The 230686-nt window shown below is 73.8% G+C and carries 184 protein-coding genes, 5 tRNA genes, 1 pseudogene and 1 riboswitch (1 of these 191 running past the window's edge); of the genes and pseudogenes, 91 read left to right on the forward strand and 99 right to left on the reverse strand.

Features of this window, described 5'->3' with window-relative positions; genetic code table 11:
• Positions 1-229 precede the first annotated feature (229 nt).
• The 6 genes from RM540_RS00485 (at position 230) to ftsZ (ending at position 8114) form a co-directional block, all read left to right on the forward strand.
• Positions 230-1387, forward strand: a complete 1158-nt coding sequence (locus tag RM540_RS00485; RefSeq protein WP_311661172.1) for an FtsW/RodA/SpoVE family cell cycle protein — start codon at positions 230-232, stop codon at positions 1385-1387.
• Positions 1388-1446: 59 nt separating this feature from the next.
• Positions 1447-2610 (forward strand): undecaprenyldiphospho-muramoylpentapeptide beta-N-acetylglucosaminyltransferase, encoded by a 1164-nt coding sequence (gene murG / locus RM540_RS00490; protein ID WP_311661174.1) that lies wholly within the window; start codon positions 1447-1449, stop codon positions 2608-2610.
• Positions 2611-2663: 53 nt separating this feature from the next.
• Complete coding sequence (gene murC / locus RM540_RS00495) at positions 2664-4103, forward strand: UDP-N-acetylmuramate--L-alanine ligase (protein WP_349256284.1); 1440 nt, start codon at positions 2664-2666, stop codon at positions 4101-4103.
• Positions 4103-4903: a cell division protein FtsQ/DivIB gene (locus RM540_RS00500; protein WP_311661177.1), complete on the forward strand. Its 801-nt coding sequence runs from the start codon at positions 4103-4105 to the stop codon at positions 4901-4903. Before murC ends, RM540_RS00500 begins: the two co-directional genes overlap by 1 nt.
• A gap of 455 nt (positions 4904-5358) precedes the next feature.
• Positions 5359-6657, forward strand: a complete 1299-nt coding sequence (gene ftsA / locus RM540_RS00505) for a cell division protein FtsA (protein WP_311661179.1) — start codon at positions 5359-5361, stop codon at positions 6655-6657.
• A gap of 140 nt (positions 6658-6797) precedes the next feature.
• Entirely contained in the window at positions 6798-8114 is a 1317-nt protein-coding gene (gene ftsZ, locus RM540_RS00510) for a cell division protein FtsZ (protein WP_311661181.1), read from the forward strand.
• 477 nt (positions 8115-8591) lie between these two features.
• Here the strand turns inward: ftsZ and RM540_RS00515 are convergent, their stop codons facing one another.
• The 4 genes from RM540_RS00515 to RM540_RS00530 form a co-directional block, all read right to left on the reverse strand.
• Entirely contained in the window at positions 8592-9734 is a 1143-nt protein-coding gene (locus RM540_RS00515; RefSeq protein ID WP_311661182.1) for a hypothetical protein, read from the reverse strand.
• A 5-nt stretch (positions 9735-9739) separates the two neighbouring features.
• Positions 9740-15469, reverse strand: coding sequence for an Ig-like domain-containing protein (locus RM540_RS00520; RefSeq protein ID WP_311661184.1), 5730 nt, complete (start codon positions 15467-15469; stop codon positions 9740-9742).
• Positions 15470-16738: a tetratricopeptide repeat protein gene (locus RM540_RS00525; RefSeq protein WP_311661185.1), complete on the reverse strand. Its 1269-nt coding sequence runs from the start codon at positions 16736-16738 to the stop codon at positions 15470-15472.
• 301 nt (positions 16739-17039) lie between these two features.
• Positions 17040-18059 (reverse strand): hypothetical protein, encoded by a 1020-nt coding sequence (locus RM540_RS00530; RefSeq protein ID WP_311661186.1) that lies wholly within the window; start codon positions 18057-18059, stop codon positions 17040-17042.
• Between the two features lie 162 nt (positions 18060-18221).
• Between RM540_RS00530 and RM540_RS00535 the strand changes: the two genes are divergently transcribed.
• Entirely contained in the window at positions 18222-18947 is a 726-nt protein-coding gene (locus RM540_RS00535) for a YebC/PmpR family DNA-binding transcriptional regulator (RefSeq protein ID WP_311661187.1), read from the forward strand.
• 132 nt (positions 18948-19079) lie between these two features.
• Here the strand turns inward: RM540_RS00535 and RM540_RS00540 are convergent, their stop codons facing one another.
• Positions 19080-19895, reverse strand: a complete 816-nt coding sequence (locus tag RM540_RS00540; RefSeq protein WP_311661188.1) for a M48 family metallopeptidase — start codon at positions 19893-19895, stop codon at positions 19080-19082.
• Between the two features lie 162 nt (positions 19896-20057).
• On the opposite strand from RM540_RS00540, the gene RM540_RS00545 reads away from it, so the two are divergent.
• Positions 20058-20984 (forward strand): aldo/keto reductase, encoded by a 927-nt coding sequence (locus tag RM540_RS00545; RefSeq protein WP_311661190.1) that lies wholly within the window; start codon positions 20058-20060, stop codon positions 20982-20984.
• A 78-nt stretch (positions 20985-21062) separates the two neighbouring features.
• On the opposite strand, the gene RM540_RS00550 is transcribed toward RM540_RS00545, so the two are convergent.
• Positions 21063-21572 carry a DinB family protein gene (locus RM540_RS00550; RefSeq protein ID WP_311661192.1) on the reverse strand — a complete coding sequence of 170 codons (510 nt, stop codon included), beginning with the start codon at positions 21570-21572 and terminating at the stop codon, positions 21063-21065.
• Positions 21573-21803: 231 nt separating this feature from the next.
• Positions 21804-22082, forward strand: a riboswitch (cobalamin riboswitch).
• Between the two features lie 96 nt (positions 22083-22178).
• Between RM540_RS00550 and RM540_RS00555 the strand changes: the two genes are divergently transcribed.
• The 4 genes from RM540_RS00555 to RM540_RS00570 all read left to right on the forward strand — a co-directional run bounded on the left by RM540_RS00555 (position 22179) and on the right by RM540_RS00570 (position 26447).
• Positions 22179-24116 (forward strand): TonB-dependent receptor plug domain-containing protein, encoded by a 1938-nt coding sequence (locus RM540_RS00555; RefSeq protein ID WP_311661194.1) that lies wholly within the window; start codon positions 22179-22181, stop codon positions 24114-24116.
• On the forward strand, positions 24116-25234 hold the full coding sequence (locus RM540_RS00560) for a YncE family protein (RefSeq protein ID WP_311661196.1): 1119 nt from the start codon (positions 24116-24118) through the stop codon (positions 25232-25234). Before RM540_RS00555 ends, RM540_RS00560 begins: the two co-directional genes overlap by 1 nt.
• Positions 25234-25458, forward strand: coding sequence for a (2Fe-2S)-binding protein (locus RM540_RS00565; protein WP_311661198.1), 225 nt, complete (start codon positions 25234-25236; stop codon positions 25456-25458). The genes RM540_RS00560 and RM540_RS00565 overlap by 1 nt, the downstream gene beginning before the upstream one ends.
• A gap of 272 nt (positions 25459-25730) precedes the next feature.
• Complete coding sequence (locus RM540_RS00570; protein ID WP_311661199.1) at positions 25731-26447, forward strand: PIG-L deacetylase family protein; 717 nt, start codon at positions 25731-25733, stop codon at positions 26445-26447.
• Positions 26448-26519: 72 nt separating this feature from the next.
• On the opposite strand, the gene RM540_RS00575 is transcribed toward RM540_RS00570, so the two are convergent.
• The 4 genes from RM540_RS00575 to RM540_RS00590 all read right to left on the reverse strand — a co-directional run bounded on the left by RM540_RS00575 (position 26520) and on the right by RM540_RS00590 (position 33365).
• Positions 26520-28832: a TonB-dependent receptor gene (locus RM540_RS00575; RefSeq protein WP_311661200.1), complete on the reverse strand. Its 2313-nt coding sequence runs from the start codon at positions 28830-28832 to the stop codon at positions 26520-26522.
• A 120-nt stretch (positions 28833-28952) separates the two neighbouring features.
• Positions 28953-29639 (reverse strand): hypothetical protein, encoded by a 687-nt coding sequence (locus tag RM540_RS00580; RefSeq protein ID WP_311661202.1) that lies wholly within the window; start codon positions 29637-29639, stop codon positions 28953-28955.
• A gap of 14 nt (positions 29640-29653) precedes the next feature.
• A complete protein-coding gene (locus RM540_RS00585; protein ID WP_311661204.1) occupies positions 29654-31003 on the reverse strand; it encodes a tetratricopeptide repeat protein in 1350 nt (449 codons plus the stop codon).
• Positions 31004-31100: 97 nt separating this feature from the next.
• Complete coding sequence (locus RM540_RS00590) at positions 31101-33365, reverse strand: DUF4331 family protein (protein ID WP_311661206.1); 2265 nt, start codon at positions 33363-33365, stop codon at positions 31101-31103.
• A gap of 143 nt (positions 33366-33508) precedes the next feature.
• Between RM540_RS00590 and RM540_RS00595 the strand changes: the two genes are divergently transcribed.
• On the forward strand, positions 33509-35629 hold the full coding sequence (locus RM540_RS00595) for an ATP-binding protein (RefSeq protein ID WP_311661208.1): 2121 nt from the start codon (positions 33509-33511) through the stop codon (positions 35627-35629).
• A 250-nt stretch (positions 35630-35879) separates the two neighbouring features.
• Here RM540_RS00595 and fabF read toward each other — a convergent pair whose 3' ends face one another.
• Together fabF and RM540_RS00605 are read right to left on the reverse strand one after the other, a co-directional pair.
• Positions 35880-37139: a beta-ketoacyl-ACP synthase II gene (gene fabF, locus RM540_RS00600; protein WP_311661210.1), complete on the reverse strand. Its 1260-nt coding sequence runs from the start codon at positions 37137-37139 to the stop codon at positions 35880-35882.
• Positions 37140-37244: 105 nt separating this feature from the next.
• Positions 37245-37490, reverse strand: coding sequence for an acyl carrier protein (locus tag RM540_RS00605; protein ID WP_311661212.1), 246 nt, complete (start codon positions 37488-37490; stop codon positions 37245-37247).
• A gap of 218 nt (positions 37491-37708) precedes the next feature.
• On the opposite strand from RM540_RS00605, the gene metK reads away from it, so the two are divergent.
• Together metK and RM540_RS00615 are read left to right on the forward strand one after the other, a co-directional pair.
• Positions 37709-38911 (forward strand): methionine adenosyltransferase, encoded by a 1203-nt coding sequence (metK, locus tag RM540_RS00610; protein ID WP_311661213.1) that lies wholly within the window; start codon positions 37709-37711, stop codon positions 38909-38911.
• Positions 38912-39133: 222 nt separating this feature from the next.
• Positions 39134-40429 carry an adenosylhomocysteinase gene (locus RM540_RS00615; RefSeq protein ID WP_311661215.1) on the forward strand — a complete coding sequence of 432 codons (1296 nt, stop codon included), beginning with the start codon at positions 39134-39136 and terminating at the stop codon, positions 40427-40429.
• A 158-nt stretch (positions 40430-40587) separates the two neighbouring features.
• Here RM540_RS00615 and RM540_RS00620 read toward each other — a convergent pair whose 3' ends face one another.
• Both RM540_RS00620 and RM540_RS00625 read right to left on the reverse strand, forming a co-directional pair.
• Positions 40588-41040 carry a PIN domain-containing protein gene (locus RM540_RS00620; protein WP_311661217.1) on the reverse strand — a complete coding sequence of 151 codons (453 nt, stop codon included), beginning with the start codon at positions 41038-41040 and terminating at the stop codon, positions 40588-40590.
• On the reverse strand, positions 41040-41282 hold the full coding sequence (locus tag RM540_RS00625) for a UPF0175 family protein (RefSeq protein ID WP_311661219.1): 243 nt from the start codon (positions 41280-41282) through the stop codon (positions 41040-41042). The genes RM540_RS00620 and RM540_RS00625 overlap by 1 nt, the downstream gene beginning before the upstream one ends.
• Positions 41283-41688: 406 nt before the next feature.
• Between RM540_RS00625 and RM540_RS00630 the strand changes: the two genes are divergently transcribed.
• From RM540_RS00630 to RM540_RS00640, 3 genes are all read left to right on the forward strand, one after another.
• A complete protein-coding gene (locus tag RM540_RS00630; protein WP_311661220.1) occupies positions 41689-44445 on the forward strand; it encodes a TonB-dependent receptor in 2757 nt (918 codons plus the stop codon).
• Between the two features lie 136 nt (positions 44446-44581).
• Positions 44582-45157, forward strand: a complete 576-nt coding sequence (gene pnuC / locus RM540_RS00635; RefSeq protein WP_311661222.1) for a nicotinamide riboside transporter PnuC — start codon at positions 44582-44584, stop codon at positions 45155-45157.
• On the forward strand, positions 45135-45722 hold the full coding sequence (locus RM540_RS00640) for an AAA family ATPase (RefSeq protein WP_311661224.1): 588 nt from the start codon (positions 45135-45137) through the stop codon (positions 45720-45722). The genes pnuC and RM540_RS00640 overlap by 23 nt, the downstream gene beginning before the upstream one ends.
• A 78-nt stretch (positions 45723-45800) precedes the next feature.
• Here the strand turns inward: RM540_RS00640 and RM540_RS00645 are convergent, their stop codons facing one another.
• Positions 45801-48542, reverse strand: coding sequence for a choice-of-anchor Q domain-containing protein (locus RM540_RS00645; RefSeq protein WP_311661225.1), 2742 nt, complete (start codon positions 48540-48542; stop codon positions 45801-45803).
• Between the two features lie 316 nt (positions 48543-48858).
• Here RM540_RS00645 and RM540_RS00650 point away from each other — a divergent pair, with 316 nt between their 5' ends.
• The 4 genes from RM540_RS00650 to RM540_RS00665 all read left to right on the forward strand — a co-directional run bounded on the left by RM540_RS00650 (position 48859) and on the right by RM540_RS00665 (position 53489).
• Positions 48859-50142, forward strand: a complete 1284-nt coding sequence (locus RM540_RS00650; RefSeq protein ID WP_311661226.1) for a cation:proton antiporter — start codon at positions 48859-48861, stop codon at positions 50140-50142.
• A gap of 138 nt (positions 50143-50280) precedes the next feature.
• Positions 50281-51180 carry an alpha/beta fold hydrolase gene (locus RM540_RS00655; RefSeq protein ID WP_311661227.1) on the forward strand — a complete coding sequence of 300 codons (900 nt, stop codon included), beginning with the start codon at positions 50281-50283 and terminating at the stop codon, positions 51178-51180.
• Between the two features lie 191 nt (positions 51181-51371).
• Positions 51372-52964, forward strand: coding sequence for a GNAT family N-acetyltransferase (locus RM540_RS00660; RefSeq protein ID WP_311661228.1), 1593 nt, complete (start codon positions 51372-51374; stop codon positions 52962-52964).
• Between the two features lie 30 nt (positions 52965-52994).
• Positions 52995-53489: a nucleoside deaminase gene (locus RM540_RS00665; RefSeq protein WP_311661229.1), complete on the forward strand. Its 495-nt coding sequence runs from the start codon at positions 52995-52997 to the stop codon at positions 53487-53489.
• A 90-nt stretch (positions 53490-53579) separates the two neighbouring features.
• On the opposite strand, the gene gloA2 is transcribed toward RM540_RS00665, so the two are convergent.
• The 22 genes from gloA2 to RM540_RS00775 form a co-directional block, all read right to left on the reverse strand.
• Positions 53580-53969 (reverse strand): SMU1112c/YaeR family gloxylase I-like metalloprotein, encoded by a 390-nt coding sequence (gloA2, locus tag RM540_RS00670; protein ID WP_311661230.1) that lies wholly within the window; start codon positions 53967-53969, stop codon positions 53580-53582.
• A gap of 16 nt (positions 53970-53985) precedes the next feature.
• Positions 53986-54315, reverse strand: a complete 330-nt coding sequence (locus RM540_RS00675; RefSeq protein ID WP_311661231.1) for a high-potential iron-sulfur protein — start codon at positions 54313-54315, stop codon at positions 53986-53988.
• Between the two features lie 49 nt (positions 54316-54364).
• Positions 54365-55387 (reverse strand): sugar phosphate isomerase/epimerase family protein, encoded by a 1023-nt coding sequence (locus RM540_RS00680; protein WP_311661232.1) that lies wholly within the window; start codon positions 55385-55387, stop codon positions 54365-54367.
• An 82-nt stretch (positions 55388-55469) separates the two neighbouring features.
• Positions 55470-56660, reverse strand: a complete 1191-nt coding sequence (locus tag RM540_RS00685; RefSeq protein ID WP_311661233.1) for a Gfo/Idh/MocA family protein — start codon at positions 56658-56660, stop codon at positions 55470-55472.
• A 143-nt stretch (positions 56661-56803) separates the two neighbouring features.
• A complete protein-coding gene (locus RM540_RS00690) occupies positions 56804-57547 on the reverse strand; it encodes a ThuA domain-containing protein (RefSeq protein WP_311661234.1) in 744 nt (247 codons plus the stop codon).
• Positions 57535-58419, reverse strand: coding sequence for a hydroxypyruvate isomerase family protein (locus RM540_RS00695; RefSeq protein WP_311661236.1), 885 nt, complete (start codon positions 58417-58419; stop codon positions 57535-57537). The genes RM540_RS00690 and RM540_RS00695 overlap by 13 nt, the downstream gene beginning before the upstream one ends.
• Positions 58420-58461: 42 nt before the next feature.
• Positions 58462-59349: a sugar phosphate isomerase/epimerase family protein gene (locus tag RM540_RS00700; RefSeq protein WP_311661237.1), complete on the reverse strand. Its 888-nt coding sequence runs from the start codon at positions 59347-59349 to the stop codon at positions 58462-58464.
• 110 nt (positions 59350-59459) lie between these two features.
• A complete protein-coding gene (locus RM540_RS00705) occupies positions 59460-60908 on the reverse strand; it encodes a Gfo/Idh/MocA family protein (RefSeq protein ID WP_311661239.1) in 1449 nt (482 codons plus the stop codon).
• Between the two features lie 121 nt (positions 60909-61029).
• Positions 61030-62805: a GMC oxidoreductase gene (locus tag RM540_RS00710; RefSeq protein ID WP_311661241.1), complete on the reverse strand. Its 1776-nt coding sequence runs from the start codon at positions 62803-62805 to the stop codon at positions 61030-61032.
• Positions 62806-62886: 81 nt separating this feature from the next.
• The gene (locus RM540_RS00715; RefSeq protein ID WP_311661242.1) at positions 62887-63651 is read right to left on the reverse strand and encodes a gluconate 2-dehydrogenase subunit 3 family protein; all 765 of its coding nucleotides are present in this window, start codon (positions 63649-63651) and stop codon (positions 62887-62889) included.
• A gap of 83 nt (positions 63652-63734) precedes the next feature.
• Positions 63735-65051, reverse strand: a complete 1317-nt coding sequence (locus RM540_RS00720) for an MFS transporter (protein ID WP_311661244.1) — start codon at positions 65049-65051, stop codon at positions 63735-63737.
• Positions 65052-65193: 142 nt separating this feature from the next.
• The gene (locus RM540_RS00725; protein WP_311661245.1) at positions 65194-65907 is read right to left on the reverse strand and encodes a 3-keto-disaccharide hydrolase; all 714 of its coding nucleotides are present in this window, start codon (positions 65905-65907) and stop codon (positions 65194-65196) included.
• A 97-nt stretch (positions 65908-66004) separates the two neighbouring features.
• On the reverse strand, positions 66005-66424 hold the full coding sequence (locus RM540_RS00730; RefSeq protein ID WP_311661247.1) for a hypothetical protein: 420 nt from the start codon (positions 66422-66424) through the stop codon (positions 66005-66007).
• 39 nt (positions 66425-66463) lie between these two features.
• Positions 66464-67846, reverse strand: a complete 1383-nt coding sequence (locus tag RM540_RS00735; RefSeq protein ID WP_311661249.1) for a vanadium-dependent haloperoxidase — start codon at positions 67844-67846, stop codon at positions 66464-66466.
• Positions 67847-68057: 211 nt separating this feature from the next.
• Complete coding sequence (locus RM540_RS00740; RefSeq protein ID WP_311661251.1) at positions 68058-71480, reverse strand: VCBS repeat-containing protein; 3423 nt, start codon at positions 71478-71480, stop codon at positions 68058-68060.
• Between the two features lie 81 nt (positions 71481-71561).
• Positions 71562-71966, reverse strand: coding sequence for a GIY-YIG nuclease family protein (locus tag RM540_RS00745; protein ID WP_311661253.1), 405 nt, complete (start codon positions 71964-71966; stop codon positions 71562-71564).
• 323 nt (positions 71967-72289) lie between these two features.
• Positions 72290-75721, reverse strand: a complete 3432-nt coding sequence (locus RM540_RS00750; RefSeq protein ID WP_311661254.1) for an FG-GAP-like repeat-containing protein — start codon at positions 75719-75721, stop codon at positions 72290-72292.
• 145 nt (positions 75722-75866) lie between these two features.
• Complete coding sequence (locus RM540_RS00755) at positions 75867-77528, reverse strand: RagB/SusD family nutrient uptake outer membrane protein (RefSeq protein ID WP_311661256.1); 1662 nt, start codon at positions 77526-77528, stop codon at positions 75867-75869.
• A 52-nt stretch (positions 77529-77580) separates the two neighbouring features.
• A complete protein-coding gene (locus RM540_RS00760) occupies positions 77581-80709 on the reverse strand; it encodes a SusC/RagA family TonB-linked outer membrane protein (RefSeq protein ID WP_311661257.1) in 3129 nt (1042 codons plus the stop codon).
• A 445-nt stretch (positions 80710-81154) separates the two neighbouring features.
• Entirely contained in the window at positions 81155-81601 is a 447-nt protein-coding gene (locus tag RM540_RS00765) for a TonB-dependent receptor plug domain-containing protein (RefSeq protein WP_311661259.1), read from the reverse strand.
• A gap of 115 nt (positions 81602-81716) precedes the next feature.
• Complete coding sequence (locus tag RM540_RS00770; protein WP_311661261.1) at positions 81717-83345, reverse strand: alpha-amylase family glycosyl hydrolase; 1629 nt, start codon at positions 83343-83345, stop codon at positions 81717-81719.
• Between the two features lie 134 nt (positions 83346-83479).
• Positions 83480-85402 carry a glycoside hydrolase family 13 protein gene (locus RM540_RS00775; RefSeq protein ID WP_311661263.1) on the reverse strand — a complete coding sequence of 641 codons (1923 nt, stop codon included), beginning with the start codon at positions 85400-85402 and terminating at the stop codon, positions 83480-83482.
• 316 nt (positions 85403-85718) lie between these two features.
• Here RM540_RS00775 and RM540_RS00780 point away from each other — a divergent pair, with 316 nt between their 5' ends.
• The 8 genes and pseudogenes from RM540_RS00780 to RM540_RS00815 all read left to right on the forward strand — a co-directional run bounded on the left by RM540_RS00780 (position 85719) and on the right by RM540_RS00815 (position 94730).
• On the forward strand, positions 85719-86543 hold the full coding sequence (locus tag RM540_RS00780; RefSeq protein WP_311661264.1) for a CPBP family glutamic-type intramembrane protease: 825 nt from the start codon (positions 85719-85721) through the stop codon (positions 86541-86543).
• Between the two features lie 145 nt (positions 86544-86688).
• Positions 86689-87885 (forward strand): trans-sulfuration enzyme family protein, encoded by a 1197-nt coding sequence (locus RM540_RS00785; protein WP_311661266.1) that lies wholly within the window; start codon positions 86689-86691, stop codon positions 87883-87885.
• Between the two features lie 315 nt (positions 87886-88200).
• Positions 88201-89040: a sigma-70 family RNA polymerase sigma factor gene (locus RM540_RS00790; protein ID WP_311661267.1), complete on the forward strand. Its 840-nt coding sequence runs from the start codon at positions 88201-88203 to the stop codon at positions 89038-89040.
• Positions 89041-89270: 230 nt separating this feature from the next.
• On the forward strand, positions 89271-89924 hold the full coding sequence (locus tag RM540_RS00795; protein ID WP_311661268.1) for an outer membrane beta-barrel protein: 654 nt from the start codon (positions 89271-89273) through the stop codon (positions 89922-89924).
• Between the two features lie 58 nt (positions 89925-89982).
• On the forward strand, positions 89983-91071 hold the full coding sequence (locus RM540_RS00800) for a D-alanine--D-alanine ligase family protein (protein WP_311661269.1): 1089 nt from the start codon (positions 89983-89985) through the stop codon (positions 91069-91071).
• A 152-nt stretch (positions 91072-91223) separates the two neighbouring features.
• On the forward strand, positions 91224-92528 hold the full coding sequence (locus RM540_RS00805; protein ID WP_311661270.1) for a UDP-N-acetylmuramoyl-tripeptide--D-alanyl-D-alanine ligase: 1305 nt from the start codon (positions 91224-91226) through the stop codon (positions 92526-92528).
• 45 nt (positions 92529-92573) lie between these two features.
• Positions 92574-92876 (forward strand): annotated as a pseudogene (locus RM540_RS00810) (DUF6196 family protein); the annotation flags it as partial.
• A gap of 90 nt (positions 92877-92966) precedes the next feature.
• Positions 92967-94730, forward strand: coding sequence for a GWxTD domain-containing protein (locus tag RM540_RS00815; protein ID WP_311661272.1), 1764 nt, complete (start codon positions 92967-92969; stop codon positions 94728-94730).
• 85 nt (positions 94731-94815) lie between these two features.
• Here RM540_RS00815 and RM540_RS00820 read toward each other — a convergent pair whose 3' ends face one another.
• Genes RM540_RS00820 through RM540_RS00830 form a run of 3 tightly spaced genes read right to left on the reverse strand, consistent with a single transcriptional unit; the run spans position 94816 to position 96939 of the window.
• The gene (locus tag RM540_RS00820; RefSeq protein WP_311661274.1) at positions 94816-95220 is read right to left on the reverse strand and encodes a hypothetical protein; all 405 of its coding nucleotides are present in this window, start codon (positions 95218-95220) and stop codon (positions 94816-94818) included.
• A gap of 12 nt (positions 95221-95232) precedes the next feature.
• A complete protein-coding gene (gene gluQRS, locus RM540_RS00825) occupies positions 95233-96249 on the reverse strand; it encodes a tRNA glutamyl-Q(34) synthetase GluQRS (protein WP_311661275.1) in 1017 nt (338 codons plus the stop codon).
• Entirely contained in the window at positions 96250-96939 is a 690-nt protein-coding gene (locus tag RM540_RS00830) for an alpha/beta hydrolase (RefSeq protein ID WP_311661276.1), read from the reverse strand.
• Between the two features lie 175 nt (positions 96940-97114).
• Here RM540_RS00830 and RM540_RS00835 point away from each other — a divergent pair, with 175 nt between their 5' ends.
• Positions 97115-97312 (forward strand): DUF2256 domain-containing protein, encoded by a 198-nt coding sequence (locus tag RM540_RS00835; protein WP_311661277.1) that lies wholly within the window; start codon positions 97115-97117, stop codon positions 97310-97312.
• On the opposite strand, the gene RM540_RS00840 is transcribed toward RM540_RS00835, so the two are convergent.
• The 3 genes from RM540_RS00840 to recO all read right to left on the reverse strand — a co-directional run bounded on the left by RM540_RS00840 (position 97309) and on the right by recO (position 99592).
• A complete protein-coding gene (locus tag RM540_RS00840; protein ID WP_311661279.1) occupies positions 97309-97869 on the reverse strand; it encodes a LexA family protein in 561 nt (186 codons plus the stop codon). The two genes, RM540_RS00835 and RM540_RS00840, sit on opposite strands and share 4 nt — an antisense overlap.
• 163 nt (positions 97870-98032) lie before the next feature.
• On the reverse strand, positions 98033-98704 hold the full coding sequence (locus tag RM540_RS00845) for a YceI family protein (RefSeq protein WP_311661281.1): 672 nt from the start codon (positions 98702-98704) through the stop codon (positions 98033-98035).
• Between the two features lie 57 nt (positions 98705-98761).
• Positions 98762-99592, reverse strand: a complete 831-nt coding sequence (gene recO, locus RM540_RS00850; RefSeq protein WP_311661282.1) for a DNA repair protein RecO — start codon at positions 99590-99592, stop codon at positions 98762-98764.
• A gap of 132 nt (positions 99593-99724) precedes the next feature.
• Between recO and RM540_RS00855 the strand changes: the two genes are divergently transcribed.
• Positions 99725-100255 (forward strand): ComEA family DNA-binding protein, encoded by a 531-nt coding sequence (locus RM540_RS00855; protein WP_311661284.1) that lies wholly within the window; start codon positions 99725-99727, stop codon positions 100253-100255.
• A gap of 110 nt (positions 100256-100365) precedes the next feature.
• On the opposite strand, the gene RM540_RS00860 is transcribed toward RM540_RS00855, so the two are convergent.
• Positions 100366-101046 carry an SDR family NAD(P)-dependent oxidoreductase gene (locus RM540_RS00860; protein ID WP_311661285.1) on the reverse strand — a complete coding sequence of 227 codons (681 nt, stop codon included), beginning with the start codon at positions 101044-101046 and terminating at the stop codon, positions 100366-100368.
• An 11-nt stretch (positions 101047-101057) separates the two neighbouring features.
• Positions 101058-101558 carry a YybH family protein gene (locus RM540_RS00865; RefSeq protein ID WP_311661287.1) on the reverse strand — a complete coding sequence of 167 codons (501 nt, stop codon included), beginning with the start codon at positions 101556-101558 and terminating at the stop codon, positions 101058-101060.
• 307 nt (positions 101559-101865) lie between these two features.
• Between RM540_RS00865 and sov the strand changes: the two genes are divergently transcribed.
• The 3 genes from sov to RM540_RS00880 all read left to right on the forward strand — a co-directional run bounded on the left by sov (position 101866) and on the right by RM540_RS00880 (position 111078).
• Complete coding sequence (sov, locus tag RM540_RS00870) at positions 101866-109710, forward strand: T9SS outer membrane translocon Sov/SprA (RefSeq protein WP_311661288.1); 7845 nt, start codon at positions 101866-101868, stop codon at positions 109708-109710.
• A 158-nt stretch (positions 109711-109868) separates the two neighbouring features.
• Entirely contained in the window at positions 109869-110618 is a 750-nt protein-coding gene (lipB, locus tag RM540_RS00875; protein WP_311661290.1) for a lipoyl(octanoyl) transferase LipB, read from the forward strand.
• A 100-nt stretch (positions 110619-110718) separates the two neighbouring features.
• The gene (locus RM540_RS00880) at positions 110719-111078 is read left to right on the forward strand and encodes a hypothetical protein (RefSeq protein WP_311661291.1); all 360 of its coding nucleotides are present in this window, start codon (positions 110719-110721) and stop codon (positions 111076-111078) included.
• Positions 111079-111139: 61 nt separating this feature from the next.
• Here RM540_RS00880 and RM540_RS00885 read toward each other — a convergent pair whose 3' ends face one another.
• Genes RM540_RS00885 through RM540_RS00905 form a run of 5 tightly spaced genes read right to left on the reverse strand, consistent with a single transcriptional unit; the run spans position 111140 to position 113645 of the window.
• A complete protein-coding gene (locus RM540_RS00885; protein WP_311661293.1) occupies positions 111140-111535 on the reverse strand; it encodes a DUF423 domain-containing protein in 396 nt (131 codons plus the stop codon).
• Positions 111532-112023 (reverse strand): hypothetical protein, encoded by a 492-nt coding sequence (locus tag RM540_RS00890; RefSeq protein WP_311661295.1) that lies wholly within the window; start codon positions 112021-112023, stop codon positions 111532-111534. Before RM540_RS00890 ends, RM540_RS00885 begins: the two co-directional genes overlap by 4 nt.
• Entirely contained in the window at positions 112020-112550 is a 531-nt protein-coding gene (gene rsfS / locus RM540_RS00895; RefSeq protein ID WP_311661296.1) for a ribosome silencing factor, read from the reverse strand. The genes RM540_RS00890 and rsfS overlap by 4 nt, the downstream gene beginning before the upstream one ends.
• An 11-nt stretch (positions 112551-112561) precedes the next feature.
• Entirely contained in the window at positions 112562-113023 is a 462-nt protein-coding gene (locus RM540_RS00900; protein WP_311661298.1) for a LytR C-terminal domain-containing protein, read from the reverse strand.
• A 4-nt stretch (positions 113024-113027) separates the two neighbouring features.
• Positions 113028-113645 (reverse strand): hypothetical protein, encoded by a 618-nt coding sequence (locus RM540_RS00905; protein WP_311661300.1) that lies wholly within the window; start codon positions 113643-113645, stop codon positions 113028-113030.
• A 226-nt stretch (positions 113646-113871) separates the two neighbouring features.
• On the opposite strand from RM540_RS00905, the gene RM540_RS00910 reads away from it, so the two are divergent.
• The 3 genes from RM540_RS00910 to RM540_RS00920 all read left to right on the forward strand — a co-directional run bounded on the left by RM540_RS00910 (position 113872) and on the right by RM540_RS00920 (position 116393).
• Complete coding sequence (locus RM540_RS00910; protein ID WP_311661302.1) at positions 113872-114570, forward strand: response regulator transcription factor; 699 nt, start codon at positions 113872-113874, stop codon at positions 114568-114570.
• A gap of 190 nt (positions 114571-114760) precedes the next feature.
• Positions 114761-115894 (forward strand): sensor histidine kinase, encoded by a 1134-nt coding sequence (locus tag RM540_RS00915; protein WP_311661304.1) that lies wholly within the window; start codon positions 114761-114763, stop codon positions 115892-115894.
• A 37-nt stretch (positions 115895-115931) separates the two neighbouring features.
• Positions 115932-116393, forward strand: a complete 462-nt coding sequence (locus RM540_RS00920) for a MarR family winged helix-turn-helix transcriptional regulator (protein ID WP_311661306.1) — start codon at positions 115932-115934, stop codon at positions 116391-116393.
• A gap of 57 nt (positions 116394-116450) precedes the next feature.
• Here the strand turns inward: RM540_RS00920 and RM540_RS00925 are convergent, their stop codons facing one another.
• The 5 genes from RM540_RS00925 to RM540_RS00945 all read right to left on the reverse strand — a co-directional run bounded on the left by RM540_RS00925 (position 116451) and on the right by RM540_RS00945 (position 121918).
• Positions 116451-116909 (reverse strand): hypothetical protein, encoded by a 459-nt coding sequence (locus RM540_RS00925; RefSeq protein WP_311661308.1) that lies wholly within the window; start codon positions 116907-116909, stop codon positions 116451-116453.
• Between the two features lie 120 nt (positions 116910-117029).
• Entirely contained in the window at positions 117030-118778 is a 1749-nt protein-coding gene (locus RM540_RS00930; protein ID WP_311661310.1) for a hypothetical protein, read from the reverse strand.
• Positions 118779-118905: 127 nt separating this feature from the next.
• The gene (locus RM540_RS00935; protein ID WP_311661312.1) at positions 118906-119886 is read right to left on the reverse strand and encodes a branched-chain amino acid transaminase; all 981 of its coding nucleotides are present in this window, start codon (positions 119884-119886) and stop codon (positions 118906-118908) included.
• A gap of 217 nt (positions 119887-120103) precedes the next feature.
• On the reverse strand, positions 120104-120805 hold the full coding sequence (locus tag RM540_RS00940) for a glycosyltransferase family 2 protein (protein WP_311661313.1): 702 nt from the start codon (positions 120803-120805) through the stop codon (positions 120104-120106).
• 96 nt (positions 120806-120901) lie between these two features.
• Positions 120902-121918: a YndJ family transporter gene (locus RM540_RS00945; RefSeq protein ID WP_311661314.1), complete on the reverse strand. Its 1017-nt coding sequence runs from the start codon at positions 121916-121918 to the stop codon at positions 120902-120904.
• Between the two features lie 188 nt (positions 121919-122106).
• Between RM540_RS00945 and RM540_RS00950 the strand changes: the two genes are divergently transcribed.
• The 6 genes from RM540_RS00950 (at position 122107) to RM540_RS00975 (ending at position 128467) form a co-directional block, all read left to right on the forward strand.
• The gene (locus RM540_RS00950; RefSeq protein ID WP_311661316.1) at positions 122107-123228 is read left to right on the forward strand and encodes a S1C family serine protease; all 1122 of its coding nucleotides are present in this window, start codon (positions 122107-122109) and stop codon (positions 123226-123228) included.
• Complete coding sequence (locus tag RM540_RS00955; protein ID WP_311661318.1) at positions 123225-124334, forward strand: hypothetical protein; 1110 nt, start codon at positions 123225-123227, stop codon at positions 124332-124334. Before RM540_RS00950 ends, RM540_RS00955 begins: the two co-directional genes overlap by 4 nt.
• Positions 124331-125170, forward strand: coding sequence for a hypothetical protein (locus RM540_RS00960; protein WP_311661320.1), 840 nt, complete (start codon positions 124331-124333; stop codon positions 125168-125170). Before RM540_RS00955 ends, RM540_RS00960 begins: the two co-directional genes overlap by 4 nt.
• Complete coding sequence (locus RM540_RS00965) at positions 125167-126714, forward strand: magnesium chelatase ATPase subunit I (protein WP_311661322.1); 1548 nt, start codon at positions 125167-125169, stop codon at positions 126712-126714. Before RM540_RS00960 ends, RM540_RS00965 begins: the two co-directional genes overlap by 4 nt.
• A gap of 145 nt (positions 126715-126859) precedes the next feature.
• Complete coding sequence (locus tag RM540_RS00970) at positions 126860-127915, forward strand: ion channel (protein WP_311661323.1); 1056 nt, start codon at positions 126860-126862, stop codon at positions 127913-127915.
• A gap of 51 nt (positions 127916-127966) precedes the next feature.
• Entirely contained in the window at positions 127967-128467 is a 501-nt protein-coding gene (locus RM540_RS00975) for a GNAT family N-acetyltransferase (protein ID WP_311661324.1), read from the forward strand.
• 153 nt (positions 128468-128620) lie between these two features.
• Here the strand turns inward: RM540_RS00975 and RM540_RS00980 are convergent, their stop codons facing one another.
• The 5 genes from RM540_RS00980 to RM540_RS01000 all read right to left on the reverse strand — a co-directional run bounded on the left by RM540_RS00980 (position 128621) and on the right by RM540_RS01000 (position 133110).
• A complete protein-coding gene (locus RM540_RS00980) occupies positions 128621-129292 on the reverse strand; it encodes a hypothetical protein (protein WP_311661326.1) in 672 nt (223 codons plus the stop codon).
• A gap of 4 nt (positions 129293-129296) precedes the next feature.
• Positions 129297-129557 carry a DUF7218 family protein gene (locus RM540_RS00985; RefSeq protein ID WP_311661328.1) on the reverse strand — a complete coding sequence of 87 codons (261 nt, stop codon included), beginning with the start codon at positions 129555-129557 and terminating at the stop codon, positions 129297-129299.
• A gap of 161 nt (positions 129558-129718) precedes the next feature.
• A complete protein-coding gene (locus RM540_RS00990; RefSeq protein ID WP_311661329.1) occupies positions 129719-132133 on the reverse strand; it encodes a T9SS type A sorting domain-containing protein in 2415 nt (804 codons plus the stop codon).
• Positions 132134-132314: 181 nt separating this feature from the next.
• Positions 132315-132662, reverse strand: coding sequence for a peptide chain release factor-like protein (locus tag RM540_RS00995; protein ID WP_311661331.1), 348 nt, complete (start codon positions 132660-132662; stop codon positions 132315-132317).
• Positions 132655-133110, reverse strand: coding sequence for an MgtC/SapB family protein (locus RM540_RS01000; RefSeq protein WP_311661333.1), 456 nt, complete (start codon positions 133108-133110; stop codon positions 132655-132657). The genes RM540_RS00995 and RM540_RS01000 overlap by 8 nt, the downstream gene beginning before the upstream one ends.
• Positions 133111-133183: 73 nt before the next feature.
• Between RM540_RS01000 and RM540_RS01005 the strand changes: the two genes are divergently transcribed.
• The 4 genes from RM540_RS01005 to RM540_RS01020 all read left to right on the forward strand — a co-directional run bounded on the left by RM540_RS01005 (position 133184) and on the right by RM540_RS01020 (position 137475).
• Positions 133184-133657 carry a sterol desaturase family protein gene (locus RM540_RS01005; RefSeq protein WP_311661335.1) on the forward strand — a complete coding sequence of 158 codons (474 nt, stop codon included), beginning with the start codon at positions 133184-133186 and terminating at the stop codon, positions 133655-133657.
• Positions 133658-133771: 114 nt separating this feature from the next.
• On the forward strand, positions 133772-134386 hold the full coding sequence (locus RM540_RS01010) for an RNA polymerase sigma factor (protein ID WP_311661336.1): 615 nt from the start codon (positions 133772-133774) through the stop codon (positions 134384-134386).
• Between the two features lie 358 nt (positions 134387-134744).
• Entirely contained in the window at positions 134745-135452 is a 708-nt protein-coding gene (locus RM540_RS01015) for a DUF305 domain-containing protein (RefSeq protein ID WP_311661337.1), read from the forward strand.
• A 109-nt stretch (positions 135453-135561) separates the two neighbouring features.
• Complete coding sequence (locus tag RM540_RS01020; protein WP_311661338.1) at positions 135562-137475, forward strand: LVIVD repeat-containing protein; 1914 nt, start codon at positions 135562-135564, stop codon at positions 137473-137475.
• 93 nt (positions 137476-137568) lie between these two features.
• Here RM540_RS01020 and RM540_RS01025 read toward each other — a convergent pair.
• Positions 137569-137641: transfer RNA gene (locus tag RM540_RS01025), tRNA-Ala, on the reverse strand.
• Positions 137642-137875: 234 nt separating this feature from the next.
• Between RM540_RS01025 and acnA the strand changes: the two genes are divergently transcribed.
• Both acnA and RM540_RS01035 read left to right on the forward strand, forming a co-directional pair.
• Complete coding sequence (acnA, locus tag RM540_RS01030; RefSeq protein ID WP_311661339.1) at positions 137876-140599, forward strand: aconitate hydratase AcnA; 2724 nt, start codon at positions 137876-137878, stop codon at positions 140597-140599.
• Positions 140600-140913: 314 nt separating this feature from the next.
• Entirely contained in the window at positions 140914-142014 is a 1101-nt protein-coding gene (locus tag RM540_RS01035) for an AI-2E family transporter (protein ID WP_311661340.1), read from the forward strand.
• Between the two features lie 231 nt (positions 142015-142245).
• Here RM540_RS01035 and RM540_RS01040 read toward each other — a convergent pair whose 3' ends face one another.
• The 3 genes from RM540_RS01040 to RM540_RS01050 all read right to left on the reverse strand — a co-directional run bounded on the left by RM540_RS01040 (position 142246) and on the right by RM540_RS01050 (position 146302).
• Positions 142246-143037, reverse strand: coding sequence for a TIGR03915 family putative DNA repair protein (locus tag RM540_RS01040; RefSeq protein ID WP_311661341.1), 792 nt, complete (start codon positions 143035-143037; stop codon positions 142246-142248).
• Between the two features lie 187 nt (positions 143038-143224).
• Entirely contained in the window at positions 143225-144499 is a 1275-nt protein-coding gene (locus tag RM540_RS01045) for a putative DNA modification/repair radical SAM protein (RefSeq protein WP_311661342.1), read from the reverse strand.
• 309 nt (positions 144500-144808) lie between these two features.
• A complete protein-coding gene (locus RM540_RS01050; RefSeq protein ID WP_311661344.1) occupies positions 144809-146302 on the reverse strand; it encodes a dihydrolipoyl dehydrogenase family protein in 1494 nt (497 codons plus the stop codon).
• Positions 146303-146520: 218 nt separating this feature from the next.
• On the opposite strand from RM540_RS01050, the gene RM540_RS01055 reads away from it, so the two are divergent.
• From RM540_RS01055 to RM540_RS01065, 3 genes are all read left to right on the forward strand, one after another.
• Positions 146521-147231, forward strand: coding sequence for an NUDIX hydrolase (locus RM540_RS01055; RefSeq protein ID WP_311661346.1), 711 nt, complete (start codon positions 146521-146523; stop codon positions 147229-147231).
• A gap of 158 nt (positions 147232-147389) precedes the next feature.
• Complete coding sequence (locus RM540_RS01060; RefSeq protein WP_311661349.1) at positions 147390-147866, forward strand: FKBP-type peptidyl-prolyl cis-trans isomerase; 477 nt, start codon at positions 147390-147392, stop codon at positions 147864-147866.
• A gap of 132 nt (positions 147867-147998) precedes the next feature.
• Positions 147999-148265 (forward strand): hypothetical protein, encoded by a 267-nt coding sequence (locus RM540_RS01065; RefSeq protein ID WP_311661351.1) that lies wholly within the window; start codon positions 147999-148001, stop codon positions 148263-148265.
• Positions 148266-148433: 168 nt separating this feature from the next.
• Here the strand turns inward: RM540_RS01065 and RM540_RS01070 are convergent, their stop codons facing one another.
• Both RM540_RS01070 and RM540_RS01075 read right to left on the reverse strand, forming a co-directional pair.
• On the reverse strand, positions 148434-149681 hold the full coding sequence (locus RM540_RS01070) for a hypothetical protein (protein ID WP_311661353.1): 1248 nt from the start codon (positions 149679-149681) through the stop codon (positions 148434-148436).
• 53 nt (positions 149682-149734) lie between these two features.
• Positions 149735-150727, reverse strand: a complete 993-nt coding sequence (locus tag RM540_RS01075) for a helix-turn-helix transcriptional regulator (protein WP_311661355.1) — start codon at positions 150725-150727, stop codon at positions 149735-149737.
• Positions 150728-150928: 201 nt separating this feature from the next.
• Here RM540_RS01075 and RM540_RS01080 point away from each other — a divergent pair, with 201 nt between their 5' ends.
• Together RM540_RS01080 and RM540_RS01085 are read left to right on the forward strand one after the other, a co-directional pair.
• A complete protein-coding gene (locus tag RM540_RS01080) occupies positions 150929-151552 on the forward strand; it encodes a porin family protein (RefSeq protein ID WP_311661356.1) in 624 nt (207 codons plus the stop codon).
• A 146-nt stretch (positions 151553-151698) separates the two neighbouring features.
• Positions 151699-152364 (forward strand): porin family protein, encoded by a 666-nt coding sequence (locus RM540_RS01085; protein ID WP_311661357.1) that lies wholly within the window; start codon positions 151699-151701, stop codon positions 152362-152364.
• An 84-nt stretch (positions 152365-152448) separates the two neighbouring features.
• Here RM540_RS01085 and RM540_RS01090 read toward each other — a convergent pair whose 3' ends face one another.
• Both RM540_RS01090 and mnmG read right to left on the reverse strand, forming a co-directional pair.
• A complete protein-coding gene (locus RM540_RS01090; RefSeq protein WP_311661358.1) occupies positions 152449-153066 on the reverse strand; it encodes a 16S rRNA (guanine(527)-N(7))-methyltransferase RsmG in 618 nt (205 codons plus the stop codon).
• A gap of 131 nt (positions 153067-153197) precedes the next feature.
• Complete coding sequence (gene mnmG / locus RM540_RS01095) at positions 153198-155231, reverse strand: tRNA uridine-5-carboxymethylaminomethyl(34) synthesis enzyme MnmG (RefSeq protein WP_311661360.1); 2034 nt, start codon at positions 155229-155231, stop codon at positions 153198-153200.
• A gap of 139 nt (positions 155232-155370) precedes the next feature.
• On the opposite strand from mnmG, the gene RM540_RS01100 reads away from it, so the two are divergent.
• Together RM540_RS01100 and RM540_RS01105 are read left to right on the forward strand one after the other, a co-directional pair.
• Positions 155371-155790, forward strand: a complete 420-nt coding sequence (locus RM540_RS01100) for a hypothetical protein (RefSeq protein ID WP_311661362.1) — start codon at positions 155371-155373, stop codon at positions 155788-155790.
• Positions 155791-155857: 67 nt separating this feature from the next.
• Entirely contained in the window at positions 155858-156106 is a 249-nt protein-coding gene (locus tag RM540_RS01105; RefSeq protein ID WP_311661363.1) for a hypothetical protein, read from the forward strand.
• On the opposite strand, the gene mnmE is transcribed toward RM540_RS01105, so the two are convergent.
• The 4 genes from mnmE to rpmH all read right to left on the reverse strand — a co-directional run bounded on the left by mnmE (position 156051) and on the right by rpmH (position 160188).
• Positions 156051-157514: a tRNA uridine-5-carboxymethylaminomethyl(34) synthesis GTPase MnmE gene (gene mnmE, locus RM540_RS01110; protein ID WP_311661365.1), complete on the reverse strand. Its 1464-nt coding sequence runs from the start codon at positions 157512-157514 to the stop codon at positions 156051-156053. The two genes, RM540_RS01105 and mnmE, sit on opposite strands and share 56 nt — an antisense overlap.
• Positions 157515-157628: 114 nt before the next feature.
• Positions 157629-159515, reverse strand: a complete 1887-nt coding sequence (gene yidC, locus RM540_RS01115; protein WP_311661367.1) for a membrane protein insertase YidC — start codon at positions 159513-159515, stop codon at positions 157629-157631.
• 38 nt (positions 159516-159553) lie between these two features.
• On the reverse strand, positions 159554-159994 hold the full coding sequence (locus RM540_RS01120; protein WP_311661368.1) for a ribonuclease P protein component: 441 nt from the start codon (positions 159992-159994) through the stop codon (positions 159554-159556).
• A gap of 38 nt (positions 159995-160032) precedes the next feature.
• Positions 160033-160188, reverse strand: coding sequence for a 50S ribosomal protein L34 (gene rpmH / locus RM540_RS01125; RefSeq protein ID WP_311661370.1), 156 nt, complete (start codon positions 160186-160188; stop codon positions 160033-160035).
• 202 nt (positions 160189-160390) lie between these two features.
• On the opposite strand from rpmH, the gene RM540_RS01130 reads away from it, so the two are divergent.
• Positions 160391-160463: transfer RNA gene (locus RM540_RS01130), tRNA-Gly, on the forward strand.
• A 51-nt stretch (positions 160464-160514) separates the two neighbouring features.
• Positions 160515-160588: transfer RNA gene (locus RM540_RS01135), tRNA-Val, on the forward strand.
• Positions 160589-160684: 96 nt separating this feature from the next.
• Here RM540_RS01135 and RM540_RS01140 read toward each other — a convergent pair.
• Positions 160685-160990 carry a HigA family addiction module antitoxin gene (locus RM540_RS01140; protein ID WP_311661372.1) on the reverse strand — a complete coding sequence of 102 codons (306 nt, stop codon included), beginning with the start codon at positions 160988-160990 and terminating at the stop codon, positions 160685-160687.
• Between the two features lie 34 nt (positions 160991-161024).
• Positions 161025-161318, reverse strand: coding sequence for a type II toxin-antitoxin system RelE/ParE family toxin (locus RM540_RS01145; RefSeq protein WP_311661373.1), 294 nt, complete (start codon positions 161316-161318; stop codon positions 161025-161027).
• Between the two features lie 225 nt (positions 161319-161543).
• Here RM540_RS01145 and purB point away from each other — a divergent pair, with 225 nt between their 5' ends.
• Positions 161544-162842 (forward strand): adenylosuccinate lyase, encoded by a 1299-nt coding sequence (purB, locus tag RM540_RS01150; RefSeq protein WP_311661374.1) that lies wholly within the window; start codon positions 161544-161546, stop codon positions 162840-162842.
• A 71-nt stretch (positions 162843-162913) separates the two neighbouring features.
• Here purB and RM540_RS01155 read toward each other — a convergent pair whose 3' ends face one another.
• Entirely contained in the window at positions 162914-163339 is a 426-nt protein-coding gene (locus RM540_RS01155; protein ID WP_311661376.1) for a hypothetical protein, read from the reverse strand.
• Between the two features lie 160 nt (positions 163340-163499).
• On the opposite strand from RM540_RS01155, the gene RM540_RS01160 reads away from it, so the two are divergent.
• The 11 genes from RM540_RS01160 (at position 163500) to nuoH (ending at position 173818) form a co-directional block, all read left to right on the forward strand.
• The gene (locus tag RM540_RS01160; protein ID WP_311661378.1) at positions 163500-163877 is read left to right on the forward strand and encodes an NADH-quinone oxidoreductase subunit A; all 378 of its coding nucleotides are present in this window, start codon (positions 163500-163502) and stop codon (positions 163875-163877) included.
• Between the two features lie 175 nt (positions 163878-164052).
• Positions 164053-164598, forward strand: a complete 546-nt coding sequence (locus RM540_RS01165) for an NADH-quinone oxidoreductase subunit B (RefSeq protein WP_311661380.1) — start codon at positions 164053-164055, stop codon at positions 164596-164598.
• Positions 164599-164701: 103 nt separating this feature from the next.
• Positions 164702-165517 carry an NADH-quinone oxidoreductase subunit C gene (locus tag RM540_RS01170; protein ID WP_311661382.1) on the forward strand — a complete coding sequence of 272 codons (816 nt, stop codon included), beginning with the start codon at positions 164702-164704 and terminating at the stop codon, positions 165515-165517.
• 77 nt (positions 165518-165594) lie between these two features.
• Complete coding sequence (gene nuoD, locus RM540_RS01175) at positions 165595-166989, forward strand: NADH dehydrogenase (quinone) subunit D (protein WP_311661383.1); 1395 nt, start codon at positions 165595-165597, stop codon at positions 166987-166989.
• A gap of 92 nt (positions 166990-167081) precedes the next feature.
• Positions 167082-167780: an NADH-quinone oxidoreductase subunit NuoE family protein gene (locus RM540_RS01180; RefSeq protein WP_311661385.1), complete on the forward strand. Its 699-nt coding sequence runs from the start codon at positions 167082-167084 to the stop codon at positions 167778-167780.
• Between the two features lie 15 nt (positions 167781-167795).
• Positions 167796-168383 (forward strand): Uma2 family endonuclease, encoded by a 588-nt coding sequence (locus RM540_RS01185; RefSeq protein ID WP_311661387.1) that lies wholly within the window; start codon positions 167796-167798, stop codon positions 168381-168383.
• Positions 168380-168553, forward strand: a complete 174-nt coding sequence (locus RM540_RS01190; RefSeq protein WP_311661388.1) for a hypothetical protein — start codon at positions 168380-168382, stop codon at positions 168551-168553. Before RM540_RS01185 ends, RM540_RS01190 begins: the two co-directional genes overlap by 4 nt.
• A 28-nt stretch (positions 168554-168581) precedes the next feature.
• Positions 168582-170045 carry an NADH-quinone oxidoreductase subunit NuoF gene (gene nuoF / locus RM540_RS01195; protein WP_311661389.1) on the forward strand — a complete coding sequence of 488 codons (1464 nt, stop codon included), beginning with the start codon at positions 168582-168584 and terminating at the stop codon, positions 170043-170045.
• Between the two features lie 80 nt (positions 170046-170125).
• Positions 170126-170620, forward strand: coding sequence for a DUF4920 domain-containing protein (locus RM540_RS01200; RefSeq protein WP_311661391.1), 495 nt, complete (start codon positions 170126-170128; stop codon positions 170618-170620).
• 88 nt (positions 170621-170708) lie between these two features.
• On the forward strand, positions 170709-172436 hold the full coding sequence (locus RM540_RS01205; protein WP_311661392.1) for an NADH-quinone oxidoreductase subunit G: 1728 nt from the start codon (positions 170709-170711) through the stop codon (positions 172434-172436).
• Between the two features lie 251 nt (positions 172437-172687).
• A complete protein-coding gene (nuoH, locus tag RM540_RS01210; RefSeq protein ID WP_311661394.1) occupies positions 172688-173818 on the forward strand; it encodes an NADH-quinone oxidoreductase subunit NuoH in 1131 nt (376 codons plus the stop codon).
• A gap of 90 nt (positions 173819-173908) precedes the next feature.
• Here the strand turns inward: nuoH and RM540_RS01215 are convergent, their stop codons facing one another.
• Positions 173909-176815, reverse strand: a complete 2907-nt coding sequence (locus RM540_RS01215) for a penicillin-binding protein 1A (RefSeq protein WP_311661396.1) — start codon at positions 176813-176815, stop codon at positions 173909-173911.
• Positions 176816-177051: 236 nt separating this feature from the next.
• On the opposite strand from RM540_RS01215, the gene tkt reads away from it, so the two are divergent.
• The 4 genes from tkt to RM540_RS01235 all read left to right on the forward strand — a co-directional run bounded on the left by tkt (position 177052) and on the right by RM540_RS01235 (position 181524).
• Positions 177052-179073, forward strand: coding sequence for a transketolase (tkt, locus tag RM540_RS01220; protein ID WP_349256285.1), 2022 nt, complete (start codon positions 177052-177054; stop codon positions 179071-179073).
• 158 nt (positions 179074-179231) lie between these two features.
• Positions 179232-179639, forward strand: coding sequence for a hypothetical protein (locus tag RM540_RS01225; RefSeq protein WP_311661400.1), 408 nt, complete (start codon positions 179232-179234; stop codon positions 179637-179639).
• A gap of 231 nt (positions 179640-179870) precedes the next feature.
• Positions 179871-180548, forward strand: a complete 678-nt coding sequence (rpe, locus tag RM540_RS01230) for a ribulose-phosphate 3-epimerase (RefSeq protein WP_311661402.1) — start codon at positions 179871-179873, stop codon at positions 180546-180548.
• Positions 180549-180606: 58 nt separating this feature from the next.
• Positions 180607-181524 carry a hypothetical protein gene (locus RM540_RS01235; protein WP_311661404.1) on the forward strand — a complete coding sequence of 306 codons (918 nt, stop codon included), beginning with the start codon at positions 180607-180609 and terminating at the stop codon, positions 181522-181524.
• Between the two features lie 208 nt (positions 181525-181732).
• On the opposite strand, the gene RM540_RS01240 is transcribed toward RM540_RS01235, so the two are convergent.
• The 4 genes from RM540_RS01240 to RM540_RS01255 form a co-directional block, all read right to left on the reverse strand.
• Positions 181733-183835 (reverse strand): ABC-F family ATP-binding cassette domain-containing protein, encoded by a 2103-nt coding sequence (locus tag RM540_RS01240; RefSeq protein ID WP_311661406.1) that lies wholly within the window; start codon positions 183833-183835, stop codon positions 181733-181735.
• 34 nt (positions 183836-183869) lie between these two features.
• Positions 183870-184205 carry a four helix bundle protein gene (locus RM540_RS01245; protein ID WP_311661408.1) on the reverse strand — a complete coding sequence of 112 codons (336 nt, stop codon included), beginning with the start codon at positions 184203-184205 and terminating at the stop codon, positions 183870-183872.
• Between the two features lie 86 nt (positions 184206-184291).
• Complete coding sequence (locus RM540_RS01250; RefSeq protein WP_311661409.1) at positions 184292-185719, reverse strand: undecaprenyl-phosphate glucose phosphotransferase; 1428 nt, start codon at positions 185717-185719, stop codon at positions 184292-184294.
• Between the two features lie 238 nt (positions 185720-185957).
• The gene (locus tag RM540_RS01255) at positions 185958-186788 is read right to left on the reverse strand and encodes an aspartate/glutamate racemase family protein (RefSeq protein WP_311661411.1); all 831 of its coding nucleotides are present in this window, start codon (positions 186786-186788) and stop codon (positions 185958-185960) included.
• A gap of 210 nt (positions 186789-186998) precedes the next feature.
• Here RM540_RS01255 and RM540_RS01260 point away from each other — a divergent pair.
• From RM540_RS01260 to RM540_RS01280, 5 genes are all read left to right on the forward strand, one after another.
• Positions 186999-187069, forward strand: a tRNA-Gln gene (locus RM540_RS01260).
• A gap of 83 nt (positions 187070-187152) precedes the next feature.
• Positions 187153-188169: a ribose-phosphate diphosphokinase gene (locus RM540_RS01265; RefSeq protein WP_311661413.1), complete on the forward strand. Its 1017-nt coding sequence runs from the start codon at positions 187153-187155 to the stop codon at positions 188167-188169.
• Between the two features lie 85 nt (positions 188170-188254).
• A complete protein-coding gene (locus RM540_RS01270) occupies positions 188255-188908 on the forward strand; it encodes a 50S ribosomal protein L25 (RefSeq protein WP_311661415.1) in 654 nt (217 codons plus the stop codon).
• A gap of 246 nt (positions 188909-189154) precedes the next feature.
• The gene (gene pth, locus RM540_RS01275) at positions 189155-189811 is read left to right on the forward strand and encodes an aminoacyl-tRNA hydrolase (RefSeq protein WP_311661417.1); all 657 of its coding nucleotides are present in this window, start codon (positions 189155-189157) and stop codon (positions 189809-189811) included.
• 59 nt (positions 189812-189870) lie between these two features.
• The gene (locus tag RM540_RS01280; RefSeq protein WP_311661419.1) at positions 189871-192117 is read left to right on the forward strand and encodes a sodium-translocating pyrophosphatase; all 2247 of its coding nucleotides are present in this window, start codon (positions 189871-189873) and stop codon (positions 192115-192117) included.
• A 180-nt stretch (positions 192118-192297) separates the two neighbouring features.
• Here RM540_RS01280 and RM540_RS01285 read toward each other — a convergent pair whose 3' ends face one another.
• Positions 192298-195183, reverse strand: coding sequence for a M16 family metallopeptidase (locus RM540_RS01285; protein WP_311661421.1), 2886 nt, complete (start codon positions 195181-195183; stop codon positions 192298-192300).
• A gap of 225 nt (positions 195184-195408) precedes the next feature.
• Between RM540_RS01285 and sucB the strand changes: the two genes are divergently transcribed.
• Positions 195409-197355: a 2-oxoglutarate dehydrogenase, E2 component, dihydrolipoamide succinyltransferase gene (sucB, locus tag RM540_RS01290; protein WP_311661422.1), complete on the forward strand. Its 1947-nt coding sequence runs from the start codon at positions 195409-195411 to the stop codon at positions 197353-197355.
• A 66-nt stretch (positions 197356-197421) separates the two neighbouring features.
• On the opposite strand, the gene RM540_RS01295 is transcribed toward sucB, so the two are convergent.
• A complete protein-coding gene (locus tag RM540_RS01295) occupies positions 197422-198060 on the reverse strand; it encodes a redoxin domain-containing protein (RefSeq protein ID WP_311661423.1) in 639 nt (212 codons plus the stop codon).
• A 265-nt stretch (positions 198061-198325) separates the two neighbouring features.
• Between RM540_RS01295 and RM540_RS01300 the strand changes: the two genes are divergently transcribed.
• From RM540_RS01300 to RM540_RS01310, 3 genes are all read left to right on the forward strand, one after another.
• Positions 198326-199258 carry a tyrosine-type recombinase/integrase gene (locus RM540_RS01300; RefSeq protein WP_311661425.1) on the forward strand — a complete coding sequence of 311 codons (933 nt, stop codon included), beginning with the start codon at positions 198326-198328 and terminating at the stop codon, positions 199256-199258.
• A gap of 71 nt (positions 199259-199329) precedes the next feature.
• Positions 199330-199587, forward strand: coding sequence for a hypothetical protein (locus RM540_RS01305; protein WP_311661426.1), 258 nt, complete (start codon positions 199330-199332; stop codon positions 199585-199587).
• A complete protein-coding gene (locus tag RM540_RS01310) occupies positions 199584-199940 on the forward strand; it encodes a Uma2 family endonuclease (protein WP_311661427.1) in 357 nt (118 codons plus the stop codon). The genes RM540_RS01305 and RM540_RS01310 overlap by 4 nt, the downstream gene beginning before the upstream one ends.
• Before the next feature lie 20 nt (positions 199941-199960).
• Here the strand turns inward: RM540_RS01310 and RM540_RS01315 are convergent, their stop codons facing one another.
• From RM540_RS01315 to RM540_RS01330, 4 genes are all read right to left on the reverse strand, one after another.
• Positions 199961-200374: a hypothetical protein gene (locus RM540_RS01315; RefSeq protein WP_311661428.1), complete on the reverse strand. Its 414-nt coding sequence runs from the start codon at positions 200372-200374 to the stop codon at positions 199961-199963.
• 164 nt (positions 200375-200538) lie between these two features.
• A complete protein-coding gene (locus RM540_RS01320; protein WP_311661429.1) occupies positions 200539-200826 on the reverse strand; it encodes a type II toxin-antitoxin system RelE/ParE family toxin in 288 nt (95 codons plus the stop codon).
• Positions 200827-200829: 3 nt separating this feature from the next.
• Positions 200830-201036 carry a hypothetical protein gene (locus RM540_RS01325; RefSeq protein ID WP_311661430.1) on the reverse strand — a complete coding sequence of 69 codons (207 nt, stop codon included), beginning with the start codon at positions 201034-201036 and terminating at the stop codon, positions 200830-200832.
• A gap of 69 nt (positions 201037-201105) precedes the next feature.
• On the reverse strand, positions 201106-202083 hold the full coding sequence (locus tag RM540_RS01330) for a PorV/PorQ family protein (protein WP_311661431.1): 978 nt from the start codon (positions 202081-202083) through the stop codon (positions 201106-201108).
• 397 nt (positions 202084-202480) lie between these two features.
• On the opposite strand from RM540_RS01330, the gene secA reads away from it, so the two are divergent.
• From secA to RM540_RS01350, 4 genes are all read left to right on the forward strand, one after another.
• Positions 202481-205906, forward strand: coding sequence for a preprotein translocase subunit SecA (secA, locus tag RM540_RS01335; protein WP_311661432.1), 3426 nt, complete (start codon positions 202481-202483; stop codon positions 205904-205906).
• 247 nt (positions 205907-206153) lie between these two features.
• On the forward strand, positions 206154-207878 hold the full coding sequence (recN, locus tag RM540_RS01340) for a DNA repair protein RecN (RefSeq protein WP_311661434.1): 1725 nt from the start codon (positions 206154-206156) through the stop codon (positions 207876-207878).
• Positions 207879-208088: 210 nt separating this feature from the next.
• Positions 208089-208310: a hypothetical protein gene (locus tag RM540_RS01345; protein WP_311661436.1), complete on the forward strand. Its 222-nt coding sequence runs from the start codon at positions 208089-208091 to the stop codon at positions 208308-208310.
• Positions 208311-208588: 278 nt separating this feature from the next.
• Positions 208589-209476 carry a PPK2 family polyphosphate kinase gene (locus tag RM540_RS01350; RefSeq protein WP_311661437.1) on the forward strand — a complete coding sequence of 296 codons (888 nt, stop codon included), beginning with the start codon at positions 208589-208591 and terminating at the stop codon, positions 209474-209476.
• 139 nt (positions 209477-209615) lie between these two features.
• Here RM540_RS01350 and RM540_RS01355 read toward each other — a convergent pair whose 3' ends face one another.
• The 4 genes from RM540_RS01355 to RM540_RS01370 form a co-directional block, all read right to left on the reverse strand.
• Positions 209616-210233 (reverse strand): class I SAM-dependent methyltransferase, encoded by a 618-nt coding sequence (locus RM540_RS01355; protein ID WP_311661439.1) that lies wholly within the window; start codon positions 210231-210233, stop codon positions 209616-209618.
• Positions 210234-210345: 112 nt separating this feature from the next.
• On the reverse strand, positions 210346-211383 hold the full coding sequence (locus tag RM540_RS01360) for a hypothetical protein (protein WP_311661441.1): 1038 nt from the start codon (positions 211381-211383) through the stop codon (positions 210346-210348).
• A gap of 83 nt (positions 211384-211466) precedes the next feature.
• The gene (locus RM540_RS01365; RefSeq protein WP_311661442.1) at positions 211467-212360 is read right to left on the reverse strand and encodes a DUF2461 domain-containing protein; all 894 of its coding nucleotides are present in this window, start codon (positions 212358-212360) and stop codon (positions 211467-211469) included.
• 390 nt (positions 212361-212750) lie between these two features.
• On the reverse strand, positions 212751-213953 hold the full coding sequence (locus RM540_RS01370) for a M20 metallopeptidase family protein (RefSeq protein ID WP_311661445.1): 1203 nt from the start codon (positions 213951-213953) through the stop codon (positions 212751-212753).
• Positions 213954-214153: 200 nt separating this feature from the next.
• Here RM540_RS01370 and RM540_RS01375 point away from each other — a divergent pair, with 200 nt between their 5' ends.
• The gene (locus RM540_RS01375; protein WP_311661446.1) at positions 214154-216436 is read left to right on the forward strand and encodes a penicillin acylase family protein; all 2283 of its coding nucleotides are present in this window, start codon (positions 214154-214156) and stop codon (positions 216434-216436) included.
• A gap of 240 nt (positions 216437-216676) precedes the next feature.
• Here RM540_RS01375 and RM540_RS01380 read toward each other — a convergent pair whose 3' ends face one another.
• Together RM540_RS01380 and RM540_RS01385 are read right to left on the reverse strand one after the other, a co-directional pair.
• Positions 216677-218284 carry a M28 family peptidase gene (locus tag RM540_RS01380; RefSeq protein WP_311661448.1) on the reverse strand — a complete coding sequence of 536 codons (1608 nt, stop codon included), beginning with the start codon at positions 218282-218284 and terminating at the stop codon, positions 216677-216679.
• 367 nt (positions 218285-218651) lie between these two features.
• A complete protein-coding gene (locus tag RM540_RS01385; RefSeq protein WP_311661449.1) occupies positions 218652-219656 on the reverse strand; it encodes a DUF58 domain-containing protein in 1005 nt (334 codons plus the stop codon).
• A gap of 181 nt (positions 219657-219837) precedes the next feature.
• Here RM540_RS01385 and pyrR point away from each other — a divergent pair, with 181 nt between their 5' ends.
• Together pyrR and RM540_RS01395 are read left to right on the forward strand one after the other, a co-directional pair.
• Positions 219838-220431 carry a bifunctional pyr operon transcriptional regulator/uracil phosphoribosyltransferase PyrR gene (pyrR, locus tag RM540_RS01390; RefSeq protein ID WP_311661451.1) on the forward strand — a complete coding sequence of 198 codons (594 nt, stop codon included), beginning with the start codon at positions 219838-219840 and terminating at the stop codon, positions 220429-220431.
• Positions 220428-221465, forward strand: a complete 1038-nt coding sequence (locus tag RM540_RS01395) for an aspartate carbamoyltransferase catalytic subunit (RefSeq protein WP_311661453.1) — start codon at positions 220428-220430, stop codon at positions 221463-221465. The genes pyrR and RM540_RS01395 overlap by 4 nt, the downstream gene beginning before the upstream one ends.
• A 216-nt stretch (positions 221466-221681) precedes the next feature.
• Here RM540_RS01395 and RM540_RS01400 read toward each other — a convergent pair whose 3' ends face one another.
• The 7 genes from RM540_RS01400 to atpF all read right to left on the reverse strand — a co-directional run.
• Positions 221682-223439 (reverse strand): hypothetical protein, encoded by a 1758-nt coding sequence (locus RM540_RS01400; RefSeq protein WP_311661454.1) that lies wholly within the window; start codon positions 223437-223439, stop codon positions 221682-221684.
• Positions 223440-223652: 213 nt separating this feature from the next.
• Positions 223653-226421 (reverse strand): pyruvate, phosphate dikinase, encoded by a 2769-nt coding sequence (ppdK, locus tag RM540_RS01405; protein WP_311661455.1) that lies wholly within the window; start codon positions 226419-226421, stop codon positions 223653-223655.
• Between the two features lie 177 nt (positions 226422-226598).
• Positions 226599-226687, reverse strand: a tRNA-Ser gene (locus RM540_RS01410).
• Between the two features lie 514 nt (positions 226688-227201).
• Complete coding sequence (gene atpG / locus RM540_RS01415) at positions 227202-228125, reverse strand: ATP synthase F1 subunit gamma (RefSeq protein ID WP_311661457.1); 924 nt, start codon at positions 228123-228125, stop codon at positions 227202-227204.
• A gap of 93 nt (positions 228126-228218) precedes the next feature.
• Positions 228219-229811: a F0F1 ATP synthase subunit alpha gene (gene atpA / locus RM540_RS01420; protein WP_311661459.1), complete on the reverse strand. Its 1593-nt coding sequence runs from the start codon at positions 229809-229811 to the stop codon at positions 228219-228221.
• Between the two features lie 97 nt (positions 229812-229908).
• Positions 229909-230460 (reverse strand): ATP synthase F1 subunit delta, encoded by a 552-nt coding sequence (gene atpH, locus RM540_RS01425; protein ID WP_311661460.1) that lies wholly within the window; start codon positions 230458-230460, stop codon positions 229909-229911.
• Positions 230461-230540: 80 nt separating this feature from the next.
• Positions 230541-230686, reverse strand: partial view of a F0F1 ATP synthase subunit B gene (atpF, locus tag RM540_RS01430; protein ID WP_311661461.1) — the 3' portion only. It continues 358 nt past the right edge of the window; the window shows 146 of its 504 coding nt (coding positions 359-504); the start codon falls outside the window, past its right edge; its stop codon occupies positions 230541-230543.

The following is a 230686-nucleotide window of genomic DNA, read 5'->3' on the forward strand; positions in this document are numbered from 1 at the left end:
CGCCCCGCCCCGCCCGACCCCGTCCCGATGACTGCAACCACCCCGCCCCCGCATCGCCGCGCCCTCCACGAGGGCGGGGCGGTCGCTGGGCGCTCGCCTCGCACCATCCCGCCCGCTCTCTAGCCGAGGGCGGGGTGGTCTGGCCGCCCCGCCCACCTGCCACCCCGCCCGAACGGACACCACGCGTGGTGTCCCTACCGATTCGCCACCCCGCCCCCGCATCTCCACCGTGTCCACCGCCGCCGCCCCGTCCCGCCAGCCTGTGGCCCGCCCGCACGCCGACCGCGCCATCATCTGGGGCGTCCTCGCGTTGTGCGCGGTGGGCGTGGTCGCCGTGTACTCGGCCGTGTCGTTCCTGGCCGAGACGAAGTCGGGCGGCGACACCGAGCGGTTCCTGTTCCGGCACCTCCTCCGCGTCGGGCTCGCGCTGGGCGCCGCCGGCGTGCTGTCGCTGGTCGACTACCGGCGGCTCGCGCGCGTGTCGAAGCTGGCCCTCCTGGGCTCGCTCGCGCTCCTCGTCGCCGTCCAGGTCATGGGCGCCGTCACGAACGGGGCGCAGCGGTGGATCGAGCTGGGGCCGATAAGCTTCCAGCCGTCGGACCTGGCGAAGGTGGCCCTCATCGTGCACGTGGCCGTGCTGCTCGCCAAAAAGCAGGCGTACATCGGCGATCTGGGGCGCGGGTTCGCGCCGCTCCTTGCGTGGATCGCCCCGACGATCCTGCTCATCGGCATGGAGGACCTGTCGACGGCCGCCGTGCTGTCGGCCACGATGGGCGCCATGCTGTTCGTCGGGCGCGTCCGCGTGCTGCACATGGCGGCCGTCGCGCTCGCGGGCCTCGTGCTCGCCGTCGGGTTCCTGTCGTCGAGCCCGCAGCGGGCGGCCCGGCTCGAAGCGTGGACCGGCGTCGAGCTGTTCGCGTCGAACGACGAGGCCGTCGAGATCAGCGCCCAGGACGAAAACTACCAGGCCGACCAGGCGCGCATCGCGTTCGCCATGGGCGGGGTGGCGGGCGTCGGGCCGGGCAAGAGCCTCCAGCGCGACTTCCTGCCGGCGCCCTACAACGACTTCATCTTCGCCATCATCGCCGAGGAGTACGGGCTCGTGGGGGCGGGCGTGGTGCTGTTCGTGTTCGTGTGGCTGCTCGGGCGGGGCTTCCTGCGCGTGGCCAAGAACGCGCCCGACCCGCTCGGCCTGTTCCTCGCGACCGGCCTGACCACGGCCGTCGTGCTCGGCGGGTTCGTCAACGCCGCCGTGGCGACGGGGCTCTTGCCGGTCACCGGGCTGGCCATGCCGTTCGTGAGCTACGGCGGCACGTCGATGATCGCGACCGGCGCCATGGTGGGCATCCTGCTCAACGTGTCGCGCCACAGCAAAACCACGGCCTGACTCCGCCCCGCCCTCAGCCAACGACGGCCCCCCGGCCCGACCGTAGCGCCACCCCGCCCATGACCACCGACGCCACCCCGCCCGCAGTCCGGCCCGCCTCCAAGGCGGTGGGGACGCCGCGCGTGCTCTTCGCGTGCGGCGGGACGGGCGGGCACGTCTACCCGGCCATCGCGATTGCCGACGCCGTGCGCGAGCTGCGGCCGGGCGCCGCCGTCTCGTTCGTCGGCACGCGCGACCGGATGGAGTGGGAGGCCGTGCCGAAGGCGGGCTACCCGATTCGCGCCGTGACGGTCAGCGGGTTCCAGCGCGGGCTCTCGGCGGAGGCCCTGAAGCGGAACGCGACGTTCCCGCTCAAGCTCGCCAAGGGGCTGTGGGACAGCTGGCGCGCCCTCTCAGCGTTCGACCCCGACGTGGTCGTGGGCACGGGCGGCTACGTGAGCGGGCCGGTCGGGCTGGCCGCCACGCTCCGCGGGATCCCGCTCGTGCTCCAGGAGCAGAACGCCTACGCCGGCGCCACCAACAAGCTGTTGGCGGGGCGGGCGCGGCGCGTGTTCGTCGCCTTCGATGCCGCCCGCGCCGCCTTTGGCGGGGCGGACGTGACGGTCGCCGGCAACCCGGTCCGCGCCGACCTCGCGCGCGCCGACCGCGCCGAGGCCCGCGCGCACTGGGAGATCCCCGACGACGCGCGCGTGCTCCTCGCGATGGGCGGCTCGCTGGGCGCCGGCCCCATCAACGGCGCCCTCAAGCTCTACCTCGACGCGCTCCTCGCCGACGAGGCAGCGTTCGTGCTCTGGGCCGCCGGGAGCCGCTACTACGACACGCTCCGCGAGGCCGTCCCCGCGCACCCGCGGCTCCGGCTCGTCCCGTACCTCGACCGGATGGACCTGGCCTACGCCGCCGCCGACCTCGCGCTCTGCCGCGCCGGCGCCATCACGTGCTCCGAGCTCGCGGTCACGGCCACGCCGTCGGTCCTCGTCCCCAGCCCCAACGTGACAGCCGACCACCAGACGAAGAACGCCCGCGCGCTCGCCGACGCCGGCGCCGCCGTCCTGCTCCCCGAGGCCGACCTCTCGGCGCAGTTCGAGACCGTCGTCCTCCCGCTCCTCCACGACGCCGACCGCCTGGCCGCCATGGGCGGGGCGGCGCTCGAGATCGCCCGGCCCGACGCCGCGCGCACGATCGCCGAGGCCGTCGTCGCGATCGCAGACCGCCCCGCCCGATGACCCCGACGACTCCCAACCATGGGCCGACCAACGGGCCGGCCGCGCACGGCGAGATGGGCCGCGTGCGGTGCGTCCACATGGTCGGGATCGGGGGGATCGGCATGTCGTCGATCGCCGAGGTCCTGATCAACCGCGGCTTCGAGGTCTCGGGGTCGGACCTCAAAAAGGGCGACGTGACGGCGCACCTCGAAGCGCTCGGCGCGACGGTCTACGAGGGCCACGCCGCCGAGCACGTGGCCGACGCCGACGTCGTCGTCTACTCGTCGGCCGTCCGGCCGGACGAGAACCCGGAGACCGCCGAGGCCACGCGCCGGCTCATCCCCATCATCAAGCGGGCCGAGATGCTCGGCGAGCTCATGCGCGCCAAGCGCGGCGTGGGCATCGCCGGCACGCACGGGAAGACCACGACGACGACGATGGTCGGGCTCGTGGCGAAGGCGGCGGGGCTCGACCCGACGATCATCGTCGGCGGCAAGGTGGCCGTGTTCGGGTCGAACGCCGTCGCCGGCCACGGCGAGCTCATCGTGGTCGAGGCCGACGAGTACGACCGGACGTTCCTCCGGCTCACGCCGATTGTCGCGGTCGTGACCAACATCGAGGCCGACCACCTCGACATCTACGACGACCTCGACGACATCAAGCGGGCGTTCGTGCAGTTTGCCAACTCGGTCCCCTTTTTCGGCGCGGCCATCCTGTGCCTGGACGACGAGAACGTGCGGAGCGTGCTGGGCCAGATCCACCGGCCGGTCGTGACGTACGGGACGAGCCGGCAGGCCACGCTGCGCGCCGAGAACGTCGAGCAGACCGGCGCCGTCACGCGGTTCGACGTGGTCGAGGGGACCGAGCGGCTGGGCGGGGTGGTGCTCGGGGCGCCCGGCCTCCACAACGTCCGCAACGCGCTGGCCGCCGTCGCCGTCGGGCGCGAGCTGGACGTCCCGTTTGCCGAGATCGCCGCCGGGCTCGCCGAGTACGCCGGCGTCGACCGCCGCTTCCAGATCAAGGGCGAGGGCGCCGCCCCGCCCCACCCGGACGGCGAGGGCGGGGTGGAGAGCGGGGCGGCCACGGTGCTCGTCGTCGACGACTACGCCCACCACCCGACCGAGGTCGAGGCCACGCTGCTCGCCGCCGCCCGCGGCTGGCCCGACCGCCGCGTGGTGGCCGTCTTCCAGCCCCACCTCTACAGCCGCACGCGCGACCTCGCCGACGACTTCGCGCGCGCCTTCTACGACGCCGACGTCCTCGTCGTGACCGACGTGTACCCCGCCCGCGAGGCGCCCATCGAGGGCGTGAGCGGCCAGACGGTCGCCGACCTCGCGCGCCAGTACGGCCACCGCGACGTCCACTACCAGGCCGACAAGACGGCGCTGCCGGACACGCTCCGCGGCCTCGCGCAGCCGGGCGACCTCGTCGTCACGATGGGGGCCGGCGACGTGTGGCGCTACGGGGACGCGTTCCTCGCGTCGCTCCAGCCTGCCACCCCGCCCACCTCGTGATGGCTGATTCCAAGCACACGACTCGCCGTCGCTGGCTCCGCCGTCTGGGCGGGGTGGCGCTGGTCCTCGCCCTCGTCGCCGCGTGGGTGTGGCAGCGGACGCTCCCGTTCGAGCGCGTCGCCGTGGTCGGTACGGCGCACGCGCCGGTCGCCGAGGTCGAGCGGCTCGTCGGCGTCACGCCGGACTCGACGGCGCTCTACGCGCTCGACCCGGGGCTCCTGGCGGGCCGCGCCGAGCGGCACCCGTGGGTCCACCGCGCGAGCGTCCGCCGCCTGCCGACCGGCACGCTCCGCGTGCGCGTCGAGGAGCGCGAGCCGGTCGCCCTCGCGCTGGGCGCCGACGGCCGGCCCAGCCACTTTCTCGACGCTCAGGGCTTTATGATGCCGCCCTCGCCGTCGGCCCTCTACGACGTGCCCGTCCTCCGCGACGCGCCGCCCTACCACGCCGTCCAGCCGGTCGCCGACGCCGACCTCCGCTCGCTCCTCGCCGCCCTCTCCCGCGCCGACGACGCCACGCGCGCCCTCGTCTCCGAGGTCGCGTGGGGGCCGTCGCCCACGCTCTGGACCACGCCGACGACGGGCCACGGCTCGGTGCCGGTCCGCCTCGGGCGGGGCGGCGACCCGGCCGACCAACTCCGCCGGCTCCGCGCCTTCTGGGACCAGGCCGTCCTGCCCCGCCCCGCCCACGACTTCCGGCTCGTCGACCTGCGGTTCGACGGCCAGGTCGTGACGCGCGAGGGCGGGGCGGCCGACGGGTCACGGGTGACGGGTGACGAGCCCGAGTCCGCGTCCCGAGGCTGACGCCACCCGCTCGTCCCCGACATCCAGGCCACCCCGCCCGCTCCGCCACCCCGCCCTCGCTCTGCTTCCCGTGACCACCCGCTGCCACCCCGCCCGCGTGTCGCCGCCGTCCCTCCACGAGGGCGGGGCGGGGCGGGGCGGGAACGGGCCTCCTCCTCGATGGAGGAGGCCAGGGGCAGGCGTGTGCTCCTCAGCACGCTCTTTCACACGAGTCCTTCCCGCGCAGGCGGGAATCCAGGATGGGAGGGCGGCGCCGCTCGACTCCTGGGTCCCCGCCTGCGCGGGGATAGACGTGGGAGAGGAGGGCGGTCGAGGCGGCGCCTGCGACCGCTTCCAGGAGAGGCCCCCGCCCCACCGCCGGCCGCTCCCGAGGGCGGGGCGGTAGCCCCGGGCGCCGCGCCCCCGCCCCGCCCGTCACTCATCACTCTTTACTCATCACTCTTCCCCCCAGACCCATGAAAGACACCGAACGCATCGTCGTCAGCGTAGACATCGGGACGACCAAGATCTGCGCCGTCGTCGGCTCGACCGACGCCCTCGGCCGCACGAACGTCCTGGGCGTCGGCTGGGCCGCCTCCGAGGGGCTCAACCGCGGCGTCGTCGTCAACATCGACAAGACCGTCGAGGCCGTCCGCAAGGCGGTCGGCGAGGCCGAGCGCGCGGCCGGCGTCGAGACCCGGTCCGTCGTCGTCGGCATCGCCGGCGACCACATCCAGAGCTTCCAGAGCCGCGGCGTGATCACGGTCACCGGCGGCGAGATCAGCCGCGAGGACGTGACGCGGCTCCTCGAAGACACCAAGCACGTGGCCATGCCGGCCGACCGCGAGATCCTCCACGTGCTCCCGCAGGATTTTATCGTCGACGGCCAGGACGGCGTGGCCGACCCCATCGGCATGTCGGGCGTGCGCCTCGAAGCGAACGTCCACATCATCACCGGGCTGGTCTCGGCGGCCAAGAACGTCTACCGCTGCATCGAGAAGGCCGGCTATGCCGTCGACGACATCGTCCTGGAGCCGCTGGCCTCGTCGCTCGCCGTCCTGCACGACGACGAGAAGGAGGTCGGCGTGGTCTTGGTCGACATCGGCGGCGGGACGACCGACATCGCCGTCTTCGAGGACAAGACGATCCGCCACACGGCCGTCGTCGCCGTCGCCGGTAACAAGGTGACCGACGACTTGCGCAAGGGGCTCGGCATCTTGCACGACCAGGCTGAGCGGCTCAAGCGCCAGTTCGGCGTGGCCCACACCGACCTCGTGACTGAGGACAAAGAGATCCAGATCCCCGGGATCGGCGGGCGCCCCGACAAGTCCATTGGACAATCGACGCTCGCCCAGATCATCCAGCCGCGGTTGGAGGAGATCCTGGAAATCGTCGCCATCGAGATCAAGCGGTCCGGCTACGGCCGCCACCTCTCGGCCGGCGTCGTCCTCACCGGGGGCGGGGCGCTCATCCCGGGCACGGCCGAGCTGGCCGCCGAGATCCTCGGCATTGAGGCCCGCATCGGCCGCCCGCTCGGGCTCGACGGCGGCCTCGCCGAGGAGGTCGACGACCCGAAGTACGCGACCGGCGTGGGCCTCGTGCTCCACGGCCTGCGCACCGGCGCCGGGGCCGGCACCTCGCTCCTCACCCACGACGCCGCCGAGCCCGACGCCGCTCCGCCCGAGCCGGCCTTCGGCGACGGCTACGACGCCGACCCCGACCGCCTGGTCTCGAAAATCACCAGCCGCATGCGGAGCTGGTTCGACGAACTCTAGACGGCACGCCCTCGGCGCACGCTCTAGACCGCACGCCCCAACCGACAGAAAGCACAGGCGGCGGGACCGCGGAGCCGGTACTTTGCCGGTGGTCCCACCGCCCCTCTACAATCCTGGCCACCCATCCGGGGGGACTCATCATGAACTCAGACTTTTCCACACGTTTCGCGTTCGACGACGACGCACAAGACACGGCGCTCATTCGCGTCATCGGCGTCGGCGGCGGAGGCGGCAACGCCGTCAACAACATGCTCACCAAGGGCATCCACGGCGTCGAATTCGTCGCCGTCAACACGGACGCCCAGGCGCTCCAGGCCAACGAGGCGCCCACGCGCATTCAAATGGGCCGCGAGCTGACGAAGGGGCTCGGGGCCGGCGCCCGGCCGTCGGTCGGCGCCGAGGCCGCCCAGGAGAGCCACCGCGACATCGAGGCGGCCCTCGACGGGGCCGACATGGTGTTCGTCGCTGCTGGCATGGGCGGCGGCACCGGGACCGGCGCCGCGCCCGTCGTGGCGGCGATCGCCAAGGAGATGGGCATCCTCACCGTCGCCGTCGTGACCAAGCCGTTCGTGGCCGAGGGCCGCAAGCGGCTCCGGATGGCCGAGCAGGGCATCGAGGCGCTCCGCGAGACGGTCGACACGCTCATCATCATCCCGAACGAGCGCCTGCTCGACGTGGCCGACGACTCGACCACGCTCGTCGAGGCCTTCGAGATGGCCGACGACGTGCTCTACAACGCCACGCGCGGCATCTCGGAGCTCATCACGGTCCACGGCCTCATCAACCTCGACTTCGCCGACATCCGCACGACGATGCTCGACGGCGGGACGGCGCTCATGTCGTCGGCCATCAAGACGGGCGAGAACCGGGCGCAGAAGGCGGCGCAGGAGGCCATCTCGAGCCCGCTCCTCGACGGCATCTCGATCGCCGGCGCGCGCAACGTGCTCGTCAACATCACGGCCGGCGTCGACCTCGGCGTCCGCGAGGCGACGCAGGCCACGGCCGTCATCCAGAACGAGGCCGGCGACGAGGCCGAGGTCATCTTCGGGACCGTCATCGACGAGACGCTCGGCGACTCGCTCCGCGTGACGGTCATCGCGACCGGCTTCGACCAGGTCGCTCGGGAGGAGGAGGAGGAGGCCCCGCGCCGCAGCGTGACGCTGGGGGCGGGGCGGCAGGGCGCGCCGCGCTACAAGGGCGAGGACAGCCTGAAGGTCCTCGACGAGCCGGCGTTCGAGCGCCGCCGCCCGCCGGAGCCGCCCCGCCCGGCGCCCGAGCGGCTCCGCGAGGACGAGGAGCTGCCGGGCGAGCGCCCGCGCCCGACGCCCCGCGGCGAGAGCGACGTGGCGCGCCCGGGCAACGTCCGCCGCCTCCCCGCCCAGGACGTCCCGCGCCAGGAGCGCATCAACAAGGACGACACCGACGTGCCGGCCTTCCTGCGGAGGATGATGGACTGACTTCCGAATGCGGAACGCGGAATGATGAACGAGGAAAGGGAGCTGCGGGCGGGGCGGTGACGCACTCGTGACACCGCCCCACTCGTAGCCTCCAGGCATCGGCACGGAACGCGGCGTGTGGTCTGAGGCCCTTCGTCATTCCGCATTCTCGATTCCGCATTCCACAGGTCCCCCCGGACAACTCCGCCAGGGTTGTCCATGAGGCCCCACCGGAACTCCGCCCGGTGGGGCCTCGCCTTGCGCGGGCGGGGCGGTGGAGGGCTCCGCTCGCTCGGGGCCGCCACCCCGCCCGCGGGCGGTCGGCTGGGAACGGCGGCGGGTTTTGGCCAAGGGCGGGGCGGACCCGGCGGCGTTCGGGTTCGGTCTCCTACGGCGCCTCCCCCGCGTGGGCGGGGCGGCGAGTGAGCGGTTTGGCCTCCCCGCCCGGCGGACGACGGAGCGTTTTGGCCGATCTACTGACCTACCGGCCCACGGTCCTCACAGGCCCACGCTCAGCCCGAGCCCGGCCTCGAAGGCCGTAAAGCTCCCGACGGTCCCGCCGAGGCGGCCCACGACGGCCACCCGGTCCGAGACCCGGTAGGCCGGCGCCACGCGCACGTCGGCGAGCGCCCGCGACGCGAACGCGTTGCTCTCGGCGTAGTAGCGGCCGCCGGCCGACACGTCGGCCGTCAGGGCTGGGCCGAACCGGGCGCGGAGCGTGGCGACGAGGCGCGCCTGCGTGGGGACGGCAGCGTCCTGGCCGAGGCGCGTGAGTGCGGCGCCCGCCGCGTCGCTCCCCGCCTTCCGGCGGCCGGCCGCGAGCACGCGCACCGGCAGCCCGCCGACGAGGCCGGCCCACTCCGCCGAGGCCCCGAACGTGTCGCCCGTCGTGTACTCCAGCTCCCCCAGCGTGTCCGTCCCGAAGCGGACGTAGTGGCCGTCGACGGCGACCGTCGATCCGTCCGCGAGGAGCACGTCGACGCCGGCCGTGAGCGCCAACTCATCGCCCGGGTTGAACGAGGCGTCGAGGTCGGCGCGCGGCTCGAAGCCCGTCCGCAGCCGGTACGCCACCCCGCCCCCGACCACGACCGAGGGGCCGGCGGGGACGGCGACCGACACGCTCGGCATCACGCTCGGCCCGCGACGCGGATACGGCGCGGCGAGGGCGTAGACGTCCTGGGCTGCCAGGAACGCCGTCGCCGCCTCGGCCCGCGTCAGGCCGCCGCCGGCCGGCACCGTCGCCGCGAGCCCGACGGCCACCGCCCCGCCCCCGACCGGCCGGCGGACGCTGAGCGCGACCTCGGCGTCGGCGAACCCGCCCACGCTCTCGCCGCCGTCCCGCGACGACGTCGCGTAGGCCGCGCGCAGGCTGAGGTCGACCCCGCGCGCGACGGGCACGAGGACCACGAGCGGCACCGCGATCTGGCGGAGCCCGGACGAGTCGCCCAGGGCCGAGTCGTCCAGGACCTGCTGGTACACGGCCGCCGCCGTGACCTGGGCGGGGAGGCGCGCCTGGGCGGCGAGCGTGGGCGCCCACAGGGCGAGAACGGCCAGCCCGAGCGCGACCACCCCGCCCCCGCGGCGGAACGGGCGGGCGGGGCGGGGCGGCCGGTAGGCGCGCGGGCGGGGCGGGGAGGGCATCGGCGTCATCGTACGACCGTCACCGTTTGCGTGGCGGATTCGCCCGAAGCCCGGAGGCGGACCACGTAGGTCCCGCTCGCCAAGCCGTCCGGGCGCCACGAGACCTCGTGCCGTCCCGCTCCGCGCTCGCCGTCGACGAGGACCGCCACGCGACGGCCCAGGACGTCGACCACGTCGAGCGTGACCGGACCGGGCGCCGGCACGCTGAACGCGAGCGTCGTCGCCATGCGGACCGGGTTCGGCGCCGCCCGCTCGAGCCCGAACGCGGGCGCCTCGAGCGGCACCCCGCCCGCGACCGACGCCGCGAACGCCTCGGTCCCCACGACGACGCGGAGCCGGCGGACCGGGTCGGCGGCCGAGAGCGTGACCTCGACCGCGCCGCCGTCGGCAGCGAGCGCCGTGCCGCGGTCGAGGTCGAGCACGTAGCGGCCGTAGCCGTCGGGGAGCGGGCGCTCGTCGTCGAGCGCCACGCGGAGCGCGAGCGGGGCGGCCAGCAGGTCGGCCGAGGCCGTGACCTCGGCGTCCCACGCCGCCCCGCCCCCGCCGTCGGGCTGGAGGCTCCGCGCGAGCCGGGCGCCGTCGGCGAGCAGGCTCAGGCGGACGTGCGGGCCGGGCGGCGGCGGCTCGGCCCAGTCGAGCCGGTCGCGGCCGGCGGCGGCGGCGGCCGCGAAGCCGACGACGTTCTGGGTGTCGCGGAGGTCGGCCGCCCCGCCCTCGCTGCGCGCGGCTGTCACGCTCAGGCGGAGCCGGTACCCGCTGCCCGCGTCCGCGACCGGCGCGCGCCGCGCCGCCGCGCCGACCGCGACGGGCGGCACCGTCAGCGTGACCGGCGCGTCGGTCGGGTTCTCGACGAAGTAGCCGCGCCACGGCTCCAGGACGCCCTGGTCGAACACGTACTCCGCCCCGTCCCACGCCACCGGCGGCGAGACGGCCTCGCTCCCCTCAATGTCGTCCCAGGCCACGGCGAACCCGAACGGCGTGCCGATCTGGGTCCACCCCGGCGCGAGCGTGAGGGCGACCGGGTCGGAGGCGTCGGCCGAGAGCGCGTCGACGACGTCGAAGGCGCCGCCGGCGCGGGCGGCCAGCCACACGCCCCGCCCCGGCACGAGCGGGGCGGCGATGTCGGGGAACTCGTCGTAGGCCTCGCGCTCGGCGTCCCACCGGAACAGGCGCCACACGGTCGGGTCGTACGGGCCGAGGTCGTCGGCGAAGACGGCCGCGGCCGTCGGCGTCTCGGGCACGAGCGGGAGCGCGACCATCCGGTACCCGTCGCGCTCGAACGCGACCGGAGCCTCGGCCCGCGGGATCGCCACGCGGACGTGCCGCGGGTCGAGGGCCGGCGTCTCGGCCGGGTCCGTCGCGCGCGCGCCGTCGCCGCTCAGGACCACGTAGTAGTCGACGCCGCGGGCCGTGACGGCGTCGGCCGGGATCGTCCCGGCGTACCCCGCCTCGGCGGGCGCGAGCGGCGTCACGCGGTAGGCCCCACCGCCGGCGGGGCGGTAGAACAGGTCCGCCGAGGACGGCGTGAACGCGGTCGCCGCGACGGCCACCGTCACGGGCGCGCCCACGCGGGCGGGGCCGGCCTCCGACGCGACGGCCGCCCCGCCCGCGGGCCGGACGGTCACCGTCACTGTGGCCTCGGCGGCCCCGCCTTGCCCGTCCGCGACCGTGTACGTGAACGTGTCGGTCCCGACGAACCCGGCGTCCGGCGCGTAGCGGACCGCCCCGCCCTCGACGGCGGCCCGCCCGCTCGCGGGCGCCGAGACCGAGGCGACCGTGAGCGCGTCACCGTCGACGTCGAGGTCGTTGGCGAGGACCGCGATGAGGACCGGCTCGCCGGCCCGCGTCGAGGCCGCGTCGTCCATGGCGACCGGCGCGTCGTTGACCGGCGTGACCGTGACCGACACGCTCGCACTCGACGTCTCGCCGCTCCCGTCCGACGCCGCGTAGGAAAAGGCGTCGGCCCCGTTAAAGTTGAGGTTCGGCGTGTACACCACCGTCGTCCCGTCGGGCGAGATCGTCGCCGTGCCGTTCGACGGCTGGACGACCGACGCCACGCTCAGCGGGTCGCCGTCGGGGTCCGTGTCGTTGTCGAGCACCGCGATCGTGACCGGCGTGTCCTCGGCCGTCGTCGCCGCGTCCGGCTGGGCCACGGGCGGGTCGTTCTCGCCGCCCACGCGGATCGTCACGGTGACGGGCTCCGACGCCACCCCGCCCCCGACGGCCTGGTACGTGAACGCGTCGCGGCCGACGAAGTCGAGGTCGGGCGTGTAGGTGAACGAGCCGTTCGCGCGGAGGTCGAGCGCCCCGTTCGAGGGGCCGCGCGCGAGCACGGCAGAGAGGGTGTTGTCGGGGTCCGTGTCGTTGGCGAGCACGCCGTCGGACGCCGACACGTCGAGCGCCACGTCCTCGTCCGTCACGTAGACGTCGGGCCGCGCGAGGGGCGGGTCGTCGACCGGCGCGACCGTGATCGTCACCGTGGCCGAGGACGACGTGCGGGTGCCGTCAGAGGCCCGGTACCGGAACGTGACGGTCCCCGCGAAGTCGGGGGCGGGGCGGTAGGTGAACGAGCCGTCGGGGCGGAGGTCGAGCGCCCCGCTCGCCGGCTGCGTCACGAGCTGGGCCGTGAGCGGGTCGCCGTCGGGGTCCGTGTCGTTGCCGAGCACGCCCGGCGCGCCGACCCGGAGCACGACGTCCTCGTCCGTCACGTACACGTCCTGCCGGGCCACGGGCCGGTCGTTGACGGGCGTGACCGTCACGGTCACGGTCGCCGTCGCAGTCCCGCCGTTCCCGTCGGAAACCGTGTAGGTAAAGGAGTCCCGGCCGTTCGCGTTGGCGCTCGGCGTGTATCGGACGGCCGCCCCGCCCCCCGTCACCGCGGCCCGGCCGTCCGAGGGCTGCGTGACGGCGAGGACCGAGAGCGGGTCGCCGTCGGGGTCCGTGTCGTTGGCGAGCACGTTGATCGTCACCGCCTCGTCCTCGGCCGTCGTCGCCGCGTCGTCTCGGGCGACGGGCGGGTCGTTCCGGCCGCCGACCGTGATCCGCACGGGGACGGCCGCAGACGTGCGGCCGCCGTCGGACGCGCGGTAGGTGAACTCGTCGGTGCCCTGGAAGTCGGGGGCGGGCGTGTAGGTGAACGAACCGTTGGCGCGGAGGTCGAGCGTCCCGTTTGACGGCTGCGTCACGAGCTGGGCCGTGATCGTCGGGCTGTCGGGGTCGCCGTCGTTGGCGAGCACGCCCGGCGCGTCGACCGAGAGCGGGACGTCCTCGGCCGTCGTGTAGACGTCGGGCTGCGCCGTCGGCGGGTCGTTGACCGGCGCCACGGTGATCGTGACCGTGGCCGGGGCCGAGGTGAGGGCGCCGTCGGACGCCCGATACCGGAACGTGGCGGTCCCCGAGAAGTCGGGCGCCGGCGTGTAGGTGAACGAGCCGTCGCCGTCGAGGTCGAGCGTGCCGCTCGACGGCCCCGTCACGAGCTCGGCCGAGAGGCCGTCGCCGTCCGGGTCGCCGTCGTTGGCGAGCACGCCCGGCGCGTCGACCGAGAGCACGGCGTCCTCGGCCACGGTGTAGCCGTCGTCTCGGGCGACGGGCGCGTCGTTGACGGGCGTGACCGTGATCGCCACGGCGACCGGCTCCGACGCCGCCCCGCCCCCGACCGCGCGGTAGGTGAACCCGTCCGCCCCGCTGAACCCGGGGGCGGGCGTGTAGGTGAACGAGCCGTCGGGGCGGAGGTTGAGCGTCCCGTTCGACGGGCCGCCCACGAGGTCCGCCGCGAGCGGGTCGCCATCCGGGTCCGCGTCGTTGCCGAGCACGCCCGGGGGCGGGGTGGTCAGCACGGCGTCCTCGGCCACGGTGTAGGCGTCGGGCTGCGCCACGGGCGGGTCGTCGACCGGCGCCACGGTGATCGTGACGGCGACCGGGGCCGACGCGAGGGTACCGTCGGACGCGCGGTAGCTGAACCCGTCGGTCCCCGAAAAGTCGGCGGCCGGTGTATAGGTGAACGAGCCGTTGGCGCGGAGGTCGAGCACGCCGTTGTCCGGCCCATCCACGAGATCGGCCGCGAGCGGGTCGCCGTCCGGGTCGGTGTCGTTGCCGAGCACGCCCGGGGGCGGGGTGGTCAGCACGGCGTCCTCGGCCACAGTGTAGGCGTCGGGCTGCGCGGCCGGCGCCTCGTTCACGTTCGTGACGGTGACGGTCACCGTGGCCTCGGCCTCCCCGCCCCGCCCGTCCGTGGCCGTGTACGCGAACGTGTCGGTCCCGACGAACCCCGGGTTCGGCGTGTACCGGACGGCCGCCCCGCCCCCCGTCACCGTGGCCTGACCGCTCGAGGGCTGCGTGACGGCGAGGACCGAGAGCGGGTCGCCGTCGGGGTCCGTGTCGTTGGCGAGCACGCTGATCGTCACCGGCTGGTCCTCGGCCGTCGCCGCCGCGTCGTCCTGCGCCTGCGGCGGGACGTTCGCGGGCGGGTCGACGGCGATCGTGACGGCGACCGGCTCCGACGTGAGGGCGCCGTCGGACGCGCGGTAGGTGAAGCCGTCGGTCCCCGAGAACCCCGGGTCCGGCGTGTAGGTGAACGAGCCGTCGGGCTGGAGCGCGAGCTCCCCGTTGCCCACCCCGTCCACGAACTGGGCCGAGAGCGGGTCGCCGTCGGGGTCCGAGTCGTTGCCGAGCACGCCCGGGGGCGGGGTGGTCAGCGTCTGGCCCGCGGGCGTCGTGTACGTGTTGGGCTGCGCCGTCGGCGGCCTGTTGGCCGGCGTGACGGTGATCGTGACGGCGACGGGGTCCGACGTGAGCTCGCCGTCCGACGCGCGGTAGCTGAACGTGTCGGTCCCCGAGAAGCCGGCGCTCGGCGTGTAGGTGAACGAGCCGTCGACGGTGAACTCGACCGCCCCGCTCGCTGGCTGCGTCACGAGTTCGGCCGCGAGCGGGGTGCCGTCGGGGTCGGTGTCGTTGGCGAGCACGCCCGGCGCGTCGACCGTGAGCGCGGCGCCCTCGGCCGTGGTGTAGCTGTCGGGCTGCGCCGTCGGCGGGTTGTTGGCCGCCGTCACCGTGACCATCACCGTGGCCCCGGCCGTCCCGCCCCGCCCGTCGGAGACGGCGTAGGAAAAGGCGTCGGTCCCGACGAACCCCGCGTCCGGCGTGTACTGCACCCTCTGGTCGCTGGCGACGACCTGACCTTCCGACGCTGCCGACACGCCCTCCAGCGTGAGCGGGTCGCCATCGGGGTCGGTGTCGTTGGCGAGCACGTCGACCGTCACCGTCTGCCCTGCGGACGTCGCCGCCTCGTCGTCCCGAGCGATGGGCGGGTTGTTGGCGGGGCGGACCGTGAGCGTGAACGTCTGCTCTACAATGGTCGTCCCGTCCGAGACCAGGATGGAGATGTTGTAGTCCCCCACGTCGCCGGGTGCCGGCGTCCCCTGGAGCATGACGGCGCCGTCGTTGGGCGCGCCGGGGTCGAACGTGAGCCACGCCGGGAGCGTCCCCGGGTCGAACGAGAGCGGGTCGCCGTCGGGGTCCGTGGCCGTGACCTGGTAGCTGTACGCCTCGCCCACCGCCGCGTCCGTGACCGGCGTCGACGTGAACGACGGGGCCGCGCGGACGGCGATCTCTACGCCGCCCCGCCCGCCCCGCGCCTCGTCGGACGGGGCGGCGGTCGCGGCGGGCGCGAGGGCGGTCAGGAGCAGGGCGGCGAGGGCGAGGAGCCACCCCGCCCGCGCGTCGGGCGTCGGGGGCATCTAGCGAGGCGTCTGGTTGCGGCCGGGCGGGGCGGGCGGCAGGGGGAGCGGGTCCGAGGGCGGGGTGAGCGGGACCTCGGCCGTCGGCACGCGCTCGCCGCCCGGCGCCGGCGTGTGAACGCCGAGGGCCTGGTTCGCGTGCGTCAACCGCTGCCCCACCAGGCGCACGGCGCCGACCGATGGGCCGAGCCGGTCGACGGCGGCCAGGGCCACGTCGACGTCGCCCGACGCCGCTTCGAGCGTGCGCGCGACGGCCGCCCGGTCGGCGGCCTGGCGGAAGGCCGGGTCGAGGCGCGCGGCCTCGTCGTAGAGCGCCGCCGCCTCGGCGTAGCGGCCGGCGTCCTCCTCGGCCAGCCCGCGCCCGTACTGGACGAAGGCGGCCACGCTGCGCGTCGGCGGCTGCGCGAGCCGGTCCCGCTCGGCGTCCGAGAGCGCCACGCCGGCCCGCTCGGCGAACGCGTCGACGAGCGCGGCCTCGACCTGGAACAGGTCGTCGAGCGCGCCCGCCGCTTCCGCCGGCACCGGCGCCGGCGCCGCGTCCCACTCCCAGAGCGCGGCCTCGGCACGGAGCGAGTCGCCCGCCGCGTCGACCGATCCCAGCACGACGTGGTCGCCCTGGAGCACGCGGGCGAGGCGGCGGGCGCGGTCGGCGTCGACGTCGTCGGGGCCGAGGCCGAGCGCGTCGAGCGTGGCCTGGACCCGCCCCGCCCCGACCACGCGGAGCCCGAGCGCGCCGACGTCCTCGGCGAGCAGGGCCGTCAGGCCGCGCGCGAGCGGGCGGAGCGCGGGGTCGCCGCGGAACCGGAGCGGGAACACCACGGCCGCGTCGTCGCCGACGGTCGGGTACCGCTCGGCGTCGAGGAGCGAGTCGACCTCGGCCCGCGTCCGCTGGGCCTCCAGCCGCGCCCGCCGCCCCGCCAGGAGCGGCCCGTACGGCCCCGCCCCGCCCGTGGTGCGGTAGCGGGCTAGGGCCAGGGCGGGGCGGCCCCGGGCCTCGTCCACGAGCCCGCGCGCGTAGGCCGTCGCGGCGTCGCCCGGGGACGCCCGCTCGGCGCGGTCGAGGACGTCGGCGGCCCGGTCGAGGTCGCCCAGGCGGGCGTAGGCGCGGCCTAGCTCGCGGAGCGCCGCGGCGTCGCCCGGCGACGCCGCCGCCCGCGCTTCGAGGGCGGGGAGCCGCGCGCGGACCTCGCCCGGTGTGGCCGGCCGCGACACCCCGGCGCACCCGGCGAGGAGGGCGGCGGCGGTCCAGACGAGGAGGGGCCGGATCACGGGCGGCAGGGGCGGGGGAGCGCCAAAGTAGAGGAGGGGGCCAGCACGAAACCCGTAGGTAAGCCTGAGGATAGATCCCCGGAGCGGCGAGCCACCCCGCCCGCCGAGTCAACGCCGCGCGTGCGCGGCTGGTGCGCGAGGCACGCGGATCCGCCCCGCCCAACCCTGCGGCCGCCGCCCCGACCGGGCGGGGCGGGGCGGTGAGCCGGAGCGCGGGGTGCGCCGCCCGGCTCCTTGTGCCCGCCCCGATCGGTTGGGATCGCCGTCGACTCCTTGGCTTTCAGCTAGTACCAGCCGTGGGTTACACGTACGACAGGATGCCGCTGAGGCCGTTCGCGTAGCTGCCTGCTGCCCTGTTGCGCTCAGCCAAGCTGGGGTAGAAGCGCTCAATGACCCGGTGGTTCAGAGCGCTAATCGCCTCCATGTAGCTGTGGTCCGGGTTATAATCTTCCGCGATGTTGTAGACAACGGAGCCCCGGCGGTAGTCGTCATGGACCGGGTCAAAGTTTGGTTCGGCGCGTTCGGTCACGGCTCGCTCGTACGCCGCGACGATTTTCTCCGTCCCGAGCCGGACGCTCTCGGTGTTGGAGATCATGGACTCCGTCTGCACCTGCATCGGCCCGAGCGACTTGCTGAACCGAGGGAACGCCACCCGCTCTAGCGCCTGGAAGGCAGGCGGCCGCTGGAAGCTCTCGTAGACCATGATCGAGTAGACGACGGACTCCACGAAGGCGTTCGGCACCAGCGGTTCCACAACGCTCTGGTACTGCGAGCGCAGCGTGCGGAAGGCGTGGGCGAGGTAAGCTTCCTTGCGGCGCCGTGACCCCGCCTCGCTCACCTCGATCCTATTGAGGGTAGCGTAGATGAACAACGCTACGATGATCCAGAGCTCGGTAGAGACACTTTGCGCATCGGGAAGGAGGTACTGCCGGACGCGGATAACCTTGTCATACAGGAGCCAGGCTCCTCCTACCGTGACAGCGAGGATAAGCGCCTCCCTCGGCCAGTTGAGGAGCAGCCTCCTGCCCATAGCGAGGTTGTAGCCAACACGGAACGCGGAGTAGTAGACGGCTACAAACCAGATGCCCCCGACGAGCCAGTCTGCGCCCACTCCGTAGAGCGCCGCGGCCACGATCACAATGAACGCTATCGGTCCGAAGGCTCGGAAGGCGAAGTTGAAGGCCGGCGCCTCGTCCCTCGTGACGAAGAGGGACAGGCTGATGTAGCCCATGCCCGCGGTGTGCCTGCCGATCCAGCCCATGAGGAAGAAGAGCGCCACCGCTAGGGCTAAGTGGACGAAAACGGCGGCTACGGCGGACACGGGCAGGAGGCAAGTACGTGTAACTAGAACGTCAGCCGCCCCGCCCATCGACCATAAGGGGGCGGGGTCCCGCATGATACGCGACCGCCCCGCCCGCACAGGCTGCTGTGGGCGGGGTGGGCGAGCGCGGTAGCTTCGGCCCCTCACCACACCGAGAGACGCATGGGCCGGATGTTCGAGAAGCGCAAGCACACCATGTTCGCGCGCTACGACCGCATGGCGAAGCAGTTCGCCCGCATCGGCAAGGACATCGTGATCGCCGTCAAGGCCGGCGGGCCGGACCCCGACCTCAACCCGCAGCTCCGGCGGGCGGTCCAGAACGCGAAGGGCGTCAACATGCCCAAGGAGAAGGTGGACGCGGCCATCAAACGGGCGCTCGGCAAGGACACGGCGAGCTACGACGAGGTCCTCTACGAGGGCTACGGCCCGCACGGCGTGGCGCTCCTCATCGACGCGGCGACGGACAACGTGAACCGGACCGTCGCCAACCTCCGCGCCGTGTTCTCGCGCGGCGGCGGCAACCTGGGCACGAGCGGCTCGGTGGCGTTCCAGTTCACCAAGATGGGAGCGTTCGCGCTCGACCCGGACACGCTCGGCGACCGCGACGAGCTCGAGCTCGACCTCATCGACGAGGGCCTGGAGAGCCTGGAAGAGGGTACGACCGAGGACGGGCGCGCGGTGCTCGTCGCGCGGTGCGCGTTCGCCGACTTCGGCCAGATGCAGAAGGCCCTCGACGCGCGCGGCGTCGAGCCCATCACGGCCGAGGTCGAGTACGTCCCCACGACGACGACCGACCCGGGCGACGACGCGGCCGACGACGTGCTGGAGTTGGTCGGCAAGCTGGAGGCCGACGAGGACGTGCAGCGCGTGTTCCACAACCTCGCGTAGCCGCCCCGCCCCTGAGAGGCTGTTCGGTAGGAGTCTCCCTCCCCCGCTGGGGGGAGGAGACTCGACGCGGGCGACCGACCCGCTCCTGAGCATCGGGCGGGGTGGTCCCGAGCCCGCCGCCCCGCCCGGCGGCTAGCGGCTGGACACGAACGGGCGCACGCGGCGCTGAACGTCCTCGAAGGCCGCGTCCTCGTCGGGGCGGGGTGGCGGCGAGGGCAGGGCCTCGGCCGCCGCTTCGGCCGCCTCGACGCGGTCCTCGCCGAGCGGGTGCGACTGGAACCACCGCTCGAACCGAAGCGGCCGGCGCGCGCGGAGCGCCACGAGCGTCTCGAACATGGCCGCCTGCCCGTCCGGGTCGTAGCCGGCCGCCGCCAGATAGTCCAACCCGAGGCGGTCGGCCTCGGCCTCGTCGGACCGCGAGAACCGGGCGAGCGCGCCCCGCCCCACGAGGCCGGCCGCGACCTGGCGGACGAGGCCGGGGTTGTCGCCCAAGACCAGCCCGGCGACCCAGCTCACGCCCTGGGCCTTCACCATGCGCTCGGTGCTGTGGCGGGCCACGCCGTGGGCGACCTCGTGGGCCACCACGCTCGCCAGCTCGTCCGGACCGCCGGCCGCCGCGATGAGCCCGGCGTGGACGTAGACGTGGCCGCCCGGGAGCGCGAACGCGTTGACGGCCGGGTCGTCGAGGACGGTGAACGTCCAGTCGCGGTCGGCCATCTCGGTCTGGGCCACGAGCGCTTCGCCGAGGCGGTCGACGTAGCCTTGCACGACGGGGTCGGGGAGCGGGCGGACCTGGGCGTCGACCTCGGCGGCGAGGTCGCGGCCGAGCGACCACTCGTCGTCGAGCGACACGAGGTTGAGGTCGCCGCGGTTTACGCTGTCCGAGGCGCACGTGCAGCCGGGGACGAGGAGCACGGCGAGCAGGACGGAGGCGGCAGCGCGGCGCATGGGCGGGGCGGGGGGGGCGGCCGTCTTACGCCGCCCCGCCCGTTGGGTCCGCCCCCGGGTGTCCGGGCGCGCGAGGCGCACGGCGCGGGCGGGGCGGGAAACCCCGGCGGGCGGGCGGGGTGGACCCGCACGAACGACTCTTCCGCCCCGCCCCCGCCCGTTATGGACACCCGCCGCATCGGCTCGCTCACCGTCTCCGCCGTCGGCCTCGGCTGCAACAACTTCGGCTGGCACATCGACGAGGCCGCCTCGCGCGAGGTGGTCGCGGCGGCGCTCGACGCCGGCGTCACGCACTTCGACACGGCCGAGGTCTACGGCGAGGGCCAGAGCGAGGAGATCCTCGGCCGCGCGCTCGGCGCCCGCCGCGACGACGTGACCATCGCCACGAAGTTCGGGCATGGGAAGAACGCGCGGCCCGCGGACGTCCGCCGGGCCATCGAGGGCAGCCTGCGGCGGCTCGGGACCGACCGCGTCGACCTGTACTACCTCCACAAGCCGGACCCCGACACGCCCATCGCCGATACGCTGGGCGCCCTGGACGACCTGGTCCGCGAGGGGAAGGTCCGCGAGGTCGCCTGCTCGAACCTCTCGCCCGAGCAGCTCCGCGAGGCCGACGCCGCCGCGACCGGCGCCCGCTTCGCCGCGCTCCAGAACGAGTACAGCCTGCTCCACCGCGACCCCGAGGGCGACGGCGGGACGCTCGCCGCCTGCCGCGAACTGGGCGTCGCGTTCGTCCCCTACTTCCCGCTCAAGAGCGGGCTCCTGACGGGCAAGTACCGCCGCGGCGACGAGGCGCCCGAGGGCTCCCGCCTGGGCGGGGTGGAGGGGAGCCGGTTCGCGAAGATGGGCGACTCGCTGCTCACGGCCGACAACCTGGAGGCCGTCGAGCGCCTCGTCGCTGTGGCCGAAGACCGCGGCCACACGATCCTCGACCTCGCCTTCGCCTACCTCCTGGCCCACGAGCCCGTCGCGTCGGTCATCGCCGGCGCCACGAAGCCGTCGCAGGTCCGCGCGAACGTCGACGCGGCGGGGTGGGCGCTGTCGCCGGCCGACCTCGACGCCGTCGACGAGGCGCTCCAGGTGGCGTAAGCGCCCTTCGGGTGGGTACGAGGTACCAGGTACGGCTGCTCCTCCCCGCTCCGCCTGGGCTACTCCGCCCCGCCCGGTCTACATGGGCGGGGCGGTCACGACGGCCGCCGTCACCAGGAGCTGCCCCACGTGGCGCTGCGTGTGCTCGGCGGCGTGGACGAGCAGGCCGAGCACCGTCGACGGGATGCGGTCGCGGCCGACGGCGCGGGCGTCGAGCAGCGTCGCCGGGTTGGTCGCGCGGAGCTGGGCGAGCGCGCGGTCCACGGCGTCCTCGAACGCCCCCACCAGCCCGCCGGTCGTGAGGGCGGGGCGGGGCTTGCCCTCGGCGGCGAGCGCGGCGAGTTGAGCCTCGGTCAGCGCCTCGCCGCGGGCGTACGTCAGCAGCCGGTCGAGGACGCCGGCGAGGTGCTGGAGGTGGAACCCGACCGACGCCCGCCCCGCCGGCCGCGCCCACAGCGCCGCCCCGCCCACGTCCGCGGCGTACTCCGGCACCTCCTCGCGCGCCTGCACGAGCGCGTGGGCGACGGGCTGTAACAGGTCGGGGACGCCGGGGAGCGGCCCCCGGAGCCAGGGTTCAAGGTGGGGCACGAGCGGCTCACGTCGCCCCGCCCGCCCGTGATCCCGCCCGCCCCGCTCGGGCGGGGTGGGCTGCCGTGTGCCGCCCCGCCCCGTGGGTCCGCCCCGTGGGTCCGCCCCGTGGGTCCGTGATTCGACCACCCCGCCCGAACGCCACGCCCGGGCAGGGCGGGGTGGTCTCGCCCCCGAAGATGCGGTGCGCCCGTGCGCCGGGCGGGGCGGGCGCCTACCTTGCCGGCCGCTCTTTCTTCCACCGCCTCGGGTTCTGCGACCGGCCTCGGCCGGCGCGGATGAAAAGGGAATCCGGTCCGCCGCGTCCGCGGCTATGCCGGAGCTGTCCCCGCAACTGTAGGCGGCCCGCCGCTGGCGACGACGCCCGCGACCACTCCGGCCCCGCGCTCCGCGGCGGCCGGGGGAAGGTCGGGGCCGAGCCAGCGGGCGCCCACCCCGCCCCGCCCTCCTGGGACGGCGGAACTGGGCCGGGCCGCGAGCCAGGAGACCTGCCCGGGCGAGACCGCCCCACCCGCCTCCGGGATCAGAGGCGCGGCGGCACCCGTGCGGCCCCGTGGCGCGTGCGCGTGCTTCCCCGTGCCTCTCGTTTGAGGCGCGGGGTTTTTCATGCGCCTCCCCGCCCGCCCCTTCCTCCTCGCCGCCGCGTTCGCGGCCCTCGCCGCCGCGCCCCGCGCGCAGACGCCGAGCGACCCGCCCCGCCCCGCCCCGGCGGACTCGGTCGAGCTGGGCGAGGTCACGGTGACGGCCACGCGAGAGGCGCTGCTGACGCGCGAGGCGCCGGTTCGGGTGACGGTCCTGGACCGCGAGGCGCTCGACGCCACGGCGGCCGCCAGCCTGGCCGGCGTGCTCGAAGCCCGCGCGCCCGTCCACGTCCGCCGCTACGGGCCGTCGGGGCTGGCGACCGTCACGGTGCGGGGCGCGTCGTCGCAGCAGGCGCTCGTGCTCCTCGACGGGCAGCGCCTCACGGACCCGCAGCTGGGGCAGGTCGACCTCTCGCTGCTCCCGACGGCGCTCCTGGAGTCGGTCGAGGTCCTGAGCGGGCCGGCGTCCGGGCTCTACGGGAGCGACGCCGTAGGCGGGGTGGTCCACCTCCGGCCGCCCCGCCCGGGCGCCCCCGAGGCCCGGCTGGGGACCGACGTCGGACCGTGGGGCGAGCGCCAAGCGCACGTGCTCGGGGCGGGGCGGATCGGCGGGGTGCGCGCGCTCGTCGCCGCCGAGGCGACGCACGCCGAAGACGACTACGCGTTCCGGGACCGCTCGCGGCTCGACGCCCCGCTCGTGACGCGGCGCGGCTGGGACTCCCGGCAGGCGTCGGTCTACGCGACGGCGGCCGTCGGCGCCGAGCCGGGCGGCGCGGGGCGGGGCGGAGCTGGCCTCAGCCTATGGGCCGCCGACGCCGAGCGCGGCCTGGGCGGCGACGGCGACGTAGGGGCGCGCCAGTGGGACCGCCGCGTCCGCTTGGCCGCCGCCGCCCACCGGCGGACGCCGTGGGCGCGCGTCGAGGCCGCCGCCTCGCTCCAGCGGACGCGGCTCCGCTACGCGGCCCCGTTCCCCGCCCCGCCCGACCGCCCCGACGCCATCGACGACACGGGGCGCACGACGGCGGCCTTTTTCGACCTCCGCGCCACGACCGAGCGGTGGGGGGGCGCGTGGGCGCTCGCGCTCTTCGCCGGGGCGGGGCGGGGCGAGCACCCGAGCCTCCAAGACGACGCCCTCGACCGCTTTGCCGGCGCCGCCCTCAGCGGTCGCATCGCCTGGGGCCGCGCGACGTTCTTCCCCTCCGCCCGCGCCGACGTGTACGCGCCGAGCGGGGCGGACCGGCGGCTCGCGCTCAGCCCGCAGCTGGGCGCGAACGTCGCGCTTGCGCCCTCGCTGACCCTCAAGGCGAATGCCGCGCGCGCCTTCCGCATGCCGACGCTCAACGACCGCTTCTGGCAGCCGGGCGGCAACCCCGACCTCCGCCCCGAGACGGCGTGGAGCGCAGACGGTGGGCTCGTGTGGAGCGGGCGCGGCGTGCAGGCCGAGGCCTCGGCGTTCGCGACCTGGGCGCGCGACCAGATCGTGTGGGCGCCGCGGACGTCCACCTTTTTCGAGCCGGCCAACGTGGCCCGCACCCGGAGCCTGGGCTTCGAGGGCTCCGTCCGCGCCGCCCGCGCGGTCCGCCTCGCCGGCCGCCCCGCCCTCGTCGAGGGCGGGGCGCTGGCCACCTACGTCGACGCCCGCGACCGGGGCACCGACGCCCCGCTCCGCTACGTCCCCCGGTGGACGGCCAAGGCGTGGGGCGGGGCGGGGTGGGGCGCGCTCCGCCTCGACCTGGGCGCCCGCCTCGTCGGCGCCCGCTTTACGACGGCGTCGGGCTCGCAGCCGCTCCCGGCCTACCTCGTCGTCGACGCCCAGGCGTCCGTGCGGCGCGCGGTCGGCGCCGTCGACCTCACGCTCGGCCTGGCGGCCGAGAACCTCACGGGCGCCCAGTACGAGGTCGTCCAGTCCTACCCCATGCCGCCGCGCCACGCGCGCGTGCGGCTCACGATCCGCACCCGCTGATGCCCCGCCTCTCCAGTCTCCGCCCCGCCCTCCTGATCGCGCTCGCGCTCGCCGTCGCCGCGTGCGACGCCAACGACCCCGAGGAGGTGGAGGCCAGCACCGTCCTGTTCGTCGGCAACCAGGGCAACTTTTCCGACAACAACGGCTCGGTCACGCGCTACGACGTCGCCACGGGCGCGGTGACGCCGGACGCGGTCCCCACCGTCGACGGCCTCGTGCAGGGGCTCGTGGGCGGTGGAAACGTGCTCTACGTGCTCCTCAACTACGGCGACTCGTTCACGACCGGGCGCGGCCGGATCGACGTCTACGACGCCGCGAGCCGCACGACCACGGCCCAGTACGACGTGCGGACGCCGCGCGGCCTCGCGGGAGGGCCGAGCCAGACGTCGGGCAGCCTGCTCGACGTCTACGTGACGAACCTCTACGACGGGACGGTCACGCTCCTCGACCTCGCCACCGGCGAGACCGCCCCGCCCGTCGAGGTCGGCGCCAGCCCCGAGGGCGTCGTCAGCGTGAGCGGGCGGACCTACGTGGCCAACTCGGGCTTCGGGTCCGGCACCTCGGTGAGCGTCCTCGACACCGAGACCGGCCGCGTGGTCGACACGCTCGACGACCTGTGCGTCGGCCCGCGGACGCTCCTGGCCGACGCCGACCTCGACGTGTGGGTCGTCTGCACGGGCGCCACCGACTTCGAGACGGGCGAGGCCGCGGGCGGGGCGGTCGTGGTCCTCGACGGGGCGACGAGCGCCGTCCGCACGCGCTTCGACTACGACACGACGATCGGCTCGGCCACGCTCGGCGCCGACGGCGCGGTCCCCAGCAACACGACGGCCCGCGAGGTCTACGTGATCGGGAGCGGGGCGGTGCTCCGCTTCGACGCGACGGACAACACGCTCGACGCGCGCGTCGAGGTGCCGGGCGCGCCGGTCGGCGCCGTCGCCTACGACGCCGACGGGGAGCGGCTCTACCTCGGGCGCCCCGACGCCCAGAGCCCCTACGGCGCCGACGGCGTGGTCACGGTCCACGACCGGGCGGGCGCCGAGGTCGGGCGGTTCGGGGCCGGCATCGCGCCGTCGGCGCTCGCGTTCGGACGGGCGGCCGTGGTCGCCGAGGGCTGATGGAGATCGACCGCTGCCTGTGCTTCGGCGTGCCGTTCGCGCACCTCGCAGACGTCGCCTCGGAGACCGGCGCCGCCACCGTCGCGGGCCTCCAGGAGCACGCGCGGTTCGGTCAGAAGTGCGGGCTTTGCCACCCGTACGTCCGCCGCATGCTGCGCACGGGCCAGACCGTGTTCCACGAGGTCGTGACGGACGAGGACGAGCCGGAGGCCGGCGCCAGCTAGAGCACCCTCCGGGTTGGTACGGGGTACCGGGTACAGGGGTACGGCCCGATCTGACGTCGGCGCGCGCGTACCTCGTACCGAGTACCCGGTACCGACCTGCACGTCGCCCTATACCCACCGCCCCGCCCCACGCTGCGGGCGAGGCGGTCCGAGAGGGGGCACGCCACCCCGCCCCGGCGAGCGAAGCGTTCGCGGGCGGGGCGGGGCGAGGAACCGCGCGGCGGCGGGCGCCCTTCGACGCGGCCACCCCGCCTTCCGAGACCGCCCCGCCCGTGACGCTCCTCTACGTCTTCCCCCACCCCGACGACGAGTCGTTCGGCCCCGCGCCCGCGATCGCCCGGCAGGTCCGCGAGGGCCACGACGTCGCGCTCCTCACGCTGACCAAGGGCGGGGCGACCAAGGTGCGCCACGACCTCGGCCTGTCGGTCGAGGAGATGGGCGCGCGCCGCGAGCAGGAGACGCAGTGCGCGGCCGACGCGCTGGGCGCCGACCTCACGGTCCTCGACTTCCCCGACGGTGGGCTCCAGGACCTCGACCCGCGCGACCTCGAACACGTGATCGAGCGGAAGATCGAGGCGGTCCGCCCCGACGTCGTGGTCACGTACGACTACCACGGCAACAGCGTCCACCCCGACCACGTGGTCACGCACGCGGTCGTCAAGCGGGCCTACGAGGCGGCCTGCGACGAGATGGCGGGGCGGAGCCCGCGGCGGCTCGCCTTCTTTACGCTGGTCCAGGGCGAGGTCGCGGACAACCCGGCCGGCCTCCGGGGCAGCCCGCGCGAGCGCGTCGGCGCCGTCGTGACGTTCGCGGACGAGGACCGGCAGACGGCCGAGGCCGCCCTCGCCTGCTACGAGACCTACGCGGCCGTCGTCGAGGCGCACCAACCGCTCCGCCAGGTCGAGGACGGTGTCGCGTTCGTCCTCTTCCAGGAGGAGCACGACGAGCCGCTCGGCAGCCTCACCGACGACCTCCACGACGAGGGCTGACCACCCCGCCCCGCGCGGGCGGGGCGGGTACCGGCGCACACCGCCCCGCCCAAGCGCGGGCGGGGCGGACGCTCAGAACCGGACCTGCGCCGTCAGCCGCGCCGTGCGCGGGAGGACCGGGTGGAAGTGGACGTCCTCCACCCCGCCCTCGGGTTCGCCGCGCAGCCGCGAGGCGTAGTAGTAGCTGACGTCGACGTCGTCGGAGCCCAGCACGTTGAGCACGTCGAGCGAGACGGCGAGCCGGCTGAAGCGCCACCCCGCCTTCGCGTTCACGAGCGTCGTCGCGCTAGAGGTCACGGACCCGTCGCCGGTCAGCGGGCGCGGGCCGAAGTGGCGGACCTGGAGCGCCCCGACCGGCCCGGCCTCGCGGCCCGCGTAGACGCCGCCGGTCACGATCCGCCCGATCGAGTTCTCGATCCGGTCCTCGCCCTCGGGGACGTCCGTGAACCGCGACTCCGTGAGCGCCACGTCGAGCGTCACGTCGAGCCAGTCTGCCGCGCGGTAGTGGTTCGTGAGCTCGACGCCGTAGTGGAGGCTCGCGTCGCTCGCCTCCGTGCCGCCAGCGTCGCCGACGAAGAGGAGCTCCGAGTCCAGGCCGATGGCCCACAGCGCGACCGTCGACTGGAGGCCGGCGACGGCCGCCGTCCGCACGCCGAGCTCGGCCCCGCGCGTGCGCACGAGCGGGTCGACGCGGTCGACGGGTTCGCGGCTCGACGGGTCGACGGTGATCGTCGTGCCGCGGGCGTCGTTGCTGTGGAAGCCGAGCCCGGCGCTCGCGTAGACCTCGGTGCTCCGCCACGGCCCGAGCGCGAACCCGAGCTTGGGGCTCACGATGGCGTCCGTCTCGACGCCCGAGTTCGCGTCGAGGTCGCTCTCGACGTCGAACCGGAACGCGTCGGCGCGGACCCCGACCGTCGTCCGCAGCCAGTCCGTCCACCGCGTCTCGTTGCGAACGTAGGCGCCGACCGTGCTCTCGGCCACGCGGTCGTCGCGGACGGTCCCCACGCGCACGCGGTCCCGCGTGCGGAACAGGCCGACCCCGAAGATCTGGTCGTGCCGGAGGTCGACGCCGACCGTGTTCACGCCGCCCCGCCCGAGGCCGGGCGCGAGCCAGCGGTGCGAGGCGCCGCCGCCGGCGTAGAGCCGCCGGTCCTCCTGCTCGAACTGGTCGCCCTGGACGGGGTCGTCGAGGAAGTAGGTGAAGTTCGAGAACAGGTTGAGGTGGTAGTACGCCGCGTACGCCTCGACGCGCGTCCGCGCCGCGCTCGGCGCCGTCGTCTGGACCGCGCCGGCCAGCGTGTAGCGGCCCGTCGTGCCGCCGTTGGTGGGGTCGAGCGCGCCGAGCCGCGAGACCACCCCGCCCTCGACGGCGCGCCGCGCGATCTGGTCCGTCGCGTCCCAGCCGGTGTGGTAGGCCAGCGCCGTCACGGCGAGCCCGTTCGCCTCGGTCCCCCGCGAGTACTTCGCCACCCCGCTCACGAGCCCGCTGTTCTCGGGGTTCACCCACGGCCCGTCGTAGTACCGCCCGCGGACGGCGTAGAGGAGGTCGCCGCCGCTGGCCGCCGACGAGCCCGCGACGAGCCCCCCGTAGTCGCCGTCGGCCCCGGCCTCGGCCTGGGCGATGCCGGCGTCGAGCCGCCGGACCAGGCGGATCTCGGCGCGGCCGGCCGTCGAGAAGTCGCCGGCCTCGACGTTCTGCGGCCCCTTCTCGAACGCGACCCGGTCAACGAGCTCGGGGATGAGCGAGTTGAGGTCGAGGTAGCCCTGCCCGTGCGCGTGCGTCGGCAGGTTCATCGGGACGCCCTCGATCGTCGCCGAGAAGTCCGTCCCGTGGTCGAGGTTGAAGCCGCGCAGGAAAAACTGGTTGGCCTTCCCCGACCCGCTGTGCTGCGTCACGACCGTGCCCGGGATCGTCTCGAGCACCTCGCCGACGCGCAGGAGCGGCCGGAGCCGGATCTGCTCCTGTCCGACGACCCCCTCCGACGCCGCCGTCGCGACGCCGACGAGGTTCGTCGCGCGCCCCTCGACCACGACCTCGCCGAGGTCGGCCTCGCCCCGCACGAGCGCCAGGTCGGCGCGCACCGCCCCGCCCGACGGGACCGTGACGGGCTGGGCCAGAACCCGGTATCCGACTGAGCTGGCGCGGAGCGTGTACGTGCCGGCCGAGACGCCGGGGATCTCGAACCGGCCGTCCGCGCGCGAGACGGCGTTGCGCCGGTCGCCCAGGACCACGTTGACGCCGGCGAGCGGCGTGCCCGTCCGCGCCTCGGTCACGGTCCCGACGACGCGGCCGGACGGGGCGGGGCGGGTCTGGGCGGAGGCGCTGCCGGAGACGAGGGCGCAGAGGAACGCGAGCCGCAGGAGGCGGCGGGGGAGCAGAGACATGGGGAGTCGGTAGAGAGAGCGGCACGCCGAAGCGGCCGGCCGGCAGAACAGGCGGGGGCGGGGCGGCCGGAGCGTCCGGCCGCAGAACCAGGGCGCCCACGGGGGCGGGGCGCGTCGGCTCTAGCCCCGCCCGAGGGGCGGCGGCGTCTCGACCGAGAGGCTGGTCCACGCTGGACCCACCCCGCCCGGCGCGGGCGGGGCGGCGGCCCGCGGCGGCGGGCCGGGCACGGGCGGCGCCTCCGGCTGCCGGTGCTCGTCGAGCGAGACGGGCGCCACGACCGCCGGCTCCGGGGCGGGCGCCCCGTGCGTGTGGGGCACGCCGTCGTGCTCGTGGACGCCCGCCCCGCCCGGCAAACGGCCCGCGTGCTCCCGCCCCGCCCGCGCCGCGTCCGGCTCGGGCGGGGCGGCGTGGACGAGCACGGGGTACGTGTGCCGGTGGAGGTCCGGCGCGGCGCTGTGCCCTCTGTGGCCGTCGGCGCCGTGCCCTCTGTGGCCGTCGGCGCCGTGCCCTCTGTGGCCGTCGGCGCCGTGCTCGTGGGCGCCGTGCTCGTGGGCCGCCCCGCCCCCGTGCCGGTGGCGAGCGCGGAGCGTCGGGAGCACGGGCTGCTCGCCGCCCGGCGTGCCGACGACGAGGGGCGGGGCGGCGGCCGGCGCCGCGTGCGCGCCCGCCAGGTGCCCGAGCAGGCCGAGCCCCTGCCCCGCCGGCGTCGCCGCGAGCGCGGCGACGTAGCCGGCCAGCGCGAGCGCGACCAGCGCCCCCCGGAGGGGGCGCGCGGCGCGGGCGGGGGGGAGCGGCGGGGCGGGCACGGCGGGCGGGGCGGTCAGCGCGCGGCCGACGTGGCCTGCACGGGCGCCGGCCCCATCGACGCGTGGAGCGCGCGGGCCTCGGCCTCGGCCGACGGGCTCTCGACGCCGAGGTGGCCGTCGAGCGCCAGCTGGAGGTGGCGGGCGGCCTCCCCGCCCCGCCCGGCCGCTTGGTAGATCCGCGCGGCCCGGTAGTGGACCATTGCGTCGCCGGTGTCCAAGCGCATCGCGCGCTCGATGTACGGGACGGCGTCGCGCGCCTTCCCCGTCTTGTAGAGCGTCCAGGCGTAGGTCTCGTTGGCGTGGAGGTGGCCCGGCCGGCGCGCGACCTGCTCCTTCGCCATCTTCAGGGCACGGCCGAGATCCTCGCCCCGGTCGGCCAGGAAGTCGGCCTCTTCCATGTCCACGATCTCGCCCATCTCGCGGGCGGCGTGGAGCGCCTTCAGGACGCGGTCGGCGGCGGCCTCTGCCTTCCGCCGGTCGCCGGCCGCCGTGTACGCCTCGACCAGCACCTCGTCGGTCGCCTCCATCGGGCGGAGCGCCCGGGACTCCTCCAAAAGGTGGACGGCCTCGTCGGCGTCGCCCCCGACGAGGGCGACGTGGCCGAGCCCTGTCAGCGCCGGTGCGAAGTCGGGCCGCTCCTCCAGGATGCCCTCGAAGATGAACGCGGCCGTGTCCGGCTTGGCCTGGCCGAGGTACAGGTTGCCCAGCTGGTACAGCGCCCACGCCCGCGAGCCCCGCCCGTACGGCTCCGCGTCGGCCGCGAGCGTCATGGCCGCGATGGCGCCGTCGGCGTCGCCGTGGAGCTCGCGGAGGTAGCTCGCACGCGAGTACGCCGGGAGCCCGGGGCGGAGCGTCTGGAGCCGGTCGGATGCCGCGACGGCCTCGTCGTACTCGCCCAACTCGACGAGCGCGTCGATGAGCGTGCCGTGGACGTAGGCGTGGTTCGGGTACGCCTCCAGGAGCTCCCGCGAGAGGTCGCGGGCGCGCTCGAACTCGTGGAGCTTGTTGTAGAGCGAGGCCTGGATCGTCTGCCCGTAGTAGTGGTCGGGGTCGATCTCGAGGGCCTCGGCGAGCCGCTCGGTGGCCTCGGGAATCAGCTCCGTCTCGCGGCCGTCCTCCTCAGCGAGCTGGATGAGCGCCTGAGCCAGACGCACGCGGACCTCCGCGGACCTGGGGGTCCGGCGGAGCTGGGCGCGGTAGTAGGCGACGGCGTCGGCCGCGTCCTCGAACTGGGCCGACGGCGAGACCTGGCCGTGGTCCTCGGGGAGCGGGGCGAGGCTCCGGTTGAGCCACACGATGCCCACGACGACGACGGAGACGACGACGAGGGCGACGCCGAGAAAACGAGAGGTGCGTTCAGTCATAACGGGGGAGGGAAAACGGGAAGGGGCGGGGCCGGACCCGAAGGCTGGCCCCGCCCCCCGAGGGCGACCGCTCGCTCAGGCGAGCACCGGCCGTCCGCTAGCGGACGACCGTCGCCTGGCGCGTCGCGACCGTCTCACCGCCGATCTGGAGCCGGTAGAGGTACGTCCCCGACGCGAGCCGGCCCGCGTTCCAATCGACCGTGTGCGTCCCGACCGCGGTCGGGCGGTCGTAGACCGTCTCCACGAGCCGGCCGCGCACGTCGTACACGTCCAGGCGGACGTCGCCGGCGCGGGCGACGTGGAACTGGATCGCCGACGTGGCCGCGGTCGGGTTCGGGTAGTTCTGCTCCAGGATGAACCCCTGGGGCACGCCCACCCCGACCCCGGTCGGCGTCGAGAAGTTTGCGTCGGGCGCGTCGGCGAGGTGCCGGCGGACGAACTCATACCCGTCGAACGGCGTGGCGACGTACGGGAACTCAGTGAGGAACGGGATGTCGTTCTTCGTCGGCCCGGCCACGAACGCCAGCTCACGGAGGAGCTGCGGCGAGGCGAGGTCCGAGTAGTCCCCGGCCGTCGCGTCGTCCTCCGGGAGCCCGACGGCCGCGAGCACCACGCCCGCGACGGCCTGGAGCTCGATCGTCGTCACGTCGTCCTCGAGGCGGCGCCCGTTCGGGAAGCCGTCGAGGTGCGGGATGAACTCCTGGGCGGCCGTGCCGAAGGCGGGCACCGTGAGCCCGATCGCGGCAGCGCGGACGAGGCCGAGGCGCGCCCAGCTCTTGAACTCGGCCGAGCTCCGATCCGTCGTGGGCACAGCCATGTTCAAGCGGAGCATGTCGCCGCCGTAGAGCCCGCCGTCAGGGGTCTGCGTGATGGGGAGGAACGTCTCGATGAACGGTTTCCCCTCGGTGAACTCGAGCGCGCCGTCGTTGTCCGTGTCCGCCACGAGGCCGCCCTTGCCCGTCGCGAGCTGGTACGGCGGCAGGTTCGGGACGCCGAAGTAGAAGATCGGGAAGAGGTCCACGCGGCGCGGCTCGCCCGGAGCCAGGAGGGCCGTCGGGCTGCCCCCGGAGACCGGGCGCGTCATGACCGAGAAGGCCGAGCCCGAGACGTCGAGCGCCCCGCTCGTGACGAGCGGGAGGACGGCCGCGGCGCCGTCGGCCCCGTTCGTGAAGTCGAGGCCGTCGCCCACCTCGCCCGGTGTGCCGTTGCCGTTGAGGTCGAGGGCGGGGTACGCGTTCTGCTGGACCGTGAGGGCGTCGCTCAGGCCCGGCACGTTCTCGCCGAACATCCCGTTCCCCATGTAGAGCGCGAGCTCGGGGTTGAAGAAGTACTCCGCGAAGTCCTGCTCGTCGCGGCTGTACGGCGTCGTGTAGTTCCAGCGGTCCTTCTCACCGATCGGGATGATGACCTCGTTGGTGAGGGGCATCCCGAGGCGCGAGACCTGGATGTAGGGGCCGGTCTCGGTCGGGGCCGAGCCGTCGCGGGCGAGCGTGCGGACCTGGGTGCGCGAGGCCGAGGCCCACACGCCGATCACGTAGTCGCGGTCGAGGAAGGCGTCGTCTGCGACGTCGTCAGCGTCCATCCCGTTCTTCTGGAGCGTCGAGATCGGGACGCGGAGGATGAGCGAGTGCGCGTTGTAGCCGGCGACGGCGTCGCGGGCGAGGGCGTCGTTCCGCTCGTTCTCGCCGAACTGCTGGCGGATGTGGCCCAGGTCGAACACGCCGCCGAGGTCGACGAAGAACGGGTCGTCGCGAGGGCCGACGAAGACGGTCTCGCCGCCGCCGCCGCTGGCGTTGATGACGGCGTCCTCGACGAGGTCGAGGTAGTCCTCGCCCAGGCCGACCGCCGACTCGATGGAGCGCGGGCCGACGTGGGCCGGCGGGGTGTAGCCGTCCTGGATGATGGTCTGGAAGGAGCGGCCGCCGTCCGTGCTCTTCTCGAGCGTGTACGACGTGTTGAGGTTCTCCTTGCCGAGGCGGATGTTGAAGAACGTCGACGGGTCCTCGTTGACGCGCGTGAACGTGAACCGGTAGGTGATGTCGTCGGTCGCCGAGCCCAGTGCGCCGGCCGAGGTCTGGTTCTTGACGTGGATCTCGTACCGGATGTTCTCGCCGAAGTGGTTGTAGTTCGGGCCGCCGTCGGGGTGCGAGAGCGGGATGTAGTTAGCGACGAGGATGACGCTGCCGTCGTCGTTCGGGTCGCGGAACGCGTAGACGTCCGTGTTGTCGGCGAGCGGGTCGTCGGCGATGAGCGGGGCCTCGCGGTGGCTGGAGGCGTCGGAGTAGGGAGGGGCCAGGAGGCCGGCCGTGAGGACCAAGCCGGCCACCGCCGCTCCGGCCAAAAGGGGTCGCAGTGAACGCATTTGGAAAAGGGGAGGATAGGGGGTCGGGATGTGACCAAGTAAAGGGGATGCGGGCACCAGGAACAAGACTAGATTGTGCCCACTAAGTGATCACTCGGGTAGGAGGAGGCCCGAGGCACATGTAGGACGACCCCTTAGGCCCCATGCCCCCTGCTCCGAAGGACGGGCCGCCGCCCCGCCCGACCACCCTCGGCGCCCACCTCGACCGGGCACGCCACGCGCAGTTCGTCGGGCGCGCCGCCGAGCTCGGCGCCTTCGCCGAGGCCCTCCGTGCCGACCGCCTCCCGTTCCACGTCGCGCACGTGTGGGGGCCGGGCGGGATCGGCAAGACGGCGCTCCTGGACGAGGTGGCCCGGCTGTGCGACGAGGCCGCCGTCCCCGTGGTGCGCGTGGACGGGCGCGACCTCGACCCGGAGCCCGCGGCCGTGGCCCGGGCCGCGGCGCCGCTCGGCGGCGGGCGCTCCGTGCTCCTCGTCGACACGTACGAGCGGCTCGGGGCGCTCGACGGGTGGTTCCAGCGCACGTTCGTGCCCGGCCTGCCGGCCGGCGTCCTCGTCGTGCTCGCGGGCCGCGACCGCCCCGCCCCCGAGTGGCGCGTGGGGTGGGGCGGGGCGGTCCGCATGGTCGCCCTCCGTAACCTCGGCGTCTCCGACGCCCAGGCGTTCCTGGACCGCCGCGGCGTGCCGGGCGAGGCGTGGGAGGGCGTCCTCTCGTTCACGCACGGGCACCCGCTCGCGCTCGCGCTCGTGGCCGAGCGGTTCCGCGAGCGCCCGGACGCCGCCCCGCCCGCGTTCGACGCCGCGCACGAGCCGGCCGTCGTCCGCGCGCTGCTCGACCGGTTCATGGCCGACGTCCCGACGCCGGCCCACCGAGCGGCCGTCGAGGGCTCCTCCGTGGTGCGGACGGTCTCGGAGCCGCTCCTGGCTGCCCTCCTGGGCGAGGGCGGGGCGGGCGGGGGCGGGGCGGGCGAGGGCGAGGGCGGGGGCGGGGCGGGCGAGGCGCACGAGGCGTTCGAGTGGCTCCGCGGGCTCTCGTTCGTCGAGGCGGGGCCGGCCGGCGTGCGCCTCCACGACCTCGTCCGCGAGACGGTCGAGGCCGACCTCCGGTGGCGCGACCCCGCCCGCTACGCGGCGCTCCACGGCCGGGCGCGGCGGCACTACTCGGGCCGCCTCCAGCGGCCGGCCTCGGACGCCGCTCGGCGGGAGACGCTGGCCGACTACGTCCACCTCTACCGCGACAACCCGGTCGTCCGGCCGCTGATGGGGCGGCTCCTCGCGGCGTGGGCCGGCGCCCGCGTCGAGGGTCCCACCCCGCTCGCGCCGGGCGACGTCGACGCCGTCGCCGCGCTCGCGGCCCGGCACGAGGGGGCGGCCTCGGCCGCCGTCGTCCGGAGGTGGGCCGAGCGCCGGCCGGAGGCCGTCGAGGTGTTCCGCGACGGGGGCGGGGCGGTCGCCGGGTTCCTCCTCACGCTCCGCCTCGGGCCGGCGGGGCCGGACGGCGACGCCTCGGACCCCGCCCTCGGCCCGGCGTGGGCGGCCGTCGGGGGGCGGCTCCGGCCGGACGAGACCGCCCTCCTGTTCCGGTCGTGGATGGACGCCGACGCCTACCAAGGCGTCTCGACGGTTCAGAGCCTGGTCTTCGCGCGGACCGTCCAATGCTACCTCTCGACGCCCGGGCTCGCCGTCTCGCTGTTGGCCGTGGCCGACCCCAACCTGTGGGCGCCCGTGTTCGCGTTCGCCGGGCTCCGCCCGTACCCCGAGGCCGCGTTCGCCGTCGGCGGGCGGGCGTACGCCGTGTTCGGGCGCGACTGGCGGGCCTCGCCGCCGGCCGAGTGGCTCGACGGGCTTGCGGGGCAGTCCCCGGACCGGGCGCCCGCCCCGCCCGCGCTCGACGCCGCGGATGCGCTCGTGGTGCTGAGCGAGGGCGACTTCGCCGACGCCGCCCGCCGCGCGCTGAAGGCCTACGCCCGACCCCACCGGCTGGCCGACAACCCGCTCCTCCGGTCGCGCCTCGTCCGCGAGCGGGGCGGCGACGAGGTCGAGGCGCTGCGGGCGCTCCTGCGCGAGGCGGCCGAGGAGCTCCGCGCCGGCGTCCGCGACGTCCCCTACTTCCGCGCGCTCCAGGCGACCTACCTCGACCCCGAGCCCACGCAGGCGGCGGCGGCCGAGCGGCTCGGGCTCCCGTTCAGCACGTTCCGCCGCCACCTCGGCCGCGGCGTGGACCACGTGGTGGAGGCCCTGTGGCGCCGCGAGACGGGCGGGTAGGACGGAGCGAGGCGGGGGGGACGGGCAGAGGGCGCCGGCCAAGCGGCACCGACCGGCGCGCCCGCCCCGCTCGCACAGAGGGCGACTGGGGGCGGGGCGGTCTCCACACCCGACCGGCACGCGGGCGTGGCGTGCCTGCGACGTGGGCAGAGTGGCCCCTCGCGGGGTGGCCCCGCCCACTCGTTTCTCCCCTCCCTCCGCCCCGCCCGAGGTGAGGGCGGGGCGGCCGGTCTCTGCCCGTCCCCCAGCCCTACGCCTCCACCTTCTTGAACACGATGCACGTGTTGTGGCCGCCGAACCCGAACGCGTTCGAGAGCGCCACGTCGACGGTCCGCTCCTGGGGCTCGTTGAACGTGTAGTTCAGGTCGCACTCGGGGTCCGGCGTCTCGAAGTTGATGGTCGGCGGGATCCGGCCGCGCTCGATGGCGAGGATGGCGGCGATGGCTTCGACGGCGCCGGCGGCGCCCAGGAGGTGGCCCGTCATCGACTTCGTCGACGACAGGTTCATAGTGTAGGCGTGCTCGCCGAAGACGGCCTTGATCGCCTTCGTCTCGGCCGCGTCGCCGAGCGGCGTCGACGTGCCGTGCATGTTGAGGTAGTCGACGTCGTCCGGCCCGATGCCGGCCGTCTTCAGCGCCTGCTGCATGGCCAGCCGCGCGCCGAGCCCCTCGGGGTGGGGCGCCGAGATGTGGTAGGCGTCGGCGCTCATGCCCATGCCCACGACCTCGGCGTAGACGTGGGCGCCGCGGGCGCGGGCGTGCTCGTACTCCTCGAGGACGAGCGCGCCGGCCCCCTCGCCCATGACGAACCCGTCGCGCTCGGCGTCGAACGGGCGGCTGGCCGCCTGGGGGTCGTCGTTCCGGGTCGAGAGCGCCTTCATGTTGCCGAACCCGCCCAGCCCGATCTCGGTGATCGAGGCGTCGGTGCCGCCGGCGATGATGGTGTCGGCGAGCCCGCTGCGGATGAGCATCGTGGCGTCGGCGATCGCGTTGTTCGACGTCGCGCACGCCGAGACCGTCGCGTAGTTCGGCCCGTGGAGCCCGTGGCGAATCGAGATGAGCCCGGGCGCCATGTCGATGATCATCATGGGCACGAAGAACGGGCTCAGCCGGCGCGGCCCGTGCTCGGCGTAGACCACCGTCTGGTCCTGGAACAGCTTCATGCCCCCGATCCCGGAGCCCATAACGACGCCCGTCTGCGCGCGCTCCTCCTCGGAGAACTCCGCGGGGTTCAGGCCGGCGTCGGCGAGCGCCTCGTCGGCGGCGACGATCGCGAACTGGGCGAACGGGTCGAGCCGGCGGGCCTCCTTGCGGTCGAGGAAGTCCTCGGGGTCGAAGTCCTTGATCTCGGCCGCGAACGTGGTCGGGTAGGCGGAGGCGTCGAAGTGCGTGATCGGCGCCGCCCCGCTCCGACCGGCCATCATCGCCTCCCAGAACGCGGGGACGGTGTTGCCGATGGGCGTGAGCGCGCCGAGGCCGGTCACGACGACGCGGCGGTCCTGCGTGGGCATGCGGTCGGGGGGCGGGGCGGGGTGGCCGGTCACGAACGCGGCCCGACGGTGCCGCCCCGCTCGGGGGCGCCCATCGGGCCGGGGCGGGGCGGCGGCCGGGGGGCCTTAGGCGGCCTTGTTTGTCTCGACGTAGTCGACGGCGTCGCCGACGGTCGCGATCTGCTCGGCGTCCTCGTCGGGGATCGTCATGTCGAACTCCTTCTCGAACTCCATGATGAGCTCGACGGTGTCGAGCGAGTCGGCGCCGAGGTCGTTCGTGAACGAGGCGTCGCGGGAGACGTCGCCTTCGTCGACGCCGAGCTTCTCGACGATGATCGCCTTGATGCGCTGTTCCGTTGTCTCGTCGGCCATGTGGGGGCGGGGTGGGTGAGGGGGCGCCCAGAGGGGCAGGCTTGTGGCCCGGCGGGCGTGCCGGGGCGGCCGCTAAGCTACGGCCGATGGGGGTGGCCCGCCACGGCACGCGCCGCCCCGCCCGCACCCTGGGGCGGCGCGGGCGGGGCCGGCGCGGGCGGGGCGGCCGCGTCTCTATCTTGGGCGCTCCCCGCTGGCCTCCCCCCACCCCGCCCCGCATGGCGCCGCTGTTCACCTCCGAGTCCGTCTCCGAAGGGCACCCCGACAAGGTCGCCGACCAGGTCTCCGACGCGCTCCTCGACGCGTTCCTCGCCGGCGACGTCGCCAGCCGGTGCGCCATCGAGACGCTGTGCACGACGGGCCTCGTGGTCGTCTCGGGCGAGGTCACGAGCGACACCTACGTCGACGTCCAGGAGGTCGTCCGCCGGACGATCGAGGAGATCGGCTACACCGACCCCGCGTTGCAGTTCGACGCCCGCTCGTGCGGCGTCCTGGTCACCATCCACGACCAGTCGCCCGACATCGCGCAGGGCGTCGACGAGGGGGCCGGGCTGGACAAGGACCAGGGCGCCGGCGACCAGGGCATGATGTTCGGCTACGCCACGCGCGAGGACGAGGCCACGCTCATGCCGCTCGCGCTCGTGCTCTCGCACCGGCTCGTCCGCCGGCTCGCCGAGATCCGCAAGGCGACCGACGGCCCCGACGCCGACGTCATGCCGTACCTCCGGCCCGACGCCAAAAGCCAGGTGACGGTCGAGTACGAGGACGACGGCCGGACCGTGAAGCGCGTCCACACGGTCGTGATCTCGACGCAGCACGCCGACACGCCGCTCGCCCAGATCGAGGCCGATGTCCGCGAGCACGTCCTGCCCGCCGTGCTCCCCGAGGCTCTCGTCGACGACGGCCTCGTCCTCCACGTCAACCCGACGGGCACGTTCATCATCGGCGGACCGCACGGCGACACCGGGCTGACCGGCCGCAAGATCATCGTCGACACCTACGGCGGGAAGGGCGCCCACGGGGGCGGGGCATTCTCCGGCAAGGACCCCTCGAAGGTCGACCGGAGCGCGGCCTACGCCGCCCGCCACGTCGCCAAGAATCTCGTCGCCGCCGGCCTCGCCGACGAGGCCCTCGTCCAGGTCGCCTACGCCATCGGCCTCGCCGACCCGGTGTCGATCCGCGTCGAGACCAACGGGACCGCCCGCGACGGGATCACTGACGCGCGCCTGGCCGAGATCGTGACCGAGACGGTCGACCTCCGCCCGCGCGCCATCATCGACCGGCTGGGGCTCTTGGCCGCCAACGGCGAGCGCCCGCGCTACCGCGACACGGCGGCCTACGGCCACTTTGGCCGCGACGCGTTCCCGTGGGAGCGCCTGGACCTCGTAGGCGCGTTCCAGGAGGCGGCGCAGGCCGCCTAGCCGCCCCGCCCGAGCGGGGCGGGGCGGGGCGGGGCGGAAGATGTTGCGGCCACGGCGCGTCTGCTATCAACCACCCCGCCCACGCGGGCGGGGCGGTGAGCGGCCGGGCGGGGCGGCGTGCGCAAACTGTTTCGAGACTTAAAACGGCCGCGTGCCGGACCGCCGTAGCTTTCGCTCCCGACTGAAACCCCGCCGGCGCGGCCGGCCCAGCCTCTCCGACTGATGGACCACAAAGAAGGACGTTACAAAGTCAAGGACCTCAGCCTCGCCGAGGCCGGCCGCAAGCGGATCGAGTGGGCCGAGAGCCGGATGCCGGTCCTCATGCGGCTCCGCGACGAGTACAGCCAGTCGAAGCCGTTCGACGGCTACAAGATCACCGGCTGCCTCCACGTGACCAAGGAGACGGCGGTCCTTATCGAGACTCTCAAGGCGTGCGGGGCCGAGGTCGCGTGGTCCGGGTGCAACCCGCTCTCGACCAACGACGAGGTCTCGGCCGCGCTCGCGCTCGGCCCGAACGGCGACGGCGACGGCGTCGAGATCTACGCCTGGTACGGCCAGGACACCGAGGCCTTCTACTGGTGCATCGACCGGACGATCGATAAGACGCCGCACACGACGCTCGACGACGGGGCCGACCTCATCTTCCGCGTCCACAGCGCCCACCCGGACAAGCTCGACGACATCGTCGGCGGGTCGGAGGAGACCACGACGGGCGTCCACCGCCTCCGCGCGATGGCCGACGACGGCAAGCTGGGCTACCCGGTCTACGCCGTCAACGACGCCGAGACCAAGTGGGACTTCGACAACGTCTACGGGACCGGCCAGTCGACGCTCGACGGCATCCTGCGCGCCTCGTCGGTCCTCATCGCCGGCAAGAACTTCGTCGTCGCCGGCTACGGCCACTGCGGCCGTGGCGTGGCCATGCGCGCCAAGGGCATGGGCGCCAACGTCATCGTCACCGAGGTCAAGCCGACGGCGGCCCTCAAGGCCACGCTCGACGGCATGCGCGTGATGACGATGGAGGAGGCCGCCAAGGTGGGCGACATCTTCGTGACCGCGACGGGCATGAAGGACATCATCCGCGGCGAGCACTTCGTCTCGATGAAGGAGGGCGCGATCGTGTGCAACACGGGCCACTACGACGTCGAACTCAACCTGAAGGAGCTCGCCGAGGCGTCGCAGGACACGCGCGTGATTCGCGAGGATAACCGCGAGTACACGCTCGACAACGGCAAAAAGGTCTACGTCCTGGCCGACGGCCGCCTCGTGAACCTGGCCGCCGCCGAGGGCCACCCGTCCGAAGTCATGGACATGAGCTTCGCCAACCAGTTCCAGGCCCACCTCGCCCTTATCCGCGCCCACGAGGCCGGCGAGGACATGGAGAACACGGTCCTCGACCTCCCCGAGGAGCTCGACCAGCAGATCGCCCGTGTGAAGCTGGAGACGATGGGGATGCAGATCGACGAGCTGACCGACGAGCAGGTCACTTACGCGACCGACTACTCGGCCGGCACCTGAGCCACCCCGCCCCGCCCGCGGCGCACGACGCGCGGGGGCGGGGCGGACCCGACTGGGATGGCCGCCGCCACGGCCGCCCAGAAAGCGCGCCCACTCCGTTTCTCGCGGGGTGGGCGCGCGCCTGTTTGGCCACCCCGCCCCGGGGCGGGCGGGGAGGCCTACGCCTCGCCGGCCTCACGGAGGGTTGCCAACCGTAAGGCGGTCGACAAGTGGAGCCCGCGGTCATCGACGAGCGCGTCGAACAAAGGGCGCACGTGCGGGACGAGGTTGGCGCCTTTGGCGGCGAGAAGCACGCCGGCCGTTCCCGTGACACGCAGGTTTAACGAGGTGGCAACGCGCCGCCCCTTCCGCTCGTCGATGAGCAACCGCGCATTGGGAAGGCTCTCCGCTAGCGCGATCGCCTCGGCCTCTCCACGGTCGAGCGTTTCGAGGAGGGCTGTGACGCGAGACGGATCCGGCACCGGGCGTTCGCGGAGCCATGGCGGTCGCCGCCCGAATTCAGAGACGACGGTCGGCGGGGCGACAACGTCGAAGAGAGCAGGCAGCAGGTAGAGGTGACCGACGCGGTCCAAAGCGATCAGCGGAGTCGTATCCGTGACAACGAGGTCCATCAATGGCCGCGGGCGCGGGAGAACTCCCGAGCGAACGCGAAGTCCTCCTCCAGCATCTCCTCCGTGTAGGTCGTGAGCGGGACGCCCCGGTCCATGAGCGCGTCGGCAAAGGCCCGGTAGCTCAGGCCGGCGATCTCCGCGCCCTGCCCCACGGACACCTCCCCCTCCTGGAACAGCGCGACCGCGAGCAGGAGGCGCGCTTTGGCTTCGTCGACGGACGGGGGCAGGTCGATGCTCGGCATGGCGGGCGGGGCGGGATTGGAGAGAACGTACGGCCCCCACCCCGCCGTGCCGCCCCGCCCGCGTGGGCGGGGCGGCGAGAGCGCGGCCGTCCTCGTCAACGCCCGTCGGCTGCCGCCCCGCCCGCGCTCTAGAGCGACGTACAGGGGACTCGGTACGGAGTACGCGCGCGGAGGTGGGATCGGGCCGTACCTCATACTCAGAACTCCGCACCTAACCCGAAAGGGTTCCGAGCCTGAGCCTTTGCAGCCTCCGCTCCGACACGGCGGGAGCGGGGCGGCCTGACCGGCTCCCGGGAGACGACGGCGCTCGGGCGGGGCGGAAACGGGTGGGCGAGTTGACGGGAAGCGCTTTCGTTGGTATTTGATGAAGGCCGTAACCCGTTCGGAATCATCCACCACCCCGCCCATGATCCGTCGCTACGCCGCCTACGGCGCCCTCCTCGCACTCGCCGCCGCGTCCGCCCCGCCCGTCGTCGCGCAGAACGTCTCGGGCGTGGTGAGCACGGTCGACTTCGGCCCCGTCCCCGGCGCCAACGTCGTCGTCGACGGCACGTTCACCGGGCGGGCCACCGACGCCGACGGCCGGTTCGCGCTCGACGTCGACTTTAGCGAGGGCGCGCGCGTCCTCCGCGTCTCGTACACCGGCTACGAGACCCAGCGCGTGACGGTCGACGGGCCGACCGACGGCCTCCAGGTGACGCTCCAGCCCCAGGTGCTCTCCGGCGGCGACGTCGTCGTCTCGGCCTCGCGCCAGGAGGAGACCATCCTCGAGGCGCCGGTCACGATCGAGCGGGTCGGGGCGGCCGCGCTCGCTCGGATGCCCTCGACCGAGATCATCACGAGCATGGACCGGCTCAAGGGCGTCGACGTGAGCCGGTCGTCCATGCTCATCTCGTCGATCTCGACGCGCGGGTTCAACAGCGCCAAGGCCGAGCGCGTCATCCAGCTCGTCGACGGCGTCGACTTTCTGGACCCCGTGCTCTCGCTCTACGCCGGCAACCTGACCGGCGTGCCGGAGATCGACATCGAGGGCGTCGAGATCGTCTACGGCGCCAACTCCGCGCTCTACGGCGCGAACGCGTTCAACGGCGTCGTCCAGTTCCAGACGCTCAGCCCGTTCCTCCACACCGGGCCGTCGGCCCAGGTCCGCACCGGCGGCCGCGGGATGGTCGAGTTCCAGGGCCGGTTCGCCCAGAAGGTCAGCGACCGCTTCGCGTACAAGCTGGTCGGGTCGTTCTTCGAGGCCGACGACTTTGTCGCGACCAACTTCTCGACGCTCACCACGATCGCCGACAACTTCGAGCCCGACGGCTCGGTGCGCTCCCCGCTCGACCCCCGCGGCGCCGACGTCGTCAACCGCTACGGCGAGGCCGTCGCGCTCACGCCCGCCACGGTCATCAACGCCGCGGGCACGACGCTCGGGCAGCTGGGGCTGGAGGGCGCCGTGTTCACGCCGGGCTTTACCGAGAGCGACCTCGTGCTGACCGACTACCGTGCGCGCTCGCTCCGGTTCGCCGCGACGGCCTCCTACCTCGTCACCGACGCCGTCAAGGCCACGCTCGCGCTCCGCACCGGCAGCGGCAACGGGATCTACCAGAGCTCGAACCGCTACGCATTCGACGGCATCGGCGGCTCGACCGCCGCGCTCACGGCCGAGGGCGAGGCGTGGACGGCGCGGGCCTACGTGATCGACTCGGAGCAGGGCGACACGTACGACCTGGGCTTCCTGGGCTCGTTCATGAACCTCCAGCCCTACGTCCGCCCCGACGGCACAGCGGACCCGGCCGGGCGCAACTACGCGACGGCCTACGCGCAGACCTACGCCGGCGCCTTTGCCCAGGCGCGCCTGACAGGCGCCTCGGTCGAGGACGCCTACGTCGCCGCGGCCGCCGCGACGGCGGGGATCTACCCGACGATCGGGGACGCGCGCTTCGAGACCATCCGCGACGCCACGCTCGCCTCGACGACGCCCGGCCAGAGCCCCCGCTTCGAGAGCGACGGTCAGATCTACCACACCGACGCCCAGTACCGCTTCGCCCTGCCCGGCGAGCTGGACGCGGCCGTCGGCGGGAGCGTGCGCCTGACGCGGCTGCGCTCGAACGGGACGCTCTACGCCGACGGCCCCAACTCGCCGCTCTCGGACCCGGCCGCCGGCGTCCGCGACGTCCGAGACGGGATCGCCAACGACGAGTACGGCGGCTACCTCCAGCTCCAGCGGGCCTTTCTCGACGACGCGCTCAAGCTCTCGGCGGTCGGCCGCGTCGACGGGTTCCGCAACTTCGACGCCCGGTTCTCGCCCCGCGTCTCGGGCGTGTACTCGTTCGGCGTCGAGCGCCGGCACAACGTCCGGGCGAGCTTTTCGCAGGCGTTCCGGCAGCCGGCCCAGCTCGACCAGTTCATCTACCTCGATGTCGGGCGGCTGCTGCTCGTCGGCAACACGGCGGCCGGGTTCGAGACGGCCTCGCTCAACCCGACCGAGTTCGGGCAGCCGACCGGCACCATCGACCCGCTCCGGCTCGAGCGGATGACCTCGTTCGAGGTGGGCTACAAGGGGATCCTCGGCGGCAAGCTGTTCGCCGACGTCAGCTACTACCGGAGCGTCTACGACGACTTTATCGGGACCCGCCGGTTCCTCGGCCGCGAGTCCGGCGGCGCCCCCGACGCCCGCGAGTTCGCCGCCCCGCCCGCCCCGAGCGACGCGGGATTCGCCAACCGGACGCGGGCGATCCAAACGTGGCTCAACGCCGACCAGTCCGTGACATCGCAAGGCGTCCAACTCGGGCTCGAGTACGCGTTCGACACCGCGCTCGTGCTCGCCGGCAACTACGCCTGGGCCGACATCGAGGAGGTCGACGACCTCATCCTCGGGTTCAACACGCCCGAGCACAAGTTCAACGTCGGCGCCAGCGGGCAGATCACCGAGGCGCTGGGCTACGGCGCCAACCTCCGCTGGGTCGACGACTACCTGTTCGAGATGCCGTTCGCCGAGGGCGTCATCGAGAGCCACGTCACGCTCGACGCGCAGGCCTCGTACGGGCTCCCGTCGTTCGGCGTGACGGTCCTGGCCGGCGGCACGAACCTGACGGGCAGCCAGAACCTGACGGCCTACGGCGCGGCCGTCAACGAGCGGATCCTGTACGTCGGGCTCCGCTACACGCCCTGAGCCGCCCCGCCCTGGGCCGCCCCGCCCTGGGCCGCCCCGCCCTGGGCCGCCCCGCCCTGGGCCGCCCCGCCCTGGGCCGCCCCGCCCGCTGAGCGTTGCCCGCCCGGACCGTCGGGCGGGGCGGTAGCTTGGGGGCATGACCGCGCTCGAAGTCGCCGGCAACGTGTTCGTCCTGGCGTCGGTGTACCTCGCCCGGCGGAACAGCGTCCACACGTGGTGGACGGCCATGATCGGCGTCGTGCTCTACGGCGTGATGTTCTACGGGGCGCGGCTCTACGCCGACGTCGTCCTCCAGGCGTTCTTTTTTGGGACGGCCGTCGTCGGGTGGCGCGCGTGGCTCTGGGGCGGGGCGGGCGGCGGCGAGCTCCCCATCACCGCGCTCAGCGCGCGCGGGCGGGGCGGGGCGGTGCTCGCGGTCGTCGTGGGCACGCTGGCCGCGGGCACGCTCTTCGGCCGGTTCACCAACGCCGCGCTCCCCTACGCCGACTCGTTCATCCTGGGCGGGAGCGTGGTCGCGCAGCTCCTCATGATGCGGCGGAAGCTCGACCACTGGCCGATCTGGATCGCGGTCGACGTCGTCGCCGTAGCGGTCTACGCGGCCAAGGGGCTCCTCCTCACGTCGGCCGTCTACGTCGTCCTCCTCGTCCTCTCCGTCCAGGGACTCGTCGCGTGGCGGCGGACCTACGCCGATGCCCGCCCCGCCCTCGCCTGAGCTGGTCGTCGTCCTCGGCGCCGAGTCGACCGGGAAGACCACGCTCGCGCGGGCGCTCGCCGAGCGCCTCGCCGAGCCCTACGTCGAGGAGGCCGGGCGGACGCTCTGGGAGGAGCGGGGCGGCGACCTCCCGCTGGCCGACTACGTCGAGATCGTGCGGCGCCACCTCGCGCTGGAGGAGGAGGCCCTGCGGCGGGCGCGGCGGTTCGTCGTCGTCGACACGAACGCGCTCACGACGCAGTACTACGCCTACGTTTTCCACCGGGCATGCCCGCCCGAGGTCCGCGCGGCGGCCGACCGCTGCCGCGCCCGCTACGCGCACGTGCTCGTGTGCGACCCCGACGTCCCGTTCGAGGCCGACGGCTGGCGCGCGTCCGAGGACGCGCGGCGGTTCATGGACGGGGCCGTCCGCAACGACCTCGCCGTCCGCGGCATCCCGTACCGCGCGGTGGGCGGGGCGGTCGAGGCGCGCGTCGAGGCGGCCCTCCGCGCCATCGGGGCCGCCCCGCCCACGCAGGCGGCCCCAACGCCGAGCGGCCGGCGCCCTGGAGGCACCGGCCGCTGACTGCAAACCGAGAGTGTCGCGTCGTTTCTGAAGGACTGCCACCCCGCCACGGACGCGGGGCGGGGTGGTCCGGTCGCGCTAGCGGGCGACGGTCAGCCGGGCCGTCTGAACCCCGCCCTCTGTCGCGACGCGGACGATGTAGACGCCGGCCGGGAGCGAGGCCCCCAGGGGCACCTCGTGGCGACCCTGGGCGAACGAGCGGTCGGCGGCGACCACGACCTCGCGGCCGAGCGCGTCGTAGACGGCCACGCGCGCCGCCCCGCCCTCGGCGAGCCCAAAGGCGACGGTCGCCTGGCCCGCCGTCGGGTTCGGCCACGCGACCACCGACAGGTCGACCTCGCCCGTCCCCTCGGCCGACGTGGCCTGGCCGCCGAACGCGCTCAGGAACGCCTGCATCTCGGCCTCCGTCGAGCCGCCCCCGACCGAGCCGACCACCTCGCCGTCGCGGCCGTAGACGACGGCGGCGACCACGCGGTCGAGCACGGAGCGGAGCGGGTCGCCGTCCGAGGCCGTGCCCGTTACGAGCGCGAAGGCGCCCGGGCCGTCGAAGAGCACGTCGGACGGGAGCGACTGGTCGCCGCCCATCGTCGCGAGCGTGTACACCTCGCCGGCGTCGACTGAGCCGTCCGTGACGGCCGAGTAGATCACGGTCTCGGAGAACGGGTTGAACGTCACGAACGAGCACGTCGAGAGGTCGACCGAGTCCTCGCCCGCCTCGTTGCGGACGCCGGCGAACTCGCCGAACGCGGGGTCGTCGCCGTCCGCGTCGAAGTCGTCGGCCATGACGCCTGAGCCGTCGCCGTCGACGTCGAAGGACAGCGGGGCGTCGGTCGTGCACGCGACCATGTCGCCGCCGCCGCCATTCCCGTCGTCGCCCGACTCGAACGCGCCGATGTCGTCGTCGTTGTCGCGGGGCTCGCCCCGCTGGTCCACGTCGAACGTTGACTGGCCGGCGCCGAGGGCCGGGCTGTCCTCCAGGAGCGCGTGCGTCTGGGTCGGGCCGCCGTTGTCGGCGAGCGGGCCGAGCCGCGGGTCTTCGCCCGCCACGTTCGTCTCTGTGTCGCCCATGAGCGTGCAGCCGCTCGTGTCTTCGATCAGGTTGAACCCGTTCCACTGGAAGGTCCCGAAGCAGTCGTCGCCCTGCCCGTCGGCCGAGTTGTTGCCGACCAGCGTGTTCTGGAGCGAGAACGTGCGGAGGTCGGCGACCGAGCCCTGGGCGAGGCCGCCGCCGTCGGTGCCGGCCGAGTTGTTGGCCACGGTCACGCTGCGGAGCATGATGTCGGCGCCGCTGTCGTCGTAGACGCCGCCGCCGAGCGCCTGCGCCCGGTTCCCGCTGACCGTCGAGTTGTCGAGGTCGAGCGCGCCGGGGCCGCTGATCCACAGCCCGCCGCCCTGGACGGCCTCGTTGCCTGCGAACGTGCTCCGCGAGACCGTCGCCGAGCCCGACCCGCCCACGTGGAGGCCGCCGCCGTTGCCGGGGTTGGCGTCCTCGATCCGGTTGTCGCGGACCGAGACCGTCGAGAGCGAGAGCGTCCCGCCGGCGAGCTCGATGCCGCCGCCGGCCCGGTTGGCTTGGTTGCCCCGGACAAAACCGCCCTCGACCGTGACCGCCCCGCCCGTGCTCAAGAGGCCGCCGCCGGAGCCGGACTCGCCGACCGCCCGGTTCCCCTCGATGACGGAGTCCGAGGCGTCGACCGTGCCGCCCTCGTTGTAGACGCCGCCGCCGCCGTTGTCGGCCGCGTCGCCGTAGCCCGTGTTGCCGGCCACCCGGGTCTCGCTGAGCGAGAGCGTGCCGCTCGTCCACAGGCCGCCGCCCTCGACGGCCGCGTTGCCCGTGACCACCGAGCTCGAGACGACCACGTCGCCGCCGCCCGAGTGGAGGCCGCCGCCGTTGCCGGGGTTGGCGTCCACGATCCGGTTGCCGGCCAGCGTCGTCTCGGTGAGCGTGACGTCGGTGTCGCCGTCGTCGTCGCCGAAGTCCTCGATGCCGCCGCCGGCCCGGTTGGCCCGGTTGTTCGTGATCGTCGCCCGGGTGACCGTGAGCGTGCCGCCGCTGTTGAGCACGCCGCCGCCGGAGCCCGAGGACCCGACGGCCCCGTTCCCCTCGATGACGACGCCGTCCGAGATCGTGGTCGAGCCGGCGCTCCAGACGCCGCCGCCGCCCATTCCGGCGTCGCCGCCGAAGGCCGTGTTCCCGCTGAGCCGCGCCTCGCGGTCGTCGGACGACGTGATCGTGAGCGACGCGTTCTCGGCGACGTAGATGCCACCGCCGTTCGTGTCGGCCACGCTGCCGAAGACGCCGCCGTTCGTGAACGTGGCCTCGCTCCCGGCTTCGAGACGGACCGCCCCGCCCTCGTCTGCGCTCCCGTTCCGGAGCACGAGGTCCGTGAACGCCACGCCCGTGGCGTCGACGCGGAAGATCCGGCTGGAGCGGTTCGCGTCGACCGTGACCTGGCCGACGCCCGAGGCGTCGATCTCGACGTCGTCGGTGATCTCGATCTGGCCGAGCTGGAGCCCGATCTCGTAACCCTCGGAGAACGTGATCCGGTCGCCGTCGGCGGAGCCGGCCGCGCAGCCATCGACGGCCGCGTTCGTGTTGGCCGCGCGGACCGCCTCGCGGAGTGAGCAGTCGCCGTCGGCGTTGTCCTCGTCCTCGCCCGTGGTGACGACGATCGACGCCTGGGCGGGGCGGGCGTCCTCAGCGTGGGCCGCCGGACCGAGCGCGAGCACGCCGCCCAGAGCGAGGCTCGTCAGGAGGGAGAGCGCGGGGCGGCGGGCGCGCCGAGGGGCGCCCGCTGGGGGAGAAGCAAACGGAGTCATAACGTGGGGAGGGAGGGAGCCGTCGCCCCGTGCGGGCGGATGCGTGCAAACAGAGTAGAGATGAGGGAAAGGTATCGCGACCGCAAACGCTTGATTCAGGGTTTCCCCCGCGAGCCCTCTGCTCCCTGGACAGGCGCACGCGCTTTTCTGGATCCCCGTTCGGCCGCCCTCACGAACACCGCGGCCGCCCCGCCGGAGGGCGCCGAACGACATGGGCGGGGCGGGGTGGGCCGCCCCGCCCGCGGACCCCCGACGACGGCGCGGCGTCTGTGCCCGCTGCCTCGCCTCTGGGGCGCTTTCCAGACCCACCCCGCCCGTGACGCCCCGCATCCTCGCTATTACGGCCCTCGGCCTCGGCCTCTGGGGGGCCGCCGCGCTCGAACGGCCGCTGCGGCGGGTCCCCATCTCGCTGCCGATGGTGTACGTCGCGCTCGGGTGGATCCTGTTCTCGCTCCCGCTCGGGCTCCCCGTGCTCGACCCGGTCGGGAACGAGTCCCACACGTTCGCGGCCGAGGTGCTGACGGAGTTTATCGTGATCGTGTCGCTCGTGGGGGCCGGGCTCGCCATTGACCGGCGGTTCTCGGTCCCGGCGTGGGGGCAGGTGTGGCCGCTCCTCGCGGTGACGATGCCGCTGTCGGTCGCGGCCGTGGCCGTGGCGGGGTGGTGGGGGCTCGGGCTAGCCCCGGCCTCGGCCATCCTGCTCGGCGCCGCGCTCAGCCCGACCGACCCGGTGCTGGCGCGGAACGTCCAGGTCGGGCCGCCGGGCGAGAGCGAGCGCGACGACGTCCGGTTCGACCTGACCGTCGAGGCCGGCGCCAACGACGGGCTCGCCTTCCCGTTCACCTACCTCGCCATCGCGGCGGCCGGCGCGACCGGGCTCGGCCCGTGGCTGGCCGAGTGGGCGGCCGTCGACCTCCTGTGGCGGGTCGCGGCCGGCGTCGCCGTCGGGTTCGCCGTCGGGCGGGTCGGCGGGTGGTACGTGTTCGAGCAGTCGGAGGAGACCGGCGACGACACCGACGACGACACGAACGAGGGGCTCGTGGTGATGGGGACGCTCCTGGCGGCCTACGGGCTCGCCGAGATCGTCGCCGGCTACGGATTCCTGGCCGTGTTCGTGGGCGCCGTCGCGGCCCGCCAGCGCGAGGCCGACAGCGAGTACCACGCGGCCTCGCACCACTTTGCGGACCAGGTCGAGCGCGTGGTGCTCATCGCGATGCTGCTCGGGTTCGGGGGGCTCCTGGCCAGTGGCGTCCTCGACGCCCTCACCGTGCCGGCCGCGGCCCTGGGGCTCGCCGTGCTCCTCGTCGTCCGCCCGCTGGCGGGCATGGCCGGGATGTTCCGGTCGGCGCTCCCGTGGGCGGGGCGGGGGGCGGTCGCGTTCCTCGGCGTCCGCGGGATGGGCACGCTCTACTACCTCGCCTACGGCCAGACGCACGCCACGTTCGAGGGCGCCGACGTGCTCTGGGCGACGGCCTCGTTCACGATCCTGGCCTCCATCGTCCTCCACGGCATGACGGCCCAGCCCATCATGCGTTGGCTCGACCGCCACGACGCGAAGGCCGTCCCGGAGAGCGAGCGCAGCGCGGAGGTCCGCCTCTGAGGGCGGGGCGGGCGACGTGCGGGCGGGGCGGCCCCGCGAGGCCCCGCCACCCCGCCCGCGCGCACCGGAACGGACGGCTCCTCCCCGCCTCGTCTCCTCCCCGCCTCGTCTGCCCGCCTCGTCTTCCCACCCCGCCCGATGCTCGACCTGCTCCGAAAGCTCGACCCCGTCGCCTACGCCGTCCGCCGCGCGCGGGCGCTCGCCCGGCGCCGGGCCGGCCTCTCGCGCCGCGAGGCGCGGCTGCCGTCCGGCCTCGACGTGGTGTACCTGGACTCGGGCGGGGCGGGCGCGCCGCTCGTGCTCGTCCACGGCATCGGCGCGTCGAAGGACCACTGGCCGCCGCTCGCCGAGCGGCTGGGCGGGCGGTTCCGGATCGTGGTCCCCGACCTCCCGGGCTACGGCGAGAGCGAGCACGACGCCGACACGTCGCTCGCGGGCCTGACCGCGGCCGTCTACGAGCTGGCCGAGACGCTGGAGCTGGGGCCGTTCCACCTGGCCGGCTCGTCGATGGGCGGCCGCGTGGCGGCCGAGCTCGCCGCGGCCCACCCCGACGCCGTGCGGACGCTCTGGCTCATCGACCCGGCCGGCGCGCGCGGCGAGGCGCTCAGCGAGATGATCGAGCGGACCGAGGCCGGCGAGCCGCCCCCGCTCTTTTCGCGGACGCCCGATGAGTACGCCGACGTCGTCGCGTTCACCATGTCCGAGCCGCCCGACCTCCCCCGCCCCGCCCTCCGCGTGCTCGCCGCCGAGGGCGCCCTCCACTACGACCGCTACCGCCGCCTGTTCGACGCGCTCGCCGACGAGCTCCGCGACGGCCCGACGACCGAGGAGCTCCTGGCCGGCCTCGACGTGCCCACGCTCGTGACGTGGGGCGGGGCGGACCGCGTGCTCCACCCGTCGGGGGCCGCCACGATCGCCGCGGCCATGCCCAACGCCCGCGCCCACGTCATGCCCGGCCTCGGCCACGTCCCCATGCTGGAGGACCCCGAGGGGACGGCGGCCGCCTACCTCGCCTGGCTCGAAACGGTCGGCGCGTAGCGGGCGGGGCGGTCCCGTTGCCGCCGCCCCGCCCCGAGCACAACCGGCGGGCGGGGTTGCCGCCCGGTGGGCGGGTGGCGCCGCGACGGGCGGGGCGGACCTCCGTCTCCTCCCGCGCTCCACCCCGCCCGCGGCACACGGGAGGGGCGGGGCGGTTCAACGGGCTCCCCACCCCGCCCCCGCGCTCGCCCGTGCCCGAGATCGACCTCGACGACTTCCAGACGACGCTCCGCGTCCGCCCCCTCACGCCGGCCGACCACGAGGCCATCGTCCGCCTCCACGACGTCGCCTTCCCCGGCATGACCACGTGGACGCCCGAGGAGCTTGCCGAGATCGTCGCCGCGTTCCCCGAGGGCCAGCTCGGCGTCGAGGTCGACGGCCGGCTCGTGGCCTCGTCGTTCAGCCTCGTCGTCGACGTCGACGAGTACGGCGCGGGCCACGTCTACGACGACGTCGCCGGTGACGACCTGGCCGAGAACCACGACCCCGACGGCGACTCGCTCTACGGCATCGAGGTCGTCGTCGACCCGGCGTACCGCGGGATGCGCATCGGGCGCCGGCTCTACGAGGAGCGGAAGGCGCTCGTCCGGCGCCTCAACCTCAAGCGGATCGTGATCGGCGGCCGGCTCCCCGGTTACCACCGCGTCTCCGGCGAGATGACGGCGCAGGAGTACGTCGAGCGCGTTCAGGCCCGCGACCTCGTCGAGCCCGTCCTCACGTTCCAGCTCGCCAACGGCTTCGCCATCAAGCGCGTCGTCCCAGGTTACCTCCCGGACGACGCCGAGTCCGAGGGCTACGGCGTGATGATGGAGTGGGTCAACCTCCACTACGCGCCCGACCCCGCCGAGCGCACGCGGAGCACGTTCCCGGTCCGCGTGGCCGCCGTCCAGTACCCAGTCCGCACGATCGAGTCGTTCGACGACTTCGCGCGCCAGGTCGAGTTCTTCGTCGACGCCGCGGCCGGCTACCGAGCCGACTTCGTCCTCTTCCCGGAGATCTTTACGCTCCAGCTCCTCTCGTACCTCCCGCGCGCGCGGCGCGGCGCGGCCGTCCGCCAGCTGGCCGCGCTCGCGCCGGACTACCTCGACCTGTTCCACGACCTCGCGCTGAAGTACAACGTCAACGTGATCGGCGGGAGCACGTATGCCGAGGAGGACGACGGCGTCTACAACGTGGCCTACCTGTTCCGCCGCGACGGGTCCATCGAGAAGCAGGAGAAGCTCCACGTGACGCCCAACGAGCGCCGCTGGTGGGGCGTCCGGCCGGGGTCGGGCGTCCGCGTGTTCGACACCGACCGCGGGCGCGTGGCCATCTCGATCTGCTACGACGTCGAGTTCCCCGAGGTCGCGCGGATCGCGGCGGCCAAGGGCGCCCAGATCCTGTTCGTCCCGTTCTGCACCGACAACCGCCAGGGCTACCTCCGCGTGCGGCTGTGCGCGCAGGCCCGGGCCATCGAGAACCAGATGTACGTGGTGACGGCCGGCGTGACCGGCCTCATCCCCGACGTCGACAACATGGACGTCAACTACGCCCAGAGCGGCGTCTTCACGCCGTCCGACTTCCCGTTCGCGCGCGACGGCGTGGCCGCCGAGTGCGAGCCGAACGTCGAGGCTTTGGTCATCGCCGACGTCGACCTCGAACTCACGCGCCGGAATCGCCTCGTCGGGACCGTCCGCCCCTGGACCGACCGCCGGGCTGACCTCTACGAGATCGTCGAGAAGACGCCGACCGTCCCGCCCCCGATGCCCGACCCCGTCCGCACCGACCACGTGCAGACGGGCTAGCCGCCCCGCCCGCTCCAACCCACCGTCCCGATGCCCGCCCCGCCCTCGCTGACCGACGCCGACCGCGTCCACCTCCGCCGCTGCGTGGAGCTGGCGGCCGACGCCCTGGCCCACGGCGACGAGCCGTTCGGCTCCGTCCTCGTCAGCGCCTCCGGCGAGGTGCTCGCTGAGGCCCGCAACCGCGTGGGCTCGGGCGACGCGACGCGCCACCCCGAGTTCGCGCTCGCACGCTGGGCCGCCGACGAGGTGGACTCCAACGACCGGGCGGCGGCCACCGTCTACACCTCGGGCGAGCACTGCCCGATGTGCTCGGCCGCGCACGCGTGGGTCGGGCTGGGGCGGATCGTCTACGCAACCTCGGCCGCGCAGCTCGCGGAGTGGCTGGAGGCGTTCGGGGCGCCCGCCCCGCCCCTGCGCCTGCTCCCGATCGGGGACGTGGCCCCCGACGTCGAGGTCGTGGGGCCGGTGCCCGAGTTCGAGGACGAGGTCCGCGAGCTCCACCGGCGGTCCTACGAGGGCGGCTGAGGCCGCCCCGCCCCGCCCGACCTGGGCTGCATTGGGCGGGGCGGTCGCCACCGCTCGGGCGGGGTGGTCGCATGCCGCCCCGCCCACGGCCTACGGCACTTCGTAGAGCTCGAGCGGGAGCCCGTCGGGGTCGGCGAAAAACGTGAACCGCCGGCCCGTCCCCTCGTCTCGGCGGACGGCCTCGACCTCGACGCCGTCCGCCTCCAGGTGGGCGACCGCCGCGTCCAGGTCGTCGACCGCGAACGCGAGGTGCCGCAGCCCCTGCGCTTCGGGCCGCGACGGGCGGGGCGGCGCGCCGGGGAAGGTGAACAGCTCGATCTGTGTGCCGTCGGGGAGCCCCAGGTCCAGCTTGTGCGAGCCGCGCGCGGCCCGGTACGTCTCGGCGAGCACGGGGAGCCCGAGCGTCTCGGTGTAGAACCGCCGCGACCGGGCGTAGTCGGACGCGATGACGGCGACGTGGTGGACTCCGAGCAGGCGCATGGCGGGGCGGGGTGGCTCAGGCGGTGGCGGCGGCCCACCCGGTGCAGTAGCCGCCCGGCGCCACCGGGCCGGCGAACAGCTGGCAGCCGCCGCACGCCGCCCCGCCCGCGGGGGCCTCGTAGAACGCGCAGTTGCTGCACATCTCGCCCGGGATCGGCGTCACGTCGACGTAGTTCAGCGCCGCCCGCTGCTGGAGCTCCGCCGCCGTGAGGGCGCCGTAGCCCTCGCAGTTGGCGGCGACCACCCCGCCCTCGTCGCCCCCGCCGCAGGCGGCGAGGACCGGGCTGAGGGCGAAGGCGCCGGCGGTGGCGGTGAGAAAGCGGCGGCGGGAGACGGCGTCGGACATGGTCGGCGTGAGCGGAGTGGGGGAGGAGGCGGGGTGTACCCCGCGGCGGCTACGGGGTGCCCGCCTCGCTGGCCTTCGCGAACTGGGCGTCGAACACGACGTCCGACGGCGGGAAGTCGACGCGGCGGACGAACGCGGCGGCCTCGGCCGCGCCGTGCTCGCGGTCCATCCCAGCGTCCTCCCACTCGACCGAGAGCGGGCCGTCGTAGCCCACGCGGTTCAGCTCGCGGACGATGGCCTCGAAGTCGATCTTGCCCCGCCCGAGGCTGCGGAAGTCCCAGCTCCGCCGGGCGTCGCCGAACTCGGTGTGGCCGCCGAGGATGCCGGCCTCGGTCCGCACGCTGCTCCACCAGACGTCCTTCATATGGACGTGGAACACGCGGTCGGCGTGGTCGCGGAGGAACCGGACGTAGTCGGCGTTCTGGTAGCCGAAGTGGCTGGGGTCGAAGTTGATCCCGAAGGCGGGGTGCCCGCCGAAGGCGTCGAGCGCGCGCTCCCAGCTCGGCCCGTCGAACGCGATCTCCGACGGGTGGACTTCGAGCGCGAACCGGACGCCGAGCTCCTGGAAGCGGTCGAGGACGGGCGTCCATCGGCGGGCCGTCTCCTGGAAGCCGGCCTCGACGTCCTCGGGGAGGTTCGGCGGCCACGAGTAGAACAGGTGCCAGATGGGCGAGCCCGTAAAGCCGGTCACGACGTCGAGCCCGAGCGCCGCCGCCGCTTCGGCCGTGCGGACCACCTCGGCCGCCGCCCGCTGCCGGACGCCCTCCGCGTCGCCGTCGCCCCAGACGTGGGCGGGCACGATGGCCTTGTGGCGCCCGTCGATGATGGCGTCCGCGACGGCCTGCCCGACGAGGTGGCACGAGATGGCCCACACGCCCAGCCCGTTCTCCTCCAGGAGCGCCATCTGGCGCTCGGCGTAGCCGTCCTCGTCGAGCACGCGGCCCACGTCGAGGTGGTCTCCCCAGGTCGCCAGTTCGAGGCCGTCGTAGCCCCACGACGCCGCCTTCGGCGCGAGTTCGGCGATCGGCATGTCGGCCCACTGGCCGGTAAAGAGGGTGACGGGGCGGGGCATGGCGGGGCGTGGGAAACGGGCGGGGCGGGGGCAGACGGCCACCCCGCCCCAATCTGCTGGCGGGGCGGCGGGCGGGGCGGGACTAGGCGGGCGGCGTGTAGCTCGCGTCGACCCAGGCCTCGCGGCGGCCGCTCTCGAGCGCGGTCTGGATAAAGTGGACGCCGCGCGCGCCGTCCTCGACCGTCGGGAAGTCGAGGTCGAGCGGGTCGGGCTCGCGGCCGTCGCGGCGGGCGGCGATCGTGCGGAGGGCGTTGGCGTAGACGTTGGCGAACGCCTCGAAAAACGCCTCGGGGTGGCCCGGAGGCAGCCGCGTCGCGTGGCGGGCCGCCGGGGCGAGGTCGTCGTGGCCGCGGCGGTAGACGCGCTCCTGGCCCTCACGGGGGAGCAGCCGGAGCGCGTTGGGCTCCTCCTGGCGCCAGATCAGCGTGCCCTCGGTGCCGGACACGCGGAGGCGGAGGTCGTTCTCGACGCCGGCCGCGATCTGCGAGCAGTGGAGGACGCCGCCCGCCCCGGCGGTCTGCGCCCCGCCCTGCTGAGCCGCCCCGCCCTCGTATCGCAGGAGCACGTTGGCGTCGTCGTCGATGGCGCGCCCCGGCACGAACGTGCGGACGTCGGCGCAGAGCCGGTCGAGGCGGAGCCCAGTCACGTAGGCGGCCAGGTTCTCGGCATGGCTCCCGATGTCGCCCAGCGCGCCGGCCCCGGCCTTCTCGGGGTCCGTCCGCCACGCGGCCTGCTTCGAGCCCTCGCGCTCGACGGCCGTCGCCAGCCAGCCCTGGCTGTACTCGGCGACCACCTTGCGGACCTCGCCGATCACGCCGTCGGCGACGAGCGCGCGGGCCTGCTTCACGAGCGGGTAGCCCGTGTAGTTGTGCGTGAGCGCGAACACGACGCCCGCCTCTCGGACGGCCCGGACGAGCGCCTCGGCGTCGGCCAGCGTCGTCGTCATCGGCTTGTCGCAGATCACCGAGATGCCGCGCGCGATGAAGGCGTGGGCGACCGGCGCGTGGAGCCAGTTCGGCGTCACGATCGAGACCACGTCGATGCCGTCGTCGCGGGCGGCCTCGGCCTCGGCCATCTCCTCGTACGACCCATACGCCCGCTCGACGCCCAACTCGGCCGCGTGCGCCTTCGACTTCTGAGGGTCCGAGGAGAACACGCCGGCGACGAGCGTGGCGAGGCCGTCGAGCCGGATCGCCCGGCGGTGGACGTCGCCGATAAAGGCGCCGGGGCCGCCGCCGACCATACCGATGCGGAGGGGACGAGAACGAGACACGGGGTCAGTGGGTCAGTGAATCGGTGGATCGGTCGGTCAGCGCGTCCGCCCCGCCCAGAGCGGTCGGGGGCGGGGCGGGGCAAGATGCAGACGGCAGGGCGGCGCGTGGGACGTTGCTTGTCGCCCCGCCCGGGCGGGGCGGGCTAGCGCGCGCAGTCGAGGCGGGCGGCCCAGCAGACCGCCCCGCCCAGGTGCGCCAGGAACAGCGGCTCGGCGTAGCTCTCGGCCGTGTGCCCGAGCGCCGTGTACGCCGAGCGGCCCCGCCCGACCTCGTGCGCCCACGCCGCCGGTGGAGTGCCCGCCGCCCCGCCCTCGTAGCTGGCCCCGTCGAGGCGGAGGAGCACGCGGACGTTTTCGGGCGGGGCGTGGAAGGTGTACCACTCGTCGGTCCGCATCCAGCGGGCGGGGAGGCCGCGCGTGGCGGGGTGGTCCGCGTCGGCGACCGCGAGCGCGGCCTCCTGGACGGGCGGGTGGCTTTCGAAGTAGGCTCCGACGAGGCGCCCGTACCATGGCCACGCGTACTCGGTGTCGCTCGCCGCGTGCACGCCGACCCAGCCGCCGCCGCCCTCGACGTACGCTCGGAGCGCGGCCTCCCCGTCCGGCCCCAGCACGTCGCCCGTGGTGTTGAGGAAGACGACGGCGGCGTAGGGCGCCAGCCGCTCGGGCGCGAACGCGAGGCTGTCCTCGGTCGCGTCGACCTCGAAGCCGCGCGCCCCGCCCAGCGCGCGGAGCGCGGCGACGCCGTCGGGGATCGAGGCGTGGCGGTAACCGGCCGTCTTTGTGAACACGAGCACGCGTGGCTCCGCAGTCGGCTCCGGCGCGGGCTCCGGCTCCGTCGTCGCGCAGCCGGCGACGAGGACGGCGAGAACGAGGGCTAGACGGTGCATCGGCGGACGGCGTCGGCGAGGGCGGGGCGGGGGGCGCCGGTCGGGATGAACTCCTGGGCGACGTAGCCGCTGTAGCCGGCCGCGTCGAGCGCGCGCACAATCGCCGGGTAAAACAGCTCCTGCGACTCGTCGATCTCGTGCCGCCCCGGCACCCCGGCCGTGTGGACGTGCGCGATGGCGTCGAGGTGGTCGGTCAGCGTGCGGATCACGTCGCCTTCCATGATCTGCATGTGGTAGACGTCGTAGAGCAGCCGGAACCGCGGCGAGCCCAGCCGCTCCACGAGGGCCACGCCCCACGCCGTCGAGTCGGCTTGGTAGTCCGGGTGGTCCACCTTCGAGTTGAACAGCTCCAGGCAGACCGTCACGCCGAGGCGCTCGGCGAGCGGGAGGATCCGTTCGAGCCCCTGCGCCATCGTCTCCAGGCCGGCCGCGTCGTCCAGGCCGTCACGGTTGCCCGAGAAGCAGATGAGGTTCGGCCACCCCGCCCCCGCCGTCGCCTCCAGCTGCTCGCGGTAGGCCGGCACCAGCCACTCGTGGTGCTCGGCCCGGTTCCATCCCTGGCGGAGCGGGTCGGGCACGTCGGCGGACTGCGCCGTCATGGCGCACGTGAGCCCGTGGCGCGCGAGCGTCGGCTCGTCCGCCGGCTGGACCAGCTCGACGGACGCGATGCCCAGGTCGGCCGCGACCGCGCACAGCTCGTCCAGCGACCACATGCCAAACGGCCACTGACAGACCGAGTGCCGGAACGACGCCTCCCGCCCCGCCCGCTCGGCCGCCGCGGGCGGGGCGGGCGGGGCGGGCTGCAAACCAGCGGGGAGAGCCGCCAGCGGCAGCGCGGCCCCGGCGGTGCGGACAAAGTCGCGGCGGCGCATGCTCGGGCGGGGTGGGGGAGGGGGAGCCTGCGGGCGGTGCGGCTAGTCCCGGAGCGACGTGAGATAGTCGATGCTCTCCTGGGCAAAGGCGAGCGAGCCGGCCGGCGGCGTGTCGGCCTCGACGAACGCGTGCCGCAGCCCGGCCGCCCCGCTCGCGGCGAAGATCCGGGGCCAGTCGATCACGCCCGCGCCGACGGCCGTCTGCGCCATGTCCGGCCCGGCTCCGTCCTTGACGTGCCACAGCGGGAACCGCCCGGGGTAGCGCTCGAAGATCTCGACCGGGTCGTAGCCGGCCACGTGCGCCCAGTACAGGTCGAGCTCCAGGACGACGAGGTCCGGGTCGAGCCGCTCGACGAAGTCGAAGTACGCCGGGCGGCCGCCGCCGAACGTGTCGAACTCGAAGTCGTGGTTGTGGTAGCCCAGCTGGACGCCGGCGGCCTGCGACCGCTCGCCGAGGTCGTTGAGGAGGTCGGCGAGCGCGAGGTAGCCGTCGCGGTCGGGCCGCGCGTCGGGCGGCAGCCATGGGATGACGAGGTAGCCGTGGCCGACGGCCGCGACCGTTTCCAGGGCCGCGTCGAACGCGGGCAGCCCGGCGTCCGCCATGCTCTCGGAGCCTGCGACGACCTCGGCCACCATCTGGTGCGCGCTCGGCGCCGTCAGCCCGTGCGCGTCGAGGGCGGCCGCGAACACGGCCGGCTCGAGGTCGGCGTAGCCGGCCGTCTCGACCTCGCCGTACCCGTACCGCGCCAGCATCTCGAGCACGCCGTTGACGTCGCCCGGGAGCACGTCGCGGAGGCTGTAGAGCTGGATGCCGAGCGTGTCGGGCACGCCGGCGCGGCGGGCGGCCTCCGCCACGCGCAGCGCGGTCGGCCCGAGGACCACCCCGCCCACGGCGGCGGCGGACGACTGGAGAAAGCGGCGGCGGTGCATGGCGGGCGATGAGTGACGAGTGATGAGTGACGGGCAGGACCCGTGGGCGGGGCGGGGTCGCTCCAGACGAGCGGGCGGGGCGGAGGCCTTTGCCCATCACCCGTAACCCCTTACCCGTTCAACCCCCACCCCGCCCGGTAGCGGCGCGAGAGGAGGGCGTCCGAGTCGGGCACGTTCGTGACCGCCCCGCCCGGGTCCACCGTGATGGGCTTGCCGGCGTTCATGGCCGCGATGCCGAGCAGCATGATCTCGTTGAGGTGCGCGCCGTAGTCGAACGGGCACGAGATCGGCTCCGTCCCCTGGATGGCGCGGACCCAGTTGGCCTCGTGGCCGCCCATGTCGCCCTCGACGCGCGGGAGCGTCTGCGGCACGGCGGCCGCGGCCGCCTCCAGCGCCGACGTGTCGCCGCCCCGCTGGGCGGGGAGGAAGCGCGGGTTGCGCCCGTACGTCTCGTGGACGAGCAGCCCACGCTCGCCCACGAAGATCACGCCGCCGTTCGGGTCGACCGTGAACCCGTCGGGCGCGCTCTCGGGCGTCGGCGGCAGGAGCCCGCCGTCGTACCACGTCATGCGGACCTCCCCGCCCGGATCGGCCGCGCCCGCCTGCGGGCCGGCCGTGGGGAACGTCCAGTCGGTGATCGTGGCGAGCGGGTACGTCCCCTTGTCGTCGGCGCCGCCGCCCCACGGCGTGTGCCGCGTCTCGACGCGGGCGGGGCGGGGCAAATCGAGCGCCCACACGGGGAAGTCGACGAGGTGCGCGCCCATGTCGCCCAGCGACCCCACGCCGAAGCCCACGAACCCGCGCCACCCGAACGGGTGGATGCCCGGCCGGTACGGCTGCTCCTCGTTCGGCCCCAGGTACAGGTCCCACGGGAGGCCGGGCGGGGCGGGCTCGGGCGCGGGCAGCGGGACGCCCTGCGGCCACCACCCGTTCGGCCGGTTCGTCCACGAGAGCACCTCGCGGACCGGCCCCAGCACGCCGGCGCGGACGACCTCGACCACGCGGCGGCCGTCGTCGCCCGAGTGGCCCTGGTTGCCCATCTGCGTGATCACCCCGCTCGCAGCGGCGGCGTCACGCAGGAGGCGGCTCTCCTCGACCGTGTACGTCAGCGGCTTCTGGCAGTAGACGTGGAGGCCCCGCCCCATCGCGTCGAGCGCGGCCAGCGCGTGCATGTGGTCCGGCGTGGCGACCACGACGGCGTCCAGCCCGCTCTCGCGCTCCAGCATCTCGCGGAAGTCGGCGTACGTCGCGGCCCCGGCGTAGGCGTCGCGGAGCGCCCGCCCCGCCCGCTGCACGCCCGGGTCGTCCGACGCGAGCCGGCCCTCGACGGCCTCGGCCACGCGGCCCATGTCCACGTCGGCGAGCGCCGCGATGCGGACGTCGTCGCGGACGGCAAGGGCGGCGGCGTTCGAGGCGCCCATCCCGCCGGCCCCGATCACGCCGACCACGACGGCGTCGCTCGGGGCGACGTGGCCCGCCCCGCCCAGCACGTGGCGCGGGACGACGAGCGGGGCGGCGGCGGCGAACGCCGCGGTGCGGGCAAAGTCTCGACGGTTCATGGCGGGTAACGTGTGACGGGTAATGAGTGACGAGGAGGACCCGTGGGCGGGGCGGGGTCGCTCCAGACGAGCGGGCGGGCGGGGTGGAGGCCTTTGCCCATCACCCGTAGCCCGTCACTCGTCACACACGCAGGTCGCCCCGGTTGACGGCGTTGACGGCGTGGTCGACGGCGCGGGCCGTCATGGCCATGTAGGTCAGCGACGGGTTCTGGCACCCGGCCGACGTCATAAAGGCGCCGTCGGTGACGTAGAGGTTGGGGACCTCGTGAACCCGGTTGTGACGGTCGACGCACCCGGTCTCGGGCGTCGCGCTCATCCGCGCCGTCCCCATCTCGTGGATGCCCTCGCCGAGCCGATACGGCTGGTCGAACGTCTGCACGTTCGTGGCGCCGGCGGCCTCCAGCATCTCGGCCCCGTCGTTCTTCATCCCCTCGCGCATCCGGTACTCGTTCTCGCGGATCGACCCGACGACGCGGGGGACCGGGATGCCCCAGGCGTCGACCTCGTCGGTCAGCTCGATCCGGTTGTCGTCGTAGGCCAGCGTCTCGCCGAACGGGTACATCGTGAACGACCACTGGCCCGGCTCCTGGAGCGACTCCTTGAGCGCGACGCCCACGCCGGGCTGGCCGGCCCCGCGGCTCCACCCCGCCCGGCCCGACCCGCCCTGGTAGCCGTAGCCGCGCACGAAGTCGCGGCCCGAGGACGGCTCCCAGGGGAGGTTCTGGAAGCGCGGGATGTAGATGCCGTTGGGCCGGCTCCCGAACGTGTAGCGGTCCTCGAAGCCCGGGACCTCGCCGTTCGCCCCGCACTTGAAGTGGTGGTCCATGATCCCCTTGCCGAGCAGGCCCGACTGGTTGCCCAGCCCGTCCGGGAAGCGCGGCGTCGTCGTCTGCATGAGGATCTGGGCCGAGCCCAGCGCGCTCGCGTTGAGGAACACGACCTTGGCGTAGAACTCCAGCGGCTCCTTCGTCTCGCGGTCGATCACGCGCACGCCGCGGACGCGGTCCGTGTCCTCGTCGTAGATCAGCGAGTGGACGATGGAGTCGGGCCGGACGGTGAGGTTGCCCGTGGCCTGGGCGGCGGGGAGCGTCGAGGAGAGCGAGCAGAAGTAGGCGCCGGCCGAGCAGCCCCGGTCGCACGGGCCGCAGTAGTGGCACGCGGCGCGGCCGCCCAGCGGCTGCGTGAGGATGGCGGCCCGCCCGATCGTCATGGCGCGGCCGTCGAAGTCGCGGGCGATCGAGTCCTTGACGTGGGCCTCGACGGCCGTCATCGGCATGGCCGGCAGGAACTCCGAGTCGGGGAGCTGGCGGAACCCGCGCGGCTCGCCCGAGATGCCCACGAACGGCTCGACGTACGAGTACCACGGCTCGATGTCGGCGTAGGTGATGGGCCAGCGCGTGCCGCGCCCCTCGCGCTCGTTGGCCGTAAAGTCTATTGGCGCGAGCCGGTACGTCTGACGGCCCCACATGACCGACCGGCCGCCGAGGTGGTAGCCCCTCACCCAGAGGAACTCGTCGGGGGCGTCGTCGGCGCCCGTCTCGTAGGGGTGGTCCACGTCGTCGACGTACCAATGAGCCGTGTTCTCGTTGAACGGGCCGGCCTTCATCTGGCGGAACTGGCGGGCCTCGGCGTGGCGGCGGTCGCCCCGCCCGCGGAACGGGGTCTCCCACGGCGGCCGGTGCTCGGTGACGTAGCCGGCCCCGTGCTCGACGTTCCGGCCGCGCTCCAGGACGAGCGTCTTGAGCCCCTTCTCGGTCAGCTCCTTGGCCGCCCAGCCGCCCGAGATCCCGGACCCGATCACGATCGCGTCGTAGGGCTCGCCGCTGGACTGCACCTGAACCGTCCGGATCTTCTCGATATAGGAGGCGCCGTGGGCGCCATGTGCGTCGTGCTGCATGGTGTTCGGTACTGGGTACTAGGTACTGGGTACGGGCTCAGCGGGCGGACCTGCGGCGTACCGGGCACCCCGCACGCGCCTCTACGCCCAGGCGCGGCCGACCTCGGAGAGCGGGACGTCGGCGTCGTAGCGGCCCGGGACGGCGAGCCACTGGAGCTCCTCCGTCGCCCCGGCCTCGGACGTGTAGTAGCCGGCGACCGTGAGCTCCTTGAGCTGGCGGAAAAAGGGCGGGGCGTCGTCGGAGGCGCCGGCGTGCGCCTGGCCCTCGCCGGTCTGGAGCTCGCGCTGGTCGCCCGCCTCGTCGTCCATCGCCTCGCCGAGCTCGCCCTGCATGCCGGCCACCTCGCGCTCGCGCTCCTCCTCAGCGTTGTACGTCCCCTCCTGGGCGGCCCCGGCCACGTCGCCGTCGACGGGCTCCTCGGGCGGGGCGGGCGGGTAGGTCTCGGCGTCCATCTGGGCCACGAGGCGCGCCTGCGCCTCGCCGTCGAGCGCCGCGAACGAGCCGCCCTCGGCCCGGCCGTCGACGTCGGCGAGCCCGGCGAGGAAGGCGTCGCGCTCGTCCGGGGCGTACCAGTCCGTCAGCATGAGGTCGACGAACTGCGGCACGCCGACGTCGGCCGCCCCGGGCGTGTCGGTGGCGGGAAGGATCTGGTCGACGAGCGCGGCGAGCGTCCGCTGCTGCGGCTCGGCCAGCGTCTGGTAAGCGTAGGCCTCGCCGGCGGCCGGCGTGCGGCACCCGCCGAGGAGCCCGGACGCGAGCGGGGCGGTCGCCACCCCGCCCAGGGCGAGCGAGAGCCGGCGGAGCGCCGAGCGGCGGCTGATCGTGTTCGAGAGGGCGTCGTGCATGGCGGGGGCGGGGCGGGGACGAACGGGCGGGGCGGGGCGGTCGTGCGGGGGCGGCCGCCCCGCCCTCCGAGTCCACCCCGCCCTCAGGAGACGACGGGGACGCCGGCTTCGGAGGCCGGCGTGAGTGAGGCGTCGGGGGCGTCGCCCTCGGGCGTGACGGTGACCGCCGAGCGGTCGACGCGGTCGTGGAAGAAGGCGACGAAGAGGACGAGGACGATGGCCGCGAAGCCGGCCGGGATCCACCAGAACTGGGTCCACTCGGCGAGCGGGAGGACCTCGCGGCCCGAGAGGAACCCGTTGTAGACGGCCCCGGCCACCTGCGCGCCGATGAGCATCCCGACCCCGTAGGTCACGAGCACGAACAGCCCCTGCGCCTGCCCGCGGACGGCCGGCGTCGACTTTTTCTCGACGTAGATCTGGCCCGTCACGAAGAAGAAGTCGTAGCAGATGCCGTGGAGCGCGATGCCGCCCACGATCATCCACGTCACCGACTCCGGCGCGGCGAGCGCGAAGAGCGCGTAGCGCAGGACCCACGCCACCATGCCCGCCGCCAGCATCCACTTGACGCCCCAGCGGACGAACAGGAGCGGCATGAGGAGCATGAACAGCACCTCGGACACCTGCCCCAGGGACTGCGTGGCGGCGATGTTCTCGAAGCCGGTCGCCTCCAGGAAGAGCTGCGTAAAGTTGTAGTATGCCGCGAGCGGGATGCACAGGAGCAGCGCCGCTCCGAGAAACACGTAGAACGACCGGCTCCCCAGCTGCTTAAAGGCGTCGACGCCGGCGATGGACCGGACCGAGACGGGCTGGCCGGCGGCGGCGGGCGGGGTGTCGGGGAGCGTGAACGAGAACACGCCGAGCACGAGGCTCCCGATGCCGGTCAGGTAGAGCGGCCATGCCGTCGCCTCGGCCGTCACGCCCAGCACCGGGCTCAGGATGAACGAGATGGCGAGGCCGGCCACGATCCACCCGACCGTCCCGAACACGCGGATGATGGGGAACTCCTTTTCCTGGTCCTCCAGCTGCTCGAACGCGATCGTGTTCGAGAGCCCCAGCGTGGGCATGTAGCACAGGTTGTAGCCCAGGAGCACCAGGATAAACAGCGTCGGGTTCTGGATCAGGCTGGGCGCGAGCAGCATGAGCGCCCCGCCCACGAGGTGGAGCACGCCGAACACCTTCTGCGCCGCGAAGTAGCGGTCGGCCACGAGCCCGAGGAAGAACGGGGCGACGATGGCGGCCACCGGGTTCACGGTGTACGGCCAGTGCGTGAGGTCGCCGAGCCCCTCGGCCGCCATGTAGACGGCGACCGTCGTGTACCAGGCGCCCCAGACAAAGAACTCCAGGAACATCATGGCGCTGAGGCGCGCCTTGACGGCCGTGGGCGGGGCGGTTCCGTTCATGGCTACAAGGGATGGTGGTCGTTCAACGAGGTTCTGACGGGGTCGATCGCTCGTGTTGCGTGGTCCGTACTGCGTATCCGAGGCCGACGCGACACGCCAGACGCAACACCCGCCGACCCATCACGTGTGGCTCGGCGCTGCACTAGAGGGCGCGGATGCGGACGGAGCGGACGCGGAGCGCGTCGCCGTGGTCCTGAATGCCCACCACCCCGCCCCGCCGTGTGCCGTAGGCGGGGAAGGCGTCGGCGTCGCGGAACTTGGAGGCGGCCACGCGGACGTCCCACCCGGGCGAGCCCTGCTCGGCGGTGACCACGCGCTCGCCGTTGAGCCAGTGCTCGATGCGCGGGCCGTCGGCCACGATGCGCGTCCGGTTCCACTGGGCGGGGCGGGCGACGCTGTCGGCCGGGACGTAGAGGTCGTAGAGGGCGCCGGCCCGGTGCGAGGGGTAGGCGCCGTCCGGGTTGCAGGCGTCGTCGAGGAGCTGGTACTCCAGCGCCGTCCGCCACGGGGCGTCGAGCGCCGGCCCCTCCTCGCCGCGGTAAAAGACGCCGCTGTTGCCGCACGCGTCGAGCTGCCACTCGAGCTCGAGCTCGAAGTCGCCGTAGGCGCCGTCCACCATGAGGTCGCCGCGGTCCTCGGCCGCCGGGTCGAAGCGGATCTCGCCGTCGGCGACCGACCACGCCGCCGGCACGTCGTCGCGGTTGTAGCCGCGCCAGCCGTCGAGGGTCTCTCCGTCGAACAGGGCGACCCACCCGGTCTCCGTCCCGCCCGTCGTCTCCGCCCCGCCCGTGGTCACGGGCGGGGCGCCGCAGGCGGCGAGCAACAGCGTCAGGAGGAGGGCGGGGCGGGGCGGCACGCGGTTAACGGAGCGTGAAGGGCAGGGTCAATGTAAGCGCCGCCCCGCCCGGGTGAAAGCCCTTCCACCCCGCCCGCGGCGTGGAAGGGCGGGGCGGTCAGCTCACGCGCCGGGCGACGAGCTCAATGTCTAGGTCGCCATTGCCGCCGCCGCGCCCGGAGAACGTCCCCTGCAGGCGACCGGGGTCGGTCTCCGTTAACGTCGCTACGACCGTCCCGGTGAACGGGGGGAGCGCGAACCGGAGCTCGAGGGTGGCGGTCGACTGGAAGAACGAGCCGTTGACGACCGTGAACTCGACGCGCTCGGCCGGGAGCGTGTACTCGCCCGAGCCCGTCACGTGCGTGCCCGTGTCGGTGAGCCGGAACGTCACCGGGTACTCGGCCGACGCGTCGTTCATGTCCTTGATCACGCCCTCCCACGTGCCCGTGATGCCGACGGGGTCCGGCCCGCTGGCGTCGCACGCGGCGAGCGCGAGCGGGGCGAGAAGGGCGAGGACGACGAGCAGGCGGCGGGGCATGAGCGAGCCCAGAGGGCGGGGTGGGGGCGGCCGCCGAAGCTACTCCGCCGACCGCCCCGCCCCGGTGCCGGAGCGCGTGCCCCGCGCCTCGGCGACGGCGGCGGGCCGCGTCTGGAGCCGGTCGACGTGGAGGCGGCCGACGCCGCGGCCCTGCTCGACGCCGTGCTCGGCGGCCATCCGGTAGTGGATGCCGCCGTAGAGCCGGCTGATGGCGGCCTCCTCGGCGGCGGCCCGGAACGACGCGAACCGGCGGACCGGGAGCCCGTAGGCCACCTCGGTCGTGTCGTCGAACGCGAACGGCTCGCCGTAGAGGGCGGTGAGCGCCTCGGCGGCGGCGGCCGAGACCACGCTGTGGCCCGACGAGTACTCGGGGAACGGGGGCGTCTGGAGGAGCGGCGCCCACGCCTCGTCGATGTGCTCGTTGATGACGGTCTCGGGGCGGATGAGCCGGCTCCGGTACTTTTCGTCCCACACGCTGATAAAGCCGTCCGAGAGCGCGAGCGCGGTCCGCGCGTAGGCCTCGGCGGCGCTCGCGAAGTCGTCGCCGGCCTGGCGGCTCGCGATGGCCGCGATGCCCATCCAGTGGCCGCCCGGCGTCAGCTTCTTCGTCGCGAACATGGCGTGGCCGCGCGTGTGCATCGTGTACGGGTTGCAGTCCCAGAACGACGCGATCTCGCGCTGCTCGTCGGTCAGCCCAACCCCGACCTCGTACACCTCGTCGACCTCGCGGCGGAACGCGCTCCCGGGCGCCAGCGAGTACGCGTGGGGGCGGGGCGGCTTGAACTGGGCGGCCGAGTCGAGCACGAACGGGCGGAGCCGGCCCCAGCTGGGCTCGATGGCGTCGAGGTAGGCCGGCGGCGTGGGCCGCCACGTGCCGGGCTCGTCGGTGACGGTGTAGGCCGGGGCGCTCCGCGTCTGGGCGTACTGGTCGCCCGCGGCCCACGCCAGCACGTGCTGCGCGACGGCCTCGCCGTAGGCCGCCGACCGCTCGGCGAGCGCGCCCGCCACCCCGCCCTCGCGGAGCCGCACCTCGACGGCCTCGCGGTGGGCGGCGACGGTCTCGTCCGAGAACGTGAGCGCCTCGGCCACGGCGAGCGCGGCCGAGAGCGCGGCCGTCGGCCCGTGGACCGGCGCGTCGGGCGGGGCGGGCGGGGCGGAGAGGTCGCGGAGCTGGCCGGCCAGCGAGGCCCGCTCGCCGGTCACGGCCGCCAGCGCCTCGTGGGCGGCGACGGCCTGGTAGGCGTAGACGCGGCTGGCCTGGGGCGGGCTGAAGATGTCGTGCGTCATCGTCTCCGTCGTCGTCAGCACGACGCCGTGCAGCAGCTCGGGGTCGGCGGCGGCCGGCGCCACGTCCTCCAGCGCCGGCTCGGCGCACGCGGCGAGCAGGACGGCGCCGACGAGCAGGAGGGCGGGGCGGGTCATGGGCGCACACGGATCTCACACACGGGTCGGCAAGATCCATGAAAGCGCTCCCACGCGCAAGTCCCGCCGCTGCTCCGACGCAGTCTTTGAACGGGTTCCGCCCCGCCCGGCGTGTGGGGGCGGAGCGGTCGAGCCTGCCGCCCCGCCCGAACGCGCTCCACCAGGAAGGGCTGAGGCGCCCGGGCGGGGTGGCGCTCGAAACCGCCCCGCCCTACCGCCGCGCCACGGCCGCCCCGCCCACGCGGACGACCTGGAGCGGGCCGTCCGTCGCCGCCGCCACGAGCCACCGCGACCCGTCCGGCCGGCGGACGAACGCCAGGTTGCGGACCTCGCCGTCGAGCGCGAGGCCGGCGTCGAGCCCGGCCGCCCGGAATGTGCCCGCCCCGCCCGCATCGAGTCCGCCCGCGTCGGGTCTGCCCCGCCCGCCGCTGTTCAGCAGGAGGAGTCCCAGCCCGGCGTCGTAGCGCCCCTCGTCGGGGCGCACGCCCAGGAGGCCGCCGCCGAGCACGAGGTCGGTCCGCCCGTCGCCGTCGACGTCGCTGGCGAGCGCGGCGTAGAGCGGCTCGGTCTGGGCGAGCCGAGGGAGCGGCGCCAACCTGAACCGCCCCGCCCCGTCGTTCCAGGCGACGGCGCTCGCGAACGTGGTCGCCTCCAGCCGGTCGGCGTCACGGGCGCGCGCGCCGAACAGGTCCTCGGCCGTCCGCGCGCCGAAGGCCGTCGCGGTCGGGAACCGCTGGCGGAGCTCGGGGAACTGCTGCTGGAGGAGCGGGACCGTCGCGACCGGGTAGTCGGCGCCGTCGCGCCAGGTCGTGAGGAGGCCGTCCTCCTGACCGTTCTCGTCGAAGTCGGCGAGGAGCAGGCGGGCGGGGTGGTCGGGCGTCGCGCGGAGGCGCGAATTGAGGCCCAGGTTGCCGAGCGCGAGGTCAGTGTCGCCGTCGCCGTCGAGGTCGGCCGCGGCGAGCGCCGTCCACCGGCCGGTCGCCCCGCCCAGCCCGACGTCGGTGGCCTCCAGCGCGCGGCCCGTGTTGCGGAAAACGGTCGGCGCCATCCACTCGCCTATGACCACGAGGTCGTCGCGGCCGTCGCCGTCGAGATCCGCCCACGCCGCCCGCGACACCATGCCGACGCGCGCGAGCCCGGGCGCCGTCGCCTCGGTCACGTCGCGGAACCGCCCCGCCCCGTCGTTCTCCAGGAGCGCGCTTTGGGCGGGGCGGCCGTACGCCCGCGGCACCACGCGGCCGCCGACGAAGAGGTCGGTGTCGCCGTCGCCGTCCCAGTCCGCCGCCGCGACGGCGCCGGTGTGGACGAACAGGTCGGGGAGCGCGGCGCGCGGCGCGCGCTCGAACCGCCCCGCCCCGCCGTTCAGGTAGAGCCGGTCGCGGAGGGCCTCATTGGTGCCGCGGAACTCGTTGCCGGCCGTGCCCACGTACAAGTCGAGGTCGCCGTCGCCGTCGGCGTCGAAGAAGGTGGCGGCGACGTCCTCGCCCTCTCGGTCGGCCTCCCACGGCCCGTCTTCGGCCTGAGTGAACCCGCCCGCGGTCTGAAGAAAAAGAACGCTCGCCTGGCCGCGCGCGCCGCCCACGAACACGTCGTCGAGCCCGTCGCCGTCCACGTCGCCGACGGCCAGCGCCGGCCCCTCGGTCGAGAGCTTGTGCGGCATGAGCCGCTCGCGGTTAAAGTCGACGAACACGTTCTCGACGTGGCGCCAGCCGAGCCCGCTCGCGGCCGTCACGTCCTCGAACAGCGTCGCCGGGCGGGGCGGGGCGGGCGCGTCGTCGGGCGGGGCGGCGTCGGCCTGGCGGAGCGTGAGCGCGCCGGCGGGCACGTCGGTGAGCGTCTGCACGCGGCCGTCGGGCCACATGACCTGCACCCGCCCCGCCCGCGCCGCGCCGCCGGTGTGCGGTCCGCCCAGGCCGAACACGAGGCGCGGGTCGACCGACGAGAGGTAGCCGCGCGTGGGGAACGCCTCGGCCGTCTGCTCCCCGGCGTCGGTGCGGACCGCCACGCGCGCGCCTACGCCGCCCGTGTTGGCGCCCTCGCCCTGGAGCGTGATGCGGAGCGAGGTCCCGCCCCGCTCGGCCGCCGTGTTCCGGTAGATCGAGGCCGGGGCGCCCAGGTTGTTGACGACGAGGTCGAGGTCGCCGTCGTTGTCCAGGTCGGCGGTCGCGGCGCCGTTCGAGAAGCCCTCCTGGTTCAGCCCCCACGCCGCGCCCACGTCCTCGAAGCGGAGGTCGCCCCGGTTGCGGAACGCCTCGTTCGGGATCGGCACCTGCGGCATCTTGGCGAGGAGCGCCTGGTTCTCGTCGCTCGCGCCGTCGGCGAGGTCCTGCTGCACGACGTCGCTCGAGACGTAGTTGACGTAGTCGAGGTCGTTGGGCCGGCGCCAGATCCCGTTCGTCACGTAGAGGTCGCGGCGGCCGTCGAGGTCGAGGTCGGCGAGGAGGGCCGACCAGCTCCAGTCGGTCGCCTCGACGCCCGCGAGCGCGGCCACGTCCGAAAACCGGGGCGTGCCGTCCGGCCCGAGCCCGCGGTTGAGCTGGACGCTGTTCCGGGCGATCTGGGCGCCGTAGCCCATCTCGCGCTTGAGCTCGGCCACGTCGTACGTGTCGTCGCCGGCCGAGACGGCGCGGACGGCCTCGCGGCGCGGGGCCATGTCGAGGACCACGAGCTCGGGGCGGCCGTCGCCGTCGAGGTCGGCGGCGTCGGCGCCCATCGAGAACCGCGACGTGTGCGCGAACGCCGTCTGCGACGCCTCGCGGAAGGTGCCGTCGCGGTTGTTGAGGTAGAGGAAGTCGTGCTCGTGGAAGTCGTTGCCCACGTAGAGGTCGGGCCACCCGTCGCCGTCGGCGTCCGTGGGGACCACCGAGAGGCCGTAGCCCGAGATCCCGCTCAGGATGCCGGCCTCCTCGGTCACCTCGGTAAAGCGGACCGCCCCGCCCTGGTCCGCGTCGTTCCGGTAGAGCCGGTCGCCGCTCCGCTCGTCGCGCTGGCGCGTGAGGGCGGGGCGGGCGTACGTCCGGTCGGTGTGGACGGCGTGGTTGAGGAGGTACACGTCGAGGTCGCCGTCGCGGTCGTAGTCGAAAAAGGCGGCCTGCGTGCCGAACCCCTCGAAGTCCAGGCCCACCTCGGCCGCCGCCTCGCGGAAGCGCGGGACGCCGTCCGGGCCGGCGCCCTCGTTCAGGAACAGCTCGTTCCGCCCGCGCTGCCCGCGGTATGCGCCGACGGCCGAGACGTAGAGGTCGAGCCGGCCGTCGCCATCGACGTCGGCCATCGTCGCCCCGGTCGTCCAGTCGCTCGTGCCGGCCACGCCGGCCGCGTCCGTCACGTCCTCGAAGCGGATCGGCCCGCCCGGCGCGGTCCGGTTGAGGTAGAGCGCGTTCGGCCCCTCGTTCGACGTGAAGTAGAGGTCGGGGAGCCCGTCGCCGTCGACGTCGCCGGCCGCCACCCCGCCCCCGTTGTAGTAGTAGAGGTAGGAGAGGATGTTGAAGCCGGGGCCTTCGGCGAGCGCGTTCTCGAACGCCACGCCGGTCTCGGCCGGGTCGAGCGACACGAACAGCGGGTCCTCCGCCCCGCCCCCGCAGGCGGCGAGCACGAGCGCGGCGAGCAGGGCGAGCGGGCGGGGCGGGGCGGTCACAGGACGACGAGGCGGCAGGGCGGGGCGGGCGGAAGAGGGCACATGGGGAGGCTCGGCCTGAACGCACTGCACCCCAACCCGTCATTCCCGCGCAGGCGGGAATCCAGGAGGGGTGAGCTTCATCGTTGGAGTGGCTCCTCTTTCATGAACGGGGCTCGGCCTGTTCCGCGGGGCGGGGCGGCTCCTCGTGAGCGCCTCGCACCAGTCTGCGTAGAGGTCCCGCCACGCCGAGTTGCTCTCCTCGATGAGCCGGAGCTTCCACGCCCGCCGCCACTTCTTGATCTGCTTCTCGCGCCGGATCGCGTCCTGCACGTCGGCGTGTGCTTCGACGTAGACGAGCCGGTGGACGGCGTAGTCGGCGGTGAACCCCGCGACCGCCCCGCCCCGATGCTCGGCGACGCGGCGGACGAGGTCGCTCGTGACGCCGACGTAGAGCGTCCCGTTGCGGCGGCTGGCGAGGAGGTAGACGTAGCCGGGGCGTGGCACGGGCGGGGTGGGGAGGTGCCGTGGGCGGGGTGCGGCTCGATCTCCGAATCCCCGCCTGCGTGGCAAGACCGTTGCATTGTAACGCGCCCCCCGAGCCCGTCGTTCTGGGCGGCGCGAGGGGGCTCGACACCGGGGGCGGTGCTCGTCCGAAGCCGTCCTGCGGGTGACCCGCGCCCCGCCCTCGCCCCTGGATTCCCGCCTGCGCGGGAATGACGGAGTGGATGGGACGTTGCCACAGGAGAACCTAACAGCCTTGCGGCCTGCGCGGGGATGACTTGGAGGAACGGGAGGGTACCACCCCACCCGCCGCCACGCGGCCGCCGTCACCGCCGCCCCGCCCCGCCCACCGCGGGCGGGGTGGCAAACACGAGCGGCGCGTCGTCGGTGCGGACCGCCACCACGAGCGGGCCGCCCGGCGTCTCGACGCGGACGAGCCCGCGCGTCTGGCCCGGCACGCGGAACCCGCTGCCGGGCACGGCCGCGAACCCGCCCCGCCCGTCGCCGCGCAGGAGCACGCCGGCCGACGCCGCCTGACGGCCGAGGTCGGGTTTGAGCCCGTCGCGGTTGCCGGCGAGCAGGAGGTCGAGGCGGCCGTCGCCGTCGACGTCGCCTGCGAGGACGGCGGCCATGGGCGCGAGCTGCGCCTCGAACGGGAGCGGGCGGACGGCCCACGCCCCGCCCCCGCGGTTCTCGGCGTAGACGGACGCCAGCTGGACGGCCTCGCGCTCGACGGCGTTCGCGCGCTGGGCCGGCGTCAGGAGGTCCTCGACCGACTGGCCCACGTAGTCGCGGTGGGCGAGGCGGTCGCGCTTGAGCATGGGGAGCTGCTTCGTGAGCTCGCCGCGGAGCGCGAACGGGAGGCTCCGGCCCCGGTCGTAGACCGAGAGCAGCGGCTCGGTCTGCCCGTTCTGGTCGAAGTCGCCCACGAGCAGGCGCAGCGGCTCCTCGGGGCTCGCGCGGAGCCGGCTGTTCCGCCCCCAGTTCGCGGCCACCACGTCGAGGTCGCCGTCGCCGTCGCCGTCCGCGAGCGCCACCCCGCCCCACAGGCCGGTGGTCCCGTCGAGCGGGGCGGGGGAGAAGCGGCCGCCGTCGTTGGTCCAGACCGTGACCGGCGCCCACTGGCCGACCGTCACGAGGTCCGCGTCGCCGTCGCCGTCGAGGTCGCCCCAGGCGGCGCCGGTGACGAGCCCGGCCTCGTCCAGCCCGGGCGCCGCGCCCCGCGTGACGTCGACGAAGCGGGGGGCGCCGGGGCGGCCGTCGTTGCGCAGGAGCGCGCTCCGCGGCGTGACGCCGTAGGCGCCCGGCACCACGCGGCCGCCGACGAACAGGTCGGTGTCGCCGTCGCCGTCCCAGTCGGCCGCCACGACCGGGCCGACCGCCTCGGCCGTCGTGGGGAGCGCGCCGGCGGGCGCCGCGACCAGCCGCCCCGCCCCGTCGTTGAGGTAGAGCCGGTCGCGGAGGACGGGCGCGGCGGCGTCGGGCTCGTAGCCGCCCGAGCCCACGTACACGTCGAGGTCGCCGTCGCCGTCGGCGTCGAGGAGCGCGGCGCCCACGTCCTCGGCCGCCGCGTCGGCGTCGAGGGCGGGGTGGTCCGTGGCCTGGAAGCGCCCGCCGCGCTGGAGCCAGACGGCGCCCGGCTGCCCGGCCGCCCCGCCCAGGAACAGGTCGTCCAGGCCGTCGCCGTCGAGGTCGCCCACGGCCACGGCCGGGCCGGCGTCCGACTCGGTCCACGGCATGAGCAGCTCGCGGTCGAAGTCGACGTACGGGTTCTCGGCGTGGCGCCACGCGAGCCCGCTCTCGGCCGTCACGTCGCGCAAGGCGGCCGCCCCGCCCGGCCGGAACACGAGCGGGCGGGGCGGACCGGAGTCGGCCTGGCGGAGCGTGAGGCGGCCCGCCGGCACGTCGGCCAGCGCCTGCACGCGGCCGTCCGGCCACCGCACGACGACCGAGTCTACACGCGCTGCCCCGCCCAGGCCGACGTGGAGCGGGGCGGCCACGCTCGACTGGAACCCGTGCACCCCGACGGCCTCGCGCGTCTGCATTCGCCCGCCGCTCCACACGACGACCTTGGCGCCGACGCCCTGCGTGTTGGCGCCCTCGCCCTCCAGCGCGACCGCGAGCGCGCGGCGCTCCGGGAACCGCTCGGCCGCGTGGCTGAGGTAGACGCTGGCCGGCGCGTTCACGTTGTTGACGACGAGGTCGAGGTCGCCGTCGCCGTCGAGGTCGGCGGCCGCCGAGCCGTTCGAGAAGCCGGCCTCGCCGAGCCCCCACTCGGGCGCCCGCTCGAAGGCCACCGCCCCGCCGGTCTGCGGTCCGCCCGGAGCCGCCCCGCCCAGGTTGCGGAAGGCGACGTTTTCGAGCGGGGTGGAGGGCATCTCGCGCGTGAGCGCGAGAAAGTCGACGCCGCCCCCGCTCGTGACCGACTCGCGCGTCTGGGCGTCGGCCAGGAAGGCGATGTAGTCCTGGTCGGTCACGTCGCGGAGCACGCCGTTGGCGACGAACAGGTCGGGCCACCCGTCGAGGTCGAGGTCGGCGAAGAGCGGCGCCCAGCTCCAGTCGGTCTCGGCCACGCCGGCCACCGAGGCCACGTCCGAGAACGTCGGCGCCCGCCCCGCCCCGCCGTCGGCGTTGTTGCGCTGGAGCGTGTTGCGCATGAGCTGGTGGTGGAACCCCTGCCCCACCTTGGCCCGGTACAGGTTGTAGCCCTCGTACGACGTCGACTGCTTGAGCCGGTCGTCGCTTGACGGCAGCATGTCGACGACGAACACCTCGGGGAGCCCGTCGCCCGTGAGGTCGGCCATGTCGGCGCCCATCGACGACTGGCTGATGACGGGCATCGACCCCTCGAGCACCTCGTCGAACGTGCCGTCGCCGCGGTTGCGGTAGAGGTAGTCGCGCTCGAAAAAGTCGTTCGACACGTAGACGTCGAGGCGCCCGTCGTCGTCCACGTCGCCCAGCGTGACGCCCAGGCCGAAGCCGATGTCGGAGCCGTAGATGCCGGCCGCCTCGCTGACGTCCTCGAAGCGGGGCGCCTCGCCCGGGGCGGCCTCGTTCCGGTAGAGCCGGTCGGCGTCGCGCTCCGCCCGCTGCGCGCGCGTGTTCTTCAGCCCGAACGACGTCACGGGCCGGAACGAGTTGTTGAGCACGTAGAGGTCGAGGTCGCCGTCGGCGTCGTAGTCGAAAAAGGCGCCCTGCGTCGAGGTCCCCTCGTCGGCCACGCCCCACGCCGCGGCGCGGTCCTCGAAGCGCGGCACGCCGTCCGGTCCGGGGCCGAGGTTGACGAACAGCTCGTTGGCGCGTCGGCCGCCGTCGGGGTCGCCCGCGTTCGAGACGTAGAGGTCGAGGTCGCCGTCGCCGTCCACGTCGGCGACCGAGACGCCGGTGCTCCAGCCGCCCCGCCCCGCCACGCCGGCCCCGTCGGTCACGTCCTCGAAGCGGAGCGGCCCCGCCTGCCCGTCCGCGCCCGTCTCGGTCCGGTTGAGGAAGAGCCGGTTGGGGCCGAGGTTGGCCGTGAGGTACACGTCCGGCCGGCCGTCGCCGTCGAGGTCCCCGATCCCCACCCCGCCCCCGTTGTAGACGTGGCGGAACGTGAACACGTTGAGCGCCTGCGTCTCCTCGACGCGGTTCTCGAAGGCCAGCCCGGTCTCCGACGCCGGCAGCGACGTGAACAGCGGGTCCTCCGCCCCGCCCGAGCACGCGGCGAGCGCGACGGCGGCGGCGAGCAGGAGGGCGGGGCGGGGCGGTCGGAGGGGCATGGGGCGGATCGAGAGCGGCGGCGGCGGCCCCACCGGCCCGAACGCCCGCCCCGCCCCCGTCGTGTGGAGCGGGCGGGGCGAGCTCAAACGGAACGCGCCCCGCCGGCGGGGGCGGGGCGCGTCGGACCGAGCGGGGCGGGGCGGTCTAGTAGCCCGGGTTCTGCGTCAGCGTCCCGTCGGAGGCGTCGATCTGCTGCTGCGGGATCGGGAACAGCACGCGGAACGGCTGGCTCGCGTCCTTGAACGACCACGCCCGCGTGAACAGGTTGCCCGAGCCGCCGAACTCGGCGATGGACTCGTCGGCGCGGATCAGGTCCTGGCGGCGGCGGGCCTCGTACGTCAGCTCGAAGAGCCGCTCGTCGAGGATCGCCTTGCGGTCGATCGACGTCAGGAGCGGGGCACCCACCCGGTCTCGAATCGCGTTGACGTCGGCGAGGGCACCGGCGGTGTTCCCCTGCTCGAGCCGGGCCTCGGCCCGGATGAGGTACATCTCGCCGAGGCGGAAGTAGGGGTAGTCGTTGCCGTGGTTGCCGTCGGCGGTCTCCGTGTACTCCGGATCCGGCGGGAACTTGACGATCCGCACGCCGGCGCCCTCCGTTGTGTTCTCGACACCGCCCGGGAAGTCGAGCGTGAAGATGAGCGGCTCGTCGTTCCGGTTCTCGATCGCCGCGTCCGCGACCCCATCGCCGTTGGTGTCCACGGTGCACGACTCGGGGTTGGTGACGGGGTCGCAGGCGTCGTAGTTATAGGCCTGGCCGATGGCAAAGATCTGGCGCCGCGGGTCCTCCCCGTCGAACTCCTGGTACGTCTCGGCGATCGTTGAGAACCCGTTCCACGCCCCGCCCGTGAAGGAGTTGTAGTGGAGGCCACGCTGCGGGAAGCTCAGCCCGAATCCAATCTCCGCGAGGTGTTGGATGACGAAGATGTGCTCGGGGTTGTTCTCGTTGTCGGCCGAGAACATCTGGAACCAGGCGTTGGCGCCCTGGACTAGGCTGTACGTCCCGCTGTCGATGACCTGCGTTGCCAGCCGCTCGGCGTCGGCCCACCGCGCGGGGCCGCGCTGGAGGCCGCCGGCCGTCACAGTCCCGGTAAAGACTGGGGCGTTGAGGTAGAGGTTGGCGAGGACCGCGTCGACGGCGCCCTGGCTGAACCGGCCGCCGTTTCCGGCGCCGGCGATGGGGAGCGCGCCACGGGACGCCTCGAGCTCGGAGACGATGAAGTCGAAGACTTCGGCGCGCGAGCGCTGGACGGGCGGGTTGTCCGGATCCACGATAAATTCGGATGGATCCGAGCCCGGCTCCGGCGCCAGGATCGGGACGTTCCCGAACAGGTCGAGGAGGGTGTAGTAGTAGAACGCGCGGAGCGCGCGGGCCTCGGCGATGAGGGCATCTTTGTTCGGGACATCGATCCCGCCTAAGTCCGAGATGATACCGTTGGCCCGGGCGACGCCCGTAAACGACTGGATCCAGGCCCCATTGAGATCGGTCAGCGTGGGCGACCAGTCCTGGCGGTGCATCGAGAGCCACCGGCCACCATCGCTCCAGTCCGAGCCGCGTGTGGGAACGATCGTCTCATCGGATGAGACCTGACTGAGGTTGTGGTACTCCCAGAGCGTCGCGCGGAGTTGGGAGTAGACGGGCGAGAGGGCGGCGAGGACCTCGGCGTCGGTCTGGTAGAAGTTCTCCGGGTTGACGGAGCTGAACGGATCGACCGAGAGGTCGGTGCAGGCCGCGAGCCCGAACGCCGGCGCTGCCACGAGCGCTGCGCCGACGGCGAGGCGGGTCCGCTTGATGAATGGCAAGGTCATAGTAGAGGGGGCAGGGTGGGGCGGCCGGAACCACCCCGCCCGCGGGGCTGGGTTAGAGGCCGAGGTTGACGCCGATGGAGAAGGTCCGGGCCTTGGGGTAGGTCAGGTAATCGATCCCGATCGCGTTGATCCGGCCGTTGGCCGCGTTCGTGTTCACTTCGGGGTCGAGCCCGCTGTAGGGCGTGATGAGGAACAAGTTGTTCCCCGTTACGAAGACGCGGGCCGAGCGGACCTGCGGGATAAACCGGCCGACCCCGTACTCCAGCGTGAGCTGGTCGAGGCGGAAGAACGAGGCATTCTCCACGTAGCGCGACGAGTAGATCGGTGCGGCGTCTACCGCCTCGTTCGGGTCGAAGTCGCCTGCGAGGAAGTTCCGGCCCTGGAGGCCCGCGCTTTGCGTCGCGTAAATGAGCGCCGTGTTGTTGAACAGCTCGCGACCTTGCTCGCCGCGGAAGAACGCACGGACGGCGAAGTCGCCGAACTCGCCGTTGAGCCGGATGCCGTAGGTGAAGTCCGGCCGCGGGCTCCCGAGCTTGACCCGGTCATCGGACTGGGGGGCCGTCGTCCCGGGGCCATCAACGAGCTCGCGCTCGAGCGGGCCGATGAGGCCGTCGCCGTTGAGGTCTCGCTCGACGTAGTCGTTGAAGAGCGGGAGACCTCCGATGTCGTTCCCCTCCTCGTCGAGTGTCCCCGCGGGCGCGAACCGGCCGGTAAACTCTGGCCCGTAGATGACGGGGAACTCCTCGCCCGGCGTGAGCAGGAGCGAGTTGATGTCCGACTGCCCACGCCCGCTGACGCGGCCCGTAAAGAGTTGGTTGCGGCCGCCGAGGTCGAGGATCTCGTTTTGGACCGTGCTGAACGTGACGCCGAGCGAGACCGAGCTGTTGTTCGTCTCCAGGAGGAAGGCGTCGAGCGAGACGTCAACGCCCGTGTTGCGGAGCGACCCGATGTTCTGGATCTGCGTCGAGACGACGGCCGGCTGCGGGATCGTCACCGGGAGCAGGAGGTCATTGGTCGTGTTGCGGAAGAACTCGATGGACCCGAATACCCGGTCGCCCAGGATGCGGTAGTCGAGGCCGATCGTGAACTCCTCCTTCTCCTCCCACTTCAGGTCCGGGTTGACGAGCTGGAACGGGGCGTAGCCGCGGACCTGCTCGCCGTTCAGGACGGCCGTGTTGGCGGCCGAGAATCCGAGGAGCGGGAAGTAGAGGTAGTCGCCGATGTCCTGATTGCCGACGACGCCGTAGCCGGCGCGGAGGCGGAGGTCGGAGACCGTCTGGTTGCCAGCGAGGAACGGCTCCTCCGAGATTCGCCACGCGGCCGAGACGGCGGGAAAGAACGCGTAGCGGTTGTCCTCGGAGAACCGGCTCGACCCATCGTAGCGGGCCGTCCCGCTGAGGTAGTACCGCTGGTCGTAGTTGACGTTGGCGCGCGCAAAGAACGAGGCGAGCAGGTTCTCAGAGCGCGTCGAGAAGTTGCCGGGGCCGTAGGCCCCGCCGACGGGCGGGAGGTCCTCGGCTGCCTGGATGTCGTTGTCGCGGGTAAAGTCGGTCGTGAAGCCGACGCCCTGGATCGCGTTCTCGTCGCGGTCGAACTCGGAGTACTCGTAGCCCCCGAGGAGGTCGAGGTTAGTGTCCCCGAATGGGCGGGCGTAGGTGAGGTAGGTCTGGAGCGTGACCGACTGCTGGTTCAGCGTCTGCTGGTACGCGGCCCCACCGAACGCGGCGCCGACGGGGCTGGAGTTGGGGTAGAACGCCCGGCGCGTGCCGATCGAGCGGTCGCCGCCCAAGTTGAGCTGGGCCGTCAGCCCCTCGACGAGGTCGAAGGCCGCCGTAATGTTGCCGAGCGTCCGCGTCGTTCGGGCCGTCTCGTCGAGTTGGTTGGCGAGCCCGACCGGGTTGCGGATGTCGCGCTGGCCTGCGATCTCAGTGAACGTCCCCTCGGCTTGGTCGGCAACCTCAATTGGAAGGGTCGGTCGGAAGTCGATGACGTTTTGGAAGATGCCGCCGCGGAACCCGCCGGTCGCGTTCGCCGGCGTGAAGTCGTCGTTGGTGAGCGCGCTCGTGAGGTTGAGCCCGAACCGGAGCCGGTTGTCGAGGAACTGGGTCTCGGCGTTGAGCCGGCCCGTGATCCTCTCGATTCCCGACGAGATTACGATCCCCTCCTGGTCGAGGTAGCTCAAGCTGGCCCGGTACTGCGACCCGTTGGAGCCGCCCCCGAACGAGAGGTTGTGCGACTGCGAGACGGCCGTGCGGAAGACGGCCTCGTTAAAGTCCGCGTTCGCGGTCTCGTTGATGATCGGCGAGTCCGGCGAGTTCGCGCGGAGAAAGTCCCTAAGCTCGTCGGCCGAGAGGATGTCGAACGTGTTCGAGGCGTTGGCAAACGAGGTCGTCCCCTCATAATCAACCGTCACCTGGCCGGAGACGCCGGACTTGGTCGTGATAAGGACAACGCCGTTGGCCCCGCGCGAGCCGTAGATGGCCGTTGCCGAGGCGTCCTTGAGGACCGAGATAGACTCGATGTCGTTCGGGTTGAGGAGCGTGAGCGGGTTCCGGGGCGGGGAGGTGCTCACCTCGCCCGACCCGCCCGGGGTCACATTTGCACCCGAGATCGGGATGCCGTCGATGACGTAGAGCGGCTCGTTGGACGCCGCGATCGAGGTCCCGCCCCGGATGCGGAGCGAGACGCCGGCGCCCGGCTCCCCGCTTGTCTCGACCACGTTGACGCCGGCCACGCGGCCCTCGATGAGGTCGGTCGGAGCGGTCGCGAGCGCCTGGTTCGCGTCGTCGATCTCGACCGTCGCAACCGACGCCGTGACATCGCCGCGGCGCTGGGTCCCGTAGCCGACCACCACGACGTCGTCGAGGACGTTGGAGTCCTCTTCCAGTCCGACGTTGATCACGCTCTGCGAGCCCACCGTGATCGCCTGGTCGACGTAGCCGAGGAAGCGGTACAGGAGGACGGCGTCGGGGCCGGGGACCTCGATCGAGTAGTTCCCGTCGACGTCGGTCGCGACGCCGCGCGTCGTCCCCTGGATGATGATGTTGACGAACGGGAGCGGGTCGCCAGAGGTGGCGTCGGTCACCACGCCGGTGACAGTTTGCGACTGGGCCGCGACGGGCGGGGCGGCGAGCGCCAGCAGGAGGGCTACGAGCCCGAGCAGAGTAGCAGATCGACTCATCTCGGTAGAGGGGGCGGGGTGGAGAAGTGCGGAGCCAGTGAAAGCGCTTTCGCTTCTCGGTGAAAGTAGGCTCCGGCTCCCCCTCCCGCAAGCGCTTCCACGCGATCAGAGCCCGATCCGGCCCGCCGCACAGGGCACTTCGGCGTGCCCTTTATACCAAATAACTCCCTCCTTTTAGCGTGGAGCGTCCGGGCTCGTCTCCGCTCCCCCTTCACCTGCCCGGGGGGAGCCAGCGGTGCGGCCGGGGCCTCTCGGGCGGCAGGCCTCCCCCGTAAACGAGGCGTCCTTCGGGAGCGCTTCCGGCCTCGTGCGAGACGGCAGGGGCGTCGTGGTTTCCCGGAGTGACGTTCCAGACGGTCCGTCCTTCCTACGCAGGCGGTCCGCCGCGTAGGGGCGTCCCGCATCCGCCCCGCCCTCACGCTCTGTGCGTGCCGCCCCGCCCGCTCTACTGGTCGTCGCTGGGAGCCGAGGGCCGCATCGTCGTGATGAGGATGACGCCGTTGGCCCCGCGCGAGCCGTAGAGCGCGGTGTCGGACGCGTTCTTGAGGACACGGATCGACTGGACGTCGCGCGGGTTGATGCCGACCAGCACGCCGCGCATGCCCTGCGCGATCGGGAGTCCGTCGATGACGAAGAGCGGGTCGCCCCCGCTGAGGCCGAAGTCCTCGGCGCCCCGGATGCGGACAATCAGGCCGCCCTCGCCCTGGCGCACGTCGACACCCGCGACCTGGCCGCGCAGCATCTCCTCGACCCGGGCGATGTCGCGGCGCTCGATCTCGTCGCCCTCGACTACGTTGGGGTCGGGCGCCTCGCGCACGCCCTCCGACGAGCCACAGCCGGCGAGGACGGCGGCCAGCACGAGGGCGGGGCGGAGGCGCGAGACCAGCGGCATGGCAGCGGGGGCGGGGTGGCGGTCAAGGTAGGCCGCCCCGCCCCGCGCGCAAGGTATGTCGTGCCCGGCACTTACTCGCGGCCGCCCCGCCCCTTGGTGGTGCGGGCCGGGTGGGCTACCGCACGACGACCACCCCGCCCCACGCCGGCAGCGCGAGCGACGCGCCCGCCGCCCCGCCCCCGTCGCGGCCGTCGGTCGAGAGCGCGACGCGGCCGTCGCGGAAGCGGGCGGGGAGGTCGACGTGGACCGCCCCGCCCCCGAAGTGCAGGAGGACGAGCGCGTCGTCGCCGCGCGTGAAGCCGAACACGCCGTCGGGCACGCCGTCGAGCCCCGCGTAGGCGCCGGTCTGGAGCGCGGGCGTCGCGCGGCGGACGGCGAGCGCGCGGCGGTAGAAGGCGAGGTGCGAGTCGGGGTCCGCCAACTCGGCCTCCACGTTGACCCGGTCGTGCGACGCGTGGAGCGGGAGCCACAGCGCGTCGGGCGGGGCGGTCGAGAAGCCGGCCGACGGCGAGCCGTCCCAGGCCATCGGCGTGCGGCAGCCGTCGCGGCTCAGCGTAGGGTCCCCGCTCCGCTCGGCCCACGGGTCCTTCCGCTGGTCCAGCGGCACGTCCACGTCGGGCATCCCCAGCTCGTCGCCGTAGTACAGCGTGGGCGTGCCGCGGAGCGTGAGCAGGAGGAGCCCGGCCAGGCGCACGCTCTCCGGCCCCAGCCGCGTCGCGAGCCGGGGCTCGTCGTGGTTGCCCAGCACGTAGTTCGGCCAGGCGCCCTCGGGCAGCGCGGCCTCGACGGCGTCGACGTGCGCGCGGACGTCGGCGGCCGTCCACTCGACGTTGAGGAGGCCGAAGTTGAACGGCATGTGGAGCCCGCTGAGGCGCCCGTCGCCCGTCGGCTCGCCGTAGAACGAGGCCCAGCGGTCGAGGTCGAACTCGTGGATCTCCCCGATCGCCACGCGCTCGGCGTCCGAGTGGCCGTCGACCGTCCGGCGGATGCGGGCGAACGCGTCGTGGACGTCGGCGTGCGCCTTGTCGTGGACGTGGAGCTGCGTGTCGTACTCGCCGAGCGACTTGAACGCGCCCTCGGGCGGGGCGGTGCGCGGCGGGTTGTCGCGCATCTCAGGGTCCTTCAGGATCGAGTGGGCCACGTCGATGCGGAAGCCGTCGACGCCGCGGTCCATCCAGAACCGGAGCGTGTCGAGCATCTCGGCCTCGACTTCGGGGTTCCGCCAGTTGAGGTCGGGCTGCTCGTGGAGGAAGCTGTGGAGGTACATCTGGCCCGTGGCCTCGTCGAGCGTCCAGGCGGGGCCGCCAAAGTGGCTCAGCCAGTTGTTCGGGGGCGAGCCGTCCGGCGTCGGGTCGCGCCAGACGTACCAGTCGCGCTTCGCGCTCTCCCGCCCCGCCCGGCTCTCCTGGAACCACGCGTGCTGGTCGGAGGAGTGGTTGGGGACGAAGTCGACGATGAGCTTGAGGTCCAGCTCGTGGCACCGCGCGGCGAGGGCGTCGAAGTCGTCGAGCGTGCCGAACTGGGGGTCCACGTCGCGGTAGTCCGAGACGTCGTAGCCGAAGTCGGCCTGGGGCGAGGGGTAGAACGGGCTGAGCCAGACGGCCCCGATCCCGAGCGTCTCGGCCACGTAGGGCAGCCGCTCGGTGACGCCCGGCAGGTCACCGACGCCGTCGCCGTTGGCGTCCTGGAAGGAGCGGGGGTAGATCTGGTAGACCACGCGGGTCTGCCACCAGGGGGGGGACATGGGGAGAGGGAAAGGGGGCGGGGCGGCGGGGGCGGAGGACAGGAGGGTATAGGGTGCGAGGTACCGGGTACGCGACCCGGGACGCCCACCCAGGGCCGTACCCCGTACCGAGTACCCCGTACCCCGAAGGTGTTCTAGCGCGAGAGCTCCAGCACGAGCGCCGTCCGCGCCGGCACGTCCAGCGTGGCGCCGAGCGGGGCGGACCGGCCCGTCACCACGTCGCGCGCGGTCGTGTAGCCGTCGAGCCGCTCGGCGAAGCGGGCCAGGTCCAGCGTCCGCGCCTCGGCCGCCGCGTTGACGGCCACCATCACCGAGCCGCCGTCCGCCCCGCCCGGGCCGTCCGCGTCGGGGGCGGGGTGGCGGACGTAGACGTAGACGCCGTCGCGGGGGATGAAGTGCGTGAGCTGGCCGTGGTGGACCACGTCGGCCGTCCGGCGCCACGTCGTGAGCGCGGTCACGTAGTCGAGGATCTCGTTTTCGCGGTCGGTCCGCCCCGCCCGCGTAAAGGCGTCGCGCTCGTCGCCGGGCCAGCCGCCCATCATGTCGGCCCGCTTGGAGCCGTCGCCCAGCGCGGGGTCCAGGTTCGCCATCCCCAGCTCGGTCCCGTAGTACACCTGCGGGATGCCACGCGTGGTCATGAGGACCGCGTACGCCATCTTGAGCGCGGCGTCGTCCTCGTCCACGCGGCTCAGGAAGCGGACCGTGTCGTGGTTGTCGAGGAACGTGACGAGCCGCTCGGGCTCGGGGTAGAGGAGGTCCTGGGAGAGCGTGAGGTAGAGCCGCTCCGGCCCGTCCTCGCCGTTCTCCGGCGCCACGGCGTCGCGGAAGGCGTACATCAGCGGGAAGTCGGTGACCGACGGGATGTGCGAGTCGTAGCCGTCGCCGCTCGCGGCCTCGAACCCGCGCTGCCAGTACGCCTCGTGCGGGACCGTGTACATCCACGCCTCGCCCACGATGTTGAAGTCGGGGTACTCGGCCAGCACGTGCTCGGCCCACCGGGCCATGTAGTCCTTGTCCGGGAACGGGTAGGTGTCCATGCGGATGCCGTCGATCCGGGCCGTCTCGATCCACCAGACCGTGTTCTGGAGCAGGTACTGCGCCAGCAGCTCGTTGTCCTGGTTGAGGTCGGGCATCTCGGCCACGAACCACCCGTCGACGAGCCCGCTGTGGTCGACCTCGGACGCGTACGGGTCGACGGCCGTCGCTACGGCGTAGTTCGTCTGCCCGTACCGCTCGTAGCTGTGGACCCAGTCGGCGGTCGGCGGGTCAGCCATCCACCAGTGGCGGTCGCCGACGTGGTTGTGGATCATGTCCATGATGACCTTGAGGCCGCGGTCGTGGGCGGCGGCCACGAGGTCCACGAACTCCTCGTTGGTCCCGAAGCGGGGGTCCACCTTGTACATGTCGGTCGCCGCGTAGCCGTGGTAGGCCCCGTACTCGGGCGTCATGTCGTTCTCGAAGACGGGCGTGAACCAGAGCGCCGTCAGGCCGAGGGCGTCGAGGTAGCCCAGGCGCTCGGCCACGCCCGCGAAGTCGCCGCCGTGGCGGGCATTGGGGTCGCTCCGGTCGGCGCCCTCCAGGAGCCCCGCGACCGAGTCGTTGGTGACGTCGCCGTTGGCGAAGCGGTCGGGCATCATGAGGTAGATGACGTCGGCGCTCGTGAACCCGGCCGCCCCGCCCCGCCCGTCCGGCCCCATCGGCTCGCGCGCCTTCAGCTCGTAGGTGCGGACGAGGTCGCCGTCGGGGTGGCGGAACCGGAACGTGAGCGCGCCCGGCCGCGCCTCCTCGCCGACGGTGAGCGCGAGGAACAGGTAGTTCGGGCTCTCGACCGCCGTCGCGCCGTCGAGCCGGACGCCCGGGTACGGGTCCATCTCGACGCGCGCCCGGCCGATGTCGTCGCCGTAGACGAGCACCTGGAGCTCCGGGTGCTCCATGCCCACCCACCACGACGCCGGCTCGACGCGGTCGATGGCCTGCGCGCGGGCGCCGAGCGGGGCGAGCAGGAGGAGGGCGAGGGCGAGGCGGAGCCGGACGGTCAGCGGAGTCAGCAGGTGCATAGGGGCCGGGAACGGGGCGGGGCTCCAATAAACGAGCGGGCGGGGCGGGGTGGAAGCGCTTTCTCGGGAGAACGTGCGAGGCGGCCTCACCGGTCGCCGCCCCGCCTGACGTCGAGCCGTCGTAGGAACATGACGTGTCGTGTTCGATGCGGGCGGGGCGGGCGTACGGTGCCCCCGATGCGGACACCATGCATGGTGTCCCTACGAATCCGCCCCGCCCGTGCCGTGGGCGGGGTGGCGCGCGTGCTGCTCGCGCATCTCCGCCCCGCCCGCCGCGTACCCGAGCGGTCCCGCCGCCCCGCCTTGGGGTCCGCCCGTGTCGTCCCCCGCCGACCAACTCGCCCGACTCGCCGCCCAGACGGAGCCCACCGCCGCGCCCGCTCCGGCGGCCCCGCCGCCCCGCCCGAGCGGATACCTCGCCGTCACGCGGACGCCGACGTACGGCTTCCTCGCTGCGCTCCCGCTGTTCGTGCTCTACGAGGTCGGCGTGCTGCTCGCCAACCGCGGCCCCGGCCAGATCCGCGTAGGCGCCGACGTGTGGCTCAAGACGCTCCTCGCCGCGCTGGGCGGGGCGGGGTGGATGGCGCTCGGCGCGGCGGTCGTGGCCGTCGGGCTCGTCGTGTTCTGGCGCGACCGGGGCCGGCACCCGCCGCTCGTGCCGCGCTACTTCGCGCTCCTCGTGGCCGAGTCGCTGGCCTACGCCGTCGTGCTCGCGTTTCTCGTGGGCGGCGTCGTCGGCGCCTTGTTCGGGGCGTGGCCGGCGTGGCTCCCCGACCTCGCGCTCGCGCAGATGGCGGAGCTCGGGCTGGGGCTCCAGCTTGCGCTGTCGATCGGGGCCGGGCTCTACGAGGAGCTCGTGTTCCGCGTAGTCCTGGTCAGCGGCCTGTTCTGGCTCGTCCACCGCGCGGTTGGCGTCGAGCGGCGGCGGGCCTACGCGCTCGCGGCGGTCGTGGGCGCCGCCGTGTTTAGCCTCGTCCACCACGTCGGCCCGCTGGGCGACCCGTTCACGCTGGACGTGTTCGCGTTCCGGTTCCTGTTCGGGCTCGCGCTGAACGCCGTGTTCCTCGTCCGCGGCTTCGCGCTCGCCGCCTGGACGCACGCGCTCTACGACGTGCTCGTCGTGACGGGCTCGTTCGGGTGAGGGGGCGGGAGGGGGAAATGGGAAAGAGGAACGAGGAAATGGCAGTCGGCGAGCTTCCCCGCCCCGCCCAGCGCATTTTCAGTCCCCAGTCCCCAGTCCCCAGTCCCCAGTCCCCAGTCCCCAGTCCCCAGTCCCCAGTCCTGCCATGCCCCTCGACCCCGACAGCGTCGCCGTCCACGCCGGGCGGAGCGACCTCCGCGCCCTCGGCGTCCACGCGCTCCCCATCGACCTCTCGACGACGTACCCGTTCGAGCGGCTCGACGACGCCGTCGCCAGCCTCGACGCCCTGATGGGCGGGGCGGGACCGGCCGAGGCGGGCGGGGCGGTGTACTCGCGCCTCTGGAGCCCGACCGTCGCCCGGTTCGAGGCTGGCTACGCCGAGGTCGAGGGCGCCGAGGCGGCCGTCGCGTTCGCGTCCGGCATGGCGGCGATCACGGCCACGCTCCTGGCCGCCCGCGAGGAGGGCAAAAACCACGTCGTCGGCGTGCGCCCGACGTACGGCACGACCGACCGCCTGCTGTCGTCGGGCCTCCTGGGGCTCGACGTCACGTGGACCGACGCGGGCGGGGTGGCGGGCGCGGTCCGCGACGACACGGCGCTCGTGTGCGTCGAGACGCCCGTCAACCCGACGCTCGACCTGGTCGACGTGGCGGCCGTGGTCGAGGCGGCCGGCGCCGCGCCCGTGTGCGTCGACTCGACGTTCGGGACGCCCGTCCTCCAGCACCCGCTCGCGCAGGGCGCCGCGCTCGTGTGGCACAGCGCGACCAAGTTTATCGGCGGCCACGGCGACGTGCTCGCCGGCGTCGTCGGGTGCTCCGAGGCGTGGGCCGCCCGGCTCCGCACGGTCCGCATCCTGACCGGCGCCGTGCTCCACCCCGACGGCGCGTACCTGCTGCACCGCGGGCTCCCGACGCTCCCGCTCCGCGTCGAGCGCGCGCAGGCGACGGCGACGGCGCTCGCCGCGCGCCTCGCCCGCCACGCCGCCGTGGGCCGCGTGTACCACCCGAGCTTGGTCGACAGCGGCCTCGTGGGGGCGGGGCGGCAGATGAGCGGGCCGGGGCCGATGCTCTCGTTCGAGGTCCTGGGGCCGGACGGCGAGGCGGACGGGCCGGGCGCGTTCGCGGCGGCCGCGGCCTTTCTCGGCCGGCTCCGCCTGGCCACGCCGGCCGTCAGCCTGGGCTCGACGGACACGCTCGCGCAGCACCCGGCCGGGCTCACGCAGCGCGCGGCGGGCGGGGCGGGGGGCGTCGCGTCGGGGCTCGTCCGCGTTTCGGTGGGGCTCGAAGCCGAGGCCGACCTGTGGGACGACGTCCGGCAGGCGCTGGGCGGGGCGGCGGAATAGGCGGGCGCCGCGTCGTCGTCGGGTCCCACCCCGCCCAGTTAATGCGGGGCGAAGAGCGGGGGGCGCAGAGACGGAGGGCCACCCCAGACCGTTAGACAAGCTCCGACGCTCAGCCTGCGCCTGCACGGAGGCCACGAGAAAACCTGAGTGGCACGGAACCCGCGCCCGCTGGGCCGACTACGATCCGGGTCCGCTGTATTGCGGGCCAGGGTAATCCCCGACTCCCGTTTGCGACTCCGCTCGGACCCCTGGAGGGCCGTCCGAGCCGCCTCCCGAGGCCGACGTCGCCCCCACCCCCCCATCCCTACGCCGCCGATGTACGTCCCCCGCAGTCAGCGGATGCTGGACCAGTATCTCCAAGAGATTGGTCAGGTCCCGCTCCTCAAGCCCGAAGAAGAGGTCGAGCTCGCCCAGAAGATCAAGCAGGGCGACCAGCTCGCGCTGCACAAGCTGGTGCGGGCCAACCTCCGCTTCGTGGTCTCCGTCGCCAAAAAGTACCAGGGCCAGGGCCTCTCGCTCTCCGACCTCATCTCGGAGGGGAACTACGGGCTCGTCAAGGCGGCCCAGCGCTTCGACGAGACGCGCGGGTTCAAGTTCATCTCGTACGCCGTCTGGTGGGTGCGCCAGTCGATCCTGAAGGCGCTGAGCGACCAGGTCCGCACGGTCCGGCTCCCGCTCAACCGCGTGGGCACGCTCTCCAAGATGCGGAAGGCGTCGGCCCGGCTCGCCCAGGAGCTCGGCCGCCAGCCGACGCCCGACGAGATCGCGCGCGAGCTCGACCTGAAGGAGGAGAAGGTGGTCGAGGGCCTCCAGCACAGCCGCCACAGCCTCTCGATGGACGCCCCGTTCGACGACGACGACGGCAACAGCCTCCTCGACGTCCTCGCCGACGACAACTTCGAGCAGCCGGACGAGGACCTCACGAACGAGAGCCTGAACATCGACATCGAGCGGGCGCTCTCGACGCTGCACCCGCGCGAGGCCGAGATCACGCGGCTCTACTTCGGGATCGGGCACGAGCAGCCGCTCACGCTCGTCGAGGTCGGCCAGCGGTTCGGCCTAACCCGCGAGCGCGTGCGCCAGATCAAGGAGAAGGCGCTCCGCAAGCTCCGCCAGAAGCACCGCCGCGAGGAGCTGGCGGCGCACCTGAACTAGGGCGCCACCCCGCCCCCAGGCACTCGTTCCGAGGCCCGGCCGACGCTGTTCGGCCGGGCCTCGTTGCGTGCGGGCGGGGCGGCCACCCCGCCCGCAGGTCGTCCAGGAGGCGGGGGTGGAGGCGGCCCCGCACGCGCCCGGCGGCATCTCCTTAAGCTTGCGCCGCTCGCCGCGTGACTTCCGGGCGGGGCGGGGCGGCTCTCTCCCATTCCCCCACCGACCGCCTGCTCATGCTCCCGTTTCGCTCCGCCGCCGTCCTTCTCGTCGCCCTCGCCGCCCCGCTCGCGTTTGCCCAGGACGACGACACGCCCGTCGTGGCCGGCGCCCGCGCGCTGCTGTTCAGCGCCAACCTGGACTCGGGGCTCACCGGGCTCGACGGGGGCGCGCTGGGGATCAAGTGGCAGTCGAGCGCGGAGCGCGCCCTGCGGCTTGGCCTCACCGTCGGCGCGGGCCTGAGCATCAGCGACGGGGGCGGGGAGGCGTTCGGCGATCAGGAGAGCCAGCGGGTGAATCTCGGCGCCGACCTCCTCTTTCTGCGGTACGCGCGCTCCCGGACGCCGATCTACCTCTACTACGGGCTCGGCCCCAGCGCGTCGTTCCAGTTTAGCCGGTTCGAGGCGGACCGGGGCGAGCAGAGCGCCGAGCAGTCGTTCGCGGGCGTGGGGTTGGGAGCGGCCGGCGTGATCGGCGTCGAGTGGCCGGTCTCCTCGGCCATCTCGCTGAACGCCGAGTACGGCGCCTCGCTCGACGCGACCTACACCTACCGGAGCCTGGAGCGGGAGGCTGGGCCGGAGGACCCACAGGGGCTGAACGAGAGCGCGAACGAGTTCGGGGTCTCCCTCGTCTCGCGGGGCGCGCAGGCCGGCGTCAGCGTCTACTTCTAGCGGGCGGGGCGGCGGGCCGCGCGTGTAGCTTTCCGCTCCCCACCCCGCCCGTCCGCCTGTGAGTGAGTCTCTTCGTGTTGGTCTGTTGTTCGGGGGCCGTTCGCCGGAGCACGAGGTCTCCGTCCGCTCGGCGCGGAACGTGCGCCGGGCGCTCGGCGAGGCTGGCCACACAGTCGTCCCCCTCCGCATCAGCCGGGCGGGGCGGTGGACGGTCGAGCCCGACGGCGACCTGGCGGACGAGCCTGGCGCGGGCGGGGCGGGGCGGCCGCTCCTGTTCGCCGCCGACGCGACGGGCCGCCTGCTCGCCGAGGGCGCGGGCGGGGCGCTCGACCCCGTCGAGGTCGACGTCGTGTTCCCCATGCTCCACGGCGTCAACGGCGAGGACGGCCGCGTGCAGGGGCTGCTCCAGACGCTCGGGCTCCCGTACGTCGGGCCGGACGTGCTGGCCTCGGCCGTGTGCATGGACAAGGACGCGGCCAAGCGGCTGCTCGCCGCCGCCGGCGTCCCCGTCGCCGCGTCGGTGACGGTCCGGGCGGGCCGCCCCGCCCCGTCGTTCGCGGACCTGGCGGGGCGGCTCGGGCCGATGCTCTTCGTGAAGCCGGCGGGCTCGGGGTCGTCGGTGGGCGTGGCGAAGGTGGAGGCCGAGGATGGGCTCCGCCCCGCCCTCGACGCGGCGTTCCGGTACGACCGCAAGGCGCTCGTCGAGGAGGCCGTCGTGGGCCGCGAGATCGAGGTCGCGGTCCTGGGCAACGAGGAGCCGCGGGCGTCGGTCCCGGGCGAGATCGTGTCGACGGCCGCGTTCTACGACTACGAGGCCAAGTACGTCGACGCCGCCGCCGCGCGGATGGAGGTGCCGGCCGACCTCGCGCCCGACGTGGCCGAGCGCGTCCGCGCCCTAGCCGTCGAGGCGTACGCGGCGCTGGGCTGCGAGGGGCTCGCGCGCGTCGACTTTTTCGTGGCCGACGACGGCCGCGTCCTCGTCAACGAGGTCAACACGATCCCCGGCTTCACCGAACGGAGCATGTACCCCGTGATGTGGGAGCGGACCGGGCTCGCCCCGCCCGCGCTCGCCGACCGGCTCGTCCGCCTCGCGCTGGAGCGCCACCGCCGCGACGCCGCCCTGGTGACGACGTGGGGGGGCGGGTGACGGGTGACGGGTGACGAGTGATGAGCAAGAAGACTTCCTCACGCACCGCCCCGCCCGACAGGAGCGCCCGCTTTGTGCTCCCTCGGCCCTGAGGGCGGGGCGGCAAACTCAGCCGCCCCGCCCGTCACTCATCACCCGTAACCCATAACCCGATGTACTCCACCGACACGCGCACGCTCCAGCCCGGCGACACCTACGTGGCGATCCGCGGCGAGCGGTTCGACGGGCACGACTTCGTGCCGCAGGCCGTCGCGGGCGGGGCGGCCGCCGTCGTCGTCGAGCGCGACGTGGACGTGCCGGAGGGCGTCGAGGTGGTCCGCGTCGAGAGCGCGCTGGACCACCTGACGTCGCTCGCCCACCAGAAGATGGCTGAGAGCGGGGCGGCCGTCGTCGGCATCACGGGCTCGGTGGGGAAGACGACGACGAAGAACGCCGCGATTGCCGTGCTCCGCGAGCGGTTCGAGGTCGTGGCCGCCGAGGGCAACCTGAACACGCCGCTCGGGCTCGCGCTCACGGTCCTCAATCGGACGTTCGCAGCCGACTCCGTGGCCGTCTTGGAGATGGGCGCCCGGATCCCCGGCGACATCGCCGAGCTGTGCCGGCTCTTCCCGCCGACGGTCTCGGTCGTGACGGCCGTTCAGGGCGTCCACCTGGAGACGCTGGGGAGCCTGGAGGGCGTAGCGCGCGAAAAGGGCGCGATCGTGCGCGCGCTGGGGCCGGAGGGGACGGCCGTCCTCAACGCCGACGACGCCCGCGTCCGCGCGATGGCCGACGGGCTGGCCGCCCGCGTCCTCCTCTACGGAGCAGCCCCAGACGCCGACGTCGGCCCGGACATCGTGACGGCGACGCTCCCGCTCCTGGGCGAGCACGCGCTCTCGACGGCGCTCGCCGCCGCCGCCGTCGGCCGCGCGCTGGGGCTCGACGACGCGGCCATCAACCGCGGGCTCGCGCAGATCCAGCCCGAAAAGGGCCGGCTCGTCCGGCTCCCGGGGCGGGGCGGGAGCACGATCATCGACGACACCTACAACGCCTCGCCCGGGGCCACGCGCTCGGCGCTCGGCGTGCTCCGCGACCTCGACGCGACGCGCCACGTCGCGCTCCTGGGCGACATGCTCGAGCTGGGGGCGGACGAGGTCGAGCAGCACGTGGTCGTGCTCGACGCGGCACGCGAGCACGCCGACCTCGTCGTGGCCGTGGGCGAGATCATGGGCCGAGCCGCCGAGCTCCTGAACTCGGCGGGTCCGGGCGGGGCGGTCCTGACCTTCGCCACGTCGACCGACCTCGCCGACGCCCTGCGGGCGGGGCGGCCGTTCGCGCCGGGCGCGGGCGACGCGGTCCTCGTCAAGGGCTCGCAGGGCGCGCGGATGGAGCGGGTCGCGGCGGCGCTCCTCGACCCCGACGTGGACCCGGCCGACGTGCTCGCGCGGCAGTCGGTGAGCTGGCAGCAGACGGAGTAGCGCGGGGGCGACGAGCCCGCCCCGCCCTCGAATTCCGCCCCGCCCGCCGTCCACCCAGGCGCGCTCGCGGTCGTCGGCGACGACGAGGTGTGGAGCCAGCTCGTGCCGGCCGAGGGCGGGGCGGCCGAGCCGTTCGCCGTCTTCCGGTTCCACTTCCCGGCCGGCGTCGACAACAGCGGGTTCGTCGGGTGGCTCGCCTCCCACCTCAAGCGCGAGCTGGGGACGGGCGTGTTCGTCGTGTGCGGCCAGAACGGAGGGCGGGGCGGGATCTTCGACTACTGGGGCTGCCCGCTCGCCGAGGGGCCGGCCGTGCTCGCGGCCGTCCGCGCGCTCCGCGGCGAAGCGTAGAGAGCATCACGGGCGAGGCGGGTGGATTGCGGAAACCGTTACCTGCCCCGACGTTGTCGCGGCTCGTCCAGCACGCTACCCCCGCCCGTCATGCGCCGCCCCGCCCTCGCCGCCGCGCTCATCGTCCTCGGTCTGGCGGGGTGCGGCTCGTTCCGCCCCGCCCTGCCCGTCGCCCAGGTCATCGACGGGCAGGCGAGCGCCGAGGCCGACGCCTACCTCGACCGGCTCGTGACGGCGGGGCCGGGCGCCAAGCCCGACGTCCGGCGGCTCGTCGCGCAGGCGTGGCCGGTCCTGCCCGACTCGCTCCGGGACAGCCTCGGCGGGGCGCCCGGCTCGCTCCGTCCCGGCGCCGGCGTCGCCCTCGTGGCGTGGTGGAACGGGCAGGACCCGCTGCCGGTGACGGAGGCCAACGAGCGGCTCGTCGAGCACCTCCGCCGCGTGGCCGAGGCCGAGGCTCGGTTTCCTACGCCGCCCGAGAGCACCGCGGGCGGGGCGGGGTACGACGACCGCGGCGCCGTCTACGTCCGATTCGGGGAGCCGGATCAGACCCGGTGGCTCCGGTCCAACACGCTCGACGCATCGATCTCGGAGTTGACCGCGTTCGTTCCCACCAACGCGCTGTGGACCTACGCGAGCGGTGCGACCTTCCTGTTCGTCGAAGACGGGGGAGGGTGGCGGGAGGCGTTCCCGCTCGACCTCCTCCCCCCCGGCCTGTACTACCCCAAGGTCGGCTCGGGGAGCGCGGAGTGGTCCGCGCTCGCAGCCCTCGCCCTCGACGACTTCGTCAGGACGCTCGTGCTCTACGACCCGGCCTACAGTCGGGTCCAGAACGAGCTCCACGACGCGCTCCTCGAGTACACCAACGGAGCGCTCGCGGCGGGGTCTAGAGCCGCTCGCTTCGCGAGCGGCTTCGGGGTTGGGGAGCGGTTCATCGGCGGGAGGACGGGCGGCGTCATAGGCCCCGGGTTCTTCGACTTCGTCCGGTCTGAGCACCGCCGGGCCGTCGCCGCCCGCGACCTCGTGCCCTCGGCCGGGCCGCCGCTCCCGCTCCCTGGTGCGTTCCCGCTCGCTGTCCGGTCCGCCCGGTTCCGGGGCGCCGACGGCAGTCTCCGGGTTGAGCTCGCGTGGGCGCCTGAGCCCGGCGCCTTCGACGGCTTGGGAGACGTAGCCCGGGTGGTCCGCTCGACGGCCCGGCTCCGCGTGGTCGGGGGCCGCCCCGCCCCGCCCGCCGACCGCGTGGCGGCGGTTCCGCCGAAGGCGGTGGGGGCGGGGCGGACGACGCCGGTCGCCACGGCGACGCTCGCGTCCGCCGGCGCCCGCCCCGATGTCGCCGTCCAGGCCGATGTCCTCGACCGCGACGGGGCCATGCTCCGCCACGCCGTCTGGCACGCCGGCCCGCTCGCGCCGCTGGCCGCCGGGCCGGGCGGGCTCGTCGTGAGCGACCCGCTCCCGCACCTCGTCCCCTCCGGCGCGGCGCGTGCGCTCGGAGCGGGCGGGGCGGCCCGCGAGGCGTGGCGGTACCCGTACGCCGCCCTCGTGGCCGGCGCTACGGTCGGCGTCGCCGTCGAGGCGTACGACCTGGGCACGGAGGGCGGCCGGTCGCGGTACGAGGTCGAGCGGTCGGTCTGGGCCGTCCGCGACGGGCGCCGCGAGCTCGTCAGCCTGAGCGCGACGGTCTCGGGCACGTCGTCGTCGACGGGCCGCGAGTTCATCGTGCTCCCAACGCCGGGCGACGTTCGCCCCGGCGACGTGGTCGAGCTGTCCGGCGTGCTCCGCGACCTCGTCACGGGCCGCTCCGGCGAGTGGTCGCTCTCGTTCCAGGTCGCCCGCCCCTACGCCAGCACCGGGGGGTGACGCGTCGCCCAGACTGCCCCGCTCCCCAGAGGAGGCGGTCTCGCAGCGGCGCTGGGGGCGGGGCGGCGACGCACCCCGCCCGGACCTACTTGCAGCCGAACGAGCCGCTGGCCGGCGGCGCGAGGCGGAGCCGGTACGTCGTCCGCCCCGCCCGGCAGACGCCGGCGAGCGCGCCCGTCTCGGTGTCCTGCTCCAGGCTGCACGCGAGCGCCCGGGGGAGCAGCAGGCCCGGCCACCGCGCGCGCGACGTCTCGAACCGGAGCCGGCCGCCCTCCCACGTCGCCGCGCCGTCCTCGGTGACGTCGGCCCGCCGCCCCGCCACGTCGAGGGCGACCGTGAAGCCGCCCGTGCACCGCTCGATCTCGGCCTGGGCGGGGTGGGCGTCGCCGCCGTGCTCCAGCGTGCCCGTCCACGTCCCCGACGGGAGCATCTGCGCCGAGGCGGGGCCGGCGAGGAGCGCGAGCGCGAGCAGGGGGAGGCGGAGCGTCATCGGGCGGGGCGGCTAGCGCGCGCGGAGGTGCGCGGCGAGACGGGCAGGGACGGTGACCGGCTCGGGCCGCACGCGGGACAGGTCGAACGAGGCCGCGACGTCGGCCGCCGCGCGCCGCCCCGCCCCCGGCTGCCCGAGCGCCTCGGCCAGCCAGCCGACGAGCGCCTCGGGCGCCACGCCGGCTTCGCGGAGAGCACGGACCGTGAGGCCCTCGTCCCGCTTCGAGAGCTTCTCGCCGTCCGCCCCGACGGCGAGGGGAACGTGAGCGTAGACGGGCTCCGCCCCGCCCAGCGCCCGCGCGAGCAGGATCTGACGGGCCGTCGAGTCCAGGAGGTCGCGGCCGCGGACGACCTCGGTCACTCCCATCGCCAGGTCGTCCACGACGACGGCGAGTTGGTAGGCCGTTACGCCGTCGCGGCGCTGGAGCACGAAGTCGCCCGTCGTCTGCCGCACGTCCTCCTCGACGAAGCCCACGACGCGGTCGTCGAACGAGACCGGCCCGCCGTCGACTCGGAACCGGAGGGCGCGGTCGGCGCGGGCCTCGGGGTCCTCGAACCAGCCGTCCGCGGGCGGGGCGGGGCGGAGGGCCGGCGGGAACGGCGGCAGGCCCGGCCCGCCGTGCGGGGCGCTCGCGAGGTCGCGGAGATCGCTCCGCGAGACGGCGCACGGGAACAGCCGCCCCGCCCGTGCGAGCCGCGCGAGCGCCGACTCGTAGAGCCCGCCCCGCTCGGACTGCCAGTACGGCGCGTGCGGGCCGCCCACGCCCGGCCCCTCGTCCCAGTCCAGCCCCAGCCACCGCGCGTCCTCCGTCTGGCGCTCGGCGGCGCCGGCCACGGCGCGCGGCCCGTCCAGGTCCTCGACGCGCCAGACGAACCGGCCGCCCCGCCCGCGCACGCTCGCCCACGCCGCGAGCGCCGCGAGCGCGCTGCCGACGTGGAGGTCGCCCGTCGGGCTCGGTGCGAAGCGCCCGACGGGCGGGGCGGCGTCGGCCGAGCGTGGGTCGGAGGGCGGGGCGGGGCGGTCTGGCATCTACTCGATCGGCTGCATAACGTCGGCCAGCAGGCGGTCGTGGAGCCGGTGGCCGCCGGAGAACGACGTGGACTCGTAGGCGACGCCGGCGTCGGTGAGGCGCCGCTCCTCCTTCAAAATGCGGCCGGGTGTGGCGAACGAGTCGCGGTCGCCGGCCACGAGCCGGAGGTCGGCCGCGTTGAGCCACGGCGCGTGCTCGCCCAGGTCGAGGTCGTGCGGGAGCGCCCCGCCCCACAGCACGAGCCGCCCCGCCCGCCGCTCGCGGCTCTGAATGAGCGGGCTGTAGGCCAGCCACCGGACGACCGTCGAGGTCCCCTGGCTAAAGCCCATGCCGCCCAGGCGGACCGCCCGCGGGTCGGCGTCGGCGCGGGCGCAGGCGGCCACGAACACGTCGTCGAGGTAGCGGACGGTGTCGGCGATCTCGGCCTCGCGGTCCTCGCGCGTCATCCAGCTCGCCCCGACGCGCTCGCCCACGCGCCGGCCGCCTTCGGTCACGTAGAACCGGCTGAGCGCCTCGGGCACGACGACGAGCCGGCCGGGCCGGAGCGCGCCCTCGAAGTGGCGGGCGAAGTACGTCGCGAGCTGGCCGTAGCCGTGGCACGCCATCCACACCTCGTCCACCGGCCCGTCCTCCGGCCCCAGCACGGCGTACCGGGCGGTCTTCACGGCGGCGATCTGGCGGACGGTCATGGGCGGGGCGGGGGAGCAGGTCGCGAAAGGTTACGCTCCGCCCGCCGCCACCGGCCGGCCGCCCCGCCCGGTGGGCACGGAGCCACCCCGCCCGTTGTACCACCCCGCCCTCGCGCGTTGCGGGCGGGGTGGCGCATCTTTCCGCCCTCCGCCCTCCGCCCTCCGCCCTCCGCCGATGGCCCACCACAAGCCCACGCTCCCCACCAAGACCTGCGCCGTGTGCGGGCGCCCGTTCGCGTGGCGCCGGAAGTGGGCGCGCGACTGGGAGTCCGTCCGCTACTGCTCCGAGCGGTGCCGGCGGGCCAAGGGATCGGCGGGGCGGCGCGGCGACGGGCGGGGCGGGGCGGCCCAGCCTGGGCCACCGGGCGCCTAGGCCGGCACGTGGCGCACGAGCCCGTACGGCCCCGCGTGGCCGACGTAGCTCCCGAGCACCTCGCGGACCTCGGCGTCGTCGCACGCCACGTCGCCGCCAGCGCCCACGCGGCCGACGGACAGGCGGCTCCCGTCGGTGACGACGACCGCCCCGCCCTCCGCCGCCTCCTCCTCGCTGACGAACACGTAGTGCGCCTCGCCCAGCTCGGCCGTCCGGGCGGCCTCGCCGTCGAGCCGGATCGCGTGGAGACCCGAGAGGTCGCCGAGGAGCGCGCCGAGCGAGAGCCGCCCGGCGGCCGGCTCGACGCGGCCGCCCAGGAACGTCCCCCGCACGTGGACGCCGTCGCCGGGCTCGGCGAGCGCGTACCCGTCCCGGCCGCGGTGGAGGTAGCCCTTGCGCGCGAGCGCCCGGAGGTTCTGCGTCACCGAGTTCGGCGAGCGGTACCCGAAGTGGTCGACGATCTCGCGGTACGTCGGCCACACCTCGCGCGTCTCGACGTGGTCGCGGAGGTAGGCGAGGAACGCGTGCTGCTTGTGGGTCAGTTGGCGACGGCTCATGCAAGGCACCTGCGTGCTGGACGCCTCGAAGGTAGGGCGCGCGGCGTTCCCCTTCATCACGAAACCCCTCTGCGGCGGAAACCGCCACGAAAAAAGGGCGGCCCCGTGCGGAGCCGCCCCACGAGGCGCGTGGAGCGGGGCGGCCCGCTCCGCCGTCCAGCCGTCAGCTCGCGAGCTCCGGCCCGTCGGCGACCGCGTCGCCCGTGGCCACGTTGAGCTCGAGCCGGACCTGGTCGTTGATGAGGTCGTCCTGCATCCCCGGGTACGTGATGCCCCACTTGGTCCGGTCGATGAGGAACGACGCCTCGACGGTCGCGCCGTCGTCCGTGCGCTCGATGACGGCGGGGAACGAGATCTGGTTGGTCTGGTCGCGCATCGTGAGCTGCCCCGTCACCACGTGCGTCGCGGCCTCGGGCAGGAGCGAGTCGGCCGCCGTGACCGGGCGGATCGAGGACGACTGGAACTGGGCCACGGGGTACGTCTCGACCTCGAAAAAGTCGGCGCTCGACAGGTGCTCCGTGAGCCGGTCGTCGTCGCTGTAGACCGTCGTCATGTCGATCTCGATGTCGGCGCCCGTCACCTGGCCGTCGTCGACGTAGACGTCGCCCGTGACGGTGCGGAAGCCGCCGAGGTGGTTGCCGGTGAGCTTGGCCCCGGTCCACTGGACCGTGCTGTCGGTGGCCGAGATGGGGAGGGCGGACCCGGTAAAGGTGATCGGGCCGGTGGTCGCGGTCTCGACCGCCGTCGTCTCGGCGACGGGCGCGTCGCCCACGTCGCCGCAGCCGGCGAGGACGAGACCGGCCGCGGCCAGGGGGATCAGGAAGGAGCGCGTCATGGTCGGGCGGGGTGGTCGTCGTTGCAACAAGAGTTAGAGCGGAGAACCCCACCCCCGTCATCCGGTTCCGCCCCGCCCCGCCGCCCCGCCCGATGAGTCCGCCCCGCCGCGGGCGGCCGCGAGCGCGGCGTCGATCTGGTCGCTCACCTGGCGGACCCGCTCGGGGTACGTGGCCTCGGTGTGCGTGCGGAGGTAGGCGTCGGCGAGCGACTCGACCTCGCGCCGCGTGGGCTCGTCGAGCCGCATGCGGCCGGCCGTCGGGAGGTCGGTCCGCGCGAACACGGCGAACGCGCGGAGGGCGGGGCGGCTGGCGCGGACGCCTGACGACGCCCGCCCGCGCTCGGCGGCATCGGCGCCGGCGGCCAGGACGGTCCCGCTCTGGAGCAGGAGGCGCCCGCCGTCGTCGCCCAGCGCCAGCACGTCCTCGCGCTGGACGTCGGGCGAGAACCCGAGGAGGGCGGCCAGCCGGAGCTGGAACCATGGGAGCGCATTCGCCGGCCGGTCGTCCGACTCGTCTATAAAGTCGAGCGTCTGCGTGACCAGGTTGACGGCGAGCGGGTGGGCCTCGCCCTCGCCGAGCAGCGCGCGCGCGATCTCGACCACGCGGAGCCCCAGCGTGACCCGGTCGAGGTCGGTCCCAAGTCGGCGCCACCGAACAATGGGCGCGGCCTCCTTCAGCGTCTGGAGACCCCGCTGCGGCCGGTAGTAGTAGACGGCCTGGACGTACGACATGGGCTGGAGCGCCGACCCGAACTGGCTCGTCGGCCGCCGCGCCCCGCGCGCGATGACGCCGATGACGCCGTGCTGGCGCGTGAGGAGCCGGACGATCCGGCTCGTCTCGCCGTAGTCGAAGGCGTGGAGGACGACGGCGTCGGTGCGGACGATCATGGGCGGGGTACGCCCGCCCCGCCCCGCTTGTGCCCCGCCCCGCCCGCTCACGGATTGCTGAGGAGCGCGGGCGGGGCGGGGTTACGTCGCCGGCCGGCGCGCGTCTAGCGGAGCCCACCCGCCGCCCCGCCCGTGCGCTGGCTCTACCGTCTCCAGACTCGCGTCGGCCTCACCGGCCCCGAGGCGACCGCCGCCCTCGTCCTGCTCGGCGCCCTCGCCGCCGGGCTCGTCGCCGGGCGCCTCCGGTCAGCGTCCGAGCCCGTTCCGGCCGATCTCTACGCGGCGGCCGACGCCGCCTTTGCCGCCGCGGACGGCGGGCGGGGTGGGGCCGCCCCGCCCGCACAGACGGGGGCCGCTCCGCCCGCCGAGACCGCCCCGGCCAACTCGCTCGCCGACGCGCCCGCGGCCCAGGTCGCCGCCGCCGAGGTGGCCGCCGCCGCCGCCCCACGCCGGGCGTCGAAGCCGCCGCCCGCGCCGACGAACCTCAACACGGCCTCGGCCGCCGACCTCCAGCGGCTGCCCGGGATCGGCCCGGCGCTGGCGGGGCGGATCGTCGCCTACCGCGAGACGAACGGGCCGTTTCGGAGCCCGGACCAGATCGTCGAGGTCAAGGGCATCGGGGACAAGACGTTCGAGAAGCTGGCGCCCTGGCTCCACCTGTAGCGGGCGGACTGTAGCGCGCGGGCGGGGCGGCGCCTCCTGGAACGACCGCGGACTGCCGGCCTCGCGCACCACGCAACACCGGACACGCAACACCCGCGGGCGGGGCGGCGCTACCGCATCGAGCCGTAGGCGCGCATGACGGACCCGTTGTGGATCGTCCCGGCCGTCCCGCACAGCGTCACGCACAGGCCGGCCACCTCGGCCACGTCGACCCCGCGGGCGTCCTCGGGCTCGTCGCCGAACAGGATGAGCGACGGGGCCACGGCCGTCGCCGTGATCTCGGCGTCGCGGTGCTCGGCGGCGACGGACTCGACCAGGCGGAGCACGCCGGCCTTCGACGCCGAGTAGGCCGCCTGCTCCGGCGCGCCCCGGTCCACGCCCTGCCCCGACGCCACGCCGACGAGGTGGCCCGGCACGCCGGCCGCCGCCATCCGCCGGACGGCCTCGCGGAACACGATGAACACGCTCGTGAGGTTCACGTCGAGGACCGCCCGCCACTCGGCCAGCGTCGTCTCGGCGAACGGCCGCCCGTCCCACATCCCGACCGTGTGGACGACGGCGTCCGGCGTGCCCATCCGCTCGGCGACGGTGCCGAACGCCTCGGCCACCGAGTGCTCGTCGGTCACGTCGGCCTTGAGGACGAGGGCGCCGGCCGCCCCGCTCGGGTCCTGGTCGAGCGAGGCCACGCGCGCGCCGGCGTCCTCGAGTTGGTCGACGACGACGCGGCCGAGGCGGCCGGCGGCGCCGGTAACGACGACGACGCGGTCGGTGAGGTCGGGGGCAACGGGCATAACGTGGGGGTCTACTCGGACGACGTGTGGTCGTGGACGACGCGCCAGCCGTCGGGCGTCTGGGCGAGGACGAGCGTGAACAGGCCGCCCGGCCCCGCGCCCGGGGCGTCGCCCGCGCGCTGGAGGCGCCAGCGGCCCCACGCGAGCGCGCGGTCGGCGGCGAGGGCGTGGACGGTCAGGTCCGAGAACACGAGCTGGCCCATGGCCTCGGCGTCGGGGTAGCCGCGCTGGTACCCGGCGAGCGCCTCGTCCCAGCCGCGGCGGACCGCCCCGCCCGAGAGGAACGTGAGCGTGTCGGTCTGGGCGTAGCCCTCCATGAAGCCGCGCACCGAGCCCTGGTTCCACGCCTCGACCTGGGCCGCGAGCGCCGCGCGGACGCCGGCGCCCACCGCCGCCGTGTCGGCCGCCGCGGGCGGGGCGGTCACAGCGGGCGGGGTGGCCGCCCCGCCCAGGCCGCCGCAGCCGGTCGCGCCGAGCGCGGCGCAGAGGAGGGCGAGTCGGAACCGGGACATATGGAGCGGTGGGGGGACAAAAACTACACACGGACGGGCGCCCGCCGGGCCACCGCCGCCGCGGGCCGCGTCGCCCGTTGGGCACGGAGAAGCTCCCTTGTCCGTCCGCGCCCGTCCCTGTAGCTTCCCCGCGTAAGACGGCACGCTTCTGGAGGCGGCCGCCACCCCGCCCCGTCCGGGGGCTCGCCCGCCTGCCGACCCCGCCCGCGCCCTATCGCCGAGTTCGCTACGCCCCGCCTGCTCCCGCCGACGGCCCCGTCTGGGCCGTCCCCCGAGCGCAGGCGCTCCTAGCAGCCCGACCGACGTCTTGCGCGCGCTCACCCCGCGGACTCCCCCCACGCCCCGCCGGCGCCTCGCCCTCCTCGGCGCGGCGTCCGTCGGCGTCCTCCTCGTGCTCGCCGCGCACGCGGGCACGGTCGAGGCCGGCCCCGGCGCGCCGCGCGGGGCGGGGTGGCTGGCCCCGGCCGACAGCGATACGGTCCGCACCACCCCGCCCGCCCCCGCCCCGCCCGCGGCGGTCCCGCTCCGTGCCGCCCCGCCCGCCGCCGGCGACTCTGCGCTCGTGGGCGGGGCGGCCGACTCCACGGAGCGGGCCGAGGCCTACTTCCGCGGTCCGCGGGCGCCCGGCCTCGGGGCCGCCCTCGCGGCCCGGCGGCGGCCCGGCGTCCGCGGCCGGCTGGGGACGTACTGGCGCCGCGAGGTCACGCTGGACTCGGCCGCCTACCGCTACCGCGTCCGCGAGACGGTCGGCGACGCCGACGTCCGGGCGCCGGCCGACGTCGGCCTCGGCGAGTTCCTCATGGCCCGGCGGCAGGAGGCCGTCGGCGAGACGTTCCGGTCGCTGGCCGCCCAGCGCTCCCAGCGCCAGACACGCCGGAACGGGCTCGGGTTCGCCGTCGAGATCCCGGGCGGGGAGGAGAGCGCGTTCCGCACCCTGTTCGGGAAGAACGAGGTGTCGCTGACCGTGAACGGGACGTCGGACCTCAACCTCGGCGTTCGCTACGACCAGAGCGACATCCAGGCCGCCCGGCGGCTGAAGCCGCCCGGCGTCGACCCCGACTTCGGCCAGGACCTCACGCTCAACATCGCCGGCATGGTCGGCGACAAGCTGACCGTCAACGTCAACTACGACACGAACAGCCAGTTCGAGTTCGAGAACCAGGTCTCGCTCGTCTACGAGGGCTACGAGGACGACATCCTCCAGCGGTTCGAGGCGGGCAACGTGTTCCTCCAGACGCCGGCCACGCTCATCCAGGGCGGCCAGCGCCTGTTCGGGCTCCGCACCGACTTCCAGTTCGGCCCGCTCGCAGTCACCGCCGTGGCGAGCCAGAAGGACGCCCAGACCGTCCAGCAGACGATCACGGGCGGGGCGGACGTGCGGACGTTCGCGCTCGCGCCCTACGACTACGAGGACGACACGCACTTTTTCCTCGGCTACGCCTTCCACAACTGGTGGGACGCCGGCCACCAGGACCCCAGCCAGCCGACGCTCCCGCCGGGCGCCCCCGGCCAGGCCGGCTTCCGCGAGCTCGTCGGCGTCCAGGTGTGGAAGCACGAGCCGTCGCTGCGGACGCTGATCCGCGAGGACCAGGAGACGACGTGGGCCGTCGCCCTCGCCGACCTCGGCGAGCCGGCCGCCGTGCTCGCGGGCGGGGAGGCCTACCTCGGCGCGTTCGACGCGGCCACGGGCCAGTACGAGAACGCCGCCGCCCCGCTCCCCGACCCCGCCCTCGACCAGTACACCGAGGCCATCCTCGCCCCGGTCCGCGAGGACGGCTCCTCGACCGGCGCCGACAACATCCTGGGGTCAGGCGCCTCGATCCCCCAGAGCGCCCTCTTCAACAACGTGTTCCGGCTCCTCCGCGACGGCGTCGACTACACCGTCGACGGCCAGCTTGGGTGGCTCTCGCTGACGACGGCGCTGACCGAGGACGAGGTGCTGGCCGTGGCCTACCAGTACCGGACGGCCGACGGCCGCCTCGTCAGCGTCGGCGACTACCTCCAGCCCGCCCAGAGCTCGGCGCAGACCGGGCCGCGGACCATCCTCAAGCTCCTCCGCGCGCCGACGCCGGTCCCCGAGGACCCCCTCTGGGACCTCACGCTCCGCAACGTCTACCGCGTCGGCGGGCGGAGCCTGAGCGCGTCCACGTTCGACCTCGCCCTCACGTTCGAGCCCCCCGGCGGGACGCCGAACGAGATCCCCAGCGGCCTCTCGCTCGGGGGGCGCACGCTGCTCGCGGCGTTCGGGCTCGACCGGCTCGGCGAGCAGGGCCAGTCGCGCGCCGACAACACGTTCGACTTCCGCGTCGGCTACACGATCGACCCCGGGGCCGGCCGCGTCATCTTCCCCACGCGCCAGCCGTTCGGCGACTACGCCGAGGCCCTCATCCGCACCGGGCAGACCGTGACCCGGGGCGACCGGCTGACGGTGGCGTTCGAGGGCCTCGACGAGGCCGCCGCGCTCGACCTCTACGCCCCGGTCCTCGGCGCCCGGCCCGACGCCCGCGACCTCTACGACGTGAAGCGGGCCAACGCGCAGCGCCAGATCCAGGGGCTCGCGCGCTACCGGATCGCCGGCGAGTACCGGAGCGCGACGCAGTCGGTGTTCCCGCTCGGGTTCCAGATCGTCGAGGGCACCGTCCGCGTGACGTCGGACGGCCGGGAGCTCGCCGAGGGCACCGACTACCGCGTGAACACCACGAGCGGGACCGTCGAGATCGTCAACCCGCTCTACCTCCAGAGCGGCCAGCAGATCGAGGTCACGGCCGAGCAGCAGGACCTGTTCGCCGTGACGTCGAAGACGCTCCTCGGGCTCCGGGCCGACTACCGGATCTCGGAGAACGCGCTCCTCGGAGCCACGTGGATGCAGCTCTCGGAGCGGCCGCCGGTCGGCGTGGGCAAGTTCCAGGTGGGCGCCGAGGCCCTCGACAACACGGTCGTCGGCGTCGACGGCTCGTACCTCGCCGCGCCCCGGTGGCTCACGAGGGCCGTCGACGCGCTCCCGCTCATCCAGACGCGGGCGCCGTCGGCCGTCGAGCTCCGCGGCGAGTACGCCCGCCTGACGCCGGGCCACCCCCAGACGCGGACGTTCGGCGAGGCCCGGGGCGCGCTCCGCGACGCGGGCCTCGACTTTGCCGACGACGAGCTCGCCGGCGTCAGCTACATCGACGACTTCGAGGGGAGCGAGACGGCGTACACGGCCCCGCAGCAGACGACGGGGTGGTCCCTCGCGGCGGCGCCCGAGTCGGCCGGTCCGCCGGGCACGACGCTCCGGCCGGCGGGCGGGGCGGGCGTGACCTCCCCCGACCTCAAAAACAACTGGCGCGGCCTGTTCACGTGGTACTCGCTCGCTGAGGGGGACTACGAGGGGTACGAGGAGCGGGGCCTGCTCACGCCGGCGGCGTCGCCGATCTCGCGGGTCGACCTGTACGAGATCCCGGGGACGCCGACGCGCGAGGACGTGCTCCCGCTCGGCCTGCTCGACGTCTACTTCGACCCGACGCGGCGCGGCCCCCACAACTACAGCGACGAGCTCGACGCCACGCTTGGCCCGCGGCGCCGCGACGTCTGGGGCGGGTTCGTGCGCCCGATCGAGGGCGCGTTCTCGGACTTTGGCGGCCGGAACAACGTCGAGTTCGTCGAGATGCTGTTCGCCCCGCTCGGCGGCCGGGACGGGCGCGAGCCGGTCGCGCCGGGCGCGCGGATGTACCTCGACCTGGGCCAGGTGAACGAGGACGTCCTCCCGAACGGGGTCTTCAACAGCGAGGATGGCCTGGGCAACAACCCGTCGGTCGACGCCGCGCCGTTCGACGCCTTTAGCCGCCGGCCGTCGCAGCAGGCGAACGGGGTCGTCGACTTTTTCGACGGGACGGGGCAGACCGAGGACGTGGGCATCGACGGGCTCCCGACCCGCCCCGCCCTCACGGCGAGTGGGGGCACGCCCTACGCGTTCAGCGAGGAGTCCCAGTTCGCGCCGTTCCTCGCGCGGCTCCCCGCGGGCGGGGCGGTGCGCGCGCGGGCGCTCGCGGACCCCTCGGGCGACGACTTCCACAACTTCGACGACGACGAGTACTTCGACGGCCCGCTCTTTCCGGGCGGGGCGTCGGTCCAGGAGCGGTACGGGGCCTACTACCCGGCGACCGAGCTGAACTCGCCGATCGCGCGGAGCCGGATCATCGACGGCGGCCGGGGCCTGACGGCGAGACCCGACAACGAGGACATCGACGAGAACGGCCGGACCAACACGGCCGACCAGTACCACCGCTACGAGATCCCGCTCGACGACGCCGGCCTCCGCGCGAGCCCTTTTTTCCGCGAAGCCATCGACGTCGACAACCGCGTGGCCGGGCGCCAGACGTGGTACCTCCTCCGCATCCCGGTCCGCACCCCGGACCGGACCGTCGTGGGGCTGGCCGACACGTCGGACTTTTCGCGGATCGAGGCCGTCCGCCTGTGGACGACGGGCCACGACAAGCCGGCCACGATCCGGTTCGCGTCGTTCGAGCTGGCGGGGAGCCAGTGGCTCAAGTCGGGGCAGGTGGGCCGCGTCGGGGCCGGCGACTCGACGTCCACGCTCGGCCCCGAGCCCAGCCTGTTCGTGGCCTCGATCAACAACGAGGAGAACCCCTCGACCTACGCCGTCCCGCGCGGGACCGTCCTCAACACGACGCCGTCGGTCTCGGGCGGGGCGGCGCAGACGCAGCGCGAGAAGGCGCTCGTGTTCCGGGCCGAGGGGCTGGGCGAGGGGCGCCGGGCGGCGATCGTGCGGTCGTACGCGACGCGGCCGCTCGACCTCACGAAGTACCGGAACCTGCGGATGGCCGTCCACGGCGACGGGTTCGACCGCCGCGACTCGGTCCGCGTGTTCCTCCGCATTGGCGACGACGAGGCCGAGAACTACTACGAGATCGAGCAGCCGGCGTACCCGTTCGACCCCGCGCGGCTGGCGGCGCTCGCGCCGTGCCCGCCGGCGGCGCCGTCGAACTGCGCCCGCTCGGACAGCCTGTGGCAGACGCAGGTGCCCGTCGGCGGCGCGCGCGTCGACCTCAACCCGGTCAACCTCGTGCTCCGCGAGCTCAACGCGCTCAAGCGCGCGCGCGACCTCAGCGCCACCCCGCCCGGGGCGCGGTTTACGCGGGCGGCCACCGAGGACGGCGTGGCGCCCGGCGCGCGGCTCACGGTCCGCGGCGAGCCGTCGCTCCAGGACGTCCGCACGGTCGTGCTCGGCGTGCGGAACGCGCCGGGCGGGGCGGCCGCCCCGCTCGACGTCGAGGTGTGGTACAACGAGCTCCGCGTGTCGGGCTACGACGAGGAGGGCGGCGGGAGCGGGTTCCTGCTCGCGAACGTGGCGCTGGCCGACGTGGCGACGGTGAACGCCCGGCTGAGCTTCATCGACGACGGGTTCGGCGACCTGGGCGGGGCGCTCGGCGGGCGGTCGTTCGCGGCGCAGCGGGCGTTCACGCTCACGTCGACGTTCGCGGCGCACAAGCTGCTCCCCGAGCGGTTCGGGTGGGCCATCCCCGTCAGCGTCTCGGCGACGGAGAACACGTCGACCCCGCGGTTCGACCCCGACAACGGCGACGTCCGCCTGGACGACCTCGCCGACGCCGTCGCGGAGCAGGGCGGGGGGGCGGGGCGGCGCGAGCTGACGGCCGACGAAGTCGTGCGGCGCGCGCAGACGGCGACGAGCTCGCGGAACGTCCGCGTGCAGGCGACGAAGACCGGGAGCCGCTCGCCGTGGCTCCGCTACACGGTCGACGGCCTGACGGCGAGCTACACGCTCTCGACGCAGGACGGGCGGAACCCGTCGAGCGCGCGGAGCGCCCAGGACACGTGGACGGGCAACCTCGCCTACCGGCTGACGGTCCCGGAGCCGTTCCCCGTCCGGCCGTTCGGGTTCGCGCGCGGCGTGCCGGTGTTGGGGAGCGTGCTGGGCGGGCTCCAGCTGAACCTGCTGCCCCAGTCGCTCAGCCTCTCGGCCGACGTCGCCCGGCGGACGTCGGCGACCGAGCCGCGCCTCCGCGAGCAGTTTCTGGGCGAGCCCGACGAGGTCCAGTCGTTCCGTGCCTTTACGCGGCGGACGCAGCTGTTCGACCACGGGCGCCAGATCGACGTCCGCTACAACCCGTTCTCGTTCCTCCAGCTGAGCTACGCCTCGAACACGGACCAGGACCTGGGGCGGGCGGGGCAGCGCGAGACGCTCCGCTACCTCGTCCGCGACCCGAGCGGCCCGTTCCAGCGGGTCTACGAGTTCGACCCGCTGGACCTCGCCGGCGGCGACGTCCGCGACGACCCCGGCGTGCTGGCCGACCTCGCGGCGGCCGGGCTCCTGGAGGACGGGGCGTTCCCGGCGGGCGTCGAGGTCCTGGGCGGGGCGGCGATCGACGTGCTGCCCGTGGGGGAGGCGCTGGGGAACCTGTTCGGGAGCGGGCCGGGGCTCCGCACGCGGCGCTACGACCAGACGCTGACGACGACGCTGCGCGTGAGCACGCGGCGCGTCAAGTGGCTGTCGTGGCTCCAGCCGCAGGCCCTCAGCTACTCGGCGAACTACTCGTGGGCCGACCAGCCGATCGCGTCGGCGCCGGACCTCGAGGTGGCCTCGGCGGGCACGCGCGGCCAGGTCCAGTCCAGCCTCCGGATCGTCCCGCGTGACTTTTGGCGCCTGTTCCCGTTCTACCGCCGCCTGGAGGCGGCGGCGGGGCGGGGCGGGGCGGCCCCGGGCGCCGAGGCCCGGAGTGCCGAGGGCGGGGCGGCGGCCGACAGCGCCGGGCGTGGGGCGCTCCCAGTCCGGCTCGCGCGCGGCGCGTTCCTGGGGCTGACCGGCATCGACGACGTCACGCTGACGTACCGGGGCTCGCTGACGTCGGCGACGGGCGGGCTCGAGGGGCAGGGGTACAGCCTGTTCTCGGCGCTCTCGGGGGCCGCCCCGCCCATCGGCTACCGCCTGGGGCTCGACCGCGAGCTCGGCCTCGACCGCCGCGTGTTCGACGACCGCGTCAACCGCTTCGGCGACCAGTCGGGGACGCAGCACGACCTCGACGCGCGGACGCAGCTGTCGCCGTTCCGCGGCCTCAACGTGGGCCTCACGTGGCGCGTCGGGTGGTCGTCGACGAGGGACCGGAGCTTTAGCCCGAACCTCCTCGGCGGGCTCAGCGAGGGCCTCCCGCAGTTCCGGGGGGCCGGCGAGGCGACGGTGCTCTCGTTCGGGGCGTCGTACCGCGGGTTCGTCCGGCGCCAGGCCGACCGCTACCTCGCCGACCGCGAGGCGGCGGGCGGGGCGGAGCGGGGCCAGACGATCGGGTCCGAGGTGCTCTCGCCGACGGGCTTGGCCGAGGACTTCGGCGCCGAGTTCGGGCGCGGGGCGGGGCGGTTCGGGCCGGGCGGGTTCTACCCGGTCCCGCTCCCCAGCTGGACCGTCACGTACTCGGGCCTCGAACGGCTCCCGGTGCTCCGGTCGCTCGCGGAGAGCGTCTCGCTCCAGCACGGGTACTCGTCGACGAGCCAGGTCGGCGTGGGCACGTTCTACGCCGATCCCGAGCGGCCCCGGCTCCCGGAGCTCGACGGCGTGCGCCTGGCCGGGGCGGCGACGTTCGCGGAGGACGGGTTCGACGAGCCGGTCTCGCTCTCGGTCAACCAGCGGTTCCAGCCGCTCCTCGGCGTCACGGTCGGGTGGAAGGGCGGCGTGCAGACGAGTGTGAAGTGGAACCAGAGCACCGTCTACCAGCTGGCGACGGCGGCGGCGGACGTGAACGAGAAGTCGGCCCGCGACGTCCGGCTCGAAGTCGGGTACGCGAAGACGGGCCTGAACCTGCTCGGGCTCGGCCGGCTCAACAACAACGTGCGCGTGACGCTGACGGCGTCGTTCGCCGACGACCACTTTATGCAGTACCCGCTCCGCGAGGACCTCGGCCGCGTCGTGGCGGAGGCGCTGGGGGGCGACGCGGAGCCGGAGGGGGACGGCGACCCGTTCCGCGACCCGGAGCCGCGGTTCACGAAGCGGCTCCTGCTCTCGCCCCGCGTCAGCTACACGGTCTCGGACCGGGTCACGGCCGACGTCTTCGCGACCTACGAGCGCCTGGACCAGACGCTCGGCGGCGGCGGTAACACGCGCTTCAACGGCGGCGTCAACCTGCGCGTCCTGTTCTCGAACTAGGGCAGGGGTGCGGGGTATCGGGTACGAGATGCGGCCACGACACGCCGGCCCGCCCCGGCCCGCCGTCGCATGCAACGGCGCTCCCGCCCCGCCCTCGCCTCGCCGCCTTGACCCCGCGTGGGCGGGGTGGGCGTTCTCCCGCCTTCCGCCTTCCCGCCATGTCCCACCCCGCCCACGTCGTTCGTCTGGGCCGCGCGCCGTACCGGGACGTGTGGGCGCTCCAGCAGGAGCTCCAAGACGGCCTCATCGCAGCGAAGCGGGCCGCCCCGCCCGAGTCCCCGCCGCACACCGTCCTCGTGGTCGAGCACGACCCCGTCATCACGCTGGGCAAGAGCGGCGACGCGGCCAACGTGGTCACGCCCGAAGCCGAGCTCGCGCGGCGGGGCGTCGAGGTCGTGCGCGTGGACCGGGGCGGCGACGTGACGGTCCACGGGCCGGGGCAGGTCGTGGTGTACCCGGTCCTCGACCTCGACCGGCTGGAGACGCCCGAGGGCGCCCCGCTCCGCGACCTCCACCGCTACCTCCGCGAGCTCGAGGAGGCCGTCATCCGCACGTGCGCCGACGGCGGCGTAGCCGCCGGCCGCGTGGCGGGGCGGACGGGCGTGTGGGTCGGCCCCGACGACCGGCCGGAGCGGAAGGTGTGCGCGATGGGCGTCCGGTGCAGCCGCTGGGTGACCATGCACGGCCTGGCCCTCAACGTGACGACGGACCTCGCCCTGTTCGACCTTGTCGTCCCGTGTGGGATCGCCGACCGGGCCGTGACCTCGCTGGCTGCCGAGGGCGCCCGGCTCGCCGATCCCGCGGCCGTGACGGACCGCCTCCTGACCCACCTCGCGGACCGCCTGGGGCTCGACCTGGAGGAGGCGGGCGGGGTGGACACAGAGCGCGCCGCGCCGGCGGGCGTGTAATTCTCCCGCAGGCGCAACCCGGGGCGGGGCGGCGTACGTTGCACCCGCCCCGCCCGGACGGCGGACCCCCTCTTGTCTCCCTCCTCCCCGCGCACACGCCATGGCCGCCCCGTTCAACGTCGAGCAGTTCGCCCTCCAGCTCCTCACCGAGTCCCTCTTCTACGACGAGGAGTACGGGGCGCTCGGGAACGTGAGCCTGATCGACAAGGAGAGCGTCCGCGAGCGGTACCTGGCCTCCTACGACCCCGACCGCGACACCTTCCTCATCGAGGAGGCCGTCGAGTGGGAGGAGCTGGACGCCGACGAGGACGGCGAGGTCGACTACGCGCTCGCCGTCGACGGCGAGGAGCACGGGACGTACGGGACGCCCGAGGAGGCGGCCGAGGTGCTCATGGCGCTCGCCCGCGACAAGAATCTGGCGCCCAGCTTCATGATCCTCTTCGACGAGGAAACGGGCTAGGCATGGAGAATGCGGAATGTTGAACGGCGAAGGGCGGTCCACTTTCGCCATTCAACATTCGTCATTCCGCATTCGACCACCCCGCCCAGGCCAGCGTGCCCCACCCGACGAGGAAGGCCACGCCGCCGAGCGGCGTCACGGCCCCGAGGGCGGGGAGGTCGAGGAGCACGAGCGCCGCGAGGCTCCCCGAGAACAGCGCCACGCCGGCGAGGAACAGCCACCCCGCCCGCAGCGCCGCGCGCGCGCCAGTCTGGCCGGCGACGAGCGCCGCGAGAACGGCCGCGAGCGCGTGGACCTGCCCGTAGGCCGCGCCCGTCCGCCAGACGTCGAGGCGGGCGGGGGGGACCGCGTCGGCGAGCGCGTGCGCCCCGAAGGCGCCGGCCGCCACCATCAGGCCACCGACGACGGCCGCGGCGGCGACGAGCCGCCCCGCCCCTGGAGAGAGAGGTCGGCTCACTGCTCGGGGAGGGCGGGGAGGACCTGGAACGGAACGACGGTGTCGTTGACCTTCAGCGTGTAGCTGCCGGCCGCGAAGGCGCCGTCGAGCGGGAGGTAGAACCGGAACGGCCGGACGACCGCCGCGCAGACCGTTTCGAGCGGCTGCCGCATGGCGAGCGTCGCCGTCACGTAGTGGCCCGCCCGCTCCTGACGAACGTCCGAGAGCGCCGAGCACGCGTCGGGAAACGCGCCCAGAACGACGGCCTCGACCGCCACGCCGTCGCCCGGGGCGGGGCGGCCCGCCGCGCGCACGCCGACGGAGTCGACGACGGCGGGGAAGGCGAGCGTGCGGACGGTGGTGTCGGGCGGGGCGAGCGCGACGGTCGTGCGGCCGCCGACCGCCCCGCCCACGCGGTACCCGTAGCGGTCGGGCGCGGCGGCCTCACCCGAGCCGCCGCAGGCGGTCAGGAGTAGGGCACCGCCGAGGAGGAGCGCGCGCGCCGTCACGCGCCCTCCGGGTCCGCCCCGCCCTCGCCCATCTCGCCCTCGCCTGTCGCGCCCTCGTCTGTCTCGCCCGAGGGCGCGGCGGCGTTCGGCGGCGGCGTGCCCTCTTCGAGGAGCGCGGCCGTCGGGTGCTCGTCGGTGACGGTCTGGGTTGGGGCGTCGCCCCAGAGCCGCTCCAGGTCGTAGTGCGCCCTTAACTCGGTGTCGAACACATGGACGGCCAGGTCGAAGTAGTCGAGCACGATCCACCGGCTCGTCCCCGGCTGCCCCTCGCGCGAGACCGGCCGCTCGCCGGCCTCGGTCCGCAGCCGGTCGACCACGCCGTCCACGATGGCCTTGATCTGGAGGTCCGACTCGCCGGTCGCGAGCACGAAGTAGTCGACCTCGCCGGAGATCCCCCGGAGGTCCATGACGGCCACGTCGAGCGCCCGCTTGTCGAGGGCGGCGTCGAGCGCGAGTTGGGCGAGCACGCGGCCCGGCGTCGGTCCGGTGCGGGGCGGGCTCTGAGGCTGGGGCGAGGCGGAGGGCATACGGTCGGGGGCTAGTCGGAGGCGGGCGGGGCGGGGCGGTCGAAGGGGGCGAGCGCGGGGTAGTCGGCGCCCAGCGTGACGGTCACGTCGAGGGCGTAGTCGTTGGCGGGGCCGCCGGTGACGACGGCCTCGGGGCTGAGCCCGAGCGCCTGCGCCACGTGGCGCGCGTCGCCCGGGGTCCCGGCGCGGACGACGACGGTCGACGTGGGCTGGCGGTCGGCGTTCCCCAGGCCGACCACGTCGAAGCCGCGGCGGCGGAGGTGGGCCGTGGTCCGGGACGCGAGCCCGTCGACGACGGAGCCGTTGCGGACCTCGACCTTGATCCGGCTGAGGTCCTCGGCGACCTCGCGCGTCGGCGTCGTGCGGGGCACGAACGTCCGGCTCGCGAACCCGTAGAGGAGGACGAGGACGAGCACCCCGCCCGCGACGAGCGCCACGTTGAGGAGGCCGTCCGTTAGCCGCGAGTCGGCCACGGGGCTACCGGCCGTCGCGGAAGAAGAGGGCGTCGCCGTCGGACGGCGCGAACGTGGCCGAGAACCCGGTCCGCCCGTACGCCCGCCCATAGGCGCCGGGGCCGTATCCGTAGGCCCCGTAGCCGTAGCCCCGCCCGTAGCCGTACGGCGAGCCGTAGGTCCCGTGCGGGCTCTGCTGCACCCGGAGCTGGAACGTCATGTTCTCGGTCGGCCGGTAGGCCAGCTCGGCGTTGCGGAGGAACACGCGGACGTCGCTCGCCCCGTCGAACCCGAGCGCCGACTGCACGCCGGCCGAGCCGAACGGGCTGTGCGCCACGCCCACGTCGACGCGCCCCGCCAGCTTCGCCGACGGCTGCCAGCGGAGCGACGACGTGAACACGCCCAGGCCTACGCCGCCCGCGGGGCCGGACCCGTACGAGAGCTCGTAGGAGTGGCCCAGCTTGAGGGTCTCGGCGTTGAACAGCTTCCCGAGGCTGAGCCCGCCCGGGGCGTCGGTGAGCGCCACGGGCGCCTGCCGCCCGGGGAGATCGGCCGTCCGCTGGGCGGCGGCGGGCGTGGAGGCCGCGAGGGCGAGCGCGAGGACGGCCAGGAGCGCGAACGGGGGCGGGGCGGGGCGGCGCATGGGCAGGGCGGGCGGGGCGGCCAGAATAACCTGGGGCGGGGCGGGACGTCGTCCAACGCCGGGCGCTCCAGAAGGTCCCCCAACGGCCCACGCCGGGCGGTGGTGCGCGGGGCGGGGCGGTGGAAGGGCCGCCCCGCCCGCGTGGTCGGCTCAGGACACGGAGCGGTAACACGCCGCGCGGCCGCCCCGCCCTAGCTTGACGGCCGCCCCGCCCGCCCCGCCCCCGATGGCCCCCGAGACCGCCACGGTCCTCGTCGTCGACGACGAGCCCGACCTCGTCGAGCTGATCCAGTACGCGCTCGAGGCCCAGGGCTTCACCGTCCTCACGGCGGCCGACGGCGTCGAGGCGCTGGCGCTCGCCGAAGCCGAAAGGCCGGACCTCCTCGTCGTCGACATCATGATGCCGCGGATGGACGGGATCGCGCTGACGGCCCAGGTCCGCGAGCGCGGCGCGCTCCGGCTCACCCCGATCCTGATGCTGACGGCGCGGACCGACGAGCGCGACGAGATCGCGGGCCTCCAGGCCGGCGCCGACGACTACCTCCCGAAGCCGGTCTCGCCCAAGCGGCTCGTGAGCCGCGTGAAGGCGCTCCTGCGCCGCGTCGAGCGCGAGGACGGGGCGACGACGAGCCAGGTCCGCGTCCACGACCTCGTCGTCGACCGCGAGCGGTACGTCGTCGAGCGCCCAGACGCCGACGAGACGTTCCGGCTCCCGCGCAAGGAGTTCGAGCTCCTGTTCTTCCTGGCGAGCCACCCCGGCCGCGTGTTCGAGCGCGACGAGCTGCTCTCGGCCGTCTGGGGGCCGGACGTCGTCGTGGTCGACCGGACCGTCGACGTCCACGTGCGGAAGATCCGGGAGAAGATCGGGAGCGACTACATCGAGACGGTCAAGGGCGTGGGCTACCGGCTGGCCGAGGCCGTCTAGAGCAACGTGCAGGTGGGTACAGGGTACTCGGTACAGGGTACGCGAGCGCCGAGGTCAGATCGGGCCGTACCTCGTACCCGGTACTCCGTACCCACCCGAAGTACCCACCCGAAAGGAGCTCCAGGGCGCCGGGCGGGGCGGAGTATCCTGCGCCCGCCCCGCCCCGCGGAGCCGCCCCGCCCCGAGCGCGATGCCCGCCCCGCCCCGCTTCCACCGCCTGTCCCTCCGCGTCGCCGTGGCCGTGGCCGGCGCGGTCGCGGTCGCCGGCGTCGCGGGCGCCCTCGCGCTCGGCGCGGGCGGGGCGGGCGCGGTCGCAGGGCTCGCGCTGGCAGCTGTCGCCGGCGTGGCCACGTACGTGGCCGTCTCGCGCCAGGTGGCCGAGCGCCTCGACCTGGCGCGGCGGACGCTCCGCGACGCCCGCAAGCGGCGGTTCGACGCGCTCGCCCGGCTCCCGGGCACCCGCCGCGACGACCGCGACGAGCTCGACGCGCTCACCCGTCAAGTCGGGCGGGCGGGGCGGGCTCTCCAGGAGGAGATCAAGCGGCTCGAACGCGTCGAGAGCTATCGCCGCGAGTTCCTGGGCGACGTGAGCCACGAGCTCCGCACGCCCATCTTCGCGATCGCCGGGTTCGCCGAGACGCTCCTCGACGGCGCCCTCGACGACGACCGCGTGCGGCGGCGGTTCGTCGAGAAGGTGCTCTCGAACGCGCGCCGCCTCGAAACCTTGACGCGCGACCTCTCCGACATCTCGAAGCTCGAAACCGGCCAGCTCGTGCTCGACCGGGCCGCCTTCGACCTCGCCGCGGTCCTAGCCGACGTGGTCGACGGCCTGGAGCCGGCCGCTGCCGCGCGCGGCGTCGGGCTCGCGGCCCGCCCCGCCCCCGGCCTCCCGCCGGTCGTGGGCGACCGCGACCGCGTGCGGCAGGTGCTGGCGAACCTGGCCGAGAACGCGCTCAAGTACAACGAGCGGGGCGGCTCGGTCGAGCTCACGGCCCGGCTCCGCCCGACCGGCGAGGTCCGCGTGGCCGTGGTCGACGACGGGATCGGGATCCCGGCCGACGCGCTCCCGCGCCTGACCGACCGCTTTTTCCGGGTCGACAAAAGCCGGTCGCGGGCCGAGGGCGGGACCGGGCTCGGGCTGGCCATCGTCAAGCACCTCCTCGAAGCCCACGACCAGCGGCTCGACGTCGAGAGCCGCGTCGGCTATGGGTCGACGTTCTCGTTCGCGCTCCCCGCGGCCGCCCCGCCCTCGGCGGCCTCGGACGACGCCGCTGAGGCCGGCACGGCGGGCGGGGCGGTCGGGCGGGGCGGAACTCGGTCCTGACCCTGCCGGGTACGACGGCCTCACCGACGGCCGCCCCGTGACCCTCGCCGACCTTATCCAGCAGCACGAGTTCGCGTCGCCCGCGCAAGAGGCCGTCCTGAACGTGTTCGCGACCGAGTCGTGGGTATCGGGCGAGATCGCCGCAGCGCTCGCGCCGCACGGCGTCACCGAGGCTCAGTACAACGTGCTCCGCATCCTCCGCGGCAGCCACCCCGCCCGCCTCGCGTGCTCCGACATCGGCGACCGCCTCGTCGACCGGACGCCCGACGTGACGCGGCTGCTGGTCCGGCTCGAAAAGCACGGGCTCGTCGAGCGCCGCCGCGCCGAGCACGACCGCCGCGTGGTCGAGGTCGCCATCACGCCGGACGGGCTCGACACGCTCGCGACGCTCGACGGCCCGGTCGACCGCGTCATGGAGGCCGTCACGGAGCACCTCTCGGACGACGACCTGGCTACGCTCTCGGCGCTCCTGGAGCGGATGCGGGCGGGCCAACAGTAGAACGGGCCGCCCCCGTCGTGAGGGGCGGCCCGTGCGTCGTCGGGGGCGGGGCGGCGGCTACCAGCGGGGCTCGCCGCGGACGGCGGAGAGCTGGGCGGCGGCGCCGGCGGCCTCGGGCGAGAACGTCCCCACCCAGACCGCGTAGGGGCCGGCGTCGGCGCGGGCGAAGCTCACGCCCGGGTTGCTCCCGTTGGCGTCGTCGCTGCAGTGCCAGCGGCCGGCGGGGTCCGCGATCAGGATCGTCGTGTCGATGTCCGAGGTCGCGTAGATCGCGAGCGGCCCGCCGCCCTCGGCCTGGACGACGGCCGTCGGCGCGTCGTTCGTGATGAACCCGGAGCACCCGCTGCCGGGGACCCCGTTGCGGTCGGGGCCGCCGGCTTGGATGGACATCGAGGCCGGTTCGGCTGCGGCCGTGAGCGTCCCCGCCTTCGGGGCCGCCTTGGAGTTGGGCTGCGCCTGGGCGGGGAGGGCCGCGAAGAGGAGGCCGGCAAAGGCAAGGAGGAGCGAAACGCGCATGGCCGTGGTGTGGGGAGCCCGGAGGAAAGGGAGCCGAGGAAACGCCAGGCCGATGCTCCTGGTGCCCCGCCGCGCAGGGCTCACGAAAGGGTCACGCGCGCCGCCCCGCCCGTGCTCGCCCTACTCGCCGCCCCGCTCCACGCGGAGCCGGGCGGGCGTGGGCGCCGGCAGGCGCGAGAACGTCCCGACCCAGACCGACGCCGCCCCGCCCGCGGCGTCGACCGTGACGCTCGGGTCGGTCCCGTCGGCGTCGTCGCTGCACGTCCACGCCCCGTCGGCCGTCCGAACGACGAGCGTGAGGTCGGTGCCGGCCGTGGCAGAGATCGTGAGCGGGCCGGAGCCCTGGACCTCGGCCGCCGGCCGTTCGCTGAGGAAGCCGCGGCACACGTCGCCGTCGACCGGGTTGGAGACCGGGCCGCCGGCGAGGACCGCGGCCTCGGTCTCGAGCGCGCTCACCACGACGGCCGCCCCGCCCGGCCGGATCGCGTCGCCCGCGTAGGAGCCCGGCGACTGCGGGGTCGACTCGACGGCGCTCGCCGGGTCGTCTTCGACGGCGAGCGCGCCGGGCGTCGCCGCGACCGCGACCGCGACGGGCGCCGTGGCCGGACCGAACGTCCCCACCCAGGTGAGGTAGTCTCCGGGCTCCGTCTCGTCGAACTGGACGGCGGGGTCGAGCCCTTGGGAGTCGTCGCTGCACAGCCACGTCCCGCCCGGCGTCCGCACGGTGAGGGCGAGGTCCGCGTCGCTGGCGGCCGTCGCCGCTACGGTGACCGGCCCCTCGACATCGAAACGAAGCGCCGTCGTCGGCGCGACGTCGAGGTAGCCCGTGCAGGCGCGGCCGCTGACGGGGTTGGGGCTCGTGGGCTGGATCAGGTAAGCGGCCTCGACGGGCTCGGCGCCCAGCACGAGCGGGGCGGGGCGGGCGTCCAGGTCGAGCACGGTGTACGTCCCCTCCGAGTACGGCAGGTTCCGCGCCCGCTCGTCGAGGACGCTCTCGGGCACCGTCTCGGACAGGACGAGCCGCGCGTCGACGGGCTCCGGGTCCCCGTTCGTCGTCCCCAGCCAGACCGCGTAGTCGCCCGCGGCGGCGTCGTCCACGACGACGGGCAGCGCCAGGGCGTAGCCGCCGTCGCTGCACAGGACCGTCCCGTCAGGAGTCTGGACGAGGACCGCGAGGACGTCGTCGCCCGGGGTCGACGCCGCGACCACGAGCGGGGCGGCCTCGGCCGCCGTGTACCGCACGCGCGCCGTCGGCCGCGCGGCGTCGACGAACCCCCGGCACTCCGAGCCGAGGGAGCCGATCCAGTCCGCCCCGCCCGCCTGGACGGCGATCTCGATGGAGCCGCGGTCGGCCTCGAACCCGGCGGCCGCGTCGACGTCGCCCGCCGCGGGCGGGGCGGTGGCGTCGAGGGCCAGCGCCGGGGCCGCGCCGGCGTAGAGGGCCACGGCGGGCTCGTCCGGGTCGGACGCGTACGAGCCGACCCAGACCGCGTAGCGCCCGGCGGCCGCCCCGCCCACGGTGACAACCGGCATGAGTCCCTCGGCGTCGTCGTTGCACGTCCACGACCCGTCCGGCTGGGCCACGAGCAACGTCGCGTCGAACGCGGCCCGCGTCCACACGCTAAAGTCGCCGCCGCCCCAGTCCACGACGGCGTCGGGCGCGCTGGGGTCGACGACGCCGGTGCAGCCCGGCACCTCGTTGTCGACCCGGGCGCGGACGTCGAACGCGACGCGCGCCGCCTCCCCCGGCGCCGGCGCGAGCGCCCCGTGCGCGGGCGGGGCGGCCGTCTGCATCGGCTGGGCCGAGGCGGAGCCGGCGAGGAGGGCGAGCCCGAGGAGGGCCGACGAGAGGGCGGGGCGGAGAGACACAGGCGAGGAGACGAGTGGGCGGGGCGGCAAAAGGTCGGTCCGCCCCGCCCGGAATAAGGCGGGGAACAGGCCAAGAAAAAGGGCGCCCCAGCTGTGCCGGGGCGCCCAACGTTGCAGGAGACGAGGGTTAGGCCGTCTCTCCGACGGTCGGCGTGCCGCTCGTCGCCGCGCCGTCGCCGGCCGCCCCGCCCGGCGCCTCGCGGGCGAACGTGAGCCAGCCGCGCGGGTTGGCCGTGTCGCGGAGCGCCTCGAAGTAGGCCGTCTGGAGCTCCTCCGTGACCGGCCCGCGCCGGCCCTCGCCGACCTGGTAGTGGTCGACCGAGCGGATGGGCGTGACCTCGGCGGCCGTGCCCGTGAAGAACATCTCGTCGGCGAGGTAGAGCGCCTCGCGGGGGAGGATCTTCTCCTCGACCGTGTAGCCGCGCTCGCGGGCGATCTGCATGACCGAGTCGCGCGTGATGCCGGGCAGGATCGACATGGTCGACGGCGCCGTCATGATCACGTTGTCGCGGACGAGGAACAGGTTCTCGCCCGACCCTTCGGAGAGGTAGCCGTCCACGCTCAGCGCGATGCCCTCGGAGTAGCCGTTGAGCACGGCCTCCATCTTGATCAGGCTCCCGCCGAGGTAGTTGCCGCCGGCCTTCGCCATCGCCGGCAGCGTGTTCGGGGCAGGGCGGTTCCACGACGACACCTGCACGTCGACGCCCTGCTCGACGGCCTCGTCGCCGAGGTACTGGCCCCACTCCCACACCGCGACGACGACCTCGACCGGGGCGCCGAGCGGGTTCACGCCCATCTTCCCGTGCCCGCGGAACGCGACCGGGCGGATGTAGCACGCGTCGAGCCCGCTGTCGGCCACCGTCCCGACGACGGCCTCGCACAGCTCGTCGACGCTGTAGCCCAGGTCCATCCGGTGGATCTTGGCCGAGTCGACGAGCCGGCGCATGTGCTCGCGGAGCCGGAAGACGGCCGGGCCGCGGTCGGTGTCGTACGCCCGGATCCCCTCGAACACGGACGACCCGTAATGGACGACGTGGGAGAGGACGTGGATGGTGGCGTCGTCGTGGGCGACGAGCTCGCCGTTGAACCAGATGCGGGGCGTCGACATGGGCGGGGGGGAGGGTGGGGAAGGGCCGGACGGCCTGCGGGGGCGGGGTGGGTGTCCCGAGCCTGCGGAGCCGTTTGGCAGGGGGAAGATAGGGGAGGCCGCTTTCGGAAGCGCTTCCATCGGAATTCAGTCGCCCTCTTCGCACCGGAGGACGGCCCGCCCCGCCCCGCCGTTCCGGCCCGCCCGCGGCGGGCGGGGCGGGGTGGTCACAGAGCGGTCACGGAGGGCGCCGCGCCAGCGCGTGGCGGCCGACGGTCCACAAGATCTTGGCGCCGGCCCGGACCGTCCCGTTCACGGTCCCCGTGATCTTCGAGCGGCCCACGCGGCGGCGGTAGCCCACCGGCACCTCGGCGCACCGGAGGCCGGCGCGGACGGCGCGGACCTGCATCTCGACGGTCCACCCGAACGTCTCGTCGGCCATGCCGAGCCCGACGAGGGCGGGGTAGCGGACGGCGCGGAACGGGCCGAGGTCCGTAAAGCGGACGCCCCACCGCGCCCGGATAAGGAAGCACGCGAGCGCGTTGCCCCACCGGGCCTGCGGGAGCAACGCGCCCCGCTCGACGCGGCCGGCGCGCTGCCCAAGCCGGCGGCTCCCGATCACGAGGTCGGCCTCGCCCGCCGCGATCGGCGCCAGCACGTCGCGCAGCTCCTCGGGCCGGTCCGACAAATCGGCGTCGACAAAGGCGACGACATCGGGCGCCCGCCCCGCCCGTGCGCTAGAGGCGACGTGGGCGAGGCCGGCGAGGCAGGCGCGCCCGTACCCCGCGCGCGGCTCCGCCACGATGGTCGCGCCGGCGGCCCGGGCGACGGCCGCCGTTCCGTCGCGCGATCCGTTGTCGACCACGACCACCTCGCGGACCGGCGGCAGCGCCGCCACGACGGCGCCGACTGAGGCGGCCTCGTCACGGGCCGGGATCACGACGACGGTGCGGGCGAGGAGGTCGTCCAGAGGAGCGGGGGGAGGGAGAACGGGGGGCGACCGCCCCGCCCCTGGAGGCCGGGCGGGGCGGTCGCCTTACGCGGCCCGCGCGACGGGCGGGGCGGCCGGCGCGGCGGCGCGGGCGGGGCGAGGCCGGAGCCGCCGCCACCCGAGCGCCCCCCACAGCCCGAACCCGACCGCGTTGAGCCACCCGTGGCGCGGCAGCATCCACAGCACGTCCGGCGACGCGATCCCGAGGCGCGGGCCGAGGTGGAACCACACGGCGAGCCCCATCGCGAGCGCCAGCGCCCCGCCCGAGACGGCCACCATAAGCCCCGCCCAGCGGTCCGCGAGCGTCGGCCCGAGGGCGACCCCCAGCGCGCCGGTCCCCATCGCCGACGCCGTCAGGAGCGCGACGCCGACCGTTTCGAGCGCCGGTCCGCCCGCCGGTCCGCCCGACGCGGCGATCCCGAACGCGACGAGCCAGAACCCGACGACCAAGCCGGCCGCCGTCGCGGCCCAGGCGGGGCGGAGCCGGCTGCCCGCCGGGAGCGCGCGGCCGAGGAGCCCGCTCCAGACCGCCGCCGCGAACGCGCCGTAGTGGAAGTGGGCCGCCGTGAGCAGCACGACGAGCGGCCCGTACGGCCCGGGGTCGATGCCGGCCCGCGCGAACCCGAGCCAGACCGCCCCGCCCGGGAGCGACGCGAAGCCGGCGGCGAGCACGACCTCGGCCGCGTCGAGCGTGCCGGCCTGGTGGCGCCGCCACGCCCCGCGCAGCGCCCACACGGCGACGGCGGCGGTCGCCAGCCCCCACGGCACCACGAGCGCCCCGGCCCACATTCCAACGGGGACGAGGAACGAGCCCGCAGCGGCGAGGGCGCCGGGGAGGATCAGCCACGAGGCCGCCGCGAGGGCGGGGTCCGTGCGCCGCTCGAACGAGGCCGGCAGCGCGGCGTCGAGGTAGAGCGGCACGAGCACGAGCGGCGCCAGCAGCACGAGGTGCGCGCCGAGTTCGTGCGCCGCCCCGCCCGCCAGCGGCACGAACAGGAGCGCACTCCACGCGACCAAGCCGACGAGGGCGCTCCGGGACAAGCGGCGGGAGAGGGCGGGCACGCGGGCGGGGCGGGGGACGGGGCGGCCAAGATCGCCGCGTCGGCGGTCGGGCGGGGCGGCGCCGGGCGGGGCGGCAGAGCGGGGCGGCGCACGCGGCCCCGCCCGTTCCAAGCGTTCGTGAGCCCGCCCCGCCCGAGAAACCGGCCGGCGGGCGCCCCGTAGGTTGCCGATTGCCCACCCCGCCCCCCATGCGCACGCTCTCCCTGCTCCTCGTCGCCCTGCTCGCCGGGTGCGAGCAGACGGCGCACTCCCAGCAGGCCGCCCCGCCCCCGCTCGCCGTCGAGGCCCCGCCGGCCGACGGCGAGATCCTGTCGAGCCGGCGGACGGCCATCACGCGCGCGGTCGAGGCCGCCAGCCCGGCCGTCGTGTCGGTCAACGTGATCGAGGTCCAGAACGTCCGCGTGCGGGACCCGTTCGCGGGCTTCTTCGGGCGCCGCGTGCCCGACCGCGTGTACCAGCAGCAGGTGCAGGGCGTCGGGTCCGGGTTTATCGTCTCGCCCGACGGCTACATCGTCACCAACGACCACGTGGCGGGGAACGCGACCAAGATCACGGTCGCCTTCCCCGACGGGAGCCAGCTCCCGGCCGAGCTCGTCGGGAGCGACCCGCAGACGGACATCGCGCTCCTCAAGGTGGACCCGCCCGCGGCGCTCCCGTACCTCTCGTACGAGGAGGCCGGCGACGCCATCGTGGGCGAGTGGGTCGTGGCGCTGGGCAACCCGTTCGGCCTGTTCGAGGCCGCCGAGCCCACGGTCACCGTGGGCGTTGTCAGCGCGATCGGCCGCGACTTCCCGGCCCAGGACGGGCGGACGTTCCGCGACCTCGTGCAGACCGACGCGGCCATCAACTCGGGCAACTCGGGCGGGCCGCTCGTGAACGCGCTGGGCCACGTGATCGGGATGAACACGTTCATCTTCTCACGCTCGGGCGGGTCGGTCGGGATCGGGTTCGCCGTGCCGTCGTGGCGCATCCGCCAGGTCGTCGCCGAGCTCCGTACGTCGGGCTCCGTCGACCGCTCGTTCTACACCGGGTTGAGCGTGAACGCGGTCACCCCGCAGATCGCCCGGGCGCTCGGGCTCGACGACGTCCGCGGGCTCATCGTGCGGAGCGTGGAGCCGGGGAGCCCGGCCGAGGCCGCCGGCCTCCGCCCGTACGACGTCGTCCGCTCGGTCGGCGGCGAGCCGATCGCCTCGAACGAGGACATCCGCCAGCGCCTCGTCGACCTCCGCGCCGGCGACGTGGTCCGCCTCGGCGTCGTGCGTGACGGGCGCCCGCTCGACGTCTCGCTCCGGCTGGGCCGCGCCGAGTGACCCGCCCGCCCCGCCCCGCCAGCGCCCGCCCCGCCCCGTTCCGCCCCGCCCGGCTCGGCCTCCTGCTGCTGGTCGCGGGCGGGGCGGTGGCCCTGGCCGGGTGCCTCCCGTCGAGCCAGCGCGAGCTCGACCGCTCGGTCTCGGCCGCCGACTCGGCCTCGGTCGCGCTCGCCGCCGCGGCGCCCGTCGACACGCTCGACGTGGTGTGGGAGGCGAGCCCGGCGCTCGACCTGCCCACGTCGCTCGGGTGGTACGGCCGCGGCGTGGCCGTGGTCGAGACGCAGGGCGGGGCGGCCCGCCTGCTCGGCGCGGACGGCGCCGACGCCGGCCGCGTCGACCTGGGCGGCGACTACCCGTACCTCGCCGGCGTGCGCGGCGACACAGTCGTGGTGCTGGCGCGCGGCGCCGACCAGCTCCGGTGGGCCGTCCCCGGCCGCGGCGTCGTCCGCGCCGTGCCCGCCCCGCCCGGGGCGACGGCGGCGCTCGTGACCGACTCGCTCATGGCCGTGCGCACCGGCGGCGGCTCGGGCGAGGAGGCGCCGCCGGGCGCCGTCGAGGTGCTGGACGAGGGCGGGGCGGTCGTGGCGCGGCACGCGCTCACCGGCCCACCGTGGCGGTCCATCGGGTTTCTGCGCGCGTGGGGCGGGCGGCTCGCCGCGCTCTCGGGCTACCGCCCGGTCGTCGACGTGCTCGCGCCCGGCGCCGCGCCCGGCGCCCCGCTCGACACGCTCGCGCTCGTCGGGTTCGCCTCGCCGCAGCTTACGCGCTCGGCCCAGTACGTCCGCGGCGACGTGGACGAGCCGCCGCTGCTGACGTCGAGCGCCGCCCCGCTCGGCGACCGCCTGTTCGTCCTCAACCTCCGCGGCGACCACCTCCGCGTCGACGTGTACAGTCGGGCGGGGCGGCTCGAGCGCGTGCTCGTGGGGGCGGAGCGCTCGGAGGAGGTGTACCCGCTCGACCTCGCGGTGCGGGAGACCGGCGGAGCCTTCGAGATCGCCGTGCTCCTGTCGCGCCCGCCCGGCCTGCTCCAGGCGCCGGCGAGCCGCGTCGTGCTGTACCGCTGGACGCCGCAGCCCGAGCCCGCCCCGCCCCCGGCCTCGCCATGACCCGCCCCGCCCGGCTCGCCCTGGCCGCGCTCGCGCTCGCCGCGTGCGCCGACCCCGCCCCGCCCGCCGGCGGCGCGGGCGGGGTGGCCGACGCGCCCGCTGCCGCCCCTCTCGACGCGGCGCCCGACACGTTGGCCATCACGACGCAGACCCGCGAGCTCGCCGAGCGGCCCGCCCCCCCGCTCCGCGTCGACGGCGCGTGTCCGTTCGAGGGCTGCACCTACGGGACCTGGACCACCTCGGCCGAGACGACGGTCTACGGGCGGGGCGGCGACTCGACGAGCGCCGCCTTCACGGTCCCCGCCGGGACGGGGCTCGACGCGTCGGGCGGGTTCGCGCTCCTCACGCGCGTCGGGACATCCGTGGCGACGCGGCCGACGGACCTGCTCGTGCCGCGCGGCGAGCCTGCCCCGCTCGCCCCAGGCGACACGGTCCTCGTGCTGGACTACGAGGGCGAGGGGAGCTTCCGCGTGTGGCACGGCGGCCGCATCGGGTTCTCGGACGCCGGCAGCAACCCGGGCGCCGCGCTCCGCCAAGCGACCGCCCCCGAGCAGCAGTGGTGGGCGCGCGTCACGGCGCCGGACGGCCGGGCGGGGTGGCTCTGGATGGGCCGGACGCCGAGCGTGGCGGGCGCCGCCGAATTCGCCGCGTTGTCGGGCCGCGCGCCAGGCACGGCCGGCCGCGCGCGCGCCGTTGTCGGGGGCCGGCAGGCCGCCCCGCCCCAGGTTGCTCCGCCCCGCCCGCCCCGCCCCCGTTTCGCCGGGCGGGGCGGGGAGGAACGGCGCGCGGCGGCCGGCGTGCAGGTCCCCAACGATCCAACACCACGCATTCGATGACCGACGCCCCCGACATCTCCACGCTCGGCGCCCTCAAGGCCAGCGGCTACCGCCCCCGCTCGGTCAAGGACGAGGTCCGCGCGAACCTCGTGCAGCGCCTGAAGGCGGGCGACGACGTGTTCCCCGGCATCCTCGGGTTCGACCGGACGGTCATCCCGCAGGTCCAGAACGCGCTCCTCGGCCGCCACGACTTTATCCTGCTCGGGCTCCGCGGCCAGGCCAAGAGCCGGATCGTGCGGATGCTCCCGTCGCTCCTCGACGAGTGGGTGCCGGAAGTCGAGGGGTCCGAGATCCACGACGACCCGCTCGCGCCGGTCTCGAAGTACGCCCGCGACCTCGTTGCCGAGCGGGGCGACGAGACGCCGGTCACGTGGCTCCACAGGTCCGCCCGCTACGGCGAGAAGCTCGCGACGCCCGACACGTCGATCGCCGACCTCATCGGCGACATCGACCCCATTAAGGCCGCCACGCGCAAGCTGACGTACGCCGACGAGGAGGTCATCCACTTCGGGATCATCCCGCGCACGCACCGCGGCATCTTCGCGATCAACGAGCTCCCGGACCTCCAGCCGCGCATCCAGGTCGGCCTCCTCAACATCATGGAGGAGCAGGACATCCAGATCCGCGGGTTCAACGTCCGCATCCCGATCGACGTGCTCATGGTGTTCACGGCGAACCCGGAGGACTACACGAACCGCGGCTCGATCATCACCCCGCTCAAGGACCGGATCGACTCGCAGATCCTCACGCACTACCCGCGCGAGCTGGGGATCGGCGTCGAGATCACGCGCCAGGAGGCGTGGGACGACCGGGCCGGCGGCGACGGCGCGCCGGAGACGCCGGCCGTCCACATCCCCCACGTGTTCCGCGAGATCATCGAGCAGGTGGCGTTCGAGGCCCGCGCGTCCGAGTACGTCGACCAGAAGTCGGGCGTGAGCGCGCGCCTGACGCGGGCGGCCCTCGAAGACCTGGTCTCGGCCGCCGAGCGCCGGGCGCTCCTCAACGGCGAGGCCGAGACGACGGCGCGGGCGTCGGACCTGGAGGCCGTCGAGCCGGCCGTGACGGGCAAGGTGGAGCTGGTCTACGAGGGCGAGCAGGAGGGCGCCCAGGAGGTGGCCCGCGCGCTCGTCGGCCGGGCCGTCGCGGCGATCATGAAGACGTACCTCCCCGACCCGGCCGAGAAGGGGAGCGGCGAGAGCGGCGGCCGCGCCGCCTACAGCGAGGTGCTCGGGTGGTTCTCGAAGGGGAACGCCGTCGACCTCGACGGCGACCTCCCGTTCGCCGACTACGCCAAGGCGCTCGACCGCGTCGACGGGCTGGGCAAGCTGGTCGACGCCCACACGCAGCCGTCGAGCCCGGCCGAGAAGGCGTCGGTGATGGAGCTCGCGCTCGAGATGCTCCACCAGCACTCGCTCGTGGGCAAGGAGGTGGCCGACGACGGCGCCAGCTACGCCGACATGATGGGCTCCGTGCTCTCCGGGCTGGGCTCGTACGACGACGACGACTTCGACGACGACGACGACGAGTACCGGCGCTTCAACTGATCCCGCCCCGCCCCGCCCGTTCTCCACGCGCAGACTCCATGTGCGGGCGGGGCGGACGAAGTAGGATCGGCGTGAGCCGGCGTGGCCTTCGGCGCACGCCGTGGGCGGGGCGGGGTAGGTTGGGCGGCTCCCCCCGCTCCGCCTCGTGATCCGTCTTCTGCCCGCCCTCGTCCTGCTCCTCGCCTCCGCGCCGGCCGCCTCGGCGCAGACCGCCCCGCCCGCCCCGTCCGGCGGGGACCTCCGGGTCGCCGTGGCGCCGGCGCCCCCGTTCGTCGAGGCCGGCACCGACAGCACGTGGGACGGCCTGGGCGTCCACCTCGCGCGCGAGGTGGGCACGCAGCTGGGGCGGAGCGTCCAGTTCGTCCGCGCGGACGACCCCGTGGCCGCGGTCGCGGGCGGGGCGGCCGACCTCGCCGTGGCGACGATGACGGCCGAGGACGAGGACCGCGTCGACTTTACGGCCCCGTTCTACTCGGCCCGCCTCGGCATGGCGCGCGAGACCGGGAGCGGCATCGCCGAGGTGGCAAAGCGGTTCTTCTCGCCCACCTTCTTCAAGATCGCGCTCGGCCTCGTCGTCCTCCTGTTCCTCATCGGGCTCGCCATGTGGGGCATCGAGCGGCACGAGGACGAGAACGAGATCCGCGAGGAGAAGGCTGGCATCTGGGACGGGTTCTGGTGGGCCGGCGTGACGATGACGACGATCGGCTACGGCGACACCGTCCCGCAGACGACGGGCGGCCGCGCGCTCGCGCTGGTCTGGATGATCGTCTCGCTCGCCGTGACGTCGGCGCTCACGGCCGCCCTCGTCTCGGCGCTCGGGATCGGGAGCGGCTCGGGCGGCGGCGCGTCGTTCCCCGACGACCTCCGCGGCGAGCGCGTCGGCGTCGTCGCGGGCTCGGCGGCCGAGGCGGTGCTCGCCGAGAGCCGCGTGACCGCGCGGCCGTACCCGTCGCTCGCGGCCGGCCTGGACGCCGTCGAGGCCGACTCGCTCGACCTGTTCGTCGACTCCGTCCCGCGCCTGAAGGTGGCGACGTCGGAGACCGACCGCGGGCTCCGCGTCGAGACGACCGGGTTCGAATACGAGCGGTGGGCGCTCGCCGCCCCGCAGGGGAGCGACCTCCGCGAGGCCGTCACGCGCGCCGTGCTCGAGCGGGTCCAGAGCCCCGACTGGCCGCCGACCGTCGCCCGCTACCTCCCGTAGCCGCCCCGCCCCGCCCGCCTGCACGGGCGGGGCGGCCACCTAACCCGACCCATGCCGACCTCTCCGTTCGCGGGCACACTCCGCCCCGCCACGCCCGACGACGCCGACCTCGTCTGCCGCCTGATCCTCGACCTCGCCGCCTACGAAAAGGCCGGGCCGGGCGACGTGGCCACGACGCCCGAGGCCGTCCGCGCCGCGCTCGCGCCCGACGCCGCGCCGGCCCTCTCGGCGCTCCTCGCCTTCGACGGCGACGAGGCCGCCGGGCTCGCCCTGTTCTACCCCGCCTACTCTACGTGGCGCGCCAACTGGGGCGTCTACCTCGAAGACCTGTTCGTCCGCTCCGAGCACCGCGGCAAGGGGATCGGGCTGGCCCTGTTCCGGGCCGTCGCCGCCGAGGCCGTCGCGCGCGGGGCCGACCGGATGGATTGGGTGGTCCTCAACTGGAACCGCCTAGCCATCGACTTCTACGAGGGCCTGGGCGCCGAGGCCCAGACGGAGTGGACCGGGATGCGCCTCTCGGGCGCCGCCCTCGCCCAGTTCGCTGACGGCTAGAGCCCCCTCCGGGGAGGTACGGGGTACTCAGTACGAGGTACGGCCCTGGAGTGCTTTTTAGGAACGATAGAGGCCTGGGGGCGGGGCGGGGAGGCGCATCGTTCCCCAGAGCCGGCAGCGGATTCCGTACCCGGTACCTCGCACCCTCCGGGGCTAGGGGCGGGGCGGCCCGACGACGCGCGCCCGCACCTCGCGCACAAACCGGCCGTCCGCGACCTCGATGGCGACCCAGTTCGACACGCGCCCGTCCGCCCGCGCCGCGAGGCGGACCGTCTGCCGCCCCGCCCCCGCCGCGTCGAGGTCGAGGACGACGCGGTCCTGAAACGCGTCGATCGCGTTGTCGCCGAACGGGCGGTCGCCGACGAGCGCGACGACGCCCTCTTCCTCGTCCAGATCGGGCGCCCCGCCGCCGTCCTGGTCGAGCGCGAACTCGACGAGGCTGGGGTCGCCGGCGTCCACGCCGACGAAGCGCAGGCGGAGGCCCGGCGCCCCGCCCACGACCGCGACGACGCCGTCCGCCCCGCCCGCGCGGAACGGGACGAGGGCGACGCCGGCCCACCCCGCCCGCGGCCGCACGACCACGCGCGTCCCGTCGGCCGGCGCGACCTGGACGTCGGGGTGCGCGCCGAACGCGGCCGCCCCGCCCGCCCCGAGCGGGGCGGCGTCGAGCGTGTCCGCCCGCCCGGCCTCGACGCGAAGGACCGGGACGAGGCCCGCGCCGGTCGACTCGGGCGGGGCGGGGCGGACGCCCGCGCACCCGGCGAGCAGGAGGAGCGCGACGAACCCGACGTGGACCGGCAGAGCGGGGGCGGGGCGGGGCGTCACGCGGCTACCCGGTGCGGAGGGCGCCGATCAGCTCGGCCTTCGTCATGCGGCTCCGGCCCTCGACGCCGAGCTCTTTGGCGCGGTCGTGCAGCTCGTCCTTCGTCCACTCCTCGTAGGCCTTGGCGTGGCCGCCTTTCTCCGACGGGTGCATGTCGGGGTTGGCCTGGGCGTTCGCGATCGCCGCCGCTTTGTGCGTGGAGTAGCCCTTGTCGCGGAGCGCTTCGTACGCGTCGTCGTTTTTGATGCGGCTGCCGTGGTCGGCCATGACGGTGGGGCGGGGCGGTGACGGGCGGGGCGTAGACAGACGAGCGGCCGCCCCGCCCGTTCCGAGCGGCCGCCCCGCCCGTTCCGAGCGGGGTTCCCAAACGGCGCGCGGGGGCGGACCCGGAGGCCCGCCCCCGCGCAGGGAGCTCAGATCCGGCGGTCTTAGCGGGCGACCGTGATCCGGACTGTCTGGGTCTCATCGCCGACCGTGGCGCGCACGACGTAGACGCCGGAGGGAACGCCCGAGGCGTCGAACGCGACCTCGTGGCGGCCGCGCTCGACGGGGCCGGACGCGAGGACGGCCACGCGGCGGCCCAGCACGTCGTAGACCGCCACCTGGGCGTCTCCGGCCTCGGCGGCGCCGAACGCGATGAGCGCGCGGCCCGACGTCGGGTTCGGCGCCGACGTGACGGCCAGGTCGACCGCCTCGTCGGGACCGCCCTCGCCGGCCACGCCGCCGCCCGCGCTGGCGCTGCCCGGCGTGGGCGGGGCGGCCGCGTAGGAGCCGTTCCCGGTCCGCTGGATCGAGGCCTCCTCGGTGTCGCCCGACGCTACCTGGTCCTCGGGCACGCCGAAGGCGCTCGCTAGGCTCCCGGACGGCGCGGCGCGGCGGCTCGCGGTGACGGCGTTGTCGTAGATCAGGACGTCAGCGCGCGTCGACGCGTTCTGGCCGGCCGCGGCCCCGTTCGGGTAGTCGCTCGCCTTGCCGAGGTAGAGGGCGACCGCCCCGCTCCCGTCGACGACGTCGTTGGGGGCGCCGCCGAGGACGGCCTGGTTGGCTGCCGCGACGCCGGGGTCCGACACCACGTAGACCTCACCGGGCGCGAGCACGCCCTGGAGGTTGAACTGAGCGTAGGCCAGGTTGTCGGCTCCGTTGAAAAAGACGAGGGCGTAGTCGGCCAGCTGAGCCGGAACGTCGCTGACGTTCTGGATCTCGACGAACTCCGCGGCGTCGCCCTCGCCAAGCGGCGGCGTGACGGCGTCGACCTCGCTGATGACGAGGTCGCCCGAGACCGGCCGCGAGGCGAACTCGAAGGCGCCGATGTCGGCCCGCTCGTCCCCGCTGCGGATGCCCGGGCGGAGGAAGCCGCGGCCGTCGAGGGCCGGCGCGTCGGCCCCGATGGCCGGGTCGGCGGCGTCGATGGCCGGGCTCGCGGCGCCCAGCTCGTACGCCGTGACGGCGTAGCCCGCGCCCCGGTTGGCGCCGATGACGACCGGGTTGATCCGGGTCGCGTCACTGGCCTGCCCGCTCCCGATGCGGCTCCCGTTCTGGTCCACGGCCGCGCCCGGCTGGACGTCGGGGAAGCCGGCCTCGACCGAGCTGTTGGTCCCGATCAGGTTGAAGCCGCGGTCCACGAGCAGGCCGGTCGTAAACGGGTTCGGCCCCGGCCCGGCGTCGTCGTCAGCCACGGACCCGTCGTAGAGGTCGGACCCCGGCTGCTTTGTGGCCGCCGTCGTGGTCCCGTCGTTGCGGGTGTCGCTGCCGGCCGTGTTCGACGCGACGATCGTGTTGGTCAGCGTGGTCTCCCCGCCGTTGACGCTCGCGACGCCGCCGCCCGCCCCGCCCTCGCCTTCGGCACCGGCCTGGCCGCCGTTCGTGCCGGCGGCGCCGGCCGAGGGGTCGCCGGCCACGTTGTTCGCGATCGTCGACCGCTCGACGCTCAGCGTCCCCTCGTTGTAGACGCCGGCGCCGGAGCCGCCGGAGCCGCCGTTGCCGCCATCGGCCGGGGCGCCGCTCGACGGGGCCGTGCCGAAGCCCGGCGAGCCGGCGTCGCCCGTCTCGTTCTGCGCCACGAAGCTCCGGCGCAGGGTGAGGGCGCCGTAGTTGGCGATGCCGCCGCCGTCGCCACCCCGCCCGGCGTTGCCGCCGCGCGTCTGGGCGATCCCAGCCGAAGGCGCCGTCCCGTTGCCGCCGCTCGACGTGGCGCAGTTGTTGACCGAGACCTGGTCGAGCAGGGCCGTCACGCCCGCCGCGACGAGCACGCACCCGCCGTCGGCCCCGTCCGCGCCGTCCACGGACTGGCCGGGGCCGGGGCTCGAAACACCGTTGGCGCCGGGCTGCGCCGTGCCGCCGGTGATCGTGACGCGCTCGATGCGGACCTCGTTCGAGAGCAGGTGGAACACACGGTCGTTCGGGCTCACCGTGACCTGCGGGCCGGGCGTCCCGGTGCCGCGGATCGTGAGCGACGAGAACGCGGCGGCCCCGGCGCCCAGGTCGAGGTCGCCGTAGGCGTTGCCGTCCTCGTACGTCTCCGCGGCGACGTTGGGGGCCACGCGCGAGAGCGTGTAGGTGCCCGAGACGCCGCCCGCGAGCTGCCCCGGCAGGTTGATGACGACGGGGCCGGGCGTCGCGTTGGCCTCGTCCACGGCCGCCCGGAGCGTGCAGCGGGGCTCGGCGGACGGGTTGGACTCGGTAAAGGTGTCCAGGCACACGCCGTCGCCGGGCGTCCGGTCGCGGGCGTTGGCGTCGTCCGCGGCGGAGTTGACCGTGAACACGGTCGTCGGGACTTGGGCGCTGGCCGGACCGGCGAGAAGGGCTACCGCGAGCGGGATCCAGCGGGGGGTTGCAAAAGGCATGTAGAGCGGAGTGGGATGAAAAGCAGGCGAGACGCTACCGCCATCGTAGAGGGCGGGGTGGAGGGGGTTCCTCGGGAGACGTGATCGTTGGGTGAGGGGGACGGCTAAAGACCGGCTTGGCATTTTCCCCCACGCTTCGTTGTTGCAGGAGGCGCGGGCGCGGACGCGCAGGGACAGTCGGTCACCAGTCGGGCTTTTGCCGGTTGGCCTTTTTCTCGGACCGGCGCTTTTTGGCCTCGATCCGGCGCCGCTTCGAGCCGCGCGTCGGCTTGGTCGGCCGGCGGACCTTGACGGGCCGGTTCATCTCCTCCAGCCGCTCGCGGAGCGTGGCCACGGCGAGGGCCTTGTTGCGGAACTGGCTCCGTGACGACCGGCTCTGCACGCGGACGCCGGTCGGCCGGTGCGTCAGGCGGACGCCCGTTTCGACCTTGTTCGCCCGCTGGCCGCCCTTGGTCCCGGCGCTCATCGTCTCGACGTCGCACTCGGCGAGGAGGTCGTCGTTGGTGTCGGGGATGGGGACTTTAGCCACGGCGGAGCTCCACGCGGCGTTCGAGGCGCTCGGCGGCGCCGAGCACGAGGACGGTGAGGACCGTGGCGCCGACGGCGAGCACGTAGCGGTCGAGCGCGACGGCGATCCCGATGGGCGCCACGACGAGGAGCGAGGCGGCCGTCGTGAGCCCGCGCGTCCGGTCGCGCTCGCGGTCGCGGAACACGATGCCGGCGCCCAGGAACCCGAGGCCGGCCGCGATCGCCTGGACGGCCCGCACCGGGTCGACGCGGACGCCCCCGCCGGCGGCGGCGCCCGCGGCCACGCTGACTTCGACGAACAGGAACGACGAGAGCGCCACGAGCATCATCGTCCGCAGGCCGGCGCCCTTCCCCTTCCGCTCGCGCTCCCACCCGACCACCCCGCCCAGCGCGAGCGCCAGCACGGCGTCGGCGAGCGTGCGGAGGTCAGCGAGGGCGGCGTCGAGCATCGGGGATCGCAGGAGGCGGGGCGGGGCGGGGTGGTCCTACGTTCGTCCGCCCCGCCCCGGTCCCCCGCCCGCCGTGCTCCGCTTCCTGCTCCTGGCCGCCGCCGCGTTCGCCGTGATGGAGGTGTCCGCGTACGTCCTCCACCGCTGGCTCTTCCACGGCGCCCTGTGGCGGCTCCACCGGACGCACCACGACCCGGCCCACGGCCACGGCGACGGGTTCGAGTGGAACGACCTGTTCTCGGTCAGCTTCGCGGCCGTCTCGCTCGGGCTGATGTGGGCGGGGCGGGGCGCCCCGCTCGCGAGCGGAGCGTTCCCGCTGGGCGTCGGGATCGCCGTCTACGGCGCGCTCTACTTCGTGCTCCACGACCTCTACGCGCACGGGCGGCTGGGGCCGGTGAAGACGAAGAACCCGGCGGCGCAGTCGGTGAAGCGGGCGCACGGGCGGCACCACCAGTCGCTCTCGAAGGAGGGGCAGGAGCCGTACGGGCTCTTCCTGTTCCCGCCGTGGATGGGCCGCCGGTTCGAGCGGAAGCGGGACCGCGCCTGACCGCGGGGCGTCGGCGCAGCCCGCCGCCCCGCCCGCGCCTCCCCGCACCTACGGGCGGCGGGAGCGGGCGGGGCGGGGTAGTTTGCCGCCCCGCCCCGAGTTACGACGCCCGCCATGCCGCCTGCCCCGTCTCCGTCCGCGCCCTCGGCGTCGAGCGAGGAGGACCGCGCGACGGTCGCGCAGGCGCTCGGCGGCGACCAGCGGGCGTACGAGCGGCTGGTCACGAAGTACCGGGGGCCGCTGACCCACCACGTCTCGAAGATGGTCCGCGAGAGCGCCGTCGTCGACGACCTGGTGCAGGAGGCGTTCGTCAAGGCGTTCGGATCGCTCGACAGCTACTCGCCGACGTACGCCTTCTCGACGTGGCTCTACCGGATCACGACGAACCACACGATCGACCACATCCGGCGCAAAAAGCTGCCCACGTTCTCGATCGACAAGCCGGTCCAGACGCGCGACGGCCAACTCCAGATGGAGCTCCCGGACACGACCTACCGCCCCGACCGGGCCGTCGTGACGGACCAGCGCAACGCGATCCTCCGCGAGGCCATCGAGGCGCTCCCGCCGAAGTACCACCGCGTCATCGTGCTCCGGCACCAGGAGGAAAAGACGTACGACGAGATTGCGGACGAGCTGGACCTCCCGCTGGGCACCGTCAAGGCGCACATCTTCCGCGCCCGCGCGCTCCTCAACAAGGCGCTCCGCGCGCGCCGCGACGAACTGGAATAGCCGGGGGAGGCGGTGGATCAGTGGGTCAGGTTTTCGGGCGGGGTGGTCGAGGCGGGCACGTCGCCGTCCCGAGGCGGCGGCGGTCCCCCTCCTGGACACCCCGAGGGGACGGCGCAGCCAGGAGGGGCTAGGACCCAAAGGGCGGGGTGGTGGTCGGGCGGGCGGGGCGGTCAAGACCGGCACCGCCCCGCCCTGGGCGCCGCGGCCCGACGGCGTTGCATGCAACGCCGCCCCGCCCGCATGGGCGGCAGCCGGTCGCCCCGACGGCGGCCGCGGGCGGGGCGGCGTCTGTGGAGGCGCCTCGCCCCGCGCGTCCGCTACCTTGCCCATGCACACCCTGCCCCGACGGGCCGCATCTGTGACGCGCCGACCCCCACCGTTCCGTCTGCTCGCCCTCGTCCTCGCGCTCGGCGCGGGCGGGGCGGCCGCCCAGACCACCCCGCCCTCGACGGCCGAGCTGGAGGCGCTCTACTGGGCGCGCCAGGACAGCGCGCTCGCGCGCTACACCGACGCCGACGTCCGCTACATGACCGGCATGATCGGGCACCACGCGCAGGCGCTCGTCATGGCCGACATGGCGGCGACCCACGGGGCCAGCCCAGCCGTCCGCCGCCTCGCCGCGCGCATCGACAACGCGCAGCGCGACGAGATCCGCTCGATGCAGCGGTGGCTCACCGACCGCGGCCAGTCGGCCCCCGAGGTGCGCCCCGATGGGACGGCGCCGATGGCGCACGGCATGGACCACGGCACGGACATGGACCACGGCGGGCACGAGGGCCACGGCGCCGGCATGGCGATGGACCACGCCTCGATGCCCGGGATGCTCTCGCCGGCCCAACTCGCCGAGCTCGACGCAGCCCGCGGCGCCGACTTTGACCGCCTGTTCCTGGCCTACATGATCCAGCACCACGGCGGGGCGGTCGTCATGGTCGACGAGCTGTTCGCGGCCGACGGCGCGGCCCAGGACGGAGCCACGTTCAAGCTGGCCTCCGACGTCCAGGTCGACCAGCGGACCGAGATCGCCCGGATGCAGCAGATGCTCGACGCGATGGTCGGCGACGAGTAACGGGCGCCGAGCCCGCTCTCGCGACCGCCCCGCCCGGCTCCAACGCCCCCTCCGCCTCGTGCTCGTTTTTCGTACCTCGTCACTCCCCACCCGCCCACCCCACCCCGCCATGCGACGCCTCGCCCTCTCCGTCCTCCTCCTCGCGCTCGCCGCCCCGCTCGCGGCCGGCGCCCAGACGACCGCCGACCCGCGCGTCGGGCTCGGGGCCGGCCTGTTCGACGCCGAAGAGGCCATCTCCGGCCTCCGCAAGCTGTCCTCGACCGCCCCGCCCGAGGCGTTCGTCGGCATGACCAACTCGGACCTCGCGTTCAAGGGCGACTACGCCATCCAGGGCAACTACAACGGCGTCATCGTCTGGGACCTGTCGGACCCGTCGGCGCCCGAGCTCGTCACCGAGTACGTGTGCCCGGCGTCGCAGAGCGACGTCTCGGTCTACGGCGACCTCCTGTTCGTCTCAGGCGAGGGGCTGGAGGGCCGGCTCGACTGCGGGGTCGAGGGCGTCGACGAGAGCGTGAGCACGAACCGCCTGCGCGGCATCCGCATCTTCGACATCTCCGACATCCGCGCGCCGGAGTACGTCTCGAACGTCCAGACGTGCCGGGGCTCGCACACGCACTCGGTCCTGAAAGACCCGGCCGACGACGAGAACGTCTACGTCTACGTGTCCGGCTCGGCGCCGGTGCGGCCTGAGGACGAGCTGCCGGGGTGCGTCTCGGCGGCGCCCGGTGAGGACCCGGAGTCGGCGCTATTTCGGATCGAGGTCATCAAGGTCCCGCTCGACGCGCCCGAGCAGGCGGCCATCGTGAGCAGCCCGCGCATCTTCGAGGGCCTCGTCGAGCCCGAGGCGCACGGTCCGTCGCAGGCCGACCTCGCTGAGATTGCGGAAGCCCGCGCGCGGGGCGAGTTCGTCGTCGAGATCCAGGGGACCCCGATGGTCCTCCCGGCCCAGATGACGGCCCAGATGCTGACCGCCGCCGTGGCGGGGCGGGGCGGGGAGGGCGCGCCGACGGCGGCCGACACCGCGGCCGTCCGCCAGCAGATCGACGCCATGATTGCGGCCCGCTTCGGCGACGACGAGGAGGACGACGGTCCGCGCCCTGGCCCGACGCAGTGCCACGACATCACGCTCTACCCGGCCATCGGGCTCGCGGGCGGGGCGTGCGAGGGGTACGGCTTGCTCCTCGACATCACGGACCCCGTCAACCCGCGGCGGCTCGACGCGGCCGCCGACTCGAACTTCTCGTACTGGCACTCGGCCACGTTCAACAACGACGGCTCGAAGGTCGTCTTTACCGACGAGTGGGGCGGCGGCGGCCAGCCTAAGTGCCGCGCCGGCGACCCGATGGAGTGGGGCGCCAACGCCATCTTCGAGATCGAGGACCGCGCGCTCGACTTCCAGAGCTACTACAAGCTGCCGGCCGAGCAGACGGCCGAGGAGAACTGCGTGGCCCACAACGGCTCGCTCATCCCGATCCCGGGCCGCGACGTGATGGTGCAGTCGTGGTACCAGGGCGGCATCTCGGTCTTCGACTGGACGGATTCGGAGAACCCGATTGAGATCGCCTACCACGACCGCGGGCCGATCTCGGCCGACCAGATGGAGATGGGTGGGAGCTGGTCGGTGTACTGGTACAACGGGGACATCGTCTCGTCCGAGATCGCGCGCGGGCTCGACGTGTTCGAGCTCGTGCCGAGCGAGCACCTGACGCAGAACGAGATCGACGCCGCCGACACGGTCCGCCTGGACTACCTCAACGCGCAGGGCCAGCCGACCTACATCTGGCCGCCGTCGTTCGCGCTCGCGCGGGCCTACGTCGACCAGCTCGACCGCTCGGGCGGGTTGGAGGCGTCGGACGTCGCCTCGGTCCGCGAGGCGCTCGCCTCGGCCGAGGGCCAGGACGGGGAGGCCCGCCGCTCGGCGCTCGTGGCGCTGGCCGACGACCTCGACGCGGCCCGCCCCGCCCGCGACGCCGAGAAGGTGGAGATGCTGGCGGCCGCCGTCCGCGTCCTGGCGGCGAGCTGATGCGCCGACCGCCCCGCCCGCGGCGCGTTGGAGGCGGGCGGGGCGGCTGAAACGAGACCACCCCGCCCGGGACTCGGGCGGGGTGGTGGAGGGTGGAGCTAAGGAGATTCGAACTCCTGACCTCTGCAGTGCGATTGCAGCGCTCTACCAACTGAGCTATAGCCCCAGACGCCCCACGCGAGCGGGGCGGACCCCAGGATACCGCCCCGCCCCGCCCGCGGTCAACCGCCCCGCCCGGAGAGACCGTGAAACGAGACCGCCCCGCCCCCGCCGCCCGCCGTGCGAGCGGGGCGGCCGTGAGGACGTGTAGAAACTCCCGCCTCGCCCGGAGGCGCGGCACCGCGCCGCCGCTCGTGCGTTAGCAGGAGGACGCCCCACGACACACCGGACCCTCCCTGACATGGCAGCAGACCCCCTCGGCGCCCGCGACACCCTCGACACGACCGGCGGCCCCGTCCACTACTACCGCCTCGACCGCGCCGCCGACGAGTTCGGGGTCGACCTCGACCGGCTCCCGTTCTCGATCAAGGTGCTCCTCGAGAACGCCCTCCGCAACGCCGGCGAGGGACCCGTGACGCGGGAGGACGTCGAGAACCTGGCGCGCTACGAGCCGTCGGCGCCGGCCGAGGTCGAGATCCCGTTCTCGCCGGCCCGCGTGCTGCTCCAGGACTTTACGGGCGTCCCCGCCGTCGTCGACCTCGCGGCGCTGCGCTCCGCGATGGCCCGCAACGGGGGCGACCCCGAGGCCATCAACCCGCGCGTGCCGGTCGACCTCGTCATCGACCACTCGGTCCAAGTCGACTCGTTCGCGCTGCCCGAGGCGTTCCAGATCAACGCCGACATCGAGTTCCAGCGGAACCAGGAGCGCTACGAGTTCCTGCGCTGGGGGTCCAAGGCGTTCGACAACTTTAGCGTCGTGCCGCCGGAGCGCGGGATCTGCCACCAGGTCAACCTCGAGTACATCGCCAAGGGCGTTTGGACGACCGAGGGCGACGACGGCGTCAAGGTGGCTTACCCCGACTCGCTCGTCGGGACCGACAGCCACACGACGATGATCAATGGCCTCGGCGTGCTCGGGTGGGGCGTCGGCGGGATTGAGGCCGAGGCCGCCATGCTCGGCCAGCCGATCTACATGCTCATGCCGAAGGTGGTCGGCTTCCGGCTCTCCGGCAAGCTCCGCGAGGGCGTCACGGCGACCGACCTCACGCTGACCGTCACGCAGATGCTCCGCGCGCACGGCGTCGTCGGCAAGTTCGTCGAGTTCTACGGGCCGGGGCTCTCCAGCATGAGCCTGCCCGACCGCGCGACGATCGCCAACATGGCGCCCGAGTACGGGGCCACGATGGGCTTTTTCCCCATCGACGCCGAGACCGTCGACTACCTCCGCCGCACGAACCGCGACGCGGACACGATCGACCTCGTCGAGAAGTACACGAAGGCCCAGGGCCTCTTCCGTACCGATGACCTGGCGGAGCCCGAGTTCGAGGCGACGCTGGAACTCGACCTCGCCGAAGTCCAGCCGTCGATGTCCGGCCCGAAGCGTCCGCAGGACCGGATCGTGCTGGGCGACGTGCAGCGCGAGTTCCGCGAGAGCCTGATGCGGCCGGCCAGCCCGCAGGGGTTCGGCTACAGCGAGGACGCCCTGGACAACACGGGCCGCTACGCGGACCAGGAAGGCAACGAGCTCGACCTGAAGCACGGCGACGTCGTCATCGCGGCCATCACGAGCTGCACCAACACGTCGAACCCGAGCGTCATGCTGGCCGCCGGGCTCCTCGCCCAGAAGGCCGTCGAGCGGGGCATGGAGGTGAAGCCGTACGTCAAGACCAGCCTCGCGCCGGGCAGCCGCGTCGTCACGGCCTACCTCGAAAAGGCCGGGCTCCAGGACTCGCTCGACCAGCTGGGCTATAACCTCGTCGGCTACGGCTGCACGACGTGCATCGGCAACTCCGGCCCGCTGCCCGAGCCCGTCGCCAAGGCCATCACGGACGGCGACCTCGTGGTGTCGGGCGTGCTCTCAGGCAACCGGAACTTCGAGGGCCGCATCCACTCGCTCGTCAAGGCCAACTACCTGGCCTCCCCGCCCCTCGTCGTGGCCTACGCGCTCGCCGGGACGGTCGACATCGACCTCCAGAACGACGTGATCGGCCAGGACCGCGACGGGAACGACGTCTACCTCCGCGACCTCTGGCCGTCGCAGAAGGAGATCACCGACGCCATCTCCCAGGCCGTCACGCCGGACCAGTTCAAGGAGCTCTATGAGGGGATCGAGGAGTCGAACCCGCGCTGGAACGCGATCGCCACGTCCGAGGGCGCCGCGTACGACTGGCAGGACGACTCGACGTACATCCAGGAGCCCCCGTTCTTTTTCGACGTCACGCAGGAGGTCCCGGCCATCCAGCCGATCACGGGTGCCCGGGCGCTCGTCAAGGTGGGTGACTCGACCACGACCGACCACATCTCGCCGGCTGGGGCCATCCCCAAGGGCGAGCCGGCCGGGCAGTACCTCCAGGACCACGGCGTCGAGCCCAAGGACTTCAACTCGTTCGGGAGCCGTCGCGGCAACGACCGCGTCATGACGCGCGGGACGTTCGCCAACATCCGCCTGCGCAACCAGCTCGCGCCGGGCACCGAGGGCGGGTGGAGCCGCCACCTCCCGGACGGCGAGGACGGCTACGTGTACGACGTGGCGATGCGGTACCGCGAGGAGGGCACGCCGCTCGTCGCGTTCGCCGGCGACGACTACGGCATGGGCTCGTCGCGCGACTGGGCCGCCAAGGGCACGCTGCTCCTCGGCGTTAAGGCCGTCGTGGCGAAGTCGTTCGAGCGCATCCACCGCTCCAACCTCATCGGCATGGGCGTGCTCCCGCTCACGTTCCAGGGCGACGACGGGCTCGAAACGTTCGGGCTCGACGGGACCGAGACGTTCGACGTCCCCGTCTCCGACGACCTCACGCCGGGCGACGTGCTCACGATCACGGCGACCAAGGACGACGGGGCCGAGGTCACGTTCGACGTCGACGTGGCGCTCAACACGCCGGTCGAGGTCGAGTACTACCGCCACGGCGGGATCCTCAACTACGTGCTCCGCGACTTTCTCAGCACGGAGCTCCAGCCGGCGTAGCCGCCCCGCCCTCGGCCTCCAGAGTCCGAACCGCCCCGCCCCCGCGACATGTGGGGGCGGGGCGGTGCCGTTGATGCGAAGTCCGGTCGGTCCGTGCCCGTTCGCTCCCCCCGCTTCCCCGCCTGGGAGCGGAGCGAGGGGCGCTCAGGCGGGGGGAGCGGACCGGGCATGAACCGCGACGGTCGACCCGGCGGGTACGAGTCCACCGCCCCGCCCGCTGACCGCCCCGCCCGTCTCGGTCCGACGCGGGCGGGGTGGTGGACCGGAATTTGCAGTCGCCGGTACGACCGCCCTCTTCTCCTGCCCCGCTCTGCATGACGCCGGCCCCCGCCCCGCTCGACACCCCGCCGGAATTCCGCCGCCGCGCCCGCTACGTCGTCGCCCTCGTCACGACGACGGCCGTCGTGCTCACGGTTCTGTGGATCACGCGGCAGGCCGTCCTGCTCGTGTTTCTCGGGGTCGCCGTGGGCGTCCTGTTCTACCACGCGAGCCAGTGGCTGTCGGAGAAGACGAACGCGCCGCGCGGGCTCATGCTGGGGCTCGTCGTGGTGGCGCTGCTCGCCCTGCTCGGGGCGGCCGTCTACTTTGGCGGGCCGCGCGTGGCGGGCGAGGTCCGCGTGCTCGTGGAGCAGGCCCCCGAGGTCATTGAGCAGGCCCGGACGCGGCTCGGGCTCCCCGAGGGCGCGCTCCAGCTTCCCGACGCGGCGGGGCGGCTAGGCACGCGGCTCCTCGGCGTGTTCTCGACGCTGGCCGGAGGCCTCGCCGGAGTGCTCGTCGTCCTCCTCGTCGCCATCTACACGGCCGCCTCACCGGGCCAGTACACGAGGGGCGTGGTTCGCCTGGCCGACCGGCACCACCAGCCGTTCGTCCGCCGCGTGCTGAAGCGCATGGGCGAGGCGCTGCTGGGGTGGCTCAAGGGCGTCGGCATCTCGGTCGCCGCCCTCGGCACGATCGCGGTCATCGGGCTGATGACCATCGGCCTGCCGGGCGCGCTCGCGCTGGCGGCCTTTGCCGGCGTGCTCACGGTGATCCCCAACTTCGGCCCGTTTATCGGGTGGACGCCGGCCGTCGCCGTCGCCTTTTCGCAGGGGACGACGACCGGGCTGTGGACGCTCGGGCTGGCCGTCGTCGCGCAGCAGATCGAGGGCAGCTTTATCACGCCCAAGATCCAGGGCGACATGGTGTCCGTTGCGCCGGCCGTGGTCGTGGCCGGGCAGATCGTGCTCGCCGCGTTCGCAGGCTTTCTCGGCCTGTTCCTCGTCGTCCCGATCCTGGGCGTGGGCAAGGTGCTCCTGGAGGAGCTCTACATCGGCCCGTTCGTTGAGGGCGAGGCGGCCGACCCCATGAACCCGCCGCCGCTCAGCGAGCGCCCGCCCGAGACCGTGGGCGGGGCGGCCCTCGAAGCGCCGGCGTAGCGCTGACACGGCGGGGCAGGTGGGAACTGGGAACGGGGAAAGAGGAACGGGGGAATGCCTTCCGCCCCGCCCGTGCCGCTCTGGCGGGGCGGGGCGGTTCTGCAAGCGGCCGCCCCGCCCCCGCGATCGAGCGCCGGATACCCAGCTCTGCGGGCGGAGTGGCTCGCGCGTCCCAGACTGCCACCCCGCCCGTGCTGGCGCTCCTGCTCATCACTCGTCGCCCATGACCCGTCACTCAGCCTGCTTTTCCGTCAGGTACGGCCAGTAGCGCCGGGGCACGTGGCGGAGGTGGAGTTTGAGGTTGCGGCGCTCCGGGATCGTGACGGCGCGGAAGTACGCCTTCCACATCGCCTGGTAGGACTCCTCCTCGGGCGCCGCCCCGCCCTCGGGGAGCGCGCTGGCGGGGACGATCCGGGTGGGCGGGGCGGCGGGCGCACGGTCCGGCTCGGGCGTGTGGACGAGGGCGAGCCCGCGCCGCACGTCGACAATCCGCCACGCGAGCGTGGGGTAGCGCCCAGCGAAGTGGGCCGTGAGGAGGGGGAGCACGTGGTACTCGGGCCGCGCGTGCGCCACGAACCGCTCGGCGCCCTCCACCTCGACGCGCTCGAAGCGGACGAACGCCTCCATCCGGTGCGCCTCGCGCCCGACGCGGCCCGACCACCGGGACACCTCGCGGGCCGGATCGAACGTCCAGTCCGCGGCCGCGCCCGCGCCCCGCTCGCGCGCGGCGTCGATCAGGCGCAGGACGGCGACCTCCATCCCGGGCCGCTCGCTCAGAAAGGCCCGGTGGAGGCGGCCGACGAGCCCGGGCTTGATCCGCTTCACTCCCCGCTCGACGCGCTCGGCCAGCGCAGTGTCGGCGTCGACGCGGACGGTCTCGCCGAACAGCGCCCCGCTCGCCGGCTCGCCCGCCAGGCGCACCTCGGCCGGCAGCGCGCCGCGCCGGTACGCCTCGGCGTACGCGCTCAGCAGCCCGCCGAACGTGCCGTCGGTCTCGAACGTGAGGGCGGGGTGGACGGTCATACGAACGCTGAACGCTGAACGGCGAACGATGAAGGGGCGGCCGTGGGCGGGGTGGTGCCCGTCCGCCCCGCCCGAGGCTTTCGTAGGGGCGCGGCTCGCCGTGTCTGAGACGGGCGAGGTTATGTCTCGGAAGGCGCCCGCCCCGCCCCAGCAGCGATGGGCGGGGCGGGAGGCATTCCCCCAACCCCTACGCCGCCGCCTGGGGCGGGGCGGGCGCGAAAAGCGAGAGCTGCGGGGCATCGGCCGCTTTGGCCCCGACGATCCGCCGGCGCACGGCGGTCGGGTCCTGGCCGATCAGGTGCGGCTTGTGGTCGGGCGTGACCAGGAAGTGCTGGGCGCGCTTGAGGACGACGCCCATCGCCCGGAGGTCCTGCCACCGGACCGTCGAGTGCCGGCGGGCCGCCATGATTCGGTGTGCCGACTTCAGCCCGAGCCCGGGCACGCGCTGGAGCCACTCGACCGGCGCCGCGTTGACGTCGACCGGGAACAGGTCGGGAAAGCGCAAGGCGTAGGCCGTCTTCGGGTCGACGTCGGAGTCCAGGTTCGCGGACCCGGGCGGGGCGACCTCGTCGAGTTCGAACCCGTACTTGCGCAGGAGCCAGTCGGCCTGGTAGAGCCGGTGCTCGCGGTGGAGCGGGGCGCGGTACGTCTCGGGGTCCGGCACGCGCTCGTCGCCGCCGAGCGGGACGAAGCCGGAGTAGTACACGCGGCGCAGCTTCTGCTCGGAGTAGAGGCCGTCGACGAGCGTGAGCACCTGGCGGTCGGTCTCGGGCGTGGCCCCGACGACGAGCTGCGTCGACTGGCCGCCGGCAGCGAAGCGCGGCGCGCGGCGGCTCTTCCGGCGCTCCTCCTTGGCCTGGTCGATCCCGTCGCGCACGGTTGCCATCGGCCCGAAGACCTGGGCGTAGTCCTTTTCGGGCGCGACCGACTTGAGACCGTCCTCGCTCGGGATCTCGACGTTCACGCTCAGGCGGTCGGCCAGCCGCCCGGCCTCGGTCAGCAGCTCCGGCGAGGCGCCGGGGATGACCTTGAGGTGGATGTAGCCGTTGAACCCGTGGTCGTGGCGGAGCGACCGGGCCACGGCGACCAGCTTTTCCGTCGTCGTATCGGCATCCTTGAAGATGCCCGACGAGAGGAACAGGCCCTCGATGTAGTTCCGCTTGTAGAACCCCATCGTGAGCTCGACGACCTCCTTGACGGTGAACGCCACGCGCTCGACCTCCTCGTTCGACCGGCGCGAGACGCAGTAAGCGCAGTCGTAGATGCAGACGTTCGAGAACAGGACCTTGAGGAGCGACACGCACCGGCCGTCCTCGGTGTACGAGTGGCAGATGCCGGCGCCGGTCGAGTTGCCGATCCCCGTCTTCGTGTTCTCGCGCTTGCCGCCGGACGACGCGCACGAGGCGTCGTACTTGGCCGCGTCGGCGAGGATTTCGAGCTTCTCGATGACCTGTCGGCGCATGGGCTTCGTCCCGGGCGGGGCGGCTGCGTGGGGCGGAGCCCCAAGCTCGGGCGGGGCGGTGACAGGGGCGTGTCGCGGCGGCTCACCCCGCCCGTGGGCTTACGCGCCGGGGCTTTGGGGCGGGGCGGCCACCCCGCCCTCACCGTATGTCGCGGGCGGGGCGTTCGCGCCGTCGTCACCGGGTCCACCCCGCCCGGTGGTCCAGCGCGTCTGGGCGGGGCGGCCGAGTCCCACCGCCCCGGACACGGCGAGCCGTGTCCTTACGGATGCCCAGACCGCCCCGCCCGGTCGCTCACCACCCCGCCCCGCTCACACCACGCGGTCGGGGTCCGGGGCGGGCGGGGTGGCGCCGGAGTACCCGAACACCTTCTTGACCGCCTTAATGGCCAGCGGGTACTGCTTCTGGATGTAGTACTGGTCCGCCGCGCGGCGCGCGCCGAGCCCGTAGGTGGGGTAGGGGAAGATGGTGTCGGCGATCTCGCGGACCGACACGCCGGCCTTCATGGACACGCCGTAGATCGAGATGAGCTCGCCGGCGCGGGCGCCGACCACGCTCGCCCCGAGGATCGTCCCGAGCCACTTGGTCGCGTGGATCTTGATGTGGCCCTGCTCGGCGTGCTCCGTCACCGCGCGGTCGACCTTGGAGTAGGGGAAGCGGTAGGTGACGAACGAGGTGCCGGCCTCCTCCAGCTCGGCCTCGGTCTTGCCGACCTGCGCCACCTCGGGCGACGTGAACGTGGTCCACGTGATCCCGTCGCGGTCGATGGCGGCGGGCACCTTGAGGACGGCGTTCGTGACCGCCTGCTTGGCCATGTGGTCGCTCATGTGCGTCAGCGCGTACTCGCCGGTGCAGTCGCCGGCGGCCCAGACGTGGTCGAGGTTCGTCCGGCAGCGGTCGTCGACCGTGATGCCCTTTTTGGTGTACGAGATGCCGGCCGCCTCCAGGCCGACGCCCTCGACGTTGGGCTGGCGGCCCGTCGCGACGAGGAGCCGGTCGCCCTCGACGGCCCGGCTCTCGCCGCCCTGCGTCACGTGGACGACCACCCCGCCCCCGCCGGTCGGCGTCTCGACGCGGTCGACGTCGGCGCCGAGCACGAACTCGACGCCCTCGTCTTCGAGCACGCCCTGGAGGATGGCCGCGTGGTCGGGGTCGTCCTTGCCGAGCAGGTGGTCGCTGCGGTCGATGACCGTCACGCGCGAGCCCAGGCGGCGGAACGCCTGACCCATCTCGCACCCGATGGACCCGGCGCCGATGATGACGAGGTGCTCGGGCTGCTCCGTGATCTCGAACAGCGTCTCGTTCGTCAGGTACGGCGTCTCGTCGAGCCCGGGGATCGGGGGCGGGGCGGCCCGTCCGCCCGTGCAGATGACGGCCAGGCGGAACGTGACGTCGCGCGTGCCCCCGCCCTCCAGGTCGATGCGGACCGCGTGCGGCCCGGTAAACCGGCCCTCGCCCTTGACCACCTCGACGCCGAAGCCCTCGTAGATCGCCGGGTCGTCGGCGTCGTCGTAGACCTCCTGGCGCGTCGCGTGGAGGTCGCCCATGACGGCGGCAAAGTCGACGGCCGGCGCCTCCCCGCCCCCGCCGAAGCGGTCGAGGTAGGCCTGGGCGTTCGCGCGGAGGTCGGCCGCGTGGAGCAGCGTCTTCGACGGGACGCACCCGATCCAGGTACAGTCGCCGCCCAGGCGGGCGCGTTCGACCAGCATGGTCTGGGCGCCAAAGTTGGCGCCCGTGCCGGCGGCGGTGAGGCCGGCGGCGCCGGCGCCGAGCACGAGGAGGTCTACGTCGTAGGAGTCGGACATGGGGCGGGGTGGGAGAGGGACCAATGGACGTGCCGCGTGCGGGGCGGTCTTACTAAGCGGCGGGGCGGCGGGAGGAACTGGAGAGTGCGTCCGGCCCGTAGCACGGCGCGGCCGTCCCAAGCCCCACCCCGCCCGGCGCACCCTCTGCCCGTTCTCCCTTCCTCGTCCCCCGTTTCTGCGAACCGTTCGGTCGGCGCAGCCAGCGGCGCGAGCCTTCTGTGCTCCTGTTCCTGCCCACGTTCGACCGCTCGCACGACCCCGTCCCGCCCGAGGGCTGGCGCTCGCCCGGCGAGCCGTACCGGCTCTACACGACGCTCGACGCCGCTGAGGCCGCGGCGACCTCGCCGGACGGCCACACCGGCCGCGTCCTCGTGCTCGACCCCGCGCGCTTGGGGCCGGGCGCGCAGGCCGCCCCGCCCGCCGTCGCCGAGGTGCCCCGCGCCGCCGTCCTCAACGTGGACCCCGACGGCGACTACTGGCGGCCGGCGCCGGTCGCCGCCGGCGGCGGCTACGTCGTCCGCCGGGCCGAGGGCGGGGCGGGGGGAGCGGGCGGGGTGGAGCTGCTGCTCATCTTCCGCCGCGGCGCGTGGGACCTCCCCAAGGGCAAGCTCGACGACGGCGAGACGGTCCGCGAGGCGGCGCACCGCGAGGTGTCCGAAGAGGTGGGAGTGAAGAAAAAGAAGCTCACGGTGACGGCCGACCTGGGCGAGACGGTCCACGGCTACGTCTGGCCCAAGCGCGAGGTCTACGCCGTCAAGACGACGCGCTGGTTCGCCATGACGACGACGGCGGAGCGGTTCGAGCCCGAAACGCGCGAGGGCATCGAGGCCGTCGCCTGGGTGCCGTGGGCCGAGGCCGCCGAGCGCGTCGGGTTCGAGACGCTCCGCGCCCACCACGCCGGCCTCGACCCGACCGCCCTCGGCGTGTAGGACCGCCCGCCCCGCCCGTTCTGAGGGCGGGGCGGGCCTCACGACGCTCGCCCGCCGCCCCGCCCCGCCGACGCGAGGGCAGGGTGAAAACGGGTCGCCCCGCCCGGGCGGGGCGGGGCGGCCTCTAGCTTCGGCGGCCCCCGCTCTTGCCTCGACCTATGCGCCGCCTCGCCTTCCCCTCGCTTGCCTCGGCCGGGCTCCTCCTCGTGCTGGCCCTGCCCGTGGCGCCGGCGCTCACCGGCTGCGACTCGTCGGACCCGGTCTCGTGCGACGCCGGCGGCGAGCTCGACATCGTCGACACGACGCCGGAGGGCACGCGGCTGGGCGCCCGGATCACGGCGACCGACTGCGTCTACCTCACCTACGAGGGCCGGCTCGACGCGACCGGCGAGGCGTTCGACCGGAACGAGCGGGCGCCCCTCAGCATCAGCGGGACCGTCCCCGGTTTTCAGCAGGCCGTCGTCGGCCGGCGCGTGGGCGAGTCGGTTCGCGTGACGATCCCGCCGACGCTGGGCTACGGCGCACGGCGTCGGGATTCGGGTCCGCTCGGCGTCGAGATCCCGTCGTGCTCGACGCTCCAGTTCGACGTCACGATCGGAGACACCGCCCCGCCCTCGGTGTGCGAGAATCGGTAGGGCCGATAGTCTTCACGGGATAGGGGGAAACCTGGGCGGCCACAGCCGATACATACCCAGATTGTCGAAGCGTCTCGGACCCCCGCCCGCGGCGCTCCGGCTCTTTGTTTCACCTGAATATTGAGGACCAACGTGGCACTGTACGAGCTCCAAGACGCAAAGCTGGCCGGCGTAGACGGCCAGGGGTATGTGTTCCCCGTCGACACCTTCCGAGGCAAAGAGTACCGCGGCGTGTTTTTCGCGGACGACGACGCTGCCATCTCGACCGACATCAACGAGGGCACCTTCGAGGGCATGATCTACCACAAGACGACAAAGGGCACCGGCGATGCCACCGTCAACGTGACGAACGTGGTGTCGACGGCCGTCGGCAACCGTGTCGACTTCGAAGTCCTCTAGCGGACCGCCCCGCCCCCGCCCCCGACCGCAATGCCCCGGCTCGACGCGAGCCGGGGCGTTTTTGTGTCCGCCCCGCCCGCAGTACCTGAGCGGGACGGGCACCTGCACGGGCGGGGTGGTGCAGGACGCCCCGGCCCGGCCTTCAGCGTTCGCCGTTCAGCGTTCCCTCTACGTCTCCTCATCGACGAAGAGGACGCCGCGGACGAGGTCGGCGCTGTCGGCCCGGCCGCCGAGCGAGCCGGCGAGCACGCCGAGCGCGGCCACGAACAGGCTCAGCTTGACGTGGTCGATGGGGCGCACGGCCGGGTCCACGGTCGGCCACGTCTCCATGAGCTTGCGCGGGAAGACCGTCACGACGCCCAGGTAGGTTGATCCAGCGAAGATGGCGAACAGGAGGGCCATCGTGAGCGCCAGGCACAGCGCCGTCGCCGCGCTCGTGACGACGGTCGACTCGGCCAGCCGCCGGCCCCGCCCGAGCACGCCGCCGAACGCGAACGCCCGGTACAGCACGATCGTCGAGCCGGCCACGGCGACCACCGAGAACGCGACGAGCTGGTAGAGCTCGACCGTGCTCGCCACGTCCCACATGTCGGGCGTAAAAAACAGGAGGATGAGCACCGAGAGCGCGGCCGTGATCATGGTCGGCAGCCGGGTCACGAGCCGGAACGGGTTGGCCCGCGCCACGGCCGCCGCGATCGAGCGCCAGTCGCGGACCAGCGTTTCGAGCGTGAACCGGACGCGGTGCGTGCTCGTCCGCTCGTGGGCCTCGCGCGGGAGCGCCCGGCGCATGTGCGCGCGCTGGCTCTCGGTGAACGAGTCCATCCCGTCCAGGTCGTCGACGCCCGCGAAGTCGTACATCACGTTCGTCGGCGAGGGCGCGTGGTTCAGGTTGAGGAGGTGCCCGAACGTGTGGAGCAGGAGCGACGTCAGGCGCCGCTCGGCGAGGCCCTCGTCGGGGTCGTCGCCCCAGAACGACGGCGCGAGCCGCTTGGTCGAGACCACGCCCACGTTCGTGAGCTGGCTGGGCAGCGCGAGCGTGTACGAGAGCGTCGAGGCCGCCAGGTCCACCTCGGTCACGATGAGCAGGAAGTGGACGCCTCGTTCCAGCTTCTCGGTCATCCCGATCTGGAGAAAGTCGAGCGGGGCGTAGGCCCCGGCCGCCGGCGTCAGGTGCGGCCCCTCGAAGGCGAGCAGGTCCACGCGCACGCCGAGCGCCTGGGAGATGTCGCGGTCGAGCGCCCGCGTGGCGGCCTCCACGAGCCGCCGGAACGGGGCCGAGTCCTTGCCCTCGACGTCCATCGTCATCACGCCGATGACGTAGTCCCGCCCCGCCCCGGCGGCCGGGCGTCTGGAGCCGCCCCGCCCCGCCCGAGGCGCGGGCGGGGGGGAAGGGGCGAGGGCGGGGCGGTCGGGCACGGGGCAGCGAGGGCGGGTGAGTCGGGCGGCGTGTTCGCGGGCGGGGCGGCCGGTCAGGCGGGCACGGCCCCGTATATCTCGGCGACGGCCCGGGCCTGCTCGGCGACCTCGGCGCGGAGCGCGGCCGGCTCGACGGCCTCGGCGTCGGTCCCGTAGCGGAGGAGCCACTTGGCCACGTACGACAGGTTCTCGAACTCGAACGTCACGCGCGTCCACTCGCCGTCCGGGAGCTCCTGCTCGACATCGGCCGGCACCTGGCGGCGCGCCCACCGCCACGCCCGGTCCCGGAAGCGGACCGTGATCCGCTGGTTGTCCGGGCTCGTGCCCCGCTCGCGGAGGTGCTCTTTGAGGTCGAACCCGGCCGGCGGCTCGAAGCGGTCGAACCGCGTGCGGAGCTTGCGGATCTGGTCCAGCCGGAAGTTGCGGATGTCGTCGCGGAGGTGGTCGTAGCCGATGAGGTTCCAGTGGTCCGAGTAGTAGACGAGCCCGAGCGGGTCCACCTCGCGGACGGTCTCCTCGTCGCGGCTGGCCACGTAGTACGTCATCTTCACCTTGCGCTGGCGGGCGATGGCTTCCGAGAGCTCGAACCACAGGCCCTGCTCCTCGTCGGCCGCCCCGCCCCGGTCCTGCGTCTCGTTGAACGGGGCGAGCACGGTCCGCTCCTGGAGCTGCTCGATGTACTCGCGGACGGGCTCGGGGAGGACCGACCGGATCTTCATGGCGACCGCGTCGGCGTCGGCGCGGAGCGAGGCGTCGGGCTGGAGCGTCGTGAAGGCGGTCCCGACGAGGAGCGTGGCGGCCTCGCGGGCCGAGAGCATGAGCGGCGGGAGCTGGTAGCCCTCCAGGATCTCGTAGCCGCCGTCCTCGGCGTACGTCAGCGGGACGCCGCTCTCGCCGAGCGTCCTTAAGTCGCGGAAGATCGTGCGGCGGCTCACGCCGAAGTGCTCGGCGAGGTCGCGGCTCGACAGGTTCGGCCGGTTCTGGAGGAGGAGGACGAGCGCGAACAGGCGCTCGGTCTTGTTCAGCGATCGGTCAGAGCGGGCCATCCGGGCGGGGCGGGGTGACGGGCGGGGCGGGCACGGGCGTCCCCGCGCGTGGACGGGTGACACAGAAATGTCAACGCGCCCGCCCCGCCCCCGTTCTCTCCAGCGCGCAGGAAAAGGCGGTGGAGGCGATGGCCGGGCGGGGTGGCCGGCGTCTTGCTCGGTGCCCGCTCGGCTCATGTCCCCCCACCCACCGTCCGACCCATGACCACGCTCTCGGGGCGCCTGCTCCTCCTCCCGCTCGCTTTCTTTCTTGCGCTCCCGGCCAGCGCGCAGGCGTCGTTCGGCGCCAAGGCCGGCCTCAACACCTCGTTCTTCTCCGGCGACGACGCCGTCGACTCGGACCCGCGCCTCGGATTCGTGGGCGGCCTCACGGCCCGATACGCTGTTTCGCCGTCGCTCGCCGTGCAGGCCGAGGCCCTCTACTCGCAGAAGGGCGACCGCTTCGACAACGACCTGGGCTTTACCGAAGACACCCGGCTCGACTACATCGAGATTCCAGCGATGCTGCGCCTGGGCGTCCCGCTGAGCCCGCTCCTCGACGCCGGCGTGGTCGTGGGCGGCTACGTGGGTTTCCCCGTGCGCTCCGAGATCGTCGTCGACGGCACGCTCGAAACCGAACTCGACGCGGCGACCGACTACGGCGCGCTCGTCGGCGTCGACATCGGGTCGGGGCCGGTGTTCCTCGAAGGCCGGTACACGGTCGGGCTCACCGACGCCATCGACTTCGACCCGGACCTCGACGTGACGCCGTCGCTCCGCAACCAGGTCGTCTCGTTCACGATCGGCTACCGCTTCGGCGGCGGGCGCTCGCGCTACGGCCGGTAACCCGCTGCCGCCCCGCCCCGCCTGCGGTCTGCGAACTGCGGGAGAAAGGGGCGGGGCGGCGGTACTTCCCGCCGGCCGGCCGCGTCTAGGGCCGCAGGTGGCCCCGGCTCAGGCCGCCGCACGTCCCCCACTCTCTCTTCTTGGCCATGCGTTACGCACTCCTCTCCCTCCTCGCCCTCGGGCTCGCCCTCCCCACCGCCGCGCAGACGACGTACGGCGTCCGCGCCGGTCTCAACGTGTCCGACGTCGTCGGGTTCGACGACAACGACATCGCCGTCGGGATCGACAAGACGCCGTCGCTCGGGTTCGTCGGCGGCGTGTTCGCCGAGGTCCCCGTCTCGCCGCGATTCTCCATCCGCCCCGAGGTTCTGTACTCGCGGAAGGGGGTCTCGTTTGATCCCAGCGACGACTTCGTGGACGACATCGTCGACTTCGACTCTGGCATCAGCCTGGGCTACATCGAGGTCCCCGTCCTGGCGCGCGTCGGTGTGCCGCTGGGCCAGTTCCTCGACGCCGGCCTCCTCGTCGGCCCCACGTTCGCGTTCAAGGTCAGCGAGTCTTTCGACGCGAACGGCAGCGTGGGCGGGGTGGACTTCGACCTCGACGACCTGATCACCGAGGACGGCGAGGACGCGTTCGAGACGTTCGACTTCGGGCTCGCGGTCGGAGCTGAGGTTGGGTCCGGGCCGTTCTACGTCGACCTCCGCTACACGCCGAGCCTCCTCAACGCCAACCGGAACGACAGCGATTTGGCGCCGACGCTCCGCAACAGCGTGTTCTCCGTCACGGGCACGTTCAAGTTCGGCCGGTAGCGCCTCCCGCTCGACTCTCCACCCCGCCCGCCGATCTGTTCGGCGGGCGGGGTGTTTCGTTTTGGAGCGGCGCGGGCGGGGCGGTCAGACCACGTGGACGAGCGCCTTGTCGTCCCACCCCGCCCCTTCCACCTCCTGGACGTCGACGGACGTGCTGGGGAATGCGTCCTGGAGACCGTTGATCTCGGCCGTCAGGTCGCCGCCTTTGAGGCACACGAGGCCCGGCGCCCACGCCTCGGGCGGGGCGGAGAGCGGCGCGCGCACGCGGTCGAACCACGCCCACAGGTCGGCGAGCGGGGCAGTGGCCCGGCTCACGGCGTAGTGCGGGGCGGGGCCGTCATAGGCCTCGGCGCGGCCGTTCCAGACCTCGACGTTCTCCACCCCGAGCCGCCGCGCGAACAGCCGCACGGCCTCGGTCTTCTTGCCGACGGCGTCGACGGCCACGAACCGCACGTCGGGGAACGCGACCGCGAGCGGGAGGGCGGGGAGGCCGCCGCCGGTCCCCCAGTCGACGACGACCGCCCCGCCCGGGAACGGCCGCGCGGCGATCTCGAGGCAGTGGCGGACGTGGCGCGCGAGGTCGCCCGGCGTGGCGCCGCGCGCGACGAGGTTCACGCGCCGGTTGACGCGCGCGAGCTCGCCGACGTAGGCGTCGAGCGTGGCGCGCTGGGCGGGGGAGAGGGCGGCGGTCGGGTCGGGCATGGCGGAAGATCGCCCCGCCCCGCCCGCGTGCTACGGGCGGGGCGGTCTGGCGGCAGACCTCGTAGGAAGCACGCCGCTAGCAGAGATCGACCGCCCCGCCCGCGCGCTGTGGGCAGGGCGGGGCGGGGCGGTCACGCCTCCACGGGCGGGGCGGCCTCGGCGCCATCGCCCCCCGCCCCGCCCGCGAGCGGGGCGGCCGCGGGCGCGCGGTAGCGCTTGAGGAGCACCATGAGCGCCTGCACGTCGGCCGGGCTCACGCCCGAGATGCGCGACGCCTGGCCCAGCGTGTCCGGGCGGATGCGGCCCAGCTTTTCGCGGGCTTCGAGCGTGATCGCGCGGACGCCGTCGTAGTCGAAGCCCGGCGGCACGCGCCAGCGCTCCAGGCCCCGCATCTCCTCGACCAGCGCCCGCTCGCGCTCGACGTAGCCGGCGTAGCGGAGCTCGATGTGCGCGAGCTCCGCCGTCCGCTCCAGGCCGGGGCCGGGCACCACGAGGTCGCCCTGGCCGGTCGCTGCGAGGAGGTCGGCGAGGTCGACCTCGGGGCGGAGGGCGAGCTTCGCCAGCCGGGCGGGGCGGTCGATGGGCGTCGTGCCGACGCGCGCGAGATAGCCGTTGACGGCGTCGGGCGCGGCGTTCGTGGCGCCGAGCGCGTCGAGCGTCCGGGCGAGCGCGTCCTCCTTCTGGTCGAGCCGCCGCACGCGCTCGGCCGATGCCAAGCCCAACTCGTAGCCCAGCCGCGTCAGCCGGCGGTCGGCCGTGTCCTGGCGGAGCAGGAGCCGGTGCTCGGCGCGGCTCGTGAACATGCGGTACGGCTCGTCGGTCCCCTTCGCCACGAGGTCGTCGACGAGCACGCCGATGTAGGCCTGGTCGCGGCCCAGGACCACGCCCTCCGCCCCGCCGGTTTGCGGCCCGTCCGCGCCCGCCCCGCCCACGGCGCGCGCGGCGTTGATGCCGGCGAGGAGCCCCTGCGCCGCCGCCTCCTCGTAGCCCGTCGTCCCGTTGATCTGGCCGGCGAAGTAGAGGCCGGCCACGCGCTTCGTCTCCAGCGTGTAGCGGAGCTGGTGGGGCGGGGCGTAGTCGTACTCGATGGCGTAGCCCGGGCGCAGGACGTGCGCGCGCTCCAACCCCGGCACGAGCCGGAGCGCCTCCGTCTGGACGCTTTCAGGAAGCGACGTCGAGAACCCGTTGACGTAGACCTCGTGCGTGTCCCGGCCTTCGGGCTCCAGGAACAGCTGGTGCCGGCCCTTGTCCGCGAAGCGGTCGATCTTGTCCTCGATCGACGGGCAGTAGCGCGGCCCCTGGCCCTCGATGCGCCCGGCGAACATCGGCGAGCGGTCGAACCCGGTGCGGAGCACGTCGTGGACGGCCGGCGAGGTCCAGGTCAGCCAGCACGACCGCTGCTCGGCGGGCAGCGCGTCCGTCAGGTGCGAGAACGGGCGCGGCTCGGCGTCGCCCGGCTGCTCCTCGCACGCGGCCGTGTCGACGGTCCGCCCGTCGATGCGGGGCGGGGTGCCCGTCTTGAGGCGGCCGAGCTCGAACCCGAGCCCCTCCAGCGCCGCGCTCAGGCCGACGGCCGCGCGCGCGCCGGCCCGCCCGCCCCCGAACGTCTGCTCGCCGATCCAGATGGTCCCGTTCAGGAACGTCCCGCTGGTCAGGATCACGGCGCCGGCCACGACCTCGAGCCCCGTCTGCGTGACGACGCCGGTCACGCGCCGCCCCGCCCCGGCGGGTTGCGCCTCGCCCGCCGAGGCCGCCCCGCCCGCGCCTGGGAGCGGGGTGGTCAGGAGGTCGACCACCATGTCCTGGCGGAGGAACAGGTTCGGCGTCGCTTCGAGCTCGTCGCGGACGGCGGCGGCGTAGGCGCGGCGGTCGCTCTGGCAGCGCGGGCTCCACACGGCCGGCCCCTTGCTCCGGTTGAGGAGCCGGAACTGGAGCCCCGTCCGGTCGGCCACGCGGCCCATGAGCCCGCCGAGCGCGTCGATCTCGCGGACGATCTGGCCCTTGCCCACCCCGCCCACGGCCGGGTTGCACGACATGGCGCCGAGCGCGTCGAGCGACATCGAGACCAGGAGCGTGCGGGCGCCCAGGCGGGCGGCGGCGTGGGCGGCCTCGGCGCCGGCGTGGCCGCCGCCGACGACCACGACGTCGTAGGAATCCGTAGGCATGGGACGGGCGGGGTGGTGAGCCGGACCCGAGGATAGAGGGCGACCCGTCGGGAGCGCCCGGATTCTGGGCGAAAAGGACTTAACGGCGGCCCCGCACCCTCCGATATCCCCGAGGTCCCCGCCCCGCCCGCTCTCCACCATGAAACACTTCGTCGACCACATCGAGCTCTACCTCAGCGCCGCCGGCCTCGTCGTGGTCTGGGCCGCCGCCGCTTTGCTCGGCCCGGCCGGCGTGGACGTGTGGCAGATCGCGGCCGTCACCGCGCTGGGCGTGAGCGTGGTCCACGGCGTCCTGTTCTGGGTCGTCCGTCGCCGGCAGCGGCTCGTCCGCGCGCGGTCGGTCCACGAGATCCGCGAGATGCTGGGCGACCAGGTCAAGAACCAGCTGGCCGTCATGCGAATGTGGCTCCCCGAGGGCGAGCAGGCGGCGGTCGACGCCATCAACGAGTCGATCGACGAGGTGGCCGAGATGGTCGACGGGCTCTCCGAGGAGAGGCTCCGGGCGTGGCAGTCGACCTACGCTAACACCGCGCACCTGGCCCGCCCCGCCGCGGCCTGAGGGGGCGGGGCGGGCACCGGCCGGCGCCCCGACGAAAAGGGCGGCCGCCCCGCCCCGTACGCCCGCCATGACCGACGCCGACTGCCAAGCCGCCCTCGACCGCGCCCAGGCGTGGGGCGTCGACCTGTCGCTCCTCCGCGAGACCCTCCGCCTGACGCCTACGGAGCGGGTCGAGCGGCACCAGCGCGCCCTCGACCTCGTGACCGCCCTCCTGAGATCTCTCGCTGAAGCGGGCGCCGACGTGGGCGGGGTGGCGCCCGCTACTTCCCGATGCAGAACCGCGAGAACACGGCGTCGAGCACGTGCTCCGTGGTGACGGCGCCCGTGACGAGACCCAGTTCGCGGAGCGCCGCCCGGAGGTCGAGCGCGAGCGTGTCCGCCCCGCCCCGCCCGTCGAGCGCGGCGCGCGCGCGGCGGACGGCTCCGCGCGCGGCGTCGAGGTGCGCCCGGTGCCGCTCGTTGACGGCCACCTCGCCCGCCTCGGCGCCGGCGAGCCCGGCGCGGACGGCGTCGAGGAGGGCGCCGCGGAGGCCGTCGAGCGCGGCCGGCGCCGCGAGCGCCTCGCGGGCCGAGACCGACCACCCCGCCCCGCCCGCGGCGCCGGCCGCGTCCGCAGGGCTGGGCGGGGCGGCGTCTGCGGGCGGGGCGGGGCGGAGGTCGGCCTTGTTGTGGACGACGAGCACGGGCAGGGCGGGGCGGCGGGCGGCGAGGCCGTCCAGGAACGCGCGCTCCTCGGCGTCCAGCCCGATCGTGGCGTCGACGACGTAGAGGAGCGCGTCGGCGCCGTCGATGGCGGCCCGGGCGCGGCGCGTGCCCTCGGCCTCGACGGCGTCGGCCGTCTCGCGCAGCCCGGCTGTGTCGACGAACCGGAACCGGAGGCCGCCCAATTCGGCCTCGGCCTCGACGGCGTCACGCGTCGTCCCCGGTGTCGGGCTCACGATCGCCCGGTCCTGGCCGACGAGCGCGTTGAGGAGCGTGGACTTGCCCGCGTTGGGGCGCCCGCCCAGCACCACGCGCACGCCGTCGCGGGCGAGCGCGCCCAGCCGCGCCGTCGACAACAGCTCGCCGAGCACGGCGTCGGCCCGGTCGAGGAGCGCGCCCAGCGCCGCGCGGTCGGCAAACTCGACGTCCTCCTCGGCAAAGTCCAGCTCCAGCTCCACGAGCGCCGCCGTCTCGACGAGCGCCTCGCGGACCTCCGCGACGGCGTCGGACACGCGCCCCCGGAGCGCGGCGACGGCGGCCCGGTGCCCCACGCGGCTCTCGGCGTGGACGAGGTCGGCGACGGCCTCGGCCTGCGCCAGGTCCAGCTTCCCGTTGAGGAACGCGCGGCGCGTGAACTCGCCGGCCGGGGCGGGGCGGGCGCCGGCGTCGTAGAGCGTGCGGAGCACGGCCTGCGCGACCGCGTCGCCGCCGTGGCACGTGACCTCGACCACGTCCTCGCCCGTCGACGAGTGCGGGCCGCGCCAGACCACGCACACGACCTGGTCGACCGGCCGCCCCGCCCCGTCGCGCAGCCAGCCGACGTGCACGGTCCGCCCGGCGGCGGTCGCGAGGGCGGGGTGGGAAAACCGCGAGGCCACAAGGTCCACGGCGCCCGCCCCGCCCACGCGGACCACGGCGAGCGCGGCGGTCCCGCGGGCCGTCGCCAGGGCCGCGATGGGGGCGCCCGCCCCGCCCGGCGCGTCAGAGTCGGGAGCGGGGCGGCCCCGGACATCGTCCAGCATAGGTCTCGCGTACGTCTCCCTCCCCCACCGGGGGAGGGCTGGGGTGGGGGACAGACGTCGGGCGGGGCGGGGAGGCGCGGGCGGGGCGGCGTGTGGTGGCGCGGGCGGGGCGGTCTACCGCTTGCGGCCCTTCCCGTTCGACACCATCTGCGTCGTCGTGCGGCGGCGGCCGGGCCGCTTGGGCCGCTTCCCGTTCTTGCCCTTTTTCGCCGCCCGCTCGGCCACGTCCGCCGCCCGGTCCAGCTCCGGCGTCTCGCCGGCGACGTGGGCCTCGTGGACCTGCTTGTTGACGAGCCGCTGCTGGACGATCGAGAACAGGTTGAATGCGAGGTAATAGAGCGAGAGGCCGGACGGGAAGCGGTTGAAGAAGAAGAAGAACACGATCGGCATCATGTACATCAACACCTTCTGCTGCGCGCCGGCCGCGCCTGTCGAGGACCCCGTCGACAGCTTCATCGAGATCACCATCGACGCCGCCATCAGGATCGTAAAGCCCGAGAGGAAGTCTCCGACGAACGGGATCGAGAACGGCAGCGACAGCACGGGGTCCGGCGCCGAGAGGTCGGCGGCCCAGAGGAAGCTCTCGCCCCGGAGCACGAGCGTGTTCTGGAAGAACGTCCACATCGTGATCAGGATGGGGTACTGGAGCAGCATCGGGAGGCAGCCCCCGAGCGGGTTCACCCCGGCCTCCTTGTACACCCGCATCATGGCCTCCTGCTGCTTCTGCGGGTCCTCGCCGTACTTCTCCTTGACGTCGGCCAGCTGCGGCTGGAGCTCGCGCATCTTCGCCGCGCTCCGGTAGCTCGCCGCCGTCAGCGGCCACAGCAGCAGCTTGACGAGCAGGGCGAAGACGATGATGACGAGCCCGTACGACGCGATAAACGTCGAGAGGAACGCGAAGGCCGGCGCCACGATGTAGCGCGCGATGGGCCGCGTCATGAACCCGATAAAGCCGAAGTCGACCGTGTCGTAGAGCCCGTAGGCCGCGAGCCGGCGGATCTCGAGCGGCCCGAGGTAGAGCGTGAACGCGTCCGCCCCGCCCTCGGCGAGCCGCGGCATCTCGACGCGGGCCGTGTAGTCCTGGGCAAAGCTGGGGCCGTCGACCTCGCCGATCTGGACGCCCTCGAGCTGGGCGCCGGTCGCCCGCCCCTCGGGGATGAGCGCGGCGATAAAGAACTTGGACTTGACCGCCACCCAGTCGACGTCGCCGGTCCGCGTCATGGGCTCGGCCTCGCCCTCCTCGTCCATCTTGATGCTCTCGGTCTCGCCGCCGGAGCTGAGGTAGGCCCCCGTCTGCTGCACGTCGACGGTGGCTTCCGTGGCCGGCAGCGCGCCGTTCCAGACGAGTTCGTAGCCGCCGCTCTGGCTCAGGATGTTGGTGCCCGGCGTCTCGACGCGGAAGTCGACGTCGTACGAGTCGTGGTGGAACCCGTAGGCGAGCCGGAGCGCCCCGCTCCCGACGCGCGCCTCGAACGTGATCTCGCCCTCGCCCTCCTCGACGTAGAGCGTATCGCCGGTGAACGGCTGCCCGTCCACGACGGGCGTGAACGAGAGCGTCCGCGTGTCGACGTAGGACCCCTGCGGGGGGACGAACTCGAGCGCGAGTGCGCCGGCGTCGTCCGACACCAGGTCGACGGGCTCGTCGGTCCCCGCCCGGTCGTAGTTCCTCAACTTAAAGCTGACGGGCGCCCCACCGAGCGTCGAGAACGTGGCTTCGTAGCGGTCGGTGAGCACCGTCACCGTCCGCTCCGGGCCGCCGACGGCGCGGCCGAACAGGGCCGAGTCGGCGGGCGCCGGGGGCGGGGCGTCGAGCGGGGCGAGCTCGGCGGCCTGAGGCTGCGCCTCGCGGGCGGCCTCGGCGGCGGCGACCGAGTCGGCCGCCGCCCGCTGGGCCTCGACCTCCTCGGGGCTGGGGGCAGTCGTCACCATCCACACGCCCAGGATCAGGGACATGAGGAGGATGCCGAGGAGGGCGGTGCGGTCGGGTCCCTGGGGTTCCACAGGCGGGCGGGGTGGGGGCGGGGCCTATCGGGCCGGCCTTACGGGCGGGGCGGGTCCGCGGGTGCGTCGGCGGCCGGGGGCAGCTCGCGCCGGGCGAGCCGGGCGAGCGCGCGGGGCAGGTCGCGGCGGAGGTCGGCGGAGGCCGTCGCCTCGCGTCCCCGGAACAGGACCATCACGGTGAGCGCGTCGGGGCGCCCGTCGAACCGGTCGAGCAGCGGCCCCTGGTGCTGGCGGAACGCCTCGCGCATCAGGCGGCGGAGCCGCGTGCGGCCGGCGTTAGTCCGTGCGCGGCGGCCGGGCGCGAACCCGACCTGGAGCCCGACGTCGTGGCCGAGCGCCTCGCGCGGGACGGCCCGGTACAGGAGCGCGACGACGCCCTCGCGGACTCGGCCGACGTCGGCGCGGCCGCGCTCGAAGAGCGGCCGGATCAGCCGGCGGCGCTTGAGCCGGCGCGTGCGGGGAAACGTGTGTCTCCGCACGCGGCGCGACGGCGAACCCGGGGGGCGGGGCGGCGGAGCTACTTGCTCGCCTTCGTGTCGCTGACCGTGAGGTCGTGGCGGCCCTTGGCCCGGCGCCGGGCGAGGACGTTGCGGCCGTTCTTGGTGGCCATGCGCGAGCGGAACCCGTGCTTGTTGGCGCGCTTGCGGCGGCTGGGCTGGTAGGTGCGCTTCATCGGTGTGCCGCGTGTGCGGGGTGAGTCGGCGCCGCGGGTCGGCGCGTGGACAGAAGAGCCGCGAAGATACCGGACCGCCCCGCCCCCGCCGTGAAGCGACGTTGACTTCACGCCGCCCCGCCCGTGCACGGCGGGCGCGTCTTGACGGGCGGGGCGGGGGCGCCGTACCTTCGCCGTCCGCTCCGGTCACGGCCGGGCGCGTGCGGGAATAGCTCAGTTGGTAGAGCATCAGCTTCCCAAGCTGAGGGTCGCCGGTTCGAGTCCGGTTTCCCGCTCCCCGAGGCCGGTGCCACGCGGCGCCGGCCTCGGTCTGTTCCGGGGCCGCCGGGCGGTTAGCTCAGATGGTTAGAGCATCTCGTTTACACCGAGAGGGTCGGGGGTTCGAGTCCCTCACCGCCCACAGGATGGCCCCAGGCTTCACGCGCGCTTGCCTCTGAGCTGTGGACGAGCGGGGCGGGGTATACAGCCGTCGTGGTCTGGCCTCGAGGCGTAGAGTTCAGGCCGCAGCCAGAGGCTGGATCGCCTCAAGGTCTTCGCGCTCCTCGCGCTCGACCTCATAAAGGTCCGCGCGGAGCTGTAGGTTGAGCCACACATCGGGGGTCGTCCCGAAGTAGCGCGCGAGCCGGAGGGCTGTCGAGGGCGTCATCGCGCGGCGGCCTCGGATGACGCCGTTGAGCCGTTGATACGAGACGCCAATGGCGGCCGCGAGCGCCGACTGAGAGATCCCCATGGGTTCGAGGAACTCGTGGAGCAGGATATCACCGGGTAGAGTGGGCCGGCGGTTGGTGGGGATTCGAGTCATGGGTGTGCTCCCTGAAGCATCAGGTGCGTTCTACCTAGTGGTAGTCGGTGATCTCAACGCGCGAGGGGCCGTTGGGAGTCCAGACGAAGCAGATGCGATACTGATCGTTGATGCGAATGGCGTGCTGCCCGGCACGGTCGCCGGTTAACGGGTGGAGCCTGTTTCCCGGAGGCACTCGGAGGTCGTCCAGCCGAGCCGCGGCGTCGAGGTAGTCAAGCCGGCGGATAGCGACGCTGTGGAGCTGAGGGGGAAGCGCCTTGCGAGCGCGCTTGGTGTCGTTCCCGTTGTAGATGTCGGCTGTGGCGTCATCCGAGAAGTCGGTGATCATCGGGAGGGATGGTCGTGGGTAGCAGGTCGTAGATCATGCGCTTCAGGGTCCGGATGTTTTGGCCAATTAGAGCGTGGGCCGTGCTAACGTAACACGCCTCGTGCTACTTGTTCCCGCCCCGCCCGCGGTGGTCTTGGCGCCGGCTTCCCCCCGCCCCGCCCGCGGTGGCGCGAGGTTGCGGTTGACCGTTGGGTCCGCCCCGCCCGATCTCCCGCCCCGCCCGTTATGATCGACCGTTACACGCGCCCCGAGATGGGCGCCATCTGGACCAAGGAGGCCCAGTACCAGGCCTGGCTCGACGTCGAGCTCGCCGCCTGCTGGGCGTGGGCCGAGGCGACGGGCCAGATTCCCCACGAGGACGTCGAGACGTTGTACCGGGACGCCTCGTTCTCGGTCGACCGCATCCACGAGATCGAGGCCGAGACGCGCCACGACGTCGTCGCCTTTACGCGGGCCGTGTCCGAGACGCTGGGGCCGGAGCGGAAGTGGGTCCACTACGGGCTCACGTCGTCAGACGTGGTCGACACGGCGCAGTCGCTCCGGCTGCTCCGCGCCAACGAGATCCTGCGGGGCGGGGTGGAGCGGCTGGCCGGCGTTCTGGCCGAGCGCGCGGTCGAGCACAAGCACACCGTCACCGTCGGGCGCACGCACGGGGTCCACGCCGAGCCCACGACGTTCGGGCTCAAGCTGGCCCGGTTCTACGACGCCGTCCAGCGCGACCTCGCCCGGTTCGACGCCGCCGCCGAGGCGGTCCGCGTGGGCAAGCTGAGCGGGGCGGTGGGCACGTTCGCCAACATCCCGCCCGAGGTCGAGCGCCTGACGTGCGAGCGGCTGGGCCTCCGCCCCGCCCCCATCTCGACGCAGGTGCTCCCGCGCGACCTCCACGCGCAGTACCTGGGCGCGCTCGCGCTCGTGGGCACGACCATCGAGACGGTCGCCGTCGAGGTCCGCCACCTCCAGCGGAGCGAGGTGCTGGAGGCCGAGGAGGCGTTCCGGCCCGGGCAGAAGGGGAGTTCGGCAATGCCGCACAAGCGGAATCCCATCGGGTCCGAAAACCTGACCGGCATGGCCCGGCTCCTCCGCGGCTACATGGTGGCCGCCTACGAGGACGTGGCGCTCTGGCACGAGCGCGACATCAGCCATTCGTCGGTCGAGCGCGTGATCTTGCCCGACGCCACGACTGCGCTCGACTACGCGCTGGCCCGGCTCGCCCGGATCGTCGAAAACCTGACGGTCTACCCCGACCGGATGGCCGAGAACCTGGAGCGGACGTATGGGCTCGTCTACAGCCAGCGCCTCCTGCTGATGCTCATCGAAACCGGCCTCAGCCGCGAGGCCGCCTACGACGCCGTCCAGCCGCTCGCGATGCAGGCGTGGCGCGAGCGACGGAGCTTCCGCGAGATCGTCGAGGCGGCGCCCAGCGTAGCCGACCGCCTGAGCCCGGTCCAGATCGCCGACGCCTTCGACCCAGCCTACCACCAGGCCCACGTCGACGAGATCTTCGAGCGCGTCGGGCTGGGCTGAGGGCGCCGCCCCGCCCGCACTGCCGCATAAGCGCCACACGGGCGGGGCGGGGCGGTTCCGCCCGGCCGGCGCTACGGTTGGGGAGCGGGCGTGAGCGCCCCGTCGAGCGTAGCCCGGACGTCGGCGTCCGCGCCCGCGTAGACGACGACGAGCCGCTCGCCGTAGGCGTAGACCGACGTGTCCGCCCCGCCCGAGGCCGCGAGCGACGTGATGTCGGCGTTGCGGGCGGCGGCGGTCGGGTACTCGAACACGAACAGCTCGCCGCCCCCGGCGACCTCGTAGGCCGCCCCGCCCGAGGCGCGCGCGTTGGGCTCGGTGCGCGAGACGAACGCGAGGTCGAGCCCGAGCGCGTCGAGCCGGCTCGCGAGGTCCGCCGCCGTCGTCACGTCGAGGGCGACGGCCTCGGCCGGGTTGCGGTCGCCGCCGAGCGTCGGGACGTCGCGCGTGCTTTGGCACCCGGCGACGGAGAGCAGGAGGAGGGCGGGGAGGAGGCGCATGGGCGGGGCGGCGGGGCGCCGGCTCAACGACGGGGCGGGGCGGGAGGGTCCGCCCGCGCGGCTTCCCGAAGAAGCCACCCCGCCCCGCCCGCGCGCGGCGCCGACGGGCGGGGCGGGGTGGTAGCTTCTCGGCCCGCTCTACGCCGCTCCGGCTCCGCCGATGATCACCGAGTTCCTGCCCCTGTTCCTGATGATCGTGATGGCGTTCGGCCTCGCGTACACGCTGCTGAAGGTGGCGGAGTACTTCGGGCCGTACCAGCCGGGCGCCGTCAAGAAGAGCCCGTACGAGAGCGGCCAGGACCCGGTCGGGACCGCCCGCGACCGCTACTCGATCAAGTTCTACCTCGTCGCCATGATCTTCATCGTGTTCGACGTCGAGCTCGTGTTCCTCTACCCGTGGGCCGTCTCGTTCCGCACCTTCCTGGCCGCCGGGGGCGGGGCGGCGCTCATCTCGGTCTCGGTCATCGCCGTGTTCCTCTTCGTCCTCGTGGTCGGCCTGATCTACGACGTCAAAAAGGGCGGGATCGACTGGGACTGAGGGCGAGGCCGCGAGTCTCGGGCGGCGCGGCCCGCTCCACCGCGTCTCTTCTTCGCGCTCGCCCACACGCCACTCGGCCCCCCGCGGCCGTTGTTTCAGTCCCGGTTGAAAATCGGAGTGGGGCGAACACCCGCCCCGCCCCCGGGTACACTCCCGCACACAGCACGCGCACACCATGTTCAGCGAAGACGGCGGCTTCCTCACGACCACGGTCGACTCGGTCATCAACTGGGCGCGGTCGAACTCGCTCATGCCCATGCCGATGGGCCTCGCCTGCTGCGCCATCGAGATGATGGGGTTCGCCGGGCCGAAGTACGACGCGGCCCGGTTCGGGTCCGAGGCCATGCGGTTCAGCCCGCGCCAGGCCGACCTCATGATCGTGGCGGGGTGGTGCTCCTACAAGATGGCCCACACGGTCCGCCGGATCTGGGACCAGATGGCCGAGCCCAAGTGGTGCATCGCGCAGGGCGCGTGCGCCTCGACCGGCGGGATGCACCGGTGCTACGGGGTCGTCCAGGGCATCGACAACTTCCTCCCCGTCGACGTCTACATCCCCGGCTGCCCGCCCCGCCCCGAGGCCGTGCTCCACGCGCTCATGGACATCCAGGAGAAGATCCGCGTGACCGAGTCCGTCGCCAAGGACGTCCGCTTCAAGGACGAGTCCAACCAGCTCGTCGAGGGCCAGATCGTCGGCCCCAACGGCGAGGTCGTCACCGCGTAAAACGAGCGATGAGCGACGAGTAAAGGGCGATGAGCTCCTGCCCCGCGACGCGGGAGCGGGGTGGTTCAGGCCCGTCACTCGTCACCCCTCACCCATCCCCCCTATGCCCACCCCGCCCGACCCCCACGAGGACGCCGGCGACGACCGCCCCGCCGCCCCCGACGTGATCCCGCCGCCGTCGGTCGCCCTGGCCCGGGGCGCCGACCTCGTCGTGGGCGGCCCCGACGGCGCCCCGTTCGTCGACCCGGCGGAGCAGACGCAGACGCTGAAGTTCCACTTCACGCCGCGCGCCGCGCTCGCCGGCGAGATGGAGCGGCTTCAGACGGAGAACCCGCACGCCAAGGCGTCGACCGTCGTGCCGAAGGTGATCCAGGCGCTCCAGGACCGCTTCGGGGGCGAGGGCGGGGCGGTCGGCGAGGTCGTCGGCTACGCCGGCGAGACGACGGTCTACGTCGACCGCGACGCGATCGCCGACGTGTGCCTGTTCCTCCGCGACGAGGTCGGCTTCGACTACATGGCCGACATGGCGACGGTCGACCGCTTTACCGAGGAGGACCGCTTCGAGGTCGTCTACAACCTGTGCGCGCTCAAGGCCCGCAAGCGGATCCGCCTCAAGGTCCGCGTGGACGAGGACGACCCCGCGGTCCCCACCGTCACGCACGTGTGGCCGGGGGCGGGGTGGCACGAGCGCGAGGCGTGGGACATGATGGGGATCCGGTTCGACGGCAACCCCGACATGCGCCGGATCTACATGCCCGAGGACTTCGAGTACCACCCGCTGCGGAAGGAATTCCCCACGCTGGGCATCCCGGGCTCGCTCCCGCTCCCGCCGAACCACCCCGACGGCGACCTCCAGCTCGACCCGTACCCCCGCGCGCACGGCCTCATCCCGAAGGACCTCTCCACCGACGAAGGGTAGCCGGTGAGACGGCGGCACGCGGCAGGTGAACACGCCGCCGCCCCGCCCCCTCGCGATCTGCCCACCCGCCCCCCGTTATGGCCGCCACCGACCAAAGCACCACGTCCGCCCACTCCGCCGCGCCGGGCTCGAACAACGACCTGTTCACGTTCTGGCCCCGTCACCAGGCGGCCATCTACAAGGCCCTCAACGACCGCCACACCTACGTCGAGCGGGAGGCCGACGAGCGCGCCTTCGAGGCCGCGGCGACCGCTGGCGACGGCGTGGGCGGGGCGGCCGTGCCCATGATCGCCGAGGACCCGCTGGAGTCCAAGATGATCCTCAACCTCGGCCCGCAGCACCCGGCGACGCACGGCGCGCTCCGCATCGTGTGCCAGCTGGACGGCGAGACGGTCGACAAGTGCCTGCTGGACCTGGGGTACCTGCACCGCGGCATCGAGAAGCTCGCCGAGGTCAAGACCTACCAGGAGTTCATGCCCTACACGGACCGCATGGACTACATGTCGCCCTACTCGAACAACGTGGCGTGGTGCCTCGCGGTCGAGAAGCTGGCCGGCATCGAGGTCCCGGAGCGGGCGCAGTGGCTGCGGACGATCGGGTGCGAGCTGGCCCGCATCTCGGCCCACCTCCTGTGGGCGGGGACCATGGTCATGGACGCCGGCGCGCTCTCGGTCTTCCTCTGGACGTTCAAGTACCGCGAGGAGATCTACTCCATCTTCGACGAGATCGCCGGCGCCCGCTTTACGGTCTCGCACAGCCGCATCGGCGGGCTCGCGTTCGACTTCTCGGACACGGCCCTCGCCATGATCGCCGCGTTCTGCGACGAGTTCGAGCGCCAGATCGCGGACTGGAAAAAGCTCCTCAACCGGAACCGGATCTGGGTCGACCGCAACAAGGACGTGGGCATCCTGAGCGCTGACGAGGCCATCGCGCAGGGCTACACCGGCCCCAACCTCCGCGCGTCGGGCGTCCCCCACGACATCCGCCTCTTCGAGCCCTACCTCGTCTACGACCAGATCGACTTCGACATCCCGATGCGGACCGAGGGCGACTCGCTCGCCCGCTACTTCGTGCGCATCGAGGAGATGGAGGAGTCGGTCAAGATCATCCGGCAGTGCCTGGAGAAGCTGCCCCAGGGGCCGGTCCGCATCGACAACGCGAAGGCGGCATACCCCTCCAAGGACGAGGTCTATTACTCGATGGAGGGGATGATCCACGACTTCATGATGACCGACACCGGCGTCGCCCCGCCCAAGGGCGCCGAGTGCTACCACGCCATCGAGAGCCCGAAGGGCGAGCTCGGCTTCTTCCTCGTCTCCGACGGGACCGGCAGCCCGTGGCGCGTCAAGGCCAACACGGGCTCGTTCTCGAACCTCCAGGGCCTGGAGACGATGATGGAGGGCGCGATGGTGGCCGACACCGTCGTCCTCATCGGCTCCATCGACCCCGTCATCGGCGACTCCGACAAGTAGCGAATTCTGAACGCTGAACGCGGAACGATAAAGCGCCCAGCTTCCACGCTCTGCACCCCTTCAGCGTTCGTCATTCATCGTTCAGCGTTCTTATGACTCCCGAAACCCCCGGCGACCACCTCCGCGACGCCTCGCCCAAGCCGCCCTACGTGCCGGGCGTGGAGCCCGAGCGCCACGTTTCCGACGCGGACCTCGTTTGGACTGATGAGGAAAAGGAGACGATGCAGACGTACGTCGAGCAGTACCCGACGGCCGACGGCGCGGTCATGAAGGGGCTGTGGCTCGCGCAGCGGAAGTTCGGGTGGCTCCCGCCCGAGGTCATCCGCCTCGTCGCCGACACCCTGGAGCTGCCGTACGCGAAGGTGTACGGCGTGGCCACGTTCTACACGCAGTACTTCAAGGAGGAGAAGGGCCGGTACGTGCTCGACGTCTGCACGTGCTTTACGTGCCAGGTGTGCGGCGGCTACGACCTCCTGCACTACCTGGAGGAGACGCTCGGCGTGCCCAAGGGCGGGACGACCGAGGACGGCCTGTTCACGGTCCAGGAGGCCGAGTGCCTCGGCGCGTGCGGCTCGGCCCCGATGCTCCAGGTCACGAACGGCCCCTACGTCCACAACCTCACCGAGGCCAAGGTGGACGCCCTGATCGAGGCGCTGCGGGCGGGGCGGGAGGTCCCGTTCGAGTCCGTGACGCTGCCCCAGGACGAGGACGACCTGGGCGGCAACCGCCGCACCGACGCCGAGGCGACGGAGAGCTACGTGACGCCGCCCGTCTCCCGGACGATCCACTAGCGCCGCCCCGCCCGGATGCCCGTCGCCGCCCCCGCCCCGCCCCAGATCGAGACCCCGCAGCCGCACTGGGTCTGGACGCGGGAGCAGTACGACCGGATCGTGGAGGCGGGCGTGCTCGGGCCGGACGACAAGGTGGAGCTGCTGGACGGTCAGATCGTGCCCAAGATGCCACAGAACCGCCCGCACCGTGTGGCTACCACCCTCGTAGGTCAAGCCCTGCGCGCCGTCCTAGGGACGGACGTCTTCGTCCAGGAAGAGAAGCCCGTTGCGCTCTCGGACCTATCCGAGCCTGAGCCGGATGTGGCGGTCGTCTTCGGCTCTCCACGCGACTACGACCCCCACCCCGGGCCGAAGGCTATTGCCCTGCTCGTTGAGGTGGCCGACTCCAGTCTCCTTCGCGATCGTGTGCGGAAGGCTCAGGTGTACGCGGAGGCAGGTATTCCCGAATACTGGATCGTCAACCTCCAGGATCAGATCTTGGAAGTCCACCGCGATCCCGCGGGCGGGGCGTACGGGACCAAGGCGACGCACGGGCGGGGCGGGGCGGTCTCGCCATTGGGCGCTCCCGACGCCACCGTCGCCGTCACCGACCTCCTCCCGTGAGCGCCCGCCTCGCCGACCGCCGCATCCGCGCGGCCGCCCTCCGGGCGGCCCCGGCGCTCGACGTGCGCGGCCCGGTGTCGGAGGCGCTCGGCCGCGCCGGCATCGCGGTGCCGCCGGCGGACGCCGCCCCGCCCCGCACGGCCGCCCCGCCCCGGCGCGTTCGCAGCTAGACTCTTTTCCGACCGACCCCTCCGATCCATGGCCGACGCTGACACCCTCATCACCGGCGCCTCCAAGGCGGGCGACTGGCGCACCTACGAGCGCGCCATCCTGCCGCCGATCAAGGACCTCCACAAGATCGACGTCTACGAGGCCCAGGCCGACGGCTACAAGGCGCTCAAGGACGTCGTCCGCGACGGCAAGTTCGACCGGACCGAGCTGACCAACGAGGTCAAGGCAAGCGGTCTGAAGGGGCGGGGCGGGGCGGGCTTCCCGACCGGGCTCAAGTGGAGCTTCATGCCGCCCGTCGACCCCGAGAAGCCGCGCTACCTCTGCTGCAACGGCGACGAGTCCGAGCCGGGCACGTTCAAGGACCGCCAGATCTTCGAGTACAACCCGCACCTCATGATCGAGGGGATCACGCTGGCGGGGTACGCGATGACGATCAAGACGTGCTACCTCTACATCCGGGGCGAGTACGACGACTACATCCACCACGTGCAGACGGCGGTCGACGAGGCCTACGCGAAGGGCTACCTGGGCGAGAACATCCTGGGGACCGACTTCTCGTTCGACCTCGTGGTCCACGCCGGCGCCGGGGCCTACATCTGCGGCGAGGAGTCGTCGCTGATGAACTCGCTGGAGGGCAAGCGGGCCTACCCGCGCATCAAGCCGCCCTTCCCCGCCCAGAAGGGGATCTGGGGGATGCCGACGACGATCAACAACGTCGAGACGCTCGCCGACGTCCCGCTCATCGTCAACCGCGGCGCCGAGTGGTTCGCCCAGACGGGCGCCGAGAAGCACCCCGGGCCGGTGCTGTACGGCGTCTCGGGCCACGTCGTCAAGCCGGGCGTCTACGAGTACCCGACCGGTATGCTGCTCACCGACCTCCTGGAGGCGGCCGGCGGCCCGCGCGGGGGCAAAAAGATCAAGGCCGTCGTCCCCGGCGGCTCCTCCACCCCGCCCCTGACGTGGGAGATGGCGCAGGGCGTGACGATGGACGGCGACACGCTCCGCGAGGCCGGGAGCTCGATGGGCACCGGCTGCCCGTGTTTCTTGGATGAGGACACGGACATGGTGGCCTTCACGCGGCGGATCGCCCACTTCTACCACCACGAGTCGTGCGGCCAGTGCACGCCGTGCCGCGACGGGACGGGCTGGCTGGAAAAGCTGTTGACCCGGATCGACGCCGGCGAGGGTTACACGCGCGACCTCGACCTCCTGCTCGACCTGTGTGACCAGATGGAGGGCCGGACCGTGTGCGCGCTCGCCGACGCCGCCGCGTGGCCCGTCCGCTGGGGCATCCGCCGGTTCCGCGACGAGTTCGAGGCCAAATGCAAGCCGACCGCCTTCGACGGTGCCGACCTATCGGGCGACGGCGCCTCGCTCGACGTGAGCACGCCGGGCGTCCCCAGCGCCGCCGACGCGGGCAACCCGACGAGCGTGCCGGGCGACGTCGAGCCCGTGACCGACCCGACCATCACGCCTACCGGCACGCCGTAGCGCGCGAGCGGCCCGTCCGCCCCGCCCCGCCCGCCGTCTTCGCGAGCGGCCGCCCCGCCCGACCGCGCCCCCTCCCCGCCATGCGCCGACTCCTCCTGCTCCCCGCCCTCTGGCTCGCCGCCTGCGCCGACGCCCCCGCCCCGCCCGCCGAGGGCGGGGCGGCGGACGTGGTCCTCGTCGGCGCGGCCGTCCCGGGCGGGGCGGCGCTCTCTGCTGGCGACCTGATCGTCCAGGCCGACGCGCTCGACGGGCAGGACGTGGTCGTCGAGGGCGAGCCCCGCGAGGTGTGCCAGAAGATGGGCTGCTGGCTCACGCTGGCCGGCGCCGACGGCCAGACCGTCCGCGTGGTCGTGCCCAAGGACGAGGCCGGCGCCTACGTGTTCACGTTCCCCACCGACGCCTCGGGCGACCGCTACCGCATCGCCGGGCGGCTCGCCGTCGAGACCGCCTCCGTCGAGGAGCAGCGCCACTACGCCGAAGACGGCGGGGCGGACGCCGAGGCCCTCGCCGCCATCACCGAGCCCGAGCGCTCGCTCGTCCTGACGGCCACCGGCGCCGAGCGCCTCGACGCGTAGCAGTACGGGAGACCGGGTACGGGGTGCAGCCCCGAGGCGCCCGGACCTCGTACCCTGTACCCCGTACCCTTTCGCATCAGCCCACACCATGCCGCAGGTCCACATCGACGGGCAGACGTACGAGTTCGAGGAGGGCGAGAAGGTCCTCCAGTTCTGCCTCGACCACGGGACGGAGATCCCGCACTTCTGCTACCACCCCGCCCTCTCGGTCCCGGCCAACTGCCGGCAGTGCCTCGTCAAGACGGGGACGCCGATGTTCGACCGCGAGACGAAGGAGCCGGTCCTCGACGACGACGGGAACCAGAAGATCAACTACGCCCCGAAGCTGATGCCGAGCTGCTCGCTCGACATGACCGACGGGATGGTCGTCCACACGCAGCTCTCCGAGGTCGAGGTCGCCAACGCGCAGGCCGAGAACCTGGAGATCATGCTGATCAACCACCCGCTCGACTGCCCGATCTGCGACCAGGCCGGGCAGTGCCCGCTCCAGATCCAGGCGTACAAGTACGGCCCGGAGGGCTCGCGCTTCGAGTTCGAGAAGGTCCACAAGCCCAAGCGCGTCCAGCTCGGGCCGAACGTGGTCCTCGACGCCGAGCGGTGCATCAACTGCACGCGCTGCACCCGGTTCACGGCCGAGGTGACCGAGACGCACCAGCTGACCATCATCAACCGGGGCGACAACAACTACCCGATGACGGCTCCGGGCGAGTCGTTCGACGACGCCTACTCGATGTGCACGACCGACATCTGCCCGGTCGGCGCGCTCACCGAGGACTACTTCCGGTTCCAGGCCCGCGTCTGGGAGATGGACAAGACGCCGACCGTCTCGGACTTCGACGGCACGGGCACGAACGTGACGGTCTGGACCAAGAACAACGAGGTCCTCCGCATCACGCCGCGCGAGAACCTCGACGTCAACGAGTACTGGATGCCCGACGTGGCCCGGCTCGTCTACAAGACGTACAACGAGGACCGCGCGAGCGGCCCGCACCTGAACGGCCGCCCGACGACGTGGGAGACGGCCCGGAACGAGGCCGCCGCCCTGCTCCGCGAGGGCGGGGCGGACACGCTGTTCCTGGGCTCGCCCTACGCGACCGTCGAGGACAACTACCTGCTCATGCGGCTGGCCGAGGCCGTCGGCGCCGCCCCGCCCCGCTTCGTCGACCGTCGCGGGCAGCAGGAGGGCGACGACTTCCTGGTCTCGTCGGACCCGGCCCCGAACACCGAGGGCTGCCGCCGGCTGGGCATGGAGCCCGCCGACCCGGCGCTGCTCGCGGGCGGGGTGGCGAGTGCGCGCCTGGTCTACGTGCTGCACGAGGACCTCGTCGGCGACGGCCTGGTCTCGGCCGCCGACCTCGACGGCACGCCCGTCGTCCTCCACCCGACGCACACGACGAACCAGACGCCGTCGACCGTCTCGCTGCCCATCACGATGTCGGTCGAGACGATCGGGACGTACGTGAACGAGGACGGCCGCGCGCAGCTGCTCCGCCCCGCCAAGATGGTCCGCGCCATGAACCGGGCGCTCATGATGGCGCTGGGGACCGGCATGGGCCGCTCGGCCCGCGTGGGGACGCCGTTCGACCGCTGGCACGACGAGGACAACAAGATCGACTGCCTGCCCGGGTGGGCCGTGCTCCCTGAGGTCGCGTCCGTCCTCGGGCACCCCATGTCGTACAAGAGCCCGGCCGCCGTCATGGCCGAGGTCGCTGGGCGGGGCGGCTTCGACGGCGCCACGCACGGGGCGATGGGCACGCTCGGCGTCCCGCTCGAGACCTCCGACGCGGGCGAGGAGGTGCCGGCCCTCGGCGCCTGACCGCCCCGCCCCGCCCGCGAGCGGGGTGGTTCGGGCGGGGTGGAGGAAGGAGCCGCCCCGCCCCGCACGGACGCCACGCGCGACGTCTCTACGGCACGCCTCGTTTCGATAGACGCTCGATGGGGGCGGGGTGGTCGGGTGGCCCTCTCGCCCCTTTCCCTGCCTGCTCTTAACGGGCCGCCCCGCCCGCGGCCCCGGTCCGGTCGTACCCTGCACCCGATACATCGAACCTGCCCCGGAGGGGCGCACGCATGGACATCGTCGTCTCCGTCTGGGAGGTCCTCGACCTCCCGATCGTCATCTTCCTGCTGCTCAACCTGTTCCTGGTGACGGCGGCGCTGCTCGTCTACGCCGAGCGGAAGGTGTCGGCGTTTATCCAGGAGCGGAACGGGCCGAACCGCGTCGGGCCGGGCGGCCTGTTCCAGTCGTTCGCCGACGTGTTCAAGCTGATGTTCAAGGAGAACATCGTGCCGGCGCAGGGGAACGAGTTCGTCCACAGCCTGGCGCCCGTCCTCATGGTCGTCATCGCCATGTCGACGGGCGCGCTCATCCCGTGGGCGCGGACGCCGGCCGGCAACCCGCTCGCGGTCGCCGACATCGGCGTCGGGCTCCTCGTCGTGCTCGCCATGACGTCGGTGTCGGTCTACGGCGTGACGCTGGCGGGGTGGTCGTCGAACTCGAAGTACGCGCTCCTGGGCGGCCTCCGGTCGTCGGCGCAGATGATCTCGTACGAGCTGGCGATGGGCGCCGCCGCGCTCTCGGTCGTGCTCTACGCCGGGAGCCTCAGCCTGTTCGACATCGTCGAGAGCCAGAACCACCCGGTCGCCGGCGTCTTCGCCTGGAACTGGTTCCGCAACCCGGTCGGGTTCGTGGTCTTCGCCGTGTGCGCGCTCGCCGAGACGAACCGGGCGCCGTTCGACCTGCCCGAGGCCGAGCAGGAGCTCGTGGCCGGCTACCACACCGAGTACTCGGGGATGAAGTTCGGGATGTTCTTCCTGGCGGAGTACGTCAACCTGTGGGTGGCCTCCCTCCTGATCGCGACGCTGTTCCTGGGCGGCTACCTCCTCCCGTGGGAGGCCGCCTACGCGGGCGCGATCCCGGCGGTGGTCCTCACGATGCTCCAGGTCGTGGCCTTCCTGGTGAAGGTGTCGTTTATCGCCTTCTGCTTTATCTGGATTCGCTGGACGCTCCCCCGCTTCAAGTACAACCAGCTCATGAACCTGGGCTGGAAGAAGCTGCTCCCGATCGCGATCGCGAACATCGTCGTCGTCGCCTTCCTCGTTGCGGCCTACCAGCTTATCGCCGCCCCGGACCCGGCGCCGGCGCTGATCCTCGAAACGGAGACCTACGTAGACCCCGGCGCCCTCGACGTGGCGCCGTAGCCGCGGGGCGGGGCGGCCGCCCCGCCCGCGCAGGGTGGCGGAGCGTGGATCAGTGGAGGAGTGGCCGCGTAGCCGCGAGGGCGGGGTGGCCTACCACCCGATCCGACCCGCCGCGCGCGGCACGCTCTCGCGGCCCGGCGCGCGCGGCGGCACGGGCGGGGCGGCCTCCGGCGTGCCCACCCCGCCCTCGACCGGCTCGTCGACGACGAAGCCGCCCTCGTCCTCGACCTCCTCGTCCTCGAACAGCGGCCCGCCCCGCTCGGCGTCCTCGCGGGCGCGCTCGACCTCGCGGCGGGCGTCACGGACGGCCTCGTCGCGGGCGCGGCGGATCTCGCGGAGCCCGTCGCCCGCGCCCCGGTTCGCCTCGCGGACGGCCTGCCGGACCGCCCGCCGCGCCTCGCGGCGGACGCGCGGGTCCTCGATCCGGTCGAGGTCCAGGATGTCCTCGACCCAGTCCGAGTCGACGTACAGCGTCTCGTCCGCCTCGTCCCGCTCCTCGTGGTCGTCGCGGCGGGCGGGGCGGTCGTCGGCGCGGTCCGGGCGCCACCCCGCCCGGTTCGGCGTGCGCGGGCCGTAGCCATCGGGGAGGTCGGCGCCGTCCCGGCGGTCCGCGTTCCACGCGTCGGCGACGCGCTCGCCGCCCCGCTCGAACAGCCCACCCGCCCAATCGGCGACGGCCGAGGCGAAGCGCTCGAAGACGCCGTCGCCGTCGTCACTTCTGGGGGCGGGGCGGGGGAAGACGGCGGCCCGGTCGACGAGCCGGTCGCGCTCTGCCCGCCGGTAGAAGTCGCCGACGACGCGGAGCGCGTTGTGGCCGCCCTGCCCCCAGTACGACGACCGGAACGTGACACGCGGGTCGTCGAACCCGACCCACGCGCCCATCACGAGGTCGGGGTGCATGAGCAAAAACCAGCCGTCGGCGCCGTCCTGCGTCGTGCCCGTCTTGCCGGCGAGGTCGCCGCGCGCGCCGAACCGGCGGCGGACGTCGGAGCCGGTCCCGACGTCGACCACCCCGCGCATCATGTCCAGCAGGTCCGTCGCCACGTCGGGGTCGAGGGCGGGGCGGGGCGGGGGCGCGAACCGGGCCACCTCGTTCCCGTCGCGGTCCGTAATGTGGGTGACGGTGACGGGCGCGCGGTAGACGCCGCCGTCGGCGATGGTCGCGTAGGCGCTCGTCATCTCGAGCAGCGACACGTCGCTCGTCCCGAGCGCGAGCGAGGGGACCGCGTCGAGCTTGCTCTGGATGCCCATGCGGCGGGCCGTCCGCGCGAGGTCGCGGGCGCCGACCTCCTCGACGAGCCGCGCGGCGACCGTGTTCTTGGACTGCGCGAGCCCGTCGCGGAGGCTCACGAGCTCGCCCGACGCCGCCCCGCCCGCGTTCGTGGGCGTCCACACAACGCCGTTGTCGAGCGTGATCTCGACGTCGTCGTCCGGCACCTCGTCGTCGGGCTCGAACCCCTCTTCGAGGGCGCGGGCGTAGAGGAACGGCTTGAACGTGGACCCCGGCTGGCGCTTGGCGCGGCCCACGTGGTCGTAGGCCGAGTCGCGGAAGTCGCGGCCGCCGACCCACACGCGGACCTCGCCAGTCGACGGGTCGACGGCCGCGAGCGCCACCTCCAGCCGCATCTTCTCCTGGCGGAGCGAGTCGAGAAACGCGGGGTCGGCGCGGAGCGCGGCGAGCGCGTCGTCGGGCGCCGCCCCGCCCGCGACGGCCGCGCGGTAGGCGGCGGTCTCGGCGACGAAGGCGTCGGCGGCCTCGCGGCGGAGCGTCCAGAACCGCTCGAACGGCTGCGTCTGCCGCGCCACGCGGACGTAGGGTGCCGTCGTCGGCCCGAGCCGGTCGGCGCTGGCCCGGCCCCACTCGACGTCGGCGACCGTCTGGAGCGCGTCGCCGAACGTCTCGACGGCCGCCGCCGCCGCCTTCTGGAGCCGCCAGTCGAGCGTCGTGTGGACCGTCAGGCCGTCGCCGTAGAGGCTGTAGCCGGCCTCGTCGGCCCAGCCCTCGAGCTGCACGCGGACGTGCTCGGTAAAGTGCGGGGCGAGGCTCCGCTGCATCGGCTGCCGCTCGAACTTCAGCCCGAGCGGCTCATCGCGGAGCGCGGCGGCCTCGGCTTCAGACAGGTCCCCGTAGGCCACGAGCTGCCCCAGGACCACGTTCCGCCGCGCGAGCGCCCGGTCGGGGTTCCGGTACGGGTTGTACGACGAGGTCCCCTTGAGCATGCCGACGAGCGTGGCCGCCTGGAGCCGGTCGAGGTCGCCGGCGCTCGTCGAGAAGTAGGTCCGCGCCGCCATCTCGATGCCCCACGCGTTGTAGAGGAAGGGGACCGTGTTGAGGTAGAGCTCGAGGATCTGGTCCTTGGTGTAGACCCGCTCGATCTTGAGCGCCGTGACGGCCTCCTTCATCTTGCGCGAGACCGACGGCGCGTTCCCGATGGCGTCGGGGAACAGGTTGCGCGCCAGCTGCTGCGTGAGCGTCGAGGCCCCACGGAGGCCGCGCCCCGTAAGCGCGTCGGCCGCCGCCCCGCCCACGCCGAGCGCGTCGAGGCCGGAGTGGGCGTAGAACCGGCGGTCCTCGGTCGCCACGAGCGCCTCGACGACGTGGGGCGAGATCTCGTCGAGCGTGCGCCACTCGCGGTTGCGGCGCGCAAAGCGCGTGAGTTCGGTCCCGTCGGCCGAGAGCACGACGGCCGGGTCCACCTCACGGGCGTTCCGCAGGTCGCCCACGCTGGGCGTGAGCGGCCACAGGACGAGGCCGTAGAACAGCAGCCCGACCGCGAGCGCGGCCCCGGCCAGGGCGCCCGCGCCGACCACCCCGCCCGCGCCCCACGCGACGCGCCTCGCCGTCGACAGCTTAGGATCGCGGACCTTCGACCAGACCGCCCCGCCCGCAGCTTTCAGGCGCGTGTACACCCAAGCGACGGCCACCTTCAGCGTGGCCCACACCCGGGCGAGGGCGCGGCGCCAGAGGGGCACGGTGGGCGGGGCGGTCTGGGGCATGGACGGCGGGCGGGGCGGGAGCGGGCGCAGGCTACGGGGCGGGGCGGCCAGAGATACGCCGGCCGGCTGCGGCGGCTCCAACGGGCAGGGCGGGGCGGTGCGTGTGGGGGCCGCCCCGCCCTCGCCGGCCCGGCCGCGGCACTTCCTGGGGGGACCCTCGCCGCCCCGCCCTCGTACGGTCCGCCCCTCTCACCACCCCGCCCCTCATGGCCCAGCCGACCGTTAGCACCGACCAGATGGAGGACCCCGCCCCGGAGCGGTCCTCGCGAGAACGCGCCCACCTCGAAGAGGTCGCCGCGAACACGATCCGCGGCCTGACGATCGACGCCGTCGAAAAGGCCAACAGCGGCCACCCCGGGCTCCCGATGGGGATGGCCGACGCGGCGACCGTGCTCTGGACCCGGTTCCTGAAGCACAACCCGGAGGACCCGCAGTGGTTCGACCGCGACCGCTTCGTGCTCTCGGCCGGCCACGGGTCGATGCTGATCTACAGCCTCCTCCACCTGAGCGGCTACGACGTTTCGTTGGAGGACCTCAAGGAGTTCCGGCAGCTCCACTCGAAGACGCCGGGCCACCCCGAGGTCCACCACACGCCGGGCGTCGAGACGACGACGGGGCCGCTCGGGCAGGGGCTCGCCACGGCCGTCGGCATGGCGATCGCTGAGAAGCACTTGGCGGCCGCTTTCAACACGGCGGACCACGTCGTCGTCGGCCACTACACCTACGTGATCGCGTCGGACGGCGACCTCCAGGAGGGCGTGACGAACGAGGCGTCGTCGCTGGCCGGGCACCTCGGGCTGGGTCGGCTCGTTGTGCTCTACGACGACAACCACGTCTCGATCGACGGCGACACCCAGCTCTCGTTCACCGAGGACCGGGCGGGGCGGTACGAGGCGCTCGGGTGGCACGTGATCCGCGAGATCGACGGGCACGACAACGAGGCCGTCGCGCGCGCCATCCGCGAGGCCCGCAACGTGCTCGACCGGCCCAGCTTCCTCGAAGTCCGCACGACGATCGGGTACGGGTCGCCCAACCTGGCCGGCCAGCACACGGTCCACTCCGACGCCATCGGCGACGAGGAGATCGAGGCGACGAAAAAGAACCTCGGCATCCCGCTCGAGCCCGACTTCTACGTTCCCGACGACGCGACGGCGCTGTTCCACGAGCAGGCTGCGCGCGGGGCGCGGGAGCAGCACGAGTGGGAGGGCCGCCTGACGGCCTACGCCGAGGCCCAGCCCGACCAGGCCGCCGACCTCCGGCGCCGCATCGAGGGCCGCCTCCCCGACGGCTGGACCGACGCGCTGCCCACGTTCGACGCCGACGAAAAGGGCATGGCGAGCCGCGCCGCGAGCGGCAAGGTGCTCGACGCGCTCGTCCCGGTCCTCCCCGAACTCGTGGGCGGGTCGGCCGACCTCACGCCGTCGGTGAAGACGAAGGCGAAGGGGATGCAGGACTTTCAGAAGACGACGGCCGAGGCCCGCTACGTCCACTACGGGATCCGCGAGCACGCGATGGCGGCGGCCATGAACGGGATGGCGCTCCACGGCGGCGTGCGCCCGTACGGCGGCACGTTCCTCATCTTCTCCGACTACATGAAGCCGGCCGTGCGCCTGGGCGCGCTCATGGAGGCGCCGGTGGTCCACGTGTTCACGCACGACTCGGTCGGGCTGGGCGAGGACGGGCCGACGCACCAGCCGATCGAGCAGCTGGCCGGGCTCCGCGCGATCCCCGGCCTCCACGTCGTCCGCCCGGCGGACGCCAACGAGACGGCGGCGGCGTGGAAGCTGGCCGTCGAGAGCCCCGGCCCGACGGCCCTCGCGCTCAGCCGCCAGGCGCTGCCCACGTTCGCGGAGTCGAAGGACCGCGCCGTCGACGGCGTCGCGCGCGGCGGCTACGTGCTCTCCGACGCCGACGGTGAGCCGGACCTGATCCTAGTCGGGGCCGGGGCCGAGGTGAACCTGCTCATGGAGGCGAAAAAGGAGCTGGGCGGGGCGGTCCGCGTGGTGTCGATGCCGTGCGACCGTCTCTTTTTCCAGCAAGACGAGGCGTACCGCGAGTCCGTCCTGCCGTCGTCCGTCCGCGCGCGCGTGGCCGTCGAGGCGGCGAGCCCGTACGGGTGGGGCCGCGTCGTCGGGCTGGACGGCGAGGTCATCGCGATTGACCGCTTTGGCGAGAGCGCGCCGGGCGCCGACGCCCTGACGGACCTCGGGCTCACGGTCGAGGCCGTCGTCGAGGCCGCCCGCCGCGTCCGCAGCTAGCCACCCCGCCCGCGAACGAGCCGGCCGCCCCGCCTCCGCGCCCGCCCCGCCCGTGTCCCGCGGGCGGGGCGGCGTTGTCCAGGCCGCGGGCGGGGTGGGGGAGGAGGGAGCGGCGCTAGTTTCCGGCCCCCGCCCTTTGGGTCCACCCCGCCCCGACTGTGAGCCTTCCCGTCCCGCCCGGCGCTCTGGCCCGGATCGTCCGGTTCGTGGCGACGGGCGCCGTCGTGGCCACGCTCGTGCTGATCGTCGTGACGGCGGACGGGCGGCCGTGGCAGGCGCTGGCGTCGGTCGTCATGATCGCGCTGCTCCCGTACGTCGCCTTCGTGGCGCTTGCGCGGTGGGCGAACGGGGTGCCGTGGGCGGAGGCGGCCGTGCTCGCCGGGCTGGTGCTGGCGGTGTTCTTCGCGGCCGCCATGTACGTGCTCGCGTTCGTCGTCGCGCCGGGGCCGAAGAGCGCCTCGGCGCCGCTCGCGGTGCCGCTCCTGCAGTCGTTCGCGGTCGCGCTGGGCGGGGTGGGGGCCGGGGCGGCCAAGTGGGCCGCGTGGCAGGCGGGGCGGGGCGCCTAGAGCACCCTTCGGGTGGGTACGGGGTACCGAGTACGAGGTACGGCCCGGTCTGCCCTCGGCGCGCGCGTACCTGTACCCCGTACCGAGTACCCTGTACCTCCCTGCACGTTGCCCTGGTGCAGCGGCAAGGAGCCTCGTGCGCCCCGCCCCGCCCCTGGCAACGAGACCGGGCGGGGCGGCGGATCCCAGCGGCGGAGCGGGCCGTCCGACACCGCCCCGCCCCCGCTCCTCATGACGCTCGCCCCTTCTGTTCTCGCCGCCGACTTTGGCCGCCTCGAAGCCCACGCCCGCGAGGCCATAGACGCCGGGGCCGACTGGCTCCACATCGACGTGATGGACGGCCACTTTGTCCCGAACATCTCGTTCGGCGTGCCCGTCATGCGCGGGCTCCGAGCGCTCGCCGACGAGACTGACACGCCGTTCGACGTCCACCTCATGATCGAGGAGCCGGACCGCTACCTCGAGGACTTCGCCGAGGCCGGGGCGTCCGTTATCACGGTCCACCAGGAGGCGTGCCCGCACCTCCACCGGACCGTCCAGGCCATCCACGCGCTCGGGTGCCGGGCCGGCGTGGCGGTCAACCCGGCCACCCCGCTCGTGATGCTCGAAGACGTCCTGGGCGACCTCGACCTCGTCCTCGTGATGTCGGTCAACCCCGGCTTCGGCGGGCAGTCGTTCATCCCGGGCTCGACGGACAAGGTCCGCCGGCTCCGCCAGATGACGAGCGGAGCGCAGACCGCCGGGGCGGGGCGGCCGCTCATCGAGGTCGACGGCGGCGTGTCGCCGGACAACGCGCGCGCCCTCCTCGACGCCGGCGCCGACGTGTTCGTCGCCGGCAGCGCCGTCTTCCGGGGCGACGTGGCCGAGAACGTGGCCGCGTTCCGCCGCGCCGAGATGCGGACGGCGTAGGGACCGCGCGCGGAGTCGGGCGTAGTCTCCCCACGCTGCCCTCGCCCACCCCGCCCGCATGTCGCCGATCCTGCCGCCCCGACCCCTCGCACTCGTCGCGGCGCTCGCGCTCGCCGCCTGCTCCGCCCCGCCCCAAGCCGAGGCCCCCGCCGTCCCCGAGGTCGCCGGTCTCTCGTCGGACCAGGTCCTGTACCTGGACGAGCTGGGCATCCCCGTGGTCGTCCCGGGCGCGACCGGGGCGTTCCGCCTGGGCGGGCTCGAAGTCGAGCGCCGCGCCGGCTCCGTCCGCTACGCGCTCGACTACCGCCGCGACGACGGCGCGTGCTTCGAGGTGAGCGGCGACACGGGCGGGATGCGCCTGCCGGACTACCCGCTCGTCTCGCAGGAGGCGATCGCGCGCGGGCTCCCCGGGCGCCCGACCGTCCGCGTGTTCGAGGCCGCCGACGACCCGGGTGCGACGAGCGCTCAGGTGTGGGGGGTGCAGACGGTGGTCTCGGAGCCGATCGCGCTCGACGGCGTCGGCGTGCTGTTCCTCAGCGACACGGCCGACGGCTGCCGGCCCGTGAGCCTCGTCGAGGCCGTCGAGGTCGTGTCCGCCCTCGAGCTCCTCCCGCGCGTTCCGGGCGGGGCGAGCGGGGGCGGCTCGGCCGCCGCGGGCGGCGACACCTACCGCCCCGCCCCCGACGTCCTCGACGGCTACAATGCGGCGTCCACGCCCGAGGCCGCCGCCGAGGCCATCGCGCGGCGGTACGAGACCGACGCCGTCGAGGTCGAGGTCGTGGAGGTGTACGACGGCGAGGCCGTGGTCCTGGTGACGGCCTACGACCTCCGCGACGACTCGGTCCGCGACGAGCGCCTGCGCCTGCTCTACCGCGACAACGGGGTCGGCACGTGGGAGCTCGTCGACGCCGGCCGCCAGGTCCGGTGCCAGGCCAGGCGCGGCCACGCGGACTGGGGCTCGCCCCCGTGCTCGTAGGCGGAGGCCGGGGCGGCAGACCGCGGCGGGCGGCCGCCGAGGTCCGAACGGGCGCGGCCGCCCCGCTCGCGCTGGGTGGGCAGGGTGGTCCAGCCGCCCCGCGCCCGAACGTCGCGCAGCGTCGGCGCGGCCAGGGCGAGGGGGCGGGGCGGCCAGGGTGAGGGGCCGGGCGGGGTGGCGAGTGCCTGACGAACTCAGCGAGCCCGTATTAGAGCGCCTCGACCTGGGCGGCCAGCCGCTCCCACCGCTTGTAGAGCCCCTTGAGGTCCGCCTTCGCCGTCGTGAGCGACGCCATCGTGGTCTCGAACTCCTTGGGCTTCGCGTAGAGGTCGGGGTCGGCCATCTGCGCCTCCAGCGTCTCGATCTCCCCCTCCTTGTCGGCGACGGACTGCTCCAACAGGTCGAGCGCCCGCTGCGCGAGGTCCGGCCCGAGCTCCTTGGCCGACGGGACCGTCCCGTCCTTCATCATGCGGTAGAGCGCGTTGCGGGCCTCGGCCTCGCGGCGCTTGTCCTCCTTCGATTTTTTGCCGCCCGAGGACTTCGCCGCCCCGCCCTTGCCCGCCCCGCCCGCTGCTTTCCCGCCCTTCGCTGGCGCGGCCGCCCCGCCCTTCGCGGGCGGCGCAGGCGTGGGCGGGGCGGTCTGGGCCGCGCCGTCGCCCGAGGGCAGGTGCTTGGCCGCCGTCCCGTTCTCGCGCTGCCACTGCGTCTCGAAGTACGTGCCGCGGTAGGTCCGCACGCCGCGGTCCTCGACGTACCACACCGACTCGGCGACGGCGTCGATAAAGTGGCGGTCGTGGCTGACGAGCACGAACGTGCCGGTGTACTGGCGGAGCGCCTCGGCGAGCACGTTCTTCGAGACCAGGTCGAGGTGGTTCGTCGGCTCGTCGAGGACGAGGACGTTGGCTGGGCTGAGGAGCGTCCGCGCGAGCGCGAGCCGCGAGCGCTCGCCGCCGGAGAGCACGGACACGCTCTTTTCGGCGTCCGAGCCCGTAAACAGGAACGCGCCGAGGAGCGAGCGGAGCTCGGTGTCGGAGTGCCCGCGCGAGACCTCCTGGAGCGACTGGAAGACGGTGTGCGACGGGTCGAGCGCCTCGGCCTGGTGCTGCGCGAAGTGGGCCATCTCAGCGCGGCGGTCCTGGCGGACCTCGCCGTCGACCGACTCCGTCCCCAGCAGGATGCGCGCGAGCGTCGACTTGCCGGCCCCGTTCTTGCCGACCAGCGCCACCTTGTCGCCCCGCTCCAGCACGAGCGGGTCGGCGTGGTCGAACACGACCGTCTCGCCGCCCTCCGGCGCGGGGTACGACTTGGCGAACGCGCCCAGCTCGACCACCTGGCGCCCGGACGCGGGCGGGTCGGGGAACCGGAACCGGATCGTATTGGCCTCGGCCGGCGGCGGCGGGATGCGCTCGAGCTTCTCGAGCATCTTGATCCGGCTCTGGGCCTGCTTCGCCTTCGTGGCCTTGGCGCGGAACCGGGCGATAAACCGCTCGGCCTCGGCGATCTCCTTTTGCTGGTTGTCGTACCGCGCCTGCCAGTGCGCCCGCCGCTCCTGCCGGGCTTCGAGGTAGTGCGAGTAGTTGCCGGCGTAGCTGTCGATCTGGCCGCGCACGAGGTCGGCCGTCGCCGTCGTCATGCGGTCGAGGAAGTAGCGGTCGTGCGAGACCAGGACGACGGCGCCGGGGTAGCCCGTGAGGTGCCCTTCGAGCCAGTCGATGGACTCGATGTCGAGGTGGTTCGTGGGCTCGTCGAGGAGCAGCACGTCGGGCTCGCCGAGCAGCATCCGCGCGAGCGTCGACCGCATCCGCCAGCCGCCGGAGAACGTCTTGAGCGGCCGGCGCATCTCGTCGGCGCTGAACCCGAGCCCCGAGAGCACGGCGGCCGCCCGCGCCTCGGCCGTGTGCGCCTCGCGCGTGACGAGCCGGTCGTGGACCTTGCTGAACCGCTCGACGAGGGCGAAGTAGTCGTCCGACGTGTGGTCGGCGTGCGCCTCCATCTGCTTCGTCAACGCCTCGGCCTCGGCCTCCAGCCGGAGCACGTCGTCGAAGGCCCGGAGCGCGTCCTCGAGCGGCGTCGTCTCGATGTCCTGCTCCTGCGTGTCCTGGCGCAGGAACCCGACGGTCGCCCCGCCCTCATAAACCACCCCGCCCGCGTCGGGCGCCTGGTCGCCGGCGATGACGCGGAGCAGCGTCGACTTGCCGGCCCCGTTCGGCCCGACGAGCCCGACCCGCTCGCCGCCACGGACGGTCCACGAGAGGCCATCGAACAGGACGCGGCCGCCGAACGCGAGATGAAGGTCGTTTACGACGAGCAATGTGGAATGCGGAAGGTTGAATGCGGAAGGTCTGCTATCTGGCCGAGTTGCGTTTCGCGTTTCGCGTGATCGCAGTCAGAATCGCAACGAGTTCGTCCGTCTCGCGCGTGATGCCGCGGAGGCGCGAGGGAGCGGTCACCTCGGCTTCGGCGAGCAGGCGGAGCCAGTACAAGCTCTCGCGGGCTTCCTTCTGAGCGATCTGGAGCTTGTGGACGAAGTCTTTCCGGCTCTCGCCGGCCTGGGCCTCCGCCACGTTCGCTCCGATGGAGGTTGCGGACCGAAGAAACTGTTTCCCGATCACCCACCCCGCCCGGTCGCTGGACTCCTGGAGCGCTCGGAACAGCCGGACAGCCCGGACACCATACGCCAACGTCCGTTCGCCGATGTCGCGTACCTGCCGTGGCTTTCCCGGCTGGTCTGCACTTCGTTCCGCGTTCAACATTCTCAATTCCGCATTCAGTGCGCGTTTTCGTGGACGAACCCGCGGAACAGGGTGAGGAAGAGGATCTTGACGTCCATGCCGAGCGACCAGTTGCGGATGTAGAAGAGGTCGAACTCGATCCGCTTCTCCAGGCTCGTGTCGCCGCGCCAGCCGTGGACCTGCGCCCAGCCCGTGATGCCGGCATTCATCTTGTGGCGGAGCATGTAACCCGGGATCTGGTGCCGGAACCCCTCGATGAGCGCCGGGCGCTCCGGCCGCGGGCCGACGACCGACATGTCGCCGCGGAGCACGTTGAGGAACTGCGGGAGCTCGTCCAGGCTCGTCCGCCGGAGGAAGGCGCCGACGGGCGTGGCCCGGGCCTCGCCGCGCCGCGACCACACCGCCCCGCTCTGGGCCTCGACGCCGACCGGCATCGAGCGGAACTTGAGGATCTCGAACGTCTGCCCGTTGAGGCCCATCCGCGTCTGGCGGTAGAGGACCGGCCCCGGCGACGACAACTTGACCGCCGCCGCGATCAGGGCCAGGAGCGGGGAGGTGAGCACGAGGGCCGCGAGCGAGAACGCGACGTCGGCCGCGCGCTTGACGATCTGGCGGACGTCGAACGGGGCCTCGTCCAAGAGGTGGATGACCGGGAGCCCGTCGACGTCGGACACGCGGCTGTTGAGGAGCAGGTCGAGGCCGAGGATGTCGGGGACGAGGCAGAGGTGGGCCGTCCGCGTCGTACACGCCTCGGCGACCGCCTCGATCTTGTCGGCGGCCGAGAGCGGGAGCGCGGCGTAGACCATGTCCACCCCGCCCAGCCGGTCCAGCACGGCGCCGATGTCGCGGACCGGGCCGATCACGCGGGGCGCCGCCTCCTGGCCCGGGTAGAACGGGTCGGCCGGCTCGGCGTCGACGGCGTCGCCGCGGTCGTCGAGGAAGCCGACCACCTCGAACCCCATCCACGGGTAGTGCTGGAACGCCCGCGCCAGCCGCTGACCGGCCTTCCCCGCGCCCACGATGAGCACGCGGCGGACATTGTGGCCGCGCTCGCGGGCCTGCCGGAGCGCGGCGTAGATGGCCGTCCGCAGGGCGACGAGGAGCGCCGACGAGATCGCCCCGAACAGGAGCATGTGGAGCCGCGAGAACGAGAACTCCCGGAAGAAGAACAGCGCCGCGACCGACGCCGCCACGCCCAGCGCGACGGCCCGCGCGACGGCGAACACCATGAGCGGGAGCCGCTGCGCCCGCCGCGTCTGGTAGAGCCCCGAGAGCAGGAACACCCCGCCCCACACGACGAGCACGAACGGCAAGAACCCCAGGTAGGCCCCGAGCGAGACCCACTCGGGCGGCGTCAGCACCTCGAACCGGACGGTCCACGCCAGCACCCACGCCAGGGCGATGAGCACGAGGTCGGCGGCGAACAGGCCGCGCTGGAGAAGGAGGCTGCGCTCGAGGAGCATCTGCGGGCAGGCCGGCGGCCTCGGCGGCCGCTAGCGTCCAGGAAAGAGGCGTCTCAAACGGCGGGGGCGGGGCGGGGCGGGCTCGGGAGCGAATCTAGAACGCGGTGTCGGCGCCCGGGGGGCACTTCTGAAGGACAGGCCGCCCCGCTCGGGCGGAGAGAAACGACGAGGCCGCTGCTCCCACCCCGCCCGCGCTCCTCCTTCTGGGGCGGGGCGGACCCGGGCGGGGCGGCCCTGCTCACCCGCCCCGCCCCGCCCGGAGGCGGGCGGGGTGGCTGGCGCGGATGAGCGCCCGCGCCAGCGCCCGCGTCGAGTTCACGAGCGGGACCCCGCCTCGCTCGGGCTCGGGGACCGCGAGCGGGAGCTCGGTGCAGCCCAGGATCACGGCCTCGGCGCCCCGGCCGATCAGGTGGTCGGCCGCGTCGAGCAGGACGGCGCGCGCGCGCGGGTCGGGCGGGGCGGACTGCGCCTTGAGGCCCCACGCGCGGCCGTAGATCGACTCCTGCACGCGGGCCTGATGCTCGGGGTTGGGGACGACGGCCTCGACGCCCGCCGCCTCCAGGCCGATCTGGTGGAGCCGGTTCTCGACCGACGACGTGGTCGCCAGCACGCCGACGCGTTCGGCGCGAGGGGCCACCTCCCGCACGCGCTCCACGATCGCGTCGACGATGTGGACGAGGCGGAGCGCGCGGTCCTCGGCGGCGAGACCGGCCACGAGCCGGTCAAAGAGGGCCGGCGCGTGGGCCGTGTTGCACGGGACGCCGGCGACGGCGCACCCGGCGTCGTCGAGCCGCCGGAGCACCTCGAGCATGGCCGGGAGCGGCGACGGCGCCGACGCGTCGGCGATCCAGGTGGCGCGGTCGGGGATGCGGCCGGGGTAGGAGACGAGCGTGACCGGCAGGTGCTCCTGGTCCGCGTGGGCGTCGGTCTCGTCGAACACGGCGCGGACGAGGCCGAGGCCGGCGTACGGGCCGAGCCCGCCGAGCACGCCGATCGCGGAGCGCTCGTCGGGGGAGGGGGCGCCGTTCAGCGCGGAGAGGGCGGGGTCTGTCACGGGCGGGGCAGGCACGGGCGGGGCAGGTACGGGTAGGGGCGGTGAAAACGACGGCAAGACGCGCTCCGGCGGGGCGGGGCGGCCGCTCTGCGAAGGGCGCGGGTTGGCCGGCGGCCCAGCGGCCCCCTAGTTTCGCAGTTCTGCGCCGAGGCGACACCGGCGGCACTGATGCCGCCTCGCCCCTTGGGTTCGCCCGTGGGGTCCGCCCCGCCCCGGCGCCGACTTTGCCCGATGGTGTAATGGCAGCACAGCAGCCTTTGGAGCTGTTTGTGGAGGTTCGAATCCTCCTCGGGCAACCGCCCCCGCCGCCCCGCCCGCAGGGCCTGCCTCCCCGCCCGCAGGGTCCGTCCTGCGAACGCCCGCCTTCCGGGTCCGCCCCGTGTCCCACCCCGCCCTCCCCGTCACGATCTTCGCCGGCCGGAGCGTGCCCGCGCTCGCCCGCGACATCGCCGCGGCCTACGGCCGCGTCGAGGGCGACCACTCGGGCGAGCTCGGCGGCGTCACGCTCCGGGACTTTTCCGACGGCGAGATCTACGTCCGCTACGACGAGTCGATTCGGGGGACCGACCTGTTCATCGTCCAGTCGACGCCGCCGCCGGCCGAAAACTGGATGGAGCTCATGCTCCTGGTCGACGCCGCGCGGCGCGCGTCGGCGGCGCGGATCACGGCCGTCATCCCGTACTTCGGCTACGCCCGCCAGGACCGGAAGGACCAGCCGCGCGTCTCGATCGCGGCGCGCATGATCGCCCGGATGCTCGAGCAGGCCGGCGTCGACCGCGTGCTCACGATGGACCTCCACGCGGCCCAGATCCAGGGGTTCTTCGACATCCCGGTCGACCACCTCTACGGGAGCGTCGTGTTCGAGCAGTGGCTGGACGAGCACTCGCGGCCGGGCGGGGCGGACGCGGATGGGCGGGGCGGGGCGGACCTCCGCGCGTTCCGCGACAACCTCGTCGTGGTCGCCCCGGACGTGGGCGCCTCGAAGGTGGCCCGGGCCTACGCCAAGCGCCTCGGCGCCGACCTCGCGCTCATCGACAAGCGCCGGCCCGAGGCCAACGTCGCCGAGGTCATGAACGTGATCGGCGACGTCGACGGCCGGAACTGCCTCCTCATCGACGACATGTGCGACACGGCCGGCACGCTCACGTCCGGCGCCCAGGCGCTCGCCGACGGCGGCGCCCTCGACGTGCAGGCCTTCTGCACGCACGCGCTCCTCTCCGGCCCGGCCATCGACCGCATCGAGGCCAGCCCGCTCAGCCGCGTCGTCGTCACCGACACGATCCCGCTCCAGCGGACGTCGCCCAAGATCGAGGTCATCTCGGTCGCCCCGCTCTTCGCCGAGTCCATCCACCGGATCGGCGCCGACGAGTCCATCTCCACCCTTTTCGTTGACTAACAACGGTACGGAGTACGAGGTACGGGGTACGCTTGCCCCTTGGCGCTAGCCGTACCGAGTACCCCGCACCCCGTACCCCCACCCCATGCAGACCGTCCACCTCGCCCCCCAGCCCCGGGACACCGGGAAGGCCGCCACGAAGGCCGTCCGCCGCGCCGGCCTCGTCCCGTGCGTCCTCTACGGCACCCACACCGAGCCCGTCCACTTTGCCGTCGAGACGCTCGCGCTGCGGCCGCTCGTGTTCACGACCGAGACGTACCGCGTGGCGCTCCCGTTCGAGGGCGAGGAGCACGAGGCCATCCTCAAGGACGTCGACTTCCACCCTGTCACCGACGTCCCGCTCCACGCCGACTTCCTGGCGCTGACGGCCGGCGAGTCGCTCACGATGACGGTCCCGGTCCGCCTCGAGGGCACGCCGGTCGGCGTGAAGGCCGGCGGCGTCCTGTCGCAGTCGCTGACCGAGCTCGAGGTCCGGGCGCTCCCGAAGGACATCCCCGGCCACATCTCGATCGACATCGAGAACCTCCAGGTGGGCGAGTCGATCCACGTCGACGACCTCTCGATCGGCGGCTCGATCGAGGTGCTCACCGACTTGGCCCGGACGATCGCCGTCGTGAGCGCGCCGCGCGCGCTCGTCGAGGAGACGGCGGACGACGCCGTCGCCGCGATCCTCGACGCCGACGTCCCTGTCGTCGGCGAGGAGGTCGAGGGCGAGGACGACGCGGCCGAGGAGGCGTAGCCCGCCCGTCCCGCCCCGCCCCGCGTGGGCGGGGCGGTCTCCCGATTCTGCCTGCGACGGGCGCCCCGGTTCGCCGTGGGCGCCCGTCGCGTTTCCGCCCCGCCCGCCGCGGGCTCCCGGGGCGGGGCGGTCGTACGCTGCCACCCCGCCCGCCTGCGGGCACCACCTGAGGCGTCCTTACGGCCCCGCCGCCGAGGGCGGCGTGGGTCCGCTTGTCTCCGACCGCACACCGTTCCCACCCCGCCCATGTCCTGGCTCTCGCGTCTCCTCGGTTCCCGCCCCGCCCCGCCCGACGGGGGCGCGCCCGACGCGGGCGGGGTGGACGTGCGCCGCCTCCTCGTCGGCCTGGGCAACCCGGGGCCGGACTACGTCGGCACGCGGCACAACGCCGGCTTCGAGGCCATCGAGCGCGCGGCGGACGCGGCGGGGATCGCCCTCGACGCTGAGGTCGGAGGCCGGGCGGGGCGGTCGGTCGTCGGCGAGGGGCTCTACCGCGGGCACGGGCTCGCGCTCGCCAAGCCGCTCACGTTCATGAACCGGAGCGGGGCGGCTTATGCCGCGCTCCTCGACCGCTACGGGCTCGACGCCGCCGACGTGCTCCTGGTCTACGACGACCTCGCGCTCCCGCTCGGGCAGGTCCGGCTGCGCGGGAAGGGGTCGGCCGGGGGGCACAACGGTGTGCAGAGCGTGATCGACGCTTTAGGAACTGCGGAATTCCCCCGCCTCCGAATCGGGCTGGGAGATAGTTTCCCCCCCGGCGGCCAGGTCGACTACGTCCTCGCGCCGTTCGACGACGGCGAGCGCGCGGCGGCCGACGCCGCGCTCGACCTCGCCGCCGAGGCCGCGCTCGCGTTCGCGCACGACGGCCTCGCGGCGGCCATGAACCAGTTCAACGGCCGCTAGCCCGCCCCGCTCGCGCCCCGGAGGGCGGGGTGGGTGCCTCCTCACCCACACCCGCTCCCATGAACGAAGACCTGCTCGCCTGGCTCGTCCCCGTCTCCGGCCTCCTCGCGCTCGGCTACGCCTTTCTCCGCACCCGGTGGGTCACGGCGCAGCCCGTCGGGACGGAGCGGATGGCCGAGATCGCCCACGACATCCAGGAGGGCGCCGCCGCCTTCCTCCGCCGCGAGTACCGCGTGCTGGCCGTGTTCGTGGTCGTCGTGGCCGCGCTCCTGCTCCTGGCCAACCTGGGCCGGGCCGACTCCAGCCCGCTCATCGCGCTCTCGTTCGTGGTCGGCGCGCTGTGCTCGGGGCTCGCGGGCTTTTTCGGGATGCGCGTGGCGACCAAGGCCAACGTCCGCACGACGAACGCGGCGCGGACGTCGCTGGGCGAGGCGCTCAACGTGGCCTTCTCGGGCGGCTTGGTCATGGGCCTCTCGGTCGTCGGGCTGGGGCTGCTCGGGCTCGGGCTCCTGTTCATCTTCTACACCGGCGCCTTCGACGGGGACGACGGCGTGCTCCAGCCGCTCGAGGTTACGCGCGTGCTCAACGTGCTGGCCGGGTTCTCGCTCGGGGCCTCCTCGATCGCGCTCTTCGCGCGCGTCGGCGGCGGCATCTACACCAAGGCCGCCGACGTCGGCGCCGACCTTGCGGGCAAGGTCTACGAGGGGATCCCGGAGGACGACCCGCGCAACCCGGCCACGATCGCCGACAACGTGGGCGACAACGTGGGCGACGTGGCCGGCATGGGCGCCGACCTTTTCGAGTCCTACGTGGGTTCCATCGTGGGAGCCATGGTGCTCGGGGCCGCGTTCGCCGGCGCGCTCGTCGATGCGGGCGGGTTGGAGCTGGGGGCCGTGCTCCTCCCGCTGGTCCTGGCGGCCGTCGGCATCGTCGTCTCGATCCTCGGGTCCTTTTTCGTCAAGGTGAGGGAGGGGGGCAACCCGCAGCGGGCGCTCAACCTGGGCGAGTTCGGGGCGGCTGCCGTCATGGCCGCGCTCGCCACGCTCATCATCCTGTGGATGATCCCGGCCGAGTTCACGGCGTCGACCCCGATCGTGGGGACGTTCGTGTACTCGGCGTGGGGGATCGTCTTTGCCGTCTGGATCGGGCTCGCGGCCGGCGTCGCGATCGGGCTCGTGACCGAGTTCTACACGGCCACCCACACGTCGCCGGTGACCGGGATCGCGCGGGCGTCGGTAACGGGCGCGGCCACCAACATCATCGCCGGGCTGGGCGTGGGCATGTACTCGACGGGCATCCCGACGCTCATCCTGGCCCTGGCGATCGTCGGCGCGTTCTCGACGGCCGGGCTCTACGGGATCGCGATCGCGGCGCTGGGGATGCTGAGCGTGACGGGCATCCAGCTGGCCGTCGACGCCTACGGGCCGATCTCGGACAACGCCGGCGGCATCGCCGAGATGGCCGAGCTCCCGCCCGAGGTCCGCGAGCGGACCGACCTGCTCGACGCGGTCGGCAACACGACGGCGGCGATCGGGAAGGGGTTCGCGATCGGGTCGGCGGCGCTCACCGCGCTCGCGCTCTTCGCCGCCTACATGCAGCAGACCGGGCTCGACGCGATCAACGTAGCCGACCCGCGCATCCTGGCCGGCGTGCTCGTCGGCGGCATGCTCCCGTTCGTGTTCTCGGCGATGGCCATGAACGCCGTGGGGCGCGCGGCCGGCGACATGATCAAGGAGGTCGGCCGGCAGTTTGCCGAGATCCCCGGGCTCCGCGAGGGGACGGCCAAGGCCGATCACGCCCGGTGCGTCGACATCTCGACGCAGGCGGCGCTCCGCGAGATGATCCTCCCGGGCGTGCTCGCCGTAGCGGTCCCGGTCGCCGTCGGGTTCTACGACCCGACGGTCTTGGGCGGCCTGCTCGTCGGCGTGACCGTGACCGGCGTGCTCATGGCCATCTTCCAGTCGAACGCGGGCGGGGCGTGGGACAACGCCAAAAAGCGGATCGAGGGCGGCGTCACGTTCGACGGCCAGACCTACGGGAAGGGCTCGGACGTCCACAAGGCGGCCGTCGTGGGCGACACCGTCGGCGACCCGCTCAAGGACACGTCGGGGCCGAGCCTGAACATCCTCGTCAAGCTCATCTCGGTCGTCGCCCTCGTCATCGCCCCGCTCATCGTCGGCGACGTGGACGTGGTCGACGAGGTCGACGTGCTCGAGATCGAGGAGGTCTCGCTCCCCGCCCCGCCCGCCGACGTCGACCCGCTCCCGCCGGCCGAGAGCGTGGGGACGGCCGACTCGGACCTGTAACCGACGCGCCGCCCCGCCCCGCCGAGGGCGGGGCGGTCGCTGTTTCCGCCCCGCCGAGGGCGGGGTGGCCACCGTTCCCACCCCGCCGCGGGCGGGGCGGATCCAGAGCCTTCTCCGAATAGGTCCGGGGCGGGCGTCATCGGACCGCCCCGCCCGCGACGTGCGAGCGGGGCGGGGCGGTTACTCGGCCGTGGCTCCGCCGTCTCCCAGGATCTCCGGGAGCAGGACGACCTGCACGTAGCGGTCCGTGTCGAGATAGCGCCGCGTCGCCTCCTGCACCGTCGCCTCGGTCGTCGCCTCCAGGAGGGCGGGGCGGGCCAGGACCTCGTCGACCGGGAGGCCGTAGCGGGCCACCTGGCCCAGCACCGACAGCCAGTAGCCGTTCTGGCGGAGCGCCGTTTGCTGCTCGCGCCGGGCGCCCTCGCGGACGTTCTGGACGAGCCGGTCCTCGGGGCCGTCGGCCTTGAGCGCTGCGATGTCGGCGAACACGGCGTCGACCAGCTCGTCGACGCGGGCGGGGTCGGCGCCGAAGCCCAGCGAGACCGTGTACTCGGGGCGCGGCTCGCGGTCCGCCCCGCCCTGGACGCGGACGCTGTACGTCCCGCCGAGGTCTTCGCGGAGCGTCTCGCGGAGCGTGGTCTCGAGGATCTGGGCGAGCGCCTCCAACTCGGCCTTGGCCTCGTCCGAGTAGGCGTTGAGCAGGCCGTGGAACACGACCTGGACGCGTGCCTGCGGCTCGACGCCCCGGTACACCGTCTTGCGGACGACGCCGTCGGGCCGGTCGACTAGGACGTCCTGCGGGACGTCGGTGCGCGGGAGCGTCGGGAGCCCGCCGAGCCAGGTCTCGACGAGCGGCTGGACCTCGGAGGGCTCGAAGGCGCCGACGAGCGAGAACGTAAAGTCGTCGGCGTCGGCGAAGCGCTCGCGCACCGCCGCGACCGACGCGTCGAGGTCGGCGGCGTCGAGGGCCGCCAGCGTGAGCGGCTGGCGGCGCGGGTGGTCGCCGGTGAGCGTGACGTTGAGCGTGTCCGAGAACGCCTTCTGCGGCGTCGCGGCCGCGTTGTCGAGGAAGGTGCGGATCTGGCCCAGCGTCGAGCCGAAGGCGTCCTCGTCGCGGCGCGGCGCGGTCATGGTGAGGTAGACGAGCTGGAGCGCGGTTTCGAGGTCGTCCGGCGAGGCCTGCCCGCGGATCCCCTCCTCGCGCTCCGAAAGCGTGGGGAGGACCGATACGGTTTGGCCGGCCAGCTTTTTCTGCAGCTCCGGCGCCGAGAACGTGCCCGCCCCGCTCGACCCGACGACGGCCGCGGCGAACTGGGTCGCGCGGTACGTGTCGAGACTGAACAGCGACGTGCCGCCCGGGCTGGTCGCCGAGATCAGGACCTCGTCGTTCTGGAAGTCGGTCGGCTTGAGGAGCACGCGGACGCCGTTCGAGAGCGTCCACCGCGTGACGCCGTTGCCCAGGTCGTCGGCCTCGACCACGCGCCCCGGCGAGGGCGGGGTGGGCACGAGCGGGCCGGCGGCGACGGCGTCGTCGTAGGGCGCGAGGTCAGCGGCCTCGACGGCGGCGAGCGTCGCGCGGACCTCGGCCTCGGTCGGCGCCGCCCCGCCCTCGGTCTCGGGCAGGGCGAGCGCGACGACGCGGTTCTCCTCTTCCAGGAGCTCGCTGGCGAGGGCCGTCACCTCGTCGAGCGTGACGCCGGGGAGGACCCTGCGCGTGAGCCGGTTGCGGTCGTCGACGCCCAGCGCCGGGGCGCCTTCGAGGTCGTAGTCCACGAGGGCGCTGGCGTAGGCGCGGCTCGGCGTCTGGTCGCGCTCGGCGAGCGCCCGGTCGAGCCCGTTGAGGACCTCGGCCTTGGCCCGTTCGAGCTCGCCCTCGGTAAACCCGAACCGGCGGACCCGCTCGGCTTCGGTGAGGAGCGCTTCGAGGGCACGGAGGGCGCCCGCGCCGGGCGCGACCGCGAAGAACGAGGCGAAGTCGACCGTGCGGAGGCCGCCGCCCAGGCTGGCCCCGGCGAACGCGAACGGCGGGTCGGCGCTCTGGCGGAGCTCGCCCAGGCGCGCGTTGAGCATGGCGTTGAACAGGCTCACGACGACCGACCGCCGGTAGTCGGCCTCGGTCCGCGTCGTCTCGGGCTCGCGCTTGAGGAGGACCTGGACCTGCCCCTGCGGGAGCTCGGGGTCGGTGGCGATCACGACGAGCGTCTCGTCGTGGCCGGGCACGCTGAAGCTCGGGCGGGGCGGGGCGTCGGCGGGGGTGTCGAGGTCGCCGAACTGGTCCTCAATCATCCCGGCTACGCGGTCGGCGTCGACGTCGCCCACGACGACGACGGCCATGAGGTCCGGCCGGTAGTAGTCGTCGTAGAAGTCGCGGAGGCGCTCGGCCGTGGCCGCCTGCAGCGTCTCCTCGTCCCCGATCGGGAGCCGCTCGGCGTAGCGCGAGCCCTGGAAGATGACCGGGAACTGGACGTCGCGGACGCGCCCGCCGGCGCCCCGCCCGAGCCGGAGCTCTTCGAGCACGACGCCTTTCTCCTTGGCCACCTCCTCGGGCGTGATCGTCACGCTGCCGGCCCACTCGCGGAGCACCTCGAGGCCGGTCTCGAACGTGTCCGCCGAGTCGGTCGGGACCTGGAGCATATAGACCGTCTCGTCGAACGACGTGTAGGCGTTGACGTCCGGCCCGAACTGCATACCCGTCGACTCGAGGTAGCGGACGAGCTCCTGCTCGGGGAACGCCTCGGTCCCGTTGAACGCCATGTGCTCCAGCAGGTGGGCCAGCCCGCGCTGGTCCTCGTCTTCGAGCACGCTCCCGGCGTCGACGACGAGCCGGAGCTCGGCGCGGTCGCGGGGCTCGCGGTTTTCGCGGACGTAGTACGTCAGCCCGTTCGCGAGCCGGCCCGTGCGGACGGCCGGGTCGAGCGGGAGCGGCGTGGCGGCCGCGCCGCCGGTCGTCTCGGGCACGTCGGCCGCGGGCGGGCGCTCAGGCCGCGTCGCCTCGGGCGGGGCGGTCTGCGTGGTGGCGCAGCCGGCGCCGACGAAGACGAGGGCGGCGAGGAGCGGGCGGATCATGGGCGGCGGGGCGGGGCGGCGGCAATCTATCGCGGCCGCCCCGCCCTGCTCGGGACTCGCCCCGTCCCGCCCCGCCCGAGCCTTTCCGCGCGCCCGGAGCCGGCGCGGGCGGGGCGGTGGCTTTTTCGTGCGGGCTCCGGGAGCGCTACCGGGCGGGGCCGCGTATGGCTCCCGTACCTTCCCGCCCCGCCCCCTCTTTAAGCCGCGCGCCTGCGCCCCCCTTCCATGGCCCGAGTCGATGTTGTGATGCCCAAGATGGGCGAGAGCGTAATGGAAGGGACGGTGCTGGAGTGGAAGAAGGCGGTCGGCGACACGGTCGAGCAGGACGAGACGCTCCTCGAGATCTCGACCGACAAGGTCGACTCCGAGGTGCCCAGCCCCGAGGCCGGGCGCATCGCCGAGATCCTCGTTCAGGAGAACGACACGGTCGAGGTGGGCACGCCCATCGCCGTGATCGAGACGGACGTGAACGCCGACCTCGGCGGCGGCTCCGACGCCGTCCCGCCCGCCGAGGACTCGGCGGTCGAGGAGGCCGCCGAGCCGTACGACGAGACGCACCCGGTCGGCGAAGACCCGGCCGTGGAGCCCGAGGCCAAGCCCGCCGCCCCCATCGTGCGGCCCGTCGACGGTGGCGGCGGCGACGCCACCCCGCCCGCACCGGGCGGCTCGGGCGGGGCGGCCTCGGGCGGTGCAGCCGGCGGCGGCGCGCGGACCGAGGTGGTCATGCCCAAGATGGGCGAGAGCGTAATGGAAGGGACGGTGCTGGAGTGGAAGAAGGCGGTCGGCGACACGGTCGAGCAGGACGAGACGCTCCTCGAGATCTCGACCGACAAGGTCGACTCCGAGGTGCCCAGCCCCGAGGCCGGGACGCTCCTCGAGATCCTCGTCCAGGAGGGAGACACGGTCGACGTGGGCACGCCCATCGCCGTGATCGGCTCGGGCGCCGCGGCGTCGGGCGGCGGGGGCGGGGCGGGCGCCTCGGGCGACGGCGCCTCGGACGTGCCGGAGCCGTACGAGAAGAGCTACAGCAGCGCCCCCAACGAGGCCACGGCCGCCGCCGCCCCGGCCGTCCGCGAGGAGCGTGGCGCCGAGGCCGCCGCCCGCGCCACGGCCGGCGACGGCGGCCCGATCCCCCGCCGCGACGACGCGGGCAACTTTTACTCCCCGCTCGTCCGCTCGATCGCCGAGACCGAGGGGCTCTCGCTCTCCGAGCTCCAGTCGATCACGGGCTCCGGCCAGGAGGGCCGCGTGACCAAGGCCGACGTCATGGGCTTTCTCGAGTCGCGGGGCGGGGCGGGCCAGCCCGCCGAGACGCCGCAGCCCAAGAGCTACAACGCCGAGGGGTCGGGACCCGAGACCTCCGCGGCCCAGGCCGCCCCGCCCCGCCCGGCCGCGCGCCAGGCGCCGGCCGCGCCGCGCACGCGCGCCCAGGCGGCCGAGGCCTCGGCCGAGACGGGCGACCGCGTCGAGGTGATCGAGATGAACCGGATGCGGCAGCTCATCGCCGACCACATGCGGCGGTCGAAGGACACGAGCGCCCACGTCACGAGCTTCTCCGAGGTCGACGTGACCGGCCTCGTCCAGCACCGCGAGGCGCACAAGGCGGCGTTCCAGGAGCGCGAGGGCATCAAGCTCACCTACACGCCCTACTTCGTCGAGGCGGCCATCGAGCCGCTCCGCGACCACCCGCTCCTGAACTCGTCGGTCGAGGGCACGCGCATCCTGGTCAAAAAGGACTTCAACGTCGGCGTGGCGGTGGCCGTCGGCACGAAGGGCCTGCTCGTCCCGGTGATCCGCAACGCGGGCCAGCAGAACCTGACCGGCCTCGCCCACACCGTCTCCGACCTCGCTGAGCGCGCGCGCACGAAAAAGCTCCAGCCCGACGAGCTCCAGGGCGGCACGTTCACGGTCACGAATGTGGGCTCTTTGGGGAGCCTTATGGGGACGCCGATCATCAACCAGCCGCAGTCGGCCATCCTGTCGCCCGGGGCCATCGTCAAGCGCCCGGTCGTGATCGAGGTGGACGGCCAGGACGTGATCGCGATCCGCCAGATGATGTACGTCTCGCTGTCCTACGACCACCGGATCATCGACGGGGCGATGGCGGCCAGCTTCCTCGCGGCGTACCGCGCCCAGCTCGAGGCCATCGGCCCGGACTCGACGCTGCTCTAGCGGCCCGAGCCGCAGTCAGTCCGCCCCGCCCCGCCCACTCTGGGGCGCGGGCGGGGCGGCGCTCCGTCAGTCGCCGTCGGCGCTCCCGGCGTACTGGTCGACGGCCCCGGCCATCTCCTGCATCACGCGCTCCATCGACTTCTGCCCGTACGGGTAGAACGGGCCTTTGTCGCCGGCCTCCCACGCCTCGCGGAGCGCGGGCTGCGTGAGGTCCCAGTCGGGACGGATCGATCGGGTGATCTCGCGGAGGTCCTGGTGGAGCTCCGCCGTCGAGGGCCGGCCCCAGTAGTAGTACCCGTTGTACACGCGGTGGATTTCGAGGTCGGGCCGGAGCACGACCGTGTGCGGAATCATCACGTCGTGCTCGGTGTCGGTGTACTCCTTGATGTCGAGGTCCTGCTGGACGGTCCGGTCCTCGTCGTAGAGGAACGGCCAGTGGGCGTCGAGCTGCTGGCGGAGGTTGTTCGTCGTGTGCCAGTCGTCGGTCGTGATCGTGACGAGCCGCGTGGTGCCCACGACGAGCTGCTTGTAGAACGCGGACAGCCCCTGGAGCTGGACGCGGTCTTTGGGGCAGAAAAAGCCGCGGATGAGCGTGACCACCATCGGGTCGCCGCTCTGGAGGTCGGAGAGCCGGCGCGGCGTCTTGGTTTGATCCGGGAGGACGTAGTCGGGGAAGGTGGCTCCGGGGGCGAGGGAGGACGGCATGGGAAAGACCGGGCGTAGGGTGGAGGCGACGGGACGGCCGCCGATGCGGGCGGGGCGGTCGGTACCGCGCGCCGAGCCCGCGGCTCCCCCGTGCGCGCGCCTCCGGCCCGAACGGTGGGTCCGCCCACCGGCCGCTCAGGCGCCGCCCCGCCCCCGCCGCCGCCCCGCCCCGAGCGCCTGGGCGGGGCGGCCCCGGCGCGCGGCCCCTTGCCGGGCAGGGCGGGGCGGTCTACCTTCCGATAGCCGTTATCCACAACAAAAAACCGTGGCCGACCCCGCCCCGCCCCTCCGCCTCTCCGTCGTCCAGCTCGAGGAGCGCCTCGACGGGTTCGTCACCGAATACCTCAAGGACAAGAGCGAGCAGACGCGGGGGACCTACCGCCGCACGCTCAACGAGTTCGAGCGGTACCACGCGGCCCGGGCGGGGCGGCCGTCGAGCCGGTTCCGGTTCGTCGAGGCCGACGTCGAGGCGTACAAGGCGTACCTCATGGAAGAGCGCGAGCTGAGCCAGGTGTCCGTCTCGACGTACCTCACCGCGATCCGCCGGTTCTGCGACTACCTCGTCGCCCGCGGCGACCTGGCCGAAAACCCAGCGCGCGGCGTGAAGGGGAACCGCCGGCCGGAGTCCCACAGCCGCGCCGTCCTGCGCGCCGACGAGGTCGAGGCCCTGTTCGAGGCCGTCCCCGAGGCCACGCTCATCGGCCGCCGCGACCGGGCCATCATGGCGCTCATGGTGTACGGCGGCCTGAGCGAGATCGAACTCGTCCGCGCCGACGTGGACGACCTCGACCGGACGCTGATGGGGACCGTGATCCGGGTCCAGGGCAAGGGGCGGACGTCGAAGGACGCCCGCGTCCCGCTGGATGACTCCGCCCTCGGCCCGCTCGACGTGTACCTCCAGGCGCGGTCCGCCCCGCCCTCGGCCCCGCTCTTCGTCAGCCACGGGCACCGGAGCGAGGGGACCCGGCTCAACACGCGGTCGGTCCGGGGCCGCATCAACGGCCATCTCCGCTCCGCCAAGCTCAAGCGGCGTGGCGTGAGCCCGCACAGCCTCACGCACACGGCCGCGCTCATCTGGCTCAACGACGGGATGCCGGTCGAGGAGGTCCGCCGGCGGATGCGGCACGGGACGCTCGAGACGACGATGATCTCGTTCCGCAAGCAGGGGTTGCTCACGCGCGAGCCGGAGACGGAGTAGCGCGGCTCTGCGCGGGCGGGGTGGAGCCCGCGGAGCGCGCGCCCGTATGCTCCCTTTCCGCCCCCGCGACCATGCCCGCCCCGCTCCCCATCTCGCTCGACTCGCCGGCCGTTTCGCAGGAGACGGTGACGTGGCTCCGCGGCCAGTCGTTGGCCGACTTCCACGCGCTGCCGGAGGGGACGCTCGCGCAGTTTTTCGACGGAGAGGTCCTTGTGTCGCCCGCCCCGCTCTTCCTGCACCAGCGCGTCGTTGCGCGCCTCCACGTAGCTCTATCGCGTTTCGTGGAGGAGCACGGCCTCGGCGAAGTGCTCGTGTCCCCCTCGACGTGACGCTGTCGGACTCGCTCGTCGTTCAGCCGGACCTCGTGTTCGTCTCCCACGCGCGCGACGGGATCGTGACGCGGGAGGGCCTGAGCGGGGCGCCGGACCTCGTGGCGGAGGTGCTCTCGCCGTCGACCGCGTACTACGACCTCACGCTCAAGCGCGACGTCTACGAGGCTCGCGGCGTGTCCGAGTACTGGATCGTGGACCCCGAGCGCAAAACGGTCGCGGTGCTCGCCCGCGAAGACGGCCGCTACCGGACGCACGCCGACCTCGGCGCCACGGGGCGGGCGGCGTCGGCGCTGCTCGACGGGTTCGCCGTCGAGGTCGCCTCGCTGTTCGGGAGCCCCCGCCGCTCGTAGAACCGCCGCGGGCGGGGTGGCTAGCCGTCCGCCGGCCCCGTCACCAGGACCACCTCGGGCGCCTCCGCCCCGCCCTCCAGCCCGACGAGGGCGACCCGGACGCCGCCCCGCTCGACCGCCTCCTGTTCGCCCTCCTCTCGTGCTGGGAGCGTGAGCACGACCGGCTCGCCGCCCACCGTCAGGCGGACCTGGACCCGCCCCGCCCAGATGCACTGGACGCCCTCGGGGCACCGGCTGTCCTCGACGAGCGCCTCGAACGCGACCGTCTCGCCTTCGCGCTCAGCGCGCTCGCCGAGCGCGAGCCGGAGCGAGTCGGCCTCAGCGCGCGCGTCCTGGGACTGAACGGGCGGGGCGGCCTCCTGGGCGGCCGCGCACCCCGCCCCGCCCAGCGACAGGAACACGAGGACGGCGAGGGCGGGGCGGAGCGTGCTCATGGCGGGCGGATCAGACCTGTACGGGCGGGGTGGGGAAGAACGCGGCGGCGCCCCGGCCCGTGCCCTACAGCCGCGTCCGCACGCCGATGAAGGCCGCCGAACCGGCTCCACCCGACGTAGTCAGTGGTCACACGCCGCAGCGCGAACAGATCGCCTTCATGGGGCTAGGCCGCTCCAAACTGCTGAGACGTGTGGAGGACGGTAAGCACCTCGACGTGCGCCTCATCTGCCCAGTAGATCACCCGGTACTCTCTCCAGACGACCTCCCGAATCGCGGGGTCGGCGATCTCAGGGACGGAGCGGCCAGAGAGTGGGAACGTCGCGAGGCGGCGGACGGAGCCGAGCAGGCCGTCTACGACGATGTCGGCGTAGGCGGGCGCCACCTCGACGTAATAGTCTTCGACGGCGGCAAGGTCCGCCCGCGCCTGCGGAGTCCAGACGACGTCGGCCACGGGTCAACGCGCCGCCCGGCGGCGTGCGAACTCTGCTTCTACCTCTTCCTGCGACTGCAGCCCCACCCCGCCCCGGGCCTGCGTCAGCCCGCGCTCCACCTTGTGGACGACGATGAGCCGCGCGATCACGTCCTCGTACGTCGCGTCGTCGGGGAGCTCTTCGACGACGCGGCGCGCTCGTTGCTTCGGGGTCGGGCTGGAGGCAGGCACGGGCGGGGCGGGCAGGCGGACCCGAAGCTAACCCCTGGCTCCCCATGCCCACGGGCGGGGCGGGCCGCCCTACAGCCGCGTCCTGACCCCGAACTGGTGGAGGCCGCCGAACCGGCTCCACCCGACGTAGGCATAGTCGACCGTCACACGGCGCAGCGTGAGGCCGGCGCCCAGGCTCAGGCCCGCCAGGTCCAGGCGCCCGCCCGCGTCGAGGTCGCCGGCCCGGCGGCCGTTGTAGCCCACCCGGGCCTTGAGCGTCGACCCCAGCGCCAGCTCGCCGCCCAGCGCGACGTGGTCGAGCGCGCGTCCCACGAACGACGAGTCGCCCGGCGCCGGCCCCTCGAACGCCTGGAGGTCGGTGAGCGCCAGCGAGACCGTGAGCGGGACGTACTGGAGCCGCTTCACCGCCGTCAGGCGGAGGTCGAGCGGGAGCCGGTCGCGGGACTCGCCCAGCGATGACAGCACGACGCCGGCGTGGTGGAGGCTCGCGCCCAGCGTGAGGGCCTGCCCAGGGACCGCGAGCGACACGCCCACGTCGGCGGCCAGCGCCCGCGCGTCGGCGTCGTCGACCGACGAGAACAGGGCGTGGACGGTCGCGCCGACGCGGAAGGCCGGGAGCACCTCGCGCGCGGCCGACACGGTCACAGCCGCCTCGCTGGCCCCGAACGTCCCCTCGTCGCCATCGACCTCCCCGCCCGTGGCCCGGTCGAACTCGCCGTACGACACGAACCGGACGCCGACCGCCCCGCTCACGCCCCTCACGTCGCGGGCGTAGACGGCCGCCCCGCTCCCCACGTCGAGCACGAGGTTCGCGTACGAGAGCGCGACCGCGCCGTCCATCTCCGACGAGAGGAGGGACGGGTTGTAGAACAAGGCCGTCGGATCGTCGCCCGGCAGCGCGCCGGCGCCGGCGAGCGCCGCCGCCCGCGTCGACGCGTCCAGGCGGGCGACCCCGAACCCGGTCTCCCGGCGCGACTGGGCCGCCGAGGGCGGGGCGGCAAGCGCCACCGCGAGGGCGGCGCACGCGAGCAGACGGAACGGGCGCATGCGGGCTGGAGCAGGCCCCGGCCCGGGCGGGCGGGGCGGAGGAGCGTCGTGCGGAACCGTCTCGAAGGGGCGACTAGGCGCGGGGCGGCGGGCGTGCCCGAAGCTACGCCGCCCCGCCCCGCCGGCCAGGGCACATCGGCGCCCGCGCGCGGGCGCGATCGCCGCGCGGGGCGGCCCGGGCGTGCGAAGCCGTGTCGAAGGGTGACGAGACGGCAAGCCTCCCGCGTTACCTCGTGCAGCGCCCGCCGTTGCGGCACGCCCTCCGGCCCAAGAACGCACGGAGACCGCGGAACGGCCGCCCGGGCACCCCGTCCCACACCGGTTCCGCCCGCCGCCCCGCCCTCCGGGTCCGCTCCGACGCGTAGCTTCGCCGTCCTCCCCCAGACCGCCCCGCCCCATGCTCGCCGCCCTCAAAAAGCTGTTCGGAGACTCCAACGAGCGCGAGCTCAAAAAGCTCTTCCCGCTCGTCGACGAGATCAACGAGATCGCCGAGGGGCTCGAGTCGCTGAGCGACGACGAGCTGAAGGCGAAGACGGCGGGGTTCAAGGCGCAGATCGCCGAGGCCGGCGCGCCCATCGAGGCCGAGCAGGCCGAGGTCCGCGCCCGGCTCCTGGCCGCCGGAGAGGACGACGACGCCGTCGGCGGCGACGGGCAGGCGGTGCCCACAGGCCTCTCCGTCCGCGAGCGGCAGGACCTCTACGCCCGCCTCGACGACCTCGAAGGCGAGTGGCTCGACGCCGTCGAGGACGTGCTCGACGACATCCTGGCCGAGGCCTTTGCCGTCATCAAGGAGACGTGCCGGCGGTTCGTGGGCAAGACCTGGGAGGCCGGCGGCGCCGAGGTCGAGTGGCAGATGGTCCCGTTCGACGTCCAGCTCCTGGGCGGGGCGGTCCTCCACCAGGGCTCGGTCGCCGAGATGAAGACGGGCGAGGGCAAGACGCTCACGTCGGTCGCCCCGCTCTACCTCAACGCGCTCGTCGGCCGCGGCGTCCACGTCGTCACCGTCAACCCGTACCTCGCCCAGCGCGACGCCGAGTGGATGGGGCCGGTCTTCGCCTTCCACGGCCTGACCGTCGACTGCATCGACAAGCACCCGTCGCACAGCCCCGGCCGCCGCGCCGCCTACCGCGCCGACATCACCTATGGGACCAACAACGAGTTCGGGTTCGACTACCTCCGCGACAACTCGTTCGTCGTCGACGCGAACCAGCTCGTCCAGCGCGGCCACCACTACGCCATTGTCGATGAGGTCGACTCCGTCCTCATCGACGAGGCGCGGACGCCGCTCATCATCTCCGGGCCGGTCCCCCAGAGCGATGTCGACGAGTACAAGGAGTTCCAGCCGCCGGTCGAGCGGCTCATCCGCGCGCAGCAGAAGCTCGTCGCCGGCTACGTCTCCGACGCCGAGCGCAAGCTGAAGGCGGCCGACGAGGCCGAGGCGGCCGGCAACAAAAAGGAAGCCGCCGCGCTCCGCGACGACGCCGGCCTCGACCTCCTCCGCGCCCAGCGCGGCTACCCCCGCAACCCGAAGCTCATCAAGCTCAAGGGCGAGCCGGGCGTCGAGATGATGATCCGCAGCGTCGAGTCGGTCTACCTCGCCGACTCGGGCAAGCGGATGCCCGAGGTCGACGAGCCGCTGTACTTCTCGCTCGTCGAGTCCCAGCACCAGATCGAGATGACCGACCGCGGCCGCGAGACCGTCGGGCAGGCCGCCGGGACCGACGCCGACTTTTTCGTCATCCCCGACGTGGGCGAGGAGATCGCCCAGATCGAGCGGACCTACGACGACAAAAAGGCCGACCTCGTCGAGTCGCTCCGCGAGGACGACTCGCTGGACGAGGAGAAGCGCCAGAACAAGCTGGACAACGACCTCCGCGAGCTCCGCAACGAGGCCGAGGAGTCCAAGCGGAAGGTGTACACCGAGTACGCCGAAAAGTCCGAGCGCATCCACGCCGTCAACCAGCTCCTCCGCGGCTACACGCTCTACGAGCGCGACAAGGAGTACATCGTCCAGGACGACAAGGTGATGATCGTCGACGAGCACACGGGCCGCGTGCTCCCGGGCCGCCGCTACTCCGACGGGCTCCACCAGGCGATTGAGGCCAAGGAGCGCGTCAAGGTCCAGGCGGCGACGCAGACGTACGCGACGATCACGATCCAGAACTACTTCCGCCTCTACTCGAAGCTCGCCGGCATGACCGGCACGGCCGAGACCGAGGCCGAGGAGTTCGGCAAGATCTACAGCCTCCCCGTCGTGGTCGTCCCGACCAACCGGCCCATCGCGCGGGCCGACGACGACGACCTCATCTACAAGTCGAAGCGGGCCAAGTACAAGGCGCTCCTCGACCGGATCGAGGAGATCCACGCGACGGGCCAGCCCATCTTGGTCGGCACGGCGTCGGTCGAGGCGTCGGAGCAGGTCGCGCGGCTCCTCCAGCGCGCGGGGATCAAGCACAACGTGCTCAACGCCAAGGCGTCCCGCGCGCAGGCCGAGTCCCAGATCGTGGCCGAGGCCGGTCAGAAGGGCGCCGTCACGATCGCCACGAACATGGCGGGGCGGGGCACGGACATCAAGCTCGGCGAGGGCGTCAAGGAGCTGGGCGGGTTGGCCATCCTGGGGACGGAGCGCCACGACAGCCGCCGCATCGACCTCCAGCTGCGCGGCCGGGCGGGGCGGCAGGGCGACCCGGGCTTTAGCCAGTTCTACGTGTCGCTCGAAGACGACCTCATGCGCCTCTTCGGCCACGACCGGACGGCCAAGATCATGGACCGGCTGGGCATGGAGGAGGACGAGGTCCTCACGCACAAGTGGCTCACGAAGGGCGTCGCGCGCTCGCAGGCCAAGGTCGAGCAGAACCACTTCGCCAGCCGCAAGCGCCAGCTCGAATACGACGACGTGCTCAACGCGCAGCGCGAGGTGATCTACGACCGCCGCATGAACGCGCTCGAAGGCGATCGCCTCCGCGGCGACATCCTGGAGATGCTCCGCGGGCTGGTCGAGAAGATCGTCGGCGAGCACTTCGGGAACGGCGACCTGGAGGAGATCCGCGAGGGGCTCCTGCGGCACCTCGCGTTCGACTTCGAGATCGACCCGATGACGGCGTCGACCCTGGGCGCCGACGGGCTCGTCGAACGCATCCTCGACGAGGCCACGTCGCACTACCGCCGGAAGCGGGCGGCGCTCGCGCGGCCGTTCTTCCAGAGCGCTCAGCAGATGATGGACGCGGCCGAGGAGGACAAGCGCCCGTCGAAGCTCTACGTCGACTTTACGGACGGCCGGAAGGTGCTCCGCGCGACCGTCACGCCCGACGCCGTGATCGAGTCCGAGGGCCAGGAGATCAACGACGCCCTGGAGCGCGCGGCCGTCCTGTCGGTCATCGACGAAAAGTGGACCGAGCACCTCCGCGACCTCGACGAGGTCAAGGAGGGCGTCGGGCTGCGGGCGTACGGCCAGAAGGACCCGCTCATCGAGTACAAGATGGAGGCGTATCGCCTCTTCAAGGAGCTCGTGCAGACGGTCGACGAGGAGGTCGTGGGGCTCGTGTTCAAGGCCGGCCCGCTCGTCCAGGGCGACAGCCAGCGCCAAGCGGCCCGCCGCGTGACGCAAGTCGCCAAGCCGCGCCTCGACGCGCGGCGCGCGACGGCGCAGCAGGAGGCCGCCCCGCCCCTGGCGGCGACCGCCGGCGGCGACGGCGCCTCGTCGGCCGAGCGCGACCCGACGGCCAAGGCGGCCCCGGTCGTGGCCGAGAAGACGGTGGGCCGGAACGAGCCGTGCTACTGCGGCTCCGGCAAGAAGTACAAGCACTGCCACGGGCGCGGCTAGCCGCGCCGGGACTGGGGACTGGGAGTGAGGGACCAGGGAAAGGCCCGCCCCGCCCAATCCGCCACCCCGCCCGCGTACGCGGGGGCGGGGTGGTCTGCGGTCCCGCCGTTCGTTTGGTGGCCGGCCTCCCCGTCATACTGAGTAACGTGGGCGGGGCGGTCGGTGGCGCCCGGGGTGGTGTCGGTGCTCGCGCCCTGGGTCCCGCCCCGCCCTCAGTCTCCAGTCCCCACAGTCCCTTGTCCCCGCGATGCTCCGCTCGCTCTACATCCGCGACTACGCCCTCATCGAGGAGCTCGAGGTCGAGTTCGACAGCGGGCTCAACATCATCACGGGCGAGACGGGCGCGGGCAAGTCGATCCTGCTCGGGGCCATGAAGCTGCTCCTGGGCGACCGCGCCTCGACGGAGGCCGTGCGGGGCGGGGCGAAAAAGGCCGTCATCGAGGGCGTGTTCGACAACGCCGACGAGGGCCGGCTGCCGGCGGTCCTGGCGGAGCACGAGATCGAGCCGTCCGAAGGCGGGCTCTTGGTCGTCCGCCGCGAGGTGTCGGGGCGGGGCTCGCGCGCGTTCATCAACGACACGCCGGCCACGCTCGACGTGCTCCGCGAGGTGTCGGCGTCGACCATCGACCTCCACGGGCAGCACGAGCACCAGTCGCTGCTCAGGACCGAGACGCACGTCGAGCTGCTCGACAACTTCGGCGGGCTGGGCGGGTTGGTGGAGACGTACCGGAAGGCGTACCGGGCGGCGGCGAAGCTGGTCACGGAGCGCCGCGACCTCGTGCGCCGCGAGGCCGAGCTCCGCAAGCAGAAGGAGCTCTACGGGTTCCAGATCGAGGAGATCGACGCGGCCGGTCTCAAGGAGGGCGAGGCCGACGACCTGGAGGCCGAGCGCCGCATCCTCGAGAACGCTGAGCGCTTGTACGAGGCGACGGCCGAGCTCTACGGCCAGATCTCGGACGCCGACGACGCGCTCTACGACCGGGCCGTGCTCGTACGGAACCAGCTCCAGGACCTCGCGCGCATCGACTCGGCCTTCGACGACACGCTCGCCGACGTGCGCTCGGCGGAGATCGCGCTGAAGGAGGCCACGCAGTTCCTCCAGGACTACAACGCGCGCATCGAGTTCAACCCGGAGCGGCTGGACGAAATCCGCGAGCGCCTGGGCGAGCTCGACTACCTCGAACGGAAGTACGGCGGGACGGTCGAAGCGGTCCTCGCCTACCGCGCCGAGATCGGGCAGACGTACGACCTGGCGAAAGACTTCGAGGGCGCGATCGCCCGGCTGGACGGTCGGATCGCGGACGCGCAGGAGACGCTCTCCAAGGCGGCCTACCGGCTCAGCCAAAAGCGCCACGAGACGGCCGAGCGAATCGAGGAGGCGATCGGCGTCGAGCTGGCCACGCTGGGCATGCCGCACGCGCGCTTTGCCGTCCAGTTCGGGTTCCAGGACGACGACTCGGGCTGGGTGAGCCTCCCCGCCGGGGCCAAGACGCACCGCGTGGTCGCGTTCCCGGCCGGGGCCGACCTCGTCGAGTTCTACCTGTCGGCGAACCTGGGCGAGGACCCCAAGCCCCTCGCCAAGGTGGCCTCGGGCGGGGAGGTGTCTCGCATCATGCTCGCGCTGAAGGCCGTGCTCGCGAAGTCGGAGCGGCTGCCGATCCTGGTGTTCGACGAAATCGACACGGGCATCTCGGGGCCGATCGCGCGGCGCGCGGGCGAGTCGATGCACCGGCTGGGCCAGTTCCACCAGATCATCGCGATCACGCACCTCCCGCAGATCGCCTCGCTCGGCGACGTCCACTTCGAGGTCGAGAAGACGGTCGTCGACGGCCGCACGCGGACGCACATCCGCCGGCTCGACGAGGCGGAGCGGGCCGAGGCCGTGGCGCAGCTGTTGGCCGGCGCGTCGGTGAGCCCAGCGGCGCTCCAGTCCGCCCGCGAGTTGATCGAGGAGGGCCGAGCGGCGGAGTAAGGCCGCTCCGCCCGTGGCGAGGGCGGGGTGAGTCCGCCCCGCCCGAGATCGACGCGGGGGCGGGGCGGCCTACCTTCGTCCTAGGGCCTCGTCCTCCGCCCCGCTCCCGACGCCCAGCGCCGCCCACGTCCGGGCGGCCGTCGCGCGGATCGTCGAGGCAGCGGACCCGCTCCGCGTCGGCGTCTTCGGGTTGTACGCGCGGGGGAGGCCGTGCCCGGGAGTGACCTCGACCTGCTCGTGGTGCTCGCAGACGTCGGCCGGCGGCGGGACGCGACGGTCGCCCTGCGCCGTGTCCTGGCAGACTTGCCCGTTGCGAAGGACGTGGTCGTGGCCTCAGCCGACGAGGTCGACCAGCGGCGGAGCTCTCCGTGGCACATCGTCGGCCTCGGGCTCCGTGAGGGACGGGAGGTCTACGCCCGCGAGGCGCCGTGACGCAGACTCTCCACGACGCCCTCGACTGGCTCCGCTACGCGGAAGAAGACCTAGACGCTGCAAAGGCGATGCAGTCTGTCCATACCGTTGTTTTCCGGCACCCGGCGTGGCTCGCGCAGCAGGCGGCGGAAGTAGGACCGCCCCGCCCGCGGCAGCATAAGCGGCTGAGTGCGGGCGGGGCGGCGTCTCCACTACCCGCCACCGGCGGGCGCCCCCCAGGCCGCGCCCAAAAAAGGCACGGGGCGGAGCGCCGGCCACCCCGCCCGCGTTGCACGGGCATGGACCACCCCGCCCTCGACCCCGCCGCCTTCCGCTTTGGCCCCGACGACCGGCTCGCCGACGTCGACCCGTCCGCGACGGCGCCGTTCGACGACGAGGACGCGGCGCGTGAGGCGACCGCGGAGGCCGCGCGCGAGATCGCGCGGCGGCAGTTCATGCTCGAAGCCCACGGCACGCACGGGCTCCTCGTGGTGCTCGAAGGGATGGACGCCGCCGGCAAGGACGAGGCCGTCCACCACGTGATGGGCGCGTTCGACCCCGGCGCCACGACGGCCACGTCGTTCTCGTCGATGTCCGAGGAGGAGGCGCGCCACGACTACCTCTGGCGGGCCGCCCGCGCCCTCCCCGCCCGCGGCGAGGTGGCCGTCTTCAACCGCTCGTACTACAGCCGCGTCGTCTCCGACCGCGTCTCGCCGGAGTTCCTGGCCGAGCAGAAGCTGCCGCCGGACGTCGCCGCCGGCGTCGAGGACGGGACGCTCTGGGACGACCGGCTCCGCCAGATCCGCGACTTCGAACGCTACCTGACCGAGAACGGCATCCGCGTCGTCAAGCTCTTTTTCCACGTCTCCAACGAGGAGCAGCGCCGCCGCCTCGTCGAGCGGACCGAGCGGCCCGAGAAGCGGTGGGACTTTAGCCGCGCTGACGTCGAGAAGCGCGAGGACTGGGACGCCTTCCTCAACGCCTACCAGGCTGCGTTCCAAGCCACGAGCACGGACCGCGCCCCATGGTACGTGCTCCCCGCCGACCACAAGTGGTTTAGCCGGGCCGCCGCGGCGGCCGTCGTCCGGGTCGCCCTCCGCGACCTCCACGACGACTTCCCCGAGCCCGACGACGACCTCCGCGAGCTGCTCCAGTGGGGCCGCGAGCAGCTGGGGGCGGACGACTAGCCACCCCGCCCGCGCAACGCCATATCTTGCGGGAGGGTACCGGGTACGAGGTACAGGGTACTCGGTCGAGGTACGCGAGCGCCGAGGTGAGATCGAGCCGTACCGAACTCTGAGGGTGCGTCGGGGCGGGGCGGCCCGGCTACGCCGCGCGCCGCGCCGTGACCCCGATCAGCGGGTCGCCGTGGGCGGGGCGGTGGACCGTGGTCTCGGGCGCGTCGAAGCCGCCGGCCTCGTCGACGTAGGACGAGACGAGCGCCGCGTGGCCGGCGTCGTCCAGCGACCGCCACGCGAGCACGGCCTTGGTCGGGAAGCAGCGGTTCGAGAACGTGACCACGAACGGAGCGCCCGGCCGGAGCACGCGGGCGACGTCCGCGAACACCTCGACGGGCCGCGTGAGGTACTGCACCGACACGCAGCAGAGCGCGGCGTCGAACGCGCCGTCGGCGTACGGGAGGGCGGGGCGGGCGTTGAGGTCCTGGACCGCCCACTCGCTCAGGCGCGGGTTCGCCTCCAGCTCCTCGGCGTTCATCCCCAGCCCGGCCACGCGCGCGTACGTCGCCTCCGGCGGGAGGTGGCTCACCCAGCTCGACATGAGGTCGAGGACCGCCCCGCCCTCGGGGACGTGCGCGCGGTAGAGGTCGGTGACGGCCGCGACGGCGCCGGCGTCGATGTGCGTGACGAGGCGCGGGTGCTGGTAGAACTGCTCGTCCGGCGACTCGTCGGCGCGGCGGAAGGCGTGGGCGGGGAGCGTGGGCATGGGCGGGGCGGGTGCGTCCCGGACCTACGCCCGCGCCGCGCGGTCGTCCCCCGGCCGCGCGCGGTCAGGAGATCCCCGCCCCGCCCCCTGCGCGGCGGGCGGGGCGGCGCCTCTACTCCGCCCAGTCCGCCAGGTGGCGGACGAGCCACGCCCCGCACGCCCGCTCGAACGAGAGCGCGCCGGCGGGGCGGGCGCCCGGGTACCAGCCGTGCCCGAGCGCCGGGAGCACCTCGACCTCGGCCCGCGCGAACGCCGCCGCCGAGGCGCGGACGTCCGCGGGCGGGGCGACCGGGTCGGCCTCGCCGGCGAGGAAGAACGCGGGGCGGTCCGCGGTCACCCGCCCCGCCCACGCGAGCGGGTCGACAGCGGCGGCGGCCTTCCCGCCCCGCCCGAGCGTCTGGAGCAGGCGGGCCAGGCGGAGCGCGCCGACGGCCGGCTCGCCGCCCATGCGGCGCGCGGCGGCCTCGGCAACCGGCCCCAGGCGGAGCCCGCCCGCGACGACCGCCGCCGGGAGGCCCGAGAACCGGGCGAACCCGTCGAGCAGGCCGCGCGCCATCGCCGGCAGGTCGGGGTGGCCGATGGCCCCGAAAAAGCGCGCGCCCACGCCGTCGCGCGCGAACGCCGTCGCCGAGAGGAGGCAGCCGAAGCTGACGCCGAACAGCGCCTGCCGACCGCCCCGCCCCAGCCCGTGCTCGCGGTCGGCCAAGCCAAGGACGGCCGGGACGTCGGCGGCGACGCCGTCGAACAGGCGCTCCGTGAACGGGAGGTCGAGCGCGATGCCGCGCCGGCCCAACTCGGCGAGGTCGGCGCCCGCGTGCCCCGACGAGACCAGCTGGCGCGCACCGCCGAGCGGCGTGTCGAACAGGACGGCGCCCAGGCCCGCGCGCACGAGCGCGACCGCGGCCGGCGCGCTCCGGTCCATCCCCTTCGTGATCCCGTTGAGGACCGTGACTGCTGGCGCGTCGTCCCGGCCCGGCGGCGCGACGACGAGCGCGTCGAACGTCGAGAACGCGCGGTCCACGTCGGCGTCGCCGGTCAGCGCGTGCTCGCGGTAGAGCCGGTAGCGCGTGGCGGCGAGGCCGCCGACCGTCGCCGGCCGGGCGTCGAGGACCTGGAGCGGAGTCGGGGGCGGGGTGGAGCGGGCAAGCACGGGGAGCGGCGGGGGCGGCGGCGCTACACGCCCCGCCCCGCCCCGCGGTTCGCCGCCCCGCCCGCGGGGCTCGGGCGGGGCGGTCAGGCGCCCGGCGCCTCGTCCACGAGCGCCCAGCCGTATTCGAGGAGCGGGCGGAGCGCCTCGGCCGTCTCGACGGCCAGGTCGGCGAAGGCCGGCGTCTGCACGACGGCGTCGGGGACGTCGTCGCGGAAGGCGGCGAACCCGCCCTTCCACCGCAGGTAGTCGGCGACCGGCGAGTCGGCCCACTCCTGGAACCCGCGCGGCATCCGCTTGAGCAGGTTGGCTGCGCCGTCTCCTTTGGAGGTGTCGCCCGTCGCCTGGAAGCGGAGGCCGGCCGCGCGCAGGTCGTCGGCGATGTCGAGGAACGCGTCGGGCTCGGCCACCATCCGCTCGCGCCACCGGCGGAGGAGCCTACGCTCGGGCCGCCAGAACCCGCCGCCGACGAGGCTCGCCCCGGGCGCGACCTGGACGTAGAGCGCGCCCGGCGCCTTCCGGTCGCCGCCCCGCCCGAGCGCCAGCGACGCGTGCGTCTTGTACGGCGACTTGTCGCGCGAAAACCGGACGTCGCGGTAGATCCTGAACACGGACTTTTTGGGAGCGCCGCCGAGCGGGAGGCCTCGCTCCGGGAGCCGCCGGCTGAGGTCGGCCGCCAGCATCCGCATCGGCTCGCGGACCTCGTCCTCGTACGTCGCCTTCCGCGGGGCGAACCACTCGCGGTCGTTGTGCTCGCGGAGCTCGCGGAGGAACTGGAGGCCGTCGTCGGAGAGGCCGGGAAACGGAGGGAGCGCGTCGATCATGGGCAACGTTTTGGGCGGGGCGGCGAGCGGGGGCGGGGCGGCCCCGGCATCGTACCACCCCGCCCGCCGGCGCGGGGGGCGGGGCGGCGTCCTCCGCCGCGTCCTCATCTCGCGGCTCCCGAGCGCCGCGGCGCCGGGCGTCTGGCGTGCGGGCAAAAAAAAGTTGAGCGGCGTGACGGAATCTGTCGCCGGACCCCGTACTAGAAAAAAGGAACGGTACTCTTGAGGCCGTTTCGGAGGTTGTGGCCCCGCACAGGTCGCCTCCTTTTGGCAGCAGGGGGCCGGAGTCTGTGGTGGGATACCGGCCCCCTCGCTGTCTGTGTTGGCTCCGGCGGGCAGCCCCGCCTCTCGGGGCGGAGCAGACGACCTCGGCTCACACTGGTCGCCGCCGTGCACGGCGGTCTGCGTGGTTTCGTGGGACGGCCACGTCGAGATCCGGCTCCGCCCTGCAGGCGGGAGCGGGTGCCCACCGCCCCGCCCGCGACGAACTCCGTGGCGCCGCCGAAGCCGCCCGCGCGGTTCCCGCCGACCGGCCGGCCCCTCGGCTTACGCCCCCCCCGACTCCAGGGCGCGCCACGCGAGGTAGGCCATGAACCCCGGCCCGAGGCGCAGCGCCTCCTCGTCGACCGTCATCCGCGGCGTGTGGAGCCCGTGCGTGATGCCGGCCGCCTCGTTCCCCACGCCCAGTACGTAGAAGGCGCCGGGCACGCGCTGCGTGTAGGAGGCGAAGTCTTCGGAGGCGTACCACATCGGGAGGTCCTCGACGCACGCCTCGCCCACGTAGTCGACCGCCGCCGCGCGGACCGCCGCCGCCGCCGCGTCGTCGTTGACGAGGGCGGGGTAGCCCACCAAAATCTCGGTCTCGGCCGTCGCCCCGAACGCCTCGGCCGTGTGCGCGGCGATCCGGCGGACGTGCTCGTGGGCCTCGAACCGCCACGCCTCGTCCATCGACCGGAACGTGCCGACAAGGCGGACCGCGTCGGGTACGACGTTCGTCGCGCCGTCGGCCTCGACGCGCCCGAACGACAGGAGCGACGGGACGCCCGGCGGCCGGTGCCGCGAGACGACGGCCTGGAGCGCCGTCAGCACGTGGGCCTGCACCAGGACCGGGTCGACCAGCTCGTGCGGCGCCGCCGCATGGCCGCCCCGCCCGCGGATCGTGATGTAGACCTCGTCCGCCGACGCCATGAACGGCCCCGGGCGGACGCCCAGCATGCCGGCCGGGAGCGACGGGAACACGTGCTGCCCAAAAATCTGCGCCGGGGCGGGGTGGTCGCCCGTCGCGTCCAGCACGCCGGCCTCGATCATCGCCACCGCCCCGCCCGGGATCTTCTCCTCGCTGGGCTGGAAGATCAGGCGGACCGCCCCGGCGAGGTCGGCGCGGACGGCGTGGAGGACGCGGGCGGCGCCGAGCAGCGAGGCCGTGTGCGCGTCGTGGCCGCAGGCGTGCATCCGGCCGTCGACCTCGCTCGCGAAGTCGAGCCCGGTCGCCTCCTGGATGGGCAGCGCGTCGATGTCGGCCCGGAGCGCGACGGTCGGCCCGGGGCGCCCGCCCTCGACGTGGGCCACGACGCCGGTCCGCGCGACGCCGGTCGTGGGCTCGATCCCGATCTCGCGGAGCGTGGCGGCCACGAGCGCCGCCGTCTCGTGCTCCTCGTACGCCAACTCGGGCCGCCGGTGGATCTGCCGCCGCAGGCGGACGGTCTCGTCGAAGCCGTCGTCGGCCAGGGCGCGGATGCGGTCGAGCATGGGCGGGGCGGGGCGGGGCGGGGAGGAGGAGAAGAGAAGAGGAGGGGCGTCTTCTGGCCTCTTCTTCTCTGCCCCTCTTCTCTTCGGGCGAGGCGGCAAGCTAGCGGCGGGCGGGGCGGAATCGGGGCGGGGCGGTGGCACGGGATCACAGAACCTTTACCTTCGGCTCGGAAGCGCTTCCCCACCCCGCCCCCGCCCTCATGCCCCACCGCTACCGCCGGCTGATCCCCCTCGTTGTCTTGGTCTTGGCCGCCCCGCTCGCCGCGGCGCAGCCCGGCCCGACCGCTCAGGACGTGACCCTCCTCGCGCCCGACGGCGCGGTGGTCTCCATCGACCGCGACGACTACGGCGTGCCCCACGTCACCGCCGCGAACGAGTCCGGCGTGTTCTTCGGCCAGGGCTTCGCCGTCGCCCAGGACCGGCTGTTCCAGATGGAGACGTTCTGGCGCACCGCGACCGGCCGGTTCGCCGAGCTCCTGGGGCCGGGCGAGGACCGGAACGCGAGCGGGGTCGGCGACAACGTCGAGCAGGACCAGGGCATCCGCACGGTCTACTACACCGAGGCCGAGCGCGCCGCGCAGTTCGAGGACCTCTCGCCGCGGCTCCAGACGATGGTCACGGCCTACGTCGGCGGGATCAATGCCTACATCGACTCGACGGCCGCCAACCCGGCCGTCTACCTGCCGTTCGAGTACGCGGCGGGCGGGTTCGCGCCCGAGCGGTACACGGTGACGAAGACGATGGCGGTCATGCAGTTCTTTATCCGCCGGTTCGGCGAGATCGGCGGGCAGGAGCTCGCGCGGCTCGCGGAGCTCCAGGCGTTCCAGGCCGAGCTGGGCGACGAGGCCGGGCTCGCACGGTTCAACGAGCTCCGCCCGATCAACGACCCGACGGCGCCGACGACGCTCAAGGGCGGGGCGGCCGAGGCCGGGGAGTACGGCTCCTACCTCGGGGGCGGGGTGGACCCCGCGGTCGCCGCCGCCGTCGAGGCCGAGCGCGCGGCGCTGACGGCGTCGCTCATCGCCCACGGCGTGCCGCACACGTTCGGCTCGTTCGCCGCCGTCGTCTCCGGGCCGATGACGGAGTCCGGGAACGTGATGCTGCTCGGGGCGCCGCAGATGGGGCTCCCGGCCGAGGACCAGAAGGCGGTCACGAGCGAGGTCGAGCTCCTCGTCGGCGAGCCCGGCGGCGGCGGCCTCCATGTGGCCGGCATGACAGTCCCCGGCATCCCCGGCGTCATCATCGGGCGGACGCGCGGGCGCACGTGGACGTTCACGACCGGGTTCTCCGACAACACCGACACGTTCGCGCTCACGCTCGGGCCGCCGACCGCGCAGGGCGTCCCGACCTACGTCTACGACGGCGCGGCGCGCCCCGCCCAAGCCTTTACCGAGACGATCCGTGTGCGGGGCGGGGCGGACGTGACCTACACCCACTTCCGGTCGGTCCACGGTCCGGTCTACCGGCTCGACCAGGCGAACGGGCAGGCCTACGCCTACAAGTACACGTTCTGGCAGCGCGAGCTCGACATGGCCGAGGCGCTCCTCGACGCCTGGGACGCTACGTCGGTCGAGGCGTTCGAGGCGGCCGTCTCGCGCGCGCCCGTCTCGTTCAACATCTTCTACGCCGACAAGGAGCAGAACATCGCGTTCTGGCACGTCGGCGACTACCCGATCCGCCCCGCCGGCGCCGATCCGCGCCTCCCGCTCCAGGGCGACGGGACGCAGGAGTGGACCGGCCTCGTGCCGTTCGTGCGCCAGCCGCAGGCGGTGAACCCGGCCCAGGGCTACTTCGCCAACTGGAACAACAAGCCGGCCGCCGGCTGGGACCAGGGCGACAACGTGCCCTGGACCGACACCCCGCCCGGCGGCCGCCTGCGCCCGTACGACGGCGTCCTGTTCCTGGAGCAGCACCTCGAAGCGACCTCGCCGGTCTCGTTCGAGGACCTCCAGGGGCTCACGCGCGTCGTCCGCACGAACGCGAAGTACCCCGAGTACCCCGGCACGTACCAGCAGGTCGTCGAGTTCTCACGGTTCGGGAGCACCGCCGAGAACGTGATCCCGCCGGGCCAGAGCGGGTTCGTCAACATCGCCCGCGACACGAGCGCGCACTTTTCGGACCAGTGGCCGCTCTACGAGTCGTCGCTGCCGGGCGGCGGCGAGATCCTGATGAAGCCGTTCACGTTCCTCGGCGCCACGGCCGTCCCGTCGGAGCCCGCCCCGCCCGGCGCGGCCTTTGGGATCGACGCCGTCTACCCGAACCCGTCGGCGGCCCGCACGACCGTCGCGTTCTCGGCGAGCGGGGCGGCCCGGCTCGACGTGTTCGACGCGCTCGGCCGCCGCGTTGCGACCCTCCACGACGGCCCGACGCGGCCCGGCCAGACGGCGACGCTCGATACGGGCGCGCTCCCGGCCGGCGTCTACCTCGTCCGCCTCCAGGGCGAGGGCGGGGCGGCGACGCGGACGCTCGTGGTGGCGCGCTGAGGGGGGAGAGAAAGAGGACCCGCCCCGTACATGGGCGGGGCGGCTCGTGCGCGCTCCGCTCGGGCCAGGACGTGCTCCCGTCGCGCCACTCGGTAGAGAGGAAGTGGCGTCTCATCCTGCAGGCGACCGGGGCGGGGCGGCCGCCACCCCGCCCGTCCAGCACGCGGCCCCGCCGGGACGTCCCGGCGGGGCCGCAGCCGGAGCACCGCCCCGCCCGAACGTCGAGGGCGGGGTGGCCGCCTAGTTGAACCCGACGCCGCTCACGCGCGGGCGGTCGTCGGCGTTGGCGATCTCCCAGGCCGTCCCGAACACGAGCCGCGCGATCTGCGCCATCCGGTCGTAGTCGATCTTGTCCGCGCTGTCGCCGACGCCGTGGTAGTCCTCGTGCGTGCCGGTGAAGTAGAAGATGAACGGGACGTCGTACTTCCCGAAGTTCCAGTGGTCCGAGCGGCGGAAAAACTGGTTGGGGTCGTCGGGCGAGTTGAACTTGTCCGAGAGGAAGATGCCCGTGCCCGTGGCCTCGTTGACGGCCGCGTTCCAGTCCGCGATGTCCTGGCTGATGAGGTCGGCGCCGATGACGTAGACGTAGTCCGTCGTGTCGAACCCGCGCTCGGGGTCGTGCCGGCCGATCATGTCGATGTTGAGGTTGGCAGCCACGTTCTCGATGGGCACGAGCGGGTCACGGTCGGCGAAGTACTCGCTGCCCAGGAGCCCCTTCTCCTCGCCGGTCACGTGGAGGAACAGGACCGAGCGGCGCGGGCCGTGGCCGTCCGCCTTGGCCTCCTCGAACGCCTCGGCGATCTCGAGCAGCGTGACTGTCCCCGAGCCGTCGTCGTCGGCCCCGTTGAAGATGGTGTCCTCGCCCTCGTCCGCGACGCCGACGTGGTCGAGGTGGGCGCTGATGATGACGTACTCGTCCTTGAGCACGGGGTCCGAGCCCTCGACGACGGCGACGACGTTCTCGGTGTCGACCAGGCGCGTCTCGACGTCGGCCGTGACCGAGAGCATCACGCCGGTCTCGGCCGGCGAGTCGTCGCCGCTCTCGACCGTCCGCCCGACGCCCGCGAGCAGCCGGTCGGCCACCTCTGGGCTCGTCGCCAGGATGGGCGGGAGGTCGTCGGCGTCGGGCTCCGCCCCGCCCGGGGCGGGGAGGGCGAGCCGGCCGCCGCCGAAGGCCCCGGCGGCCGACTCGGCGAGCGCCGCCGACGTCGGGGCGCTCACCAGGAGCACGCCGCGGACGCCCCGCAGGCCGAGCACGCCGACGTGGTCGATCGTGGCGCCGCGGTCGGCCGGGTTCTCGACCGTGCCCGGGAGCATTAGCGCGTAGGCGCCTTCGAGCGGGAGCGGGGCGAGGTCGCCCTCGTCCGCATGGCCGACGAACACGACGGGCGCCGGCGTGGCGTCGTCGACCGCCCCGTAGGCCGGCACGAGCACGGCGCCCGCCGTGTCGCCGTCGCGGATCGTGCTCTCGAGGATCGTCTCGCCGTCGCGCGTGGCCACGGCCGTCAAGCTGCGGAGCACCTTCTGCTCCAGGTTGAACGGCTGGAGGTAGCCGTCGAGGTTGTACGGGCTGGTCCCCGAGCCCGAGCCCTTCGGCATCACGCCCATCGTCTGGTACTGGCCGGCGAGGTAGCGCGCGGCGAACCGCTGGCCCGGCTCGCCGGTCTCCCGCCCCGCCAGGTAGTCGTCGGCGTAGACGTAGAGGTAGCCGGCCAGCTCGGCCGGGGTGATCGTCTGCTGGTAGCGCTGGACGAGCTCGGGGTTGGCCGAGGCCGTCGGCGTCTGGGCGGCGGCCGGCGCGGCGAGCGCCGCCAGGGCGGCGAGCAGGAGGGGAGAGCGGGTGGGCATGCGGAGCAACAGGGGAGCAGAAGGGGAGCGAAAAGCGACCGCGCGGGCGGGGTGGCGCCGGCGTCCGGGGGAGCCAGAGGATACCCGGCCGAGGCCGCCAGCACACGCGCCCGAACAACGCGGCTGCCGCCCCGCCCCGTGTCCCAGGGCTCTGGAAAAGGCCCCCGGGGCGGGGCGGCGCATGGGCGGGGCGGCGTCCGTGCCCGCGCGTTCAGAGTGCGCTCGTGGACGTCCCCCCAGCCGTCGTCCCCGCGGAGGCGGGGGATCCGGAGGCCGACCGCCCGGCCCCTGAGAACGCCCATTGGGTCCGCCCGGCGGCCTCGTCCACCGCCCCGCCCGGCCCCGCCGTCGCCGCACTCGTGAGCCCTCAGTAGAGCCGCCGCCGCTTGTCGAGGTAGGCGCGGAGGGCGTCGGCGTAGGGGCGGGCCGTGTCGAGCACCTCGTACTCCACGCCGGCCTCGCGGCACTGCCGCCGGAGCCGCTCCACGAACGCCTCGGCCGACGCCTGGTAGCTCTCGCGGACCTGCCCTGGCCGGAGCGTCAGCGTCTCGCCCGTCTCCAGGTCGCGGACCTGGACCGGCGCGTCGGGGAACGCGAACCGCCGCTCGGTCGCCGCGTCGAGGACGTGGAACACGACGACCTCGTGGCCGCGGTGGCGGAGGTGGCGGAGCGCGCGCACGAAGTCGCCGGAGCCGCCCCGCCCCGCCCCGCTCGCGGCGCCGTCTGCGCGGTTACCTCCGATGTTAGCTGCGCTGTCGCCTCCGGCGTTGTCGAACAGGTCACTGATGAGGACCACGAGCGAGCGCCTCGGGATGCGGTCGGCGACTTGGTGGAGCGCCTCGGCGCCCGCCGTCTCCGCCCCGCCCGCGGGCGGGGCGGGGTCCTCCAGAAGCCGCGCGAGCCGCGCGAGCAGCCGGCGCACGTGGCCCGACGTGCTCTTGGGCGGGACGAGGTCGCGGACGCCGCGGTCGAACGTGACCAGGCCCGTCGCGTCGCGCTGGCGGGCGAACAGGACGTGGAGCGCGCCCGCGAGCGTCGCCCCGTACTCCAGCTTCGTGAGCCCGGCGTGGCCGGCGTAGCGCATCGACCGGCTCGTGTCGAGCACGACGTAGTGCCGGAGGTTGGTCTCCTCCTCGTACCGCTTCAGCACGAGCCGGTCCGACCGGCCGTACACCTTCCAGTCCACGTGGCGGAGGTCGTCGCCGTGGTTGTAGGCCCGGTGCTCGGCGAACTCGACCGAGAACCCGTGGTACGGGCTCTTGTGGAGGCCGGTGATGAACCCCTCGACGACGGCCCGCGCGCGCAGCTCGAACGACTCGATCTGGGCGAGCGCCTCGGGCGTGAGCAGGGCGGGGGCGGGGCGGTCCGGCACGGGGGAAGAGGGGAAGAGGGGAAGAGGGGAAGAGGGGAAGAGGGGAAGAGGGGAAGAGGGGAAGAGGGGAAGAGGGGAAGAGGGCCGGGCGGGGTGGAAAAGTTCCGGCCACCGCCCCGCCCCTGGCGCCTCGCGGGCGGGGTGCGCTCCTGCGCTCCTGCGCCGGCGGTAGCTTCCGGCCATGCCGCCCCCCGACCGCGTCAAGGCCCACCTGATGGACGAGGCCGACATGGCCCGGACGCTCGACCGTCTGGCCCGGCAGGTCGTCGAGGAACTCGACGACGACGCGGACCCCGCCGAGCGGCTGGCGCTCGTGGGGATGCAGACGCGGGGCGTCCACCTCGCGCGCCGGCTCCGCGAGCGGATCGAAGCCGTCGAGGGCGTCCGCCTCCCGTTCGGGGTCCTCGACGCCACGTTCTACCGCGACGACGTGGGCCACCGGGCGGGGCGGCCCACGCCGCTCGTCCAGCCGACCGACATCCCGTTCTCGCTCGACGGCCGCCGCGTGGTGCTCGTCGACGACGTGGTCTACACCGGGCGGACGACGCGGGCCGCGCTCGACGCGCTCACCGACATGGGCCGGCCGGCGTCGGTGCGGCTGCTCGCCTTCGTCGACCGCGGCCTCCGCGAGCTCCCCGTCGCGCCGGACTACGTGGGCCGCCACGTCCCGACGGCGCCCGGCGAGCTCGTCCGCGTGCGGCTGGCCGAGGAGGACGCCGAGGACGGCGTGTGGCTGGTCCAGAAGGGTACGGGGTACGGGGTACAGGGTACATGAGGGGGCCACGCACGCCCGTACCCGGTACCTCGTACCCTGTACCAGCGCCTGCCGAGGCGCTCCGGCACCGCCACCTGCTCGGGCTGGCCGACTACGGCGCTGACGAGGTCCGGCTCATCCTGCAGACGGCCCGGCGGTTCCGCGACGTGCTCGACCGGCCCATCCGGAGCGTCCCGTCGCTCCGCGGCGTCACGTGCTGCAACCTGTTCTTCGAGAACTCGACGCGGACGCGGCTCTCGTTCGAGCTCGCCGAAAAGCGGCTCTCGGCCGACGTCGTCAACTTCTCGGCCGGGCAGTCGAGCGTGTCGAAGGGCGAGACGCTCAAGGACACGGCCCGCAACATCGAGGCCATGCGGATCGACCTCGTGGTCGTCCGCCACCGCTCGGCCGGGGCCGCCCACTTTCTCACGCGCTGCGTCGACGCCGTCGTCGTGAACGCCGGCGACGGCCAGCACGAGCACCCCACGCAGGCGCTGCTCGACGCGCTCACGATCTCGGACCTCGACGTGCCGGGCCACCCCGCCCTGGGGGCGTTCGACTTCCGCGGGCTCCGCGTGAGCATCGTCGGCGACATCGCCCACAGCCGCGTGGCGCGCTCGAACGTCTACGGCCTGACGGCGCTCGGCGCGCACGTCACGCTGTGCGGCCCGCGCACCATGATGCCGCGTGACGTCGAGGCCGCCCTCGCCGGCCGCGACGTGACGGTGACGGACCGCCTAGACGAGGCGCTCGACGGCTGCGACGTGGCGATGGCCCTCCGCATCCAGCTCGAGCGCCAGGGTCAGGACGTGGGCCTCACGCCGAGCCTCCGCGAGTACGCCGAGCTCTACGGGATCGGGCCGGAGCACCTCGCGCGCCACCCCGCCCTCTGGGTGATGCACCCCGGCCCGGTCAACCGCGGCGTCGAGCTGGCCAGCGAGGTCGTCGACTCGGACCGCTCGGTCATCCTCGACCAGGTCACGAACGGCGTGGCCGTGCGGATGGCTGTGCTCTACCTCCTGTCCGGGGCGGGCGCGTCCGCGGACGCGGGGTGAGGCGGGCGGGGTGGCGCCGGCTCCGCCCCGCCCCCGGTACGGACGCCCCGCGTGGTGCCCCGCGACGCCGTGCCCGCCCCGCCCGGACGCCGCGGCCCGACGGCGTTGCGTGCAACGCCGCTACGACGACCGCCCCGCCCACGGCTCGGGCGGGGTGGCTGCATCGTGTCTCTGATGCGGGCGGGGTGGTGCACCTTCGCTGCCCGCTGCCCGCCCCTACGGCACCGGGATCGGGAGCGTCAGCGAGCGCTCGCCGATGGAGGCCACAAACACGAGGCGGCGGAGGTCACGGGCGACCTCGGGCGCGTAGAGCACGACGGTGCCCCGGCGCGACGTGCCCGGTTCGGCGGTCGGGCCGGACGGGCTCGTGCTCTCGGCGGCCGACACGGCGTAGCGGCGGCCCGTGTCGTCGACGAGGTAGGACTGCGCCGCGAACCGCTCCCACGGCGCCCAGCCCCCGCTGTAGTCGACCGAGCGGACGGTGACGCTGAGCTGGACGCGCGTCCGCGTCTCGCCGGGGTACGAGATGGCGACCGTCGTCACGCCGACCTCGAACGTGCTCTCCCCACTCTCGCCCTCCCGCCGGACTTCGGTGGCGAACACCTTCGTGGGCGGGGCGGGGCCGTCGTAGCGGCCGCCGGGCGGGGCGGCGGTCGGCGGCGGGGGCTCGACGGCTTCGGTCTCGGACGCGAGCGTGTAGTCGCCGCCCCGCGCCGGGTCGCCGGGCTCCCACTCGCCGCCCGACGACACCTCGACGAAGTAATCGCCCGCGTCGAGCCGGCCCTCGACCGTGGCCTCCGGCCCGCCGGCTGGGTTCGCCGCGTCGGCGACGTCCTTCCGCGACCGTCCGTCGAGGCGCCACACGCGGAGGGCGGGGGGGAACACCTCGGACGCGGCCACGAGCCGCGTGCGGACGCCGTCGGGGACCCGGAGCCGGTACGTGTCGACGTAGCGGCCGTCGACGAGCCAGCTGTCGTCGCCGAGCGCGCCGTCGGCCTCTTCGCCCAGCCCGAGGCTGTAGGTCTGGAGGCTCCGCACGTCGAGCGCGTACGCGCCCTCGGCGCCCGCCTCTTCGGACGTGACGAGCAGCCGGTACGGGGCGTCCCAGCCGGGGAGGTACCGGATCACGACGGCGCGGAGGCTGTCGCCGCTCGCCCGGCGCTCGACGGTCCGCCACGACCCGCGGACCTCGCCGTTGGGGCCGAACAGGTGGAGCCGCGGCGTGAACGACGGCGACACGACGCGGAGCAGGACGGGGACCTCGGACCCCGTCATCACGCCATACGCCCGCTCATACCGCGGACCCCGCCGCGCGCCCTGCCCGAGCGTGTCCAGCCGTGGCTCCTCGTCGACGAACAGGGAGTCTGCCGGGCCGGCGGGGACCACCTCCAGGACGTAGGCGCCCGACGTGCCGGGCTCGAACGGCGACACCTCGACCACGAACCGGCCCGGCCCCTGGAGGCCCTCGATCTCGGCCCGCCCCTCCGTCCGCAGCAGGTTCGACGCCGCAACTGTCTGCCCGTCGGGGCGGCGGACCGACAGGTCGGGGGCGAAGTCGTCCGAGGTAACGAGGACCGAAAAGTCGAGGCTGTCGGCCTCGAACGCGTAGTAGTCCGCGTAGCGGCCGTCGTCGCGCTCCGCGTCGCCGGGGCCGAGCGTGCCCTCGGCGGGGCGGCGGTCGAGGGCCTGCGGCGCCTGGCGCTGGGCGTCCGCCCACTCGGCCCGCGCGAGCGCCACCTGCCGCATCATGTCCTCGTCGTTCGCTCCCTCCGCGACGTCGGAGGCCGTATCCGTGAGCGCCCACGCCAGGAGGGCGACGAGCACGGCCACCCCGCCCCAGCGCGCCCACAGCGGCCACGCCCGCCACTGCGCCGCAAGGTGCGCGCGGAGCGACGGCTCGGCTTCCGCCCCGCCCGGCGCCGGCCGCGGCGGCGGGTCGCTTGGCAGGCGGGCGGGGGGATCGGCGGAGGGCACGGGAGCGGTTCCCGGGACGGACCCAAAGGGCGGACCTAAGGGGCGGACCCAAAGGGTGGGGCGGGGGGAGGGAGAAGATAGCGGCGGCCTCGGCCGCGCTCCGCCCTCAACGGCCCCGCCCCGCTCCGTCGTGCGGCGGGAGGCTCGTCGGCCGCCGCCCCGCTCCACGGGCGGGGCGGTCGCTCGGGCAAAGCAGCCTCACGGGCGGGGCGGTCAGGCCTCGGCCAGGGCGGGGCGGGCCTCTTCCTCGGTCTCGCGGTCGTCGCCGTCTGCAAGCGCCGCGTGGGCCGCGGCGAGGCGCGCGACCGGGACCCGGTACGGCGAGCAGCTCACGTAGTCCAGCCCGGCGCGGTGGAAAAAGGCGACCGACGCCGGGTCGCCCCCGTGCTCGCCGCACACGCCCACCTTGAGGGCGGGGCGGGCCGCCCGGCCGCGGTCGGTCCCCAGGCGCACGAGCTCGCCCACGCCCTCCTGGTCCAGCGTCTGGAACGGGTCGTCCGAGAGCACGCCGCGGTCGACGTAGGCTGAGAGGAACCGGCCGGCGTCGTCGCGCGAGAGCCCGAACGTGGTCTGCGTGAGGTCGTTCGTCCCGAACGAAAAGAACTCGGCGTGCTCGGCGATCTCGCCGGCCGTGAGGCACGCGCGCGGGAGCTCGAGCATGGTCCCGACGAGAAAGTCGATCGCCCCGCCCCGCTCCGAAAACACGTCGTCGGCGACCGCGCGCACGACGGCCTCCTGGTCGGCCAGCTCGGCGGCGACGGACACGAGCGGGACCATGATCTCGGGCTGCACGTCGACGCCGTCGGCGGCGCAGTCGGCGGCGGCCTCGAACACGGCCCGCGCCTGCATCTGCGTGATCTCGGGGTAGAGCAGCCCCAGCCGGCAGCCCCGGAGCCCGAGCATCGGGTTGCTCTCCTGCAACCGCTCGACCTGGCGGAGCAGCGCCCGCGCCGTGTCGGACGCATCGAGGAGCCGGTCCATCTCGGCCAGCGTCTCGGCCCCCTTCAGCGCCATCTTCAGCTCGGCCACCTCGCCGGTCAGCTCCAGGAGGTCGGGGAGGAACTCGTGGAGCGGCGGATCGAGCAGGCGGACCGTGACGGGCAGCCCGTCCATCGCCCGGAAGATGCCGTCGAAGTCGGCCCGCTGGAGCGGGAGCAGCCGGCGCAGCGCGGCCTCGCGGGCGCCCGACCCGTCGGCCAGGATCATCTCGCGGACGGCCGCCAGCCGCTCGTCGCCGAAGAACATGTGCTCGGTCCGGCACAGGCCGATCCCCTCGGCCCCGAACTCCCGGGCCTGCGCCGCGTCCTCGGCCGTGTCCGCGTTCGCGCGGACGCCCAGGCGGCGCGCGTCGTCGGCCCAGCCCATGAGCGTGTGGAAGTCGTCGCCCAGCGTGGGCTCGACGGTCGGGACTTGGCCCAGGAGCACGCGGCCCGTCGCGCCGTCGACCGTCAGCCAGTCGCCGGCGACGACCGTGTGGCCGCCCGCCGTCAGCCGGCCCTGGGCCGCGTCGATGCGGAGCGCGTCGGCGCCGGCCACGCACGGCGTGCCCATGCCGCGGGCCACGACGGCGGCGTGGCTCGTCATGCCGCCGCGGGCCGTCACCACGGCCTGCGCGGCGACGAGCCCGTCGAAGTCGTCGGGGCTCGTCTCCTGGCGGATGAGGATGACCGCCCCGCCCTCGGCGGCCGCGGCCTCGGCGGCGTCCGACGTGAACACGGCCCGGCCGGTCGCCGCGCCCGGGCTCGCCGGCAGCCCCTCGACCAAGACCTCGACCTCGGCCTCGGGGTCGACCGTCGGGTGGAGGAGGGCGTCGAGCGCGCCCGGCGCCACGCGCCGCACGGCCTCCGCGCGGTCGATGACGCCCTCGTTCACCAAGTCCACCGCCACGCGCACGGCCGCCGCCCCGCTCCGCTTGGCCGTCCGCGTCTGGAGCAGCCACAGCGTCCCCCGCTCGACCGTGAACTCGACGTCCTGGACGTCGCTGTAGGCCGCTTCGAGGCGGCCGGCGATCTCGCGGAATTCCTCGTAGGTCTCGGGGAGGTCGTCGGCCATGCCGGCGATGGGCTTGGGCGTCCGCGTCCCGGCCACGACGTCCTCGCCCTGAGCGTTCAGGAGGTACTCGCCGTACAGCTCGTTCTCGCCCGTCGACGGGTCGCGCGTAAAGGCCACGCCGGTGCCAGAGTCCCAGCCCATGTTCCCGAACACCATCGCCTGCACCGTCACGCCCGTCCCGATGTCGTCGGCGATCCGGTGGACGCGGCGGTAGGCTCGGGCGCGGTCATTGTCCCAGGACCGGAAGACGGCAGCGATGGCCTGGCGCAGCTGCTCCTCGGGGTCGTCCGGGAACGGCGTCCCGTGCTGGTCCCCGAACACGAGCCGCTTGCTCCGGGCGACGACGTCGCGGAGCTGGTCCGGCGAGAGGTCCGTGTCGCGCCCGCCCTTGGTCTGGGCCTTGGCCCGGTCCAGCACGCGCTCGAAGCGGGCGCCGTCGAGGCCCATCACCACCTCGCCGAACATGGCCACAAACCGGCGGTAGGCATCGAAGGCGAACCGCTCGTCGCCGGTCTGCGCCGCGAGCCCGGCCGCGGTCTCGTCGTTCAGGCCCAGGTTGAGGACCGTGTCCATCATGCCGGGCATCGACACGGCGGCGCCGGAGCGGACCGAGAGCAGGAGCGGGTTCTCGGGGTCCCCGAACCGCTTCCCCGTCGCCTCCTCGATGCCGTGGAGCGCCTCGCGCGTCTGGCTCCACAGCCCCTCGGGGAAGACGGACCCGTGGCGGCGGTAGGCGAGGCACGCTTCGGTCGTGACCGTGAGGCCGGGTGGCACGGGGAGCCCGGCCGCCGTCATCGCCGCGAGTCCGGCGCCCTTGCCGCCGAGCAGCGCCTTGGCCTCGCCCTTCTCTTCGGGCGTGTCGCCCACGGGGGCGTCGTCGAACGAGTAGACCCAGCGGTGGGCGCGGTCGGTGGGGTCGGGGGTGAGCATGGGCGGGGCGGGGAGGAGCAGGGGCGTTGTCTGGACCCCGTTCACTCCGCCCCGCCCGCGAATGTTCGCCGGCAACGAAACATGGGGCGGATCCCGGGGCGCACCTGCGCCGCCCGTCCCACCCCGCCCGGGCACCACAAAAAGCCCCGACGCCAGGGACGGCGTCGGGGCTCGGTGCGGAGAGGGGGGGATTCGAACCCCCGGTACCCCGTGAAGGGCACGCCGCTTTAGCAAAGCGGTGGTTTCAGCCACTCACCCACCTCTCCAGAGGGGTCCGCGGGGCGGGGCGCCCAAGCTAGGGGCGGGGCGGGGCGGGGGCAACCGGCGGCCGGTGAACGTCTGGGGGAGGGAAGAGGGCTCGCTGCGCTCGCGGAACGGGAAAGAGGGAAGGGCGGGCGGGGCGGCGTGTTGCGTCGAGAGGGCCGCCCCGCCCCCGCCATGCGGCGTCGCTCCGGGCGGGGTGGCGGACGGTGGCGGCGCCCGTTAGGACCCGTGGCACCCGTGGGGACACGACGTGTCGCGTCCGACGCGGGTGGATCCAAGATCCAAAGGGCGGGGCGGTCCCATGCGGCACTTCAGCCGAAGGCCGTCACCCCGCTTGTTGTGACCGCCCCGCCCCCCGGACACCGCGGCCCGATGGCGTTGCTACGACGACCACCCCGCCCACGGCTCGGGCGGGGCGGCTGCATCGTGCCCCTGATGCGGGCGGGGTGGTTGCACCTTCGCTGCCCGCTGCCCGCTGCCCGCTGCCCGCTGCCCGCTGCCCGCTGCCCGCTGCCCCTACCCCGCCGTCATCGCCTCGGCGCCCGACGAGATCTCGATGATCTCGGTCGTGATCGCCGCCTGGCGGGCGCGGTTGTACGTCAGCTTGAGGTCCTTGAGGAGCTCGCCGGCGTTGGTGGTGGCGTTGTCCATCGCCACCATGCGGGCGCCCTGCTCCGACGCGTTCGACTCCAGGAGCGCGCGCCAGAGCTGGTACTGGAGGTACTCGGGGATCAGGCGCTCCAGGAGCACCTCGGCCGAGGGCTCGAAGATGTACTCGACCTCGTCGGCCTCGCCGGCCGCCGTGTCGAGGTCAGCGGCCTCCTCCATGACCGGCGTGAAAAAGGCCTCGGCCGGGATCGGCAGGAGCTGCTCGGCGATCCGGTTCTGCGTGATCGTGTTCTTGAACTCGTTGTAGACCACCTCGACCACGTCCCACTCGCCCGCGAGGTAGCCCTCGACGGCGAGGTCCGTGATCTCGCCCGCGCGCGGGAAGCGGAGGTCGTTGAACAAGCCCTGGAAGTCGCCGACGAGCGTGAACCCGCGCTTGCCGAAGTACTCGTGCGCCTTGCGTCCGACGGCCACGATGCGGAGCCGGCCGGCGTCGCGCTGGGCGGCGAACCGCTCGGCGATCGTGGCCTCGGCCACCTTCAGGATGTTCGTGTTGAACGCCCCGGCCAGCCCGCGGTCGCTCGTGACGACGATGAGGAGCGCGCCCTCGACCTCGTCGCGGGCCTCGAAGAGCGGGTGCGAGGTCACGTCCAGCCGCTGCCGGAGGTGCCCGATCATCTCGCGGATCTTGAACGCGTAGGGCCGGGTCGAGAAGATCCGCTCCTGCGCCCGGCGCAGCTTGGCCGCCGCCACCATCTTCATGGCGCGCGTGATCTGCTGCGTGTTCTTGACCGACCCGATCCGGGTGCGGATGTCGCGGAGGCTCGCCATGAGGGATGGGGAGGGATAAGGGATGGGAGAGGGCTGAGGGATCGGGGCGGGGTGGTCTGCCCATCCCTCGATCCCCTACCCCTCCATCCCTCCTTACGCCGCGTAGCGGGCGGTGAGGTCGGCGGCCTCCTGCTCAAAGGCGGCCGTGCCTTCGGGCGTGAGCTTGCCCGACAGGCGGACCGAGGCCAGCGCCTCGGCGTGCTTGAGGCGGAGCGCCTCGCGGAACTCGCGCTCGAACTCGCGCACGCGCGGGACCGGCACGGCGTCGATCAGGCCCTGACCGGCCACGTAGATGATGGCGATCTGCTCCTCGACCGGGACCGGCTCGTACTGGCCCTGCTTGAGGACCTCGACGAGGCGGGCGCCGCGGTTGAGCTGGCGCTGCGTGGCCGGGTCGAGGTCGGACCCGAACTTGGCGAACGCCTCGAGCTCGCGGTACTGGGCGAGGTCGAGCCGGAGCGTGCCCGACACCTTCTTCATCGCCTTCACCTGCGCGTTGCCGCCCACGCGGCTCACCGAGATGCCGACGTTGATGGCGGGGCGGACGCCGGAGTTGAACAGGTTCGACTCCAGGAAGATCTGCCCGTCCGTGATCGAGATCACGTTGGTCGGGATGTACGCCGAGACGTCGCCGGCCTGCGTCTCGATGACGGGGAGCGCGGTCAGCGAGCCGCCGCCCTGGACGAGGCCCCGGAGCGACTCTGGGAGGTCGTTCATGTCGCGGGCGATCTCGTCGTCGGCCGTGACCTTGGCGGCGCGCTCCAGGAGGCGGCTGTGGAGGTAGAACACGTCGCCGGGGTAGGCCTCGCGGCCCGGCGGTCGGCGGAGCAGGAGCGACACCTCGCGGTAGGCGACGGCCTGCTTCGAGAGGTCGTCGTAGATGCAGAGCGCGTGGCGGCCCGTGTCGCGGAAGAACTCGCCGATGCAGGCGCCCGCGAACGGCGCGATAAACTGGAGCGGGGCGGGCGTCGACGCCGGCGCGTTCACGATGACGGTGTACTCCATGGCCCCGTAGCGCTCGAGCGCCGCCTGGAGCGTGGCGACCGTCGACGCCTTCTGACCGATCGCGACGTAGATGCAGTAGACCGGCTTGTCGCCCGTCTCGTGCGTCCGCTTCTGGTTGAGGATGGCGTCGATGAGGACGGCCGTCTTGCCCGTCTGGCGGTCGCCGATGACGAGCTCGCGCTGGCCGCGCCCGATCGGGACCATCGCGTCGATGGCCTTGATGCCGGTCTGGAGCGGCTCCGTCACGGGCTCGCGGTAGATGACGCCGGGCGCCTTGCGCTCGATGGGCATCTCGTAGAGCTCGCCGGAGATCGGCCCCTTCCCGTCGAGCGGGTTGCCGAGCGGGTCGACCACGCGGCCGAGCATGCCCTCGCCGACGCGGATCGACGCGATCCGCCCGGTCCGCCGCGCCTCGTGGCCCTCCTTGACGTGCTCGGCGTCGCCGAAGAGCACGGCGCCCACGTTGTCCTCCTCCAGGTTGAGGACCATGCCGGTGACGCCGGACGCCGGGAACTCGATGAGCTCGCCGGCCTGGACGTTGGAGAGCCCGTAGAGCCGGGCGATCCCGTCGCCCACCTGGAGCACGGTGCCGACCTCGTAGACGTCGGTCGAGGCGTCGAACCCGCCGAGCTCCTCGCGGAGCACGGCGGTCACTTCATCGGGGCGGATCGCAGTTGCCATGGTCGGTGGGAGTCAGGAGGTCGGTGAGTCAGTAAAGTCGGTGCGCGGGCGGGGCGGGGTGGTGCCGGGGCCGCCGCGGGAGCCACCCCGCCCCGCCCTAGTTCAGCGAGACGGCGGCGCGCTCGGCGAGCTGCTCGCGGAGCGTCTCGAGCTGGTGGCGGACGCTCCGGTCGTAGACCACGTCGCCCACGCGGACCACGAGGCCGCCGATCAGGCTGGGGTCGATGTCGACGCGCATGCGGACCGTCGCGTCGGCGCGCGCCTCCAAAGCCGTCTGGAGGCGGTCGCGCTCCTCGGCCGACATCGGCTTCGCCGTGCGGACCGTGGCCTCGACGGTCCCCGTGCGCTCGTCGCGGAGGGCGCGGTAGGCGTCGAGGATGGACGGGATCTGGCCGTCGCGCTGATTCTGGACGAGGAGGTTCAGGAACCGGACCGAGAGGTCGGAAAGCTTGTCGCCGAACAGGCTCTGGAGCACGGCCTCCTTTTTCGCCTGCGGAACGACCGGGCTGGTCAGCGCGAGCCGGAGCTCGCGCGAGCCGTCGAGCGTCTCGGTAAGGAGCGCCACGTCGGCGTCGACGGCCGCGAGCGTGCCGGTCTGCTGGGCCTCTTCAGTGAGGGCCTGCGCGTAGCGACGGGAGACGGCGTCCATGGGGCGGGGTGGTTCGGGGTTCCAAGGTCCAGGACTTAGGGGGAGGAACCTCCCATCCCCAAACCTGAAAACGCGGATCCCTAGTTTGTCGGCAGGTCGGCGATAAACTGGTCGACGAGCCCACGCTGCTCGGTCGCATCAATCTTCTGCCGGAGGATCTTCTCGGCGGCGCCGACGGCGAGCGCGGCGACCTCGGAGCGGAGTTCGGAGAGCGCCTGGTCTTTCT

Source organism: Rubrivirga litoralis (genome assembly GCF_031846415.1).
GTDB classification, from domain to species: Bacteria; Bacteroidota; Rhodothermia; order Rhodothermales; family Rubricoccaceae; genus Rubrivirga; species Rubrivirga litoralis.

Bases quoted from the DNA above. Each gene is read 5' to 3' on its own strand.
- RM540_RS00950 (WP_311661316.1), top strand. From the start codon at position 122,107: ATGCGCACGCTCTCCCTGCTCCTCGTCGCCCTGCTCGCCGGGTGCGAG.
- RM540_RS01200 (WP_311661391.1), top strand. From the start codon at position 170,126: ATGCGCCGACTCCTCCTGCTCCCCGCCCTCTGGCTCGCCGCCTGCGCC.
- RM540_RS00675 (WP_311661231.1), bottom strand. From the start codon at position 54,315: ATGTCCGACGCCGTCTCCCGCCGCCGCTTTCTCACCGCCACCGCCGGC.
- atpA (WP_311661459.1), bottom strand. From the start codon at position 229,811: ATGGCAACTGCGATCCGCCCCGATGAAGTGACCGCCGTGCTCCGCGAG.
- RM540_RS01355 (WP_311661439.1), bottom strand. From the start codon at position 210,233: ATGCCCACGCTCCCCGCCCACGCCTTCCGCCGCGCCGACGAGTCGCCG.
- RM540_RS01010 (WP_311661336.1), top strand. From the start codon at position 133,772: ATGCCGCCTGCCCCGTCTCCGTCCGCGCCCTCGGCGTCGAGCGAGGAG.
- RM540_RS01075 (WP_311661355.1), bottom strand. From the start codon at position 150,727: ATGGCCCGCTCTGACCGATCGCTGAACAAGACCGAGCGCCTGTTCGCG.
- RM540_RS00790 (WP_311661267.1), top strand. From the start codon at position 88,201: ATGTACGTCCCCCGCAGTCAGCGGATGCTGGACCAGTATCTCCAAGAG.
- RM540_RS01295 (WP_311661423.1), bottom strand. From the start codon at position 198,060: ATGCCGTCCTCCCTCGCCCCCGGAGCCACCTTCCCCGACTACGTCCTC.
- RM540_RS00590 (WP_311661206.1), bottom strand. From the start codon at position 33,365: ATGCGTTCACTGCGACCCCTTTTGGCCGGAGCGGCGGTGGCCGGCTTG.
- RM540_RS00840 (WP_311661279.1), bottom strand. From the start codon at position 97,869: ATGAGCCGTCGCCAACTGACCCACAAGCAGCACGCGTTCCTCGCCTAC.
- RM540_RS00605 (WP_311661212.1), bottom strand. From the start codon at position 37,490: ATGGCCGACGAGACAACGGAACAGCGCATCAAGGCGATCATCGTCGAG.
- RM540_RS01170 (WP_311661382.1), top strand. From the start codon at position 164,702: ATGCCCACCCCGCCCGACCCCCACGAGGACGCCGGCGACGACCGCCCC.
- sucB (WP_311661422.1), top strand. From the start codon at position 195,409: ATGGCCCGAGTCGATGTTGTGATGCCCAAGATGGGCGAGAGCGTAATG.
- RM540_RS00960 (WP_311661320.1), top strand. From the start codon at position 124,331: ATGACCCGCCCCGCCCGGCTCGCCCTGGCCGCGCTCGCGCTCGCCGCG.
- RM540_RS01315 (WP_311661428.1), bottom strand. From the start codon at position 200,374: ATGAGCACGCTCCGCCCCGCCCTCGCCGTCCTCGTGTTCCTGTCGCTG.
- RM540_RS00965 (WP_311661322.1), top strand. From the start codon at position 125,167: ATGACCGACGCCCCCGACATCTCCACGCTCGGCGCCCTCAAGGCCAGC.
- RM540_RS00830 (WP_311661276.1), bottom strand. From the start codon at position 96,939: ATGACCGTCCGCCAGATCGCCGCCGTGAAGACCGCCCGGTACGCCGTG.
- RM540_RS01040 (WP_311661341.1), bottom strand. From the start codon at position 143,037: ATGACCGTCCACCCCGCCCTCACGTTCGAGACCGACGGCACGTTCGGC.
- RM540_RS00700 (WP_311661237.1), bottom strand. From the start codon at position 59,349: ATGCACCGCCGCCGCTTTCTCCAGTCGTCCGCCGCCGCCGTGGGCGGG.
- RM540_RS00690 (WP_311661234.1), bottom strand. From the start codon at position 57,547: ATGCACCGTCTAGCCCTCGTTCTCGCCGTCCTCGTCGCCGGCTGCGCG.
- RM540_RS01050 (WP_311661344.1), bottom strand. From the start codon at position 146,302: ATGTCCGACTCCTACGACGTAGACCTCCTCGTGCTCGGCGCCGGCGCC.
- RM540_RS00750 (WP_311661254.1), bottom strand. From the start codon at position 75,721: ATGCCCCTCCGACCGCCCCGCCCCGCCCTCCTGCTCGCCGCCGCCGTC.
- RM540_RS00730 (WP_311661247.1), bottom strand. From the start codon at position 66,424: ATGCCCCGCCGCCTGCTCGTCGTCCTCGCCCTTCTCGCCCCGCTCGCG.
- RM540_RS01045 (WP_311661342.1), bottom strand. From the start codon at position 144,499: ATGCGCCGACAGGTCATCGAGAAGCTCGAAATCCTCGCCGACGCGGCC.
- RM540_RS00735 (WP_311661249.1), bottom strand. From the start codon at position 67,846: ATGACCCGCCCCGCCCTCCTGCTCGTCGGCGCCGTCCTGCTCGCCGCG.
- tkt (WP_349256285.1), top strand. From the start codon at position 177,052: ATGGAGGACCCCGCCCCGGAGCGGTCCTCGCGAGAACGCGCCCACCTC.
- RM540_RS01205 (WP_311661392.1), top strand. From the start codon at position 170,709: ATGCCGCAGGTCCACATCGACGGGCAGACGTACGAGTTCGAGGAGGGC.
- RM540_RS01380 (WP_311661448.1), bottom strand. From the start codon at position 218,284: ATGCCCACCCGCTCTCCCCTCCTGCTCGCCGCCCTGGCGGCGCTCGCC.
- RM540_RS00715 (WP_311661242.1), bottom strand. From the start codon at position 63,651: ATGCACGACGCCCTCTCGAACACGATCAGCCGCCGCTCGGCGCTCCGC.
- RM540_RS01060 (WP_311661349.1), top strand. From the start codon at position 147,390: ATGCGCCGCCTCGCCTTCCCCTCGCTTGCCTCGGCCGGGCTCCTCCTC.
- RM540_RS01035 (WP_311661340.1), top strand. From the start codon at position 140,914: ATGACGCCGGCCCCCGCCCCGCTCGACACCCCGCCGGAATTCCGCCGC.
- atpG (WP_311661457.1), bottom strand. From the start codon at position 228,125: ATGGCGAGCCTCCGCGACATCCGCACCCGGATCGGGTCGGTCAAGAAC.
- atpH (WP_311661460.1), bottom strand. From the start codon at position 230,460: ATGGACGCCGTCTCCCGTCGCTACGCGCAGGCCCTCACTGAAGAGGCC.
- pyrR (WP_311661451.1), top strand. From the start codon at position 219,838: ATGCCGCCCCCCGACCGCGTCAAGGCCCACCTGATGGACGAGGCCGAC.
- RM540_RS00755 (WP_311661256.1), bottom strand. From the start codon at position 77,528: ATGACCTTGCCATTCATCAAGCGGACCCGCCTCGCCGTCGGCGCAGCG.
- RM540_RS01330 (WP_311661431.1), bottom strand. From the start codon at position 202,083: ATGCGCCCGTTCCGTCTGCTCGCGTGCGCCGCCCTCGCGGTGGCGCTT.
- recN (WP_311661434.1), top strand. From the start codon at position 206,154: ATGCTCCGCTCGCTCTACATCCGCGACTACGCCCTCATCGAGGAGCTC.
- gluQRS (WP_311661275.1), bottom strand. From the start codon at position 96,249: ATGCCAGACCGCCCCGCCCCGCCCTCCGACCCACGCTCGGCCGACGCC.
- gloA2 (WP_311661230.1), bottom strand. From the start codon at position 53,969: ATGCGCCTGCTCGGAGTCCACCACGTCGCCGTCATCGCGTCCGACTAC.
- RM540_RS01145 (WP_311661373.1), bottom strand. From the start codon at position 161,318: ATGATCACCGACTTCTCGGATGACGCCACAGCCGACATCTACAACGGG.
- RM540_RS01305 (WP_311661426.1), top strand. From the start codon at position 199,330: ATGCCCGCCCCGCTCCCCATCTCGCTCGACTCGCCGGCCGTTTCGCAG.
- RM540_RS01185 (WP_311661387.1), top strand. From the start codon at position 167,796: ATGCCCGTCGCCGCCCCCGCCCCGCCCCAGATCGAGACCCCGCAGCCG.
- RM540_RS00975 (WP_311661324.1), top strand. From the start codon at position 127,967: ATGCCGACCTCTCCGTTCGCGGGCACACTCCGCCCCGCCACGCCCGAC.
- RM540_RS01020 (WP_311661338.1), top strand. From the start codon at position 135,562: ATGCGACGCCTCGCCCTCTCCGTCCTCCTCCTCGCGCTCGCCGCCCCG.
- RM540_RS00585 (WP_311661204.1), bottom strand. From the start codon at position 31,003: ATGACTGAACGCACCTCTCGTTTTCTCGGCGTCGCCCTCGTCGTCGTC.
- RM540_RS01215 (WP_311661396.1), bottom strand. From the start codon at position 176,815: ATGCCCCAGACCGCCCCGCCCACCGTGCCCCTCTGGCGCCGCGCCCTC.
- RM540_RS00710 (WP_311661241.1), bottom strand. From the start codon at position 62,805: ATGCAGCACGACGCACATGGCGCCCACGGCGCCTCCTATATCGAGAAG.
- pnuC (WP_311661222.1), top strand. From the start codon at position 44,582: ATGACCGCGCTCGAAGTCGCCGGCAACGTGTTCGTCCTGGCGTCGGTG.
- RM540_RS00860 (WP_311661285.1), bottom strand. From the start codon at position 101,046: ATGCCCGTTGCCCCCGACCTCACCGACCGCGTCGTCGTCGTTACCGGC.
- recO (WP_311661282.1), bottom strand. From the start codon at position 99,592: ATGATCGTCCGCACCGACGCCGTCGTCCTCCACGCCTTCGACTACGGC.
- ftsZ (WP_311661181.1), top strand. From the start codon at position 6,798: ATGAACTCAGACTTTTCCACACGTTTCGCGTTCGACGACGACGCACAA.
- RM540_RS01285 (WP_311661421.1), bottom strand. From the start codon at position 195,183: ATGATCCGCCCGCTCCTCGCCGCCCTCGTCTTCGTCGGCGCCGGCTGC.
- RM540_RS00620 (WP_311661217.1), bottom strand. From the start codon at position 41,040: ATGGACCTCGTTGTCACGGATACGACTCCGCTGATCGCTTTGGACCGC.
- RM540_RS01280 (WP_311661419.1), top strand. From the start codon at position 189,871: ATGAACGAAGACCTGCTCGCCTGGCTCGTCCCCGTCTCCGGCCTCCTC.
- nuoF (WP_311661389.1), top strand. From the start codon at position 168,582: ATGGCCGACGCTGACACCCTCATCACCGGCGCCTCCAAGGCGGGCGAC.
- fabF (WP_311661210.1), bottom strand. From the start codon at position 37,139: ATGCCCACGCAGGACCGCCGCGTCGTCGTGACCGGCCTCGGCGCGCTC.
- RM540_RS00925 (WP_311661308.1), bottom strand. From the start codon at position 116,909: ATGCGCGTTTCGCTCCTCCTTGCCTTTGCCGGCCTCCTCTTCGCGGCC.
- RM540_RS01085 (WP_311661357.1), top strand. From the start codon at position 151,699: ATGCGTTACGCACTCCTCTCCCTCCTCGCCCTCGGGCTCGCCCTCCCC.
- RM540_RS00775 (WP_311661263.1), bottom strand. From the start codon at position 85,402: ATGCACCTGCTGACTCCGCTGACCGTCCGGCTCCGCCTCGCCCTCGCC.
- RM540_RS00795 (WP_311661268.1), top strand. From the start codon at position 89,271: ATGCTCCCGTTTCGCTCCGCCGCCGTCCTTCTCGTCGCCCTCGCCGCC.
- secA (WP_311661432.1), top strand. From the start codon at position 202,481: ATGCTCGCCGCCCTCAAAAAGCTGTTCGGAGACTCCAACGAGCGCGAG.
- RM540_RS00615 (WP_311661215.1), top strand. From the start codon at position 39,134: ATGGACCACAAAGAAGGACGTTACAAAGTCAAGGACCTCAGCCTCGCC.
- RM540_RS00500 (WP_311661177.1), top strand. From the start codon at position 4,103: ATGGCTGATTCCAAGCACACGACTCGCCGTCGCTGGCTCCGCCGTCTG.
- RM540_RS00905 (WP_311661300.1), bottom strand. From the start codon at position 113,645: ATGCGCCGCCCCGCCCCGCCCCCGTTCGCGCTCCTGGCCGTCCTCGCG.
- murC (WP_349256284.1), top strand. From the start codon at position 2,664: ATGGGCCGCGTGCGGTGCGTCCACATGGTCGGGATCGGGGGGATCGGC.
- RM540_RS00640 (WP_311661224.1), top strand. From the start codon at position 45,135: ATGCCCGCCCCGCCCTCGCCTGAGCTGGTCGTCGTCCTCGGCGCCGAG.
- RM540_RS00760 (WP_311661257.1), bottom strand. From the start codon at position 80,709: ATGAGTCGATCTGCTACTCTGCTCGGGCTCGTAGCCCTCCTGCTGGCG.
- RM540_RS00520 (WP_311661184.1), bottom strand. From the start codon at position 15,469: ATGCCCCCGACGCCCGACGCGCGGGCGGGGTGGCTCCTCGCCCTCGCC.
- RM540_RS01350 (WP_311661437.1), top strand. From the start codon at position 208,589: ATGGACCACCCCGCCCTCGACCCCGCCGCCTTCCGCTTTGGCCCCGAC.
- RM540_RS01000 (WP_311661333.1), bottom strand. From the start codon at position 133,110: ATGCTCGACGCCGCCCTCGCTGACCTCCGCACGCTCGCCGACGCCGTG.
- RM540_RS01235 (WP_311661404.1), top strand. From the start codon at position 180,607: ATGTCGCCGATCCTGCCGCCCCGACCCCTCGCACTCGTCGCGGCGCTC.
- RM540_RS00515 (WP_311661182.1), bottom strand. From the start codon at position 9,734: ATGCCCTCCCCGCCCCGCCCGCGCGCCTACCGGCCGCCCCGCCCCGCC.
- RM540_RS00815 (WP_311661272.1), top strand. From the start codon at position 92,967: ATGCGCCGCCCCGCCCTCGCCGCCGCGCTCATCGTCCTCGGTCTGGCG.
- RM540_RS00765 (WP_311661259.1), bottom strand. From the start codon at position 81,601: ATGCCGCTGGTCTCGCGCCTCCGCCCCGCCCTCGTGCTGGCCGCCGTC.
- RM540_RS01165 (WP_311661380.1), top strand. From the start codon at position 164,053: ATGTTCAGCGAAGACGGCGGCTTCCTCACGACCACGGTCGACTCGGTC.
- RM540_RS00985 (WP_311661328.1), bottom strand. From the start codon at position 129,557: ATGGCCGACCACGGCAGCCGCATCAAAAACGACGACGCGTACGAAGCG.
- RM540_RS00910 (WP_311661302.1), top strand. From the start codon at position 113,872: ATGGCCCCCGAGACCGCCACGGTCCTCGTCGTCGACGACGAGCCCGAC.
- RM540_RS01100 (WP_311661362.1), top strand. From the start codon at position 155,371: ATGAAACACTTCGTCGACCACATCGAGCTCTACCTCAGCGCCGCCGGC.
- lipB (WP_311661290.1), top strand. From the start codon at position 109,869: ATGTCCCACCCCGCCCACGTCGTTCGTCTGGGCCGCGCGCCGTACCGG.
- RM540_RS00720 (WP_311661244.1), bottom strand. From the start codon at position 65,051: ATGAACGGAACCGCCCCGCCCACGGCCGTCAAGGCGCGCCTCAGCGCC.
- RM540_RS00770 (WP_311661261.1), bottom strand. From the start codon at position 83,345: ATGTCCCCCCCCTGGTGGCAGACCCGCGTGGTCTACCAGATCTACCCC.
- RM540_RS01105 (WP_311661363.1), top strand. From the start codon at position 155,858: ATGACCGACGCCGACTGCCAAGCCGCCCTCGACCGCGCCCAGGCGTGG.
- rpe (WP_311661402.1), top strand. From the start codon at position 179,871: ATGACGCTCGCCCCTTCTGTTCTCGCCGCCGACTTTGGCCGCCTCGAA.
- RM540_RS00935 (WP_311661312.1), bottom strand. From the start codon at position 119,886: ATGTCGACGCCCCGCATCTGGTTCAACGGCGAGCTCGTCGCCCACGAC.
- RM540_RS00545 (WP_311661190.1), top strand. From the start codon at position 20,058: ATGGACACCCGCCGCATCGGCTCGCTCACCGTCTCCGCCGTCGGCCTC.
- RM540_RS01375 (WP_311661446.1), top strand. From the start codon at position 214,154: ATGCCCCACCGCTACCGCCGGCTGATCCCCCTCGTTGTCTTGGTCTTG.
- RM540_RS00835 (WP_311661277.1), top strand. From the start codon at position 97,115: ATGGCCCACCACAAGCCCACGCTCCCCACCAAGACCTGCGCCGTGTGC.
- RM540_RS01395 (WP_311661453.1), top strand. From the start codon at position 220,428: ATGAGGGGGCCACGCACGCCCGTACCCGGTACCTCGTACCCTGTACCA.
- RM540_RS00565 (WP_311661198.1), top strand. From the start codon at position 25,234: ATGGAGATCGACCGCTGCCTGTGCTTCGGCGTGCCGTTCGCGCACCTC.
- nuoH (WP_311661394.1), top strand. From the start codon at position 172,688: ATGGACATCGTCGTCTCCGTCTGGGAGGTCCTCGACCTCCCGATCGTC.
- rpmH (WP_311661370.1), bottom strand. From the start codon at position 160,188: ATGAAGCGCACCTACCAGCCCAGCCGCCGCAAGCGCGCCAACAAGCAC.
- acnA (WP_311661339.1), top strand. From the start codon at position 137,876: ATGGCAGCAGACCCCCTCGGCGCCCGCGACACCCTCGACACGACCGGC.
- RM540_RS00845 (WP_311661281.1), bottom strand. From the start codon at position 98,704: ATGACGCGCTCCTTCCTGATCCCCCTGGCCGCGGCCGGTCTCGTCCTC.
- RM540_RS00805 (WP_311661270.1), top strand. From the start codon at position 91,224: ATGTACTCCACCGACACGCGCACGCTCCAGCCCGGCGACACCTACGTG.
- RM540_RS01270 (WP_311661415.1), top strand. From the start codon at position 188,255: ATGCAGACCGTCCACCTCGCCCCCCAGCCCCGGGACACCGGGAAGGCC.
- purB (WP_311661374.1), top strand. From the start codon at position 161,544: ATGATCGACCGTTACACGCGCCCCGAGATGGGCGCCATCTGGACCAAG.
- RM540_RS01180 (WP_311661385.1), top strand. From the start codon at position 167,082: ATGACTCCCGAAACCCCCGGCGACCACCTCCGCGACGCCTCGCCCAAG.
- RM540_RS01090 (WP_311661358.1), bottom strand. From the start codon at position 153,066: ATGCCCGACCCGACCGCCGCCCTCTCCCCCGCCCAGCGCGCCACGCTC.
- RM540_RS01160 (WP_311661378.1), top strand. From the start codon at position 163,500: ATGATCACCGAGTTCCTGCCCCTGTTCCTGATGATCGTGATGGCGTTC.
- RM540_RS00535 (WP_311661187.1), top strand. From the start codon at position 18,222: ATGGGCCGGATGTTCGAGAAGCGCAAGCACACCATGTTCGCGCGCTAC.
- RM540_RS00915 (WP_311661304.1), top strand. From the start codon at position 114,761: ATGCCCGCCCCGCCCCGCTTCCACCGCCTGTCCCTCCGCGTCGCCGTG.
- RM540_RS01250 (WP_311661409.1), bottom strand. From the start codon at position 185,719: ATGCTCCTCGAGCGCAGCCTCCTTCTCCAGCGCGGCCTGTTCGCCGCC.
- ppdK (WP_311661455.1), bottom strand. From the start codon at position 226,421: ATGCTCACCCCCGACCCCACCGACCGCGCCCACCGCTGGGTCTACTCG.
- RM540_RS00630 (WP_311661220.1), top strand. From the start codon at position 41,689: ATGATCCGTCGCTACGCCGCCTACGGCGCCCTCCTCGCACTCGCCGCC.
- RM540_RS00655 (WP_311661227.1), top strand. From the start codon at position 50,281: ATGCTCGACCTGCTCCGAAAGCTCGACCCCGTCGCCTACGCCGTCCGC.
- RM540_RS00695 (WP_311661236.1), bottom strand. From the start codon at position 58,419: ATGCGCCGCCGCGACTTTGTCCGCACCGCCGGGGCCGCGCTGCCGCTG.
- RM540_RS00865 (WP_311661287.1), bottom strand. From the start codon at position 101,558: ATGTCCCGGTTCCGACTCGCCCTCCTCTGCGCCGCGCTCGGCGCGACC.
- nuoD (WP_311661383.1), top strand. From the start codon at position 165,595: ATGGCCGCCACCGACCAAAGCACCACGTCCGCCCACTCCGCCGCGCCG.
- RM540_RS01155 (WP_311661376.1), bottom strand. From the start codon at position 163,339: ATGCGCCTCCTCCCCGCCCTCCTCCTGCTCTCCGTCGCCGGGTGCCAA.
- RM540_RS00645 (WP_311661225.1), bottom strand. From the start codon at position 48,542: ATGACTCCGTTTGCTTCTCCCCCAGCGGGCGCCCCTCGGCGCGCCCGC.
- RM540_RS00785 (WP_311661266.1), top strand. From the start codon at position 86,689: ATGCCCCTCGACCCCGACAGCGTCGCCGTCCACGCCGGGCGGAGCGAC.
- RM540_RS00625 (WP_311661219.1), bottom strand. From the start codon at position 41,282: ATGCCGAGCATCGACCTGCCCCCGTCCGTCGACGAAGCCAAAGCGCGC.
- RM540_RS00680 (WP_311661232.1), bottom strand. From the start codon at position 55,387: ATGCCCCGCCCCGTCACCCTCTTTACCGGCCAGTGGGCCGACATGCCG.
- rsfS (WP_311661296.1), bottom strand. From the start codon at position 112,550: ATGCCCTCCGCCTCGCCCCAGCCTCAGAGCCCGCCCCGCACCGGACCG.
- pth (WP_311661417.1), top strand. From the start codon at position 189,155: ATGTCCTGGCTCTCGCGTCTCCTCGGTTCCCGCCCCGCCCCGCCCGAC.
- RM540_RS00705 (WP_311661239.1), bottom strand. From the start codon at position 60,908: ATGAACCGTCGAGACTTTGCCCGCACCGCGGCGTTCGCCGCCGCCGCC.
- RM540_RS01370 (WP_311661445.1), bottom strand. From the start codon at position 213,953: ATGCTCGACCGCATCCGCGCCCTGGCCGACGACGGCTTCGACGAGACC.
- RM540_RS01080 (WP_311661356.1), top strand. From the start codon at position 150,929: ATGACCACGCTCTCGGGGCGCCTGCTCCTCCTCCCGCTCGCTTTCTTT.
- RM540_RS01140 (WP_311661372.1), bottom strand. From the start codon at position 160,990: ATGACTCGAATCCCCACCAACCGCCGGCCCACTCTACCCGGTGATATC.
- mnmG (WP_311661360.1), bottom strand. From the start codon at position 155,231: ATGCCTACGGATTCCTACGACGTCGTGGTCGTCGGCGGCGGCCACGCC.
- RM540_RS00555 (WP_311661194.1), top strand. From the start codon at position 22,179: ATGCGCCTCCCCGCCCGCCCCTTCCTCCTCGCCGCCGCGTTCGCGGCC.
- metK (WP_311661213.1), top strand. From the start codon at position 37,709: ATGGCGCCGCTGTTCACCTCCGAGTCCGTCTCCGAAGGGCACCCCGAC.
- RM540_RS00575 (WP_311661200.1), bottom strand. From the start codon at position 28,832: ATGTCTCTGCTCCCCCGCCGCCTCCTGCGGCTCGCGTTCCTCTGCGCC.
- RM540_RS00595 (WP_311661208.1), top strand. From the start codon at position 33,509: ATGCCCCCTGCTCCGAAGGACGGGCCGCCGCCCCGCCCGACCACCCTC.
- RM540_RS00540 (WP_311661188.1), bottom strand. From the start codon at position 19,895: ATGCGCCGCGCTGCCGCCTCCGTCCTGCTCGCCGTGCTCCTCGTCCCC.
- RM540_RS00820 (WP_311661274.1), bottom strand. From the start codon at position 95,220: ATGACGCTCCGCCTCCCCCTGCTCGCGCTCGCGCTCCTCGCCGGCCCC.
- murG (WP_311661174.1), top strand. From the start codon at position 1,447: ATGACCACCGACGCCACCCCGCCCGCAGTCCGGCCCGCCTCCAAGGCG.
- RM540_RS00560 (WP_311661196.1), top strand. From the start codon at position 24,116: ATGCCCCGCCTCTCCAGTCTCCGCCCCGCCCTCCTGATCGCGCTCGCG.
- RM540_RS00665 (WP_311661229.1), top strand. From the start codon at position 52,995: ATGCCCGCCCCGCCCTCGCTGACCGACGCCGACCGCGTCCACCTCCGC.
- ftsA (WP_311661179.1), top strand. From the start codon at position 5,359: ATGAAAGACACCGAACGCATCGTCGTCAGCGTAGACATCGGGACGACC.
- mnmE (WP_311661365.1), bottom strand. From the start codon at position 157,514: ATGCTGGACGATGTCCGGGGCCGCCCCGCTCCCGACTCTGACGCGCCG.
- RM540_RS00880 (WP_311661291.1), top strand. From the start codon at position 110,719: ATGGCCGCCCCGTTCAACGTCGAGCAGTTCGCCCTCCAGCTCCTCACC.
- RM540_RS00990 (WP_311661329.1), bottom strand. From the start codon at position 132,133: ATGCCTTTTGCAACCCCCCGCTGGATCCCGCTCGCGGTAGCCCTTCTC.